We start from the raw sequence: 230,686 nt of genomic DNA on the forward strand, positions 1-230,686 counted from the left end.
ACCATGGTGGAGTGGTTGATGTTCGGATCGAGGAGGAGCACCGACTTGATCTTGGGCTGCCGCTCGGGATGGTCCCGCCACAGGTCGGCCAGGCGGAACAGCATGTCGCAGCCGACCGAGAAGCCGACCAGGGTGATCCGCTTGTACGGGTACTGCCGCTGGAGGTTGTTGATCGCCCCGCTGACGAGGTCGGCGTGGGCCGAGATGCCGATGGGACGGTAGCGATGGTCTCTCGATTCATCGGCGTTGTGCCCGAACAAGGTGATGGCGGCGGTGTGCTGCCGGGCCACGTTCATGAACGGACGGAAGTCGTCCGCGTCCAGACCGAGCCCGTGCAGCAGGACGACGAGGTCGGCGGACTCCGTACGGCGTTCCAGGAACCAGAGCTGCCGGCCGATCACCGCGTTGTCGGACGGCAGATCCTCCTCGAAGTCGTCCGCGTGGATGTCGAAGGAGTGGCGCACCACTTCACGGCGCAGCTCACGGCGCCGCTCCGCGACACCACGGGCCCACCAGGCGAGGGAGAAGACGGTCGCCGCGGCCAGGGTCACCAGCGTGCCGCCGGCGGCCACATGGCTCCAGGTCCAGGCGATGGCGGAACGAGCCTCGTCGCTGTAGATGCCGATGGCGGTTCCCGCGGCGGCGCCCACCAGCGTGACGGCCGCCTTGTGCCGGCCGAGGAGCTCCGCCGTCCCCTCCACGAGCCGTCGGTCGCGCATCATCGGCCGTCACCGCGCCCCAGGAGCTCCGCCAGCCCGTCGTGGACGGTCACGGTGCCCACGAAGTGGCCGTCGGACACATCGGCGACATGCAGGGGCAGCGTGCTGTCGTCCCGGTAGGCGTACACGACGGACCCCATGCGCGCGAGCGCGTGCCGAGGCTCCATGGACAACAGCATGCCTGGGCTCCCCAACGCGCGCGTCACGGTGTCCACGACCTGGGCGCGCACCGGACCGGCGTACTGGTAGAGAACGAAGCTACAGGTGACCACGTTGATGCGGTGATCACGCAGGAAGGCCTCCAGAGCGGCGAGGTCGAGCATGTCGAGGGCACGGAGGTCCACCTCCGTACCCGTGCTCCGCGCCTGCTCCAACGACCAGCGCACCTCTTCGAACCGCCGCTCGTAATAGTCCGAGGGGCCGTGACAGGCGCGTACCCATTCGAGCGTCGGCAGCGGTGGGCGGTCGACTCCGCCGACGTACTCCAGCGGGATCACCCGGAACGGCGGAGGCTCGGGGCGCCAGCGCAGGTCCGCGGCGAAGCGGTCGTAGATCACCTTGTTGTTCAGCTGGCGCGGCAACAGGCCGATGCTGGTCCCGAGGTCGAGGAGACGGACCTCCCGGACACCGTGGAACGCGGCGAAGGCCCCGACGACGAGCTGCGGAAGCAGAAACCGGCGTGCTCCGGTGTACGAATTCGAATGATCCTCCATCAGGCGCAGGAGTTCGCGGGCTCGTTCCGAAAGGGTCCACACCAGCGCGGATGCCCGGTGGGAAGCCGGCAGATCCGGGCGGAACACGTCCGCCGGGTCCCCGCCCCGGAGCGCCAACTGCCGCACGGCGATGCCGAGCAGGGTGATGGCATGGGCATCGCTGATGTACGGCCGCCGCCGCCACATCGCGGACAGGACGTGGTCGAGGCCCTCGCAGGACCTGGAGTCGGCCACTTCGCTCAGGCACTCGTGGAACAGGGACCAGCCGTGGCTGCCCTGTTCGTGCCGGCGCATGTCCGCCAGAGCGGTCAGCAGGGCCTGCTTGCGCGTCGAGAGCACGGGACCTGCGCTCCTTCACGAAGGGGAGGGGGGTCACGCGACCGCCATGGGCTGCGGCAGCCGTAACTGTGCCGGGCACAGGCCGCGCAGCGTACGGCTGTGCGCGAACCGTTCCACGGCGGCGAACACCTCGGGTGCCACGCCGAGCCGTCGCAGACCGGCCAGAGCCAGCCGGACGACGGTCCGGGCCAGGTCCTGCGTACCGGGGACGGCCAGACCGTGCCGGGCGGCGTCGATCCAGTCCTGGCGCAGGGGGTCCGGCCTGCGGCCGAGGAGAGCGGCGACGGCGTCGGAGGCGATCTCGTCGTCCATCAGCGAGGCCACCACCGCGACCGGGACGAGCCAGTCGTCACCGCTCTGGGCGTCGAGCATGCGCAACTCCAGGTGGCCGCAGGCCCGGACGGGTGGGACCAGTGTCTTCAGGTGACGGAAGACGTCGTCGACGCATACCGCCCGGGGGCCCGCTCCCCGCAGCCACCCCCTGAGGGTGAGCCCCGCCGGCGCCGGTTCCCACAGGGCCGGGCCGAGGTCCTCCCGCTGTATCGCCGTCACCTGTGTGCCGAGCGCGTACCGGGTCCACACCTCGCGCGGGTCGCCGCCGGACGGCAGGGGCCCGCTGCGGAACCGGTCCGCCCGCAGCCGCAGCAGTTGCCGCCCCGAGAGCACGGTCGCCGGGCGGCCGGCTTCCAGGACGGGGGAGTTGGCGAACATGGCCATCAGCACCGGACCCAGCGCATTGGCGATCAGCCACCTCCGACGCCGCCCCCGCCATCCGTCGGAGTCGTCCCCGGCATCCACGTTGACCTGCACGGACGCGGTATTGCACAGCAGGGCTCCGCCGGCGTCCCCCAGCCCGGCGTAGTAGCGCCGCAGCGCCTGGTACCGGGGCGACAGCACGGTGAACCGGGGCGGCCGGCGGTCGAGCCCGGCTCCCACCAGCCGCAGCCCCGCCGATCGCGCCCGGTCGCGCAGTACGGCCAGATCGGCGCCGGTGGAGTCGAGGCAGCGCCGCAGAGAGACACAGGGCGGACTGCTCAACTCCAGTTGCCCGCCGGGCTCCCACGACACCAGGCCGCCGTACGGCAGGGGCAGGCCGACCGCCGCCAGTTCTTCGGGACCGGCCCGGCGCGCCGGATCGTCCACCGGCAGAACGAGCCATTCCAGTTCCACGCCGATTCGCCCCACCCGGTCCCGCGACAACGAGTGCTCGAAGATCAGTCGTTTCGCGTCCGACTCGCTCAACGCACTTTCCAAAGAAGCACGCCCCCAGGCCATTGGATGTCAAAATTCATACAGTCATCATTACGCCAGATCGTTTCTGCTCGCGTCCAGAGGGGTGAAGGCGCGGGAAGCGGGGACGGATCGGAGAAGTTCGATTCCCGCCCCCGCGGTCCGGGTACTGGAATATGGTCTGGAGTCTCCGGTGGTGGGGTTCGCCCCGTGCTCATGAAGAGAGTGACTGAATCCATGGCTCCCGTTTCACCCTCCCGTCACTTGCTGCACAAGCATTTCGGACAGCTGACCTATTTGGAGCGCGTGGCCGACACCGGCAGGATCACCATGTTCTTCCACGGTCTCGGGCTGGACGCGACGGACTACCAGGAGTATCTGGAGACGCATGACACTCACGGGATCGCTGTCAGCCTGGCCGGCTACACCCCGGGCGACACCGGCCGGCTGCCTCCGGTGTCGGCCGGCCGGCAGGTCGAGATGGTGGCGGGCCTGATCGACGAGATCGGCAGCGAGAACCCCGGCAAACAGATCGACCTCGTCGGCTTCTCCCTGGGCGCCGATCTGGTGCTCCAGCTCGCGGAGCGGTGGACGGCCGACCCCCGCCGTCCCCGCCCCCGGATCTTCGGCGCGTTCCTGCTGGACCCCAACGTGAACCACTCGACCATGACCATTTCGCGGCTTTTCGCGGCGGCGGACCAGCGCGATCCCGCCCCCGCCCTGAAACAGCTGCTCGGGTTGGCGAGAAATCATGACGTACGGCGCTCTCTGCGCGAGTATGCCGACAAAATTTCATCGAAGGATTTCAGCCAGATTCAGCAGCTCGCCAATGACATGATCCATTACTGGAACCCGGCCGGATACGAACAATTCGGTGCCCGTGTTGCTCGCGTGGCCGACATCGCCAAGTCGGTGAGCATCGTTCTCTCCGCCGAATACGAAGAACATCTCGTGCGAATGCGGGACGCCGTACGGCGCAAGAGTTCGCGGTCGGACGGAGTGGTCTTCAATATCACCGACCTCGATCATTTCGGCCTCATCGAGAACGACTTCCTGTCGCGTGAGCTGAAGACCATCGGCTGAGGAGCGGGCGGAGCCGCTCGACACCGCCTGCCTGACCACGGCGACTGTCGGTCCGGATTGACGTTGCAGGCGCTCGGCGCCCTGAGGCTGCTGCCGCGAGCAGCGGGGGCCGACCCGGCGATCGGGGTCCGCACCGGATGACGCTGTCGGGGCAACTCCCGCGGCCCCGCTTGCCCATACCTTGACGAACCGTTCCAGGGCCGTTCAGCCCGCCTGCCGGGTTCGCGTCGTGTGCCGTGCCTAAGTTCCTTCAGCGTTGCGGAGGAAGGGACTCATGGACACACCACGTCTCGCGGTCAGGGCGCGTGCGGTCACCAAGTGCTTCGGCGAGGTGGTCGCGCTCGACGGTGTCGATCTGGAGGTGGAGCGCGGGCGGATCCACGGACTCGCGGGGCCGAACGGCGCCGGGAAGACGACGCTGCTCGGGCTGCTGCTGGGGCTCGCCCTGCCCGACAGCGGAAGCCTGGAGATCCTGGGCGCCCCGGCGCGGCGGGCGCTCGCCGGTCCCGAAGGGGTCGCCGGGTTCGTGGACGGGCCCGGCCTGTATCCCTCGCTGACGGCACGTCAGAACCTGGTCGCACTGGCCGAGTTGAGGGGGACGGCCGAGAAGGCGGCCAGGACCGACGAGGCGCTGCACGAGGTCGGCCTGAGCGAGGTCGCCGACGGCAAGGTCCGCGGCTTCTCCCTCGGCATGCGCCAACGCCTGGGCCTGGCCGCCGCGTTGCTCACGAGGCCCCGGCTGCTCGTCCTGGACGAACCCGCCAACGGCCTCGACCCCGCCGGCAAACGGCACGTGCACCGCGTCCTGACCCGCCTCGCCGCCGAGGGAACCGCCGTGGTCCTCTCCACCCACCGCATGGACGACCTCGACGCGCTGTGCACGGAGGTCACCGTCCTGGCCACCGGCCGCGTCGTCTTCTCGGGCCCGCCGGAGAAGCTGGCCGCCGAGAACGGCGAACTCGACCACCGCCTGCGGACGTCCGACCCCGAGACGGCACGGAGGCTGGCCGCACAGACGCCCGGCATCCGCATCGTCGACGACACCGACGGACGGCACGACCCCGAGGTGACCGTCGTACGCGGCTCGGTGCTGGCGCTCGACGCGCTCGTCACCGCCATCGTGCGCGCGGACGTCGCGGTGCGCGAACTCTCGCCCGTCGTCCCGCCCTTGGAGGCCGCGTTCCTCGCGCTCACCGAGCAGCAGCCCACCGAGCGGCAGCAGGAGACCGCCAGATGACCACGACCATCACGACCACGGCCCCCACCCCCACCGCCCGCCGAGTCCCCCTCACCCGCGCCTACCGCTTCGAACTGGTCAAACTCGCCTCCCAATGGCGCATCCGCCTCCTGCTCCTCGCCTGCTGGACCGCCCCAGGACTCTTCGTCGCCGGCGTTAGCCAACAGAGCACCCTCCCCTCCGACACCCTCTTCGGCCGCTGGATGCACGCCACGGCATGGGCCGGCCCCCTGGTGATCCTCGGCTTCGCCGGCACCTGGGCGCTCCCGCTGCTGACGTCGGTCGTCGCCGGCGACGTCTTCGCCGCCGAGGACCGCCTGGGCACCTGGCGCCACCTCCTGGTCGTGGTCCGCTCACCGCGCCGTGTCTTCGCCGCGAAGGCGCTGGCCGCACTCACCGTCGTCCTGCTGTTCGTGGCCGGGCTCGCCGCGAGCAGCACGGCAGGCGGCCTGCTGACGGTCGGCGACCACCCGCTGGTCGGCCTCGACGGACACCTCCTCACGCCGGGCGACGCCGCCGGCCGCGTCCTGCTCGCCTGGCTCTGCGCCCTCGCCCCCACCCTGGCCCTCGCCGCGATCGGCCTGCTGGGCTCGGTGGCGCTCGGCCGCTCCCCGACGGGCCTGCTGCTGCCCCCGCTGCTGGCGCTGGCGATGCAGGTCGCGCAGATGCTGCCGCTGCCCGTCGCCGTACGCCTAGCCCTGCCCGGCTACGCCTTCATCGCCTGGAACGGCCTGTTCACCAGCCCGGCGCAGCTCACCCCGCTCCTGATCGCCGTCACGGTGAGCCTGGCGTGGGCGGTGCTCGCGACCGCGCTGGCGTATCTGCTGTTCCTGCGCCGCGACTTCACCAACCCGGTCCACGACGGCGCCGGGCGCCGCGCGCTCACCCTCGGCCTGCTGCCGCTCGCCGCGCTGACCGCCGTCACCGTCGGGGCGGTCGCCGCCGCCACCCCCGCGACGGGCTCCGGCATCGAGCAGAGCAAGGTCCAGCGCTCCCTTGCCACGGCGTTCGCCCACCTCTACCGGCTCCAGACCGAGCAGCTCCACCGGCCCGCCGTCACCGAGGCCCAGGTGCGGGCCTCGGCCGCGTGCACCAAGAGCGACGGCCGGGGAGCGCAGGAGGGCGCGGGCAACGACTGGCGCTGCGTCGTCTCCTGGCACCTGCCCGGCGTACCCGTCACGGGGACGGCCGTCTACCAGCTCGACATCGGCTCGGACGGCCGGTACGTGGCGGACGGCGACGGGCCCAAGGAGGTCAACGGCTACTTCCTGCTGCGGACGCCGACCGGCGACGCCCCCAACCCTCTCTGGCAGTTCGACGGCAACGTCGAGCTGCTCGACACCACCTCGAAGGGATAGGTCCATGCAGGTCACACGGCGTATCAAGGAGAAGCCCGGCAGACGCCTCAGCCGGCGGACGCTGCTGGTGACGACGGGCATCACCGTCGCCCTCGGCGTCACCGGCACGGCGGTCGCCTCCACGACCCAGTTCGGCCACCAGCACGTCGGCCAGGTCACCGCGCGCGGCCAGGTCGTCTCGGCCGACCAGTACATCAAGCCGTACGGCACCCGCACCGTCATCGACGACGGCAAGATCATGTCGTCCACGGTCAGCCCCGACGGCGCGCACCTCGCCGCGTCCATCACCGACGGCGACGCCTCCCTCGTCATCATGGACCTGACGACCGGTCAGGTGAAGCAGAAGATCGGCACCAACGCGGCCGACGACCTGCGCATCAGCAGCGGCGCCGTCGGCCAGGAGGGCCCGACGTACTCGCCCGACGGCAAGCAGCTGTGGCTCGGCCAGGCCGGCGGCTACACCAAGTTCACGGTGAACGCGGACGGCACCCTCACCACCCCGACCGCCGTCCCGATCCCGGCCCAGGGCACGCAACAGGCCCTCGTCGGCGCGGCGGTGTTCTCGCCGGACGGCTCCACCGTGTACGCCGCCGTCAACGGCCAGAACCGGGTCGTCGCCCTCGACGCCGCCACCGGCGCGATCCGGCAGAGCTGGACCGTGGGCACCGCCCCGCGCGGCATCGCCCTGGCCGACGGCAAGCTGTACGTCAGCAACGAGGGCGGCCGTGCCGCCAAGCCCGGCGAGACCACCATGAACTCGTACGGCACCGACGTACCCGCGAACCCGAAGACCGGCGCCGCCACCACGGGCACCGTCAGCGTCATCGACCCGGCGCGCCCCACGGTCACCACCCTCGCCGTCGGACTGCACCCGACCGCCGTGTACGCCGCGAAGGGCGCGGTGTTCGTCACCGACACCGCCGACAACAGCGTGTCCGTCATCGACACCCGCAAGGGCAAGGTCGTCCAGACCATCGCCACCCGGCCCTGGCCGGAGGCGTCCGTCGGGTACGAGCCCAACGCCGTGACGCTCACCGGGGACGGGCGCCTGCTGGTGACGCTCGGCCGCGCCAACGCCGTAGCCGTCTACCGCTACACCTCCCCGCAGCAGCCCGCCCGCTACGTCGGCCTGCTCCCCACGGACTACTACCCGTCCGGGGTCTTCGCCGCCGGCAAGAAGGTCGTCGTCGCCAACACGCGCGGCGTCGACGCCCTGCGCCCCGACAGCGCCGGCCACAGCACCCACGACACGACGTCGAGCCTGACCCGGTTCACGCTGCCGGACGACAACGTCGTCAGGGCGAAGACGGGCGACGTCTTCCGGCAGAACGGCTGGACGCCCGGCTCCGTCACGACCGCCCGGGGGCGCGGTCACGCGAAGCCCGTACCCGTTCCGGCGCGTCTCGGCGACCCGTCGACGATCAAGCACGTCTTCCTGATCGTCAAGGAGAACCGGACCTACGACCAGCTCTTCGGCGACCTCCCGCAGGGCGACGGCAACGCCTCGCTGACCCAGTTCGGCACCAACGTGACGCCCAACCAGCACGCCCTGGCGCAGCAGTTCGGGCTGTACGACAACTTCTACGACATCGGCACGAACTCCGCCGAGGGCCACAACTGGCTGACGCAGTCGGACAATCCGGAGTACACCGAGTCCTCGGCGGGCGAGTACACGCGCAGTTACGACACCGAGAACGACGTCCTCGGCCACCAGAAGACCGGCTTCCTGTGGACGGGCGCCCAGGCGGTCGGCAAGAGCGTCAAGGACTTCGGCGAGTTCCAGTCCGTGGAGACCAAACCGGACGGCGCGACCTGGCAGAACCTGTACTGCGACAGCAAGAACATGGCCGCGACCGGCGCGCGGACCGCGTACCCCATCAAGACGGGTTCGGCGATCCCCTCCCTCAACAAGGTCTCGGTGCAGGGCTTCCCGCTGTTCGACCTCGACGTCCCCGACGTCTACAAGGAACAGATCTGGCAGCAGGACTTCGCCGCGCACGGCCCCGCGAACCTCAACATGTTCTGGTACTCCAACGACCACACCGGCGGCCCCGCCAACCCCGCCGCCGAGGTCGCCGACAACGACCTCGCCGTGGGCCGCATGGTCGACACCATCACCCACAGCAAGTACTGGAAGGACTCGGCGATCTTCGTCGTCGAGGACGACTCCCAGGCCGGCCTCGACCACGTCGACGGCCACCGCGCCCCCGTCCAGGTCATCAGCCCGTACGCCCAGCACGGCGCCGTCGACAGCCGCTTCTACTCCCAGATCACGATGGTCCGCACCATCGAGCAGATCCTCGGCGTCCACCCGATGAACCAGCTCGACAGCGCGGCCACCCCCATGTACGGCGCCTTCACCGCGAAGCCGGACCCCACCCCGTTCACGGCCGTCCCCAACCGCACCTCGCTCACCCTCGGCGTGAACCCCCAGCCCGCCTGCGGCTCCGACACCCCGGCCGCGCAGGACACCCAGGCGGCCCCCGCGCCGACCACCGCCGCCGTCCCGCCCGCGCGGCAGGACCTTGCGGCCCAGTGGAAGAAGTGGGCCGCGCGCCAGCGCCTCACCGGGCCCGACGCGGTGCCCGACTACGCCAACCCCACCCAGATGAACCGCTACACCTGGTACCAGACCCACGCCTGGTCCACCCCGTACCCCGGCGACAAGAAGCTCTACACACCGGACGCGGTACCGGGCGCCTACCTCCCGTCGGCGGAGTCCGACGGCTGAGCGGCGGGGGAGGCGTACCGGCGGGCTTTCTGCCTGCTGGTACGCCGGTGATCCGGAAAATGCGGACGAATCGATCTTTGCTCTTGTCATGTGCAGCGAAGGTCGTTCAAGATTCGGGGGCGGTCGCCCGAAAGGGCGGACCGCCGGACGGCGACCACCGGAAAAAGGGGACCCCCATGCCCTTTTCCACCCCCCCACTGTTAGCGGTCGTTCGTCCGGAATCCGGAAGGAACAACCCTTGCGCATCTCCCGGAAATCCCTCGCGGTGCTCGGCGCCGCGGTTCTGCTCTCCTCCGTCACGGTCTCGGGCGCACAGGCGTCGACGGCCTCGGCGGACCAGTACGACCCGGCCATGCTCAGCGCCCTGGCGTCCTCCCTCGGCGTGAGCCAGAGAGCCGCCGCCGAGCGCCTCGACCACGAGACTTCGCAGCAGCACACCCTCACCGCGCTGGAACGGAAGGGGGTCGCGACGGACGGGGCGTTCTTCGACACGAAGGGCGAACTGGTCGTCAACGCCGAGAGCGCCCAGGCGGCTCAGCGGATCGCGGACGCGGGACTGCACGCCCGTACGACGCGGCACGGCGAGAGTGAACTGAACAAGATCAAGGCCCAGTTGGACGCGGCGGCCGTCAACACGACGCCCGCCGGAGTCAGTTCCTGGGAGGTCGACCTCGCCGCCGACACGGTGACGGTCAAGGTCAGCGACGGCAGCGCCCCCGCCGCCCGCGCCTTCCTGAACGTCGCGCGGGCGCACGGAGACGCCGTCCGTGTCCTCTCGGACCAGCGTGAACTCGCCCCGCAGGCCGTCATCAAGCCGGGCTCCGAGATGGCCTTCAACGGCTTCGTCTGCTCCGTCGGCTTCGGCGCCCGTGACTCCTCGGGCCGCCAGTACCTGGTCACCGCCGGGCACTGCATCGAAGGCCTCCCCGTACTCAGCTACCAGGGGAGCCGGTTCGCGCAGGGCACCAACAGCCGCTTCGCGTCCGGCAGTCGGAGCGTCGACATGGGCATCGCCCAGCTGGACTCGGGCAACTCCATAGCCACCGTGGTCAATACGTACGGCCGGGCCACCGAACCCACGGTCACCGGCAGCCGGCGCGCGGCGTCCGGCGCCACGCTGTGCAAGGCGGGGCGGACCACCAACTGGACCTGCGGGCGGGTGAATTCGTACAACGTGTCCGTCACGTACTCCGACCCCGACGGGGGGCCGGACACGGTCGTCACCGGGCTCGGCAGCTCGTCCGTCTGCACGCAGGGTGGTGACAGTGGTGGCGCCTACATCTCGGGCAACCAGGCTCAGGGGATGACGTCCGGCGGTCCGTCGAGTCAGCGGTGCGACGGGTCGGTGAACTCGCCGGGGTCGTCGTACTTCCAGCCGCTCGATGACGCGCTGTCGTTCTATGGGCTGACTCTCAACACCGCGTGATCTGCGGGGTGGTGGAGAGGTGAAGGCGGGGTCGGCCGGTACTGGCCGGCCCCGTCGTGTTCGGCGGGCTCAGCGACCGTCCGCGCTGCCCGGGTTCGACGGAGTCTCCCTCGGTGTCAGTTCGGCGAGTACGTCGATGCTGTCCCGGCTCGTGGTCAGCGTCGCGCCGTTGCGGCGCAGGGCGGTGAGTGCAGCCGTGTTGTGAGCCATCGTGTCCGCGACCACCATCCGCGCACCGGCCTTCGCCGCTTCGTCGAGGAGGATCCGCAGAGCGGCGGTGCCGATGCCGCGTCCGCGCTGTGAACGGCCGAGCCACATGCCGGTTTCGAGGACGTCGGGGCTGTCGCGCGCGGCCAGCCGGGCCGACCCCACGACCGCCCCGTCATGGACGACCGCGAAGGTGGACTCGCGGAGCGGACCGGCGAGCCCGGGGAAACGGGACCGGTGCCAGTCCCGGAAGGCGTCCCGCCGCCTCGCGGTCCACCCGGGCGGACCGGCCACGGGAGGCATGACGTCTTCGGGCGCCGCGTCCTCGACGGCCACCGCGAGAAGCTCTTCGAGGACTTCCTCGTCCATCTGCCGCACCGCCACTCGACCGACCACGCGGATTCCTCTCCACCGAACGCTGGACACCGGTTGCCGATCCTCACGCCCTGCCGGGCGCCGCGCGAGCGATTTTCGCGGTCACTGTGTTCCGCACCCGCTGGGCCTCCCGCGACGAAGCGCTCTGCTGTCGGCAGAGACCGCTGCACAGTCCGTCCGTGGGTCCCTCGACCTGGCACCCGGTGGCCGAACACTTGAGGGCGGCCGGGTACCAGGTGCGAGTGCCGTTCCTGCTGGGCGTGGGCGCCGGTGCTCCGCCCTTCTGGCCCCGCGCCGTGGACGCCGTCCGCGACGATCTCCGGCAGGTCCCGGCCGACAGCCCCGTCACGCTGGTGGCACACAGCAACGCGGGCTTGTTCGTCCCGGTGATTCGCCGGGGACTCGACCATCCGGTGGCCGGCTCGGTCTTCGTGGATGCCGCACTGCCGGCCCGGAGCGGACCGACCCCTGTCGCCCCACCCGAGTTGCTGGAGTTCCTCCGCCCGATGGCTGTGAACGGCAGGCTGCCGCGCTGGACCGACTGGTGGGACGAGGCGGACGTCGCACCCATGTTCTCCGACCCGACGGCTGGGACGACCACCCCTGCTCCTACCTGCTGTTCGGCCCTCCGTACGACGACTTCGCCACCGAGGCCCGCGAACGCGGCTGGCGCGTGGCGGACCTCCCCGGCGAACACCTCCACCAGATCGTCGATCCCGCCGGCACAGCCCGGCACCTCGCCGAATGGGCCACCGCGGCTTGACCCTGCCGAGGTTCGGGGCGGACGGCGTCCTGCCCGCGGACCTGGTCATCGCCGGTTACGGCGCCGACGTCGACCTCGATGTGATCCGTTCGCGCCGGGCTGCGAGGTCGACGTACTGAGATCCCGCATGTCATGAAACGTTCTCGATGGTGATCTTCTCCGCGCCGGGGAGCCGGCCGGTATCGCTCTCGGCCACCCGGCCGAGGATGACCAGACCGTCGGAATAGGGAAAGTCGCGGTAGAAGACGGCCAGATTTCCCCAGGGCGCGTAGTAGGCCAGGTCACCGGCCTTCGCTTCGGCCCCGCCAGGGGAACCCGAGACGGACAGCCGGCGCGGCAGATCCGCGATCCTCTCCGTCGCGTGGAAGTCACTGAGGTCCAGCGTGAGAGGGAGCAGCGCGGCGAAGTCCCGGGCGGCGGCGCTGTCGTCGAGAGTCGCGGCGACGGGGTGGCCGTCGACGGTGAGGCGAAGGTTCATGGTGGTTGTCCTGCCGGACGAAGACGCGGAGGGCGACGGTCGGGTGGTCTCCGCCGTACAGGCGGTCACGGCCAGCAGCAGAGCGGCGGCCGGTATCAGGTGGTGTCTCATGGTTCCAATGGCTCGGCGTAGTGGCGGAAGCCGCTCCGGTGGACGTGGAGACCGTACAGGCGCTCGGCCAGCGCATCGGGACTGCTGAGCCCGGCGCCGGGCCGGATGGCCCCGGGGACGATGAGCTGGGCGACGTGGATGTTCTCCGGCGCGAGGACGTCGTACAGCATCCGGGCGTACGCACTCTCCCCGGCGTACGCGATCGACGTCCCGGCGACGTTCGGATTCGGCCGCACGGCGCTCGCGCCGTTCACGAACAGCACGGTGCCGCGCCCGAGTTCACGCATCCCGGGCAGCACCGCGTCGACGGCGGTGACCGGACCCTGGACCGAGAAGGCCAGCGGGGCGGTGAGGTCGTCGGCACCCGTGTCCAGGAGCCGCTTCATGAAGTCGGCACGGGGAGCGGGGCTGTACTGGAGGATCTCGACGGGCCCCAGCGTGGCCGCCGCGTCCTTCAGCGCCGTACGCAGGGACGCGGCGTCGAGGACGTCAGCCGCGAAGCCCCTCACCTCGACCGCGTCACGGGCCAACTCGGCGACGAGGGGATCGAGATGCTCCGTACGGCGCGAGAGGAGCGCGACGGCGTGGCCCGCGGCGGCGAACCTCCGGGCGGTGGCGAGCCCGAGGCCGGGGCCGGCGCCGATGAGGGCGAAAGTGGTCACGTGGTTCCTTGTCCTGGGTGATAGGTCCCTCGGGTCAGGGCGCGAGGAGGACCTTGACGGCACGGCGTTCGTCCATGGCCTTGTACCCCTCGGCGACCCGCTCCAGCGGCAGGGTGAGGTCGAAGATCTTGCCGGGGGCGCCCGGAATTCAGGCTCACACGCGGGCCGGGGCGCGGAAAGCGGAGGGATTCATCCTGGGAGGAAACTGTCCCCCCATCCCGGAGCGCGACGGATGCCATGCTGAACGGCATGACCAGCAGCATTCCCCCGAACGAGCTGGGCGGGTTCCTCAGGAGACGCCGCTCCGAGCTGAGTCCCCGTACGGTCGGCCTGCCCGAGCTGGGCGGCCCCCGCCGGGTCGCCGGGCTGCGCCGCGAGGAGGTCGCCCAGCTCGCCTCGATCAGTACCGACTACTACACCCGGCTGGAGCAGGGCCGGATCCAGGCGTCCGCCCCCGTCCTGGAGACCCTCGCCCGGGTCCTCCACCTGGACGACGACGAGCGCGGCTATCTCTTCCAGCTCGCCGGCAAGACCGCACCCCGTACCCGGCGGCGCGGCCGGCAGCAGGTCCAGCCGCAGCTCCAGCGCGTCCTCGACGACCTCACCGCCACGCCCGCCGTCGTGCAGGGCCGCCGGGGGGACATCCTCGCCTGGAACGCTCTGGCCGCAGCCCTGGTCACCGACTTCTCCCTGGTCCCGGAGAAACACCGCAACTATCCCCGGCTGATCTTCACCGACCCGGTGATGCGGACCCTGTACGCCGACTGGGAGACCTCGGCGCGGACCGCCGTCGCGCAGCTGCGCATGGAGGCCGCCCGCTACCCCGAGGACCCGCGCCTGATCGAGCTGGTCGGCGAACTGTCCACGCGGGACCAGCAGTTCGCGAAGTGGTGGGGCGAGCACAAGGTCGCGGCCCGGACCGTCGGCACGAAGACCCTCGACCACCCCGTCGTCGGCGAACTCGTCCTCGACTGGGACACGTACACCGCGAACACGGACGCCGACCAGCACCTGACCGTCTGGACCGCCGCGCCCGGCTCGCCCACCCACGAACGCCTGCGCCTGCTGGGCTCCTGGGCCGCCGACCAGCGGCTCCAGCCCTCCTCCGCTCTCAGCGGCTGACCAGCACCTGACGCCGGTGGATCGGACCCCTGCCCCGGGACAGGGGCAGACCGGTTCCCCCGTGGGCATGGGCGACGATCTCCGCCGTGATCGACACCGCCGTCTCCTCGGGGGTGCGGGCGCCGAGGTCGAGGCCGATGGGCGAGCGGAGCCGGGCGAGCTGCTCCGGCGTCACGCCCGCCTCCCGCAACAGACGCAGCCGCTCGCAGTGGGTGCGCCGCGACCCCATCGCCCCCACGTACCCGACGGGCAGACCGAGCGCCAGCCGCAGCAGGGGTACGTCGAACCTGGCGTCGTGGGTGAGGACGCAGACGGCGGTACGGGCGTCCACGTCGGTGTCCGCCAGGTAGCGGTGCGGCCAGTCGACGACGACCTCGTCCGCGTCCGGGAAACGCGCCTCGGTCGCGAAGACGGGACGCGCGTCGCAGACGGTGACCCGGTAGCCGAGGAAGCGTCCGGCCCGGCTGAGCGCCGAGGCGAAGTCGACGGCCCCGAAGACCAGCATCCGGGGGCGGGACGCGTGGACGTGCACCAGGACCGACAGGGCGCCGACCTCCACCCGGGCCGTATGTCCGGCCCGCAACAACGCCCGCGCCTGTGCGCCCACTTCCCGGCCCACCTCGCCGGTCAGCGCGTCGGCGTACAGCATCCGGCCGACCAGCTCGCCGGGACCCTCGACGATCTGCGCGAGCGCGACGGGCCTGCCGTCGGCCGCGTCCGTGAGAGCGGCGGCGAGGTGGGACCGTTCCGCCGCGTCCACGCGCTGGACGAGGACGTCGAGTTCGCCGCCGCAGGTCAGCCCGACGGCGAAGGCGTCGTCGTCGGAGTAGCCGAACCGGGCGCGCTGAGGCGCGTCCCCCTCACCGAGCACCTGTCGGCACAGCTCGTACACCGCGCCCTCCACGCATCCCCCGGAGACGCTGCCGACCGCGTTGCCGTCCTCGTCCACCGCCACTGACGTACCGACGGGCAAGGGCGCGCTGCCGGTGACGCCGACGACGGTGGCCAGGGCGAAGGGGCGTGCCTCGCGGCACCAGCGGAGCAGCGTGTCCGCGATGTTCAGCATGGGCGGATCCTTGGGAGAAGAGGGATGTCAGAGCAACGCCTCGGCCGTGATGGGCAGTTGATGCACCCGGCGGCCGGTCGCGTTGAAGACCGCGTTGGCGATCGCCGCCGCCACGCCGACCTGGACGACCTCGCCGAGCCCCTTGACGCCGAGCGTGTTGCCGGCGTTGTCCTCGCCGTCCAGGTAGACGGCCCTGACCTCGGGGACGTCGGCGTTGACCGGGACGAGGTAGTCCGCCAGGTTCGCGTTCACGATCCGCCCGTCGCGGTGGTCGGTGACCGTGTGCTCCAGCAGGGCCGTACCGATCCCGCCCACGATGCCGCCGATCGCCTGGCTGTCGGCGAGCTTGGGGCTGATGATGCGGCCCGCGTCGTACACGCCGAGCATCCGCCGTACCCGTACGAGGCCCAGGTCCGCGTCCACGGCGACCTCGGCGAAGGTGGCGCTGTAGGCGTGGTAGGAGCGCCGCTCGGTGCCGGGCCCCTCGTAGACGCCGTCCGCTTCCAGGTGGGTGCGGTCGTTGCGGGCCAGCAGGCTGCGGTAGGTCTCGCCGCGCGCCGGGTCGCCCTGGACGTACAGCCGGCCCGCGCGCACCACCACGCCGCCGGCGTCCGCCCCGTACAGCGGTGACGCCTCGTCCCCGACGGCGAGGGCGATCGCCTGTCGCCGCACCTTGTCGCAGGCGTCGGCGACGGCCGTGCCGACGCTCGCCATGGTCGCCGAGCCGCCGTGCGGGGACGTCCGCGGGTAGCGGGAGTCGCCGAGCCGGAAGGTCACCGTGCGCATGGTCAGCCCGAGCGCGTCCGCGGCCACCTGGGTCTGCGAGGTATAGGTGCCCGGGCCCATGTCGCTGGTGGCCGCCTCGACCACCGCCGTGCCGTCGGCGTCCAGCCGGGCCCGGGCCTGCGCGGGATAGCGGCCCGAGTCGTAGACCCCGGCGGCCATGCCCATCCCGATCAGCCGGTCCCCGTCCCGCGTCGCACGGGGCCTGGGGTCGCGGCGGTCCCAGCCGAACTCGCGGGCGCCGACCGTGTAGCACTCGCTCAGCCGGCGGGTCGACCAGGGCAGCCCGTTCGACTGGTCCTCGCCCGGCTCGTTGCGCCGACGCAACTCGATCGGATCGACGCCCAGTTCGTGCGCGAGCTCGTCCATCGCCGACTCGATCGCGAACGACGCCGAGGCGAGTCCAGGACCGCGCATCCAGATCGGGGTGTTCACGTCCAGGGGCACCTGCCGGTACGCCTGCCGCACGTTCGGCATGCTGTAGAGCATCTGCCCGGCCAGCATGACCGCCTCGGTGAACGTCTCGTACGACGAGGTCTCGGCGTCGATGTCGTGGATCGCCGCGTTCAGCCGCCCGCGCCGGTCGCTGCCGAGCCGCAGCCGGTACGCGTACGACGGCCGGAACCCGGTCCCGAAGTACATCTGACGCCGGGTCAGCACCAGCTTCACCGGACGGCCCGTCACCCGCGCCGCCAGCGCGGCGACGATCGTGTGCGGCCAGCACCGCAGCCCGCTGCCGAACCCGCCCCCGACGAACGGGTTGATCACCCGCACCGCGTCCGCCGGCAGGCCGAACACGGCGGCGATCTCGTCGTGCGTGCCCATCACCCACTGCGTCTTGTCCCACACGGTCAGCCGGTCGCCGTCCCAGCGGGCGACCGTGGCGTGCGGCTCCATCGGGTTGTGGTGATTGCGCGCCATCCGGTACGTCCGGTCCAGCCGTACGGCCGACGACCGCAGACCGGCCTCCGCGTCGCCCCGCGCGTACGGCGTCGGCTCCCCGGGCTCGGCCTCGCGCAGATCCGTCGAGGGCCGCTCGGCCTCGTAGCGGACCGACACCAGGCTCGCGCCGTGCTGCGCGGCCTCCAGCGTGGTGGCCACCACGACGGCGACCGGCTGGCCGTGGAAGAGGACCCGGTCGTCCTGGAAGACCCGCAGCCTGCGGCCGGGCGGGTTGTTGGAGCCGGAGTTGTCGCGGTACGGCAGCGTCGGCGCGTTGCGGTGATGGATCACCCGCAGGACGCCCGCGTGCCGCTCGGCGGCGCGGGTGTCGATCGCGGCGATACGGCCCCGGCCGATGCTCGCGTCCACAATGACGGCGTGCACAGCGCCCTCGATCTCGTGCTCGACGGCGTACTCCGCCTGGCCGGTGACCTTCAGCACGCCGTCCACCCGGGACAGGGGCGCGCCCACGGCCGCCTGGGGCTGGGGACTCACTCGCTTCCTCCTACGATGCGCAGCTGGCGTTCGACGGTCCGCCGCAGCAGCGCGACCTTGAACCGGTTGTGGGCCAGGGGGCGGGTGCCCTGTTCCGCTCGCGCGGCGGCCTCGGTCCACAGCGCCGCTGAGGGGCGCTCCCCGGCGAGGCGCTGTTCGACGGCGGGCAGCTTCCACGGCACGGTGCCCACTCCGCCGGCGGCGACCTTCGCCTCGCGGATCACCCCGCCCCGGATGTGCAGGGCGACGGCGGCGGAGGTGAGGGCGAACTCGTAGGACTGGCGGTCGCGGACCTTGAGGTAGCCCGACCTGAGCGGCCTCGGCAGGGCGGGGATCTCCACGGCGGTGATCAACTCGCCCTTTTCGAGGGCCTGTTCGCGGTGCGGTGTGCCGCCGGGCTGGAGGAGGAAGTCGGCGAAGGGGATACGGCGATCGCCGTCCGGGCCCAGCAGGTGCACGCTCGCCTCCAGGGCCGCGAAGGCCACGGCTACGTCGGAGGGGTGCGTGGCGACGCAGGCGTCGGAGGTGCCGAGGACGGCGTGGGAGCGGTTGAAGCCGTCGCGGGCCGCGCACCCCGAGCCGGGCTCGCGCTTGTTGCAGTCGGCCGTCACGTCCCGGAAGTACGTGCACCGGGTGCGCTGCATGATGTTGCCGCCGATGGTCGCCATGTTGCGCAGCTGGGCGGAGGCGCTCAGCTCAAGGGCCTGCGAGATCACGGGGTGGGTGAGCCGGATCGTGGGATGCCGGGCGGCGTCGGCCATGGTGACCAGGGCGCCGATCCGCAGCCCGCCGCCCTGGGTGACGAGGATGTCCCGCAGGGGCAGGCCGGTGATGTCGACCAGCGTCCCGGGGCGTTCGACGGTCTCGCGCATCAGGTCGACGAGGGTGGTGCCGCCAGCGATGTAACGGCCGCCGCGCCGACCGGCGTCGAGGGCCTCGCGGGTGTCGGCTGCCCTGGTGAAGGAGAAGGGGTGCAAGAGGGCCTCACTTCCGGTGGGCGGCGGTCTGCTCGACCGCGCGCACGATCTTGACGTAGCAGCCGCAGCGGCAGATGTTGCCGCTCATCCACTCCCGGATCTCCTCGGGCGAACCGGCGTGCCCCTCCTGGACGCACCCCACCCCCGACAGGATCTGGCCCGGCGTGCAGTAGCCGCACTGGAAGGCGTCCTGGTCGATGAACGCCTGCTGGAGCGGGTGCAGTTCGTCGCCGTCGGCGAGTCCCTCGATGGTGGTCACCTCGGCGTTCTGGAGCCGGACGGCCAGTGTCAGGCAGGAGTTGACGCGCCGTCCGTCGACCAGGACCGTGCAGGCTCCGCAGGCCCCGGCGTTGCAGCCCTTCTTCGCGCCGGTGAGGCCGAGGTGTTCGCGCAGGAGGTCGAGGAGCGAGGTGCGGTTGTCGACGGTCACGGTGTGGCGGGTGCCGTTGATGGTCAGGGTGACGCGGCTCGTGAGCGGGGCGGCTTCAGGGGGGCCCGCGAGCAGGGTGCCGCTCGCCACGGCGGTGGTGGTGGCGATGAAGGTCCGCCGGGTTGGCGCCGGGAACGGTCCATCGGCGTCGGGGGAGGGCGGGTCGGGGGATTCGGTCGACATATGTATGCCTTCGTGTCGCGGACAGCTCGGCCGTACACGGGGGCACGGGCCTAGGGGTGGATCGTCACGGGAGGGACCTGGAGAGCCGCGTGCGATGAGAGCGGCCGGTCACGCGGGCAGTCTGACACCGGGGATCCGGCTCGCGGGAGGGAGATTTTCCTCCCCCTTTGACCTCTGGAGGCGCGTCTGCCGGGGAGCGGGGGTCCTACTGCTTTCTTATGAGGCGCGGTACGCCGCGAGACCGATCCCCGCGCATCCGGGCGACCGTACGGTGACGCTCATGAGCAACGCGGTGGAGGTCGTCCGGGGGTACGTGGACCATGACACCGACGCGGTCCAGGCGGCGCTGGCCGGGCTGGACGCGGACAGCCGGGTCGAGGTGTACGCCCTCCTGAACGGCCTGCTGCACTCCACGATCAGCATCATGGAGCTGACCGGCAGGCGCTGGAGACTGGACGAACTGGTCCGTCATGCCGACGAGGTCGCCACCGCCGCCCCGCCCCACTACGAGTTCGCCATCACCGAGGCGACTCGGGCGTGGGCTCGCGGCGACGGCTCGGCGATGCGGGCGCTGTCGGGCCGGGACGTTCTGGGCGCCGTACACATGACGGCCGTGGGCGTCACCGCCCTTGGCCTCGCCCTGTGGGGCAGGGCTGGACTCCTCGATGTCCTGGAGGAGTTCGACAGGATCGCCGGCGGACTGGTCGACGGGGCCTAGCCCACTTCGGACTCTCGCCGGCTCCGTCGTCGATGCCACCTGCCTGCGGGGCCGGCGAGAACCCCGGCACGCGCCGTGAACTCCCGCACCCCGCAGATGTATTGGAGCTGATCGTCTTAGCTCCGGAGGGCTGGTACGACGACGTCGCTGCCCTTGTCTCCCTGCTCAGACCTCTGGCGTGGTCGCTCCTGCCGACGCGGGACCGTGAGCCGTCGCCGGGACAGCGCCGTGTCCGGTCCGCCGGGCGAGGGCGAAAGTCGTGAAGCCCCAGCTCTGGTTGCCGTTCGCGGCGAGGTCGCCGGGCCGCACTGCCGGTTCATGGTCCTGCCCCGGGCCGGACAGGACGCCGGGCCTACGCCACCTTCCGACCCCTCCGGATGCGCAGCACAGGAACCACGTTCAGCAACAGCCCCACCGTCGCCACCCCCGTGACCAGGTTCAGGTCCGGCCGGTACGCGGTGAAGTCCGCCCCGCTGTCGCCCGTCCCCGCAAGCACCGCAGTGAGGGCCGCGAGGACGAGGGCCCCACCGACCTGGCCCGAGGTCTGGACGAGCCCTGAGGCCAGGCCCTGTTCCGTGGCCTGCGCCATGATCGCGCCGTACCCGAAGGCGAAACCGCCGCCGAGGAGGACCAGGGACGGGAACATGCCGGACGTGTACGCGGGGGAGGAGCCCGCCGAGACCAGGAACCAGACGTAGTCGAGGGTCATCGAGAGCATCGCGGTGACGATCAGGGGCATCGGCGTGCGCTACCCGAACCCGGCGTGTAGCTCAGTTCCCCGAGCGGCGACAGTTCTGGTAGGCGGTTGGTGACCGCCCGCGCCGACAGCCGGGCGAGCTTGGCGATCTGCTCCAGGGACAGGGAGAACCACCCCCTGTCGTCCGCCTCACGGACCAGGGCGAAGTGCCCCTCCGTTTGGCCCGCGAGCGGCTCCACATCAGCTCCGTCATGACGGCGCTCACCGGTCGTCGCCGCGCGCCGTGGCGGCGTACCGCTCTGCCCGCAACCCGAAGGAACGGTCGTCCTCCGGGGCGTACCCGACGCGGTCGGGGTGCGGGGTGAAGTAGAGGCGGCCCGTGGAAGTCGTGCGGGAGTCGCCAGTCGAGGGCGTCGCCGAAGTGCTGCCGTACGAGCCGTGCGGCGCATGGCGTCGTACCTCTCGGCCTTCGAGTGCCGCGTGGAGGAGAGCGCTCAGGATGGGTGGGCAAGCCGGTCGTTCACGGCTTCTGTCCGGTCGGCGTAGTCCTCGACCAGGTCGCCGATGAGCGCGAGCAGAGCGTCGGCTCGGTGCCGGTCCTCCCGCTGGTTTCGCAGGTCCACGACGAGAAGTACGTGCTGCTGGTGCCGCTGATGAACGGCGGCGACGGCGGCGTACTCCTGAAGCGCGGTCTCGACGACCTGACCGCCGGCGCCGTCAAAGCCGTCTACACCCACGGCACGGCACTCGACGCCGACAGCCTCGCCGTCGACAAGCCGGTGCTGATGGCCTACAGCCAGTCCGGCGGCAACGCCTTCACCAGCGCCGGCAACAACCTCAGGGCGATCGGCGGTCTCGTCCTGTTCGAGACCGTCTACACGAACGAATACCCGCGCGACGCGAAGAACAGCAGGCTCCTGCTGGGCAAGGACGTCATCCCCAAGCTGCTCAAGGAGAACGTCAAGGTCGTCGTCATCGGCCGCTGGCGCGAGCGCCCGCGCTCCTTCCTGCCCGACGGCAAACTCTTGCGGGGAATCACGGTCTTCCCCGATGCCGCGAACTACTACCTGCTCGACTACCCGCTGCCTCCCGACGGCCGGCTGAGCTCGGCGCACCCCGTCGTCGTCCTGCGCTACTCACGCCTGGTGGACGGCAAGCACGACAAGGCCCTCGACCTGATCCTCGGATCGGAGGACCCCGCTCACCTCGACGACCCCACGGCGCGGAGCGAAGCGGCGGTCGAGGCGTCGATCGCCGGGTACCGGAAGGCGGGACTCGGCGACGAGTCCATCGTGCGCCGGGTGTTCTCGATGGAGTACGTGCCGGAGAGAAGAGGCGCCTACTACCCGCACAACCTCATCCTCGCGGGGGGCCAGCACCTGGACACGAGGACGAGGACGTACCGGGGGTTCGTCCAGGAGGCGCTGAGAGTGTTCGGAGCACCATGACCGCCCCGACGATGCCGACGGCATTGCCGGGGCGCCTGGGGCCTACAGGTACGGAAGGACGAAGTCGTACCCCGCGACGCTGTGCGCAGCGCCCGCCGGACAGCGGCCGTTGGTGGGGTAGCCGTAGAAGTAGAGCCCGTAACACTTGGGGCAGAAGCGCCAGTTGTGCTGCGTGTTCGGGGTCTGCGGGATGTCGTGCGGGAGGACGAAGTCGTACCCGGCCGCCGCGTGGGCCGCGCCGGCGGGGCAGCGGCCGTTGTCCGGGTAGCCCCAGAAGAACATGCCGAAGCACTTCGTGCAGAAGCGCCAGTTGTGCTGGGCGGTGGGGGTCTCCGGGATGTCGTGCGGGAGGTTGAAGTTGTAGCCGGCGGAGTCGTGGCCGCCGCCGGCCGGGCAGACGCCGTCGGTGGGGTAGCCGCGGAAGAACATGCCGAAGCACTTGGTGCAGAACCGCCAGTCGGCCTGGTTCGCGCGGACCGCCGCGTGCGCGGAGGGGGCGGTGGCCGCGATCGCCGCGGCGGCGCCGAGGCCGGCCGCCGCGAGGCCGAGTGCCTTGCCGAGCACGGTCCGGCGGGCCGGCTGGGAGTGCTGCTGCGGTGCGTCGTCGTGTCTTGCCGGTAAGCCCATGGGTGCACCCCTTCGTGAAGGGCCTTCTGGTGGAGCCCGAGTGGGCGTTCAGTGCGCCCAGTATTCGACCCATCACTTTGTGTGGTCAACGGGGTGTGGGTGCACGGCCGACGGGCCGGGTGCGCCCTGTACTACCCGGCGCGCAACGCGTGGGGAGTGACGCCGAGTTGGCGGCGCATCGTGCGCGTGAGGTGGCTCTGGTCGGTGAAACCGCAGGCGAGGGCGATGTCGGCGATGGGGGAGGCGCTGGTGAGGAGCGCGGTACGGGCCTGTTCGAGGCGTTGCCGCAGGACGTACTGGTGGGGCGAGTGTCCGGTGGAGGCGCGGAAGGTGCGGGTGAAGTGGGAGGAGCTGACGCCGGCGATCCGGGCGAGAGTGTCGAGGCTGAGGGGTTCCGCGAGGTTGGCGTGGATGTAGTCGGTGACCTGGGCGAGCCTGCGCGGAGCGAGCCCTGGACCGGCGGGTCTGGCCGCGTTGCCGTGGGTGGAGGCGACCTTGATGACGTGCGCGGCGACCGCCTGGACCAGGGACTGGGCGTACAGCCCGTCGGCCGGTCCGCTGTGCTCGTACTCCTGGACCAGGCGCTCCACCATCATCGCGAGGAACGCGTCGCTGAGGTGGTAGGCGGGCGTGATCTCCAGGGTGCCGCGCAGTCCGGCTTCGTCGGCGAGCTTCTCCAGCCAGACCGGGTCCAGGGAGACGAGCATCAGCTCGGCGTCCTCCTGCCAGCGGGGGCGTGCGGCCCAGCCCGCCGGGTTGATCAGGGACTGGCCCCGGTGGAAGCGCTCACGCCGGGCGAAGCCGTCGGCGGACCAGTCGAGGGTCGTCGAGGTGCCCGCGTGCACGACGAGGACGTGACTGTCCGGACCGGTGGGCGGCTGCGCGGCGGGGTGCTTCCCGGCCGCGAGTTCCCTGTCCCGCTCGACGACGGCGTGCGCGAGGCCCGTACCGCTGCCGGAGAGGTGCACGAGATGGGGCTTGATCAAGGAACCTGACACGCTCCCATTCTGGCCTCGGGGCCGTCGTGATCGCACACTCCGGCTCGTGATGCGTTTGTCCAAGGACCGCGTGATCGTGCAAGAGGCGACGCGGGGCGCCGGGCGATGGTGGTCGTCGTACCGGCACCATCGCGAAGGCGGGATCCCCATGAGCGTGAACCACTCCCTGTCCGGCAGGACCGTCCTGGTCGGCGCGGGCGCGAAGAACCTCGGCGGCCTGATCAGCACCACGGTCGCGACGCAGGGCGCGAACGTCGTCGTCCACTACCACTCCGACGCGACCGCGCCCGACGCCCGCCGGACCCTGAAGGCGATCGAGGAGGCGGGCGGGAAGGGGTTCCTGGTCCAGGGCGACCTGTCCCAAGTGGCCGACGTCGAGCGGCTGTTCACCACCGCCAAGGACCACTTCGGCGGGATCGACGTCGCGGTCAACACGGCCGGTATGGTCCTGCGCAAGCCGATCGTGGAGACCACGGAGGAGGAGTACGACCGGATGTTCGCGGTCAACTCCAAGGCCGCGTACTTCTTCCTCCGCGAGGCCGGACGCCACCTGAACGACGGCGGCAGGATCGTCACCGTCCTGACCTCGCTGCTGGCCGCGTTCACGGACGGCTACTCGACGTACGCGGGTGCCAAGGCCCCCGTCGAGCACTTCACCCGCGCCGCCGCGAAGGAGTTCGCCGTACGCGGGATCTCCGTCAACAGCGTTGCGCCCGGCCCGATGGACACCCCGTTCTTCTACGCCCAGGAGACCCCCGAGCGCGTCGCGTTCCTCAAGTCACAGGGGCTGGGCGGACGGCTCACGGAGGTCGAGGACATCGTGCCGTTGGTCGTGTTCCTCGCCACGGAGGGCGGCTGGATCAGCGGGCAGACCATCTTCGCGAACGGCGGCTTCACGACCCGCTGACCATGACCCCGGCCGCGACCCCACTCCCCATGGAGCCGCGGACCGGGTTGCCTCGACCGACTGTGCCGGGTGCGGGAGTACCCGGCAGCGGGAGGCGCACGGTCGACCGGGGTCCAGGGCCGCGTGGTGAGCGTAGTTGTGCCGTGGCGGCGGGGACAGGGCGGTTTCAGGTCGGTCAGGCCGCCGCCTGGGGAGGCACCGGTGCGGGCAGCCGGTCCAGGATGTCGAAGTCCAGGTGCAGCCAGGGAAAGGTGAGCAGCCGCAGGAGTACCGGGTTCGTACAGATCAAGCGCAGGTGTCCGCCGTGCCGAGCGGCGCGGGAGCGGGCGCGTTCGAGGAGCCGTACGCCGGTGCCGTCCATGAAGTCGACGGCGCGCAGGTCGACCAAGAGGTTGACGTTGTCGGCGTGGTTGATCGTGTCGAGGCGATGGTTGATGCCTGGGGCCGTCTGGATGTCGATTTCGCCGCACAGGACGACCAAAGTGCAGTCTCCGTGCGTACGGATGTCCTTGACGCAGATCACTGCGGGGAGCGGAAACACCGCGACCCTCTTCTCCGGGTGTGGATGTCCATCGGGACTGGTCACCAACGGGGTCCGGGTCGGCACTTCAGGTTAGGAGAGATGGCCTGTCCACCGGCCGGTCGTGCCGAAAGGCTGCGGAGACGTCGGCTCGTCTGCTAGGTGACGGAGTCAGGGGTGCTCTCTCCGTTATCCTCCAGGCGTACGCGGCGGGCCAGTACGTCCCGGGCGACGTCCAGGAGCGGTCGGTCGTGGCTGAAGGCGTAACCGCGCAGCCGGATCAGGGCGTGGTCGCAGTCGGTGTCCAGCGCGTCGGCGAGCATGCCGGTGGCCTGGTGCACCTCGGCGAAGTGGAGACCGGGGTCGTCGAGGAGCGGAGCGTGCGGCAGGTCGACGTGGACGGCGGTGGTGATGGCGATCTGGGCGAGGGTGTCGGCCAGGCCGAAGGCGTCGGTGAGCTGGTCGGTGGTCATCGGGCCGGGCCGGGTCCGGTGACCGGTGAGCGCGCCGAGCGCGATGATCCCGATGCGCAGGGGGAAGGAGAACACCGCGCGTACGCCCAGCGCCTCGATCGCGCCGGGCAGGGCCGGCCAGCGGACGGTGGCGAACGCGGCGTCGTCGGCCACGTCGGGCAGCAGTATCAGGGCGCCGTGGCGGGCGGCGTCCAGGCTGGGGCCCTGGCCCTGGACCTGCTGGAGATCCTCCAGCGCGAGAGTGAACTCACCGAAGGACTGCACCAGTTCGGTCCGGTCGCCGGCGGCGAGGAGCAGGCCGAGGCCGTCCAGGCCCAGCATGTCGGCGCAGGCCGCGAGGGGCAGCGGTGCCAGGCCGGGGCCGGTGTGTGAGCTGAGGGCGCGCAGGTAGTCGGCCATCATCGGATGGGTCACCGCGACCGCCCCTTCCTCAACGCCGCACAGCGCGGACGACGACCGACCGAGAGGTCGGTCCTCACCGATCACGTCGCGGGAGGAGAGACGCGTCGGCCGTGCCCTGGAGGACCTGGCGGGCGATCTCGGTGAGCCGTGTCTGGTGATCGCGTGCGTAGCGGCGCATGAGGGTGAACGCCTCCTCGACACCGGTGCCACGGCGGTTGGCCAGATACCCCTTGGCCTGCTCGATGATGACCCGGCTGTCCAGAGCGGCCTGCAGTTGCGCCGTCACGGTCATCTGCTCACTCACCGCCCGCTGTTGAAGCACACCGATGGTCGCAGTGTCGGCCAGCGCCTGACCGAGCCGCAACTGGGACTCGTCCAGTGGACCCGGGCGGTCCCGGAAGAGGTTGAGGGCCCCGATCACCTGGTCGTGCAGCCGCAGGGGAGCCGCCACGACCGAGGTGAAGCCGGCTTCCACGGCCCGTGGCGCGAACCGGGGCCACCGTACTCTCGCCGACTCGGTCCCCAGCGGTACGTCGGGGATCCGCTGCTTGGTCCGGAAGCAGTCGCGGCAGGGGCCCTCGTCCCACTCGATGCTGGCCAGTTCCAGCTCTCGGGTGCGCTCGTCCGAGGCCGCGGCGTCCACCAGCCGGCCCCCTGGGGTGGCCAGCAAGACTCCGGCCGCCGCGACATCCAGCAGGTTCACACAGTGTTCGGCCAGCGAATGGAGGAAGTTGATGACGTCGAAGTCCTGCACCAACGTGTCGGCGAGGTCGACGAACGCCGCCGCCAACTGCTCCTCGCGCGGCAGTTCAGCCATGCCCCACTCACCTCCGGCAGTGATCCGGGGGCAACCTTCCCACAAGCTGCTGCCTCCTGCTGCCACCCATCCTCGTCCGCTCGGGGCGCCTTGGCCAGGCCACCTGGTGCTGGGTTCCTGAAGCCGACAAGGTTTGCGGGGTTGGGTACGGTCGGGGTCATCAGAGGGGGGTGGCTTTTGTGTGCCGATGGCGTCGTGCGTGGTCGGCGGCCGTCGTGGTGCTGGTGTCGGGTATCGGTGGGGTCGGGTGTCAGGACGCTGGGGGCGGGCAGGGTTCGGTATTCGTGGCTCGGTACGAGGAGCCGGTGGGCGCCGACCGGGGGGATGCCGCGTTCCTGCGGGGGCTGGTCGAGGAGGCCGCTGCGGCGGTTGCCGGCTTGGTGAAGGTGGAGGTGGAGCGGCCGGTGGACGTCGTCGTGCGGTCCTGTGGCGGGGAGGGGGCCTCCTACGATCCGGAGACCCGGACGGTGGAGCTGTGCTACGAGGAAGCCTCCGAGACACGGGAGCTGTTCCGGCAGGCCGGGCGTGCACGGTCCGGCGATGAGGTCGAGGCGGTGCTCCTGGAGACGGTCTTCCACGAGACCGCGCACGCCCTTGTCGACGTACTGGATCTGCGGGTGACCGGCCGGGAGGAGGACTTCGCGGACCGGTTCGCGGCACTGATGCTGCTGGACAAGGGGGTCGTCGGCGAGCGGCAGTTGCTTGCGGCGGCGGAGGCGTGGCGGCTGTGGGCGGAGACGGCCGAGGACGTCGACGACAGAGGCGAGGACGAGCACTCCTTGGACCGTGAGCGGTTCGTCGACGAACTCTGCTGGGTCTACGGTTCCGCTCCTGGACGTCACCAGGACCTTGTCGGCCCGGACACTCTTCCCGCCGGCCGTGCGGAAGGCTGCGGCCGGGAATGGGCCGCCGTCCGCGACGCCTGGCTGACGGCACTGGGGGCGTCGGGCGAGGACTGGCGGAGTGGAGCAAGTCGTGGCAAAACACCCACGGACAAAAACTACTGAGGCGTCGGGAGCGCAGCGCGGGAACCAATGGCCGCGGTGTGCGTCCTCATGGGTGAGGCAGACGGTGTGTTCGGGGGAGATCTGGCGTGGAGACGATCATTGTGCAGCCGCTGGGGCGGGCGCGGGCTGGTGCGGGTGGTGTGGGGGTGGCGGGGTTGTTGAGGCTGGCGCCGGGGGAGGTGGCGGAGTTCGGGCGGGGGACGCCCGACGGGGAGGGTGTGTCGATCGTCCTGCCCGATCCGGGTATCTCCCGGCGGGCCGGGTTGCTGGAGGCGGCGGGGGACTACTGGCGGCTGTCCAACTTCAGTGCGGGTACGGCGTACCTGGTCGAGAACCTGGAGGGCGCCGGGGAGTACATGTCGGTGGGGCCGGGGAGGCTGTCCGCGCCGGTGCCGTTCGAGTTCTCGCGGGTGGTGCTGCCGGGGGTGCGGGGGACTGAGGGGTTCAAGGTGTTCGCTCCGCGTCCGGCGTACCGGGAGGAGCGGATGGTTCCCGGGGCGGGGGAGCGGACCGTGCACCCGTACGCGCTCGACACGGCCGCGAAGTACTTCCTCGTCCTCGTCGCCCTGTGTGAACCGCGCCTGCGCGACCCCTCGGACAGCACCCTGCCCAGTGCCGGGGACATCGCGGAACGCCTGCGTGGTCTGCCGGACTGCGAGGACCTGACCCGGTCCGCGGTGAACTACCACATCGACTACCTGGCCTGCCGCAAACTCCGCCTGGACCTCGCCGACACCCCGGACATGCCGGCCCGCACGGGGGCCAAACGCGCCGCCCTGGTCTCCGTGGCCCTGCGCTTCGGCCTCGTACGCGAGGAACACCTCGCCCTGCTGCCCTCCCGCAAGAATTGGGGCTCCGGGACGACCTGGCTGCGGGTGGCGCCGTAGCGGGCGAGCGCCTTCTCGAAACTGGCGTACGACTGTCGTCGGCGTGGAGGAAGCGGCCCTCCTCGCCGGGAGAGCTGTCCGGAGACGTAGATCGTGTCGCCGGCCTGGGCGAACCCGACCTCTCCTCGCCGCAGACGCCGTGGCGGTGGGAATCGACGGCGGTTCGGGAGGGGCAGGAGGCCAGGTGGACGCGAGGCGGGTGACGGCGTCGGCGACGGGGGCGTCGCCGGAGGCGAACTCGTCGCCGCACCACGAGCCCGCGACACCGGCACCGCCCTCGACCCCTTCGCCGCGCACCGCCGCCACGCCGCCGACGCGGTCGCCGGAACCACGGCCTGCTCCCCACCCCCGCACGGTGCCCCCCGCACACCGCCCGATCCCGCTCCCGCGCGCCGCCCGACCCCGCACGGTGCCCCACCCCACGCAGCGCCCCACAAGCCCCGCGATCAGATCATCGGCTCCGAGTCATGCCGCTCAGGACTCCCGTCCGCCCGGCGCAGCGGAAGGGGCCGCCGAGAGCCCGGGTGAGGCCCAGCAGCGGGCGGAGCGGGCAGCAAGCGGCGGCCCGCCCATTCCGGGCGTACGTTCGTGCCGTCGCCCGCCGGGGGAGCGGAGCGTCGGGGCGCTGACCGGATCGCCTCCTCGTCGATCCGGATGCCCAGGCCCGGCGAGTCGCCGAGGATGAACTCGCCGCCCTCGACATGCAGATCGACGTGGATGCCCAGCGGCGGCCGGAGGTCCTGGAGCTCGCCCGCGAGATGGTTCGGTGTGGCCGTCGCGGCGTGCAGCAGGCCGACCGGGGTGGTCCCGACGCAGCTGACCGGCAGATCGTGCGCGTGGGCCAGCATGGCGACCCGCAGGAAGTGGGTGATGCCCCAGACCGCGCTCGTCTGGACGATGTCGACCGCCCCCGCGGCGAGCAGCGGGCGGAACTGTTCGAGGCCGGAAAGGTTCTCACCGCTGGCCACCGAGGCCCGGATCCCCCGGCCGACCGCGGCCAGACCTTCGGCGTCCCAGCGCCGGACCGGCTCCTCGACCCAGGTCAGGTCGAGGGTGCGCTCCAGCGCGCACACATGGCGAACGGCCTGCTTACGGGACCACGACTCGTTCGCGTCGAGCATCAGCGCGGGTTGTACTCCCCGGGCGGCGTCGGCCAGGACCTCGCGTACCAGCGACAGCCGTCGCCGGTCCTGTTCGACGTCCAGACCCCCCTTGAGCTTGGCCGCGCGCACCCCGTGCTCCGCGTACGACTGGTACACGGCCACAAGCTCGGCGTCGGTGAGGCCGATGTCAAGACCCGAGGCGTACGCGGGCACCCGCCGGTCCCGGCCGCCCAGTAGACGCCACAGAGGCTCCCCGGCGGCCTGGGCCTTGATGTCCCACAACGCCGTGTCGAACGCGCCGATGGTCCCGAACACCGCGCCCGCGTGCCCGGCCTTGAACGTCTGCCGCAGCATGCGGTCGTAGAGAGCCGTGACACCGCGCGGATCCTCGCCGTCGAGGGCGGCGAAGACCGCCTCCGCGTCGACGGCCGGCCCCAGACCGACGCCCGTGATCCCCACGTCGGTGGTCACCAGGACGATCGGCACGGGCACGACCCCGTCGGCGAAGACGCCGTTGGCGTCACCGACCGGCCGCCCCCACTCCAGGACCGTGTTCAGGGTTCGAAATCCGGTGATCCGCATGTCAGCCCTTCGTGGAACCGGCGGTGACGCCTTCGGCGATGTGACGCTGGAACAGGAGGTAGAGCAGCAGCATCGGCACGGCGGCGATCAGGACACCGGCGGCGAACGTCGGGATGTCGTCCGCGTACTGTCCGCGCAGCGAGGTGACTCCCACCATCAGGGTGCGGTTCTCGGCCGACGGCATCATCAGCAGGGCGATCAGGACGTCGTTCCAGCAGAACAGCGCGTTGAGGACGCCGACCGAGACCAGGGCCGGGGCACCCAGCGGCAGCATGATCCGCCGGTAGACGCCGAACAGGGTGTTGCCGTCGACCCTGGCCGCGTCGACGAGTTCGGCCGGGACGTGCGCGTAGTAGCTCGCCATCAGGAAGACGGTGAACGGGAGGAACTGCGCGACATAGGCGAGGACCAGCCCGGCATGGGTGTCGATGAGGTGGAGGCCGGTCATCGTCCGGGCGAGCGGGACCATGATGACCTGGAACGGGACGAACAGGGCCGCGAGGCAGCCGAGGAAGAGCGCCTGCGACCCACGGAACCGCAGCCGGCCCAGCGCGAAGCCCGCCATCGACCCGATCAGCAGCAACAGGACGACCGAGCACGTCACCACGACGAGCGAGTTGACGAAGTAGCGTGCCATTCCGGCGCTGTTCCACGCGGTGGAGAGGTTGTCGAGGCGGGCGGAGTGCGCGGGGGCGAAGCGGTCGAGGACGTACTCGTGCCGCGTCTTCAGCGCCACGTTCGTGGTGAACACCAGCGGATAGACGGTGGCCAGCGCGAGCGCCGCCATCGCGAGGGCCACCAGCCACTTGGCCGTCCGGGAAGCGGACATCATTCCGCCCTGCCGGAGCGGCGGAGCACGCCGATCTGGAGCAGCCCCACCACCACCATGACGAGGAAGAGCACGGTGGACGCGGCCGAGGCGAGGGCCGGGCGGTTCAACTGGCCCTGCTGGATCCAGATGTAGTACTCCGGCAAATAGGTGGAACCCCCCGGGCCGCCGCCGGTCATCACGTAGAGCAGTCCGAACATCGACGTCAGCATTCCGATCATCGTGGTCACGAACACGAACTGGATGGTGCGCGACAGCCCCGGGACGATCACGTGCCAGATGATCCGGGGCACCGACGCGCCGTCGATCCGCGCCGCGTCCAGCAGCGAGGAGTCCAGCGTGGCGAACCCGGCGAGGAACACCACCAGCGCCATCCCGAAGGTCGCCCAGACATGGACGCCGACGACCGTGTAGAGCGCGATGTCCGGATCGCCGAGCCAGTCGACCGGGCCGAGCCCGAGATCGCCGAGCAGCGTGTTGACGGGGCCGTCGTAGGCCAGCAGGAGGTTGAAGATCGCGCCGACGATCACCGGCGACAGCACCGCGGGGAAGAAGTAGGCGCCGCGGAAGAACCGGTGCCCCGGAACGCGCAGGTGGATGAAGGTCGCGAGGAGCCCGGGAACGGCGACCGCCACCGGGAGCAGCAGCACCAGCACTCCCGTGTTGCGCAGCGCGCGGCGGAAGAGCGGGTCGTCGAAGAGGGCCGTGTAGTTGTCCAGCCCGACGGAGGCCCCGTCGAGTTTCCCGTCGCCGGTGAAGGAGAAGTTGACGCCCAGCACCAGGGGGTACAGCCGCAGGGCGACGACGACCAGCACCGCCGGGGCGACCAGGACGTACGGCGCGAAACGGTCCATACCAGGACGGCGAGACCTCGGGCGGCCACCAGGGCGCGCACCCCCTGCGGCCGACGGCCCCGTCCGCTCGGCCGGCGCCGGACGGACGGGGGGCGGCGCGCCATCGAGCGGCACCCGGTCAGCCTTCCCGATCGGAGGCGGCGAGCTGCTTCAGCGCCTCGTCGACGGCGACCGACCCGCTCAGCAGCTGCTGGGACAGCCGCCCCATCAGATCGAGGGTCCGCGAGGAGAGCGCCACGTGCAGGGCGGGCTTGCCGCTCTTGATCTCGGAGACGATCGTGGAGACGGCCGGGCCGCCCTTCGACACGTCGACGGAGGGGTCGGCGACGATCGCGCCCGCGTCGGCGTAGAACGCGGCCAGCGCGTCCCGCGAGGTGAGCGAGCGGACCAGGTCGGCGGCGAGCTTCGGATCGGCGGTCCACTTGGCGACCGCGTACCCGATACCGCCGTCGTACGGAAGACTCGGCGTCGCCCCGGGGGTGATGACCGGCGCCCGCATGACGCCGATGTCGCCGGGAGCGAGGAACTCGCCGAAGTCCTTCCAGTGCCCGACGTCCGACATCAGCCCGATGACGTGGGCGGCCTTGCCGGAGGAGAAGAGCGCGAAGGAATCGTTGAACATCGCCGTCGAGTTGGCCCCCTTGTTGTTGAGCCCGTCGGCGTCGGCCTCCTTCCACAACTCGAAGATCCGCTTCACGTGCGGGGACGTCCAGTCCCGCTTCCCGGCGATCCAGTCGTCGTACTCCTGGCCGGTGAGCGCGCCGGAGCCCAGCCCGGAGAGGAAGAACTGGATGCCGTCGCCCTCCTTGTTGCCGAGCGCGACGCACGCGACGCCGGTCCTCTTCTTGATCGTGGCGCAGTCGCCGACGAAGGCGTCCCAGGTCGCGGGCGGCCGGTCGGGGTCGAGGCCCGCCCGTTCGTACAGCTTCTTGTTGTAGTAGATGGGGTGACCCTGGAGCGTGACCGGTGAGGCGTAGGTCTTGCCGTCCTTGCTGAACGCGTTCCAGCTCACCAGGCGGTTGCGGTCCCCGGCGACGTAGGGGTCCAGCGGGACGAGCGCGTCCGTCCGGTCGCGGATCTGGCCGCCGCCGTTGAACAGCATGACGTCCGGCCCCTTGCCCGCCTGGATGGCCGTGCCGAGCAGGGTGTAGTACTGGTCGAACGGCTGGGCCACGAACTCGACGGTGACGTCGGGATGCTTCTTCGCGAAGTCGGCCTTCGCCTTGGCGAGGTAGGAGGCAGCGGCCTTGTCCCCCGACTTCCAGTCCCAGACCACCAGCTTGTCCTTGTCGCCGCCGGACGACGGTTTCGGCCCCGAGGCGCTGCCGCAGCCGGCCAGGACGGCGACGGTCAGGAGGACGGCCGTCCACTGTGCGTGAGGTCTCATCGCAGGCTCCACTTCTGGTTGGCTCCGCCGTGGCACGACCAGAGGTGGATCAGGGTGCCGTTCGCGGTTCCGCTGCCGCTGGCGTCGAGACACAGCCCGGACTGCACGCCCGTGATCGTGCCGTCGGCGTTGACGTTCCACTGCTGGTTGGTGCCGCCGTGGCAGTCCCAGACGATCGCCTTGGTGCCGTTGGCGGTTCCCTGCCCGGAGGCGTCCAGGCACTTGGTGCCGTTCAGGACGAGCTGCTTGCCCGAGCTGTGGGTCCAACGCTGGCTCGCGTCGCCGGTGCAGTCCCGGAGCTGCGCCTGGTCGCCGCCCGCCGGGTTCGCGCCGCCGAATCCGACGCAGCGGCCCGACTGGCTGCCCACGATCGCGCCGGCCTGCGGGTCGACGCCGCCGCGCGGTCCGGCGTTCGCCATCACGGCCTGGGCGCCGGACGGCCAGTTCCCGCCCGTGACGGTGGTGTTGCCGCGGACGACGTTGCCGCGGTCGCCGTTCACGACGTTGGTGCTGCCGTTGGTCGACCAGTTGTCGGTGACCGTCCAGTTGCCCATGTTCTCCCCGCCCCCGTAGTTGGCGGTGGCCCAAGTCCCGGTGGCGTTGAAGACGTTGCGGGTGGCGGTGTAGTAGCGGGAGCCCTCGTCGAAGTAGAGGCCGAAGTAGCCGTTGGTCCGCAGGCAGTGGTTGCCGCTGATCTCGGCGTTCGGGTTCCACCCCAGGGTGTAGATGCAGCCGCCGTCGTTCATCTGCTGCATGACGTCGTGGACGTAGTTGTCGGTGAGCCGGTTGCCGGACGCGGTGGTCGGTGTCGTGTACCGGGGCTGGTAGTCGTACAGGCCACGGCCCGCGTAGTGGTTGCTGCCGCCCGCGTCGTTGCTGCCCCAGCCGTAGCCGATCGACATGCCGGAGTAGGGCATGTTGTAGACCTCGTTGTGGGACACGTCCGTGGTCGTGACGTACGTGGTCAGGACCGACACGTTGCCCCGGTACTCCAGGCCGAGGTCGTGGATGCGGCTGTCGCTGACGGTGATGTTCCGGTTGGTCATCCGCTGGTCGCCGGGATGGTGCGCGTCGGCACGGACACCGCCGACGACGATGCCGCCCGCCGAACTGCGGGCGATCTCGGAGCGGGTGACCGTGATGTCGCTCGCGCCCAGACCGACCCCGCTGGCATGGGCGTTCGCGTCGTTGCCGATGCCGATGGCCGTCTGCCCCAGGTTGACGAACTCGCCGGCGTCGAAGGTGATGCCGCGCGCGGCGGACACCTGCACGGCGGCCGGCATCTGGTTCCAGTGCGGCCGGGCCGCCTCGAACTGGCGGCAGCCGCTCTGGCAGGACGTCAGCCGGTCGGCGGGCCAGTTCCAGTCGCCCGCGAGGTAGGCGCCGGTCTGCTGGTCCGCGTACCCCTGGTCGCCGCTGGGGCCGAGCCAGCTCGTGCCGGTGAACGTGATCCCGCTGAACGTGATGTCGTGCGCGGGCGCGTCATAGGTGCCGCCGACGTTCACCAGCGACTGGAGCACCGGCAGTTCCACACGGGCGGTGCTCATGTTCTGTCCGGCCAGCGGGATGTAGTAGAGCGAGCCCGTGCCGGGGTTGATGTACCACTCGCCGGGGGAGTCGAGGAATTCGTACGCGTTGGCCAGGTAGAACGGGCCGGCTCGGAACGGCGCCGTGAGCGTGTCGTAGCCGAAGGAGTTGTTGTTCCACGCGGGCTGCCGCATCGTGACGACGTTCCCGCGGATGCCCTGCACCGGCGAGTAGCGGTCGGTGAACGAGTTGACGCTCTCCACCTCGACCCGGCTCTGGCCCGCGAGGTTGTTCAGGTAGCCCAGCGCGGGGTCGGAGAAGGTCATGCCCGTGTTGGTGAAGGTGAACGAGGACCGGTTCACCTGCGTCCGCGCGCGGGTGGCGATCGCGCCGTCGACGTACAGCTGCCGGGTGTCGGTCCCGGCGGCGACGTCCGCGCGCCAGATGTTCTTCCCGGCGTCGGCGACCGACCAGCCGGTGACCGCGCGGGCGCCGCTGATCACGGGGCGCGCGGAGGGGGCGGCCCGCCACACGACACGGTGGCCGTTGGTGCCGGAGTCCGCCGCCGTCATCCGCAGGGGCGCGGACAGCCGGTACACCCCGCCGGCCAGCTCGACGACAATGTCGTCCGACATCGCCCCGACGAGCGAGCGCACCGCGGCCTGCGCGGCGGGTAACGAACACGGCTCGGCGGCCGAACAAGCGGTACCGGTACCGGACGGGGAGGCGTACAGCGTGGGCGTGGCCTCGGAGGCGGCGGCGGGGGCCGGGGCGGTCACGGCCGTCGCGGCGGTCAACGCCACGCCGGCCACTAAGGCCCGCACCGCCAGGGACAAGGATGCGAACACGGGATCTCCTTCTACGTGGGATGGATCCGGCGAACGCCCCTGCCTAGGCAGCCCTCAGTGCACCATATGAATCATGTACATGCAATGGATGGATACGACTCATCGCGCGATCCCTTGACGACAGTGGGACCTGCCGCTTCCATAGGGGACGTTTGAGCATCCGATCGACGCAGATGAGTCGGACTCATTCGAACTTCACGCGTAGCCCCTGTGTACGGCGAACCCCCACAACGTAGTGGAGTGGAGTGGCGTGATGATGAAGTGCAGATCCTTGTTCCGGTCCGTCGTGGCCGCGGCCCTGCTGGTCGTGGCCACGGGCGGCGTGGCGCACGGCAGTACGGGAGCTCCTCCGCCGCAGGCGTCCGCGCCGAGCGCCGGGTGCGGCACCGCCCCGGCACTGGCCAGCGGTACCCACACGATCCAGAGCAGCGGCAAGACCCGCAGTTTCACACTCAAGATCCCGGACAACTACGACAGGAACCGCCCCTACCGCCTCGCGTTCGGCTTCCACTGGTGGGGCGGCACCGCGAACGACGTCGCCTCCGGCGGAAGCGACGGGTACGCGTGGGCCTACTACGGCATGCTGTCCCAGGCGAACAACTCGACGATCTTCGTCGCGCCCCAGGGCATCGGCAACGGCTGGGCCAACACCAACGGCGAGGACGTGACCTTCACCGACGACATGCTCCGGGTCCTCGGCCGGGGCCTGTGCGTCGACACCGCGCAGGTGTACTCCGTCGGATTCAGCTACGGCGGCGCCATGAGCTACGCGCTCGCCTGCGCCCGGCCGGCCGCCTTCCGCGCGGTCGCGGCCATCGCCGCCCCCGGACCGATCAGCGGATGCGCCGGCGGCACAGGGCCCGTGGCCTACCTGGGCATCCACGGCGTCTCCGACACCATCCAGAACGGCCGCGCGCTGCGGGACAGGTTCGTCCGCAACAACGGCTGCACCCCGCAGAACCCGCCCGAGCCCGCACGGGGCAGCCTGACCCACACGGTCACCGCCTACTCCGGCTGCCGGGACGGCCGTCCGGTCGTCTGGGCCGCGTTCGACGGCGGCCATCAGCAGGGCCCCGTGGACGGGTGCGCCGGCTGCGAGAGCGGCGCCAGGAGCTGGGTCAAAGGGGAGGTGTGGCGCTTCTTCACCCGGTTCAACTGAGTCCCGCGCACGCCACAGGAAGGTGAGAGCCAGATGCCCGATCCGACACGACGGCAGGCGATGAGACTGGGCGTGGCCGGCGCTGTGCTGGGCCGGACCGGGTGGACGGCGACCGCCCGCGCGGACACGACCGTGCCGCGTGAGGTGCGGGCGGCGGGCGACCTGGCGCTCTGGTACGACGAGGCGGCCGGTGCGGAGTGGCTTCGCGCCCTGCCGGTCGGCAACGGCCGCCTCGGCGCGATGGTGTTCGGCAACACCGACACGGAACGGCTCCAGCTCAACGAGGACACGCTCTGGGCCGGCGGCCCCCACAATTACGACAACCCGCGCGGCGCCGCCGCCCTCGGCCGGATCCGGCAGCTCGTGTTCGCCGACCAGTGGGGGCAGGCGCAGGACCTGATCAACCAGACGATGCTCGGCGACCCCGCGGCCCAGCTCGCCTACCAGCCCGTCGGCGACCTGCGGCTCACCTTCCCGGCCGGGAGCGCGGTGTCCGCGTACGAGCGTCTGCTCGACCTCACCACCGCCACGACGGCCGTCACCTACACCGCGAACAACGTGAGCTACCGGCGCGAGGTGTTCGCCAGCGCACCGGACCAGGTGATCGTGATGAGGCTGACCGCCCGGACGCCCGGCTCGATCACGTTCTCGGCCACCTTCGCCAGCCCGCAGCGCACGTCGCTGTCCAGCCCGGACGGTACGACGATCGCGCTGGACGGCGTCTCCGGCGACATGCGGGGCATCGCGGGCACGGTCCGCTTCCTCGCACTGGCCAAGGCGGTGGCAGAGGGCGGAAGCGTCACCAGTTCCGGCGGCACGCTGCGGGTCACCGGCGCGGACAGCGTGACGCTGCTGGTCTCGATCGGCACCAGTTACGTCGACTACCGGACCGTGGACGGCGACTACCAGGGCATCGCCCGAACCCACCTGGACGCCGCCCAGGGCGTCGCTTACGACACCCTCCGCGCCCGCCATGTGGCCGACTACCAGGCGTTGTTCGGCCGCGTCAGCCTCGACGTCGGCCGTACCCCGGCGGCCGACCAGCCGACGGACGTACGGATCGCACAGCACGGCTCGGCCGACGACCCGCAGTTCTCCGCGCTGCTGTTCCAGTACGGCCGGTACCTGCTGATCTCGTCGTCGCGGCCCGGCACCCAGCCGGCGAACCTCCAGGGCATCTGGAACGACCAGCTGACCCCGTCCTGGGATTCGAAGTACACGATCAACGCGAACCTGCCCATGAACTACTGGCCCGCCGACACGACCAACCTCGCCGAGTGCCTCGCGCCCGTGTTCGCGATGATCGACGACCTCACCGCCACCGGCGCCCGCACCGCGCAGGCGCAGTACGGCGCCCGGGGCTGGGTCACGCACCACAACACCGACGCGTGGCGGGGCACCTCGGTCGTCGACGGCGCGGTGTGGGGCATGTGGCAGACCGGCGGCGCCTGGCTGGCGTCCCTGATCTGGGACCACTACCGGTTCACCGGCGACGTCGAGTTCCTGCGGCGGAACTATCCGGCGCTGAAGGGCGCGGCCCGGTTCTTCCTCGACACCCTGGTGCCCCACCCCGGCCTGGGACACCTGGTCACCAACCCGTCGAACTCACCGGAACTGACCCACCATCCGGACGTCAGCGTGTGCGCGGGCCCGACGATGGACATGCAGATCCTGCGCTCCCTGTTCGACGGGTGCGCGTCCGCGAGCGAGGTGCTGGGCGTCGACGCCGCCTTCCGCGCACAGGTCCGGTCGGCCCGGCGACGGCTGGCCCCGATGAAGATCGGCTCGCGCGGCAATATCCAGGAGTGGCTCCACGACTGGGTGGAGACCGAACCCGGCCACCGGCACATCTCCCACCTGTACGGCCTGCACCCCGGCAACGAGATCACCCGGCGCGGGACGCCCCAACTGTTCGAGGCCGCCCGGCGCACCCTGGAACTGCGCGGCGACGCCGGAACCGGCTGGTCGCTCGCCTGGAAGATCAACTACTGGGCGCGCATGGAGGAGGGCGCGCGGGCCCACGAACTCCTGCGCGACCTCGTCACCACGGACCGGCTCGCGCCCAACATGTTCGACCTGCACCCGCCCTTCCAGATCGACGGCAACTTCGGCGCGACCTCGGGCATCGCGGAGATGCTGCTGCACAGCCACCACGGCGAACTCCACGTGCTGCCCGCACTGCCGCCCGCCTGGCCGACGGGGAGCGTCACGGGACTGCGCGGACGCGGCGGCCACACGGTCGGCGCGGTGTGGCACGACGGCCGGCTCACCGAGCTGACCGTCACCCCCGACCGCACCGGCACTGTCCGGATCCGCAGCGGGATGTTCACCGGCGCCCACGACCTGCGCGACATGACGAGCGGCGAACAGGTGCGGGCAGTGAAGCCCGAGCCCGACCTGATCGAGTTCACCGGCCGGGCCGGACACACCTACCGCGCGACCGGCCAGAGTTCGGGCCCGATCGTGGAGCCCGGCGTGTAGAACCGGCCGGTGCCGTACGAGGCGCGAGAACGGTCAGGGCAGTGTCCAGCGCTGGTTGGTGCCGCCGTGGCAGGTCCAGACGATGAGCGGGGTGCCGTCGGCGCTGCCTGCTCCGCTCGCGTCCAGGCACTTGTTCGACCGCGGGTTCACGAGCGCGCTGCCGGTGGTCCAGTTCTGTCCGGGGCCGCCGTCACAGGCCGACAACTGGACGGGAGAGCCGTCGGTGGTACCGGTGACGGTCATGCACCTGCCCTGGCTGCGCCAGGTGTCGCCGTCCCGCGTCCACTGCTGGTCGGTGCCGCCGTCGCAGGTCCACAGCTGGAGCCTCGCGCCGGTCCCGCCGGCGTCGACGCACTTGCCGCCGGTGCCCACGATGCGACCCGGGGTGGGCGCGGTGCCGCCCAGCTCCCGGATCCGGATGTTGCGGAAGGACACCTCGTCGCCGTCGCCGTGGTTCTGGATGCCGATGTGCCCGGAGACCAGGGAGCGCGCCGGGTCGGTGTTGGTGAAGTCGTTGACCTTGGCGCCGTTCAGGAACACCTGCACGCGTTCGCCCTCCACCAGCGCCTCGAAGGTGTTCCACTCGCCCGGCGGGTTGAGCGCCGCGTCGCGGGCGGCGATGTCGGGCGCCTGGAAGCCGTAGACCGCGCCGGTGGTGCGGTCCGGCGTGTCCGTGGCGTCGATCTGGATCTCATGGCCCTGGGTGAGCGACGTGTTCGGATCGGAGCCGGGCGGGAAGCCGATGAGCACCCCGGAGTTGTCGTCCCCGGCCATCCGCCAGTCCAGCTTCAGCGAGTAGGACCGGAACTCCTTGGTGCTGTACCAGAGCAGACCGAGCCCGCCGGACGACGTCAGGGTGGCGTCGCTGTTGCTGAATCCCCCCGGACCGGCCTGGGACCAGCCGGTGGTGGCGCCGTCATAGAGGGGCGTGTACCCGTTCTCCGGCCGGCAGTCCGCCTTGGCCCGGCCCGCCGTGTACCGGATGCCGCCGAGCACCAGCGACCGCATGCCCGGCTCGGCGTAGCTCGCCTGGGTGTGGCCGTTGCCGGTGTAGAAGGAGCGTCCGCCCTGGACCTGCTTGCACCAGGTGTGCGGGTGGTCGGCCCCCATCGCGCCACCGGAGTACGTCGACTCGTCCAGCGTGGCCAGCACCCGGGCGCCGGCCCGGACGTTGCTCCGGAAGTCGTACCACTCGTCGGTGCGGACCCAGGCGGGCCCGAGGTGCTGGGTGGCCGGGTGCGCCCGGTTCTCGACCCGGACGGTGGCCTGCTGGACGGCCGGGTGCGAGGCGAAGTACGCGCCGGCCAGCTCGCCGTAGAACGGCCAGTCGTACTCGGTGTCGGCGGCCGAGTGGATGCCGACGTACCCGCCCCCGCCCCGGATGTAGGACTCGAACGCGCTCTGCTGGGCGCCGTTGAGCACGTCCCCGGTGGTGTTGAGGAACACCACCGTCTCGTACTGGGCCAGGTTCGCGGCGGTGAACTGCGCCGAGTCCTCGGTCGCGGTCACCGTGAAGCCGTTCGCCGCGCCCAGTTCCCGGATCGCCTTGATCCCGGCGGGGATGGAGTCGTGCCGGAACCCGGCGGTCCTGGAGAACACCAGGACGTCGTACGGCGCGTCGGCGGCGCCCGCCGGCGGGCTGGAGCCGAACGCGAGAACGGCGAGCGTGGCGGCGACCGAGCCGAGCACGCGCCGGGTGAACGAGCGTTTCATGTCTTCGCCCTCCTAGGACGACGTCCACTTCTGGTTGGTGCCGCCGGTGCAGGTCCAGATGATCAGCCGGGTGCCGTCGGCGGAGCCGGCGCCCTCGGCGTCCAGGCACTTGCCGCCGTTGCGGATGGTGCCGTCGCCCTGCACGGACCAGTTCTGTCCGGCGGAGCCGTCGCACGTCCCGAGCTGGACCGCTGTGCCGTCGGCCGTGCCGCCGCCGGCGGTCGCCAGGCACTTGCCCAGGGCGCGCAGCGTGCTCCCGTTGACCGTCCACTGCTGCTGGGCGCCGCCGTTGCAGGTCCACAACTGGACCCGGGTGCCGTCGGCGGAGTTGCCGCCGGCGACGTCGACGCACTTGCCGCCGATACCGGTGATCTGCCCGCCGGTGCCGCCGCCCGGCGCGCCGAACGTGAACGCGTCCACGTCGAACAGGAAGCCGCTGCCGCCGGAGAACGTCAGATACAGCGTCACGGTGCCGGACGGGACGCCCGTCAGCGTGGTGGAGACCTCCCTGAAGGTGTCCCACCCGCCGGTCACCGGCACGGCGACCGAACCGAGCATGGGCCCGGTCGGCGAACCCGTCCGTACGGACAGCGTGCCGCCCGCGCCGCCGGACGACACCCGCGCCGTGAACCGGGTCTCCCCGCTGAGCGCGTAGGGACGGAACGCGATCCAGTCGCCGTTGTGGATGTCGCCGACGGTCCTGCCGCCCTCGGCACCCGCCTTGTCGTACAGGCCCGTGCCCGACTGGGCGGTGCGGTGCTCGGCCTGGCGGTGCCGCAGTTGCAGGGTGTGCTGCGTGTGCGTGGTCAGCGCGGGCTGGCCGCCCCCGCCGAGATCGGTGTACTCGGCGTCGAACACCGCGAACAGGTTCGCCGCCGTGTCGTGCTCGCCGTCCACGGGGATCGGCAGGGTTCCCGAGCACCCGGTACGTGAGGTGATCTGGTGGCCGTGGTCGTCGTGGCCCAGGAGGTAGGTCAGCTTCACCCGGGCGCAGTCGACCGTGCCGTCCTCCGGGTCCGACACCGTGATCGTGTACGGCACGGTGTCGCCGAAGGAGAACAGGCTGCCGTCGGCCGGCTGGGTCAGTGTGACCGTGGGGGCGGTGTTGCCGACCGTGATCGTCACGCCGGCGGTGGCGGTGCGCCCGGCCGGGTCGGTCACCGTGAGGGTGGCGGTGCGCCGGCCGTTGTCCGTGTAGGTGTGGCTCGGATCGGCCGAGGAGGACGTTTCGCCGTCGCCGAAGTCCCAGCGGTACGTGAGCGCGCCGCCCTCCGGATCCGAGGAGCCCGCCGACGAGAAGGCGACCGTCAACGGCGCGAGCCCGGACGTCCGGTCCGCGGCGGCCCGCGCGGTCGGCGCCTGGTTGCCGGCCGGGTTGTACTCGATGCGGTAGAGGGCGGATTCCGCGTTGCCGCTGCCCCAGCCGGTTCCGTAGTCCAGCACGTACAGGGCGCCGTCCGGGCCGAACGCGGTGTCCATGATCTGGGTGCCGCGCCACGGGAAGTCGTTGATCTGCCCGGCCGATCCGTCGGCCTCGACGTCGACCGTCTTCAGCCAGCGCCTGCCGAACTCGGCGAGGAACACGTGCCCGTCCAGCGCGGCGGGGAACTTCACCGGCGACGGGTTCGCCGCGTCGTAGCGGTACACCACGCCGCCCATGGGGGACTCGGACCCGCAACCGAACGCCGCCACCGAGCAGTTGTCGTAGGTGATCCACGCCGGGCGTGCTGCGGGCAGGCTGGTCAGCCCGTTGCTGTGGGGCGAGTTGTTGACCGGCGCGGCGCAGTTGAACCGGCTCCCGGACGGTCCGGACGGGAACGTGTAGTCGACGTAGGTCTCCGCTGCGGTGTTCTTGCCCACGCAGTAGGGCCAGCCGTAGTTCCCGGCCGCGGTGATCCGGTCGAACTCGACCTGTCCGGCGGGGCCGCGGGTGTTGCTGGCCGTGCCCGCGTCGGGGCCGTAGTCGCCGAGGTAGATCGCGCCGGTGGCCTTGTCCACGCCGAACCGGAACGGGTTGCGCAGGCCCATCGCGTAGATCTCCGGCCGGGTCCGGTCGGTGCCCGGGGCGAACAGGTTCCCCGCCGGGATCGCGTACGTCCCGTCCGCGTTCACCTTGATACGCAGCACCTTGCCGCGCAGGTCGTTGGTGTTGGCGGCGCTGCGCTGCGCGTCGTACGCGGGGTTGCGGCCGGTGCGTTCGTCGATCGGGGCGTACCCGTCCGAGGCGAACGGGTTCGAGTCGTCGCCGGTGGACAGGTAGAGGTTGCCGGCCGCGTCGAAGTCGATGTCCCCGCCGACGTGACAGCACATGCCCCGGCTGGTCGCGACCTCCAGCACGGTCACCTGGCTGGCCATGTTCAGGCTGAAGTCGGCGTTCAGGGTGAACCGGGACAGCCGGTTGACCCCGTTCCAGGCGGAGAAGTCCGTCCCGTTGTCCGGTGCGTCACCGCCCGGTGTGGACAGAGGGGGCGCGTAGTACAGGTAGATGAAGCGGTTGCCGGTGAACCCCGGGTCCACTCCGATGCCTTGGAGGCCCTCCTCGTCGTGCGTGTAGACCGGCAGGGTGCCGATCACGCTGGTGGCCCCGTCGGCGGTGGTGCGGCGCAGCACGCCGCCCCGCGCGGTGTGCAGTACCGAGCGGTCCGGCAGCACGGCCAGAGACATGGGTTCGCCCACTTCGCCGACGCCCCGGGCCAGCTCGATCTGCTGGAAGTCGGCGGCGTTCACCGCGTGCGCCGACGCGGGCACGGGGGCGACGAACGCCGGCACGACGAGGGTCGCCGCGATCAGCACGGCCACCGCGGTCAGGCGTCTTGCGATCAGTCTCTTCACGGCATCGGCTCCGTCAGGAGGGCAGGGGGAGGCGCAGCGGGAGAAAAGGGGGCGTTGCGTGGTGCCTGCCGTCGCTACTGCGGCCAGGTGAAGCGTCGGCATGTATGCGACTCATGGATGCGGCAAGATGCGCTAAATCCTCATAGTAGCGAGATTTGACCGAGACCAGTCAAGAGTGGGGACGAGGTGATGTATACGACTCATCTGTTGATCTCGGACCGTGCTGTAGGTTTTTCGACATGGTGGAAGCGACAGTGGGCGGCGCCGCCCAGCCGACCGGCTCGTATCGGCCGGGGTACGAGGTGGCCGCCGAGCGGATCCTCCAGCTCATCGCCGAGTCGGGGCTACGGCCCGGCGACCGGATGCCGACCGAGAAAGAGCTGGCCGAGCGGCTCGACGCCAGCCGCAGCGTGGTCCGTGAAGCGGTCAAGATCCTCTCGGCGATCGGGCGGGTCCGGGCGCACAAGGGCCGGGGGCTCTACGTCGCCGACGACGACGGGATGCTGGGCTCGTCGCGCTGGGGCGGGTTCTTCCTGCCCACCGACCTCGACCACGTCTACATGCTGTTCGAGTTCCGCCGCATCCAGGAGACCGCCGCGAGCCGGCTCGCGGCGATCCACGCGACCCCGGCCGAGCTGCGCGCGATCGAAGCCGCCGTCGAGACCTGCCGGCAGGGGCATCTGGCCGGGCAGGCCGCACTCTTCGACCGCGGCGACGACGACTTCCACCTCGCCGTCGCCGTCGCGTCGCACAACCAGTTCCTGGTCGCCTCGGTACGCGAATCCCGTCGCCTGCAACGCCAGTCCAGCACGATCGGGCTGCACGGCACGGTGGGCGGGCACGCGCCCGAGGCGGTCGAGGAGCATGCCGCGATCTACCGGGCGATCCGCGACGGGAAGCCCGACGAGGCGGCCGGGGCCGCCGCCGTGCACCTCGACAACACGCTTGAGGACTACCGGCGCGAGATCCAGCGACGGGTCTTCGGCTGACACGGCGGTGACGGGAGCCGAGCCACGTCACCGCCGTCGGCTGTTCTAGAAGCCCAGCTTCCACTTCTGGTAGCCGCCGCCGTTGCAGCCCGTCACATAGGCGGCGCCGGCGTAATTGCTGTCCACGCAGGTGCGGAACAGGACGTTCGACAACTCGACCTGGTCCCAGCTCGACCCCACGGCGAGGAAGCTCTGGTTGGCGCTGGGGTTGCCCGACAAGTCGCACCAGTAGGTCGTCAGCGCGCCGTTGCCGTTGACATGCAGGCACCTGCCGGTGGCCTTGTTCTTCACCTGGACCATGTCAGAGGTGCTGTGGCGGATGTAGATCGGCTCCCAGGTCTGGTAGGCGTTCCCCTGCTGACAGGGCAGCGTGTAGATGCTTCCCGTGTTGTCGGCGTCCAGACAGCGCCCGGTCTCCCAGTTGCGCAGGAAGTTCTCCCCCACATAGGCGGAGGCGGGGGTCGTGCTCATGAACAGGGCCCCCAGGGACATCCCCACGGCGAGGGCCGCCGCCGAACCACGGCGGGCGAAACGCCCGAGGGCCGTCCGGACGGCGGACTGCGCGTCCGTCTTCAGCTCTTCTGTATGCACCATGCCTGTCTCCCCTTGACACATCGCTGATCGGAACAGGGACGGCCGTCCTCGGACCCCGATGCTGCCAGGCGGACGCGGCCGATTCGACGCCGTCGGCGCTTCGGCGGCTAAGTACAGGGAAACCTGCCGCGAACCTGCCAGAGGGGACGGAATGCGTGGCGGGCGTTGGGCCGGGGTGCCGCCACGCATTCCGGGGCCGCTGTCACAGGCGGAGATCGAGCGCTCTCATCAAGGCGTGGAGCGCTACGGGCGCCGGCCTGTGATGGCCACTATCCGGTCGAGGAGCGGAGCGTCGGCGGGGACCTCGACGGCCGGGCCCCACAGGCCCTCGACGGGAGCGTTCGGGACGAACGCGGCCACGTGGGCGTAGCAGGCTTGCAGCGTGTCGTCGGGGAGGTCGAAGGGCTGGCCGGTGGCCTCGGCGAGGTCCCAGATGTGCACCACTATCTCGGTGAGTGCGACCTTCCCCCAGGTGTCGTTCGGCAGGTCGACGCCCGCGGCGACGGTCGTGCCCTGCCAGGCCGCCGGGTCGTCCCAGGCGTCGCCGAGCGCCTGCACGTTCTTGGCGACGCTGCCCCGCCAGTCGTCGCCGGGGTTCGCGGCATTCAGCTCAGTGCTGGCTGCGTCGGTGCCCTTGCGGGCGAGGCCGGCGAACCCCTGAGAAGCCTCGTCGACGTGGGTGATGAGGTCACGGACGGTGTATTCGGTACAGGGAGTGGGACTGGTGAGCTGCTCATCGCTCACGCCGGCCAGCACGTCGATCATCTGGCGGCAGGCCGGCTTCAGGTCGATCACGGTCTTTTCTCCTCGGTCGCGCGATGCGGTCACACAGACAGACGGTTCGCGGGACAAGAACTCATCGGTCTGCTGCGGCCAGCAGGCGACGGTGACCGGACTCGCCTTCCCCGCCACCGCGCAGGCGGCCGTGAGCTGCGCGGCCGGCGTGTGGAAGGCCCAGTACTACGCCAACACCACACTCACCGGCACCCCGAAGGCCACCGTCTGCGACACCTCCGTCGCCGAGAACTACGGCCTCGGCGACCCCGCCGGCGTCACCCTGCCGAGGGACAGGTTCGGCGTCCGCTGGACCACCACCCGCGACTTCGGCTCCGGCGGCCCCTTCGACCTCACCGTCGCCGTCCAGGACGGTGCCCGCGTCTACCTCGACGGCTCCCGCAAGATCGACCTGTGGCGCGACGTCAGCCGGACGCAGAGGAAGACCCTCCGCCTCACCGTCCCGCGCGGGACCCACACCCTGCGCGTGGACTTCGCCGCCTTCACCGGCGCCGCCGACATCGCCTTCACCTACCAGCCCGTCACCGGTGCCGCCGACAGGACCGCACCCCTGGCGCCGGCCGGCGTGAAGGCCGGCTACGCCCCGGCCACCCTGAGGGCGACCCTGACCTGGTCCCGCAACCCCGAGCTGGACCTGGCCGGCTACCGCGTCTACCGCCGCACCGCAGGCACCGGCGACTGGAGTCAGCGCACCAGCACTCCGGTCACCGGCACCGGCTTCACCGACACACCCCCGGCCACCGGCGCCACGTACGAGTACGCCCTGCGCGCCGTCGACCGCTCCGGCAACCTCTCCCCGCTGTCCGCCCCGGCACGCGTCGTCAGCGCCGACAAGGAGGCCCCCGCCACCCCGACCGGACTCACGGCCACGTACGACGACTTCGGCGCCCGGCTCTCCTGGTCCGCGGTGACCGGAGCGAGCGCCTACGAGGTGCAGCGCTCCCGCACGCCCGAAGGGCCGTACGCCTCCCTCTCCGTACCCACGCAGAGCACCGCCCTGACCGACCCCGGCGCCACCGCGGGCACGACCTACCACTACCGCGTACGGGCCCTGGACAGCGCCGGCAACGCCTCCGCGTACTCCGCGCCCGTCCAGCTCGCCACGACCGAGCCCAAACCCCTCCCGCCGGCCCGCGTCTCCGCCCAGGGCTGGGTCGACCGCAACACCGTCGGCTGGCGGTACGACGGCGACGCCACCCACCGGTTCCACGTCTACGCCGCCGAGTCGGCCGACGGCCCCTGGACCCGGCTGACCGGGACCCCGGTCACCGGCTCCGCCTACGACGACGTCACGGCGCCCGTCGGCCGGGCGCGCCACTACCAGGTCAGGACGGTCACGGCACACGGCACGGAGTCGAACCCGTCGGCGACGGCCTCGGCCACCCGCACCGGCGACGTCACCCCGCCGCACATGCCGTACGGCCTGGACGCGTGGAACGGCACCGACGGCGTCCACCTCGCCTGGACGGCCAACACCGACGACACCGATCACTACCTCGTCCTGCGCAAGCCGATGTTCGGCGCGTGGGAGGAGATCGCCGTGGTGCGGGGCGCCGTATATCTGGACGCCGCCGCCCAGGTCGACGTGCAGTTCGGCTACACCGTCCGCGCCGTCGACGCGGCCGGCAACGTCTCCCCCCTGCCCGAGCCCGGCTACGGCACCGTCTACGGCAAGCGCCTGCCGGTCCGCGAGAAACCGGCCGCACCCGCCTCGGCGACCGCGACGGCCGTGAACGGCAACGTCACCGTGGAGTGGACCGCGAGCACGTCGGCCGACGTGGCGGGCTACTACGTCTACCGCACGACCTCCTCGGACCCCACGTCGGCCTACTCGGTCTCCCCGCTCGTCACCGGGACGACGTTCACGAACGAGAACGTGCCCGCCGGAAAGACCTGGTACTACGTCGTCCGCGCCGTCAGCAGATACAGCATGTGGTCCGACTTCTCGCCGACGGCCGAGGCCACCGTGCCCTGCCCGGCGATGACCGCACCGGCCACTCCCCGGATCACCGGGGGCGGCAGGGGCGCTGACTTTGTCCGGCTCGACTGGGAGGTGGGAGCGTGCGACCAGGGGACCACCGTCTCGTACAACGTCTACCGGTCCACGTCCGCCTCGGACGTCTTCACCCCTGAGCACCGCATCGCCTCCGGCGTGACACAGCCGACCTGTACGGACCCGGTCCCGGCTCGGGCGTATTACTACTACGTCGTCACGGCCGTGGCCGCCGACGGCACCGAATCGGCCCCGCAGGCAAGGCCGTTCGAGATCTCGACACAGGCACCCTGAGCCGCGAGGCTCCACTGGTCAAGGGGAGGCCACCGAGCCGTGTGCGTCGGTGGCATCCCAGTGCCTGGGCCCTCCGCAACTTCCTTTTCCGAAGGGGTTGCTGACGGAGAATAATCATGACAGGTGCATGACCTGAAGGGCTTCCGGGGCATACGATCGCAAGGCCCCGAAGAGCGGCCGACGGCGCGCCCTTCGGTGCCGGACCTCCCCCCACGGATGAAGGAGCAGCAATGCCCCTCAGCACATGGCTCAAGGCAGGCACGTGCGCCGCGGCGCTCACCCTCGCCATGGCGAGCGTCGCGACCGCCGCCCCCGCGAGTACCCGGGTAGCAGCCGTGACCCTTCGGTACGACGACACCCGCGCCGGAGGCTGGGAAGCCGCGATCGCGGCCGGAGTCGCCTCGTGGAACGCGAACGTGAGCAACGTCAGGCTGGTGGAAGCGGCGCCCGGCACCACGGCCGAGATCGTGATCGTCGCCACCACGGGCTGGCCGCAGGCCACACTCGGCCCCGTCCGCCCGGGCCGTCAGGTCCGCGTCGAACTCGGCAGCCAGGCCGTGAGCGACGGCTACGACAAGACCCGGATCGCCGCCCACGAACTGGGCCACAGCCTCGGCCTGCCGGACACCAAGCCCGGCCCCTGCTCCCAGCTGATGTCGGGTTCGAGCGCCGGTACGGCCTGCACCAACGCCGTACCCGACGCGAGGGAGAAGTCCCGCGTGCAGTCCGCCTACGCGAGCGCCGCGCTCGCACCCGCTGACGGCCGGACCCTCGTCGACGCGCCCTGAGCCCACTGTCACAGCCACCGATGAATTTCCTGCGCTGGTGCGGTCTACCTCTCGATGAAAGGAGCGCACCATGCGCAAGATCGTTGTCTGTACGTTCCTGTCGCTGGACGGCGTCATGCAGGCGCCCGGTGGTCCGGACGAGGATGCCGAGAGCGGGTTCGCGTACGGCGGCTGGCAGAAGGCGGTGAGTGACGACGAGGTCGGTGCGGCCATCGCCGGGTGGTACGAGTCGTCCGACGCGATGCTGCTCGGGCGTAAGACGTACGAGATCTTCGCGTCGTACTGGCCGACCGCCGATCCCGGCAACCCGTTCACCGAGCGGATGAACAGCATGCACAAGTACGTGGCGTCCAGGACCCTGGCGTCGGTGGAGTGGCAGAACTCCACGCTGCTGGAGGGCGACGTCACCGATGCCGTACGGACGCTGAAGGCATCCGACGGCGGCGACATCAACGTCGTCGGCAGTGGCGACCTCGCCCAGACCCTCATGCGGCACGGCCTCGTCGACGAGTACCGGCTGACCATCCATCCGGTGATCATCGGCACCGGCAAGCGGCTGTTCGCCGACGGGGCGATCCCCGCCGCGCTGGAGCCGGTCAGCGTGTCGACGACGAAGGGCGGCACGGTGGTCGGCGTCTACCGACCGAACGGCGAGCCCAGCTACGACAGTTATTAGTCCACGGGCAGCGGGTTCGGCCGCCCCGCGCTTCCAGTGCTGCGTGCGCGGACAGCGCCGCCTGTTCGCCGCCCAGCACTCCCCGCAGCCCTGTCTCCCGCAACGCGACCGCCACGGCCCGGCAGGTCGAGGGCGTAGACGGTGTAGTCGTCCGCGATCAGGGTACGGCGCGTCGTCGCGGTGAACCCGTACGACTACCGCGACGGCACCGCCCGGTCCGGTCTCCTCGCGCGCATGGTCATCGGCGGAATCATCGCCCCGGGGGTGGGCAAGGTGATCGCCGAGCAGGAGCCCAAGCCCGTCCTGCGCAGAATCCTGCAAGGCGGCGTCGGCGACAAGGCCGCTTTCCGGGAGGACTACCTCGACGAACTCCTCCAGTCGGGCAGGCGTCCCGGCCGTCGCCCGCGCCCTGTACCGGAACATGCCCAGCCTCATCGCGGCCCGCTCGCGCTGCCCGCCGCCGACTTCACGCAGGTACCGGGAGCGGACCACTTCATCGCGCTGGAGCGGCCGGACGTGGTGGCCGACTTGCTGCACGCGATGGTCTGAAGCGCGCGCTCTTTGGAATACCCATTGTCCGTGCTCTCGTCGCCGACAAGAAGTACTCCGTCAAGGTCCTTACCCGGGACGCCACTTCCGCCCGGGCCCAGGAACTCATCGCGTTCGGAAACGTCTCCGTCCATCCGCAGCTACGAGATAGCGATCGAAAGATACCGGCGACGTCGCCGGGGCGGACCAGGTGTTCGCCCCGGATGTGATCGACCACAACCCTGCTCACCGTCTTCATGCCTCACGACGCGGAGCGCTTCCTCAGCTCCGTACGAGGTCATAGGAGTCGGTGACCAGTTCCTCGACCAGGGCGGCGGTGACGCCCGGGCCTGCGCCCACGGAGATCCAGTGGGCCTTGTCGAGGTAGCGGCCCACGCCGACCGAGGGGTACGTCGCGCGCAGCCGCCGTCCGTGTTCCGGCTCCGCCTTGACGGTGATGATCCGCTCGCCGGGGTCGTCGGTGACGATCAGGAAGACCTTTCCGGCGACCTTGCGGACGTCCAGGCCGGGGGAGAAGGGGCGGCTGCTCGTGGTGCCGGGCAGCGCGTCGGCCGTCCGGCGCGCCGCCCGCTGCAACTGCTCCCCGGCGAGGGTCACCGCCCGCCCCCGGCGCCCGGGTCCACCGGCCGCTGCGCCCTCGGCAGGCGGTCGACGACCAGCCGGTAGGAGTCGGTGACCAACTCCTCGACCAGGCCCTCGTCGAGGACACCGCCGTGCAGGGTGATCCAGTGCTTCTTGTTCATGTGGTAGCCGGGAGTGATCTCCGCGTACTGCGCACGCAGCGCCACCGCGTCGTCGGGCGCGGACTTCAGGATCACCATCGGTTCCCCGGTCACCTCGGTGACCAGCATGAACACCTTGCCGCGCACCTTGTGCACGTCCCACTCGGGGCCGAACGGGTGCTCCAGTACGGTGCCGGGCAGCCCCTCGGCGTACTGAGCGGCCAGCCGCTGCACTTCCGCGCCGTCCATACCGCGCGCCTCCTTCCTTCCGTACCGTCAGGACGCGATCGCCTCGGTCGTGGTCTGGCTGAACGCCCAGTTGGAGTGCACGATCCGCCACTCGCCGTCGACCAGCCGGTACGCCTCCGTGGAGTTCCAGGCGCGCAGCTGCCGCTCCTTGCCGTCGTCGTCGAGGACGTACGTGTCGAGGTTGTAGGCCAGGACCGCGAAGTCGCCGCCCTCGCTGACGTGCACGACGGGGTTCAGGTACTCGCTGCGCACGATGTGTGGGTTGGTATAGGCCGCGTCGATGTGGGCGATCACCTCGTCACGCCCCACGATCACGTCCTTGAGGATCGGGTCGAAGTAGCTGATCTCCTCGGCGTAGTTGTCGAGGTAGCCGCGGTTGTCACCGGCGCTCCACCGCTCGTTGAACGACTTCTCCAGCTCCAGAACGGTCCTGCTGATCGCGGCCTTGTCGACGCTCATCGCGTGTCCCTCCGTGGACGCTCGGCGTGTGTGAACTCCGGTACCGGACGGCACCGGCGGCCCGCCGTCGCGGACCCGAGATCCACTCTGTCCCGCGCCTGACCGGCCACCGCCCTGAACTGCGGGCACATGATGGTCACTGGCGGACAACCGGACGAGAGCCCCACCCCGCTGTTCGGCTTCCAGCCGCCGGTCGGCACCCCGTACAGCACTGGAGGTCACCACGATCGGGGACTTCCACACCGATCACGATGACCACTACCTGATCCTCGTGACGTCCGGCGTACTCAAGCACGACGTCGACCACATCACCCGGACCGCCGCCCCCGGCCAATGGCTCTGGGGACGCCCCGGACGCACCCAGTGCTGGCACCCGCCCGCCAACGTCACCGGCCCTTCATCCTCTTCGAGCCGGACGTCCTGGATGCCGCGACCGCCCGCCTCCTCGAAGCCCGCCGCCTGGGCAGCACGGGCAGAACACCCGGACAACAGCTCCGGCCCACGCTCCGATCGGCCTCTTTGAGGCAGCCCTGACCAGCACCCCATCCGCGGCCGGTGAGCGTCCCGAGAGAGCGCACCTGACTCGCGCCGGGGGCCTGCGTCAGTCGTTCTGTCTGGCCGAGAGCCCCCGGGTGACGAGGCTCAGCGCCCCCGCCAGTTGTTCGCGGTGGTGGTGCAGCAGACCAGGAGTGAGGCCGGTGTCCGCCGTGTCGTGGGCGAGGAGGTCGGTCGCCACCTTGAACACGGCGTTCATGGCGGCGGCCTGCGAGCGGACCTCGAACCCGTCGGACGGCAGGCCTGCCCGTGTGGCCAGCGCTTCGGCGAAGGAGTCCTCCGCGCGCTCCCCGAGCACGAGATAGACGGCGCGCAGCCCGGGCTCGAACCGGGTCAGCCGGACCACGGCGTGGACGGCCTCGATGTCCGCGTCGGACGACGAGTCGAGGACCGGGCGGTAGGCCTCGCGCAGATGCTCCGTCAGTTCGATGCCGGGCGGCCAGGTGCGCAGGGCCGCCCGGAAGGCGTCGACCACCTGGGTGAGCAAGGGCTCCACGCAGCTCTCCTTGGTGCGGAAGTGGCGCCAGAGGGTGCGTTCGGAGACCCCGGCGGCCTTCGCGATCTCCTCGCCGGAGGTGGCGGCGACGCCCCGTTCGGCGAAGAGCCGCACGGCATGGCGGGAGATGCCGAGGCGTTGCCGCTCGCGCTGTTCGCTGCTCACGGGTGGCCGGCCCCGACGAGGTGTGCGGCCGGCGCCCGCTCTGAAGTCCTCCATCGGGTGATCTTAGGCAGGCCCTTGCGCGCGGGCCGATTGGCGCGAACATTATTGGCAGCCACTGACAGCAAAATGCTACGGTCGGGCCACCGGAAGGAACACCGGAGGAGAGCCATGAGCGTTGCCGCCGAGCGCCTGCAACTGCCCTTCACCCGTCCGAACGTTCTCGACCTCGCCCCCTTCTACGCCGTGCTGCGCCGGGAGGCTCCGGTCGCGCCCGTCACCACCCCCGCCGGGGACCCCGCCTGGCTGGTCACCCGCTTCGACGAGGTCCGGGACCTGCTCGGCGACAAGCGGCTCGGCCGCTCCCACCCCGAACCGGAACGGGCCTCGCGCATCACCTCCGCCGCGATACTCGACGGCCCCTCGGGCAACTACGACACCGAGGAGGCCGACCACAGCAGGATGCGCCGGCTGCTGACCCCGGCGTTCTCGGCCAAGCGGATGCAGATGCTCTCCGGCCACGTGCGGGACCTGGTCGACCGCTGCATCGACCAGCTGATCACCGACCACGCGGACGCCCCCGACGGCGTGGTGGACCTGCACGCCGGCCTCGCCTTCCCGCTGCCGGTCGCGGTCATCTGCCGGCTGCTCGGGGTGTCCGAGGACGACCACGAGTACTTCGCCTCGCTGTCGGGACGCATGTCCAACTTCGCCATCGGCGACGACGCCCACCGCGCGCGCGACGAGTTCAGCCGCTACATGACCGGCCTCGCCGAGGCCAAACGCGGGCGGCCGGGCGAGGACGTGATCTCCGACATCGTCCGTGCCCAGAGCACCGACCCGGACTACGACTACGACGAGATGATCCGGCTCTGCGTCGGACTGCTGTTCGCCGGGCACGAGACCACGGTCAACCGCATCGGCCTCGGCACACTCCTCCTGCTGACCCACCGCGAACAGTGGCGGGCGCTGGCCGACGACCCGGCCGGCCGGGTCAACGCCACCGTCGAGGAGATCATGCGCATGGGCGCGCCCGGTGACCTCGGGCTGCTGCGGTACGCCCACACCGACCTCGACGTCGCCGGCGTCACCATCCACCGCGGCGACGCCGTGATCCTGTCCGTCAACGCCGCCAACCGTGACACCACCGCCTACACCGACGCCGAGATCTTCGACCCCGACCGCGCGGAGCGCAACCATCTCGGATTTGGCCACGGCGTGCACTTCTGCATAGGGGCCAGCCTGGCCCGCGTCGAACTGCGCGTCGTGTTTGCCGCCCTGGCCCACCGCCTGCCCGGCCTGCGGCTCGCCAAAGCCCTCGACGAGCTGGAGGTACGCACCACCCTCACCGGCGGCGTCACCGCACTGCCCGTCACCTGGTGACCGCGGCGGAGCGGGGCGGCTCCAGGCAGTGAGCCCGGCGCGGGCCGGGCTCATCCGGAGGCGTTCCAACTTTCTGCGAGGGAGGTCAGGCAGCCGGACAGGGGGACGGACCGCCGGATTCGGCTGCGGGCTGCGCCAGGATCTGCCGTGCGGCATCGCACTGCCGCCGCAGCAGCAGCTTCCAGGTGGGGAGGAGGTCCGGACTCCTGGTGAGCGCGTGCCGCTGGGCCATGGCGAGACCGGTGTACGCCGACCGCAGATAGCCGGTCCTGTCCTTGCAGGTCACATCGGCCCGTGCGGTCGGCTCGGCCCGGAACGTCGCTTTCGGGGGGAGGCCGTCCAGCACCTGCAACGGATCACGGAACACGAATCCCGCCTGCTTCATGCAAGCGGCCCATCGCGCGTTCAGCGACGTGAAGCCGGGCTCCCGCCACAGCAGGTTCTTCGCCTCCACCTCCGCTTTGTAGAGCCCGACGCGGGTCTGCGACCAGCTCTTGAGGTTCTTCTTCTCCCCGAACAGCCGCGCGTCGGCCTGCGCCTGGCAGCCGCGCTCGTCGTAGAGCGCCCGCATATAGTCCTGGTCCACGGGGCCTGGCTTCTCGGTGATCGGGCTCTCTCGCGTCACCAGGGGCTGTTCGAGAGATTCCAGTCCGAACGGCTTGGGGCGGTCGGGGGTTCCGATCTCGGCAGGGTCCAGGTCCGGGTACGTGAATCCGGCCTTCCTCATGCAGCGCGCGATCAGCTTGCCCTGCGCCGCGGTGATCTGGCCGCCGACCTGCGCGGTGTCGTACACGGCGGCGTAGATGGGCGGGAGCCAGTGGGGCGGGACGGTGTCCGGAGCGGGGGAGGGGCCGGCGGCGGGAGCACCCGAGCACGCTGTGCCGAGCGCCACGGCCACCGGCAACAGCAGCGCTGTCACGGTGAGGTGCCTCGGCGGCCGGTGGCCGCCGAGGTCCTCCCGTAGGCCGGAGGTCATCCGTCCAGGTTGAAGCATGGGACGATCGTCCTGGGCCTGAGGAGCAGCGAGCTCGCCTTGTCGTTGGCACTGGCGGGCAAGTACTGCCCGGTCTGCTTACCGGGGTTCACGCAGAACAGGAAGCCCACGTGGTTGACGTCCCGGTAGTAGTGGCTCTCGTACCCGCCGGACGAGGAGTTGCTGGCCGCGGTGACGTTGTCGTTGACCACCCCACCGCCGTTGGTGAAGGAGTCGTTCGTGAAACTGGAGTCGCTGTCGAAGTAGTTGTGGCGCTGGTCGTCGCCCTGGATGTCCTTGAACACACAGTGGTAGCCCGGCGGGCAGTTGGAGGCGGCCGAGGCGGGCGAGCCGGCCAGGATCCCTCCCAGCGTGATCGCCGCCACCGAACCGAGTGCCGTCGCCGCGCGTGCGATGGTCAGTTTTCTCATGGGTGTTTTCCTCACGATCGAGGTCTCAGCGGTGTCCTTGTGGACCGCACTCCCCACGGTGTGGCGTGAATGTGGGCGGGCACCTTGTAAGAACCTTGCTTTACTGGTCAGCGCGGACGCGGGCGGTGCGCAGAGGTGACTCGGGGTGGACATGGCGGACTTTCTGCTGCTGGGGACGGTCGAGTTACGGCGCGCGGACGGCACGGCCGTGGACCTGGGGCCGGCCAAACAGCGCACGGTCCTGGCGGCGCTGCTGGTGGACGCGGGCCGCTGGGTGCCGGTGGAGACCCTGATCGACCGGGTCTGGGGGCAGGACCCGCCCGCACAGGTGCGCCCCTCGCTGTACGCCTACATCGCCCGGATCCGCCGGCTGCTGGCGGGCACGGACAGCGATGCCGCGCGGCTGCGGCGCGGTACCGGGGGCTATCTGCTCGACGTACCGCTCGACCGGGTCGACGTGCACCGCTTCCGGCACCTGGCCGAACAGGCCCGCCGCGCCGACCGCGCGGATGCCGAGCGGATCGTGCTGCTGTGCGAGGCGCTGGGCCTGTGGCGCGGTGAGCCGCTGGCGGGGCTGCCCGGCGAGTGGGCGCAGCGCGTCCGGCACAGCTGGCGGCAGCACCGCATCGAGGCGGTGATGGCGCGGACCGATGCCGAGCTGGCCCTGGGCCAGTACACGGAGGTGATCGGCGCGATGACGGGTCTGCTCGCCGAGCACCCGCTCGTCGAGCCGTTCGCCGTGGCGCTCATGAGGGCACTGCACGCCGCCGGCCGAAGCCCCGAGGCACTGGCCGCCTACGCTGGACTGCGGAAGCGGCTGGCCGAGGAACTGGGGGCGGATCCGGGTGCCGAGGCGCAGCAGGTGCATCAGGCGATCCTGCGCGGCGAGCCCGCCCAGCCCGCGGCTCGCGCAGAGGAGCGGCCCACGCAGGCCCTCCCGGCACAACTGCCCCTGGAGGCAAGGGGGTTCACCGGCCGGGCGGAAGAACTGGCCCGCCTGGACGACATCCTGGCCGCCGACCCGGAGCGGCCGGTCACGGTGGTCATCTCGGCGATCGCCGGAGCGGGCGGCGTCGGCAAGACCTGGCTGGCGCTGCACTGGGCGCACCGCCACACCGGGCACTTCCCCGACGGTCAGCTCTTCGTCGACCTGCTGGGCTTCAACCCGTCGATGCCGCCCATGGAACCGGCCACGGCCCTGCGGGGCTTCCTGGAAGCGCTGGGCGTCGCCCCGGGCGCCGTACCGTCCACGCCGCACGGCCAGACCACCCTGTACCGGAGCCTGCTGGCGGACAAACGGATGCTGGTGGTCCTGGACAACGCGGGCAGCCCGGACCAGGTCGTCCCCCTGCTGCCCGGCAACCCGGACTGCGCGGTGCTGATCACCAGCCGCCGCAAGCTGACCGAACCGGTCGTCCGGCACGGTGCCCGGCCCCTCGGGCTCGACGCGTTGAGTCCCGACGACGCGCGCCGCGTCCTGGACACACGGCTGGGCGCCGAGCGCACCGCCGCCGAACCGGACGCCGTCGACGAACTGCTGGCCCACTGCGGCGGATATCCCCTCGCGCTGGGCGTCATCGTCGGCCGCGCGGCGTGCACACCGCGGCTTCCCCTGGCCCGACTCGCCGCGGAGCTGCGGGAGTCCACGACCAGGCTGGACGCCCTCGACGGCGACATGCCCGCGGCGAGCCTGCCGCAGGTGCTGTCCTGGTCGTACAACGCCCTGGCACCCGAACAGGCGCGGCTGTTCGCGTTGCTGGGACTGGCGCCCGGCCCCGACATCGGCCTGTCCGCGCTCACGTCCCTCGCCGACCTCCCCGGACCGGCGGCCCGCACGGCCCTGCGCGGCCTGGAGAACCTGCACCTCGTCGAGGAGTACGCCCCCGACCGCTGGCGCATGAACGACCTCGTACGCCTGTACGCCGCCGACCGGGGCCGCCAGGACCTCCCGCCCGGCGACCAGGACACGGCGCTACGGCGGCTGGCCGAGTTCTACCTGCACACCACCTGCGCGACCCGCCCGGTGATGGAGGTGCACGAGACGCCTCATCGACTCGGCGACCCCGTACCCGGCTGCCGGCCGCAGCGACCGACCACCCAGGCCGAGGCCGTGCAGTGGCTCGCCCGTGAACTGCCCAACCTGCTCGCCGCCCAGAGCCTGGCGGCCGACCGGGGCTGGCGGCACCTCGTGTGGCAGTTCGTCTGGAGCCTGGACCACTTCCACAGCCTGCTCGGGCACGTCCGCGACAGAATGGCGATGTGCACCGCCGCCCTCGCGGCCCTCGACCACGACGACCCGCTCGATGTCCACGTGATGGTCCACCGGCAGCTCGGGCACGCGGCGGCCCATGTCGGAGCGCACGACGAAGCCACGAAACACCTGATGCACGCGCTGAGCCTGGCCGAGCGGTCCGGCGATCACGCGACTCAGGCCCGCATCCACATCTCGCTCGCGCAGGCGTACGGGCAACAGGACCACCTCCCCGGGGCGCTGGACCACGCCACCCGCGCCCTGCGCCTGCACCAGCAGGTGGACCAGCCGGTGACGAAAGCCACCGCGCTCAACTCGGTGGGCTGGTACAGCGCCCGGCTCGGACGCTTCGACCAGGCGCGCGAGCACTGCGAAGCGGCACTGGAACTCTCCCGCCGCATCCGGCACGACTCCCTGGAAGCCGACGTTCTGGACAGCCTCGGCTACATCGCCCACCACACCGGCCGCCACCTCGAAGCGGTGCACCACTACCAGCTCGCCGCGGCCCGGTACCGCGCCCTCGGCGGGGACTACTGGGCCGCCGACACGCTCGACCGCCTGGGCCACGCCCACCACGCGCTCGGCCGGCCCGACCGGGCGCGCACCACCTGGGAAGAGGCGGCCGGGATGTACCGGCACCAGCACCGCCTCGCACCCGCCGAACGCGTCCAGCGCCAGCTCGACGGGCCCTGCGGAACATCTCGGCCGTCCTGAGGTGCTTCTCGAACCTGCGCAGGAGAGCCCGCACGGCGATCCACAGGTCGGGGGCCAGGTTCGCCGACGCCTTCAGGACCTCGTCGGCCGGCGTCGAACCACGGCACCTCCATCAGGATGTTGAGATCCTGTTCACGGGGCTGCTGCCCGTGAAGTTCGCACGCGACACCGGGCTGAGGTACGGATGGACGGCCCCGACCACGGCATTTCCTCGGCCTGCTTCCACCCGGCCACTACTCGTGCTGGTAGCCGGCTCCGGGGAACGGTCACGCGGTCGGTGCGAGGGGCAGCCGTGCCGTGACCTCGAACCCTCCGCCCGGGGTCGGCTCGGCGTTGAAGTCCCCGCTGAGCAGCTGACAGCGTTCACGCATGCCCAGGATCCCGCGGCCGGGCTTGTCCCCCCGGACCGTGCCGTTGGTGCCGGCGCGGCCCTGGTCGGTGACGCGGATCTCCAGATGGTCGATCCCGGTGTTCACCGCGACCGTCACCCGGGTCGGGCCGGTGTGCCGGATGATGTTGGTGATCGACTCCTGGAGAATCCGGTAGGCGGCGCTGTCCACCGCGCTCGGCAACCGCGCCGAGGGCGGGTCCACGCTGAGCGTGACGTCCAGTCCGGCGGCGCGTGCCTCGGCGGTGAGGTCGTCGATCTGCTCCAGGCTCGCGTGCGGCACGGGTCGGTCGTCGTCGCCCCGCAGGACGCCGAGGATGGCCCGCATCTCCTGGAGCGTCCGGGAACTCGTCTGCTCGATGGTCTGCAGCGCTTCGCGCGCTTGCTCCGGGCGCTTGTCGAGCACGTGCGCGGTGACCCCGGACTGCACGTTGATGATCGCTATGGCGTGAGCGACGGTGTCGTGGACCTCGCGCGCGATCCGCAGGCGCTCGGCATCGACCCGGGCGCGTGCCTCCTCCTCACGGGTCCGCTCGGCCAGTTCCGCACGCTCTTGGGCGTCGGCGGCGATGACCCGCCGGGACCGGACGGACTCGCCGAGAGTCGTGCTCATGGCCGTCACCCCGATCCGGAAGAACACCCAGCCGATGGCCTCGCGCGGCTCCACGTCGGCGGACGCGGACAGCCACCCGGCGGCCAGGACCACGGCGCCCACGCCGGCGACCCTCAAGGACCGCCGCCCGTCACCGTAGGCGGCGACGGTGTACAGGGTGATCATGAGGCCGAGCCAGCCGTACCCGTCCGGGAAGTCGAGGGCGTAGTACACCAGGCTGGCGACCGCGGCGACGGTGAACGCCGCGACGGGCCACAGACGGCGGACGGCCACGACCAGGCCACCCACCACCAGCAGCGCGTACCCGAGGTATCCGACGTCGCCGAGCCACCGCTGTTCCGTCCCCCTGGCGGCGGCGAGGGCGACCGTTCCCTGCACCTGCATGGCGGTGACGAAGAGCGCGAGCAGCACGTCTTGGGTCAGCACCCGCAGCGGGAACGGCCCGGGGCGGAGATTCATACCGTGATCCTACTGTTCGGGCCCCCGCGGGAGGCTCCGCCCGAAGGCGCGCTCCGCTACGTCGACAGGCGCATCGCGGCGCGGCGGCCTACGCCCGATTGCGTAGGGACGACCGTCCGTCGTCAGAGGCCGTCGCCGCCCCGTGTGCGGAACGATCGCCGATGTGACCGGTCGATCTCCCCGTATCGAGAAGCGAGCCGTGCCACAAGGCTCGACTACTGAGGAGCAGTGATGACTACCGAGACTCCACGGACAGATGGAGCTCTGGCGAGGCTGGGTCGCTTCTGTTACCGCCGTCGCCGCCTGGTCCTCCTGACCTGGATCGTCGGCGTGATCGTCGTGGCATTCGTCGGGTTCACCTTCGGCGCCGCCCCCGACGACGACTTCTCCGGCGGAGACTCCGGGTCGGCCAAGGCGCAGGAGCTGATCCAGAAGCACTTTCCCGAACGGTCGGGGGACACGCTGACCCTCGCGATCAAGGCGGACAAGGGGATCGACGACCCCGCCGCCCGGCGGACGATCGAGAAGGTCGTCAGCGACATCTCCGACTCGCCCGTCACCGGCCCGGTCGTCTCGCCCTACCAGGACGCGAAGCTGGTGACGAAGGACCGTCATATCGCCCGTATGACCATCCCGCTGACCGACAAGGACGTGGACAAGAGCGACGTCAAGCCCTTGGTGGACGTGGTCAAGAAGGCCTCCGGCGACGGCGTCGCCCTCGGGCTCGGCGGGTACATGGCCGAGAAGGCCGAGACTCCCGCGCAGGGTCCCGCCGAGAGCGTGGGCATCGTGGCGGCTGCGGTGATCCTGTTCATCGCCTTCGGGTCGCTGGTGGCGATGGGCCTGCCGCTCATCACCGCCCTGCTGGCACTCGCCGCTGGCCTCGCGCTGATCAAGCTGGTGGGCCACGTGGCCCCCGCGCCGGATTTCACCATGATCTTCGGCGTGCTGATCGGGCTCGGCGTGGGCATCGACTACGCCCTGTTCATCGTGACCCGCTACAAGGACAGCCTGCACGACGGCGACACCCCCGAGACCGCGACCGTCACGGCCATCGCCACCGCCGGCCGCGCGGTGCTGTTCGCCGGACTGACCGTCGTGATCGCGTTGCTGGGCCTGATCGTCATGGGACAGCGGCTGATGACCGGGGTGGCCGTCGCCACCTCCATCGCGGTGCTGGTGACGATGATCGCCGCGGTGACCCTGCTGCCGGCGTTCCTGGGGTTCACCGGCCACAAGATCGACTCCCTGCGCCTGCCCCGGCGCGCGTCCCGCCGAAGCCAGGCCGACGGCACCCGCCCCCCGCACCGCACCCGCGCCGAGCGCTGGGCCGGTGTGGTGCAGCGCAGGCCGCTGATCGCCGCGCTCCTCGCCGGCGGGTTCCTGCTGGTGCTGGCCGCCCCCATGCTGGACATGCGGCTGAGCCAGCCCGACGCCAGCGTCCAGCCCCGCGACCGGAGCAGCTACCACTCGTACAAGATCCTCTCCGAGGGCTTCGGACCGGGCTTCGGAGCGCCCCTGATCTTCGCCACCGAGGTCGGCTCCGCGACCACCGACCTGGGCCCCGTGGTCGCGGCGGTCGGCCGCACCGAGGGCATCGCCCAGACCACGCCGCCCCAGGTCAGCAAGGACGGGCGGGCCGCCACCTTCACGGCCTTCCCCACGACCGGATACCAGGACGAGGCGACCGCCGACCTGGTGCACAAGCTCCGCGACGACGTGCTCCCCGAGACGCCCGGCGGCAAGACGGTCCTCATCGGCGGACCGAACGCCACCACCATCGACGTCTCCGAGGACTCCGCCGCACGCCTGCCGCTGATGATCGGGGTCGTCATCGCGCTGTCCATGCTGCTCATGCTCGCGCTGGTCAGGTCGGTCACCATCGCCCTGCAGGCCGCGGTGATGAACGCGCTCTCGATCGGCGCCGCCTTCGGTGTGGTGGTCGCGATCGTGCAGTGGGGATGGCTCGGCCGGGTCTTCGGTTTCCCCACCGAGATGCCGGTCACGAGCTGGGTGCCGATGACGATGTTCCCGGTCCTGTTCGGCCTGTCCATGGACTACCAGGTGTTCCTGATCTCGCGGATCCGTGAGGAGTACGAGCGCACCGGCGACACCAGGCTGTCCGTCGCCCGCGGACTGGCCCGCACCGCCCGGGTCATCACGGCCGCGGCCGCCATCATGATCGCCGTCTTCATGACCTCCGTGCTCGGGCCCGACGTCGCGGTCAAGCAAGGGGCCGTGGGCATGTCCATCGCCGTGCTCATCGACGCCACCGTCGTGCGGATGGTCCTGATGCCCGCGGTGATGGAGCTGTTCGGCAAGGCCAACTGGTGGATGCCCGGACGCTGGGCGTCCAAGACGGTCCCGGCGCCCCCGGCCGAGATCGGGGGAGGGGTCAAGGTCTGACCCTCCTGCGCGGCCTGGATCCACCGTCACGGCGGATCCAGGCCGTCCCCTTGCGCCTTCTCACCTGCGTACCAAGCCTTCGAAAGGACCCTCATGTCCGTCCACCACCTGCTCACCGCCGTACCCGCAGCCGCACAGGTCCAGCTCGCCGAGAACGGCGACGGCTCCGGCCGGGCCGGGCCCTGCTGCTCGCACTGGCCGGTCTGGTCGTCGGCGTGTGGGCGCTGCGCTCCGCCGCTCGCGCCCACCGCGCGCAGGGACCCGGCAGGGCCTTCACCGCCATGGCGCTCGGACTGGCCGGCGCCGTCGTCGCCGCTGTCGCGCTGGCCGGTTCCGACGCGGACGTCGGCACCGGCAACGGGCAGGGCGGGGGCGTCGTCGCAGTCGTGCTCGCGCTGATCGCCATGGCCGTCGGCGGCCTGGCGGCGGCCCGGTCGCGCCGCACCGCCTGACCGGGCCGGGCGTACGGCTCGACCTCCTTGTCGCCGACCGTCGCGCAGGTGGCGGCGGGCGGCGCGTCCGCCCGGCCGGGGCTCAGCGGCCGGAGTGAACAGCTCGACGAGGTTGCCCGCGGGGTCGGCCAGCAGCAACTGGCGCCCGCCGGGCCCCGACACGATGTCGCTGCGCAGCACCACGTCCGCCTTCTGTAGCCGGTCCCGCTCGGCCTCAAGATCGTCGACGACGAGGTGGATACGGTTGCGCCCGCTGCCGGAGAGGTCCGCGGGCGTGGCGCGCGCTCCCGAACTGGGCGGGCCGGAGAGCAGCAGCCGCAGCGGCCTCCGTACGACATCCGCGAAGGCGGGCGGATGCGCGGTGAGCACGGTGAAGCCGAGGTGCGTGGTGTAGAAGTCGATCGCGGCCCGGACGTCGTCGACGATGTAGCGGACGCTCGCCAGGGCGCCCTCGCTCTCGTTCCCGGTCATAAAGGATCTCTCCTTGCGGCGGGCGGTCGGCCGAGTGCGCGGTGCGGCCGGAAGGGCGCTTCGCCGTGTGGCCGTTGACGGTCGGAGCATAGGCCGCGTCTCCGCCGTTGTCCGCAGGGCGGGCCGGCCCGAGAGGGATGGCGGTGCCCCTGTTCACGGTCGTCTTCTCCAACGGAGTGCCGGGCGATCCCACCACCGCCGTGTTCCCCGACCTCGACTTCAAGCTCTTCGAGATCGAGCCCGGACTCCACACCGATGCCGCTACGGGGTGACGAGCCCCGTCCGATAGGCGATGACGACCAGTTGCGCGCGGTCCCGTGCCCCCAGTTTCACCATGGCGTGGCTGACGTGGGTGCGCGCGGTGGCCGGGCTCAGACACAGCTCGGCGCCGATCTCGTCGTTGCTCAGGCCCTGTCCTACGAGAGCCAGCACTTCACGTTCACGCTGGGTCAGGACGGCCAGTCGTTTCTCGCCAGCCCGCGTGGTGACCCGTTGCGCGGTGTACTGGGCGATCAGGCGCCGGGTGATGCGCGGGGCGAGCAGCGCGTCCCCGGCGGCGACGACCCGGATGGCATGGAGGAGTTCGGCCGGTCCCGCGTCCTTGAGCATGAAGCCGCTCGCGCCGGCCTGTAGTGCCTCGAAGACGTACGCGTCGGTTTCGTAGGTGGTGAGGATCAGCACCCGGACCCGCTGGAGCCCCGGGGTCCTGACAATCTCGCCGGTCGCCTGGATCCCGTCGAGCTTCGGCATCCGGATGTCCATGAGGACGACGTCGGGGCGGGTCGCCCGGGTCCGTTCGACGGCCTCGGCACCGTCGGTGGCCTCCCCGACCACCTCGATGTCGTCCTCGACGTCGATCAGGACCCTGAACCCGGAGCGCACGAGCCGCTCGTCATCGGCGAGCAGAACCTTGATCGGTGAGCTGACGAGCGGGGAGGTGTCTGCCGCGTTCATGGCTCAGGATCCTACTGCCGGGGCAGGTGACGCCGACCGCTCGTCCCTTCCCGATCACCTACGACGCAGAGCGCGTTCTCACACCGGCCCCGTACGCAGAACTGCGTACGGGGAGCCGTCCGCCGTCGGAGGACGGCGCGGTGCGCCGACGCGACGATTCCCTCGTGCACCCGCTGACGGACCTGAGCACATCCCCGACCCCATCGACCCGAAGGACGCTCTTCGATGCGTAAAGCCATCGCCGGACTGGCGGCAGTGATCATGTTCGCGATCGTGGTGCAGTTCTTCCTGGCCGGCAGCGGAGCGTTCGACACCGCGTCGGTCGACGAGGCGTTCCGGCCGCACCGGATGCTGGGCTACCTGATCGTCCTCCTGTCGGCCGTGACGACGCTGATCGCCGCGTCGGCCCGGGTGCCCGGCCGGCTCGTCGGCATGACCGGTCTCCTCGTCGGGCTGGGGATCGCCCAGCCGGTGATCGCGGCCATCGCCAAGGCGTTCAGCGACACGGACGACTCCTCGACCGCGGGACAGCTCGTCTTCGGCCTGCACGCCGTCAACGCGCTGGTCATGATGGCCGTCGCCGTCAGGATCCTGCGCCTGGCGCGAGAACTGCCGACCACCCCCGCGCCGGCCGCCGGACCCACCCCGGGGCCGACCCGGTGACCACGGCGCGGCTGATCCTCCTGGACCACGCCGTCGCCCTGCTGGGCGTCGTGTCGTGGTTCGGGGCCGGCGTCGCGGCGGCCCTGCGGCGTCACACGTTCGGACTCGTCCTGCTCGGCGCGGCTGCCTCGGTCACGCTCGCCCGGGTCGCCACCGTGTCTGTCCTGGCCGGCCGCGGCTGGTGGTTCGTGGCCGAGAAGGTGCTGCTGGGGCTCCCGCTGCTCGGCGTCGCCGGGCTGGCCGCGGTGATCATCGCGGGGCCCCGGCTGCGGGCGGCGGGAAAGACCGGCGAGCACCTGCCGGCGAGGTGCACCGTCTCACTGCTCACCGCCGCCTACGCCGCGCTGGCCGGCCTCCTGGTGACCTTCCTCGCCGGATACCCCCTCACCTGGTCGACAGCGCTGATCACGGTCTCCCTGGTGTCGGCCGCCGCCGTCCTGACCGCCCGGGTCCTGGCGCGAGAAGCAGACGGCGAAGGCGTGCGCGGGACGACGGACCGCCGTACCGCCTTGCCCCGCCGCCGGTTCGCCGGCATCGCCGCCGGAGCCGGTGTCGTAGGCATGGGGGGCACCGGCGCCGGCCTGCTGCTGCGATCCCCCGACCCCGTCGTCACCGGAGGCGGCGCCGCCCACCCGCCCGGCTCCCACCGGGCACGGTCGGTGGCCGGTCTGCGCGGCCCCGCCGGTCCGGCCCCCGGCGGTACCCGGCGCCGGTACGTGCTCACCGCGAAGACGGCCACGGTACGACTGGCGTCCGGCAGAAAGATCGACGCGTGGACGTACGACGGCCGGCTACCGGGCCCGGCGATCACCGCGACCGAGGGCGATCTGATCGAGGTGACGCTGCGCAACAGCGACATCGAGGACGGGGTCACGCTGCACTGGCACGGTTACGACGTGCCGTGCGGCGAGGACGGTGTGCCCGACCTGACCCAGCGTCCGGTGGCGCCCGGTGAGGAGTTCGCCTACCGGTTCCGCGCCGACCAGGTGGGTACGTACTGGTACCACACCCACGAGGCCTCGGACCCCGCCGTACGCAAGGGACTGTACGGGACGCTCGTCGTGACCCCACGAGACGGACGGCCGACGGGTGAACTCGACCTCACGCTGCCCGCGCACACCTTCGCCGGCACCGTGGTCCTGGGGGACCGGGACGGGCGCACCACCCACACCGCGGCGCCCGGTACGACGGTACGGCTGAGGCTGATCAACACCGATTCGGATCCGCACCGCTTCGCGCTGGCCGGGACACGGTTCCGCGTCGCCGCCGTCGACGGCCGGGACCTCAACCGGCCCGAGCAGGTCCGTGACGTGAGCCTGCGGCTGCCCGCCGGCGGGCGCTACGACCTGGTGTTCGCCATGCCCGACACGGCCGTCGCGCTGGTTCTCGCCGACGGCGGCGACACCGGGGTGCTGCTGCGCCCGGACGACGGCGCCGGGGACGAGCCGCGCACCGAGGACACCTCCGACTGGCCGGAGCTGGATCTCCTGCGGTACGGAACGCCGGCCCGCGCCTCCTTCGACCCGGACGCCGCCGACCGCAACTTCACCCTCGTCCTGGACCGCTCGCTCGCCGTGGTCGACGGCGGGCCGGCCTACGCGCAGACGGTCAACGGACTGGGGTACCCGTCGATCCCGGACCTGCTGGTCGCCGAGGGTGAGGTCGTCCGGTTCAAGGTCGTCAACCGGAGCCTGGAGACCCACCCCTGGCATCTGCACGGCCACCCCGTGCTGATCCTGTCCAGGGACGGCAGGCCCCCCTCCGGCAGCCCTCTGTGGATGGACACGTTCGACGTGCGGCCGGGCGAGGTCTGGGACGTGGCGTTCGAGGCCGACAACCCCGGGATGTGGATGAACCACTGCCACAACCTTCCCCACGCCGAGCAGGGAATGATGCTGCACGTCGCCTACGACGGGGTCACTACACCCTTCGGGGACACGCACACCGGCCACTGACCCGAACCGGCGTCCCTCAGCAGCGAGACGAGCAGGTCGCGCACCTCGCCGGAGCCGGGGTCGCGGCTGACCTCGACGGGCCCGCGCCGCCCCGTACCCGGGACGGTGTCGTGCTCCGGGACATGTGCTGACCGAACGGCATCGCCGCTGGTCGGCGGACGGAACCTGGCGGGGCTGCGGATCGAGGCCGATGTCGGCGATCCCGACGGCGTCCTGGCCCGTGAGCCGGAGCGGGCGGTGTCCTCGGCATGCGCTTCCGCCTTCGCCCCGTGTACCGACGTCCGTCAGCAGGTCCGTGGGGTCTCGCCGTCGTCCTGATCGGCCGAGTAGAGCAACTCGATGACACGTTCCTCGTAGCGGATACGGGCCGGGGAGAAGTCGTACGGCATCTTGCCGATGGCCTCCATCGCGCTCATCTCCCTCTCGCCGGTGTGGTCGTCCTCCTGGTCGAAGAGGGCGTCGAGGGTCTCGTCCAGGCCGGATCCGGCGATGGCGGCTGCCAGGGCGGTCTCATGGGCGCACCGCTGGGCGGCGAGGTCTTCGATGCGGGGGTCGTCGGGGGAGACGGTGTCGTCGAGGGCTGCTGCGGCCTCGGTCAGGCGGTCCTCCTCGGCGCGCAGGTCGGGGTGGGTGGCCAGCGTGGTGAACCGGTCGGCCTGGGCGGCGGCGCCCAGAGGGCCGAAGATGCGCTCCGTGACGAGGAGGGTGTCGAGGTCGGCCGGGCGGAGGGCCTGGGGCGGCAGGTCGTGCAGACGGCCGCTGACCAGCGGTGAGAGCAGGCCCAGGGGGCTGCCGGCCTCACGGAGGCGGTGTACGGCGGCCCGCTGGGCCTCGATGGCGGCTGCCTTGGCGGCGAGGGACTCCTCCAGCCGGGACAGGGACTGCTCGATGCCGCCGGTGGTGCCCTGGAAGCCGGCCCGGATGTCGTCCAGGGAGACACCCGCGTCGGCCATCTTGCGGATCCACAGCAGGCGGACCATGTCGTCGTACCCGTAGCGGCGGCGGTCGTCGCTGCCGCGTTCCGGTTCGGGGAGGAGCCCGATGGCGTGGTAGTGGCGGATGGCGCGGGGCGTGGTCCCGGCGAACGCGGCGGCATCGCCGATCTTGACCCGGCGGGGAATCACGGAAAAGGGCATACGGGGGAACCTTTCGGTGTCGTGCTCGCCGCCAACTGGACCATATGCCGCTACGGCACATGCAACTCCCGCTCCCCGAGCGAAGCCCAGGCTTGCCCAGTGTGCTTACTAACTTGTAAGTTAGAAGTATGAATACGACCCTGTCCGATGTGGCCGCGACAGACACCGAAGGCGTCGAGGCGTTCTGCGCCCGATGGGAGAAGGCGTGGAACGACCACGACGGCGATGCCGCGGCGGCACTGTGCGCGCAAGACCTGGTGTACGACGAACCGGCGCTGGGGAAGACGTCGTACGGCCCCGACAGCATCCGCGAGTTCGTGACGCACATGTCCCGCGGCTTCCCCGACTACACCTTCACCCGCATGGGCCTGTACGGGGAGGTGACCCGGCGGGCCGTCCTGGTGGCCTGGCGTTTCTCGGGGACGCTCGCGGGCACCGACCGGCGCGTGGAGTTCCACGGCGACGACCGTCTCGAACTGGGTGAGGACGGGCTGATCCACGCCTACCGCTGCCTGTACGACTACCACTCCGTACTGAGCCAGATCAGCGACGCGGAATCCACGAAGTGACCGGCGGAACCCGCCAGACGCGTAAGCCCGCGGCGGTGCGGCGGGCCGAGATCCTGGAGGCAGCCGACGCGGAGTTCGCCCTGAAGGGACTGTCGGGGGCGGGCTTCGAGGCGATCGCCGCACGCGTCGGGATCTCGCACCCGCGCATCGTGCAGATGTTCGGCTCGAAGCGTGACCTGTTCCTTGAGGTCGTACACGCGGCCTACGACAGGGTCCAGGCCACGTTCGAGAACGCCGACCCGGCACTCGACGCGCTCGGTGACGCCTACCGGCATCTCCTCCAGAGCCGGCCCACCGTCGGCCCCGTTCTGCTCCAGGCGTACGCCGCGGCAGGCGACGCGGCGGTCCAGGCGTCGGTGCGGGAGCGCCAACTCGCCCTTCAGCAGACCGTCACCCGTCTGACGGGCGCCGACCCGATGCAGGTGCGGTCCTTCCTGGCCACCGGGCTCGTCCTGACGGTCTCCACCGTGCTCGATCTGCCCGAGCGGCGTGCCGACGCGGAGTGGTGCGCCTGGATCATCGGGCTCCCGGCACCACTCGCCGAATGAGGACATACATGACACAGAATCTGAAGATCCCCACGGCTTCAGGCACCTTCGACGCGATCGCCGCCGGACCTGCCGACGGCCGCCCCGTCCTGCTCCTGCACGGCTTCCCCGAGACGGCCGTCCTCTGGGAACGACAGGTCGCCGCGCTGGGCGACCGGGGCTTCCGCGCGGTCGCCCCCGACACCCGCGGCTACTCACCCGATGTACGCCCGACGAAGGCCGATGCCTACGGGGTGAGCGAGCTGGTCGGCGACGTCCTCGCGACAGCGGACGCGCTCGGCTGGAACCGCTTCGACCTCGTCGGACACGACTGGGGTGGCGCCGTCGCCTGGTGGACCGCCGCCGGGCACGCCGAGCGACTGCGCACACTCACCGCCGTCTCGACGCCGCACCCGAGCGCGCTGGCCGAAGCGCACCGCACCGACGACGACCAGCGCCGCCGCTCGCAGTACCAGCAGGACTGGCGGAACCCCGGCACGGTGGACCGCTTCCTGGCGGACGACGCCGCAGTGCTGCGCTCCCTCTACCAGGGCAAGGTTCCCGACAGCCATGTCGAGGCGTACGTACGGCGCCTGTCCGAGCCCGGCTCCCTCGACGCGGCCCTCAACTACTACCGCGCCGACCGCCCCGATGGCGCCGTCGGACCGGTCCAGGTGCCCACGCTCTACGTCTGGGGCGCCGAGGACATCGCGCTCGGCCCCAGCGCGGCTCACGCCACAGAGAAGTGGGTGGACGGCCCCTACGCGTTCCACGCGCTGCAAGGCATAGGCCACTGGCTCCCCGAAGAGGCCCCGGAGACCCTCACCGGCCTGATCATCGACCACCTCCACGCCCATTAGCCCGCGCGGCCCGGACACGTCCTGGGCGACAAGGGCTACAGCTCCCCGTTGCGGAACCTGATACAGGACCGGTGAACCGCGAATCACCTCAGATAAAGGGTGGCGGTTCTCCGGTAAACGGAGGGCGATCGGTGCCGGATATCTTTACAGGCGGCGCGAAGAGGTGAATCGCATTCCCGATTCCGGGGTGGCCGGATCTCGTCGGTGTTGGCGCGCGAGTGACCGGCATAGGCGCTGCTCGGGACGTTTCGCCGCCGGATCGGGAGTCCACAGCGCCCGGAATCGGAAAAGGAATGCGCCATTGTCGAATCGGAGTTGTGGCGACCGTGGGGGCAGAGGTTAGGCTGGGACGCGTTCAAGAAAACGCTGCCTACGGGGGTTGCGGGTGGGCTCCGAATTAAGAGTGGGGATCATCGGTCTGGGGTCCCGAGGGTGCAGCATTCTGGAGCGGGTCATCTCATTGGCCCGGAACAGCACCTTCCCCTTTTCCGTGAGAGTTGACATCGTCGACCCCACGTCATCAGGTCAGGGATTACACGCCACCGATCAACCGGACTATCTGCTGCTGAATACGCTCTGCGGCGAGATATCCATGTTCCCGGGCCCGGAATCCGTGGGCGCCGGGACGGCGGAGAGCGGACCGGGTCTCTTCGACTGGGTCACGGCGCGCGGGCTGCGGTTGGCCGAGGACGGCCACACGGTGACCCGGACGGGCGGGCGCGCCATCGTCCCCGGGGATTTCCTGCCCCGGCGGATCCTCGGGGAATACCTGCGGTGGTTCTTCGAGTGGACGTGCCGCAGGGCGCCGGAGGGAATGCGCATACACGTGCACCGCTCCGAAGCCGTCGACGTGGAGTCGCGCGAGGAGACCGGCGTACGGATCACCCTGGCCGACGGGACGGTGCTCACCAGCGACTACGTGTTCCTCACGCTCGGGCACGTCGGAAACGACCGGCGGACGAAGGCGCGTGCTGTCACCGATCCGTATCCGCTGCCGGAGAGCGTCGAGGCCATCGGACCCGGTGATTCGGTCGCCGTCGGAGGGTTCGGGCTTTCCGCGATGGACGTGGTCGCCGCACTGACCCTCGGTCGCGGCGGGCGGTTCTCCCGGCGATCCGGAGGAATCCGTTACCTGCCCGGCGGAGCGGAACCCAGGATTCTGCTGTACTCCCGTTCCGGAATTCCCTTCCGGGTCCGGCCGAAGCGCGAAGAGATGACGAGCCGCTTCCAGCCGATGGCCCTCACCCGCGAGGCCGTGGCAGCACTGAGGTCGGCCGGGCCACTGGATTTCGACGAGCAGCTCATGCCGCTGATGCTGAACGAAATGCGGATCGCCTACGTCCGGTGCCGGACCTTGGGCGAGGAAGGGCCCGAAGCGGAGGAGAAGGTGACGGCGTACCTCGCTGAAGCAGTCCGCTCGGGAAATCTCCCCGAGGTGCTCGATGAGATCGACGGCTCTTTCGATCCGACCGCTCTGTGGGACCCGTCGGAGAACAGAGAACCGCACGACAGCCATGAGTATCAGGAATGGCTGACCAGGACGGTTCGTGACGATCTCACCGAGGCGGAGAAGGGCCTTTCCCGCAGCCCTGTCAAAGCGGCGGCGGAAGCCGTACGAGAAGTCCGTGACATTCTGCGCGACGCCGTCAACTTCCGTGGCCTGACCTCGGCCTCGCTCGACGCCTTCATGAGCCGTACCGTGCCGCTGATGAACCGCGCGGTCGTCGGCCCGCAGAAAGAGCGGTACGCCGAACTCCTCGCCCTGGCCGACAGCGGAATCGTCCGTTTCCCCTTCGGCGCGGCTCCCCGCATCGCCCCGGAGGAACCGGGTCCCGGCTGGACGGTGTCGTCGACCCGGCTGGAGGTCCCGTACCGGGAACGCGTGGACTGGCTGTGCGCGGGCAACGCCCCCTGGCCGGACCTGGCCACCTCGGCGAGCCCGCTGGTCCGCTCGCTGCGCCGGCGCCGACTGCTCACGTCGTACGCGCCCGGCAGCGGCAGCGTCGGAGCGGCCGACGTCGACCCGTCACTCCACCCGGTCGGACCGGACGGCACCGGCGACCCGCGGCTGTGGCTGATCGGCCCGCTGTGCGAGGGCGCCACCTTCTACAACCACCTGATCCCCACGCCCGGTTACTCACGCGCCTTCGTCGACGCCCATCGCTGCGTGACGGAGATGTACGACCAGTTCACCCAGGACGAGCAGTTCTCCTACCGAGACTGCCCAAGCCGAGCAGACCGCCCCACCCGCTCCACCCCGAACGAAAGGGCCCGCCCGTGACCACCGACACCACCTCCGACGAGCTGGCCAAGGGACAGTGGAACGACGCCTACCTCCTCGACGGCCACCCCAACCTCTGGGGAGACCCCCCGGTCCCGTACGTCGTCAACGCCGCCAAACTCTTCGCCGACCACGCCGCCTTCATCGTCCTCGACCTCCCCTGCGGCGACGGCCGCAACCTCGCCCCCCTCGCCCAGGCCGCCAAGGTCGTGCTGGCCGGCGACACCTCGCACAACGCGATGCGCATCGCCCGTAAGGTCACCGCGAAGGCCGGCGCCGACAACGTCCTGTTCCAGGAGACCGACGTCTTCGCCACCGCCCTGCCCGACGCCTCCGTCGACGGCGTCTTCTGCTGGGACCTCCTGGGCCACCTCACCGAACCGGTGAAAGCGCTCCAGGAGCTGTACCGGATCTGCCGCCCGGGAGGTCATGTCGTCGCGAACATGTGGACCATGGCCGACTGCCAGGTGGCGGACCCCGGCATGGTGGCCATCGGCCCCAAGGAATACCGTGACCACGCCGACTTCTACTGCAAGTTCTACGACCGCCCCGACCTGGACGCCTACCTCACGCGGTGCGGACTGACCGACGAGGTCGCCGCCGTCGAACGGCTGCGCTGGATGGAACCCCCGCACGCCGGATACCGGCCGTACTTCCACGAGCACGAGAGCCTCGCCTTCACCATCCGCAAGAACGGGGGATGACCCGTGAGCACGCCCCTCTCCGGACGGGTCTCCTCCGGCCCGCACCGCCTGCTCCACGAGGAGGTCCTCGCGCCGCAGTTCGCCTTCGAGACCGAACATCTCCTGCCGTGGTACGTGGCCGTCGAGAAGGTCCTGGCCGTCGAGTACCTGCGGATGGGCCTGATCACGGCCGACGAGGCCCGCCATATCGGCAAGGCCCTGGACGAGATCACCGCCGACACCCTCACCGCCGACCCCGACCGCAACATGTCGGACATCGCCTTCGCCATCGAACGCCACGTGACGGACCGGCTGACAGCCCCGGTCGTCGCCTGGCACGCGGACCGGAGCCGCAACGACCTCCAGTCCTGCGCCCAACTCATGTTCGCCCGCCACCAGTCGGCGCTGACCGCCCGCTCCCTGCTGGCCTTCGGCGAGACGGTACGGCGGACGGCCGCCCGGCACGCCGAGACGGTGATGCCCGGCTACACCCACGCCCAGGCGGCACAGATCATCACCGCCGGCTACTACCTCGCGGCGCTGTCCGAGGAAGTGGTGGAGAGCGCCGGCCGTCTGCTGGCCACGTACGACGACATCGACCAGTGCCCGCTGGGAGCCGGCGCGATGGCCGGCCAGGAACTGGACTGGGACCGCGACAGGGCGGCCCGCCTCCTCGGCTTCCGCGGCCCGCGCCGCCACGCCCTGATGGCGGTGGCGTCACGCGGCTGGGCCATGCAGATCACCGGCGAACTCTCCCTGTTCGGCACCGTCCTGAGCCGCTTCACCACCGACCTCATCACCTGGGGCAGCAGCGAGTACGGATTCCTCGACCTGCCCGACGCGTACGCGGGGATCTCGTCGGCGATGCCCCAGAAGAAGAACTTCCCCCTGCTGGAACGCATCCGCGGCAAGACCGCACACCTGACGGCCTTCCACGTCGACACCCTGGCGGGACAGCGCAACACCGCCTACGCGAACTCCGTCGAGGTCTCCAAGGAGGCGGGCGCCCATGTCCTGTCCGCCTTCCTGACCGCACGCTCCGTCCTCGCCCTGGCCACCGCCGTCGTCGAACACCTCCGCTTCCGCACGGAGACGATGGCCGCGGCCTGCGCGCGCGAGTACTTCGGCGGCCTCACCCTCGCCAACCGGCTGACCCTGACCGAGGGCATCCCCTGGCGTACGGCGCAGGTGGTGGCGGGCGCCTACATCCAGGCGGCCCTCGAACAGGGCCTGCCCCCCCAGGAGCCGCGCCCCGACCTGCTGCGCCGCGCCGCCGGGGACCACGGCCACACCCTCGCCGCGCCCGAACAGGCCCTCACCACCGCTTTCGACGTCCACGGCAGCGTCCGCCGGAAACGTTCCGCCGGCTCCACCCACCCCGCCGAGGTACGCCGCCTGCTCGCCGCCCAGGGCCACGCACTGCGAGACGCGGCATCGGCCTGGGACGCGCGCGACGCCCGCGTGCGGGACGCCCTCACCGGGACCGACCGCCTGCTGGGCCTCGTATGAACCTCACCACCGGCTTCGGCACCGCCAACGGAACCTTCGGAGAACTCCTCCAGGGCATGCTGCCCGACGGACGGCGCTTCCTGGTCACCCTCCCCATCGACGCCTGGGCGACCGCCACGTTCCGGCTCACAGCCGACGCCACCGTCTCCGTAAGCCCGGCAGGCAAGACCAAGTCGAGACTGCTGGCCACCCGCATGCTGCGCGCCTACAACCACCACGACGGCGGCGTCCTCGAACTGACCGGCCGCATCCCCGAGGGCAAGGGCCTCGCCAGCTCCTCGGCCGACCTCGTCGCCACCGCCCGCGCGGTCGCCGACGCCCTCGCCGTCCCCCTGGACGAGGCGACGACCGAACGCTTCCTGCGCGGCATCGAGCCGTCCGACGGCGTCATGTACGCGGGCGTCGTCAGCTACTACCACCGCCAGGTACGGCTGCGCGAACGGCTCGGCTTCCTGCCCGCGCTGACCGTGGTCGCCCACGACAGCGGCGGCACGGTCGACACCGTCCGCTTCAACCGCACAGCCCCGGCGCCGGAACGCCGGACCCGCCGCGAGTACGCCGTACTCCTCGACGCGCTCTCCACCGCCGTCCGCGCCCGCGACCTCGCCACGGTCGGACGGATCGCCACCCGCAGCGCCGAGCTGCACCTGGGCCCCGTACCCGGTCTGCGTTTCGAGCGGATGCGGAAGATCTGCCGGGAGGTCGGCGGGCTCGGCCTGGCCGTCGCGCACAGCGGCACCTACCTCGGGATCCTGATCGACGAACGCACCGACCCGGGCAGCCACCACGAGCGCGTCGAACGGGCCCGCGCCCAGTGCGCCGAACTGCCCGGCGCCATCACCGTGTTCCGCACCTGTGACAGTCTGTCGTCCTCCGTGCGGCGAACCGGACCCGCCGGAGGCGACTATGCTTTTTGAGAGTGTCACAGCAGCGATAGGACACACCCCCGTGCTCCGCGTCCCGATGGAGGCGGCGGACGGCGTGGAGATCTACCTCAAGCTGGAGTTCCAGAACCTGTACGGGATGAAGGACCGTGTGGCCCGGAACATCATCACGGAAGCACGCAGACGCGGCACCCTCGCCGAAGGCGCTCCGATCATCGAAAGCTCCTCCGGCACCATGGCCCTGGGCGTCGCCCTGGTCGGCGCGTCGTTGGGACACCGCGTCCACATCGTCACCGACCCCCGCATCGACCGCATCACCCTGGCCAAACTCCGCGCCCTCGGCTGCGAGGTGCACATCGTGGACGCGATGACCGGCAAGGGCTGGCAGAGCGCCCGCCTCGAACTCCTGCACCGGCTGCGCGCCGACCTCCCCGGCGCGTTCTGGCCGGACCAGTACGAGAACCCCGACAACCCCGCCGCGTACCGGCTGCTCGCCGCCGAACTCACCGAAGACCTGGGCGACTTCGACGTACTCGTCGGCTCCGTGGGCAGCGGCGGATCGCTCTGCGGGACCGCACGCGCGCTGAAGGACACCCTGCCCGACCTCAGAGTGGCCGGCGTGGACAGCGTCGGCAGTGTCCTGTTCGGACAGCCCGACCGGCCGGGGCGCCGGCAGAGCGGGCTCGGCAACAGCCTGCTGCCGGGCAACCTCGACCGGCGCCTCATCCACGAGGTGCACTGGCTCAACGACCGGGAGGCCCTCTCCGCCGCCCGCGAACTCGCCCGGGAACAGCAGATCTTCGCGGGCAACACCTCGGGCTCCGTCTACCGCGTCGTCAAACACCTCGCGGCACGGGCCGAGCCCGGCACCCGCATCGTGGGCATCCTCCCCGACCGCGGGGACCGGTACGTCGACACGATCTACGACGACGGCTACTGGGCCGCCGAAGCACTGGACGCCCAACCCGCCTCCCCGGCACCCGCCACCATCTCGGCCCGCTCCGGACAGACCGCCGAGACCTGGTCGCGGGCCGAGGACATCGACCGCTCGCAGAGCGGACAGCGCCTGCTGTTCATCGAGTCCAACACCACCGGCACCGGAATGCTCGCCCTCGGCCTCACCCGTGACTTCGGCCCGCGCCCCGTCCTGCTCACCAACGACCCCGGCCGCTACCGGGGACTGACGGACACCGGCGCCGACGTCGTCACCTGCGACACCAACTCGCTCACCGCCTTACGGGAGACGATCCTGCGGGAGTTCCGCCGCGAACAGATCGCCGGCATCACCACGACCAGCGACTTCTACCTCACCCCCACCGCCGAACTCGCCGCCTGGCTCGGCCTGCCGGGCAGCCCCGTCGACGCCGTCGCCCGCTGCCGGGACAAGTCCCGCACCCGGCACGCACTGCGCGCCGCCGGAATCCACCGGCCCCGCTTCGCCACCGTCACCGCCGACCACGAGGCCGGGACAGCCCTGGCCCGCATCGGCCTGCCCTGCGTCACCAAACCCGTCGACGACAGCGGCTCCCACCACGTCCTGCTCTGCACCACCCCCGACCAGGTACGCGCCCAGGTACGGCAGATCCTGGCCGAGGAGACCAACGTACGCGGCCAGCGCACCGCCGGCGCCGTCCTGATCGAGGAGTACCTCGACGGCCCCGAGTACAGCGTCGAGACCATCACCCGGCACGGCGGGACCCAGTGCGTCGGCATCGTCGAGAAACACCTCACCGGCCGCCCGCACTTCGTCGAGCACCGGCACGTCTTCCCCGCACCGCTCTCCCCGGCCGACGCGCACACGATCACCGACACCGTACGGCGCGCCCTGGACGCCGTCGGACTCACCGACGGCACCGCGCACACCGAAGTCCGCCTCACCCGAAACGGCCCGGCCGTCATCGAGATCAACGGGCGCCCGGCCGGCGGGATGATCCCCGAACTGATCCGGCTCACGACCGGACTCACCCTCCAGGAACAGCAGTTGCGCATCGCCCTCGGCCTGCGGCCCCACACCCCGGCACCCCCCGACGGCGTCGCCGTCATCCAGTTCCTGCTCACCGACCGCGCCGGAACGCTCGCACGCGTCGACGGCGTCGACGCCGCACGCGCCGTCGACGCCGTCCAGCAGGTCGTCGTGACCGCCCGACCCGGACAGCAGATCCAGCCCGCCCGCGACGCCTACCACCGCCTCGGATACGTGATCTCCTGGGCCCCGACCGCCGACGAGGCCACCGCCGCCTGCGCCAAGGCCCACGCCGAACTCACCGTCGTACGGGAAGAACCGCACCCCCGATGAGCGGAGGCAGCATCACACCCGACCCCGAGCCGAAGACCGCGCCGGACGGCGACGAGGACTGGCCCCGCCGCAGGACCGCGGTCATCCGTGACTCGGTGGGCGTCGGACTGGCCGTCGGCGCCCTGGGACTGTCCTTCGGAGCCCTCGCCGTCCTGGCGGGCTTCACCCCCGCGCAGTCCTGCGTCCTGTCCCTGCTGATGTTCTCGGGAGCGTCGCAGTTCGCCGTCATCGGCGTCATGGGCTCCGGCGGGAACCCGCTCACCGGCGCCGCCACCGCCGTACTGCTCGGGGTCCGCAACAGCCTCTACGGCCTGACCCTCTCCCGGCTCCTGCGGGTCCACGGAGCCCGCCGGGTCCTCGCCGCGCACCTGGTGCTCGACGAGAGTTCCGGCATGGCCGTGGGACAACCCACGCGGCGCGCGGCCCGGCTGGCGTTCTGGGCCACCGGCACCGCCGTGTTCGTCTGCTGGAACCTCGCCACACTCGCCGGCGCGATCGGCGCCGAGGCACTGCCCGACCCCGAGGCACTCGGCCTCGACGTCGCCTCGCCCGCCGCGTTCGTCGCCCTGCTCATGCCCCGCCTCCAGGAACCCCGCCTCTGGGCGGTGGCCATCGGCGCCGCCGGCACCGCCGTCGCCACCGCCCTCGTCCTGCCGGCCGGCCTCCCCGTCCTGGTCGCGGGGCTCGCCGCCTGCCTCGTCACCCTCGCCGCGCGCGGCCGGCACCCCGAGGACCCGAAGGGAAAGCGCTGATGTGGACCGCGATCATCCTCGGCACCGCCGGGGTGTACCTCCTCAAACTCGCCGGACTCTGCGTCCCCGCGTCCGTCCTGGAGAAGCGGCGGGTCCAGGAGATCTCCGCGCTGCTCCCCGTCGCCGTACTCGCCGCCCTCGTCGCGATCCAGACCTTCACCACCGACCACCGGCTCGTCCTCGACGCCCGCGCCCTCGGCTTCGGCGTCGCCCTCGCCGCGGCGCTCCTGCGGGCGCCTTTCCTGCTCGTGGTGGCCCTCGGCGCGGCCACCGCCGCCCTCGCACGGCTCTTGTGGTGAGCGGGCCGTGACGCGGCACGGGGGCCGCTCGGTATAGACGACAGAGACGACATAGACGACACAGCAGGGAAGGAGACCGGGGAACAGGCCCGCCGGGCCTCGTCCCGCCACTCATCTATGGGGATCAATCATCACGGCCGTACCCACCGGCTGGACTGGGAAGACGTCACCCTCAGGGAATGGGAGTGCACCGTCCTGTGGTCCGACCCCGCCGAACCGGAAGCGGGCATCGTCCTCGACCGTTCCGCGTTCTACCCGGGCGGCGGCGGACAGCCACCGGACCACGGCGTCCTGATCTGGCAGGGCGTCCGGACGCGCATCGTGGGGACGCGCAAAGGCGACGACCTCTATCTGCTCCCCGCCCCCGGCGACCCCGTCCCGGGGGCGGGCACCACGGTCACCGGCGCGCTCGACGACGAACGCCGGTCGTCCCTGATGCGCACCCACTCCGGGCTCCACGTCCTGTGCGGCACGGTGTTCCGCGACTTCGGCGCACTCGTCACCGGCAACAACATGGAACCCGGCGAGGCCCGGATGGACTTCAACCTGCCCGAAGTGCCGGCCGGCTTCAAACAGAGCCTCGAAGACCGGGTCAACGCGGAGATCGAGGCCGACCGGCAGATCGTCGTACGGGTGCTCCCCAAGGACGAGGCCCAGGCGATCCCCGACCTCGTCCGCACCCAGTTCAAGGCGCCGCCCGACCTCGCGGAGGTCCGCATCGTCGACGTCGTCGGGCTCGACGTCCAGGCCGACGGGGGGACCCATGTCGCCTCCACGCGGCAGATCGGGCGGATCAAGGTGGTCAAGGTGGAGAGCAAGGGACGGCAGAACCGGAGGGTGAGGGTGCGGCTCGATACGTGAGCCTGTGCCGTGGGGGCCTACGGGCAGAGACCGGTCAGCCGTGACAGGGGCAGGACCAGGCGGAAGGTGCAGCCCTCGCCGGGGGCCGTGTCCAGTTCCACGCGGCCCCCGTGGCCCTGCGCTATGGCGGAGGCGATCGCGAGGCCGAGGCCGTTGCCGCCTCGGGGGCGGGAGCGGGACGGGTCGGCGCGGTAGAAGCGCTCGAAGACGCGCTCCGCGTCGGCCGGGGCGAGACCGGGACCCCGGTCGGCGACCTCGATCACGGCGACAGGGGTGCCGTCCGCGAGCGTGGTGCCCACGCGTACGTCGACCGGTGTGCCCGGCGGCGTGTGGACGAGGGCGTTGGAGAGGAGGTTGCCGACGACCTGGAGCAGCCGGTCGGGGTCGCCGACCGTCTCGACGACCTCCAGTTCCGCGTCCTCGGTCCGCGCGCCGAGCGGACTGAGCGTCACCCGGTGTTCGCCGTGCGCCCGGACCGCCGCCGCGCTCACCGCGTCGGCGGCCAGGCACAGCAGGTCGACGGGGTCGCTGCGGTAGGCGGGTTCCTGGTCGAGCTTGGCGAGCAGGAGCAGGTCGTCGATGAGGAGGTGCATGCGTTCGGCGTTGCGGGCGAGCTGCTCGTCGGCCTCACGGCGCTGCGCGGCGGGCCGGTCGGGATGGCGCAGGGCGAGCTGGGCGAAGCCCTGCACCGTGGTGAGCGGGGTACGCAGCTCGTGCCCGGCGTCGGCGACGAAACGCCGCAGCCGCTCCTCCGAGAACTCCCGCTGCCGCATGGCCTGTTGGAGACGGTCGAGCATGTCGTTGAGCACGGTGCCCAGGCGCCCGGTCTCGGTGCGCGGATCGGTGTCGGACAGCCGCAGGCCGAGGTCCCCGGCGATGATGCCCTGCGCCGTGCGCTCCATCCGCGTCAGCGGCAGCAGCGCGAGCCGCACCACCGCCCGGCCGACGACGAGCAGGACGGCGACGGCCGCGACCAGGATGACGCTGCTGAGCACCAACTGCTTCGACAGGACGGCCTGCACACTGTCGAACGGCAGGGCGACGACGTACGTACTCAGCTCCGGGCTCTCCCGCCGCAGGACCCGCCAGCGCCCGCCCCCTGACTCGGCGGGAACGGTGGTCACGTGCCCCAGCTTCAGCCCCAACTCGCCGATGGACGAGGCGAGTTGGGGACCCGGCCCGTCCCCACCGCCGAGCGTGCTCTGTTTCGCCCCCCAGGCGTCGTAGAAGGTGACCCGGAAGTCCGAGGGAAGGGTGATCGCGCCCGGCGTGGAGCTGACGACCGGTGCGGTGGCCGGGGCGAAGACCTGGTCGGACAGCTCCAGGTTCCGCAACTGCCGGTCGACCCGCTGAAGCAGCCAGGAGCGCATCCCCGCGACCCCGATGACCTGCGAGGTCAGGACCACGACCACGGCGAGCAGAGTCACCCCCCACACGAGCCGGCCCCGCATCGAGCGGGGACGCGGCGTCCACGGGGGAGTCATCCGCGCCCCTGCGGCAGCCGCAGGCAGTAGCCGACACCGCGCACGGTGTGCAGAAGGGGCGGATCGAAGCGGTCGATCTTGCGGCGCAGGTACTTGATGTACGTCTCCACGATGCGGCCGTCCCCCGCGAAGTCGTACCCCCACACCTGGTTGAGGATCTTGTTCTTGCTCAGCACCCGGCCCGTGTTCTCCATGAGGTAGACCAGCAGATTGAACTCCGTGGGCGACAGCGGGACGTACTCGCCGGCGCGGTGCACTTCATGCGCGTTCTCGTCCAGTTCCAGGTCGGCGAAGCGCAGCACCCCGGCACCGGCGCCGTCCGGGCTCCCGGGACTGGTACGGCGCAGGATGGCGCGGATACGCAGCAGGACCTCCTCGATGCTGAACGGCTTGGGCACGTAGTCGTCGCCGCCCGCGCTGAGACCCGCGATACGGTCGGCGAGCTCACCGCGCGCCGTCAGGAACAGCACCGGCGTACGCACCCCGGACGCCCGCAGCCCACGGGTGACCTCGATGCCGTCCAGGTCGGGCAGCATGATGTCGAGCAGCACGAGATCCGGATGGCTCTCGTCCACCGTCCGCAGGGCTTCCCGGCCGGTGGCGGCGCCGAGAACCTCGTACCCCGACAGCCGCAGCGCCGACTCCAGCAGCATGCGGATGCCGGGGTCGTCCTCGACCACGAGGAGGCGGTGCGCGGGGACCTGAGCATCGGACATGGCGGGGCTCCGTTCTGCCGTAGGAGGTCACGGGAGGAGGTCACCGGGGGCGGTGTGCGGGGGCGCAGTCGTACAGAACCGTTCCGGCGCCGCCCGCCATGCGGCTCTGCGCGGAGCCGCTCCCGCCGTACTCCTGCGCGGGGACCTCGGCGCAGTTCTCGGTGAGCCACCTCGACCGCCCGGCGCCGGCCTCGCCGCCTTGCAGAGCGGTGATGCCGCCCGACGAGCCTAGGACGTAACGGAGTTCACCGTCACCGGTCCATTCGGCCAGTTGTCGTACGGAGGGGACGTCGTCGCCGCCGACGAAGCCGCCCATGCCGATGACCGTGGCGTCGGTGTTGAGGACGAAGGCGCCCGCGGCGACGGCCCCGCCGTCGACGGCGAGAGTGATGCGGGTGTCGTCGGAGTGGTGCACGGCGTAGGCGAGGATCTTGCGGTGGTCGGCGGTGAGGGTGGTGCCACCGAAGCCCGCCGGCAGCACGAGGCTCTTGCCGCCAGGAATCTTGACCCCTCGCGGCAAGGCCCCGCCCCCTCCCAGCACCCGCCCGCCGAAGGACACCGGCCCCGCCGAAGGAGGCGCCCCGACCGGCACCGCCCCCGCCTCGGCCGGCACGCTCACCGCCCACGCGCCCGGCGCGAGCAGCACCGCCAGCACCGCCCCACCGAGCGCGGCCACCGACAGCCGGGGCCTGAGAGCCGGTGTCACATCCCCGGCCGGGCACCCGCCGCCCGGCACGCACGCTGATCCGACCGGGGATGTGACACCGGCTCTCGGCGCCGCCCCGATCAGCAGCCCCACCGCGACCACCCCCACCCCGGCCACCACCCACCCCAGCCACCCGTTCCAGGACGGCACCCGCCGGATCACGGCCACCGCCCACGCCACCGTCACCAGCACGGTCCCCGCCCCGACCGGCAGCGCCCACCGCGCCCCCGCCCGGTGCGCCCGCACCAGCGCCGTCACCAGTCCAGCCGTCAACGCGGCGACGGCGGGCGCGAGTTGGGTCGTGTAGTAGACGTGGAACGTCCCCTCCTGGACGGAGAACATCAGCCCGCACACCCCCAGCCACGTCCCCCACAGCACCCACCCGGACCCCGGCAGCCGGCGCTGCCGCAGTACCGCCCCGGCCACGGCGACGGCCAGTGCCACGGCGCTCGCCGGCAGCAGCCAGCCGATCTGCCCGGCCACCTGCTCGCTGAACAGCCGCAGGGGCCCCGGTTCACTCCGGAAAGCCTTGCTGAGACCGGCCCCGCCGGTGCTGCCCGCGCTCTCCCCGAAGATCCGGCCGAGCCCGTTGTACCCGACCACGAGTTCCCAGGCCCCGCCGTCGGCGCTGCCCCCGATGTACGGCCGCCGCCCCGGCCACCAGGCGACCACCGCGACCCACCACAGCGAGGAGACGGCACACACCGCGCCGGCGGCGAGCAGCCGCCCGGCCCGCGAGAGCCACGGACCGCTCGCCCCGACCAGCCACGCCGCCGCGAACGCCGGGAGCACCATCCACGCCGCCGCCATCTTGGCCAGGAACCCGCACCCGACCAGGAATCCGCTCGCGCACAGCCACCGCGTGCTGTCCGACCGGACGGCCCGGGTCAGCGCGTACGCGCCGCCGACCAGGAAGAGCACGAGCAGGGTGTCGGGGTTGTTGTACCGGTTGATCGCCACGGTGACGGGCGTCAGGGCCATCACGAGCGCGGCGAGGAGCGCCGTGCCCTCGCCCGCCCAGCGCCGTACCGTCCGGTGCAGGACGAACACGGCGGCGACGCCCTCCAGGACCTGCGGCAGGATCAGCGCCCAGCCGTGCATCCCGAAGACCTTGCTGCTGACGACCTGCGGCCACAGCGCCGCCGGGGGTTTGTCGACGGTGACGACCCCGGCCGGGTCGAAGGAGCCGAACAGGAAGTTCGTCCAGCTGCGGCCCATCGACTTCACGGCGGCCGAGTAGTAGCCGTTGCCCCAGCCGAGCGGGCCGAGCGCCCAGCCGTACAGCAGCGCGGACAGCAGCAGGATCACGGCCAGCGTGACGGGGGCCGCCCGGCGCGGCAGGGTGCGGACGATGACGGGGAGACGGGTGACGGAGCCTGACGGCACCTCGGTGGTGTGAGTCACGGAAGCACTCGCTCTCCGGCCGGGTTCGCGGAGGCGGTACGGAACACGGCCAGCCGCAGCACCAGGAAGCGGACGCCGGTCACCAGGACCGAGGCGACGGCGAGTACGAGGGTCTCGGCACCCGTCGACGCGTCGGGGGCGGCGTCGCGGAAGAGGAGGACGGCCCCCGAGGTGGCGAGGTAGCCGACGACGAACAGGACACCGGCACCGAGGTGGGCGCGGCCGGCGCCGGCCGTGGAGTGGCGGAAGGTGAGGCGGCGGTTGGCCTCCGTGTTGAGGAGCGTGAGGACCAGCAGAGAGACGAAGTTCGCCGCGGCGGGTGGCCACCAGCCGCGCAGCAGCCAGTACAGGAGCGCCTGGCCCGCCGTCGAGGCGACGCCGATCACTGCGAAACACGCTATCTGCCAGGTGAGTTGGGCCCGGTCCCGGTTCGGGGCGAGTACCGCGTCGGGGTGTTCGGCGGTCGGGCGCGGGCGGGCCGGGATCTCGGCGCGGGCCTTGCCGGACGCCTTGAGGCGGGCCATCCGCCACAGGCCCTTCAGGTCGTCGGCAGCGGTGCCGACGACGTCGACCCTCGTGTCGATGTCCTCGACCCAGTCGACGGGGACCTCGTGGATGCGCAGTCCGTTGTGCTCGGCCAGCAGGAGGAGTTCGGTGTCGAAGAACCAGGCGTCGTCGCGGGTCTTCTTCAGCAGGGGGCGCAGTACGTCCGTACGGGCCGCCTTGAACCCGCACTGCGCGTCGCTGAAACGCGCGCCGTGCGTCAGCCTGATCAGCGCGTTGTAGCAGCGCGAGATCAGTTCCCGGCGGGGGCCGCGCACCGTCCTCGCGCCGGGGGCCAGGCGGCTGCCGATCGCCAGGTCGGAGTGGCCGCTGGCGAGCGGGGCGATCAGGGGCAGCAGTCCGTCGAGGCCGGTCGAGAGGTCGACGTCCATGTACACGACGATCTCGGCGTCGCTCGCGCCCCACACCGTGCGCAGTGCGAGTCCGCGGCCTTTGCGGTCGAGGTGGACGGCGTCGACGCCGGGGAGTTCCTCGGAGAGACCGCGGGCCACGGTGAGGGTCGTGTCGGTGCTGGCGTTGTCCGCGACCGTGATCCGCCAGGGGTAGGGCAACTCGTCACGTAATCGCGCGTGCAGGGTCCTGACGCAGCCGGGGAGCGCTCGTTCCTCGTTGTGGACGGGGATGACGACCTCGACCGTCGGCGTGCGGGTGTCGGTCGGGGCAGGCTGCTGGGGACTGAATGTCCGCGTCATGGTTTCCTCGGGGGCGAGGGTCGATGGGGGGTGCACGAATCGACTCTGACCGGTGAGGCAGGGGAAACCCGGGGAGAAGGCTGGGAACTGACGGGGAGTTCGCTGTGGTGTCAGGTCGACAGGGGTGATCCCACGCGGAGGGCCGTTCCCTCGATGTCGACGTACGTGAATTCCCGCAGCTTGTACGGCGTGTCCTCGGGCTCCCCGAGGTGCCCCTCGACGCCGGAGTTCTTCCACTCGGCATGGACCGCGTCGGCGTCGCTCACGTAGAGGTAGACCACGGCGCCGGTGCGGGACGGATCGTGTTCGGCCCACTCGGTGAGGTGCATCGATACCGAGCCCCGCTCGACGAAGCCGTAACGGTCCGGACCCTCGTAGACGTGCGCGGCGAAGCCCAGACGGCGGTACCGCTCCAGAGCGGCGTCGAGATCCCGGACGGGGATGACGGGGGAGACGCTCGTGAAGGCCACTTCTGTCATGCGGCGAGTCTCGCACGCGGGTGAACATCCCAGGCCCGCAGGAGATTCAAGGAACGCCCAAGGCGCGGACTCAGAGCCCGGCGACCGTGTCGGTCACCTGGTCGAGGAGCGCCTTGAGCCGTACGGATCAGTCCGCGCCCAGCGCGGCGGTGACCCGCTGTGTTCCTACCCGGCCGACGGGGAGGGCCCCGTGCGCACGGGGCACGTCGACGCCTGCGCGGTGTCCAACGCCCGGTTCGCGGCCTTCGCCGAACGGGCCGGCTGGTCGTTCGTCTTCGCCACCCCGACGGCCCGCACTCCACCTGGCGGGACAGGGAGGACCACCCCGCCGTCCACGTCGACTGGGACGACGCCCGCGCCTACTGCGCCTGGTACGGCACCTGCCCCGTCACCGCCTACGAGCCGGGAGGCTTCGGCCTGTACAACGCCACCGGCAACGTCTGGCAGTGGTGCGACGACCTGTTCTCCCCGTCCCGCACCGGACCGGAACGCGTCGCCAAGGACGGCTCCTGCCTCTGCCAAGTCTCCTGCTGCCGCCGCTACCGGGTCGCCGCCCGACAGGGCCTCCTCCCGGACGCGGCGACCGGCAACGTGGGATTCCGGTGCGCCCTCGACGCGAGCGCCGGTCAGGCTCCGGGGTGGAGGCCGAGCCAGCCCGGCGTGGGCGCGCCCTGGACCTCGCCGAAGTACAGCGCGAAAGTCTGCTTCCAGCGCTCGACCTGGGCGCGGTCGGCCATGAACGTGGGGAAGCCCTCCACATGGGCGTTCGGGTACTCCCACACCGGCTTGAGCCCGACCGGGGGCGTGATGTCGGTGCGCACCGACCAGCCGTTGAAGGAGTTGCGCTGCCGCTCGGCCGACAGCTGCCAGTTGAGGAACAGCTTCGCGGCCGTGGAGTTCCTGGCCTGCTTCAGGACGGCCATGCGCTGGCCCCAGGCCATGAAGGGATGCCCGTCCGTGATCACGAACTTCGCGGGCGACGTCGAGGAGGGGACCGCCGAACCGGCGGTGCCGATCCCGATCGCCTTCTGCCCGCCGAAGACCGCGTCGCCCGGTGAGTTGCTGCCCCGCGCGAACTGCACGTCCTGGGCGGCGAGCTTGGCCACCCAGTCCCAGCCGTAGGCGCGGGCGTACAGCGCATAGAGGTAGAGGACCGCGTCGTCGTCGTGCGGGAAGGACGAGGCGATCTTCCCTTTCCACTTCGGATCGACCAGGTCGAGCGGGGTGCGCGGAGCGTCCGAGCCGACCGCCGCGGTGCCGTACAGGAAGCTGAACGCGACCACTCCGGTGGCCAGCCACGCACCCTGCGGGTCCTTGAAACTGTCGTACACCTTCGAGAACCCGGCCGGCTTGTAGTGCAGCAGCCGCCCCTGCTGCTTCCAGCGGACGAAGTCCTGGACGGTCTGGAGCTGGACGACGTCGGGGACGAGGGTGTCGGTCGCGAACTGGTTGTCGACGCGGACGTCGTGGTACTTGCTGTAGTCGACGATCAGCGTCAGGTCGATGTCGGGGAAGCGGGCCTTGAAGCCCGCCTTCGTGGAGTCCTGCTGGGTCGGGGTGTCACCGCCGGCGTACACGACGAGCTTCCCGCCCTCCTGGAGAGCGGCCTGGTAGAGCTCGTCGAGGCTGCGGGTCTCCTCGGGGCCGGCGTACTGCCGGGCGGCGGGCGCGGCCGAGGAGGAGGGCGCGGCCGAGGAGGAGGGCGCGGCGATCCCGGCCGCGCCGAGAGCGAGGGCGGCACCGGTACCGGTGGTGAGGACACGTCGTCTGCTGAGGAAGCTGGACACGCTGCGGGGCCTTCCTGATGGGGTGATCGTCATTGTTGTGCGACCGGTCCGGGCCCCGCGTCGTCCGTGCGGATAGAGGGAGTTGCCGAGCGGTGGAACCCGCGTTCAACCGATCGGTTGAACGCGGGGGAGGGCGTCGAGGAGGCCGGACCGGAGCATGCTTGTGGTGAGCGGACGTGTCGTTCGGCGCCCGCACAAGGGGGGTTCGCGGTGGCTGAAGCGCTACCACATCTGATGCAGCGGCTCATGGACGATCCCGACGGCTTCGACCAGTACCTGACCGACCATCCCCAGTACGTCACCGACCACGTCGCCGACCAGGCGCGCGAGCAGGCCGTCGAGGCCGCCCTGAGCGGGCAACTCCCTCTCGCGATGCACGTCAACCTCGTACGCGAGGCACTGCTCCGCAGGCTGCGCCGTCGCCCGGAGTGGGTCGCGTGCCACCTCGACATGGTGTCGGTCATGTTCAACCTCACCGACGATCCGGACGAGTTGGCCGGCCTGCGCGAGCGCGCGCGACGGCTCGCCGCTCAGGCAGAGGAGACCGGCGAACCGGCGCTGGTGTTCCGGGCCCTGCGCCAGGCCGCCGACTGCGCCTACTTCGCGGCCGTCGGCTCACCGACGTACGTCGGGTCGCCGCGCGGCGGACGGCTGCTCGCGGCGCTGGACGACGCGGTCGCCGCCACCCGGTGGACGGCGCACGCCGGCCGAGGCGAGTTCGACGCGTTCGTCTCGCTGCTCGGCGGGCTCGCCGACCTGGGGTGGGGGCACATCTGGCTGGACCAGGGCGACGAGCGCCGGGCCACCGACCGGTTCACCGAACTGGCCGGGTTCGTCCACGAACAGGTGCCCGTGGACTACGAGTTCACGGGCGCGGGGCAGGAGGACAACGCCGCGCGCACCCACGGCATCACCGTGGCACTGGCGATGATGAGTGCGTTCCGCACCCACACCGACCCCGCCTGGACGTCGGTCACCGAACGGGTCCGGTACGCCATGGACCGCGCGGAACAGGCCGACGACCTCGACCGCTGGCTCGACGCCGCCGGGACACTGCACCGGGTGGCACGGCGGATGGGCCACACCGAGGACGCGCTACGGCAGATCCGCCGGCAGACCCGTGCGCGCAGCGACACCCTGCGCCACCGGTACCGCTCCCGCCTCGGCAGACTCTGGGCCGCGCAGAAACTGGAACCGGTCCTCGGTGAACTCCTGGAGGCGGACCTCCTCCACCCGGGCCTCAGCCACGCCGAACTGTTCCAGGCCGTCGAGACGCTGAAGGCCAGGACCCTGCTGGACGAGCTGACCGGCCTCTACCGGCCGCCACCGGAGGCCTTCGCCGACGCACTGGCCGAAGAGGAGGGCGAAGCGTTGAGGTTCGCCCCCTCCACCGACCGCAGCATTGTCGCCCAGGAGATGCGGTACTCCAGCCAACTGCCGCTCGCCGACGGACAGGTGACGCAGCGCCTCGCCGCGTCGGAGCACCTCGCGGACGCGCTGGACTTCGGCTACCAGGGCGTCGCCGGGGTGGCGAAGCTCGCCGACGTCCAAGCGGCCCTGGGCGCCGACGAGTTGATCTGCCAGTACGTCATCCCGTTCGACGGCCAGGCCCTGGCGATGCGCCGCACCTGGCTCCTCGCCGTGACCCGCGAGCGCACCCGGCTGATCCCCCTGCCCGCCGACGCCCTCCCCGACGAGTCGATGCCCGGCCGGCTGATGGTCGACGGCCGCCAGCCCATCGACGGCAGCCCCCTGATCGCCGCGGTCGTCAACGTGCGCATGTACATCCGCGACGGCGACGACCGCCGCGCCCGCAAACTGCTCCGCCGCCTCCACGACCACCTGATCGAACCGATCACCCGGCTGGGCCGCCCCCTGGACGCCTACTCGACCATCACGGTCATCCCGCACGGCCCCCTCCACGTCCTGCCCTGGCCCGCCCTCCTCGACCGCAGACGGCGGAGCCTGATCACGCGCACCGCACTCGTCACCGCCCCGAGCGCCTCGGTCTGGCTCGCGCTCCGCCGCCGCCCGCGCGACCACGCACCGAGCCTCATCGGCCTCGCGGCCTGTGCCGTACCCGGCGTGACACCGCTGCCGTTCGCCGAACACGAGGTCACCGAGGCCGCCCGGCTGACCGGCGCGACCGACGCCCTGATCCTCAGCAGCCCGCACGCCACCCTGCCGGCACTGCGTACACACGCCGCAGGCCGGGGCATCGTCCACCTCGCCGCCCACGGCGCGTTCCCCGAACACGACCCGATGCACTTCCACCAACTGCTCCTCGACGCCGACCCGGAGTCCGGCGACACCGGCTCGACGGAGGCCGAAAGCCTGCGCCGACTCGACCTCCGTACGGCCTGGCTCACGGTCCTCAACGTCTGCGACGGCGGCCTGTACCGCTTCGGACCCGGCGACGAACCGTACGGCCTGGTCCCGGCGGTGCTCCACGCCGGCTCGGCCGCCGTCCTCGCACCGCTGTGGAGCGTCGACGACCGTCACACCGCCACCTTCATGGCCGACTTCTACCGCTCCGTCATGACACTGGGCAGCGCCGCCGCCCTGCGCCGGGCGATGGCCGCCAGGATCGGCAAGGTCCCGCTGCGTGACTGGTGCGGCTACGTCCTCGTGGACTCCGGGAGGCGGGCATGACCGCGTACGACATCCTCGTCCGGCCCGGCGAGCCCGACACCGGAGCGAGTGTCCTGGAACTGCCCGAGGGTACGTCGGTGCTCGCGGCGGCAGCGGCACTGGACGAGGCGTTCGCGGCGGGGCGGCGGGTACGGCGGATCGTGCTCGTCGTCGGAGGCACCCGGGTCGGGGTCGCCGTCTCCCGGCCCTCGCGTGTACGCGGATCGCCGCCCGTCGGCCTGGACGAGTGCCCCGAGTGCCTGCGCTCCGGAACCCACGAACCCGGATGCAGCGCTGCGGGACCGGTGCCGTCCCCGCGCCGGCGGTGGCCTTGGCGGCGCCGGTGAACGCGGGCCGCTGGCAGGTCGAGTACCCCTTGGGCCGCACCGACTCCATGCGCGCCCTCGGCACGGTGGCCGCGCCTTTGCTGGGCGGCTTCGACCTGGCCACGCTGACCCTGCTGGCCACCGCCGACCGGCCGCCGAGGCTCGTGGACCTGGCGATGTCCGCCGTCACGACCGGCGCGGTCCTGTTCCTGTTCTGCCTCCAATTCACCAGCAGCGGCCTCCTGTTCGCCGCCACCCCGGCCGAACGCGAGGGCTGGGTGGGCACGCTCGACGCCTCCGCCGCCCCCGACCGCCTGCTCGACGCCCAGCGCAAGGACCTCTGGCTCGCCGCCCGCTACTTCCGGCGCGCCCGCTGGACCTACGACCTGGGCCTGCTGGCGACGATGATCGGCATCGCGGCCATCGTCGTACCGGGGCGCCACGGCACGCTCGGGGGCTGGATCTCCACGGGCGTGGTGTGCGCCGGAGTGGTGGTCGAACTGGTGTGGATCATCGGCTCGCGTACGGCGCGGCGGCCGAGGTGGCTCCTGCCCGGGTACCGGGACGCCCGCGAGGCACTCCCGGGCACGGACGGCGACGCACCCTGACATCTGTCAGGGACGCGGCGGCCCAGGCGCGGTCTAGCCTTCGAGACGCCGGGCCCGGCGAACCCTCCGTCCTACCGTCCCCAGGGAGAACACACCCATGACCAAGTCCATGAGAACCGTCGCCGCGACCGTGGCGTCCACCGCCCTCGCCGCCGCCGGCCTCGTCTTCGGCACGGCCGGCTCCGCCCACGCGACCGGCCACGGACCGGGCAACTACGGCGTCTGGGCGTCCGGCGTCAACGTCCGTGCCGGTGGCGGGGAGCAGTGCTACCTGTACCCGTCGGCCGCCAACTGTCCCGACATCCAGACCACCGTGAGCAGCCCGGCCCAGGTGTGGGTGTACTGCCAGCAGGAGGGCGCCCAGAGCGTCGGCGACAACCCGTACTGGGTGTGGGTCCTCACCCCGAGCGGCCACCGCGGCTACATGGCCAGCTACTACATCTCCAACGCCACGAACTCGATCGACGGCCTCGAACGCTGCTGACGACAGGGCCCATGCGGCAGATGGGCGTCAGAGACTGAAGACGCGTTCGGCCCGGTCGCGCTCGGTGGTGTGCAGGTCCCAGTAGACCGGCGAGATCTCCTCGGGCTGGGCGGTCGGGAAGCCGGGGATCGCCGGTGTGCCGATGGACACGTCGATGGCGACGTGCGCCGCCTGGACGCCGGTTCCGGCCAGCTCCTTGTGCAGGTTGACGACCCAGTTGCGCAGGGCAGCCGCGGCGGCGTTGATGTTGGCGACCTGCGGCCCGGGGTCGACGGAACCGCCGCCGGTGGTGAACAGCAGGGTGCCCGCGCCGGCCTCACGCATCGCGGGCAGTACCGCGCGGGTGGCGGCGATGGCTCCGTAGAGCTGGAACTCCATCTCGTGCTGCACGTCGGCCGGTTCGGTCGCGGCCGGGGTGGTCATGACGGTCTGGAGGCCGTTGACGGGGGAGTACTCCAGGACGTCGATGCCGCCGAAGTGCGAGGCCGCGTCCTTGAGCGCCTGGGCGAGCGCGGCGCGGTCGAGCACGTCGGCGGGGAACGCGGCGGCGGTGATGCCCTCGGCTGCCAGCTCCCCGGCGAGGTCTTCGAGCTTGGCCCGGTTGCGGGCGATCAGGGCGACGTCGTAGCCGTGCGTGCCGTACGTGCGGGCGATGGCGAGGCCGAGCTGGGGGCCGGCGCCGACGATGGCGATGGTGGGCATGGAGGAACCTTTCGTGGACATGGAGGTGGAAAGGGCTATCCGTTTCCTTTCCGGAAAGCCCTATCCGTTTCGTGGTCCACCGTAACACGGGAACTGGATAAGGCACTCCGGTTGCTAGTCTGACCGGTATGAGCCCCCGAGACCCCCACCCCGGCCCCGCCGCCGGCCCGGCCGATTCCGCAGGTCAGCCCAAGCGCAGCGACGCGGAGCGCAACCGGGGGAGGATCATCGCCGCCGCGCGCACGGTCTTCGGGCGCGACGGGCTGAACGCGTCGATGGCCTCGGTCGCACGGGAGACCGGGGTCGGGATCGCCACCCTCTTCCGCCACTTCCCCCGCAAGGAGGATCTCGTCGCCGCGGTCTTCGCCGACCGCATGAAGGCGTACGCGCAGGCCATCACCGAGGCCCTGGCCGACCCCGACCCGTGGCACGGCTTCACCGGCTACCTCCAGAACGTCTGCGCGATGCAGGCCGCCGACCGGGGCTTCGCCGACGTCCTGACCATGAGCTTCCCCGGCGTCCCGGAACTGGAGCAGTACCACGCCCGGGCGTACGAGGGCTTCCTCGAACTCATCGCCCGCGCCAAGGACAGCGGGCACCTGCGCGAGGACTTCACCAGCCGGGACCTCGTACTCCTGCTGATGGCCAACGCCGGAGTCCTCAGCGCCACCGGCGACGCCGCCCCGGACGCCTGGCGCCGCCTCGTCGCCTGGATGATCCAGTCCTTCCAGAACCCGTCCCGCGGCCTACTCCCGCCCCCACCGGAAGACGCCGCACTGTACGAGGCGATGCGCCGCGCGAGCGAGGGCGTCACGGCCCCCGAGACGGGGAAAAGACGGCCCCCGCCCGCGTGAAAGGGCAAGCCCTCTGCACCCGCCCCTGCCCGCCCGGACGTACCGCCGGGCAGGCGCGTGCGGCAACCCTGGACGCTTCCAGCCGGGGTACGAGAGGGGACGTATGCGGGCGCGGCAGAGCGGTGAGGAGCGGGAACCGCGGGGAGCCGCGAGCGCCGTACGGCCGGAAGCAGCGGCGCCGATGCTCGGGCTCCAGCCGCGCATCGGGAACGCGGCGGTCTCCCGCATCGTCGAACAGCGCCGGACCGCACCGGCGATCCAGCGCGTCACCGAGGACGAACTGCACCAGCACCCGCCGGGCTCCTCGGTGCGGGTACGCGGCCCCCGCCGCTCCTTCTCGGGCGGTCGCACCCCGAACACGCTGACGACCGCCGAGTGGCAGACCCTCCCGCAGGCGACCCGCAACGCCAGCACCAAGGAGCGCGTGGACGTCGGCGTCGACCCGCAGACCCTCCAGGAGACCGACCCGCAGCTCCACCAGAGCCTGGGCAACCTCAACCGACTCGCCCCCGGCGTGCCCTGGGCGGCCGGACGCAACGCGGTCATCGAAGGCATCGGTCGCGCCGACCCCGGTACGGTCGGCCACTGGACCCAGCAGGACGCCCGCGACACCCAACTCGGCCTCGACGCACGGGCCGCACGCGACGCGTACACGGAAACCCCGGCGGACCGCCAGCAGCGTCACCAGGCCGTGGAGAACACCCTGGCCGGCGCCGCCGCCCCGGACGCGATGGGCGACCTGACCGCGCTGCTGGCCCAGTACGAGGGCGTGGCCATCGGCGGCGACCACTCCGGGGCACCGATCTGGGGGTTCCTGATCACCAACATGGCGGCCATCCAGGCAGCCGGCGTCAGCACCCTCTACCTGGAGAGCATCCGGGAGGACGGCTACCAGGCGCAGGTCGACGCGTACCTCGCCAGCGGCACCATGAGCCCCGAACTCCAGACGTTCGTCACCCGCTACGACGGCAACATGAACCTGGGCACGACCGGACTGGAAGCCACGCTCGCCGCCGCCCAGACACACGGCATGCGCGTCAAGGGCGTGGACGGCCGCCCGGCCCGCCGTCCGGCGCTGTCGGCGACCACCCTCTTCGAACGCGCCGCCGCCATGAACACGTACGCCTCCCAGGCCGTCACCCGCGACCGCCGCGATCCGGCCGCGGCCGGCGGCTACCTCATGGAACTCGGCGCCGCGCACACCGGGATGCACGCGGGCCCGAGCCAGGACACGACGGTGCACGGCGCACCGTTCCAGAAGGACGAGGGCTTCCCCGGCGTCGACGACCTCCTGGGCATCCCGGCGGTCGAGTACGAGGCGGACCGCTTCCGCCGCCTGCCCAACCCCTGACCGGGGCACCCCACCGGACGAGCCAACAAGGTGCCGGAAAAGCTGGAGGGTGTGGAGCTGGGGAGGGCCCGGACCGCTTGTTACGGTCCGGTTCTGCCCAGCCCGCCACTCCTGGGAGCCACCGCCATGAAGACCAGCGAGATGCGCGTCCCCCACGCCTGCCACACCGCCGCCGAGCCGGCCGGTGCGCGATGACCACGGCACAACGTCCCCGCTCGCTGGCCGGTTCCGCGCTGACCCTCGACAGCGACCTGATGCCGCTCAGCCGCTTCCACGACTGGTTCGCCGAACGCACGGCGGCGCACCGGTTCACCGTCGGCCGGATCCCGTTCGCCGAGCTGGACGGCTGGTCGTTCGCGCCGGACACCGGCAACCTCGGCCACGACAGCGGCCGGTTCTTCACCGTCGAGGGCCTGAGCGTGCAGACCGACCGCACCTGGATCTCCAGCTGGGTCCAGCCGATCATCGTGCAGCCGGAGATCGGCGTGCTGGGCATCCTGGCGAAGGAATTCGACGGCGTCCACCACTTCCTGATGCAGGCGAAGATGGAGCCCGGCAACGTCAACGGGCTGCAACTGTCCCCGACCGTCCAGGCCACCCGGAGCAACTACACGGGCGTGCACGGCGGCCGTCCCATCAAGTACCTCCAGTACTTCCGCCGGCCCCGGCGCGGCCGGGTCCTCGCCGACGTCCTCCAGTCCGAACAGGGCGCCTGGTTCCTGCACAAACGCAACCGCAACATGATCGTCGAGACCGACGAGGACGTCCCGCTCGACGACGACTTCTGCTGGCTGACCCTCGCCCAGATCCGCCAACTGCTGCGCGTCCCGAACCTGGTGAACATGGACGCGCGCACCGTCCTGTCCTGCATCCCGCCGCACCTGGACCGGGGAAGCAGCCCGCCGAGGTCGCCGTTCGCCGGCTCGCTGCACGAATCCACCGCGCGCGGAGCCGAGGGCGTGCACGGCGGGGGAGACATCCTCAGCTGGCTCACCGAGGTACGCGCCCAGCGCGAACTCGTCCAGCGCCGCGTGCCGTTGGACCTCGCCGGCGAGGGCGGCTGGATACGCGAGAGCGACCGGATCACCCACCGCGACGGCCTGTACTTCGACGTCGTCGCCGTCGGGGTGGAGGCCACCAGCCGCGAGGTGGGCTCCTGGACCCAGCCGCTGTTCGCACCCCTGGAAGCGGGCCTGCTCGCCCTGCTGGTCAAACAGATCGACGGGGTCCTGCACGCACTGGTCGAGGCCCGTACGGACGCCGGGCTGCTCAACGTCGCGGAACTCGCCCCCACCGTGCAGTGCCAGCCGGTCAATTACCGCGACGTACCGCCCGAACACCGGCCCAGGTTCCTCGACCACGTCCTGTCGGTGCCGCCGCAGCAGATCCGCTTCGACGTCCTCCAGTCCGAAGAGGGCGGGCGCTTCCACCACGCCCAGAACCGGTACGTCATCGTCGAGGTCGGCGACGAGTTCCCGCTCGACGTCCCCGAGGAATACCGCTGGCTCACCGTCGACCAGCTCGGCGACCTCCTCCAGCACAGCAACTACCTCAACGTCGAACTGCGCAGCTGCGTCGCCTGCCTGCAAGCCCTGCGCAGCGCGGGACCGGCATGACCGCCGTACGGTTCGGGGTGCTCGGCTGCGCCGACATCGCCGTGAGAACGATGATCCCGGCGCTCCTGGACCGCGCGACGCTGGTCGCGGTCGCCAGCCGGGACACCGCGAAGGCCGAACGGCTCGCCGCCCGGTACGGCTGCATCGCGGTCACCGGGTACGAGGCTCTCCTGGACCGAGCCGACATCGACGCGGTGTACGTCCCCCTCCCCGCGATGCTGCACGCCGAGTGGATCGAACGCGCCCTGCGCGCGGGCAAGCACGTCCTCGCCGAGAAACCGCTGTGCACGGACGCCCCCACGGCGGCCCGCCTCTTCGCCCTCGCCCGGGAGCGCGGACTGCTGCTGTTCGAGAACGTCATGTTCCTCCACCACAGCCAGCACGCCGCCGTCACCGAGGCGCTCGCCGACGGCACGATCGGCGAACTGCGCGCCTTCACCGGCACGTTCACGATCCCCCCGAAGCCCCCGGGCGACATCCGCACCCTGCCCGTCGGCGGCGGCCTGCTCCTGGAGGCCGGCATCTACCCGCTCCGCGCGGCCCAGCACTTCCTGGGCCCCCACCTCACCGTCACCGGCGCCGTCCTGCGCCGCTTTGCCGGGGTCGTCCGCTCGGGCGCGATCCTGCTGAACGACGCCACCGGCGTGCCCGCGCACGTGACGTTCGGGATGGAGCACTCGTACCGGGCGTCCTACGAACTCGCGGGCGCCACCGGCCGGTTGGGCCTCGACCGGGCGTACACCCCGCCGGAGACGTACCGGCCCGTCCTCTGGATCCAGCGGCAGAACCACGTCGAGGAACGCACCCTGCCCGCCGACCACCAGTTCGCCAACGTGGTCCGGCTCTTCACCGACGCCGTACGCCGAGGTGACGGCCTGACCGCGTACGCGGACGCCTCCGTACGGCAGGCCGCCTTGGTGGACGAGGTCCTCGACCGGGCGGAGATCGTCGAGGCGTGATGTCCATACGGAAGCGGCGTGAAAAAGGTGTGCCTCAGGTAAGAATTCCCCACCCCGGAACCGGACCTCGCGGCGGGAATCCGGCATTGGTGATTACACGTGTCGTATGAGACTTCTCTTTGTCGATCGGCCACACCGAAGTGCGCGTCCCACCAGCTAGATTGATGCCTGCCTCGCACAGAAGAGCCCAGGGCAACTCCTGCGCTCCCACGGCGACAGCAATTCCCCACGCCTCACCAAAGGCTTTCTCTTCGCTGCCGGAAAACGCGTATCGCCGTCCGGCGGCTCACCCCCCTCACCTGGAAAGCACACGCATCCCATGAATCTCCTTCGGCGTTTCGGACCGGGGCTCGCCCTGTCCGCGATGACGGTCGTGCTGAGCACCCCGGCCCTGGCCTTCGCCCAGGACGCGACGAGCGGGAAGGACGCCACGTACTACATCTCGCTCGGTGACTCCATAGCGTCCGGCTACCAGCCGGACGTCGACAAGGACACCCGCATCGCCTACACCGACCAGCTCTACACGCAGCTCAAGCAGCGTGACCCCGGCCTGAAGCACATACGCCTGGGGTGCAGCGGTGAGACGACCAAGACGCTGATCAGCGGCGGCACGTGCCGTTACCCGAAGGCGAAGTCCCAGCTGGACGCCGCGCTCAAGGCCATGGCCCAGCGCCGCGGCAGGATCGCCCTGGTGACGCTCACCGTGGGCGCCAACGACATCAAGGCGTGCGTCAGCCCGGCCGGAGCCCTCGACGCGCAGTGCCTGAACCGGACGCGCACGACCATGGGCAAGAACATCGCCCAGATCACAGCCGCGCTCCACAAGGCGGGCACGAAGAACACCCGGTTCGTCGGCTCGACGTACTACAACCCGTTCCTGGCGACCTGGCTGCTGGGCCCGGCGGGCCAGAAGTCCGCCAAGGACTCCGCACCCCTGGTCAAAGCCGCCAACACGGGCATCGCCCAGGTGTTCAAGGCCACCGGCTTCCAGGTCGCGGACGTCGCCGGCGCGTACTTCTCGGACGACTTCGCCACCCAGGTCGACACGCCCGCCTTCGGGAAGGTGCCGCGCAACGTCGCCACGATCTGCAAGCTCACCTGGACCTGCACCCCGCAGACGGACCCGCACCCCAACGCCGCCGGGCACAAGGTGATCGCCGCCGCGTTCGCCGGGGCGCTCGCCAAGCCCAGGCCCGCCGCGCCCGCCACCGCAGGCGAGGCGGCCGTCGTGGTGCCCGCGAGCGACAAGGGCGCAGGCCGCCCGAGCGCGGACGGGCAACTCGCCGAGACCGGCGCGTCCGGCAGCACCCCCCTCGTCGCGGGCACGGGCCTCGCGGTCGTCGCGGCCGGCGGCGGCGCGGCCTACGTCGCACGCCGGCGCCGCGCGGGGGCGCAGGGCTGACCGAGGTACGAGGTGTGGGCCGCTCACGTCGACGCGAGCGGCCCACACGGGCGGTGCGGCCGAACGCCCGTGAAGGGCGCGTCCGGCGGGTCGGGTCAGGCCATCGCCAGGACCGCCTTGACCAGCTCCTGGAGGCAGGCCCGCTCGGCCTCCTCGTCCGGTGCGGACAGGTGCTGTGTGGTGAGGCCGTCGAAGCCGGCGAGGAAGAACCGCGCGGTCGTCTCGGCGGGCCGGGTGAGCGGGTGGCCGGTGCGTTCGGCGGCCTGGGTGATCAGGTTCGCCGTGACCGCGATGCTCCCGCTGAAGTGGTTGTCCAGGGCGCCGCTCAGGTGCGGGGTGCGCAGGGCGTACATCGTCAGCTCGGTCAGCAGCTGGTACGTGGCCGGCTGGTCGATGACGGTCTGCCAGAGGACGTCGACGAGCGTGGCGATGGACTTCCCGAAGGTCCCGTCGGTCGGCGCGGACCGCTCCGCCTGGGTGATCAGGTCCTGCGTGAGCTGCTCCATGACCGCCCGGTACAGCTCCTCCTTCGTGCCGAACAGGTAGTGCACGGTGGGCTGGGCCACGCCCAGTTCGGCGGCGATGGCCCGGGTGCTCCCTGCGGCGACCCCCTCGCGGGTCATGAGGTCGATGGCCGCTTTGATCAGTTGAGGACGGCGTTCCGCCGCGGACACGTGAGCCATGGGTCCCATGCTAGGCGATCAGGGCTTTTATTTCTATCGACCGATAGGATCGAACGACAGAAAGGCTGGAAGTGGAGGGTTGTGCGGGGTCAGCGAGCGGTCGCCGTCGCCTCGGAGCGGAGCAGGCGGTCGAGGTTGGCCATGCTGGTCCGCATACCGACGCGCATACCGGGCTCCTGGATCCAGTTGAGGAGTTGCCCGAGAGGGCCGAGCCCGATGGTGTACTCCACCTGGTACGTCATCTCGGTCGTCTCCCGGCCCCGGCCGTGGTCCGGTACCGGCTGGAACTCGAAGATGCTGGTCATGTTCCGCAGGGGCGCGAACCCGGTGCCCGTGTCGACCCGGCAGGTCATCGGGACGACGTCCCGGACCGTCCAGACGGAGTCGGTGCGCAGCGGCCCGAGCGTGCGGTTGCGCTCGGCGTACGTCTCGCCCTCGACGGCGACGCCGTGGTGGCGGGTCACCTCGATCACCCCGGCGACCCACTCGGCGTAGCGGTCGGTACGGGAGACGACCTCCCAGACCCGGTGCACGGGGGCGTCGATGACGCAGTGTTCGGTGACGATGAAGGAGTTCATGGGGGAGTGCCTTTCGGTACGGCGGTCGCCGGTCAGCTCTGCTTGAGGAGTTCGGCCGCGGCGTCCTGCCCGGAGCGCACCGCGCCGTCCATGAAGCCGTTCCAGTACGGCGAGAACTCGGCGCCCGCCCAGTGGACCCGCCCGAACTGCCGGCCCGTCCACTCGCCGAAACCGGTGAGCACGCCGGGCGCCGCGACCGACGTCGGGCCGCCCAGGGTCCACGGCTCGGCCGTCCAGTCCTGCTCGACGTAGTCGACCGTGTCGAACGCGCGGTCCCCGACGACCTGCGCGAAGGACCGCAGGACGGCGCCCCGGCGCTCCCTGGCCGGACGGTGGGCCCACCTGCGCCACTCCCTGCCGCCGAGGAAGCCCATGAGGACGCCCGGACCGCCGTCCGGCGGGGTGTTGTCGAACATCTCCCGGATCGGCGAGCCCCCGCGCAGCAGCCCCATGCCCGAGAGCCCGTCGGCCCGCCAGAACGGCTTGTCGTAGACGGCCACACACTTCATGAGCGTCCCGAACGGGAGCCGCTGGAAGAGCTGGTCCTGCTGGGGCGGCAGCAGCGGGTCCCACACGATCCGCGAGGCGAGCACCGGCGGTACGGCGACCACGACCTGGTCGGCCCGCCAGTCACCGGCGTCCGACACGACGGTGACGCCGGTGGAGTCCTGGCTGATGCGCCGCACCGGCGCCGAGAGGTGGACCCGGCCGTCGAGTTCCACGGCCAGCCGCTGCGCGACGAGCTGCGAGCCGCCGACGAAACGGCTGTCCTGCGCGCCGCCCGTGGTGCCGGTGCCGCGCTCCATCGTGCCGGGGTGCGTCTCGTCGCCGAACGTCGCGACGTACCAGAGGCCGAACAGCGCCGACGCGTCCCGCGCCTCCCCGCCGTACGCGGAGTTCAGGAAGATGTCGATCAGGTCGACGCCGGCGCCGGTGATCTCCGCCTTGCGCAGCCAGCTCTCGTACGTCATGCCGTCCAGCTCGCGCGCCTTCGCCGCCTGCCACGGGGCGTGCGGGGGCACCTTCGCGGCGGCCTGGGCTATCCGGGCCAGGGCGATGCCCATGTCCGGGAGGGCGAGCGGGTCCGGAAGGACGCGGCCGGAGTAGCGCTTGGCCCGGCCGTCGTGCACATAGACGTTGTCGCCGGGGACCTCGGCGCGGTAGGTGTCCACCCCGACCTCGCGGGCCAGGGCCAGGACGCGGTCCTGGGTCGGGCCGACGAACTGCCCGCCCAGCTCGGTGACTTGGCCGCCCCCGAGCTGGTGGTTGAGCAGCCGCCCCCCGACCCGGTCCCGCGCCTCCAGCACGGCGACGGACTTCCCCGCCGCCACCAGGTCCCGCGCGGCGGTCAGCCCGGCCAGCCCCGCGCCGATGACGACGGCATCCGTCTTGTTCTCGTTCATGGCCACTCCTGTCGCGTGCTTCGGTGCCCTCACCGTACACGCAACTTTATCGAGTGACAATATCGAGCGTTAATATCGACTGACAGGGTCGAGTGGGGGGTGTGAAGTCGCAGGTCAGTGGCGGTCCACTTCCGTCAGACGGGGACGATCCGCCACTGTTGGTGGGCGGCTGCGGTGTACGTCCGCTGGTCGAGGACCGTGCCGTCGTCGGTGGACCCGCCGCCGACGCCGAGGGCGAGTCCGCTGAGGCGGTTGGTGAGGAAGTGGTGGCCGTCGCCGGTCGGGGTGAGAGCCCAGTGCTGCTGCGGGGCGTCGGCGGTGTCCCAGATCCCGGCGGTGCCTCCCTCCGCGCGTGACAGACCCCCGATCTCCAGGAGCCTGCCGCTCGCGACGCCGCGGACCGTGAAGTAGCCGTCCCCGGTGGAGGCGAACGTCCACCGCTGGTTCGCCGAGCCGGACCACGGCCACTGGACGACCTGCGTGCCGTTCGCGGTGCCCCCGCCCCTGACGTCGGCCACCTCGTCGCTGTGCCGCGCGACGAGTCGGTAGACCGTGCCGTCCTCGGGCAGCGTGGTGGACCGCAGCACCGGCCTGGCGGTCCGGCCGCCGATCCTGAGCCCGCCGATGTTGGCGTACCCGCCGGTGCCCGCGGTGACGGTGATCCGTACGAAACCGGCGTCCCCGGCGGTCCACTGCGCCGTCTTGAGGGTCCGGTCGCCGGGCCAGCCGCCGCCGGCGACCTCGGTGAAGGCGACCCCGTCGGTGCTCGTGTGAACGGTGTACGCGGTGATGTCGCCGTCCGTGGAGCCGGTGCGGTTCCACTGCTTGGGGAGGTACTCCAGGGACGAGACACCGCTCCAGACGCCGCCGAGGTCGATGGTCACGGACTGGGGGAGCGGCAGGCTCCAGGTGGACCAGCAGGTCTCGAAGCCGCGGTCGCTCAGCCCGTCGATCGCGTGGAGCGGGCCCTCGCCGGTGTGGAAGGCGGTGGCATAGGCGCTGACCGGCGTGACGGGGTGCTCGACGCGCGGGGGCTGCGCGGGCAGCGGGGGCCTGGAGGCGTCCGGGTTCCAGGCAGCGCCGACCTCGGCCAGGCGCCGCACGATGTTGGCGTCGAGCACGCCGTCGCGGTTCGGCGGGCAGTTGAGGATGAACGACGTGTACTTCGGTTCGAGGTCGGCCAGGTGGGAGAGGATGGCCGCCCGGCTCATCGGGTCCTTCGCCGGCGTGCTCGGATGCCAGAACCAGCCGTCGCTGATCGTCTGCCCCTGGAGCGCGGCGTACGTGTTGCCCGCCGGGGCCGTGACGCCGAGCGGCTCCTCGAAGTAGATGGCGTCGCCGAGGAAGGGCACGGACAGCGCGCCGTGGTCGATCATCACGATGTTCGGCTGGAGCGCCTTCACGTGCTCGCGCACCCGCTGGTAGGAGACGGCCTGCTGGCCCATCTGCCAGGCCCAGCCGTCCGTCACGAACAGGTCGATCTCCCCGTACCCGGTGAGGAGTTCGGTGATCTGGCCGAGGACGTAGGTCAGGTCGGCGGGCTGGACCGCCTCCTGCGCGCCGACGCCGTGGCGGGTGTCGTACGCCTCGACGTACTGGGTGACGATGTCGTGCGGGTAGGGGCTGCGGCTGACGTTCTGCTCGCCGTAGGCGGTGGGCCACAGGCAGAAGCCGTCGTGGTGCTTGGTCGTCAGCACGCCGTAGCTCATCCCTGCCGCCGCCGCTGCCGCGGCCCACTGGGCGCAGTCGACGGCGGTCGGCGCGAAGAGCCCCGGGCTCTGGTGCGGGGCGGCCCACTCCTCGTCGGTGAAGGTGCCGAGGTTGAAGTGGCTGAACATGCCGAAGCGCAGGTCGACCAGGCGGGCGAGGCTGTCCTGGGGCAGACCGGCGGCCCGGGCTCGCGAGCCCGGGCCGCCGGTCAGAGGCAGCGCCGTCGCGACGGCGGTCGCACCGGCCGCACCCAGAATCTGCCTGCGTGAGGGGCCTGCTGACACGGTGACTCCCGAAATATCTGTGGGGGACGAGGCGGACGAGTCCAAGGAATCTCATCCGCGCGTAAGACGGGTCAACCCTCGTGCAGGGATGAATCACGGGGTGTGCAGGGGGAGTTGAGACTGTTTCTGCGGATTTCGCGCGATGGATCGCCTGCGAGACATCACATGTATCGCTGTCTCGTAGGGGGCAGGCGCGTCGAGGACTGAACGCACCCCGTCACGGCCGAGCCCCCGAACGCCCGCCCGGATTCCGGCGCGTGCCGTCAGAACAGGCCGTTGGAGTGGGGGAGTTCGGCCGGGGCGGGGGCGATGACGTCCCAGTGCTCGACGATCCTGCCGTCCGCGACGCGGAAGAGGTCGTAGTAGGCGACGGGCACACCGAACTCGCCCTCGGACTGGGTCAGCACGAACTCGCCCTCGGCGACGACCCTGTGGACCTTCTTGTAGACGAGGTTCCTGCCCTGCTCGGCCCACTCGGCGGCAGCCGCGCCGAACCCGTCGAGGCCGTCGGCCGCGTCGGTGTTGTGCTGGTGGTACGTCTCCGTGGAGATGTAGTCGGTGAGCACGGAGTAGTCGGCGCCGACGAGGACCTTCTCGGCGAACTCGGCCACCAGGGCGCGGTTGGCGTCGGTCCTGCCGGGCTCGGTGACCTCGGCGGGGCCGTCCGTCTGGGAGCGGCCGGAGACGGTCTCGCCGACCAGCGGGGTCAGCGCGTCCCAGTGCTCGGCCAGCTTGCCGTCCGCGTCGACACGGAAGATGTCGAAGCCGACCAGCGGGTCCGGACCGAAGCCGTGGTAGGTGCCGTGGAGGACGACGAGGTCACCGTCGGCGACGACCCGGGCGCCGTCGTAGCGGAAGCCCTCACCGAGGCCGGCGACGAGCCCGCGCAGCGCCTCCCGGCCGTCGGCGGCGAGCGCGCTGTGCTGCTTGTAGTCCGCGGCCACCCAGCGGTCCACGGCGGAGGGGTCCTTGTCGCCGAAGAGTTCGGCGGCGGCCTGGAGGACCGTGTTCTTGGCGCTGCTCATGACTTGTTTTCCTTGCGTGAGGAACTGAGGGGGTGACATGGCCAAATTAGGCTCGCGGACAGCCGGTCAGGGGGGCCGATTGCGACGGGTTATGTTCAAAAGCCGACATGCCCGACGAGGGCGGGCCGGGTAGAGTCGCGACCAATGGTGGCCGGAGAGCGACACAGACCCCCGCGGAAGATCCTCGAGATCCCGTTCGCCGCGCCCGCCGGCACCCCCGCCGGGGTCGAGGTCATGGCGCTGGCCGAACTGCGACGGCGGGTCGCCGAACCCGTGCTCACCCGGCCGCAGCGCCCGGACTTCCATCACCTGCTCGCCGTCACCGCAGGCACCCTCCGGCACACCGTCGACTTCCACGGCCATGTCCTGACGCCGGGGTCCTGGCTGTGGGTGCGCCCGGGGCAGGTGCACCAGTGGGGCGACATCGGCGCTGCCGAGGGCACGCTGATCCTCTTCCGGGAGGACGTGCTCGACCGGGCCACCGCGACGGCCGCCCGCGTGGACGATCCGTACGCGGCCGTGGCCACCACCCCGGCCGGCGACGACGCCGCTGCCGTGGACCTGGCCCTGGAACACCTCGGCCGCGAGTTCCGCTCGCTCGGGCAACTGCCCCTGGACGTGCACGTGATCGCCCTGCGTAACCTTCTCGCGGTCCTGCTGCTGCGGCTGACCCACCTCAGCGTTCCCGTCGGCGGCCCCGCACCGGAGCCGGACGAGACGTTCCTCCGGTTCCGCGCCGCCGTCGAACGCGACTTCGCCCGGACCCGCCGCGTGGAGGACTACGCCCACCAGCTCGGCTACTCCACACGCACGCTCGCCCGGTCGACCGGCCATGCCGCCGGGCTCAGCGCCAAGGAGTTCATCGACCGCCGGGTCATGCTGGAGGCCAAACGCCTGCTCGCCCACGGCGACCGGACCTCGGGGCAGATCGCCGGCCGGCTCGGGTTCGGCAGCCCGTCGCAGTTCAGCAAGTACTTCACGCACCGGGCGGGCCTGTCCCCGCTCGACTTCCGCCGGACGGTCCGGGGACGGACCGAGGCCGACCACCTGCGCCGTATCGGCGACGACACGGCGCAGGGGCGGCCGTCCTCACGGCCGGTGCCGGGGTGAGCCGTCCCCGGCGGCCGGCCGTGAGTCAGCTGGTCCGGAACTGGGTGAAGAACCGCCAGACCTCGGCCGGCACCCAGGTGCGGGAGCCGCTGTCGCCGGGGGCGCCGTCCTGCGGGGCGGCGATGTGGCCCTCGTCGAACGCGGCCCAGGCGACCGGGTGCCCGGCGGAGCAGCCCGCGTACGTGGTGACGCGGTGCGAGAGGCTGCCCTGGACGGGCTCGGGCGGGTTCTGCGCGGTGCAGCCGTTGGTGCGGACGAACCGGTCGCGCAGCGTGCGCCCGCCGGAGATGCCGAGGACGTTGTCCCGCAGGCCGTGCACGCCGAGGTAGGCGATCGGCTGGGTGCCGCCGCTGCACCCGCTGAGCTGCCCGCCGCTCTGGACGGCGACGGCACGGAAGACCGTGGCGCGGGAGCAGGCCAGCGAGTACGACATGGCGGCGCCGTAGCTGAAGCCGAGGGCGAAGCGCTGGGTGGTGTCCACGCACAGGCCGTCCTCGACGCGCCGCAGGATGGCGTCGGTGAGGGCGACGTCCTCGCCGCCGGAGTTGGCCCACCCGTTGTTGAGGCCCTGGGGCGCGACGAAGATCGCGCTGTTGTTCGCGAGCCGCTGGAGCCCGTAGTAGGCCCAGGTGCCGGTCTCGACCGTGCGGCCGGTGGAGACGTCGGTGGAGGTCCCGCCCAGCCAGTGGAAGCCGAGGATCAGCCGGTAGGGGCGGTTGCGGTCGTAGCCGTCGGGGACTTTCAGGATGAAGGTGCGGTTCTTGCCGCCGCTCTGGATGGTGTACGTCCCGCTGTTCAGCGTGGGCGCTTTGCCGCACCCGGCGGTCGGGGCCGCTGCGGCGGCGGAGGCCGGGGCCGGGGCGCCCACGCCCAGCACGAGCAGCGCCGCCACGAGGACGGACCATAACGCGGAGCGTGTCCTGGTCATCGGGGAACTCCCGTCTGCGGAGGGAAGGTCGGGATACGGAGTCAACTGCGGGTCCACCGCTGGCTCGCTCGCCCGTCGCAGCTCCACAGCACCAGCGCGGTCCCCTCGGCGGTGCCGCTGCGGTCGGTGTCCAGGCACCGGCCCGCGTGGACGTTGCGCAGCGTCCCGTCGGACGAGGTGGTCCACTTCTGGTTGTCCTGGCCGTTGCAGGTCCAGGTGATGACACGGGTGCCGTCGGCGGTGCCCTGGTCGTAGGCGTCCAGGCACTTGTCGCCGAAGACCCGGACCTCGCCGCCCGCCCAGCTGGTCCACTGCCGGTCGGCGGCCGTCTCGCAGCCCCGGATCGCGGCGCCGGCCCCGGCGGCGGTGGAGGACCCGGTCACGCCCAGGCAGCGCCCCGACGCCGGGTGGCGCAGGAGCCCCGAGGTCGAGGCGAGGGGGGTGCCGCCGCTCACGCGGAACGCGGCGACGCCGTGCGCGGGGACGCTCGCCGACAGGGAGCCGGCCGAGGTGGCGCCGGTCCACAGGTCGGTGAGGGTGAACGGCCCGCCGGACAGGCCGATCTGGGCCGCCGTCGTACTGATCGTCGCGGTCGCGGACCCCCGGTTGAACAGCCCGACGGCCACCGACCCGTCGGCCAGGGGCTTGGCGAACACCTCGGTGTTCCCGTCGTCGCGCACCCGGCGTCCGCCCGCGCCGAGCGGGTCCTGGTCCACCGCGAGCAGCCGGGGGTTGCGCAGGATCGCGCTGACGTCGGCGGACATCGTACGGATGTCGTTGCCGGCCATGAGCGGGGCCGCCATCAGCGCCCACAGGGCGAAGTGGGAGCGGGACTCGGCGAGGGTGAGCCCGGGGCGGCCGACGACCAGCATGTCGGGGTCGTTCCAGTGGCCGGGGCCCGACTGGGCGGCCAGCGGGGCGTTGACGTCGAGGACGTTGCCGACGCCCATCGGGTAGCTGTTGGTGTTGCCGTTCTGCCAGATGTCGAGCAGGTCCTCGGTGGTCCGCCACAGGTCGGCGACCTGGCCCCAGTCGTAGGTGGAGCCGGTGATGGCGTGGAAGCTGTTGGGGTTGATGCTGTAGACGATGGGCCGGCCCGTGGCGCGCAGGGCGTCGCGCATGAGACCGAAGCGGGCGACCTGTTCGTCACGGGTGCCCTCGGAGGAACACCAGTCGTACTTCAGGTAGTCGACGCCCCAGGAGGCGAACGTGGCCGCGTCCTGCGCCTCGTGCCCCCTGCTGCCGGTCGACCCGGGGAAGCCGCCCGAGGTCTGGGCGCAGGTGCGGGTGCCGGGGACCTGGTAGATGCCGAACTTGAGGCCCTTGCCGTGGATGTAGTCGCCGAGCGCCTTCATCCCGCCGGGGAACTTCGTCGGATGGGCGCGCAGGGCGCCGGACGCGTCGCGCTGCGGGTCGAACCAGCAGTCGTCGACGACGACGTACCGGTACCCGGCGTCGCGCATCCCGGACGACACCATCGCGTCGGCGGCCTGGCGGACCTGCGCCTCGGTGACACCGCAGCCGAAGCTGTTCCAGCTGTTCCAGCCCAGCGGTGGGGTGAGCGCCGGGCTGCCGGGGGCGGCGGAGGCGGGGGAGGGAACCGTGGCCGCGACGGACAGGGGGAGAGCCAGAGCGGCGGCGGTGAGGAGACGGAGCAGTCGTCTGAGCACGGGGCTCCTTCCGGGAGCGTCAGACAGCGGAGGACTGACCTGTTCGGGCTGCTTGCGTCACGTATACGTCCGGTGCGGCACGTTCGAAATTTCGTGCCGATTTCGGATCGTTGGTGGGAGGGACTCTAGAGAGACTTCCGCCGGTGTCAACAGCGTCGCGGCGGCGGACTGGCCAACAGGGACGCTCTAAGGCGTGAATCGCAGGTCGGAGGCGCGAGGTGTGAACATCCCTACTTCGAAACATTTCGGTCTTGAGACCGAATCATGCGAGACATATTGACGGGATGTATGAGGCCCCCCATCATCCAGTTCTGTTCGACGCGTCGATTCGCTCTTCTCCACCGCGCGACCCAACCCCCCGCAACCGTCCGAGGAGAACCATGAATCCCCGTACGCGACAGCACGCCCTGCTGGGCACTGTCACCGCCGTCACCCTGCTGGCCGGCGGCACCGCCGCAGCCGCTTCCTCCCCCGGCATCAAGGCGTCCACGTTAGGCGCCCAAGCCGCCCAGTCCGGCCGGTACTTCGGCACCGCCGTCGCCTCGGGCCGTCTCGGCGACGGCACCTACACCGGCATCCTCAACCGGGAGTTCAACCAGGTCACCGCCGAGAACGAGATGAAGTGGGACACGGTCGAACCGTCCCGCGGCTCGTTCAACTTCGGCCCCGGCGACCGGATCGCGAGCCAGGCGTCCTCGCACGGACAGAAGCTGCGCGGCCACACCATGGTCTGGTACCAGCAGCTGCCCAACTGGGTCAAGTCGATCGGTGACGCCAACACCGTCCGCAGCGTGATGAACAACCACATCACGCAGCTCGCGAACCACTACAAGGGCCGCATCCACTCGTGGGACGTCGTCAACGAGGCGTTCGAGGACGGCGGCAGCGGCCGGCACCGCTCCTCGGTCTTCCAGGACCGGCTCGGCGACGGGTACATCGAGACCGCGTTCCGCACCGCCCGCAGCGCCGACCCGGCGGCCAAGCTCTGCTACAACGACTACAACATCGAGGACTGGAACGCGGCGAAGACGCAGGGCGTCTACCGCATGGTCCGCGACTTCAAGTCCCGTGGCGTGCCGATCGACTGCGTCGGCTTCCAAGCCCACTTCGGCGCGGGCGGCCCCCCGTCGAACTTCCAGACGACGCTCGCGAACTTCGCGGCGCTCGGCGTCGACGTGCAGATCACCGAGCTGGACATCGCGCAGGCCGGGACGAACGCGTACGCCAACGCCGTGCGGGCCTGCCTGAACGTCGCGCGCTGCAACGGGATCACCGTGTGGGGCATCCGGGACAGCGACTCGTGGCGCAGCGGCGAGAACCCGCTGCTGTTCAACTCGGGCGGCGGCAAGAAGGCCGCGTACAACTCGGTCCTGACGACGATGGGCGGCACGCCCTCCTGACCGGCTCCGTGGCGGGGGAGCGCACCCACTCCGTGGGAGCGCTCCCTCCGTCAGATCCGCCAGGAACGCAGCGTGTCCGCGACCGCGTATATGGTCAGCCGCGTCTCGCGGCACTTCCTGATCAGGTCGGACAGGGCCCCGTAGGGCGGGTTGATGCCCTCGCCGGACTGGTCCAGGTACTGGGTCGCCACGAACGCGGCGAAGAGGCTGTTGCGGTGGGGGAGCGGTTCGAGCCGCGTGATGGTGTGCAGCAGCGCGGCGGCCCGCCAGGCGGCATCGGGGTTGGACGCGGCCAGCGTCGGCATCCGCGTCCGGTGCCGGGCCACGGCCGCGACCAGGGCCGAGTAGTCGGTGACCGACACGTCGTCGGGGCCGAGCGCGGCCTCCTGGACGTCGAGCAGCCAGGAGACGTCGATGTACAGGGTCTCGCTCATCAGGCGGCAGCGGTCCCGTCTCCACGCTGCGAGGGCGGGATCTCGTCCGGGAACGCCTGGTCGAACTCCTCGCGCAGCTTCTCCGCCCACGACGCGGCGCCGGCCACGAACTGCTTGCGGCGCAGCTCCCGGACCCCGAGGTCGTGCAGGTACTGCTTGAGACTCTTGCCTTCCGCCGCGGCTGCCGCGCGGACGCCTTCCATTTCCTCGTCGGTGAAAGTCACGTTCAGTGAGGGCATACGTCGATGGTACCTAGTCGGTACCACGGCGCGCCAGCAAAGCCGCCCGCACCTCGCGCGGACTCGCCCCGAGCTCGCGGCGGCACGCCTTGTTGAACGCCTGGAGATCGGCGATGCCGACCGCGGCGGCGACGGCACCGATGGACAGCGTCGAGGACAGCAGGAGGTGACGGGCGCGCTGGAGGCGCCGGTGGCGGATGTACGCGACGACGGTACGGCCGGTCTCGGCACGGAACACCCGCGTCAGATGGGTGTGCGAGACCCCGACGGCGCGCGCCACCTCCGGCACGGACAGCGGCCCCGCGAGATGCTCCTCGACATGCGCCCGCGCGGCGGCGACGAAGGGATGCACCCGCCCGTCCCCCTCGCCCCCCGGCAGCTCCGCGACGCGCCACAGCGCCGCCCACACCTCGGCCGTGGCACGCGGGGGAGACGTCGGTACGGCCGTCATGGCACGCCGCAGCAGATCGGCCAGGCGCGGACTCTCGGCGCCGGCGTCCTGCATCACCGGCACCGTCCGCGCGCTCCCGCCCTCCGGCAGCCGCAGATGGACGTACAGGTGCTCCGACCGGCCCCGGTAGCGGAAGCGCACCTCGGTGTCCGGCGGCACCAGGCTGACGTGGCCGGGCCGGATGGCGTGCACCGACCGGCCCAGGGTCAGGGCGCCGTCGTAGTGGTAGAGGTGCAGCTGCCACAGGCCGGGCAGCCGGAACACGTCGTGCGCGGTGGCGACGCCGTGCACCCCGATCCCGGCGGCGACGACGGCGGGCGGCTCGTCGAGCCGGAGCGTCACATGGTCCACGAGGTCGGAAAAATACCAGCAGTCGACGATTAGAGCCCACGACCGGGGCGGTGGCCGTCCGTACGGTCGTCGTATGTCAACCAGCAAGCAACTCCTGACGTCGGTTCAGGTGGCGCGGTTCGTCGCGCGGGGATTCCTGCGGCTGGACGGGGTGGTGCCGCCCGGGATCAACGAACGCGCCGTCGCGGCCCTGGACGAGACCCTGCCCCCGGTCCCCTACGGCACCCCGCTCGCGCAGGCGTTCGCGCCGGACACCTTCGTCCACGACCTCCTCGCCCTGCCCGCCGTCGCGGGCGCCGTCGAGAGCCTGGTCGGCCCCGGCCCGACCGTCGACCACCAGGCCGTCCACGTGCGCGAGCCGCACGAGGGACAGGCGCAGCCCCTCCACGGGGACGCGATCATCGACGTACGGCCGGACGCCTTCGACATCCAGCTCATGTACTACCCGCACGAGGTGACCGCCGCCATGGGCGGCACCCTCAGCGTCCCCGGCAGCCATCTGCGCCGGATCAACGAGACGGACGTCGGCCGCGTCCAGAACCTCCGGGGCCAGACCCGGCTGACCTGCCCGGCCGGGACGGTCGTCCTCGTGCACCACGGCATCTGGCACAGCGGCCGGCGCAACGACACCGCGACCCGGCGCTACATGTACAAGCTCCGCCTCAACCCGACCGTGCCGCAGGTGCGGCTGTGGGACACCGCCGACCTCCACGACCCGGCGGTGACCGAGGAACTCGGCGCCCACCTCCCCTGGTACGAGCAGGCGACCGGCCGCCTGGAGATCTACAACCGGGTCCTGCTGTGGCGGGCCCTGACCGGCGACGACTCCTTCGACGTCGAGTACTGGGTCACCCGCGTCACCAACCGTCCCGCCCTCGGGAGCCACGCATGAGACAGCACGTCCTCGTCCTCTACCTCGCGACGTCCGCACTCGACTCCGACGTCGTCGGCTGGTCCCGCTACGACGGCACCGCCCGCACCCACCCCACGACCGGCGACAGCGACGAACCGCCCTACGCCACGGGACTCGCCGCCCTCCACGACGGCTGGCGCCTCTTCCAGGCGTCCCAACTGCTCCCGCCGCAGGCCGGGCACGAGTACGACGTCTCGTTCCTCAAGCACGAGTTCTTCTTCGAGAAACTGGAGGAGCTGGAGGAGCTGGAGGAGCCCGGGGAAGCGGGCAACGGCTGACTACAGGGCCTGCGGCAGGGGCTGCGAGCACCAGATCGTCTTGCCGTCGGCGCTGTGCCGGGTGCCCCAGCCCTGGGTGAGCTGGGCGACGAGCAGCAGACCCCGCCCCCCTTCGTCGAAGGCGCGCGCCCGGCGCAGGTGCGGAGCGGTGCTGCTGGCGTCGAAGACCTCGCAGATCAGCGAGGCGTCGCGGATCAGCCGCAGCCTGATCGGCGGCGCCCCGTACCGGATCGCGTTGGTGACCAGCTCGCTGACGACCAGTTCGGTGACGAACGCGGCCTCTTCAAGACCCCAGGACTCCAGCCGCTCGACGGCGAACTTGCGGACCAGGGGGACCTGCGAGGGGTCCGGCTCGACGTCCAGCGCGGCGACGTGGTGGCGGGCCAGCGCGCGGGTACGGGCGAGCAGCAGCGCGGCGTCGTCGGTGCGGCGCCCGGGGAGCAGGGCGTCGGTGAGCGTGTCGCACAGGGCGTCCAGGGAGACGGCCGCCGGGTCCAGGAGCCGTCCGAGGTCGGCGGCCCCCCGGTCGAGGTCGCGCTCGCGGCTCTCCACCAGCCCGTCGGTGTACAGGGCGAGCAGGCTGCCCTCGGGGAGTTCCAGCTCCGCCGACTCGAACGGCAGCCCACCGACCCCGAGCGGCGGACCGGGCTGCGCCGACACCGGGACCGCGCTGCCGTCCGGGGCGACGACCAGCGGCAGCGGGTGACCGGCGCTCGCCAGCGTGAAACGCCGGGAGACGGGGTCGTACACGGTGTACAGACAGGTGGCCCCCGACTCGCCCGCCGAGTGGAGGTCGTCGCCGAGGTGCAGGACGAGGTCGTCCAGGTGGGTCAGCAGCTCGTCCGGCGGCAGATCAACGTCGGCGAGCGTGCGGACGGCCGTCCGCAGCCGCCCCATGCTCGCCGAGGCGTGCAGGCCGTGGCCGACGACGTCCCCCACGACCAGGGCGACCCGCGCGCCGGACAGCGGGATGACGTCGAACCAGTCGCCGCCCACCTCCGTGTCGCTGCCGCTGGGCAGATAGCGGTACGCCGCCTCGACCGCCTCCTGGTCCGGCAGCCCGCTCGGCAGCAGCGTGCGCTGGAGCGTCAGCGCGGTCGCCCGCTCCCGCGCGTAGCGGCGGGCGTTGTCGATAGCGACGGCCGCCTTGGCGGCCAGCTCCTCGGCCAGGATCAGGTCGTCGGCGGTGAACGCCTCCGGCCGCTCCAGACGGGAGAAGACGACGACGCCGAGCAGCGCCCCGCGCGCCCGCAGCGGCACGGTGATCCGGCCGGTCAGCCCCTCCCCGGCGAGCGAGGGGTCGATCAGCGGGTTGCCCGGCGGCCAGTGCGCCGGGTCGGCGGCGAGGCCGGGACCGAACGCCCACTCGCCGCCCTGGCCGCCGTCGGCCGCGAGCTGCACGGTGGACGCGCCGGTGACCAGGCAGTTCGCCGCGATACTGCCGGGCGCGTGCTCGACCGGCCGCGCCGTCGGGTCGGTGCCCTCCTGCGCGCTGTGCCGGGCGGTCCGCACGAGCGCGATCCGCTCGCCGGGGGCGAACGCCGAGGGGGGTTCCTCACCGTGCAGCACCTCGGCGAAGAGGTCCACGGTGACGAGGTCCACGAACCCCGGCACCGGGGCCTTCGCCAGCTCCAGCGCGGTGCCGGTGACGTCGAGCGTGCGGCCGATGCCGGCGCTCGCCTCGTTCAGGAGCAGCAGCCGCTGCCGGGCCCAGTACTCGGCACTCATGTCGAAGCCCCAGTTGGCGACGGCGAGGATCCGGCCGTCGTCGTCCCGCACGGGCCACATGCTGGTCGCCCACGCGTTGGCGTAGTCGCTGCCGAGCGGCTGGAAGACGGTGATCAGCCGCCTGGGTTCACCCGTCCGTGCCACCTCGGCCAGCCCGTCGGTGTACGCCTTGCCCTCCAGCTCCGGGAACAGCTCCCGGTACTTCTCGCCGCGCACCTGCTCCTCGGAGTGCGCCATCACCCGGCACGCGGAGGCGTTCACCCACAGGAACCGCAGGTCGGGGTCGTAGACGCCGAGCGCGAAGGGGCACTGCTCGAAGGCCCGGTCCGCGATCACCGGGCGGCGCCCCCAGAGCTGCGCGGTCACCGCGTGGCCCAGCGTCCGCCCGTCGGGGCCGGCCAGCGGGTGGGCCGTCAGCACGGCGTCCACCGTCGAGCCGTCCCGGTGCCGCAGCGCGAGGGGGCTCGGGCCGAGGCGCCCGGGGAAACCCGGAGGCGGGGGAGCGGCCAGCAGTCCGGTCACGGGGCGGCCGACGAGGTCCTCGGCCGTCCACCCCAGCAGCAGCGTGCCGCCCTCGCTCCAGCCGCTGACCACGCCGTCCGGGTCCACCACGACGACGGCCGTGGGCGCGTCCTGCATGCCGGTCGTCTCCACGCGCTACGCCTCCGTGCGAACAACGGTGCCCGTCAGGGCCGGATCCAGCGGTTGACCTCAGCGTAGATCGGACCTCGCGCCGGGGCGCTTCGGCCGGTATACCGTGCCGGTGACCGTCGTACCGGACTTCCGCACCTGGTAGACGACCTTCGCGCCGCTGTAGAAGTGGAAGGTCAGTGTCGCCGGGTCGTTCTCGCGCAGGGACGCCAGGAACTCGGGGGTGAGGACGATCCGGCCGTTCGGGTAGTCCGGCGAGAACGCCTTGTTGAACTCCTGGTACGGCGTCCAGTCGGTCGGGCCCGCGTTGCCGCCGTCGGCGTACCGGGCCTCCATGGTCGCCAGCTCCTCGCCCCGGTACCGGGCGGGGACCGCGAACGCGTCGGTCGTTCCGGTGGCGCCGGACAGCACCGGGGTGTCGTTCGTGACGACGTCGATCCGCCAGGGCAGACCCCGCGAGAACCGGGCCTGGAGCGTCGCGTTCACCCCGTAGGCACGGTCGCCGGCCAGCCGGGTCAGCGCCCCGGCGGTCAGGACGAGCCGCTGCCCGCTGCGGGTGTAGTCACGCCCCTCGACGAGCCGGGCCGAGCCGTGCCACAGGCCCAGGAACGCGGTCCCGTTCAGGTTCAGGGTCAGCTCCTTCGCCGTGATGGGGGACGACTTCGGCACGTACACCTTGTCGAAGGACGCGGTCCCCGACCGGGTGGTCCAGGCCGACCTGATCCACGCGAACAGGGCCGGGTCGCGCCAGGTCAGGGTGGTGCGGTCCAGGTAGGCGAAGGGGTCCCACAGGGCGGTGGTGACCTTGCTGGTGCGGGCCGTGTACGCCAGGTGCTCGAAGTACTTCAGTGCCTCACCGCGCTCGACGCGCGAGGGGTGGAAGTGGTCGGGCCAGCTCAGGAGGCCGTACTCGCCGAGGTAGACCGGGATGCCCCGGGAGACGAAGACGTCCCGCATCCGGGCGAAGGCGTCGTCCAGGTCCTTGCGCGCGGTGTCGTCGTAGAGGGTGCCTCCGGCGACGTTCACGCTGAACGGGTACCAGCTGTAGTAGTGCACGGTTGCGATCAGCGCCGGGTCGTTCAGCGCCCGGATGGTCGTGTACAGGTCGTCCATGAGGTTCTGGCCCGGGGTGCCGGCCTCGGTGGGCAGCATCAGCAGACGGTTCGCGTTCCCGCCGCCGGAAGCGCGGACGATCCGGTGGAAGGACCGGTTCAGCTCGTCGAGGAGCTGCGTCTTCTGGCCGGCCGTGGCGTTCTCGAAGACCGGCTCGTTGACGCTCTCGAAGAGCAGGCTGCGCGGCTCGTCGCGGAACGCCGCCGCGATCTGCGTCCAGGTCGCGTCGTAGCGGGCCCGTACCCCGTCGTGGTCGGACGGCATCCTGCTGATCCACTGCCACGAGTCGTGGTGGACGTTGATCAGGGCGTACAGCCCCTCCGCCAGCGCCCAGTCGGTGACCTGCTTGACGCGTGCCAGGTAGTCGGCGGCGATGGTGTACGGCGCGGTCGCCGACTGGTGGTCGGACCAGGTCACCGGGATCCGGACGCTGCGGAAGCCCTCGGCGCGGATGGCCCGCAGCAGTTCCCGGGTGGCCTTCGGGTTCCCCCAGGACGTTTCGTCCGGGATGGCGTCCAGGGTGTTGCCGAGGTTCCAGCTCGGCTGCATCGCGGCGACGGCGTCCATGGCGCGGGCCGGGACACGGACGGGGTGCGCCGTCGCCGTACGGTCCGGGGCGGCGGCCGAGGCGCCGGCGGCGAGGCCCAGCAGGACGGCGAGAACCGTCAGCAGGCCGGCGAGGCGGCGTATGCCGTGGGCGAGGTGACGTCTGAACTGTGCGGTGTTCACGTGCGGTCCCTCTCGGTCGGTCGTACGCGGCAGGCGGAGTTCAGGGCGCGCGCAGCACCACGCAGCCGCCGGGCGGCAGTTCGCGCGCGGTGGCGTCGGCCAGCAGGTCGTGGGCCGGGTGGGGGAGGGGTACGGCGGCGCCGGTGTGGTTGATCAGGAAGTGCCAGCTACGGCCGTCCGCCGCGTGCCGGGTGACGCTCTCCACCCCGGCGGGCAGCCCCGGTACGTCGGGCCCCACCCCCGTCCCCGCCAGCAGCCGGGCGACGAGGGCGCCGTAGCCGGTGTCGTCGAGGCGGGTGGAGAGGTACCAGCCCTCACCCGCGCCGAAGCGGTGCCGGGTCACCGCGGGGGAGCCGGCGAGCGGGCCGCCGGTGTACGCGGCGACCGGGTCGGCGCCCTCCGTGCGCAGGGACTCGCTCCACCCCGTGCCGTACGTCCCGTCGGACAGGGCGGCGCGCTCCTCGCGGCGCAGTGGACGGTACTCCTCGACCCGGATGCCCAGCGCCTCGCGCAGCGGCGCGGCCGGGTAGCCGCCGAGGCGGGCGTGCAGCCGTTCGTCGGTGAACCCGGCCGCGTGGTGCACGAGCAGGGTCCCGCCGCCGGCGACGTACCGGCGCAGGTTCTCGGCGCCCGCGTCGGACAGCAGGAACAGCGCCGGGGCCACGAGGAACGCGTAGGGCAGCGACTCCTGCTCGGGGTGGGCGAAGTCGGCCGTGACCCCGGCGTCCCACAGCGCGCGGTGGGCGCGCCGCAGTTCCGCGTGGTAGCGCAGGTCCGCCGACGGCAGCCCGTCCCCGTCCAGCGCCCACCAGGCGTCGGAGTCGTGCAGGACCGCCGCCCGCGCCCGCACCGTCGAGCCCGCCAGCTCGCCGAGCCGGGCGACGGCCTCGCCGGCCGCCGTCACCTCCCGGAAGATACGGCTGTCCGCGCCCGCGTGCGGGACCATCGCCGAGTGCCAGGTCTCGGCGCCGGCCCGGGACTGGCGCCACTGGAAGAACAGGGCGCCCTCCGAACCGCGCGCGATGTGCCCCAGGGAGTGCCGCAGGATGTCGCCCGGCTGCTTGGCGAGGACCCGGTCCCCGGCGTACACGGTGTTCGTGCCCTGCTCCATCAGCAGCCAGGGCCGGCCGCCGCCGAAGGAGCGGGTCCGGTCGGCGGTGAAGGCGGTGTCGGCGGCGGCGCCGAGGCCGGGGGAGTCCGGGTAGAAATCGACGGTGACGAGGTCGACCTCGCGGCCCATCGCCCACGGGTCGAGGTTCTGGTACGAGGGGAGCATCAGGTTCGTCGTCACCGGCCGGTCGCTGTGCGCGCGGATCGCGTCCCGCTGCTCGCGGAAGGCGGCCATCACCTCGTCCGACCAGAAGCGCCGGAAGTCCAGCGCCTGCCCCGGGTTCTTGTGCCACTGCGTGGCGCGCGGCGGGAGCACCTCCTCCCAGGCGCCGTAGCGCTGGCTCCAGAACGCCGTCCCCCACGCCTCGTTGACGGCGTCCAGCGTGCCGTACCGCTCCCGCAGCCAGCGCCGGAACGCGACCGCCGTGTGGTCGCACCAGCACAGCGTCACGTACTCGTTGTGCACGTGCCACAGCGCGAGCGCCGGGTGGTTGCCGTACCGCTCGGCGAGCGCCGAGGCGATGCGCCGGGCCGCGTCCCGGTAGGCGGGCGCGATGAGGCAGTACGTGTCGCGGCTGCCGTGCGTGAGGCGGGTTCCGTCGGGGCCGACGGGCAGCGCGTCGGGGTGGGCCAGGGTGAACCAGGGCGGCGGGGAGGCGGTCGGGGTGGCGAGGTCGACCGCCACGCCGTTCGTGTGCAGCCGCTCGATGTGGCCGTCCAGCCACGCGAAGTCGTAACGGCCCTCGGCGGGTTCGAGCAGCGCCCAGGAGAACACGCCGACCGTGGCCAGATTGACCCTCGCCCGCCGCATGAGGACGTCGTCCTCCTTCCACACCGGCTCGTCCCACTGCTCGGGGTTGTAGTCCCCGCCGAAGGCGAGGCCGCCCAGGTGGTCGGTGACACTGCGGATGGTCATGGCGGCCCTTCCCATGGACGAGTGCCGAAGCGGCTGTCGAAGCGCTTCACCTAACTGGGGAAGGTAACGAGGTGTTTCGCGCGAAACAAGAGCTTGAAAGCGAAGAAAGTTTCTCCTGGCCCGGTGATTGACAGGCTGTCAGTGGGGGTGCCTGTGTCGATGCGCTTCGACAATCATTCTGAGGGGGCGGTTGTGGTGGTGCGTGGTGAGGGGCCTGCGGCGGTGACGATCGCCTGTGGGGCGTGGAGATCGTCCGAGGCGTGGAATAGGCGGCGCGCAGGAACGGGATCGGGGTCCTCGCCCCGGAGTTCGGGTTCCAGGACGACGCGACGGGTCCCCGACCCCGGCCTGATGGTCAAGGCGCAGCTCACCTGGGAGCACGGGTACGCCGCCGCGCGGGAGTTGTTGTCGCGCCCGGCGAAGCTGGTCAGCGCGGCTGGGAGGTGCCGGTGGTCACCGGTCGGGCGGCCGGTTCGTCGTCCCGGGCCCGTTACATCTCCGCGAGTTCGTCGGGCCCCCTTGTGGGTGGCCGGTGCGTGGTCCCCGGCCCGTCACATCTCCACGGGCCCGTCAGCCCCCCTGGTGGACGGCCGGTTCGTCGTCTCCGGTCCGCCGCACCCCCGCGAGCCCGTCACACCCCCTCGTGGACAACCGGTTCGTTCGCCGTCCACCAAGCCGCGATCTGGGCCGGACATGTGAAGCCCAGCTTCGTCAGCACGCTCTGGAGGTGGCCCTCGACCGTTCGGGGCGAGCGGCCGAGGGCCAGGGAGATCTGGCGGCTGTCCAGGCCCCTCGCCACGTGCGCCGCGACCTCACGCTCCTTGCGGGTCAGCGCCGGGGGCGTGGGGGCGTCGCCGAGCGCTAGGGCGACGGCTCGCCGGGGTGTGTCGTACCGGCCGCCCTCCGCGAGCGCCTCGGCGTACGCGTCCGGACCGAGCTCGGCGACGATCGCCTCCTCGCAGCGCGCGCGGGGTTCGGCGAAGTGCCCGGCGCAGGTGGAGCCCAGCTCCCTGGCCAGCGGCCCCAGCGCGCCCAGCAGCAGGGCCGCGCGCCGGTGCTCGCCGAGCGCGGCCGAACCCCAGGCCAGCACCTCCAGGGCCATCGCGACCCCCGCGTGGTCGTGGAAGCCCCGGTGGATCTCCAGCGCGGTGCGCAGCACGGCGGTGCTCTCCTCGGCGCTGCCCCGCAGCCAGGCGTCGTACCCGAGCACCCACAGCGCGTAGGCGCGGGTCAGCCGCTCGCCGTGCGCGTCGGCCGTGGCCACCGCGCGCCGCGCGGTCCGCACCGACGCGGGGTCACCGAGATACATCTGCGCCAGCGCCAGCTGGAACAGCCAGCGCAGCGCCGACGGCTCCCCTTCCAGCTCCGACTGGACGGCCACCGCGCCCTCGAAGAGGGGTACGGCGTCGTGCGGCCGTCCCCGGTACAGCGCCAGCGTGCCGCGCTCACCGCGCACGTACGCCCGCAGCAGCGGGTCACCGAGCAACTCGCCCAGCATGTCCGCCTCGTCGAGACGGTGTTCGGCGGTGTCGAGGTCCCCCTGGATCTGGGCCACCCAGGCGGCGGTCCACAGCGCGGCGGCCCGCGCCGGCGTCGGCTCGGGCGCGTCGGCGAGCGCCTGGTCGAGCCGCCGGCGCCCCTCGCCGACGAAACCGTTGCAGCACCAGTGGAAGCCCAGCGCAGCCGCCAACTCCAGCCGGGCCTGACCGCCATCGGCACTGGCACTGGCACCGGCGCCCGCACCGGCGTCAGCACCCGCACCGGCACTCGCACCGGCGCCCGCGCCCGCATCAACACCCGCGCCCACACCGGCATTCACGCTCGCACCGGCACCCGCACCCCCCTCCAGCGCCGCCAGCACATTCCCATGCTCCGCCCGCAGCCGCGCCAACGCCCGCTCCTGGCCGGGACCGAACCACCCGGCAGCGGTCCGCCGGGCCAGCGTGAGGAAGAAGTCTCGGTGGCGCCGCGCCGTCCGACCCCGCTCACCGAGACCCGCGAGCCGTTCCTGCCCGTACGCGCGCAGCGCCTCCAGCATCCGGTAGCGCGGCCCGGCGTCCCCCTCCTCGACCAGTACCACGGACTGCGACACGAGCTGGTCGAGCAGGTCCACCACCTCCCAGCGGGAGACGCCCTCCCCGCCACACACCTCCTCCACCGCCTCCAGCGTGAAGCCGCCCGCGAAGACCGACAGCCGGCTCCACAGCGCCCGCTCGGCCGGCGTGCACAGCTCGTGGCTCCAGTCGATCGCCGCGCGCAGCGCGGGCCGCCCGGGGGACAGCAGCGCGAAGCGGTCCTCAAGACCGGCCGCCACCTCCGCCACGCCCAGCGTCCGCAGCCGCGACGCGGCCAGCTCGATCGCCAGCGGCAGCCCGTCCAGACCGGCGCACAGCCGGGCGACCTCCGCCCCGTCCGCCTCCCCGACCCGGTGGTCCGCGCCGATCTCCCCGGCGCGCACCCGCAGCAGTTCGGCCGACTCCGCCGGGGACAGCGGCGCGAGCGCGTACACGCACTCGCCCGTGACGTCCAGCGTCCGGCGGCTCGTCGCCAGGATCCGCAGCCCGGGACAGGCGAGCAGGAGCGCGCTGACCAGCTCGGCGCAGGCGTCGACCAGGTGCTCGCAGTTGTCGAGGACCAGCAGCGCGCGCCGTCCGGCCAGATACCCGGTGAGCTGGTCCAGCGCGGGCCGCAGCCCCAGGTCCGGCAGCCCCAGGGCGACGGCGGTCGCGGTCGCCACCCCCGCTCCCGACCGGACGGGGGCGAGCGGAACCAGCCACACCCCGTCCGGCGCGCACCCGCCGAGGCCGGCGGTCGCCGCGAGCGCCAGCCGGGTCTTGCCGATGCCACCCGCTCCGGTCACCGTCAGCAGCCGCGCACTCCGTACGGTCCGGCGGACGTCCGCCAGCGCCTGTTCCCGGCCCACGAAGGCCGTGGCCGCCGAGGGCGGTACCTGCGCGCGCACCGTCGTCATCTCCACCCTCCGTGGGTCGACGTGTCCGCTGCGCGCGGTGCGCCGGCGGGGGCCGGAAAGCCCGGGGCCACTCTGCGCGACAGAGGACGATCACAGATGACGAGGGGGAAAACATTCGGTCAAAACGTGGCATTTACCGACGTGCGGAGAGAGTCCCCGCCGGTCGGCGGGCCGCCTCCCCCCGACCGGCGGATGGCCGGCCGGCCGGCGTCCGCGGGAAGTTGAGCGGGTGACCGAGATCGACAGCGCCGGCAAGGCGCCCTTACCCCCACCCGCACCCGAGCCCGCCACGACGACGCCCCCCACGGCGTCGACCGCGCGGCTCGTCGGTGTGGACCTCGCCCGCGCCCTGGCCGTGTTCGGGATGTTCGCCGTGCACGTCGGCCCCTTCCCCCCACCCGACGGCGGCGTCGGCGGCTGGTTCCTGGAGCTGGCCGGCGGCCGGGCCTCCGCCCTGTTCGCCACCCTCGCCGGATTCTCGCTGATGCTCATCGCCGGCCGCCGCGAACCCAAGACCGGCCTGGCCGGACGGCAGGCGAGAGCCCGGATCGTCATCCGCGCCGCGATCCTGCTCGTGGTGGGCAGCGCCCTCGCCATGACCAACTTCGGCGGCGCCGGCATCCTCAACTTCTACGCCCTGTATTTCCTGCTGGCGCTCCCCCTGCTGAAACTGCGGGCCAGGACCCTCGCCACGATCGCCGTCACCCTCGCGGTCGTCACCCCCCAACTCGCGTTCGCCCTGCGCGCCCTGCTCACCGAGTCCGCCGTCCGCACGATCGACAGTTACGACCCCCTGGCCCGCATCAGCGGCGTCGGCGTCCTGGACCTCGTGCTCACCGGCCTCTACCCGGCGATCACCTGGATGACGTTCGTCGTCACCGGCATGACCCTCGGCAGGCTCGACCTCGCCTCCGGGACAGTACGGCGACGGCTCGCCGCGACCGGCGCCGCGATGATCGCGTTCGGGTACGGCGTCGCGTGGCTGCTGCTGCGCGTGACCGGCGGCGCCCAGCACCTCACCGGCGCAGGGCCCAAGCCCGAGGACCTGACGAGTGCGTCGCCGTCCTTCGACATGCCCGTCGGCAGCGACCTGTGGCACAACGCCTGGGGACTGATCGCGGCCGAACCGCACAGCGGCTCCACGCTCGACCTCATCGGCAGCCTCGGCATCGCGATCACCGTGATCCTGGGCGCGACGCTGGCGATGGAGCGCCTGGACTGGCTGCGCAGACTGGCGACCCCGGTCATCGCCGTCGGCACCATGTCCCTCACTCTGTACGTCGGCCACATCCTGGTCATCCTCGCCCTGCCCGGCGAGTCGGCCACCCCGCCGCAGTCAGCCTCCACCGCGCTGCTGCTCTCGTTCATCGCCGGAGCCACCCTGTTCGCCGGGCTGTGGTCCCGCTTCTTCAGCCGAGGTCCCCTGGAGCATCTCCTGAACCTCGCCACCAAACGGGCCGGCTCCCTCCGCTGAGCCCGGCCGGAAGGCTCCCCCGCGGCGAAGGGGGAGCCTTCCGTTTGCCCGTGCGGGGAGCCTTGACCTTGCAGGACCGCGTCGTTACCTTGCGACTGATCCGCCACGTGGACACCGTTCAGCATGTCGAACAACATCGGTGTCTCTCCAGCCGTGTGGCCCATCTCCCCGAGGAGGAGACATGGCACACCGAGCACCCACCCGCAGAACCGTCCTGACGACACTGAGCGCCCTGCCCGTACTCACCGTCGCGGGAACCTCCGGCGCCGAGGCCCGGACCATCACCGCGACCGCCGTCATCAACCCTTCCGTCACCCGCCAGACCGTCCGGGGCTTCGGCGGCATGACCCACACCGCCTGGATCGGCGACCTCACGGCGGCCCAGCGCGACACCGCCTTCGGCACCGGCGACGGACGGCTCGGCTTCTCCCTGCTGCGGGTCCCCATCCCCGAGGACCGGGCGGCCTGGAGCCGCGACCTCGCGACGGCCCAGCGCGCGACCGCCCTCGGCGCCTCCGTCATCGCCTCCCCGTGGAACCCGCCCACATCCATGTCCGAGACGTTCGTCCGCGGCACCCAGACCGACGCCCGGCGCCTCAGGTACGACATGTACGCCGCCTACGCCCAGCACCTCAACGACTTCACCGTCTACTACCGCAACAACGGCGTGAACCTGTACGGCATCTCGGTGCAGAACGAGCCCGACTACGCCCACGACTGGACCTGGTGGACCCCCGCCGAAATGGTCCGCTTCCTGCGCGAGAACGCCGGTGCGATCAGTACGCGGGTCATCGCCCCGGAGTCCTTCCAGTACCTGAAGAACATGTCCGACCCGATCCTCAACGACCCGGTGGCCCTCGCCAACGCGGACATCATCGGCGCCCACCTCTACGGCACCTCGGTCGCGAACTTCCCCTACCCCCTCTTCAAACAGAAGGGCGCGGGCAAGGAACTCTGGATGACCGAGGTCTACTACCCCAACAGCTCCGACTCCGCGGACCTCTGGCCCCAGGCCCTCGACGTGGGGGAGCACATCCACCACGCCATGGTGGACGCCGAGTTCCAGGCGTACATCTGGTGGTACATCCGGCGCGGCTACGGCCCGATGCGCGAGGACGGCCAGATCAGCAAACGCGGCGCCGCGATGGCCCACTTCGCGCGGTTCGTGCGCCCCGGCTACGTACGGGTCGACGCGACGGCGAACCCCGCGACGAACCTGTACGTCTCGGCGTACCGGGGCGGCGGCTCGACGGTCGTCGTCGCCGTCAACAAGGCGGCCGGCGCGGTGACCCAGCAGTTCACACTGGTGAACAGCGCTCCGTCGACGGTCGCGTCCTGGCTGACGGACGCGACCAGGAACGTCGCCTCCCAGGGGACGGCGAACGTGTCGAACGGCTCCTTCACGACGACGCTGCCGGCGCGCAGCGCGACGACGTTCGTCCTGCGCTGAACCGGAACGGCCGACGGCCTGCTCGTACCGGAGCAGGCCGGACGGGTCGTAGCGGCGCTTGACGGCGACCAGGCGGTCGTAGTCGGGGCCGTAGTAGGCGCGCCGCCAGTCGCGCAGGCCGGGGTCGGGGAAGTTCACGCAGGCCGCGTCCGTGGACAGGCGGCGGAGCATGCGGTGGGCGGCGCGGGTACGCCGTCTCGTCGGGACGCGGCGCGCCGCTGTCGCCGCCCATCGCGAACAGGGTGACGTAACCGGTGGCCCGGTCGGCGACGGCGGCGACCGTGTCGGACGTGGGCCAGTGGCCGGGGACGAGCGACTTGGAGGCGTACGCGTCCTTCCCGCCGACCGGCTCCATCAGATAGTCCTGCGCCGACCAGAACCCGCGCTCCTCGACGAACACCCGCGCCGGCCGCAGCCGCAGCAGCGGGTTGACGCCGAAGTTGCCGCCCGCCCCGCCCCGGCAGGCCCAGAACAGGTCGGCGTTCTCGTCGGGGGTCGCCCTTCCGGTGCCCAGCCCGATCAGGCTTCCGGCGGTCACGGTGGCCAGTACGCGGCGTCGGTCCATCCTGCCCGAAAGAGTGAAAGTGCCGGTGGAACGGCGTGTCGCGGGCAGCGGGTTGGGCACGCTTCGCCTTCCGGAGACCGGCACGGCGAGCAGGGAGCGGATGTGGAGCGGCGACAGGAACGAACTCCGTTACCCCACCGGATGCGTTACCTGTTCGACAGGACCCTCGCGCGCAGCACCGCCACCCTGCTCGGCTGGCTCGCCCTGAGCTGCCTCGCGGTCGTCGTCCCCGCCAGCGCCCTGCTGGTGTGGACCGACCCCGACGCCCCGCACTCCCTGTCCGGCCGGCTCCTCCAGGTGGGGCGCACCAGCGCGGAGACCCTGCGGCTCGGCGCCGCGACCGGGGCGCCGCTGCGGATGCTGCTGTCCGTGCTGCTCGGGCTGATCGCGCTGCTGGTCGTGTCGACGGTCATCGGCGTCGTCACCACCGGCCTCGGTGACCAGCTCACGGAGCTGAGACGAGGCCGCTCCCGGGTCCTGGAGCAGGGCCACACCGTGGTCCTCGGCTGGTCCGACCAGATCTTTCCGCTGGTCACCGAGTTGATCGCCGCCCGCCCCGCCGGCGTCCGGCACGTCGTCACCGTCCTCGCGGACCGGGACCCGGCCGCCATGGAGAGGGCCCTCACCGGCGCCGTGGGGCCGAGGGCCGGTGTCCGCCTCGAATGCCGGTCCGGATCACCGGCCGACCCCGACGCCCTCGCCCTCGTCATGCCGGGCACCGCGCGGACGGTGACCGTGCTGCCCGCCGAGGACGCCGACGGCGACCTCACCGTCGTACGGACCCTGCTGGCCCTGCGTACCCTGCTCCCCGCCGGACGCGGGCCGCGTGTCGTGGCCGCCGTGCACGACGGGCGGCACCTGCCCGCCGCGCGGCTCGCCGCCGGGCCGCGCGGGACCGTGCTGGAGACCGACCTCACCACCGCGCGGCTGCTCCTCCAGTCCGCCGGGCGCCCCGGGATGCCGGCGGTGCTGCGGGACCTCCTGGACTTCGCCGGGGCCGAGTTCCACGTCAGCGACGTCCCGGAGGTGGCCGGGCTGTCCTTCGAGGACGTGGCGCTGCGGCTGGAGACGTCCTGCGCCGTGGGGGTGCTGCGGGCGGACGGCGGGCTGCTGCTCACGCCGGCGCCGGAGACCGTGCTCGGGCCGGGGGACCGGCTCGTGACCGTCGCCCACGACGACAGCCCCGTACCCCTCGCCGACCACCGCGCCGACGTCGACGCCTCGGCCGTCGTTCCGCCCCGGCCCCGGTCCGACCCGCCCGTACGGCTGCTGCTCCTCGGCTGGAACCGCCGGGCCCCGCTGCTGCTGGACATCCTGCGCCGGACCGGCACGCTCGTCGACGTCGTCGCGGACCGCGCGCCGACGGGCGTCGCCCACCGGACCGCCGACCCCGCCGCGCCCGAGACGTACGACGACCTCGACCTCACTGCGTACGACCGTGTCATCGCCCTCGGCGCGGACGAACGCTCCGACGACCGGACGCTGCTCACCCTGCTGATCCTGCGCTCCCTGGAGACGCGCCGGGCACTGCCCGTGGTGGCCGAGATGCGCGACCACAGCAGCCGACGGATCGCCCCGCTCGGGCCCGCCTCCGACGTCGTCCTGAGAGGGGAACTCACCGCCCTCCTCATGGCCCAGATCGTGCACAACCCCGAACTGGCCGCCGTGTTCGAGGAGATCTTCGCCGTACGGGGCGGCGCGCTGGCCCTGCACCCGGCGGATCACTACGTGCCGGCCGGGCGGGAGGCGTCCTTCGCGACCGTGGTGGCGGCGGGGCTTCGGCGCGGGGAGTGCGTGATCGGGTACCGGGCGCATGATCCGTACGCCGTCCGGCTGTGCCCCGGGAAGTCCGAGCGGCGGGTGTGGGGCGGTGGGGACGAGGTTCTGGTGCTGACGGCGGGTGTCGGGCACCGTGTTCTGCCGGGGATGCGTTCGGCACGCGGGGGAGGGGACTGAGTACCTCCGGGGCCCTTCCCCTGGACCCCGCGCCCGGTCCTGGCGTGCGGAACCCGGTGGCCGACGCCGGGGAAACGTGGTTATCGTGCGCGGGTGTCGTACCAACTTGACGCCGTCGTAGGTGATTTCGACCGCCTCAGGGACTGGGCCGGAGGAACGCCGGGGGTGATGGTCGCTCCGTTGAGGCGGCGCATGGGGCTGATTCCTGGTGTGTCCGATCTGCCGGGAGCGCTCCGTGATCTCTCGTGGAGTGGACCCGTGGCCCACGTACAGGCGGACTTCTGGGGCGGTGACGGTGAGCAGACCGCCGTCGTATGGCGGGGCGGGGTGCGGGAATGGGGGCCGGTGCACACCTCGGACTTCAGCGGTCCCTGGCAGGACTGGCCCATCAACGCGGCGCTCGCCCGGCTCGGTGTGACCCCGGCCGGCCCGGATCGCGACCTGTTCATGGACGTCGGCCTCGGGCGAGGGCGGGACGAGGACGACTGGCACCGGGCCGCGCTGGACGCGGACGGCGCCGCCGACTACGACGAGTGGCACGCGCGCGACCAGGCCGAGGAACGCGCTGCGGCCGAAAGAGCCGGCCGTGAACGGCTGTCCGGCATTCCTGTACCCCTCGACGGCAAGGACATCATCGCCCTGCTCGGCCTGCCCCCTGGCCGGCACGTAGGCGCGGCCGTCCGCCACCTCCAGCAACTCCACCTCGACCACGGCCCCCAGACCCGCGAGGAAGCCGAAGCCGCGCTGCGGGCCTGGGCAGGTGCCGGCGGCGACCGCAGTCGGTCAGACTGAGTCACGGCCCCCGTCGTGGAGCAGAGCGGAGGTCCGTCGCTTTGTGCTAGCGTCAGACGTTTGCTGTGTCCCCGCCGCGCCTTCCTCGGTTCGGTTTCCTTGGAGGAAGGCTTTCTGTGAGTGACGCGCCGGTCGTGAGCTTCGCCGATCTTGGACTGCCCGGCGAGATCCTGCGGGTGCTCGACGAGCACGGTGTGCGCAAGCCCTTCCCTATTCAGGCGGCGGCGCTGCCGGATGCGCTCGCGGGACGGGACGTGCTGGGGCGAGGGCGTACGGGGTCCGGGAAGACGCTCGCCTTCGGGCTCGCGATGCTGGCTCGTACGGCAGGGCGGCGCGCGCAGGGCAAGGAGCCGCTGGGGCTCGTGCTGGTGCCGACCAGGGAGCTGGCGCAGCAGGTCGGCGAGGCGCTCACGCCGTACGCCGAGGCGCTCGGGCTGCGGATCGCGACCGTGCTGGGCGGGCTGTCCGTCGGACGGCAGGCCGCCGCGCTGCGGGACGGCGCCGAGATCGTCGTCGCCACCCCCGGGCGGCTGCACGACCTCGTCGGGCGCAAGGGATGCCGCCTCGGACGGGTCGGCATCACCGTGCTGGACGAGGCCGACCAGATGTGCGACCTGGGGTTCCTGCCGCAGGTCACCGAACTCCTCGACCAGGTACGTCCCGACGGCCAGCGGATGCTGTTCTCGGCCACGCTCGACGGGGACGTCGACCAGCTGGTGCGCGACTACCTCCGCAACCCCGCCGAGCACTCCGTGGACCCCTCGTCGAACGCGGTCCCGGCGATCGGGCACCACCTCCTCGTCGTCCACGGCCCCGACCGGTACGCCGTGACCACCGAGATCACCGCACGCGACGGCCGCGTCCTGCTGTTCCTGGACACCAAGCACAGCGTCGACCTCCTCACCAAGCACCTGCGGGCCAACGGCGTCGCCGCCGCCGCGCTGCACAGCGGGAAGTCCCAGCCGCAGCGCAGCCGCACCCTCGACCAGTTCAAGAACGGCCAGGTCACCGCGCTGGTCGCGACGAACGTCGCCGCGCGCGGACTGCACGTCGACGACCTCGACCTCATCGTCAACGTCGACCCGGCCACCGACCCCAAGGACTACCTGCACCGCGCGGGACGCACCGCCCGCGCCGGCCGCTCCGGAACCGTCGTCACCCTCGCCCTGTCGGGGCAGCGCCGCGAGGCGGCCCAGGTCATGACGGACGCCGGGATCACCCCCACGGTCACCAAAGTCCGTTCCGGCGAGGCCCAGTTGAGCCGGATCACCGGCGCGAAGGCCCCCTCTGGGAAGCCCCTGGACGGCGGCCCGCGCCCCAAGAACATCAACGCCCCCTTCCGGGGCATCGGCACCACCAAGGACACGAAGAGCGGCAGGCCGTCCCGCAAGACGAGCGAGGCCCGCAAACTCGCGGAGGCCCGCGAGGCGGCCCGGGTACGACGCGGGGGCTGAACGCCCACGTACGGCCGTGAGGCGGGCGCTGTGCGATTCGACGCGCGGGTCAGCAGTTCTTGATCTTCCGGACCGGGCCCCAGTCCCACACACGGGCGCACCGGCGGGCGTACGGGCAGTCGTAGGTGCCGCTGGATGCATACCGGACGCGTTCGGCGCGCTGCGCGGTCGCGGCCGGCGCGACATTCGACGGAGACACAAACAAGACGACCGGTTGGCCGAACTGCCGCTTTATATACGCCCCTTGAGTCCCGGTAGCCTCATGCGTACCCAGTAGCGCACACCCCCCACCCCAGGCTGCGTACCGGCGTGGACGACACCCTTCCCCTGTCCTGTTCCGGGTGAACTCCCCCTGTTCGCCGCCTCCAGGAGGAGCACGGTGAAAGTTCGCACCAGAAGCTCGGCGATCGTCGGCACGCTCGCCCTCGTCGCCTCCCTCGCCCTGACCACGGCATCGGCCGACGAACAGGCGGCGGCGAAGGTCGCCCTCACGGCCGTAGCCACCGCCCAGAGCCCCGTGGCCGGCACAGCGGGCCCCGGCGGCACGGTCTGGATCGCCGAACGGGCCGGAAAAGTAAGGGTGTTGACCCCGAGCGGACTCGGCACCCCCGTCCTCGACATCTCCGGCGACACCACCAACGACGGCGAACGCGGCCTGCTCGGCCTCGCGTTCGACAACGACTTCACGCACCTCTACGTCTCGTACACGAACCGTCAGGGCACCAGCACCATCGACGAGTTCGCCGTACAGGACGGCTTGCCCCAGCCGAGCACCCGGCGCACCGTCATCACCCAGACCCAGCCCTTCGCGAACCACAACGGCGGTGACATCGCGTTCGGCCCCGACGGCTACCTGTACATCGCCTTCGGCGACGGCGGCTCGGCCGGCGACCCGCAGGGCAACGGGCAGAAGCTGAACACCCTCCTCGGCAAGCTGCTGCGGATCGACCCGAAGGGCGCGAAGCCGTACGCGATCCCGCGCGACAACCCGTTCGTCGGCACCCCGGGCGCCAAGGGCGAGATCTGGTCGTACGGGCTGCGCAACCCCTGGCGGTTCTCCTTCGACAAGGCCACCCACGACGTGCTGATCGGGGACGTCGGCCAGAGCGCCTGGGAGGAGATCGACTGGGCCCCGGCGAGCAGCAAGGGCGGTGAGAACTACGGCTGGTCCCAGATGGAGGGCAACCACCCCTACCGGGGCGGCGTCGAACCCGCGAACCACGTCCGGCCGGTCCACGAGTACGGCCGCACCGGCGGGGGCTGCTCGGTCACCGGCGGATACGTCTACCGCGGCAAGGCCGTCACCGGCCTCCAGGGCCAGTACGTCTTCAGCGACTACTGCGACGGCACCCTGCGCACCCTGGAGATCACCAACGGCCGGGTGACCGGCGTGAACGACCTCGGCGTCGACGGCGGCAGCGTCGTCGGGTTCGCCCAGGCGGGCGACGGCGAACTCTACGTCCTCGACCTCGCCGGCACGGTCTCGCGCATCGACCCGGCCTGACGGACACCGGTCGCGTGGACGGCGGTCGGCACGCCGCCCACGCGATCCCCCGAAGTGGGCCGCCCCGTCGGAGTTCCCTCCGGACGGCGGGGCCGGCGGTCAGGCCGGGTACACGTACCCCTCGACGCCCAGGACCGGCTCGACCACCCGGACGACGCCCGTACCCACTACCTCCGCGCCCTCGAACTGTTCGCCGGACTCGGCAGCCACCCCGGCCGGGCCCGCGTCCATCTGCACCTCTCCCGGCTGTCCGGAGCCCAGGGCGACTCCGGACAGGCGCTCGACCACGCCCGCCACAGCCTGGAGCACTTCCGCGCCGCCGACGACAAGGCCGGACAGTCGGCCGCGCTCAACCACATCGCCTGGTTCCGCGCCCAGCTCGGCGACCACCTCCGGGCTCTCCCCGACTGCGAGGAAGCCCTCGCCCTGGCCGTGGAGGCCGGGGGTCTCAACAGCCAGGCCCACACCTGGGACAGCCTCGGCTACATCCACCACCACCTCGGCCGGTACCCGGAGGCCCTCGACTGCTGCGAGCAGGCCCTTGCCCTGTTCCGCGAGACCGGCGACCGCCACAGCGAGGCCACCGGTCTCGCCTACCTCGGCGACACCCAGGCCACGGCCGCGGGCCCCGAGGCGGCCCGCGCCGTCTGGACCCGGGCCCTCGCCATCACCGAGGAACTCGGCCTCCCGGCCACGGACACCCTGCGCACCAAGATCCTCGACCGACTGGCGACGGCGTGAGACACCAGCCGTCCCGGGGCGTGCGCCTCAGCGTGTCACGGCATCGACCGTGCGAGCCTTGCCCGCCGAGAAAGCCACCGTGATCTGTACGGCGCAGGCGATGAGCAGGACGGCGAGGGGCCAGGTCCAGGTGTCCGTGGCGTCGTGGAGGGCGCCCGCGCCCAGGGGGCCCAGGACGCCGATCAGGTAGCCGATGCCCTGGCCCATCGCGGAGAGCGCGGCCGTGGTCGCCGGGTCGGGGGAGCGCAGGGCGAACAGGCTCAGCGCCAGCGCGAACCCGGCGCCCAGGCCGAGGCCGAGGACCGCGACGGACGGCCACAGGAGGGGCTTCGGGCCGAGGACGACGCCGAGGAGGCCGGTCGCGGTGAGGCAGGCGACCGTCACGCCCGCCGGGCGCTGGTCGGAGAGGCGTTTGCCCGCGACGGCCAGAATCCACGCGCCCACGACACCGACGGCGTTGCACAGGGACAGGGCGAGCCCGGCGGACGTCGCGCTGAGGCCGTGGTCCTGCCAGATCGTCGGGAGCCAGCCGAAGACGGTGTACGACAGCAGCGCCTGGACCCCGAAGAACACGGTCACCTGCCAGGCCAGCGCACTGCGCCACAGCCCCGAGGGACGCCCGGCACCTGCGGCCGGCGCCGGGGCTGGCGGCTCCTTGCGCAGGGCGAACAGCACGACCACAGCCGTCAGCACGGACAGCGGGACGACGAGGATCAGCAGCGGCGTCCGCCAGGACGACCCGGTCGCGTCGGCGAGCGGCACCGCCACCGCGGGGCCGGCCGCCGCGCCGAAGGTGAGGGCGCTGGAGTAGAAGGCGGAGACGCGCGGCACGGAGTGCGGGAACCGGCGCTTGATGAGTCCGGGTATGAGGACGTTGGCGACCCCGATCGGCGCCGCGACCAGCACGGTTCCGACGAACAGCGCGACCGGCGACGTACCGCCGCGCACGAGCGCGCCGACGGTGAGCACGACGAGGGACAGCACGAGCAGGGTCCGCAGGGACCAGCGGCGGCCGAGTCCCGGAGCGACGAACGCGAACAGGCCGAGGCACAGCACCGGCAGGGAGGTGAGGACCCCCACCGTCGTCTCGCTGAGGTGCAGGTCCGCCTGGAGGGGGTTGAGCAGCGGGGCGATCGAGGTGATGGGGGAGCGCAGGTTGAGCGCGAGCAGGATCAGGGCGACGAGGAGTAAGGGTTTGCCCAGGGACGGCGGTCCGGGCGCTTCGCCGCGGTCCGTCTTCCGGGTGGTGGAGGGGGATTCGAGAGTCATGTCACCGGTCCGATCTGCGCGTGGGCGTCGTCAACGGGATTACGATACAAGTCGTACTGAATCATTTTCGCGGGGTGTCCCGCGTACCTCACCGGAAGGCAAGTCCCGTGTCCCCCAGCCCCACCCCCCGCACGGCAGGCCGCAAGAAGGACCCGGAGATCGACCGGGCCGTCCTCAGCGCCACCCTCGACCTGCTGGAGGAGACCGGGTACGCGGCGATCACCATCAGCCAGGTCGCCACCCGGGTGGGCGTCTACCGGCCCGCGATCTACCGGCGCTGGCCCTCCAAGCAGCACCTGGTCGCGGAGGCGGTGGCCTCGGCGCTGGGCCAGGAACCCACCCCCGACACCGGCGACCTGCGGGCCGACCTCCTCACCGGCGTCGGGACACTCGGCGACGCGTTCACCTCGACGAGCCTGAGCCGCGTCCTGCCCGCCCTGGTCGCCGACCTCGCCGGCCACCCCGAACTGCGGCGGGAGTTCCTCGACTCGGTCTTCCAGCCCCGCCGCGCCTCCACCGCCCGCAGGCTGCGCACGTCCGCCGAACGCGGCGACATCCGCGCCGACTTCGACATGGAGTTCGTCCTCGACGCGCTCGCCGCGCCCCTCTACTACCGGGCCCTGTTCGGCCACGGCCCGGTCACACCGGACGTGACCGGACAGAGCGTCGATCTGGTGCTGTCGTTCCTGACGCCGCGCTGAACAGCCGCCCGCGCGGTCACGACGCCGCCCTCAGGGCCAGCAGCCGGGGCGAGGCCCCGAAGACGCCGGGCAGATCACTGCGCCCGGAGACCGACAGCTTCCGGTAGACCCGGCTGAGGTGTAGCTCGACGGTCCGCCGCGTGACGTACGACCGGTCCGCGATCTCCCGGTTCGTCAGCCCCTCGGCGGCCAGCAGAGCCGTCCGGTACTCGGCCGGCGTGAGCGCGTCCAGCCCCGTCTCCGTACCCCGCCGCAGCCGCGCGCCCGCCGACGCGAGGTCCTCCCGCAGGGCGTCGACCAGGCTCCGGTCCCCGCACTCCTCGGCGAGCGCCAGGGCCGCGCGGAGCTGCTCGCGGGCGTCGCGGACCTTGTGCAGGCGGCGTAACTCGTGGCCGAGGCCGCGCAGGACGCGGGCGAGTTCCAGCCGCGCGCCGGAGCCCTCCAGCAGCTCGGCCGCCTCGTACAGCAGGGCGAGGGGCTGCCCGCTGCGGGTGACCTGGGCGAGGGTGCGCAGCGCGGCGGCGACGGAGTGCGGGGCGCCCCAGGTGCGGGCGGCCTCCAGCTCCTCGCGGGCGAGGCGCTCGGCGGCGGTGGCGTCGCCGGCCCGGGCGTGCAGGATCGCGGCGGCGCCCCGCCAGGGGAAGTGCTCGTGCTGGTGGGCGCCCTGGAGGGCACGTCCGCACTCCTCCAGGTCGGCGAGGGCGGCCTGCGGGTGGCCGAGGGCCGCGTGCAGCTCTCCCCGGTGCAGCAGCAGGGAGGGCAGGGCCGTCTCGGGCAGTCCGGCGAGGCCCTGGTCGTCGAGGAGCAGCCGGCGCGCCCCGGCGAGGTCGCCGGTGTGCACGAGGATGCCGCCGAGCCGGCAGCGGGCCAGCGCGCTGCCGATCCAGGCTCCGGGCGGACCGTCGGTGAGGGCGGAGCGGGCCGCGCGGACCGCCTCGCGCAGCCGTCCCGCCCGGTGGCAGCACGCGGCGAGCGCGGCCTCGGCGAGCGCGGCCATGGTGTGCGCGGACTCCTCGCGGGCGGTCGCGGCCAGCGTCCGGCACACGGCGAGCGCCTCGTCGTGCTCCCCGGCGCCGCACAGCACCTGCGTGAGCAGCAGCCGCAGCGGGAGGGTGGGCAGGTCGGCGGGCCCGAAGGGTTCACCGAGCCCGGCACGGGCATGCCGCACGGCCTCCTCACGCTGCCCGCCGTACTGGAGGGCGGCGAGCGCGGCGAACGTGGCCTGCGCGAGACGCACCCAGGGGGTACGGGCGGCGGTGAGGGCGGGGAGGAAGGCGGGCACGGGACGATCGACGGCGCCGGGTACACCGGGCCTGAGGGGCTCGCCGGGTTCCCCGGGCCTGCCGGATACCACGGTCCCGCCGGGTTCCCCCGGCCTGCCGGACGCCACGGCCCCGCCGGATCCGCCGAGCCCCATGGCCCCCGTGGTCCCGCTGGATCCGCCGAGTCCTCCGAACGCCCCGGCCTCGCTGAGCTCTCCGGCCCCGCTGAGCCCGCCGGGTCCTCCGGCCCCACCGGCCCCCATGACCCCGCTTGCCTCGCCGAGTCCCCCGGACACCCCGGCCCCGCTGAGCCCGCCGGCCCCCACGGCTCCCGTGGCCCCGCCAACCCCGCTGAGTCCCCCGAACACCCCGGCCCCGCCGGCCCCGCCGAGCAGGGTCAGCACCCCCAGCACCGCATACGCCCCCGCCACCGCCTCCCGCGAGGGATCAAGCGGCCCCCATCCGTTGAGCCCCGTCAGCATCGTCCGCTGCGCCCCGGCGATGTCCCCCGTGAGCGTCGTCGCCAGCGCGAGGTCGACCAGGGTGACCACGGCGGAGTCGTCGTCGGCCGGTGTCGAGGCCAGCGCGTGCAGTCGTCCGACGGCGACGGCGGGGGAGTCCGCGACGAGCTCGGCACGGCCCAGCCGCCGCAGGAGTTCCGACGGATCACCCGGCCCGTCCTCCAGCGCGCACCGTTTCTGCAAGGCGCGCGCCTCCACGACGTCGTGCCGCGCGAGAGCCGCCCGCGTGGAGTCGAACAGCAGCGTGTGCGCCCACTGTTCACCGATGCGGGGAGCCCGGCGCAGATGGTGGACGACCTCGTGCGCGGGCGCGCCCAGGGAGTGCAGGGCGCGGGCCGCAGCCGCGTGCAGCCGGACCTGCTCGCTCGGCGGCAGCGCGGCGAGCAGGGACGTCCGCACGAGCGGCTGGGCGAAGACGCCGCCCTCGCTGTTCCCGTGCAGGACACCGCAGCGGGCGAGGATGTGCAGCACGTCGGCGGCCTCGGCGCAGGGGATGCCGACGAGCGCGGCGACCAGGTTCGGGGTGGCGGTACGGCCGGTGACGGCGATGGCGTCCAGGGCCCGGCCGATGCCGGGGGAGCGCTCCTCGAAGCGGGCGACGACGGTCTCGGCGACGTCCACCGAACCGAGCGCGGCGATCTGCTCGACGGTCGGCTCCCGGTCCGTACCGGCCCGGCGCAGCTCGCGCAGCAGGGCGTGGACCAGGAGCGGGTTGCCGCCGGTGACGCGGTGGCAGGCGTGGACGACGGACTCGGTGACGGGGCGCCCGAAGGCGGAGGTCAGCAGGTAGCCCACGGCGTCCGGGTCGAGACCGGACAGCACCGTGCGCTGGTGGAAGTCGGAGACGACCCGGGCGAGAGTGCCCGTACCGTCCTTCGCGAGGCCCGGCGTGAGCGTGGCGAACAGGGCCACCGGCAGCCCTTCGAGGCGGGCCGTGAGCCGGTCCAGCCACTCCAGCGCGGGCCCGTCGGCCCCGTGCAGGTCGTCCACCGCGAGCAGGAGCGGCCGGCGCCCGCCGAGGGAGTCGGCGAACCGCTCGAAACGGTCCTCGTGGAGCAAGGAGGTGCCCGAGGAACGGGCCCGCACGGGTATCGCCTCGAACCCGTGGGCGCGGGCGGTTCTGACGGCCGCCCGCATCAGGTACGACTTCCCGGCCCCGATCCCCCCTTCGATCAGGAGGCTGGCCCCCGCGCCGGACGCGGCGGAGGCCAGGGTCTTCTGCACATCGGACATCTCACAGTCGCGGCTCAGCACTGGAAATCCCTCTCTGGTCCCGTTGTCTCCGTATGTGCGGTGCCCCCGGCCTCAGGGGGTGTGCACGCTCCCGTGGCTGCTGTGCCACTGCGGGGTCGCCACGCCCCGCAGGACGACCTCCACGACGTCCTCCGCGAGGGTCGGGGTCAGCGGCAGGTGGCCGAAGAGCACCCGGTAGTAGGCGGTGGAGGCCAGCATGTCGAGCAGCAGGTCGATGTCGGCGTCGGCGCGGATGTCACCGCGCCGGATGCCCCGGCGCAGCGCGGCGGCGGTGGCGGCCCGGCGCGGGTGGAACAGCTCGCCGAGGAACTCCGACTCCAGCTCCGGGTCGTCCGCGAGGTCCGCGATCAGCGCGGGCAGCGCACGGCGCCCGATGCTGGTCGTGAAGGCGTGGCTCAAGGTGCGGATGCCGACGATCAGGTCGCAGTGGGTGCAGCCGGTGTCGGGGGTGGGGGAGGAGCCCAACGTCTGCACGAGCGCGCTGACCACCAGATGCTGCCGGGAACGCCAGCGCCTGCGCAGCGTCGGCTTGGTCGTCCCGGCCCGCGCGGCGACCGCCTCCAGCGTCAGCCGGCCGTAGCCGACCTCGTTGAGGATCTCCGTCACGGCCTTGCGCACGGCGGTGTCGATGCGCTCGTCGCGCGGACGGCCCCGAGAGCGCTGCACGGTGAGTGAGTCGGAGCTGTCCGTGCCCTGTGGTGTGTTCACCCGGGATACCTTACCTTTATGATTCCGTTCCGCATCGGAAAGTAATTCTCTCATACGAGGTGACGTCATGTCCCAGCACGTCGACGAGTTACCAGAAGGCCTGGGCGGACCCTCGCCCGAGCCCGACGGCACGCCGAAACGGACGGAGAGCGTCTTCTCCGGCCCCTACCGGGCCCTGAGCCTCGGCGTGATCCTGTCCGTGGGCATGGTCGCGTTCGAGTCCCTCGGCGTCGCCACCGTCCTGCCCGACATCGCCCGCGACCTCGACGGACTCGGCGCCTACGGCTGGGGCCTGTCCGCCCTGATGCTCGCCAACATCATCGGCACCGTCCTCGCCGGGAAGACCGCCGACCTGCGCGGCCCCTGGGCCCCCGCGGCCGTCGGCATGACCGTCTTCGCGCTGGGCTGCGCCCTGGCCGGCGCGGCGGGCTCCTGGCCCCTGTTCCTGGCCGGCCGCTTCCTCCAGGGCCTCGGCGTCGGCGCCGTCATGGCCATGGCCTACACCGTGATCGGCCTCGCCTACCCCGAGCACCTGCGGGCCCGCATGTTCGCCCTGCTCTCCTCGGCCTGGACGATCCCCTCACTGGTCGGCCCGGTCCTGGCGGGCACCCTCGCCGACAGCACCACCTGGCGCGCGGTGTTCCTGCTGATGCTGCCGATCGTGGCGATCGCCGCGTTCCTCAGCCTGCCCGCGCTGCGCCGCCTGGAACGCCCGCAGGCCGACCGTACGGCGGCCCCCGCCGCACCCTGGTGGAAGGGCCCGCTGGCCAACTCCGTGCTCCTGACCGTCGGCACCGGCATCCTGCTCCAGGCCCTCCTGCTGGAGAACCTGGTCCTGCTCGCCGTCCTCGCCGTGGCGGGCTGCGCCATCGCCCTGCCCGCCCTGCGCCGGGTCACCCCCGAGGGCACGCTCACCGCGAGCCCCGGACTCGGCGCGGGCGTGGTCATCCGCGGCCTGCTGTGCGGGGTGTACTTCGGCAGCGAGGCGTACCTCCCGCTCGGCCTCCAGGAACTGCGCGGACAGAGTGCCTGGGAGGCCGGGCTCGGCCTGTCGGCGGGCGCCATCACCTGGGTGCTCGGCTCGGCCTGGCAGGCCAAACGGGACGCCACCCCGGGCGGGCGCACCACCAGCGTCGTCCTCGGCTTCGCCGTCCTGCTGGCCGGCGTCGGCGTGATCACCCTGGCGATCCTCACCGACTCCGTACCCGGCTGGATCGCGGTCCTCGGCTGGGCCATCGGCGGCATCGGCATGGGCGTGGCGTTCAACGCCTCCACCACCGACACGATGGAACAGACCCCGCCGGAACGCCAGGGCGAACTCAGCGGGGCGCTCCAGCTCGCGCAGACCCTCGCCACCGGCGTCATCGCCGGTCTCGGCGGCGCGGCGCTCGCCATCAGCGAGCACTACGACGCCAGTACGCGCGTCGCCCTCGGCTCGCTGTTCGGCCTCACCGCGCTGCTCGCCCTGATCGGCCTCGTCCTGGCCCGCCGCCTGCGGGCCCCGGCCACCACCGGGTGACCTGAAGAAGTCCCGGCCGGGTCGCAGCCCGGCCGGGACGTGCCGCCGGGGACCGTCCCGGCGTACGGCGTGCGTGTCCGTTCCCCCGTCGCGCGCCCGCCGTCCGCCCGGGCACCCCGGCGGCACGAAGAGAGCCTCGCCCGGCTTTGGCAACCGGGCGAGGCTCTCGCTCATCCGTTCAGACGGCCGTGCAGTGCAGCATCACCAGCGGCGGGTTCGCCAGGAAGTCCGCCCAGAACTCCGTGCCCCGCTCCCGCACGCCCTCCTCGGACACGTGCAGCGGCACCCACGTCACGTCAGCGAACCCCGCCCGCCCGAGGCTCTGCTCGAACACCTCACGGCGCGGATACGACGTCACGAACTCGACCGGCGGCTCCAGTTGGGCCTCGATCCGTACCCGGGGGCCGATCGGCGACCGCGCCACGGGCTCGTACGTGAACCCGTACTTCGCCATCGACGGACCCTCGAACCGGTAACCGGGCGCCTGCGTCAGCACGAAGAACCGGCCCCCCGGCGCCAGACTCCGCCGCACCGACCGGCACATCACCTCCATCTCGGCCGCGTCCTCGGCGTAGTTGAGCAGATAGACGGCGCTCGCCACGTCGAACGGCCGCTGCGGCACCGGCAGCCGTGTCACGTCGGCGACCGCGTACCGCACCCCGAGCGGGGCCCGCTCCTCGATCGCCCGGGCCGCCTCCACCATCGCCGGGGAGACGTCCGCGCCCAGCACCTCGGCCGCCCCCAGCCGCTTGATCCGCCGGCTGTAGAACCCCGTACCGCAGGCGAGGTCGAGCACCGACTTCCCCCGTACGTCCCCGAGCATCGCCAGGAAACTCGGGCACTCCGCCCACCGGGCCATCGGCAGCGACTTGAACCCTTCGTAGGTCTCGCCGATGTCGTCGTACTGCTGGACGCTCACACTCATGCCGGGCTCCCTATGGAGGTCGGGGGGACGGAGGTCGGTGCGGACGGCTGCGGGGCGCGGCGCAGGAGGTCGCCCGCGAAGGCGATACGGCGGCCCTGGTGCGCCGCCGCGGCCCTGGCCTGCGGGGTGGGCAGGCCGTCCGGGGCGCGGGAACAGGAGGTGCCGTACGGGTTGCCGCCCGCCGCCTCGACCACCGGGTCGGTGTAGCCGGGGGGCACGAGCAGGGCGCCCGTGTGCAGGAGCATGTGGCCGAGGTCGAGGAGGGCCGTCTCGGCGCCCGCGTGCCGCGCCGGGGTGATCGCAAAGCCACCGGCCGGCTTGCCCCGCAGCGGGCCCGGCTCGCCGTCCAGCGTCTGCACGAACTCCAGCAGCGGCGCGGCCAGCGCGCCAAGACGCACGGGCGCCCCGAACAGCGCGGCATCCGCCCAGGCGACGTCCTCGGCCGTGGCGGGCACGGCACTCGGCCCGAGCCACGCCGTGTCCCGCCCCCCACCGCCCAGAACGACCCGCCGCAACCGCACCGAGGCCCCCAGAACGCGCGCGGCGGCTGCGGCCTCCTGAGCGAGGATGCGGGTCGCGGCGTCCTCACCGTGATAGACGACGACGAGCCGGACGGACCGGCGTGACGAGACCGCGACCGGCGCCGGGGCGCCGTTTTGCCGCGGATGCGCCCGCGCCGTCAGATCCGCCAGCCGTCGCCCCAGGGCCCGCGCCGCCGCCCGCTCGGCGGGGGTGGGGCGGCCCTGGGTGTTGTCGGCGGCCAGTCCGTACGCCGTTCCGCCCGCCGCCAGTGTCGACGGGTCGGCCGGGTCGGAGCCGGCCACCCAGCAGCCCCAGTGGCACAGGGTGTGGTGCAGGGACGTGAGGGTCGCCTCCCGGCCGCCGTGGCGTTGCGTGGAGACCGTGAGGCAGGTCGCGACCCGGTCGGCCAGCAGACCCTGGCCCCACAGGGGGGACGTCGACTCCAGGAACCGTTTGAAGGGGGAGGACACCATGCCGTAGTAGGTCGGGGCGGCGAGGAGCAGGCCCTCCGCCCGCAGGACGTCCTCCGGTTCGGCGATCCCCTCCGGCCACTGCCCGTGGTCCTCGGTCTCCTCCGGGACGCGCAGCAGCCGTACGTCGGCCCCGGCCTCCCGCGCACCGTGCGCGGCCAGCGCCGCCAGGGTCCGTACGGTCCCGCGCCGGCTGTGGTAGACGACGGCGATCTTGGGGCTCACGGCGTCTCCGCGAGGCGGAAGCCCATGGCGTAGATGTCCCGCTCGTACCAGCCGTGCCGGCGCCGGGTGCGCGCCAGGTCGCCGAAGCGGGTGAAGCTGCCGCCGCGCGCGATCCGGTAGGCGCCCCGGGTGACCGCGAGGTCGTCGTCGACGGCGCTGCCGCCCGGGTAGGGGCCGTACTCGTCGGACGTGTACTCCTCGACGTTGCCCGCCATGTCGTGCACCCCGAACGGCGAACGCCCCGCCGGGTACACGCCGATCGGCGTCGTCGTCAGCGGCCCCGACTCGACCGTGTTCGCGAGGCCGGGCCGGAACTCCTCGCCCCACGGGAACTCCCGCCCCTCGGCGCCCGAGGCGGCGTACTCCCACTCCGCCTCGGTCGGCAGCCGGAAGGCGCGCCCGGTGCGCGCGGCGAGCCACGCGGCGTACGCGTCGGCCGCCTCGGGCGACACCGTCCACACCGGGTGGTTGCCCAGCCCGTCGGGGTGGACGCCGAACCGCCACGACGTCGGCAGCCCGGTCGCGCCGGTGTCCTCCAGGAACCGCCGGTACTCGGCGTTGGTGACCGGATGCAGCGCGATCCGGAACGCCGGCAGCTCGGCCTCGTACGCCGGGCACTCCTTCACGATCCAGTCCTCGATCACCCCCGCGTGCCGCCACCGCGCGGTGACCCGCCCGGCGTCGCCCCGGTCCAGGCCCAGCCGGACCCGGGCGGCGGGCACGTCGGCCATCGGCGGGTCGTCGGGGCGGATGCGCGGGTCGCCGATCAGCCCGAGGACCGTCCCCGCCGCGTACCGGCGCGCGAACGACTGCCCGGGGTCCTCGGCGACGGCGACCAGCGTCTCGGCGGGTACGGCGAACAGGTCGCGGTGCTCGCGCAGCGGCCACCCGGCGCTGCGCGCGACGTGGATGTCGGGCAGCCCCATCGCCGCCCGGTCGGAGAGGGTGTTGGGGTTGGCCAGCACCTGCGTGTCGGTCATCGGTTCCTCCCTTGCGGGGCGCACGAGGTCAGCGCGGAGACGGGTACGGCAGCGGCCAGCAGGCGGTAGCCGGCGTCGTTGAGATGGATGTGGTCACCGGAGTCGAGATCTCCGCGCACCCGCTCCGGGGCGGCCGGGTCGCGCACGGCCGCGTCGAAGTCGGCCACCGCGTCGAACTCGGGCGCGGTCCGCAGGACGGCGTTGACGGCGCCGCGCCTCGCCTCGGCGTCGGCTGTCCAGAACGGCGAGTCCTTGAACGGCGTGAGGGTCCCCACGACGACGGTGACGCCCTGCTCACGCAGCCGCCCGGCGAGGGTGCGCAGCCCGGTGAGCACGTCCTCGGCGCTCGCGAACGGGGCGAGCTGGAGGTCGTTGATGCCCTCGTACAGCACGGCCGCGCACACCCCGGACTGGTCCAGGACGTCCCGGTCGAGCCGCCCGAGCGCGCTGGTCCCGCGCTGCGGTCGCTCCGTCTCGGTGCCGTCGCGCAGGACGCGGTTGCCGCCGATGCCCTTGTTGAGGACGCCGATGCCCTGGGGCGCGAGGCGGCGGGCGAAGGCGTCCGTCCAGCGGCCGTTGCCGTCCAGGGTCGAGCCGGAGCCGTCGGTCTGCGAGTCGCCGAGCGCGACGACCGTGCCGCGCGCGCCGGGGCCGCGCACGTCGACGCCGGTCAGGAAGAACCAGGAGGTCTCCGCGCGGGTGAAGGCCGACGACGCCGCGGCGCCCGTGTGGTCGCCGGGTTCGGAGACGTGCGCGGTCTGCTGGGCGAGCCAGTGCCAGGTGGCCGGGCCGGTCGGCTCGGGCAGATACACGCTCACCAGCAGATCGGCGCCCGCCGGGACGTCGTACGGCAGAGGGTCGCTGACCGTCTGCGCCCCGGCCGCGACGCGGGTGCCCGGGGCGCCGCCGAAGGTCACCGGGCGCAGGCTGCCGGGTACGGCCTCGGAGCCGCCGGACGCCGTGGCCAGCCCCACCGTGACCCGGCCCAGCATCAGCGGGCTCGTGCCGTACGCGTTGGACAGCCGGAGGCGTACCTCGCTGCCGCCGACCGAGGTGTGGGCGGTCATCCGTACGGTGCGGTCGGCGAACCCCGTCCGCGAGATCCCGTCCGGCGCGGCGGGGGCGGGCGCCGTGCCCCAGGTGCCGACCCATTGTTGCGGGCCGGCGGCGGCCGGGGACGCGGTGGCCAGCAGGAGGGCGGTCAGCAGGGCCCCGGTGGTGCGGACGTGGCTCACCGGTCCTCGAAGGGCGTGCGGTATATCCCGACCAGGTAGTGCAGGTCGGCCGTGCCCCGGGGCACCGACAGGACCTCGACGGGGGTGAAGCCGTGCCCGAGGGCCAGGCCGGTCAGCTCCTCCTCGGTGAACTCCCGGTACAGGCGCCGCGCGTCGTTGGCGAACAGGCGGCCGGGGCCGTCCGCCGACTCGAACACGGAGACCGTGAACAGGCCGCCGGGCACCAGGAGTTCACGTACCCGGTCCAGGTAGCGGCTGTAGCCGTCGGGGTGCTGGTGGTGCAGGCAGCCGTTGTCGAGGACGGCGTCGTACACGGCCGTTCCCGCGAGGTCGTCCAGCGAGCAGGCGTCGAAGCGGGCCCGGCCCTCGGTACGGGCGCTGAGCTGGGTCCACTCGGGGGACTCGACGAGGTCGATGCCGGTGACGCGGCAGCCCGCGTCGGCGAGGATCGCGGCGTCCTTGCCGTGCCCGGTGCCCACGTCGAGGACGTGCGGTTTCTCGGTGCGGTCGCCGAGCGCGGCAAGGAGCAGGCGGGGGGCCTCCCGCATGGACTGTTCGGCGGTCCACACGTCACGGCCGCGTGCGTAGTGGTCCTGGAAGTCGGTGCGCAGCACGTCCGCGTACGCCGACTCGTCGAGGGGTGGGGCGGACGTGGGGGTCAGGGTGTAGCGGGCGGCGATCTGGTGGCTGGGCATGGGTGATGAAGTCCTGTCCTGAAAGGGGAAGAAGGCACGGGTGGGGGGCGCGGGAGGGGGCCGTGCGCACAGGTGTGGCGCGTCGCTGTGGAGGGCGCGTCGCTGAGAGGTGGCGCGGAAGGGGCGAGGCGGCGAAGAGTGCGGCACGGCCCCGGTCCCGCGAGAGGGCCGGTCAGCCGGCGACCGTGTAGACCTGACCGTCGTACGAACCCGCGACGAAGAGCTTGCGGCCCGCGTCGTAGGCGAGGGAGGAGATGCCCGAGGTGGTCGGGCGGTCGACGACGGTCCAGCGGGCGTCGGCGCGGTCGTACACCGCGATGTGGCCGTCGTAGCTGCCGGTCGCGATCAGGCGGCCGTCGGTGTCGGCGGCGACGCACTTCACCGAGTGCGTGTGCGGGGTGTCGAGGACCTCGGCGGTCCGCTCGGGGCTCCAGATCCGCAGCTTCAGGTCGCGGCTGATGCTCGCGAACCAGCCGTCGGCGAGGCCCGTGCAGCCGTTGGCGATCTTGTCGTGGGCGTCCTCGACGGTGGCGACCTTCTCCAGGGTGCTGAGCCGGTACCAGGTCGCGGAGGCGTCGGCGGCCACCGAGAACAGGAAGTCGCCGGAGACGGCGATGTCCTTGACCGCGTTGACGTTCAGCTCCAGGTCCCGCACGTGCTCGGCGGTGTCCCCGGTCAGCCTCAGCAGCAGGCCCTCACCGGTGTAGGCGCCGATCACCGCGTACCGCTCGCCGCCGCTCTCGAAGGCGACGCCGCAGTTCAGCGGGGAGCGGTGCTGGTACAGCTCACGGCCCGTCAGCGCGTCGAAGACCTTGCCGAGCTGCCCGCCCGACAGGACCAGCGGACCCAGCGGGGTGAGGAAGTTGCACAGGCTCCCGGTCTGCGCGAGCGGCTCGCCGTCCCGGCGCACGATGCCCGCGTCACCGACGGTCAGCGTCGACCCGCCGCGCTCCGGCAGGACCGCGTTGACGCCCCCGGTCGCCGCGACCGCCGCCGTGTCCCAGGCGCGCGCCTGGTAGTCGTAGCCCCGGTACGTCGCGCCGAACGTCGCGAACACCAGCCGCGTGCCGCCCGCGAAGGCGCAGGACCGGGGCCACACGTCCGGCGGCAGGGCGGCCGTGTCGAGGGCCTCGGGGGAGCCGGACGCCACGTCCCACAGCCGCATCGTGCGGTCGTACGACAGGCTCACCAGCAGGTGACGCGTGTCATCGAGAACCAGGCGCTTGATCCCCGCGTCGTGCGCGGGCACCGTGACCGTCTCGCCGTCCGCGACGACGATGATCCGACCCTCGTCGTTGCCCGCGAAGATCGTCCCCGACGAGGAGATCGCGATGGTGTCCGTCTCCACCCCGTCCATGTCCAGGTCGTCGGTCATCCCGCCGGTCGCCAGCGACCAGCGCTTGATCGTGCCGTCGTCACTGGACGAGATCAACTCGTCGGCGCCGCGCGCCCATTCGACGGAGATCACGTCCGCCGTGTGCCCCTCGAAACGGTGCAGCAGCCGGCCGCCGAAGTCGTACACCCGCACCCGGTGGTCCCGCGACGCGGTCGCCACCAGCTCCTTCGACGGGTGGAAGACCGACATCTCCACGTCGTCCTCCTGGTCCCCGAGGACCGCGACCAGACGCAGGTCCGGTACGGTCCACAGGCGCGCCGTGTAGTCGCTGGACGAGGTCAGCAGGTGCCGTCCGTCCGGCGCGAACTGGCACTGGTTGGCCAGGTGGTCGTGGAACGAGCGGGACACCGCGCGGCCCGTGCGCTGGTCCCAGCAGATGACCTGGTTGTCGTACCCCGCCGTGGCCACGTACTCGTCACCCCACGCGGCGATTCCGCTGATGGGACCACGGTGCTGGATCATTTGGAATCTCCCGCGAACTCGATGGTGTGCCCGCCCCATTCGGCCTTGACCCGCAGATAGCGCTCGTTGCTCTCGTTGAGGTGGATACCGGTGGGGATGACCTCCTCCACCGCGATGCCGTACCCCTCCAACTGCTTCACCTTGTCCGGGTTGTTCGTGCGCAGCCGGATCTTCGACACCCCGAGGGCGTCCAGCATCTGCGCGGCCACCCGGTAGTCCCGCAGGTCGTCCGAGAAGTTCAGCTCCCGGTTGGCGGCGAACGTGTCCAGGCCCTGGTCCTGGAGGCGGTAGGCGTCGAGTTTGTTGTACAGCCCGATGCCGCGGCCTTCCTGGCGCAGATACAGCAGGATTCCGCCCTGCTCCGCGAATTGGTCCACACCTTCGGACAGCTGCGGTCCGCAGTCGCAGCGCGCGGAACCGAACACGTCGCCCGTGAGGCATTCCGAATGCACACGGACGAGGGGCGCGGAAGTCTCCGACGGGAACACCACGGCGATGTGTTCCCGGCCGTCCGCCAGCCCGGTGAAACTGATCATCTGTGCGGTCCGCCAGGAACCGTCGGACCTTCGCACCGGCACCTCGACCCGGGTACGGATCGTTGTTCCGGCTTCCTGCGAACGCGAACTCGATTGCGGCGTCTGGCCGCTGGACGTACTCAACATGGATCGTCCCTCCGTTGATAACGGCTCGGTCATGCAAACACATGGCCAAGACCGCGCACAGTACGGATGGACCGAGACACCCTCCGAAACGTTTCGAGCGAGGCACCGAGACGGAAGTATTCAGGGTGAATATGCGCGCGAGTTCGACACTGGGAATTTCCCTAGTGCGCGGGGAAGGTTTTCGTTAACGCATTCCTGGCACATTTCAACGGAGATGCTCCTGTGCGGCGCTCCAATGGGGGTCGCGGCCGAGGTAGCGCAGGAGGACCGCCGCATCGTCGTCGTCCGGCGAGGGGGGCAGGGCGGCGGCGTACGCGCCGTGCGGGCGCAGTGGTTCGACGATCTCCCGGGCGACTTCGAGGAGGGGGCGGGCCAGTTCGGGGGTGAGCGGCGACGGGCGGCCCGTGGCCATGGCGATGTCCCAGGCGTGGACCGCCGCGTCCAGTCCGCACGCCGCCGAGCCGGACCACGGGGGCAGCTTGAACGGCGGTAGCGGCACGGGCAGTTCGGGGGCGTTCCGGTCGGCTCCCGCCCATGCCTTCGCCGCGCGGGCCAGGGCGTCCTCCAGGAACGCCTCCGGGTCCGCGCCCGCCAGGTCGCCCGAGGGGGTGAACGGGTCGAAGCCCGGGCCGGGTCCGCCGGTCAGCGCGGCGGCGTAGCCGATCTGGTCGCCGACGGCGTGCTGGAAGACCTGGGTGACGGTCCAGCCCTCGCAGGGCGTCGGCAGGTGCCAGCCGTCGGCGGGGACGGCGCGGACCGCCGTACGCAGTGCCGCGTGGGAGGCGTCCAGGACGTCCCAGCCGCTGGAGGCAGGGCCGTCGTTCGTCGGGTTCGTCGTTGTCATGCGTCCAGACTGGGCCCGCGACGGCAGGGCTGTCAGTACTACTGGTCGGCGGACAGCATCGGACCGATGAGCGTGCCCGTCGCGACCCTGAACGTACCGTCCGCGAAGGACGTGCCCGGGATGGTGCCGCCGCCCGGCGTCCGGAGGGTGAACGACGCCTCGTCCGCCGGGACCGTGTTGCCCATGTTGGGGACCTGGATGTCGAAGTGGACGGGGTGGCCGGGGCCGAAGGTGACGGCGGCGGTCTGGTCGCCGTAGCGGCCCGCGGTGATCGCGAGGGGCGTGCCGTGGTCGGAGAAGCGGACGCCCGTGGGGGAGCCCGCGAGGGTGCAGGACGCGTACCCGCGGGGAGCGGTCAGGGTGACCCGGAAGTGGATGTGGCCGGCGCTGGACTGGTCCTGGGCGATCGTCGCCAGGTGGTTCGCGGGCCGGCAGGCCGAGGGCGCGGCGGCTGCGCGGGGCGCGGCCTGGGCGGCGCCGATGGTCGCGACGGTCAGCAGGGTGGTGGCGGCTGCGGTGACCAGCTTGCGGTTCAGGGTCATGAAGGGCTCCTCGTACGGTGGCGTGCGGGCCGTTGCGTCGTACACGTACCCGGAGCCCCTCCGGACCACTGTCCCCAAACCGTCACAGGCGGGCAGATCCAGGCAAAGATCGGCGCAGGAAGTCCAGCACCGCCCCGGTCAGGGCCTCCGGCGCCTCCTCCGGCAGGAAGTGCCCCGCGCCGGGGATCACCAGACCGGTCACGTCGGAGGCCGCCGCGCGCATGACCTGCTCGGGCAGGGCGCCGGTGCCGTACTCGGCGCCTATCGCCAGGACCGGGACGGTCAGCGGACCTTCGTCGCGCCAGCGCAGGACCTGGCGGGTGGACGTGTCGAGGGACCGGTAGTACGCGAAGCTGGCGCGCAGCGCGGCCGGGTCGCGCAGCTGATCGACGTACAGGTCGATCGCGTGCTGCGGGATCGCGCCGGGCGTCGCGGTCTTGGACGTGAACTGGTGCCCGAAGTAGATCTCCTCGCGGCCCGCGACCATGCGTTCGTTGATGTCTCCCGCGCTGTTGAACGCGAAGTGCCACAGCATGTCGTTGGTCGCCGGTTCCGACAGCAGCGGGGGAGAGGGCACGAGGCCGGGGATCAGCGCCTCGCTGAGGACGAGCCCGGTGACGCGGTCACGGTGGCTCGCGGCCAGCGCGTAGCCGACGAGCATCCCGAGGTCGTACCCGACGACGGCGAAGCGGTCGTGCCCGAGCCCGGTCATCAGGGCGGCCATGTCGTCGGCGAGGGCGGCGGTGTCGTACCCGGTCTCCGGCTTGTCGCTGGCGCCCATGCCGCGCAGGTCGGGGGCGACGACGGTGAAGTGCTCGGCGAGGGCCGGCATCACCAGGCGCCAGCTGTACCAGAACTGGGGCCAGCCCGGCAGGAGCAGCAGCGCCGGGCCGTCGCCGCCGGTGACGGCGTGCAGGGTCAGGTCGGCGGTCTTGACGGTGCGGCTGGTGAACGTGTCGGTGAACCCGTCGGGCAGGCCCGGTACGTCGGTGACGGTGAACGGCATGGTGATCCCTCCAAGGGGCTAATCGGATAATCGATCCGTTTCGTTCGAGCGTACCGGATGAGTCATCCGATTACACTTCCGGTGTGATCGATGCACCGATGCGCAAGGACGCTGCCCGCAACCGGCAGCGCATCCTCGATGTGGCCCGCCGGCTCGTGGACGACGCGACGCCCTTGCAGCTCAACGACGTCGCCCGGCTCGCCGGGGTGGGGGTGGCGACCGTCTACCGGCACTTCCCGACGCCGGAAGTCCTGATGGAGACGGTGGCGGCGCCCGGCCTCGAAGGGCTGATCGGGGCGGCACGGCAGTCACTGGCCGGCGAGGACCCCTGGGGCGACCTGGCCCGCTTCCTCGGCGCCTCACTGGAGGCGCAGCTGGCCGACCCCTCGATCACCGTCGTACGGTCCGCGCCGCAGCGGGTCCTGCCCCGCACGGAGGAGCTGACGACCGAACTCGACTCCGTCGCCGGACACCTCCTCGACCGGGCATGCGCGGCGGGCGCCGTGCGCGGTGCCGTCACCTGGGACGACCTGCTGCCGCTGATGTGCGGGATCGCCTTCGCGGCGAAGGTGCACGCCGACGACCCGGGGGCGCGGCTGGAGTCGGGGCGGCGCTATCTGAGGGTGGTGCTGGAAGGGCTGCGGGGGTGAGGAGCGGCGTGAGTCATGCGGACGACTTCGGCGCCAGCCAGCGGTAGCGGTCGCCGCATCGGTCGGTGAGCCAGCCGTTGATGCTGGTCAGGGCGCGGTCGTTGATCTGGGCGTCGTGGATGCCGTAGGCCCGCTCCGGGGCGACGGCGCGGACGAAGTCGATGGCCTCGGACGTCTTCAGCCATGACGCCTGCAACGGGACCAGCAGGGTTTCCACCGGGCGGCCGGGGCGGTGCAGGGAGTCGCCCGGGTGGTAGAGGCGGTCCTCCACGAGGTAGCCGAGGTTCGCGCAGTCCGGGAGGCCGCCGTGGACAGGGGCGTGGCGTCCGCCCTGGGCGGTGACGCGGAAGCCCGCCGCCGTGAACTCCTCGCCGGTGGCGACGGCGGTGAAGTCCAGGTCCGGGAGGTGGGCCGAGGCGGGGGCGTGGACGGGTACGCCCAGCCCCCTCAGGCGCAACACGTCGGCGTGGTCGCTGTGTTCGTGGGTCAACAGGACCGCGTCGGCGCCGTCGAGGGCGCCGGGCTCGCTCCAGATCCCGGGGTCGATGACCAGGACGCGGCCCTCGTGCTCCAACCGGACGCAGGAATGGGTGTGCTTGACGATCCGCATCCGTGTGAGCGTAGCCCGGACGTCTACCAGTCGATCCGGGCCGCCACCGGCAGATGGTCGCTCCCGGTCTCCGCCAGCACCCACGAACTCCTCGCCTCCACACCCCGGACCAGGATCTGGTCGATGCGGGCGACCGGGAACGCCGCCGGCCAGGTGAAGCCGAAACCGTCTCCGGCGGCGTCCTGCGCCGAGCGCATCTGTGACGTGACGCCGTCGAGCGCGCGGTCGTCCGTGGTGCCGTTGAGGTCGCCGAGCAGGATCACCCGCTGGTCGCGTTCGGCGGCGAGCGCCTCGGCGAGGGCCTGGGCGTTCCTGTTGCGGGAGTCCGTCCAGAAGCCCGTGCGAGGGGTCACGCGTACGGAGCCGAAGTGGGCGACGTACACGGCGAGCGGTCCGTGGGACGTGGCCACCGTCGTGCGCAGCGCCCGGTTGGCGACCAGTTTCGACTCGGCCGACTTCGTGGCGCCCAGCGGTCCGGCGTCCTGGCGCGTGTCGACCAGCCGCGTGTCCGACAGCGGGAGCTTGCTCCACACCCCGACCGTGCCCTGGACGGAGTGGTAGGGGTAGTCCGCCGCCAGCACCCTCTCGTACGTACCCCTCGCCTGATCCGAGATCTCCTCCAGCGCCAGCACGTCCGCACCGGAGGCGGCGAGGGCGCGGGCGGTTTTGGCGGGGTCGGGATTCTCGGCGCTGACGTTGTGGCTGACGAGGGTGAGGTCGCCGCCGGGGCGGGACTTGTCGAGGAGGTGGTCGCCGAAGAGGCTGAGCCACACCACGGCGGGCAACAGCAGCGCGACCACCGCGGAAGCGGAACGGCGCCACACCGCGACGACGAGCAGCACCGGGACGAACAGGCCGAACCAGGGGAGGAAGGTCTCCACGAGGGAGCCGAGGCCACCTCGGTCGGTGATCCACGCGTGCGTCAGCATGAGCAGCCCGAGGGCGAGGGCCAGCGCGGCCGGCACCGGGCCACGCCTCCAGGGGCCGGGCCGTGGCCGCCGGGTTCCCTCCGGGGCGCTCGGCTCCCTCACCGCCGTATCCGCCTGCGTCACGAGCAGGGCGCCTGTGCTTCGATTCATGCCGCCAGTGAAGACAGCGCACGGTTGCCCCCACGTATGCGGTTTTCGATACGCCGGCGATAGGCGCGGCCTCCTAGCCTGGACCCATGCGTGTCTTGATCGTCGAGGACGAGCCCTACCTGGCGGAAGCCATCCGTGACGGCCTGCGGCTGGAGGCGATCGCGGCCGACATCGCCGGCGACGGCCACACCGCGCTGGAGCTGCTCGGCGTCAACGCGTACGACATCGCCGTGCTCGACCGCGACATCCCCGGCCCGAACGGCGACGAGATCGCCGCCCACATCGTGGCCTCCGGCAGCGGCACGCCGATCCTGATGCTGACCGCGGCCGACCGCCTCGACGACAAGGCGTCCGGGTTCGAACTCGGCGCGGACGACTACCTGACGAAACCGTTCGACCTGAGGGAACTGGTCATGCGGCTCAGGGCGCTGGACCGCAGACGCGCGCACCACAGGCCGCCGGTGCGGGAGATCGCGGGCCTGCGGCTGGACCCGTTCCGCCGGGAGGTGTACCGGGACGGGCGGTACGTCGCGCTCACGAGGAAACAGTTCGCGGTGCTGGACGTCCTGGTCGCCGCCGAGGGGGGTGTCGTCAGCGCCGAGGAACTCCTGGAACGGGCGTGGGACGAGAACGCGGACCCGTTCACCAACGCGGTACGGATCACGGTGTCGGCGCTGCGCAAGCGGCTCGGGGAGCCGTGGCTGATCGTGACGGTGCCGGGGGTGGGGTATCGGATTGAGGGAGAGGGGCGTGGATAGGGGGCCCGGAGCGGCACCTCGGCAAGCTGGTCCTCGTCCCGCCTTCTGCCGGGGCATAGACGCCGTCAGTGCCCCTGACAGCAGCCCCCCACCCGCCCCGCCCCGAGCGCGCCCAGCCGCCGAGCCGCCTCCGTCCGCGCACGCCCCGCCCCGGACCCGGCGTCGTGGACCACCCGCCCGGCGACGAGGGTGTACCGGACGGCCGTCCCCCGGATCTCCTTCACCGGCACCCGCGTGAGGTCCCGGTCGAGCACCATCAAGTCGCCCCGCAGACCCGGCCGTACGGCCCCGGAGGCGTCGTCGTGCAACTGGTACGCCGCGCCCGCGGTGTGCATGACCAGCGACTGCGTACGGGTCAGCCCCTCGGCGGCGTTCAGCGGAGGCTCGTCCGCCAGGGGATTGCTGCGGTCGATCGCGGTCGCGAGCTGCGTGAACGGGAGCAGCGGGTCCACCGGCCAGTCCGAGCCGCCCGCCAGCCGGACCCCCGCGCGGGCGAGGCTGCGGGCCGGGTACAGGCGGGCGTACCGCTCCGGTCCGAGGTACGGCCGCAGCGCGTCGAGGGTGAACGCGGTCGGTGCGGCCCACTGCAACTGCATGCTCGCCACGACGCCGGCGCGGGCCAGGCGGCCGTAGTCGGCGGGGTGCACGAGCTGGAGGTGGGTGATGGTGTGCCTGTGGCGGCTGCGGGCGACGGCCTCGTATGCGTTCAGGGCCGTGCGTACGGCGCGGTCGCCGATGGCATGGGCGTGCATCTGCCAGCCGTCCGCGTCCAGGGTGCGGACGAGCGCCCGGTAGTCCTTGTCGCCGACGTGCAGCTCGCCGCGGTGGTCGGTGGGTCTGCCGTCCGCGTCCAGGTACGGGGTCAGCAGGGCGGCCGTCTGCGCGGGGAACTCCATCACGCCGTCGAGGAACACCTTCGCGGTGGTCAGGCGCAGCGCGGCCGGTCCGGCGTACCGCTTGCGGAGGTCCCGCAGGTACTCGGCCGCCTCGCGGGGCTTCCTGGCGAGGTCGGCGTCGAGCACCAGGGCGGGGGTGATGCGCTGCGGGAGCAGGCCCTTGGCCATGAGGGCGGCGTACGTCCGGATGCTGTTCTCGTCGCTCGACGCGTCCAGGAACGACGTGATCCCGGTAGCCAGCAGCGCGTCGGCCATCCTGGCCTGGGCCTCTTCGAGGCGGTCGGCGCTCGGGGGCGGGATCACGCGGGAGACCAGGGCCTGCGCGTCGTCCTTGAACAGGCCGGTCGGCTCGCCCGCACGGTCGCGGACGATCTGGCCGCCCGGCGGGTCCGGGGTGGTGCGGTCGATCCCCGCGAGAGCCAACGCCCTCGTGTTGACGAGGCTGTTGTGGAAGTCCGAGCCCTGGAGGTGGACCGGGCGCCGCGTGTTCAGCGCGTCGAGCAGCGTCCGGTCCGCGACCGTGCCGGCGGGCAGCAGGCCGACCGGGTTCCAGTCGGTCACCTGGAGCCAGCCGTCCGGCTCCTGCGCCGCCGTCGCGTCCAGCATCTCCTGGAGCCGGGCCTGGAACTGGGGGACGGTCAGACTCTCGTTGCGCAGCGAGGGGTTGAGGGACTGGGCGGCTGCCCCGAGGGGGTGCATGTGCCCGTCCTGGATGCCCGGCATGACGGTGCCGCCACGGGCGTCGACGACCACCGTACGGGGGCCGATGCGGCGGCGGATCTCCGCGTCGGAGCCCACCGCGAGGATCCTGCCGTCGCCGCCGACGGCCACCGCCTGCGCACAGGGGCCGGACCCGGTGAACACCCTGCCGTTCACGACGGCGGTCGCGACCCGGCCGGTGGCCGCCCGCGCCGGCGTGGCCACCGCGAGCGCGCCCGCACCGGCCGAGGCCAGGAACGTACGCCGCCGCAGGGCGGGCTTTCTGAAGGCATCTGACATGTCATCACTCCTCAGCCGACAGCCGGTGTCGCCGGTAGGCTGAGTGATTAACTTCTTAACTACAAGTGGTAGCCGGGGGGTGGATGGCGAGTTCACGTGCCTGGCGGCGCCCCACGCTCGGCGCCGTCGCCGTACGGACCGGGGTGTCCACGGCCACCGTGTCCAACGCCCTCAACGGCACCGGCCGCCTCTCCGAGGAGACCCGGCGCCGCGTCCTGGCCGCCGCCCGCGACCTCGGGTACGCCCCCGCCGGCACGGCCCGCGCCCTCGCGCGCGGGGACACCGGGGTGCTCGGCCTGACCATGACCACGTACGGCGACCTCCCCGTCCCGTACACCGAGATCCCGTACTACGCGCACCTGACCCTGGGCGCCATGGCCGCCGCGCACGAACGCGGCTACCTGCTCCTCACCCTGCCCAGCTCCATGTCGCCGTGGATGTGGCTCACCACCCCCATGGACGGCGTCATCCACGTCGAACCCCGCGCCGACGACCCCGTCCGCGCGATCCTCCGCGAGCGCGGCATCCCCATGGTCAGCGAGGGACGCCCGCCCGTACCCCACCACGGCGACGCGTGGGTCGACGCCGACAGCGGGACGGGCCTGCGCCTCCTGCTGGACCACCTCGCCCACGCGGGCGCGCGGCGCATCGGGCTCGCGCTGCCCCTCCACGACGACGCGTACCCGCACCTGGCGGCGGAGGCGTACCGGTCCTGGTGCGCGCAGCACCACGCACCCGTCCTGATCGAGGAGTTCACGCCGAGGCACTACCCCACGGGGGAACAGGAAGCGGTCGACCGCCTGCTCCACCACACCCCGGACGCGGTGATCGGCCTCTACTCCGACTCGGGCCACACGATCCTGTCGGCCGCCCACCGCCACGGCCTCCGCGTCCCCGAGGACCTCCTCGCGGCCTGCGTCAGCGAGGACCCGGCGTACGCCACGACCACGCCACCCGTCACGACCCTCACGCTGCGCCCCGACTTGTTGGGTGCCGAAGCGGTGGACCTCCTGATCGCGGTGATCAACGCCCGCAGCGGGGTGAACCGCAACCGGCTCGTCGAGCCGGTGCTGATACCTCGCCGGTCCACACAGCGGGGGGCCATGGGGCCGGGGTAGGCAGGAGGGGGTCCCTGTCAGTACCCCTCACAGCGGTGACTCCCACAGGTCGGCGGGCCTCGGTTGGATACGAGGTGACCTTCGGCGGGGAACTCTGCGTACGGCACACGGCGGAGGCTCCGATGACCGACGAGGAAACTACCGACCTACGGTGGAGTCATGACCAGTCTTCAGCTGAACAACGGCGTCACCATGCCCGCCCTCGGCCTGGGCGTCTTCCAGTCCGCCCCCGAGGAGACCACGGCAGCCGTGGAGGCCGCCCTGGCGACGGGCTACCGGCACATCGACACGGCCGCCGCCTACGGCAACGAACGCGAGGTCGGCGAGGGCATCCGCCGCTCCGGCCTGGACCGCTCCGAGGTGTTCATCGAGACCAAGGTCTGGGTGAGCGACTACGGGTACGACGAGACCCTGCACGCCTACGACAAGTCCGCGCGGAAACTCGGCGTCGACCAGATCGACCTCCTGATCCTGCACCAGCCCGCCCCCAAGGACTTCGACCGCACGGTCGCCGCCTACCGGGCGCTGGAGAAGCTCCTGGCCGACGGCAAGGTCCGCGCCATCGGCATCAGCAACTTCATGCCGGGCCACCTCGCGGAACTCCTCGACCGCACCGACGTCGTACCGGCCGTCAACCAGATCGAACTGCACCCCTACTTCACGCAGCCCGAGGTCCAGAAGGCGGACGCCGAGCACGGCATCCTCACCCAGGCATGGTCCCCGATCGGCGGCATCACCTTCTACCCGGGCTGGGGCGAGCACCGCAGGAACGTCCTGACCGACCCCGTCCTGCGCGAACTCGCCGACACTTACGCCAGGACCCCAGCCCAGATCATGCTCCGCTGGCACCTCCAGCAGGGCCGCTCAGCCATCCCCAAATCCACGAACCCCACCCGCATCGCCGAGAACTTCGCGGTCTCCGACTTCACCCTCTCCCTGGCCGACCTCACCCGCATCGACGCACTCGACACGGGCGTACGCAACGGCCCGGACCCCGACGAACGGGACCCGCTGAGCTTGGGGCTCACGATTTCCGAGGCGTGAGCGCGGTGAGTTCCGCCGGGGCGCAGTCCTGGACGACACGGCCGTCGGCCAGCACCAGGACACGGTCGGCGATGCGGAGGGTGGACGGCCGGTGGGCGACGACGAGGACCGTCCGCCCCCGGAACACCGTACGCATCGCCTCGTGGACGGCACGCTCGGTCGGGATGTCGAGGACCGCGGTGGCCTCGTCGAGGACGATGACGGACGGGTTCACGAGGAACACGCGGGTCAGCGCGACGAGTTGACGCTGACCCGCGGAGAAGCGGCCACCGGCATCGGTCGCGTAGCCGTCCGGGAGAGCGGAGATGAACCGGTGGGCGCCGGTCGCCTCGGCGGCGTACCGGATCTCCTCGGGGCTGGCGTCGGGGCGGCCCAGGGCGATGTTCTCGGCGACGGTGCCGGAGAAGAGGAAGCTCTCCTGGGGGACCATGACCACGCCGTGGCGCAGGTCGGCCGCCGAGAGGTCGCGCAGGTCGACGCCGTCGAGGAGGACACGGCCGGCGGTGGGGTCGTGGAAGCGGGCCAGCAGCTTGGCCAGGGTGGACTTGCCGCCGCCGGAGGGCCCGGCCAGCGCGACGGTCCGGCCCGCCGCAAGGGTCAGGCCGAAGCCGCGCAGGACGTCGGGCCCGCCGTCGTAGGCGAAGGAGACGTTCTCGAAACGGACCCCGCGCCCGGCGGGGAGCGGAACGGGGCAGGCGGGTTCGGCGACGGCCGGCCGGACGGCCAGCAGTACCGCGATCTTCCCCAGCGACGCCGCCGCGGCCTGGTACGCGTCCAGAACCCCGCCCAGCCGCAGCGGCTTGTCGTACAGATCCCGCAGATACAGCACCACCCCGGCGTACGCCCCCACCTCCAGCGTCCCGCCGGCCACCCGGTACCCGCCCCACAGCACCAGCCCTGCCACGGCGGCGTTCGCGACGAGGCGTGACGAGGTCACGTACCGCGCCATCTCCAGCTCCGCCCGCTCGTTCTCGTCCCGGTGACGCCGGTCGAGCCCGGCGAACCGCCGCTCGTTGGCCCCTTCACGGCCGAACGCCCGGACGGTACGGATCCCCGCGAACGTCTCCCGCAGGTCACCGGCGACCGCCCCCGCCGCCGTCGAACGCCGGTGATACACCGGCAGCGACCGCCTCCGGAACGACCGCATGGTCCAGCAGACCGGCGCCAGGGCGGCGAGCGCGGCGAGACCGAGCGGCAGGTCGAGCATCAGCAGCGCCGAGGCGATGTACACCAGGGACACCGCCGCGGTGACGATCTGATCGAGACCGCTCAGGAAGAGACCGCGTACGGCGTCGACATCACCGGACGCCCGCGCGGCCAGCGTGCCGGAGGCGTGCTCGTCGTGGAAGGCCACGCTCTGCGCCTGGAGGTGCGTGAACAGCCGCATCCGGATCTCGGCGACCACGCGCTGCCCGATCCCGGCGGACAGCCGCACGAACAGGCTCTGGAGCACACCGGCCGCCGTGACACAGCACGTACAGCCGACGGCTACGGCGACGAGGGGCCCCGCGTCGCCGCCGCGCAGCGCAGGGACGGCCCGGTCGATGGTCACGGCGACGAACACCGGGCCGGCCAGCGCCGCCGCCTGCTGGAGCAGGACGACCACGACGGCCAGCCACAGCCGCCGGACGTCCGCCCCCAGCACCGACCGCAGCAGCCGCCGTGCCGCCCCCGGCGGAGGCGTCGCCTCAAGCGCGTCCATCGGAGCCCTCCCGCAGGTCGAACGTCATCAGGGCCCGGTACGCCGGACTCGCGGCGAGCAGCTCCTCGTGCGTGCCGACGGCGACGACCCGGCCCTCGTCCAGCACCACGACCCGGTCCGCCAGCAGCACGGTCGACGGGCGGTGGGCGATCACCACGGCTGTCGTCGAGGCCAGCACCTGACGTACCGCGTCGTGGACCCGTGCCTCGGTACGCAGATCCAGGGCCGACAGCGGATCGTCCAGCACCGCGAGCCGGGGACGCCGGACCAGGACCCGCGCGAGCGCGATCCGCTGGCGCTGGCCGCCGGACAGCGACAGCCCGTTCTCACCGACGCGGGTGCGCAGGCCCTCGGCGAGCCGGCTGACGAAGGTGTCGGCGCATGCGGCGCGCAGAGCCTGCTCGACGTCGCCCGGCGTGGCCTCGGCTCCCATGAGGACGTTGTCCGCGAGGGTGCCGGAGAACAGGACCGGTTCGTCGAAGGCGACGGACACCGCGGACGTCCAGTCGGCGCGGGGGACGGCCGAGGTGTCGACGCCGTCGAGTGTGATGCGGCCGGTGGTGGGGGCGTACAGTCCCGTGATCAGTGAGGCGAGGGTGGTCTTGCCGCTTCCGGTGGGGCCGACCACGGCCAGCGTCTCTCCGGGGGCGATCCGCAGACTGATGTTCCGCAGGGCTGGGGGACTGCCGGTGGGTGTGTCCGGGTGGCGGAAACCGACGTCGGTGAGCACGAGTTCGGCCGGTCCGCGCCGGGCGGGCGCTGCTTTCGAGAGCGCGGGGCATGAGACCGGTCCAGGCCGGGCGGGCGCGGGGCGTGAGGCCGGTTCACGCCGGGCCGACGCGGCACTCCCCGTACCGCCCCTCTGATCCAGCACCTCGAAGTACCGGTCCGCAGCCGCCGCCCCGTCATGGCACACGGCCAGCAGCCCCCCGCTCTGCTCGATCGCCGGCCGCAGCGCGGCCACCGTCCCCATGAACGCCAGCAGCGTCCCGGTCGACAGCTCCCCGCGCGCCACCTGCACCGCGCCCGCCACCAGCGCACCCGTCATCGCGAGCCCCGGCAGGACGGCGACCGGTACGGCGATGCCGCCGAGCAGCCGCGCCTTGTACGCCTCGGCCTCACGCGCCCGCGCGACCTGCTCACGGAACCGGGCGATCCGGTCGTCGCCGCGACGGAAGCCCTTGATCACCCGGATACCCGTCACCGACTCCAGGACCGTCGTCGTCAGATCGCCCGACAGATCCTGTGCCCGACGGGTCGCCGCCGCGTACCGGGACTCGAACCGGTACGACAGGAAGATCAGCGGCGCGACGGGCGACAGGACGACGACGGCGAGCGTCCACCGCTCCACGAACAGGACCACCGCACCGGCGACGAGCGTGACCGTGTGCACCGGCAGGAACGTCAGCGGACCGGCGACGACCATCCGCACGACCTGCGGATCCGACATCCCCCGCGACAGGAGCTGCCCGCTGGACCACTCGTCGTGGACGGCGACCGGCAGCCGCTGCGCATGCCGGTGGAAGCCGGTCCGCAGCCCCGCCTCGATGTCGGCGAGCGGCCCGGCCGTCACCCGGCGCCGGACACCGAAGAGCACCGCCTCGGCGACTCCCACGAGCAGCAGCGCCAGCCCGCCGAGCACCACACCCGACGGATCCCGCCGGGCCAGCGGCCCGTCGACGATCCATTTCAGAACCTGCGGCATCGCCAGCGCGAGCAGCGCCGCGAGCGCGGCCAACGCCGTCCCCGCCCGAAGCCGCCGACGGTACGGCCGGATATAGGGGTACAGCCGCATCAACGACCGCACGGAGGAACGAGTGTTTTCGTGACAGGGCACGACAGTCTCCCGAGAGAAGTGCCCACCGGTGCGCCGATACGGCGTCTCAGACGGTGAGCGGGGTGCTGAGGGCGATGGGCGTACGAACGGCGGCCATCGACAACACCCCCTTCACTTCCGGTACGTCGGTCCTCCTGCGGCGGCGACGATACACCCGGGCGGCGTAACCCCGCCGGTCTCGGTCAGGGTGCGGGTGGCGTTCGCCGAGGCGTAGATCTACAGGATGCGCATCGGCTCCGGGGGTGTGTCGCCGGTCGGGGCCCGGTAGACCTCGGAGGCGAGCGGCTCCCTCGGCGAGCCTGGACAGTTCGGGGGCATCGGCATTGTTTTCTGGTCGGTCCCCGGCCGTCAGACGGTCGCGTCCTCGACCACGACCCGTCGTACCGTCCGCAAGGTCGACCGGAGACTGTCCGGATCGGTCGAGCCGAGGGCGAGGCGCAGCGCCTGGGGGGTGTGCTTCGTGGTGGTGAAGGGTTCCGCCGTGCTCACCGAGATGTTCAGGCGCGCGAGCGTGGCCGTGAGCCGGTCCGCGCGGGCGTCGTCCGGCAGGGGCAGCCAGGTGAAGTACGAGGAGGGGTGGCCGATCAGCGGTAGTCCCGCCAACTCCTGCGCTGCGATTGTCTGTCGGGCTCGCGCGTCCTCCCGTTTGCGCGCCTCCAGACGGCCCACCGTCCCGTCGTCCAGCCACCGGCACGCGATGGCCGTCGTCAGCGCCGGGGTGTTCCACGTGGTCGCCCGGATCGCGCGCTCCAGCGGCGCGACCAGGTGGGGCGGGGCGGCGACGAACCCGACCCGCAGGCCGGTGGCGACGCTCTTGGACAACCCGGAGACGTACACGGTGATGTCGGGCGCGCTCGCCGCCAGCGGTGGCGGCGGGTCCTCGGCGAGGTAGGCGTACGTGGCGTCCTCGACGAGCAGCGTCCCGTACCGGCGGGCGGTCTCGATCAGCCGGGCGCGGTCGGGCGCGGGCATGATCCAGCCCAGCGGGTTGTGCAGGGTCGGCATCGTGTAGACGGCGCGTACGGGGCGGGTCGCGCACAGCTTCTCGAAGGCGTCCAGGTCAGGGCCCTGGGCGGTGGCGGGCAGGGGCTCCAGGTCGAGGCGGAAGGCCTGCGCGAGGACCTTGAACCCCGGGTAGGTGAGCGCGTCGACCGCGACGACGTCTCCCGGCGCGAGCGTGGCCATGACGGTGACGGCCAGGCCGTGCTGGGCGCCGTTCACGACGAGGACCCGGTCCGGGCCGACGGCGAGTCCCCGGTGTTCGAGGTGCCGGGCGATCGACGCCCTGTCCTGGGCGCGGCCCCGGTGCGGCTGGTAGCGCAGCAGCGCGTCCAGCTCGCCGGAGGTGGCCGTCTCCCGCAGGGCCTGCCGCAGGAGGTCGGCCTGGTCGGGGAGGGACGGGTAGTTGAAGTTGAGGTCGACGGCCTCCGTCGCGATGACCTGCTGGTCGATGCCGTGGCCTTCGGGCACCGCGATGTCCCGTACGAACGTCCCCCGGCCCTGTTCCCTGCTGACCAGGCCCATCGCCTCCAGTTCGGCGTACACGCGTGTCGCGGTCACCAGGGCGATGCCCTCGCGGGCGGCGAGCGCGCGGTGGGTCGGCAGCCGGGCGCCCGCCGTGAGCCGGCCCGCGCGGATGTCGGACGCGAACGTGTCGACCAGGGTCTTGTACCGGGGTGCCGCCATGCCGCGAAGTGTATCCATGACAATTCTTTGACTGTCCTGGCCGCTGGTTCCTACCGTCGGCATTCCCCGCCTACGGAAGGGAACGCCGCCGTGCACATCGCCATCCTCACCTTCGAGGGCTACAACGAACTCGACTCCCTCATCGCCCTCGGTGTCCTCAACCGCGTCAAGGACTGGAGGGTCACCCTCGCGACCCCCGCCCCCAAGGTCACGTCCATGAACGGGGTGGTCGTCGAGCAGATGTCCACCCTTGAGGAGGCCTGCGCCGCCGACGCCGTGATCGTCGGGAGCGGTATCGCCACCCGCGAGGTCGTCGAGAACCCGGCGATCATGAGCGTCCTGCGCGGGCTCGACCCCGAGCGTCAGCTCATCGCCGCGCAGTGCTCCGGCGCGCTCGTCCTGGCCAGGCTCGGGCTCCTCGATGGCATCCCCGCCTGCACGGACCTGGTCAGCAAACCCTGGGTCGTCGCGGCCGGGGTCGACGTCCTCGACCAGCCCTTCTACGCGGACGGCACGATCGCCACGGCCGGTGGGTGCCTCGCCTCGCACTACCTCGCCGGGTGGATCATCGCGCGCCTCAAGGGGCACGAGGCCGCAGAGAGCGCGCTGCACTATGTCGCGCCGGTGGGGGAGAAGGAGGAGTACGTCGAGCGGGCGTGGCGCAATATCACGCCGTATCTCCCGGCTCCGGCACTGACGGGACAGCCCCCACGTTAGGGTGACGAGGGGATACGACGAGGGGGGCTCCAGTGTCAGTGGTCCGACGGCGGAGCGGTGACCTGTGACCCCGGCTCTCCCCCCTCCTTTACGCCGCTGGCTCGGGCTGACCGCGATCCTCGCGGCGCTGGTGGTCGTCGTCCTCGCGATCCTGTACGCCGGTGACAGCGAACCCGGCGGCGCGGACGCCCCGATCTCGACGGCGCTGGAGAAGGCGGGCCCGGGCTGGCGGGACGTCGCCCTGGCCATCGACTTCCTGGGCGAACCCCTCGGCTCCGCGCTGCTGGTCGGCGCGGTCCTGACGGGCTGTCTGCTGCTGCGGCTGCCCCGCGCCGCGCTGCTCGTCGCCCTGGCCGTCGGAGTCAGCGTGGTGACGGCGACACTGCTCAAACACGTGGTGGGCCGCACGATCCATGGCCCCGACAACCTGTCCTACCCGAGCGGCCACACGGCGTTCCTCACGTCGCTCGCGTTGGCGGCGGGGCTGATCGCGGCGGGCCGACTCGGACTGGGCAGGGCGGCGGGCCTAGGGCTGGTCCTGGGCGCCGCGCTGTTCGCGGGCGCCGTCATGGGCTGGGCACAGGTAACGCTGGGCGCGCACTACCCGACGGACGTCCTGGGCGGCTGGTGCACGGCACTGACGACAACACCGGCGACGGCGTGGACACTGGACGTGACTCGCCACGGACGCCGTTGAGGGCACGGGGGAGGGGGCAGGACCGGGGGCACGCCCTCACACCCACGACCGAGCCGCCGAGGGCCCCTCCCACTGATCGCCGAGGGCCTGTTGCCCCGGGAGCCCGGCGCGCGTCGCTGCCGCGTTCGCAGGCCGGTCGTCCCAGCCCTCGACGTCCCCTTCTCACCGGGCGCCGGGGCCCGTTGCCGCCGCGTTCGAAGGCCGATCACCCTCGCCTCCGGTGCCCCTTGCTCTGGTGGCTGAAGGCTGGTTGTCCCAGCCCCGGCTGTCCCCCTCTCACCGCTTACCGACGGCCCGTCCCGGCGCCGACACGCCTCGCCCCCGTGGCCGAAGGCCGGTCGTCCCAGCCCTCGACGTCCCCTTCTCACCGATCGCCGGGGGCCCGTCGTCCCGGGCGCCGGTGCGCGTTGTCGCCGCGTTCGAAGGCCGGTCACCCTGGCCTCCGGCCCGCCTTGCTCTGGTGGCTGAAGGCTGGTCGTCCCAGCCCCGGCCGTCCCCCTCTCACCGATCGCCGAGGGCCCGTCCCTGCGCCGGCCCGCCTTGCCCCCCGTGGCCGAAGGCCGGTCGTCCCAGCCCCCGACGTCCCCCTCCTACCGATTGCCGACGGCCTATCCCCCCGGCCCCCGACGCCCCTCACCCCCGAGCCCGAAGGCCCCTCACACCCGCCTCCGAAACACCGGCTTCACCGCCCGACCCCCCATCCACGGCCCCGGATCCCCCGCATCCAACGCCTTCCGATAAACCGCACAAGCCTGCCCCACCACCTCCACCGTGCAATCCACATCCCCCTCGGTCAACGCACTGCTCACCACGAACGACGGCGCCAGCACCCCGCCCGCGAGCAGGCACCGCAGGAACAGCGTCCGGTACTCCTGCGAAGGACGCCCCTCCGCGTCGAGCGTCGCGAAGACCAGGTTGCTCGCCCGGCCCCGCACCACGACATGCTCCCCGACCCCCATCCCAGCGGCAGCGTCCCGCACCCCCGCAGCCAGCCGCTCCCCGAGCGCGTGCAGCCGGGCCGTGATCCCCTCCTCGACGTACACGCTCTGCACGGCCATCGCGGCGGCCAGCGAGTGCGTCTCCGCCCCGTGCGTCGTCGACAGCAGGAACACCCGGTCACCGGAGCCCCGCAACCCGCCCAGCTCCATCAGCTCCCGGCGCCCGGCGAGCGCGGAGACGGCGAAGCCGTTGCCGAGGGCCTTGCCGAACGTCGAGAGGTCGGGGACGACTCCGTACAGGCCCTGCGCCCCCGCCTCGGACCACCGGAACCCGGTGATCATCTCGTCGAAGATCAGCACGCACCCGTACCGGTCGGCGAGTTCCCGCAGACCGGCGAGGTACCCGGGCGGCGGCTCGGTGTGGGTGGCCGGTTCGAGGATCAGGCAGGCGATGTCACCGTCGCGGGCGAGCAGCGCCTCCGTGGCGGCGAGGTCGCCGTACGGGAACGACACCGTGAGGTCGTTCGACGGGATGCCGGCGGACATCGGTGTGGTCGTGATGAACCAGTCGTCGGTGGAGAAGAAGGGATGGTCGGCGCAGAGGGCGACCCGGGACCGGCCGGTGGCGGCGCGGGCGAGGCGTACGGCGGCGGTCGTCGCGTCGGAGCCGTTCTTCGCGAACTTGACCATCTCGGCGGTCGGCACGGTCGCGAGGAACCGCTCGGCGGCCTCGACCTCGACGATGGACGGCCGCACGAACCCCGCACCCCGGTCGAGCTGCTGCCGCACCGCCTCGGTGACACGCGGATGCGCGTGGCCGAGGCTGACGGACCGCAGCCCGGACCCGTACTCGACGTACCGGTTGCCGTCGACGTCCCACACATGCGCGCCGCGCCCGTGGCTGATGACCGGCGCCAGATGCTCCGGGTACTGGTCGTCGCCCTTGGCGTAGGTGTGCGCGCCCCCGGGGATCAGGGCGTGCAGCCGCTCGTTGGCCTGACGCGACTTCTCCGTGCCCACTCTCATCCCTCCAGCCGCTTGAGAACCTCGGCGAGCCCGGGAGCCTCCATGTCCCGGGGGGACATCGAGGCGGCGGGCAGCGGCCAAGGTATCCCCAACTCCGGGTCGTCGAAAGCGATCGTGACGTCCTCGGCGGGATCGTGCGGCCGGTCGATGCGGTACGACGTGTCGGCGGTCTCGGTCAGCGCCTGGAAGCCGTGCGCACAGCCCGCCGGGATGTACAGGCTCACCTGCGTCTCACCGGACAGCTCGAAGAAGGCCCGGTTCAGGTACGTCGGCGAGGACGCCCGCAGATCCACGACCACGTCGAAGACCCGCCCCGACGAGCACCGCACGAGCTTGGCCTCGCCCGCGCCCGCCCGCAGATGCAGGCCGCGCAGCACCCCGCGCACCGACCGCGACAGACTGTCCTGCACGAAGGCGTCCGGGTCGATGCCCACCGACCGGACGACGTCGGCGTCGAAGGTGCGGCAGAAGAAGCCGCGTTCGTCGGCGTACGGCGTCGGTTCGAACAGATACGCGCCGGTGATCTCGGGGACTGCGGTCGCTTTCAAGGAGCCTCCTGGCTGGACGGGTACAGGACGGTGGTCAGGGCGGCGAACTGGTGCTCCAGGCGCCGCGAGGCCGCGAGGTTGCTGTCGGCGAGCGTCCGCCGCACCTCCGCCGAGCGCTTCTCCAGCTCCCGGAACTGTTCGAGGAGCCGGTCGGCGTCGACGGCGCGCGCCGGATGGCAGTACGGGCCGAGCCCCATCGACGCCATGAGCGCCTCGCTCTTCGCGGCATAGCTGAGCGCGAGGACGGGCGTACCGGTCTTCAGGGCGCAGATCAGATTGTGGTAGCGGACGGCGACGACCGCGTCGGCCGCCGCCATCTCCGTCATCAGGTCGGCCAGCGAGGCCGGTTCGGCGGCGCTGACCAGCGGCGAGTCCACCGCGTCGAGGATCGCGGCGACCACCGACGCGTCGCACGTGTCGCCGGTCAGCAGCCGCACCGGCCGCCCTTCCCCGACGAGCACCCGCACGAACCGGATCGTCCCGTCGAGATACCGGCCGTAGATCTCGTCGGCCCGCGCCCGGTCGTCGTTGCTGCCGTGGAAGTCCATGACGCCGACGCACACCGTCCCCGAGGACGCCGCGGCCACCGGCACCGGCAGCGAGAACGCGAGGTCCGGATAGACCTCGTCCCGCGAGGTGTCCACCCCCATCGCCCGCATCGCGTCACGCGCCTTGTCGTCCCGGTACGAGCGGTACGCCGCGAGTCGCGCCGACCACCGCACCAGCGCCCGCGTCGGCCGGTTCCCGATCTCGGCGGCGCCGACGCAGACCAGCGCGACCCGCGTGCCCAGCAGCCGCCCGCTCGCGCAGAGCAGGAACAGCGCGTACGGGAACCCCCACGGCCGCAGCGGCAGCGTGGCTTCCAGGACGCCCATCCCCGGCACGATCACCACGTCGTGCCGCCGCACCCAGGCGGCCGTACGGAAGATGTCGACGACCTTCCCGAACCCCTTCCCGGCGATCGCCCCCACCCGGGACGCCGTCCGGTACTCGCCCCGGTACCAGTGCAGCCGGGTCGCGGGGATGCCGAACTTCGCCGTCACCGCCTCGGGGCCGCCGCACAGCGCGTCCACGGTCACCGACGGATGCCGGTCCCGCAGATGGCGCAGGACGGCCTCCAGCGACCCGTCGTTGCCGAGGTTCCCGGAGCCGAGCAGCCCGAACACCCCGACGCGCACCGGCTTCACGCCCGCCTCCCCTCACGGCCCGCGACCAGGTCATCCACGGACACGGACAGCTCCGACGGGTCGACCGGCGCCCGGTCCTCGACCCGCTCACCGCCGCCCGTCCGCGCCCGGCTCGTCATCCACGCCGCGAGATGCCCGAAGCACGCCCGCCGGTCCGCCGACGACAGCGGCGCCCGCCGGATCGCGGAGGCGAACCCCCACACGTACTCGGCGAGCAGCCGGGGCGTCGGATGCAGCGGCCCCGCCCGGCGCGGGTCCAGGTTCACGCACCGCGCCCGCTTCGACGGGTTCGCGCGCTCGGCGCGGGTCGGGTGGTCGCGGCGGAAGTACAGCAGCTCCGGCACCTGGTGGAACCGCCCGTGCAGCGCGATCTCGGCGACGAACGTACGGTCCGCGTGGTGGTAGCTGTCCATCGGCTTCACCCGCCGCAGCGCCTCGGCCCGGATCACCCCGTAGAAGTCGTCCCCGCCGGGCTCGAACAGCATGCTGCGGAACCGCTTCGGCGCGTCCGGCGACGCGGTGTCGAGGGTGTACGCGTACGGCACCTTCACCTGACCGTGCTCGTCGATGACCGCCTGGTCGGCGTGGGCGAGGATGACGTCAGGACGCTCGTCCAGCGCCTCCACGCAGCGCTTGAGCAGGTCACGGGCGTACAGGTCGTCGTGCGAGGCCCACTTGAACAGCTCGCCCCGGCACTCCGCGAACACGTGGTTGTGGTTCGGCGTCGCCCCGATGTTCCGGGGGAGGCGCAGATAGCGGATACGGGAGTCCTGCGCCGCGTACTTGCGGCAGATTTCCTGCGTCCCGTCGGCCGAGGCGTTGTCCGAGACGATCAGCTCGAAGTCCTCGTAGGTCTGGCCGAGCAGGGCGTCGAAGGACTCGGCGAGGTACTCCTCGCCGTTGTAGACGGGCAGGCCGATGCTCAGCCTCGGGCGGGCGGTCATGGCGTCCTCACTTCGGGAATCGGATCGGGGCGGCGCTCGCGCAGGGCGGTCCGCAGGTGCAGCCACCACACGGCCGAGCTGGTGACGGTCGCGGCGGCGACGCCCCAGGCCGAGCCGACCGTGCCGGCCAGGGCGGCGCCGCCGAGGCCGCCGCCGACGTAAGCGACGGAGGCGAAGAGCTGGGCGCGCAGGCTGCGCCGGGCCGCGCCGAGCGCGCGCAGCCCGGCCGCCGCGCCCGTGCCGAGACCGGCGCCCGCGACGCCGAGGGCGATCGCCGCGATGAGCTCGGACGCGGAGTGCCAGACGTCGCCGAGCGCGAACTCGCCCAGCCTGCCTGGCACCAGCAGCAGCGCCCCGCCCCACAGCAGCGCGCCGACGGCCTGCCCGCCGCCCAGCAGGAGACAGAACGACCTGAGCCGGTGCGGGGCCTGCCGCAGCACCCGCGCCGCCTCCGGCACGGTCACCAGCGACAGCCCCATCAGCACGGCGAGGAACGGCCCCATCAGCAGCTCCGCCCCCCGCACCGCGCCCACCGCACCGACGCCGACGATCGCGCCGAGACCGTACGCGCGCAGCTGGCTCGCCCCGCTGAGACTGACGTTCTCGACCAAGTACCGGTAACCGAGGTCGCGTTGCTCACGCAGCCAGCCACGGGCCAGGGTCACCCGGGGAAGGATGCCGGACTGGACGTAGCCGTACCCGGCGGCCACCGTCGCCGACGCGCCCCAGGCCAGCACGAACGCGGCCACGCTCCCCACCCGGGCCGCGACCAGCAGCGCCGGGACCAGCGCGACGCCCCACACGACGTCGTTGACGAACGCCTTGCGCCCGGCGCCCGCCGCGAAGAACGCGTACCGCCACGCGTCCTGGAGCAGCAGCCCCGGCAGCATCACGCCGAGACACGCGAACGCGGGCCCCACGCTGCCGCCGAGCGCGAGCCCGGCGACCACGGACACCGCGCCGAGCGCCGCGCCGACGCCGAGCGCCGTCCCCGTCGACCGGGCCACCGCGCCCCGCCACGACCACTCCGGCACCCCGCTGAACCGTACGACCAGCGGGTCGGTCGCAAGGCCCCGCGAGACGTTCAGGACCACGCCGTACGTCACCCACGCGAGGCTGAACACGCCGAACGCGGTCACCCCCAGCGAGCGCGCCACGTACAGGCCCACCGCGAAGTTGCTGATGCTGGAGGCCGCCTGGTCGGCGAGCCCCCAGGACAGCCGCTTCACGAACCCCCGTGCCGGCGTCATGCCTTGATCAGACCCGCGTCGTGCAGCGCGTCCGCCGCCGCGACGACCGTGCCGAACTCCAGCCCGGCCCGCTCGGCGACGTCCAGCAGCGAATGCTCCCCGTCGGAGAGGCTCAGCACCCACAGCATCGCCATCTGCGCCTGCTGCGCGTCACTGCGCCCGCCGAGCGACTCGTACAGCCCCCGGCGCCCCAACTGCGGTTCCCCGTACGGGCTGAGGTTCACGTACCGCCGGTTGCGGTCCAGGACCCCGAACGCCTCCCGGCACACGGCGAGGGTGTCCTCCATCGCCGCCGGGGACACGAAGTCCGGATCGTCCGCCGAGGTGTGGTACTCGGGGTACCCGGCGTACGGGGTCCGGCTGAGCGAGCCCACACCGAGGTCGAACCCGGGGGAGCAGTACTGGCGCTCGTCGTAGCCGTACGGGCTGAACTCCTTGACCAGATGCGGGCGTTCGGCCAGCACATGCCCCATCACCCGGTCGATCTCCGCGTCGCCGCGCCGGCTCTTCTTGTACGTCAACTGTCCCGGGTCCCCGGCGCAGGCCAGCACCAGCCCGTGCTTGACCCGGTCGATCCGCTCCGCGTTGCGGGCCAGCCAGGTGATCGCCCCGATCGTGCCGGGCGCGTAGATGAACCGGTAGGTGTAGTACGGCTGTCGCTCGGCCAGCGCCTTCGCGAGGTAGGTCGCGACCGCGATGCCGGCGAGGTTGTCGTTGGCCAGCGACGGGTGGCAGACGTGGCAGGAGACGATCACCTCGTCGGGGACCTGACCGGGGATCACGTGCTCGGCGTAGGTGAGGTGGCCGTCGGCGAGCGTGGAGTCGATCCGCACCTCGTACTCGCCGTCCGGGAGCGCGTCCAGGGTGTCCTGGGCCAGACAGAAACCCCAGGTCGGCTTGTAGTAGCTGGTGCGGTACGGCACCCAGGACGGATGGTCCGGCAGGGTGTGCAGGTGCTCACGGAGTTCGGCGAGCGGCATCCTCCGCGCCACCGGCACGCTGTAGCCGAGGACATGGAGGCTCGACGCGGCGAAGTCGACGACCCGCCTGCCGGTCGCGTCGGCGACGTACGCGTCCCGGATGTTCCACTCCTGCGGCACCGTCCAGTCCAGGACCTGCGTCCCGGTCGGCACCTCGTGGACCTCCAGCGGCACGTGCTCGCCGACGATCTCCAGCGTCGCGCGCACCCCGTCGCCGGTGATGCTCCGGCAGAGGGGATACAGCCGCTCCACCAGCGCGTGCATCTCCTCGCCGGTCGCACTCACCCGCGCCACCGCAGGGTGTCGTCCACCGCACCGGCCTCGGACGCCGCGCGCAGCACCGCGAGCCGGGTGAAGCGCTCCTCGAAAGCCTCCCGGGTCAGGCCGTACCGGCGGTAGGCGTCGGCGAGTTCGAGGGCGCCGCGCTGCACCGACCACTCGTAGCCGAAGCCGGGGATCGCGGTACGGAACCGGGAGAAGTCCACCCGGTACGAGCGCGGGTCGGCGCCGTTCTCGCCGGTGATCCGCACCTTCGACCCGGCCACCGCCTCGGCGACCTGCCCGGCGATATCGGCGACGGTGACGTTGTTGGCCTCGCTGCCGATGTTGAACGCCCGGTCGTGCACAGCCTCTTGAGGCGCCGTCAGCGCGGCCGTGAACGCGCGCGCGATGTCCGCCGCGTGCACCAGCGGACGCCACGGCGTCCCGTCCGACAGCACCAGCACCTCGCCGGACAGCAGAGCGTGCCCCACCAGGTTGTTCAGCACGATGTCCGCCCGCAGCCGGGGCGAGAACCCGAACGCGGTCGCGTTGCGCATGTACACCGGGCTGAAGTCGGAGTCTGCCAGCGTGTTCAGGTCGTCCTCGACGCGCACCTTGGACTCCGCGTACGGCGTCACCGGGCGCAGCGGCGCGTCCTCGGCCACCAGGTCGTCGCCGCCCGCCGCGCCGTACACGGAACACGTCGACGCGTACAGGAACCGCCGAACCCCCGCGTCGCGGGCGAGGCGGGCCAGGCTGACGGAGGCGTGGTGGTTGATGTCGTAGGTGAGCTGGGGGGCCAGCGAGCCCAGCGGGTCGTTGGAGAGGGCCGCGAGGTGGATCACGGCGTCGAAGCCGGCGACGTGGTCGGCGGTGACGTCGCGCAGGTCCACGCGGTGGCCCGGCGGGTCGGCGGGCGCCGGGCCCAGCACGCAGTCGGCGAACAGGCCCGCGTCCAGGCCGGTGACCTCGTGCCCGGCGGCCGTGAGGACCGGGGCCATGACGGTGCCCAGGTAGCCCTGGTGCCCGGTCAGCAGTACACGCACGTTCAATCCCCCAGGTCGAGAGTGAGTTTGGTGACCGCGAACGCCTCGGCGTAGCGGGCGTGGCATTCGATGCCGCGGATCCTCGCGAGGCCGAGGAACGCCTCGCGGTCGTACCAGGGACGGTGGCGCTGCGAGGCGTAGTGCGTCTGGAGGAGGCGCACCTTCTCCTCGGCGACCTCCGTCGGGAGCGGCTGATAGGCGGACGGGCGGCCGAGGTCGCCGTCCCACTTGACGATCTCGTAGCCGAGCACCAGGTGGTCGCGGAACGCCGTGGTCATCAGCCGCGCGAGACCCCGGTGGTCCTGGTGGGCGTCGTCGGTGCGCGGCGCCAGCACGAGGTCCGGGTCGGTGCGCTCGCGCAGCTCCTCGACGGCAGCCTTGGCCTCCTCCCAGTGCGCCGGGAAGCGGCCGTCCGGCAGCTTCAGCACCGTCAGCCGCAGGTCGGCGCCCGGGCAGAACGCGGCGAGCGCGTCGCGCTCCTCCTGCTCCCGCTCGGTGCCCGCGCCGGACAGCACCAGCGCGTCCACCCGGACACCCGGGTGCGCCCGGCACAGCGCCAGCAGCGTGCCGCCCGCCCCGATCGCGATGTCGTCGCAGTGCGCCCCCACGGCGGCGACCCGCTCCAGGCGTCCGGCGCCGAGGCGGATCACACCCGCTCCCACACGGCCCACGGACGCTCACCGCGCGCGTACGCCTCGTCGAGCGCGGCCCGCTCCTTCACGGTGTCCGTCGGCTTCCAGAACCCCCGGTGCTGGTGCGCCACCAGCCGTCCCCGCTTGGCGAGTTCGGCGCAGCCGTCGGCGACCAGGTCCCCGTTCTCCGGGATGTGGTCGAAGACCTCCTGCCGCAGCACGAAGTAGCCGCCGTTCTCCCACAGCGGCAGATCGCTCACCGGCGTGATGCCCCCCACCAGGCCGTCGTCCCCGAGGTCCACGCAGTGGAACGACGACTGCGGCGGCACGACCATCATCGACGCCCCCGCGTCCCGCTGCGAGAACCGGTCGATCATCTCCGGCAGCGGGGCGTCGGTCAGCACGTCCGCGTAGTTGGCGAGGAACATCTCGTCCCCGTCCAGGTGCTCGCGCACCCGCCGCAGCCGCTCCCCGATCGGCGACTCCACGCCGGTCTGCACGAACGTGATCGTCCAGTCCGCGATGTCCGTGGACAGCAGCTCGGTCTGTCCGCGTCTCAGCACGAAGTCGTTGGACGTCGTCTCCTCGTAGGTGAGGAAGAAGTTCTTGATGTGGTCGGCGCCGTAGCCGAGGCACAGGATGAACTCCGTGTGCCCGAAGTACGCGTAGTAGCGCATCACATGCCAGATCAGCGGGCGCGGACCGACCATCGCCATCGGCTTGGGCACGTCGTCGGAAGCACCGCTGCGCATCCGCAGCCCGTAACCGCCGCAGAACAGGACGACCTTCACGACTTCACCTCGACAATGCTCAGTTCCGGGACGGGGAAGACCAGCCGGCCGCCCCACTCGTGCACGAAGGCCAGCTGCTCGGTGAGCTCGGCCCGCAGGTTCCACGGCAGGACCAGGACGTAGTCCGGCCGGTCGGCGCTGATCTGCTCGGGCGCCAGGATCGGGATCCGGGTGCCCGGCGTGAACCGGCCGTGCTTGTAGGGGTTGCGGTCGACCGTGTACGGCAGCAGGTCGGGGCGGATGCCGCAGTGGTTCAGCAGCGTGTTGCCCTTGCCGGGCGCCCCGTACCCGACGACCGTCTCGCCGCGCTCGGCCGCCTCGACGAGGAACCGCAGCAGGTCCCGCCGTACGGTCGCCACCCGGGCGGAGAACTCCGTGTACCCGGACAGCTCCTGGAGCCCGGCCGCCTTCTCCCGGTCCAGGACGTCCGTCACCCGCTGGGACGGCTCGCCCGCGACCTCCGCCGGGCGCGCCCACAGGCGGATCGAGCCGCCGTGCGTCGGCAGCAGCTCGACGTCCACCAGCGCCAGGCCCCCGCTGGCCAGCGCGCGGATCGCGGCGGCGACCGAGTAGTACTGGAAGTGCTCGTGGTAGATCGTGTCGTACTGGTTGTCCTCGATCAGCGTCAGCAGGTGCTGCACCTCGATCGACACCCAGCCGTCGTCGGCGACCAGGGCGCGCAGCCCCTGGGTGAAGCCGACCACGTCGGGGATGTGCGCGTACACGTTGTTGGCGACCACCAGATCCGCCGGACCGTGGTCGGCGCGCACCTCGGCGCCCGCGTCCGGGTCGAGGAACCGGGTGATCGTCGGCACCCCCGCCTCCCGCGCGGCGGCGCCCACGTTGACGGACGGCTCGATGCCCAGGCAGCGCATCCCCCGGTCCACGACGTGCTTCAGGAGGTAGCCGTCGTTGCTGGCGACCTCGACCACGAACGCGTCGGGCCCGAGCCCCAGGCGCTCGACGGCGCCCGCGACGAACGTGCGCGCGTGGTCCACCCACGAGGTGGAGTAGGACGAGAAGTACGCGTACTGCGTGAACGTCTCCTCCGGCGTGATCAGCGGCGGGATCTGCGCGAGCCAGCAGTCCGTGCACACCCGCAGGTGCAGCGGATACGTCTGCTCCGGCAGGTCCAGCTGGTCGGCGGCGAGGAAGCTCTCGCACGGCGGTGTCGCCCCCAGGTCGACCACGCTCGCGAGCGCTTGTGAGCCGCAGAGTCGGCATCGTGTCATCTAGTGGTTCCCCCCACTCGACTGTGTCCGCCCCGCGATCGCGGAGCGGTACCCCTCCAGCAGGCGTGTCAGCCCGACAGCCGGACTGAACCCCTGCTCGTAACGGCGCCTGGCCGCACGCCCCATCTCCTGGTCGGCGCCGGTGATCCGGCGCAGGCAGGACGCCAGTGAGGCCGGGTCGCCCGGCCGGTGCAGCAGCCCGCTCACCCCGTCCTCGACGAGTTCGGTGAACGCCCCGTGCCCGGCGGCGACCACCGGCACCCCGGCCGCCATCGCCTCCACGACGACCAGGCCGAACGCCTCCTGCCACGTCGACGGGGCGACCACGGCGACCGACCGCGCGACGGCCTCCCGGCACTGGTCCGTGTCGTACAGGCCGACGTACCGCACGTCGTCCCGGCCCGCGGCCCAGGCGGTCACCTCCGCCTCCAGCGGCCCCGTCCCGGCGATCACCAGCGGCACCCCCACGCCACCGCCGGCCGCGACCTCGTCCCACGCGGCCATCAGCAGCCGCACCCCCTTGGCCTCCGCGAGACGGCCCAGGAAGAGGAGGTGCTCGCCGGGGCCCGTGCGGGCGATGCCCGGTTCGGGGACGAAGTTGTGCTTCACCGCCAGCAGTTCGGCCGGCATCCCGGACCGCACGAGGATCTCGCGCTGGGCGGCGGAGATGCAGAAGAACCGCTCCACTCCGGACCACCAGCGCCGCCGGTTCACCGCCAGGCTCAGCGCGAGCGGCACCGTGGCGAGGCGCGAGCCCCGGTAGCAGCCGTGCCGTACGGCGGGCAGCGGCGCCCTGCCGACGCACGCCGAGCACGGCTCGCCGCCCCGCTGGAGCGTGCCCGGCGCGCAGACCTGCGTGTAGTTGTGCAGGGTCGCCACGGCGGGCACCCCCGCGTCGGCGCAGGCCGCCAGCACGGCCGGGGACAGCAGCGGGAACACGTTGTGGACGTGCACCACGTCAGGCCGCTCGGCCCGCAGCCGCGCCGCCAACTCCCTTCGCACGCCCGGGTTCCACGGCACCAGCAGCGGCAGCGCGGCCTTCGACGGCAGGGAGCGGGCGGCGATGTCGTCGCTGCGCCGCTCGAACACCCCGACCCGGTGGCCCGCCTCCCGCAGGAGCGCCACCTCCTGGTCGACGACCTTGTTCTCACCGCTCGGCTGCGCCGAGGCGTAGCGGTTGTGCACCACGAGGACGTGCACGGTCAGTTCACCTCCGACGGCAGACGGGAGACTCCGGGCGCGGTGTTCACCGGTGCCGCCAACAGCGAGCCGGCGAGCGCGAGATGCAGCAGATACGGCGAGGCGTCACCCAGCCCGGCCTCCGTGTACGACGCGATCGCGCAGTAGCTGATCAGGAAGATCGCGCAGGCCCGAGCGAGGGACGGCGGCCTCAGCAGCGCGACGGCGGCCAGCACGACGAGGAACGCCGCGACCAGCCCGACCCCGGCGAAGCCCTGCTCGTTGTAGACGGCCAGCCAGCTGTTGTCGATCGGCAGGCCCGCGAACGACTTGTCGCCCAGGCCCACCCCGAAGAGCTCCTCCGTCGGCGACCGGGGCGCCGCGAGCAGCGCGTCCCACACCTTCGCCCGCCCGGTGAGACTCGTGAAGTTCTCCTGGCTCTGCCCGCGCAGGAACCACGCCTGGAGCAGCGAGCTGAACCCCACGGCCGCCACGGTCGCGGTCAGCACCGACCAGGAGAAGAACCGGCGCGCGGACGAACTCGTCAGCACCAGCGACACGATCGCCAGCGTCAGCCCGACCAGCAGCCCGAGCGTCGCCGTCCGGGTGTGGGTCAGCGCGAGCAGCACCAGCGACGGCACGACGACCAGCGCCGCACTGCGCCGGTCGGTCCGCCCGCCCAGCAGGAGCAGCACCGAAAGACCGATGATCACCGCCGCGTACTGCCCGATCTGCGGCGGCGTCAGCGGCCACAGCGCCCCGACCAGCCGCCCCCCGTACAGCTCCGGCAGCGCGGCGCCCGGCGACACCACCAGGCCCGCCGCCACCGACATCAGCACCGCGAAGTACATCCGGATGTGGTGCCGTACGAACGTGTCGCCGCCGTCCCACCAGCGGGTCAGCAGCCACAGCGTGCCCACGAAGAGCGCGAGGCGGGCGCACCGGAACAGCGCCCCGAACCCGGACTCCAGGTGCACGCTGGACAGGACACTCACCACCAGCAGCAGACTGAGCAGCAGCAGATAGGCGCTGCCCCGGACCTTCAGCCGCAGGTTCAGCGCGAGCGCCAGCGTGAACGCCGCCACCAGCGCGCCCATCGTCACCATCTGGATCAGCGACCGGGGGATCGGCACGACGGTCTTCGCCCCGGCCGAGCCCAGCGTGTTGAGGATCAGCAGCCCCCACACCGTCCCGACGAGCCTCGGCGCCCCCATCTCAGCCGCCTTCCCGCGCGCGGAAGGTGCTGCCCGCGTCCTGCCGGTACGGCGCGCTGCGCCACTGCCCGGCGTCGAGCGTGCGGCTCGGGTCGTGGACGACGAACGTCCACGGGCCGGCGTACTCGTTGTGGTACCAGCGGTTGCCCTGCTTCAGCGTGATCGCGTCGGCGACCCCGTCGCCCTGGTACGGCGACCAGTCCGGATAGGTGCCGTAGTTCGCCAGCACCGCCATCCGGTCGCACAGCGTCGTGCAGCCGACGGCCGCCTTGTCCAGCACGAACCGGTTGTCGTGGATCTCCACGCGCTGCGTCTTCCACCGGCAGTCCGAGAACAGCGGCGCCTTCGTGATCCCCGGCCGGGTACAGCCGGCGGTCTTCTTCACCAGGAGAGTGCAGTCGCCGGACGACGTGTTCGCCGGGCTGTTGCAGAACCGGTCGGCGTTCTCCCACAGGGTGATCCCGGACCAGTTGTTCTCCAGGACGTTGCGGTAGACCTCGATCTTGTCCGTGCGCGCCCGGACGCGCGGCTCGCCACCCGACTCGGACAGATAGACCGTCGCGAGCGGGAAGGAGTCGCCGCGGTCCGCGTACCGGCGGCCCTCGACCTTGTTGTTCCCCCGGATCGTGTTGCCCCGGATCACCGCGTTGTAGCTGGTCTCGTAGATCAGCGCGGCCCCGTCGTTGTCCTCCAGGACGTTGTCCTCGATCAGGAAGTCGTTGTTGTTGGTGTCCGCCCACAGCCCGGTACCCCGGTTGGAGTGCACCCAGTTGCCCCGTACGTCGGCCCCGTCGACCGCCCAGAACTTGATGCCCCCCGTGCAGCCGCAGCCGGGCTGCTTGCGCTCCCAGTCGCCGGTGTTGTTCCCGGTGATCTCGTTCCCCTCGACCACCAGGCCACTGATCCGGCCCGACTTGTACGCGTTGATGCCGTACTGCCCGTTGCCGCGCAGGCAGTTGGCGCGCACCTGCTGCCGCGCCCCGGCCATCAGCCCGGCCCCCGAGTTGTGCTGGATCGTCGTGTGCTCGATCACCCACCCGTCGGCCGAGTCGTGGTTGACGACCCCCTCGTCGTGCGGCGCGACGAAGTTCTGCACGGTCAGATAGCGCACGGAGACATCGCGGGCGGGCCCGCCGAACGCGTACTGGTTGACCTTCCGGCCGTCCAGCACCGCACCCGGCGCGCCCACATAGCGGTCCCCGTCCTTGGGGATGACCTGGGCGTACCGGTCCGCTTCGAGCCGGTGCGTGCCCGGGCGCAGCCAGAACGTCGTGCGCGGGGGGCTGCTCTTCGTCTTCTCCGCCAGATCGCCGGGTACGGCCGGGTCGACGGTCACCGCGCCCTTCGGCGCCGACGCCGGACCGGCCGCCGGCTTGGCGCACACCCGGGCCACCGACGCCGACACGGACGTGGCCGGCGTGGAGGTCGGCTCCGGCTTCGCGCCCGGCGCGCTGTCGCAGCCGGCCACCGCCAGCAGGGCGAGCGCCGCCGCCCAGGAGTACCGCCTCTTCCTGCTCACCCTCCGCCCCCTCAGCCGTGGAACCTGAGCACGGTGACGAACCCCTCGACGCTCCCGGTCGAGCCGGTGCCGACCAGCGTCGTCGCGGGTTCCTTGCGCCCGAAGCCGGGGGAGTACCAGCCCAGCGGCGGATCGCTCTCGCCCCGGTGCGCCCGCCACTCCAGCCGCCCCGGCAGATCGAGCGTCGCGGACCGCTCCTCGCCGTCCCGCGTCCACGTCAGCAGCGCCCGGTTCTCCTCCAGGCGCGCGGTGACCGCGGGGCCGAGGTGGAACGCGAGCCGTACGGCACGCCGCTCGCCGGGCACCTCGTCGACGATCCGCACCTCCCGGTCCGCCGACGTCAGTTCGACCCACCGCCGGTGTACGGAGGGCCCGTACCCGTCGTGCTCGGCGCCCCAGCGGCCCACCCCCGCCTCGGAGGTGTCGGCGACCAGGACCCGGCTGCGCGCGTGCCGGGTCCACAGGAACGGGCCCCCGGACGCGGACTGGTCCTCGCCGTCCAGTTGGAGGGTGTTGTGGCCGAGCGTCGAGCGGAAGTACCACCGCCACGCGGGCTGCCCGTGGTAGCAGTACGTCCCCGGGTCGGCGAGCACGTCCACCCCGTCGTGGCGCACCTCCACGGACAGCGCGTCCGCGTGCGCATGTGCGGCGATCGACAGGAACCCGTGCGGGCCCCCGTCGCACCGGCACCAGATCTCCCCCGGCCCGCGCAGGACGGTCAGCCCCGCGTCCGCGAAGTGCGCGGGGCGGCTCGCGGGACGGTCGCCCCGCTTGTACGGCTCGACGAGCGCGGCCAGCAGCGGAGTGCGGACGTCGGTGCCGGTGACCGTCGGCCACCAGCCGAGCCGCCCGAACAGCGCGTCCCCGGTGGCCAGCAGCGACGCCCAGCGGTCCGTGCCCGCGCCGTCGACGACCAGGCCGTACCCGTCGTCCGCGTCGCCCTGCCGGGGCGGGCGCAGACGGCTGTCCACGACGGCCGCGAGCGCGTCGGTCATCCGCAGCAGCACCAGCCGGACCGACGGCGGGACCGGAACGCCCGCCGTATCCGCCTCGGCCAGCGCCGCGAGACCCAGTTCGAGGACCAGCCCGTGGTACTCGGTGGCCAGTTCGCGGTTGAGGCCGGACGGGAAGGTGTTCCGGCGCAGATGCCGCTCCAGGGACCGCAGGGCGTCGCCGCGCCAGCGCTCCGAGGCCGGGAACCAGTCGAAGGCGCAGGCCGCGGCGAACTGTCCGGCGGCCTCGGCGACGATGTGGTTGTTCGCCGACGAACCCCGGCTCGGGAAGGCGGCCAGCCAGCGCTGGTGGTGCCAGATCTGGCGTACCGCCACCGGGTTGTCCTCGAACAGGGCGGTCACCTCCGGCCACTCGTCGAGCAGCCTGCGGATCCACACCCACGACAGCAGCCGGATGCCCAGCTCGATACCGCTCGTCCAGTGCACCCCGCGCAAGGGCGCGTTGGCCGACCACCACGACTGGAGGTGCGCGGCGACCCGCTCGGCGTACCGCTCGTCGCCGGTGACCGCGTAGGCGGCGGCGAGGACCGTCAGGTACTGGTGCCGGGACGGCTCCCAGATCTGCTTGATGTCCCCGACGGTCTCCTCGTCGCGGTACGGCACGTCGAAGGCGTACCCCCAGGGCGCGCGCCGCCCGGTCTTCGGGTCGTACCACCAGTCCGGGGCGTCCAGGTCGTCGCGGACCACGCCGAAGAACTCGCCGTGCCCCGCCATCAGCCGGTCCGCCTCCGCCACCAGCCGCTTCACCGCGTCCGGCGGTACGGAGGCGAGTGCCTGCGGCGGCAGGACGGCGGTGAACCGGGCGCCGGTCACGTCCGGGCAGACGGGCCGCGCCGACCGCCACCGCCGCCTGCGCACCGCGTCCCCGGCGCGCCCGGCGACCTCCGCCGGACCCATCCGCGACAGCCGCCGCAGGTACCACCGCGCGTCCATGCTCATCGCGCCCCCGCCAGCGTCACCGGCACCCCGTCGGCCACGGAGGCCCGCACGGCGAGGGTCGCGGCCGTGGTGGCGGCCAGCGATGCCAGCGGCACCGGCATCGGGCCGCCGGTCCGCACCGCCTTCACGAACGCGGCGAGTTCGGCGTTCTGCCCCTTGTCGCGGGCCTTCGGCAGCCGGGAACTCACCCACCGCTTGCGGTCGTAGACCGAGGCGCGCACGAAGTCGTCGAGCCGCAGCACCTTGCCGTCGGCGACCAGGTCCAGGGTCTCCTTCGGGAAACTCGATGCGCCGCCCGTGACATAGCTGATCGTCGCGGTGGAGTCGTCCGGGTAGCGCAGGATGACCTGGAGGTCTTCGTCACCCACGGCGTACACCGAGACCGGGTCGGCGTCGAGCAGCCAGCTCGCCGTGTCGACGAAGTGCCCGCCCTCACCGGCGAACCGGGAGCCCTCGGTGCCCTGCCGGAGGTACCAACTGCCGTGCGTGAGCTGCCCCGCGTTGACCAGATAGCGCAGGGACGCCGGGCCGCTCCTGGCACCGAACCGCTCCTTCGCCTCCCGCAGCAGGGGCGCGAACCGGCGGTTGAACCCCACCTGGATCCGGTCGTTGCCGGACTCCTCGACCGCCGAGAGCACCCCGGCCAGCTCCTCCTCACTGAGCGCGAGGGGCTTCTCCACGAACACCGCCTTGCCCGCGAGCAGCGCCCTGCGGGTCAGGTCGGCGTGCGAACTGTGGCGGGTGACGACGAACACCGCGTCGATCGCCTTGTCACCGAGGACCGCGTCGAGATCGGTGGTCGCCTCGGCGAAGCCGAACTTGCGCTGAGCGTTGGCGGCGGAGAGGGCGGTCGTGGTGACGACCGTGGCGAGTTCGACGCCGTCGCGGCCCGTGAGGTGGGGGAGGAGCATCGAGGTCGCGTAGTTGCCGGCGCCGATGAAGGCGAGGCGTACGGGGGCCGTGGTGCTGCGGGGCGCGGGCTTCGGCGCGGGGGGCATGCGTACGGAGGGGACGGTCACTGTCGGCGCCTCGGCCACGACCGTGCTCTCGGGGTACCGGAACAGCACGGCCACGGCCTTGAGGTCGCCGTCCTTCAGGCTCCGGTACGTGTCCACCGCGTCGTCGAAGTCCGCGACGTGGGAGACCAGCGGCTCCACGTCGACCCGGCCGCGCGCGACGAGGTCCAGGAAGCACGCCAGGTTCCGGCGCTCCGTCCAGCGGACGTACCCGATCGGGTAGTCCCGGCCGTCGAGTTCGTACTCCGGGTCGTAGCGGCCGGGGCCGTAGCTGCGGGAGAAGCGGACGTCCAGCTCCTTCTCGTAGTACGCGTTCCACGGCAGGTCGAGACGGCACTTGCCGATGTCGACGACCCGGCCCCGGTCCCGGCTCAGCCGCGCGGCCAGCTCGACGGGCTGATTGCTGCCGCCGCCCGCCGCCAGATACACCTGGTCCACGCCGTGGCCGTCGGTCAGGTCCACCACCGCGGACTCCACGGCCGGGGACGCCGGGTCGCCGCAGGCCACCGCGCCCAGCCGCGCGGCGAGTTCGCAGCGCGCCGGGTCGGGGTCGGCGCCGACGACACGCACCCCCGAGGCGGCCAGCAACTGCACCACGAGCTGCCCGATCAGCCCGAGGCCGATCACCAGCGCGACCTCACCGAGCCGGGACTCACCCTGCCGGACCCCCTGCAACGCGATCGACCCGACCGTCCCGAACGCGGCGTGCCGGGGCGCGAGGCCGTCCGGCACCGGGGCGTACAGGTTCTTCGGCACCCAGTTCAGCTCGGCGTGCAGCGCGTGCTCGTTGCCCGCGCACGCCACCAGGTCGCCGACCTTCACGTCGTCGATCCCGTCGCCGACCTGCTCGACGACCCCGCACAGCGAATAGCCCAGCGGCGTGTAGGAGTCCAGCTTGCCCATGACCTTGCGGTAGGTCGCGGGCACCCCGTTCACGGCCACGCTCTGCACGACCTTCGCGACCTGGTCGGGGCGCGAGCGGGCCTTGCCCAGCATCGACATGCCGGCCTCGGAGACCTTCATCAGCTCGGTGCCGGTGGAGATCAGCGAGTAGGCGGTGCGCACCAGCACCCCGCCCGGCTTGCACCCCGGCACCGGCACGTCGAGGAGAGCCAGCTCGCCGCTCTTGTAGTTCTGTACGACCTGTTTCACCCGAAGCCTCTTCGTCTCTCTACGCCGTCAGGGGAGCGGACCCGGAGGTCGCGCCTCGGTACCAGTACTCAAGGGTCAGGACGTGCCACAGATGCTTGGAGAAGTCCCGCTGCCCGGCGGCGTCCTCGGCGACCATCCGCGCGAGCGCCTCCCGCCGCAGGAACCCGGACCGCACAAGGACCCCGTCGTGCACCACCTCTTGGACCAGCGGCGCGAGATCCCGGCTCATCCAGGCCCGCAGCGGGGCGCTGAACAGGCCCTTGGGCCGGTACACGATCTCCCGGGGCAGCACGGAGAGGGCCGCCTCCTTCAGCACGGCCTTGCCCTGCCGCCCGGCGATCTTCCGGTCGCCGGGCACCGCGAACGCCGCCTTCACGACCTCGACGTCCACGTACGGCACCCGCACCTCGGTCGACGCGGCCATGCTGGAGCGGTCCGTGTAGGCGAGGTTGAGGCCCGGCAGGAACATCCGGGCGTCGCCCAGGCACATGCGGTTCACGAAGTCGTCGAGGTCGTTGTCCTCGTAGGTGTCCGCGTGCTCGGTGAGCACGTCGTCGACCGTCCCCGCCAGGTCCGGGTCGATCAGGCCGAGGAGTTCGGCCCGGTCGTACAGCGTGTAGCTGCGCCGGAACGCGGTCTCCTCCGGCAGGTCCGCGAAGGACAGGAACCGCTTCGCGAACCGCACCGACCGGTACCCCCGGCGGGCGGACGCGACCGGCAGCCGGTCCACGACCCCCGACAGCCCGCGCCGCAGGGGACGCGGCACGCGCTGGTAGCGCAGCGCGAGGAGGTTCGCGAGGTGCTTGCGGTACCCGGCGAACAGCTCGTCCGCGCCCATCCCCGACAGCATCACCTTGACCCCGGCCTCCCGGGCGGCCGTGCAGATCAGGAACGTGTTGATCGCGGCCGGGTCGCCGATCGGCTCGTCCAGGTGATAGGTCATCCGGGGCAGCAGGTCCAGGACGTCGGGCGCGATCTCGATCTCGTGCAGGTCGACCCCGAACCGCTCGGCGACCTGCCGGGCGTAGCGCAGGTCGTCCGGCATCGCCTCGAACTTGGAGTCCTCGGCGCGGAACCCGATCGTGTAGGCGGAGATCCCCGGCCGGTCGCGGGCCGCGAGCGCGGTCAGGTAGCTGGAGTCGAGCCCGCCGGACAGGAACGTCGCCACGGGTACGTCGGACAGGAGGTGACGGCGGGTCGACTCCTCGACGACGGCCGCGATGTCGGGTTCCTTTTGATGCCGGGCCTCGGCGGCGACGTCCCGCAGGTTCCAGTACCGCCCGCGCTCCACCCGCCCGTCGGGCCGGATCCGCAGCCAGCTCCCCGGCGGCAGCTTCTCCGCCTCACGGAACGCGCACCGCGAGTCCGGCACCCAGTAGTAGAGGAGCGAGGCCACCAGCGCCGCGTGGTCCACCTCCAGCGAACCGCCCGTCACGGCGGCCAGCGCCTTCAGCTCGGAGGCGAACACCAGGCCCTCGCCGCGCCGGATCAGGAACAGCGGCTTGATGCCGAGCTGGTCGCGGGCGAGGACCAGCTCACCGGTCCGCTCGTCGAACACGCCGAACGCGAACATGCCGCGCAGCCGGGGCAGACAGTCGGTGCCCCAGCGCCGCCACGACTCCAGCAGGACCTCGGTGTCGGAGGTGCCCCGGAACCGCGCCCCGGCGGCTTCGAGCTCGGCGCGCAGCTCGGGCGCGTTGTACAGCTCGCCGTTGTAGGTGAGGACGAGACCGTCCTTCGCCATCGGCTGGGCGCCGGTCTCCGAGAGGTCGATGATGGCCAGCCTGCGGTGCCCGAGGTGCACCTCGCCGTCACCGGCGGGGTGGCCGTAATGACCGGACCCGTCCGGGCCCCGGTGGGCGAGGACGCCGGTCAGCCGGTCCGTGACGGCCTTCCCGTCCGGCCAGCGGTACGTGCCTGCGATGCCACACATGTCCTACCGCGCTTCCTGGTCGCTGTCCGGGACCCGCGTCGCCCACTTCGGCAGCCGCTCCACCCCGTTCTTCCGTAACAGCCGGGGCGGCGCCGGGGGCCGTTCGGCCCACAGCGTGCCGTCGGTCCGGTCGCGCGGATCGGGGTCGATCAGCACCACGCCGACCACCTCGACCCGCTGGTCCGCGAGCTGCCGCGCCACCGTGTGCAGCCACGCCGCGCTGCCGTGCCCGGCCCGCACCACGAGGACGGTCTTCGTGCCGAGGTACCGCAGGTCGGTCCAGGCGGTGCCGGGCGCCACCGAGCCGACGCCGATCTGACGTTCCGCCGGGACGGCCGGGGCCGTGGTGACGACGGTCGGGTCACCCGGCTGCGGCTTGCGCTTGGCGAGACGCGATCCCGGCAGTGCGTCCACGACGGTCACCGGACCCTCCGCCACCAGGGCGCGGGCCAGGTCCAGGGCGATCACCCCGGTGCCCCGCGCGCATCCCAGTGCCAGCAGCGACACCGGCTCCGCCGAGGCGCGCACCGTGCGGGCCAGCGACGCGGTGAGGCGTTCGCGGGCCGCCCGGTTCCGGCGCCGCCCCCACAACCGGGGGGAGCGCAGGGGCAGTTCGGCGATGGCCGAGGCGTTCAGGTTCGCCGCGATCTCCCGGCGCAGGACGGGACGGTCCGCGACCACCGTGCCCACGGCGGACACCGCGAGCCCGAGGACGAACCCGAGGACCAGGCCGATCACCCCGTCCGTGGCGGCGGCCTTCGGCAGGGAGTGGCTCAGCGCGCGCGGCGCGTCCACGATCTGCGTGCCGGCCACCAGCCGGGGCGTGCCGATCCTTGCCTCCGCCGCGCGCTGCCCGAAGTCGGTGATCCGCGCGGTGAGTTCGGCCCGGCGGGCGAACAGCGACTCCTGGTCGGCCGACGCGTTCGGCCCGGTCTGCCCCGAGCCGTCGGTGATCGCCTGGTTGACGCGGGCGAGGTCGGCCTCCAGCCGGTCCCGCTGGTCGAGGAGCCCCTTCGCCTCGGCGTCCGCCGCCTGCTGGATGCGCCGGACGTGGTCGGCGACGAAGGCGTCCGCGAGCGCCTTGGCGCGGGCCACCGCCTGGGCGTCGGTGGCGCCCGTCACCGTGATCTGGAGCAGGTTGTTGGTCAGGCCGAGACCGCTGTAGTCCCCCATGAAGTCCTCCGGCCGGTCCGGGGACCTGAGGGCCTTCAGGGCGGCGTCGGCGATGCGTGTGGTGCTCAGCAGGGCGACGTCCGTACGGATCAGGGTGCCGGGGTCGTTCGGCTGGTCCGCCTGGTGGGCGACCAGCACCTTGGCCACCGCCGTCGGCGCGGGCGGCAGCAGCACCGGCACCGAGGCGCCGGCCGTCAGCCCCAGCACGGCCGTCGCACACCACAGGCGACGGCGCCTGCGCACCGCGACCACCAGCGCCTGGAGGTCGAGCAGGGGAGCGGATTCCGGTGTCGTCACCCGGCGCCTCCCGTCGCGAGGGCCGCCGGGCGGCGGTTGCCGGCCCGGGACGCCCGCGTCGTGACGGGCGCGGCGAGGACGACACCGACGACGGTGTGCCCCGCGTCGGCGCACGCCTCGGCGATGCCGGTCAGCTCCGCGGCGGTCCACTCGCCCGGGCTCAGCACGACCAGGGCGCCGGACTCCGCGTCACGGTCCGGCACGACCGGCCGCTGCACCGAGACCCCGGCCACGGCGAGGAGGGGATCGCTGTCGGACTCCGCGACGAGGTGGTCCGCCGCACTGCGGGCGGTGTCGTCGCCGTCCGGGACGAGCACCAGCAGGCTGTGCGGGAAGGGGAGGTGCTCGCGGATACGGGCGCACACCCGCCGGTAGCGGATCTGCCGGTCGGCCTCGTCACCGGACGGCTGCGGGGGCGGCACGTCCCAGCGGACGTCCGTCCCCAGGAGCCGGCGCAGCCCACGGCCACGCGCCCGGCGCCCGGCGGGTACGTCGACCGTGCCGAGGAGCGTCGAGCCCAGCGCCCCCGCGATCTCCGTCTCCGTGCGCAGCCTGCGGCTCATGCGGGCGGCGGTCAGATGGCCGATCACCGCGAGGAGGAAGAACAACAGGCCCCCGCCGACGGTGAGCTGCGTCCGCGTCGGCGGCGCCTCGCCGGTCGGCCGGGGAGCCGGGCCCATGACGACCATGGCCGCCTTCCCGGAGGCCGGGCCCGCCTGGTTCAGCTTGGTGACGGCCTCCTGCAACGCCGTACGCAGCTTCGTCAGCTCCGTACGGGTCTGCACGCTCTCCACGGACTCCCCCGTACCGGCCGCGTCCGCCAGCTCCGAGATCCGGCGCCCCGTCTGCGTCACGAGCTGACGCAGCTCCTCGGGACCCGAGGCCGCGTCCGAGCCGGCCTTCTCGCCCGCGACCCGCGCCGCGAACGCGACGAACTGCCGCGCCACCTCGTCGGCGATCTGCTGCGCCCCCTTGGGCGTCCCGTCCGTGGCGGCGATCTTGACGATGTTCCCGTCGGCCGCCGTCGCGCTCACCCGGCCCTTGAGGGTGCCGCCGTCGACGCCGGGCCGGCCGAGCGTGGCGGCGGCCCGGTCGATCACCACCGAACTGGTCGCGATCTGCGCCTGCGTCAGCAGCTCGCGCTCCTCCCACGCCCCCGGCAGCAGCACCGACGCGGACGTCGTGTACTGCGGCGGGAACACCAGCCAGGCGCCGTAGCCGACGAGGGCGCCCACCACGGCGAGCAGCACGAGCAGCCGCCGGCGCCGGCGGAGAATGCGTCCGACCGTGACCAGCCGGATGGTGTCGTCGCTCAACGGTGCTGCCTCTTTCCCGTGCTCCTGGAGGCGGCGGCGTACGCGGCGAGCAGCGCCGTCTGCGAGTTGCGCCAGGCCAGCGGACCGCCGATCCGCTCCCGGCCCACCGCGCCCATCCGGGCCCGCCGCTCGGGGTCGTCCAGCAGCTCCACGATCAGCTTCGCGAACGCCGACTCGTCGTTGGCGGGCGCGTAGACGGCGGCGTCCCCGGCGGAGACCCGCGCCTCGCGCAGCTCGAACGAGACGATCGGCCGGCCCATGACCATGTACTCCAGGACCTTGTTCATCGTCGACACGTCGTTGAGCGGGTTGTGCGGGTCGGGGGACAGGCACACGTCCGCCGACGACAGGTAGCGCGCCAGGTCGGCGTCCGGGATACGGCCCGTGAACTCGACCTGGCCGGTGAGCCCGAGCGTGCGGGACAGCTCCACCATCGCGTCGAAGGTGTCCCCGCCGCCCACGAACACCGCGTGCCAGTCGTCACGCCCGCACTCGTCGCGCAGCTTCGCCAGCGCCCGCAGCGCGTAGTCCACGCCGTCCTGCGGGCCCATCACCCCGAGGTAGCACAGCAGATGAGGCTTGCCGCGCTTCAACTCCGGCTCCGGCTCCACCGGATGGAACCGGTCGACGTCCGGCGCACTGCGCACGACGAACACGTCCTCCGGTCTGCGCCCGCCCCGGCGTACGGCGACGGCCTTGTAGCTCTCGTTCGTCGCGAGGACCACGTCCGCGACCCGGTAGGTCAGCCGCTCCAGCGCGCACACGCCCCGGTACAGGAGGTCCTCGCCCCGGTCGAACCGTGACAGGTACAGCTCCGGTACGAGGTCGTGCTGGTCGAACACGAACCGGGCGCCGCGCCGCTTCAGCCACAGCGCGGGCAGGAACAGCAGGTCGGGCGGGTTGCAGGCGTGCACGACGTCCACCGGGCCCACCTTCCGGGCCAGCCGGAACGTGTGCCACAGCGCCGAGCCGTACTCGCGCAGATAGCCGGCCGGACCGCCGGTCGCCGCGTGCAGCGGGTAGCGGTGGATGCGGATCCCGTCGATCACCGCCTCCGGCTCCGTGTCCCGCTTGCCGCCCTGCGGGCAGATGACGTCGACCTGCCAGCCCGCGTCGCGCAGCGTCGCGCACTCCTGCCACACGCGCCGGTCGAACGGCACGGACAGGTTCTCCACCAGCACCAGCGCGCGCCGCGCGCCCACGTCACCAGGCAAGGCCCACGTACCCCGGTTCGGCCCGGCGCGCGTCGGCGTCGGGGAGGTGGACGAGGTCGACGATCACCGGTGTCCCGCCGTGCGGGAGCGCCGCGAGGACCTCCGGGTCGCGGGTGCCGACCAGGCACACCTCGGCGTGGTCGAGGACCTCCTCCACGGAGTCCGCGAGCAGTTGCGCGAGGTGCGGCAGGCGCGTCTCGATGTACTCGCGGTTCGCGCCGAGGAGCCGCGACAGGCTCACGTTGGCGTCGTAGATCTTCAGGTCGTACCCCTTGCCGAAGAGACGTTCCGCCAACTCGACGAGGGGACTTTCGCGCAGGTCGTCGGTGCCGGGCTTGAAGGACAGCCCGAAGATCCCCGCCCGCCGTTTGCCGGTGCGCTCGACCAGCTCCACCGCCCGCTGGAGGTGGTCGGAGTTGGAGGGCAGCACGTGGGACAGGATCGGCACCGACACGTCGGCCCGCTGCGCCGCGTGGACCAGGCTGCGCAGGTCCTTCGGCAGGCAGGAGCCGCCGAACGCGAACCCGGGCCGCAGATAGGCCGGGCTGATGTTCAGCTTGCGGTCGGCGAGAAACACGTCCATCACCTGGTGCGAGTCCACCCCGAGCGCCCGGTAGACCGCGCCCAGCTCGTTCGCGAAACCGATCTTCAGGCCGTGGAACGCGTTGTCCGCGTACTTGATCGCCTCGGCCGTCGGCACCGACACCCGGAACACCTCGCCCGGCAGCTCCTCGTACAGCGCGGCCACCACGTCGCCGCTCGCCGCGTCGAGTTCGCCGATCACGGTCTTCGGCGGGTCGAAGAAGTCCCGCACGCTCGTGCCCTCGCGCAGGAACTCCGGGTTGACCGCGACCCCCACGTCCACCCCGGCACCCGTGTGCTTCTCCAGGATCGGCACCAGCAGGTTCAGACAGGTCCCCGGGAGCATCGTGGAGCGGAACACGACCGTGTGCCGCCCGCCCCGCTCCGCGAGCGCCGCGCCGATCTCCTCGGTGACCCGCTCCAGATACGTCGTGCACAGGCTGCCGTTGGGCTCCGACGGCGTCCCCACGCAGACCAGCGACACCTCGCTGCCTTCGATCGCCTCACGGACGTCGGTGGTGGCCCTCAACGTCCCCTTCCCCACGACGTCGGCGATCAGCTCGCCGATCCGCTCCTCGACGACCGGGGCCCGGCCCGCGTTCACCAGGTCGACCTTGACCTGGTTGACGTCGACCCCGATCACCTCGTGCCCCATGCCGGCCAGGCACGCGGCCGACACGCAGCCCACGTAGCCGAGCCCGAACACGCTGACTCTCATGCCCCGTTCCTCCCCCTGCATCAGTAGGCCCCCTGTCCGTGCAGCACCGCGCGCAGCGTCTTCCACAAGATCACCGTGTCCAGCGCGAGCGACCAGTCCTCCACGTATCTGAGGTCCAGCCGCACCGCCTCCTCCCAGGACAGGTCGCTGCGCCCGCTGATCTGCCACAGCCCCGTGAGCCCCGGTTTGACCAGCAGCCGCCGCCGGATGTCCGGGCCGTACACGGCGGACTCCTCCGGCAGCGGGGGACGCGGACCGACGAGCGACATCGATCCGGTCAGAACGTTGAACAGCTGCGGGAGTTCGTCGATCGAGTACCGCCGCAGCAGCGTCCCCACCCGGGTCACCCGAGGGTCCCGGCGGAGCTTGAACATCGGTCCCGCACCCTCGTTGAGGGCGGCGAGCGCGGCCTTGGCGCGGTCGGCCCCGGCGACCATGGTGCGGAACTTGACCATGGTGAACTCGTGGCCGTCCTTGCCGACCCTGAGCTGCCGGTAGAACACCCCGCCCCGGCTGTCCAGCGCCACCAGCAGCGCCACGGACACCATCAGCGGCGCGAGCAGCACCAGCAGGAGCGCCGCGCCCAGCCGGTCGACGACCCCCTTGACGACCCGGCGGCCCCCGGTGAACGCCGGCATGCTGACCCGCAGCAGCGGGATGCCGAGCACCGCGTCCACGTGCAGCCGAGGTCCCGCCACCTCCATCAGCACCGGCGCCACGACCATCTCGGCGTCGCTGCCTTCGAGGTTCCACGCCAGGCGCTGCAACCGGTCCGGGGACCAGTGCGGGTCCGGGGTGACCGCGACGACCCGGTAGCCGTCACGGTGGACATGACCGGCGACGTCCGCGAGTCGGCCCACCACCGGGACGCCGTCCAGATGGCCGCCGTCCGCGCCGGTCGTGCACACCGCCTCCACCCGCCAGCCGATGTGCGGGAACTTACGGGTCCTGGTGATCAGGTCCCGGACGGTCGCCGGGCTCCCGGCCGCGAGTACCGGTCTCAGGCACCGGCCCTCCTTGCGCTGCCGGTGCAGCCACAGTCGCAGCACGTAGCGCGCGGTCATCGTGATGAGCGCGATCGCCGGGATCGCGACGAAGATCCACAGTTTGATGTTGCGCGAGGTCAGGGCGATCCCGCCGAGCGCCAGCACGACGGTCGCCGCGAACAGCGAGCGCCCCAGCCGGCGGAACTCCTCGGCACCCTGGCCGAGGACGGCCGGCACCCACGCCCGGCTCACCGCGAGCGCCCCCAGCACCAGCACCTCGGTGCCGAACGCCAGGATCCCCCACTTCTCGTGCCAGTTGGCCGCGTCGCGGGCCCCGAACAGATTGCCGATGGCCGCCACCACGAAGGCGGTCGCCACCGTGTCGCTGACGATGACGGTACGTCGGTACCGCTGCTCCCAGTCGCTCTCGGGCTGCTGGAACGTCCCGTCCGCCAGACGCCTGCGCGTCGGCATGAACGGGCCGACTGCTCCCCCTTGTTGCACAGAACCCCCCCGGGTCCCCAATGGTTCGACGTGTATGCCTCACACCGTTGCTCCCCCTCGGGAGGCCCCCGCCTCCCGTGCTGTTCCTCCCCTTTGCGCACGACAACCCGGCTCTTGCAGAGGTGCTTGAGCAACTTGCTCGCGGAAACCCGCCGAAACCCTGGACGCTCCCCGCGTCCAAGGCCCCCCGGGCTCCAGGACCTTCCAGGGCGAGGGACCAATTGATCTTTCCTGGCCGCCTCGTGCCCGAACGCCTGAAGCACGGTCAATCTAGACCATCGACGGCAGAATGAAGAGAAGTTGTGTGGAATTTGTGCTCTGGTTTTGAGACTGAATCGGCCGATCGGCGAGTGCTTGCGGGGGCGAGAGGTGGGCGGGGGTATCGAATCGGCGGGCGAAACGTTCGACACCGTCCCCGAAATGTGGATTCGACCTGGCGGTTTACCTGCTCTTGGCAGTGAATTGCCGCGAATTCTGACGGACCGTCAGGTGTGTCGCCTGCTCGGCGACCACATGAAGACGCGGCGTCGCGACGGCGTCACTGTGCGCGTTCGACGGGCGTACGGCCTCCGCAGGAAGGCCGGAAAGTGCGTACCGGCACCCCTCGACCGGGCCGCGCGCAGAAGCAAAGGAGAAACAAAGTCCCCCTCCCGGAGGCGCTCCGTCCGCTGTGAGCCCGCCCGCGCACCGACCGCACCAGGCGCCCCACGCGGCACACCTTCACCACTGCGGGCGTGCGGCAGAGTGTGTTCCGGATTCCCTCGAAGGAAACGGTGTCGGTGGCCGATCGTCCTTTTCTGTACGGGTATTCCGGGGCGGCCTGAGATGCCACGGATTTCCGCGCCGAAGGGAATGCGCGTGGAGGCGGTCGTCCTGCTGCGCCCCCTCTCCGGCAGCGCCGAGAGCTGGCCCCACCAGCAGAGGGACGAGGTCGACACCGGCCCCGGGGACTTGCGAACTCCCGTCGAATTCCGGGAATCCGCCTCCCGCAGGCAACTCACAGGCACCTCTTCGCCTCTTGTCGGGAGACACCCCCCGACTGAGAGGAACTCACCGTGCGTCGTCGTACACGAATACGCCCCGCCGGGTCACTCGTGCTCGCCCTCGCCGCCGCCGGATCGGTGCTCGCGGTCCCGGTCGCGGTCGGCGTGGAGCAGCTACCGCAGGCCGATCTGAGGGCGGACGTGAACCGGGACGGGCAGGTCGACGTCACCGGGACCGGCGACACCGCCGGCGAGGACACCTGGACCGTCGCGCGCGGCGCGCTCTCCCTGCCGAACCTCGACGACGACTCCCGCCGCTGCCCCCGCACAGGCACCGACGCCCAGCTCGCCGCCTGCAACGACGCCTCCGACACGAAGGTCGACGGCGACGCGGACGCCGCCGACCTCGCCCGCGTCCGCACGGTCCCCCTCCCCGACGCGAAGGCCGACACCAAGGGCCGCCTCGCGGTCACCACCGGCGCCAAGTACACGCACCTCTTCCTCAAGCGCGCCGGCAAGTGGACCCTCGTCACCCCGCGCACCCTCCTCACCGCCGCCGAACTGCGCACCGGCGTCGAACTCGGCGTCGAGGCCACCGACATCATCCGCGACAAGGCCACCTGGGACGGCCGCACGGTGATCCGCCTGACCGTCACCACCCCGAAGGGCTCCACCACCGACTCCGTCACCCTGCGCGTCGCCCCCCTCCTGACCCACCACCACCTCCAGAAGGCCCAGCAGGTGATGGTCACGAAGATCAGCGGGGACGACGACGACCTCTACGGCCAGGAACAGGCGAAGTTCGTCAAGAACCTGGCCGGCGAGGTCAAGAAGGCCGGCATCACCGCGCCTCTCATCACCTTCACCAAGTACAACGACCCCTGGGCACAGGACTTCGTCGAACCGGCCTACGTCAGCATGACCGGCCCCGGCGGCAAGCGGCAGGCGATGCGCGTCATGCTGCGCTCGGCCCAGCCCGACCGCGAGGCGGGCCGCGAACTCTTCGAGAAACTGCGCGGCCCAGGCATCGGCGCCGTCCAGATCGCCAAGCCCGACACCCCGGTGGACTGGTCGCTCAACTCCTTCGGCAACCTGGAGACCATCCCGCCGTACACGAACAAGGGCCGTGCCTACCCGGCGGGCCGGATCATCATGGGCGAGCGCAAGGACAGCGGGGTCCGGCCCTCGCAGAAGATGCGGACGCTCCTCGCCTCCCAGGGCCTCCAGGACCCGCTGCTCCTCGACACCTCGTGGCTCGGCGTCGGGCACGTCGACGAGTTCGTGCAGTTCCTGCCCGCCGACACCCCGCGCGGCTGGCGCCTCGGTCTCGCCGACCCCGACGCGGGCCTGCGGCTGCTGCGCGACGCCCAGCAGGCCGGGCACGGTGCGACGAAGATGTTCTCCGTCCCCGTCAAGTCCGGCGCGCAGGCCCCGAAGGCGACCATCGCCCAGACCCTCGCCTCCCGCGACGTCGTCGCCGACAACAAGCTGGCCGCCCAGCGGATCGCCGCGAACCTCGCGGTCCTCAAGCGCGAGACGGGGATCACGGACGCCGAGGTCGTCCGCGTCCCCGCCCTGTACCTGCGCGAGTACCAGCCGACCGGCGTGCGCGCCCCGCGCCTGACCCGCGTCGGCCCCGACCTCACCGAACGGCTCCAGGAACACGGCCAGCGGAAGTGGCTGACGTCCGCGAAGGCCGCCGGGACGGTGACGACCAGCGCGTACGTCCCCGGCGCGGTCAACGGCGTCGTCCTGTCCCGCACCCGGTACCTCGCTCCCCGGCAGTGGGGGCCGGTCATCGGCGGGAAGGACATCTTCACCGAGGCCGTCACCGCCGCGTACCGCGGTGCGGGGATGACCGTGTCGTACATCGACGACTACTACACGTACCACCTGGGGATGGGCGAGGTGCACTGCGGGACGAACACCCTGCGGGACACGTCGGCGGCCTGGTGGGCGCGCAAGTAGCTCAGAGGGTGGCGCCGCCGTCCACCGGGATCGACGCCGCCGTCACCCCCGCCCCGGCCGGCGACGCCAGCCACAGCACCGCCGCCGCGACCTCGTCCGGCAGGGTGAGCCGTCCGGTCAGGGTGCGCCCGGTGAAGTGCCCGATCAGGCCGTCGTAGTCGGTGCCCAGCACCTCGGCGGCCACCGGGCCCTTCTCCCGCACCCAGTCGGTGAGCACCGCCCCCGGGCAGACGCAGTTGGCCGTGATGCCGTGGGCGGCGACCTCCTTGGCCAGGACCCGGGTGAACCCGATCAGCGCGTGCTTGGCGGTCGCGTAGGCGCACAGGCCGGGGTCCGGGTCCCGGCCCTCCATCGACGCGATGTTGACGATCCGCCCGGACCGCTGCCGGAGCATCGGGCCCAGCGCCCTGCGCGTGGTGTAGAGCGCCGGGTCGAGATTCAGCGACAGCGTCCGGTGCCACACCTCGTCGCTGATCTCGGAGACCGTCGCGAACTCCGAGGCCCCGCCCACGTTGTTGACGACGACGTCGAGGCGCCCGAACCGCTCCATCACGGTGTCCACGGCCCGCTCGGCGTCCGCCCGGGACGTCGCGTCCCCGGCGCACAGCACGGCGTCGTCCCCCGCGTCCAACTGAGCGAGCGCCTTGCGGCCGGTCTCCTCGTCCCGGCCGCTGATCACGACCTGGGCGCCCGCCGCGAGGAGCCGGTGGGCGATGGCGAGACCGATGCCGCGCGTGCCGCCGGTGACGAGGGCGGTCTGTCCGGTGAGTTCCATGGAGGCCCTTCACTTCGAGGCGAGTTCGGTGCCGGTGAGGCCGGTGATCTGGGCGAGGACCCGACCGTCGGCGGTCCGCGCGGTGGAGACGCCGGTCGCGGCGCAGTGGGCTAGGACGAGGCCCTCGGGATGGGCGAGGGCGAGGGACGTGTCGTCCGCGTCGGTGTACAGGGTGATCCGTGCGGCGTGGTGCGGTACGGCCACGGTCCTTGCCAGCCACCGCGTCCGCGCGAGGCCGTCGAGCAGGACACACGGCGTGCCCAGCCGGGGGAGCCCGGCGCCGGGACGCCAGCGGCAGGAGCTTCCACCGGGACCGGCACGCCAGTCCTCGGTGGCCCGGAACACGCCGGTGAGGAGGGCGGGCGAGGCGTCGTCGTAGTACGGATCGGCGACGGGAGCCCAGTCCGCGCCGGGCTCGCCGGTCGGCACGGGCAGGGGGGCGGGGCCGCCGAGCCGTACGACGGCCCGGAAGTGCTCGCGGTCACGGGCGAGGACCCGGCCGTCGGGGGCGACGGTGTCGGAGTGGACGAGGACGGCGACGGAGCGGGTGTCGGCGGTGCCGGTGGCTCTGGCCGTCACCCGATAGTTCACCGGGGTGCCGTCGGCGCGTGCCCGCACCCACGCGGAAAACACGAGGTTCTCGACCGCGCGCACGGGCAGCTCCGGGGCGAGGGAGCGTGCGGCCTGGACGGCGAGATCGGCCAGCATCATGCCGGGGAGTGTGGGGCGGCCGTCGATCGTGTGGTCCAGGAGGAAGGGGTGGGTGCGGATGTCGAGGGAGAGGGGCCAGCGACCTGGTGCGTACGGCTCGCCGAGCAGGCCGGGGGAACCCGGTAGACGGGGGGAGGCCGGCAGACCGGGGGTGGGCCGCAGACCGGAGGAACCCGGTAGCCCGGGGGAGGCCCGCAGGCCAGGGGAATCCGGTAGGTCGGGGGTGGGTGGTAGGCCGGGAGTGGCCGGCAGACCGGGGGAGGTCCGCAGGCCAGGAGAACCCGGTAGGCCGAGGGCGGGCCGCAGATCGAGGGAACTCGGCAGCCCGGGGGAGGGCTGTAGGCCAGGGGAATCCGGTAGGCCGGGGGTGGGCCGAAGGCCGGAGGAACCCGACGGCCCGGGCGAGACCCGCAGGCCGGAGGAACCCGGCAGGCCGGGGGCGGGCGGTAGCCCGAGGGTGGATGGCAGGCCGGGCGAGGCCCGTAGCCCGGGGAACTGGCGGTCGAACGAGGTGTGTTCCGCCTCCCCGACGAACGTGACGAGTCGGTCTCGCCGGGGCCTCGCCAACTCTTCGAGGAAGTGCGCCACCCCCTCCGCCGTCGTCATCCTGCTGAGCCGCGCGGTCCGCGCGGTGTACGACTGGACGACGCTGCCCGAACCGAGCCCGGTCTCGTCCCAGATCGTCCACGCGATCGTGAACTCCCCGTCGCCCTCAGCCGCTTCGGCGGCCCCCGCGAGGAAGTCGTTCGCCGGGGAGTAGTCGCTCTCGCCGGGCAGCCCCGCAAGCCCGGTCACCGACCCGAAGTTGCACCACAGCCGGGGAGCCGACACCCCGCTGAACGCGTCCCGCAGATGGTGGTACCCGGCCAGTTTCACGTCCCGCACCCGCCGCATACCCGGCAGATCCTTCCGCGTGATGTCCCCGGGATGATGCACCCCGGCCCCGTTGACCAGCAGATCCACGCGCCCGATCCGCTCGGCCACTCGCCGCACCGCCGCCGCGTCGGTCACGTCGGCGGTGTGGAAGTGGACGTTCCCCACGCCGCACAACTCCCGCAGCCGGGCCAGGTTCAACCGCGACTCCCGAGCGTTCAGCAGCCGCTCGAACCGCTGGTTGATCTCCCGCACCGACACCCCGGGCCGCGCGACCAGCTCGGCGGCGATGAACTCGGCCCGCAGCCCCGCCAGTTCACCGTCCCCGGCGGCCGACAACTCCTCCGGCACGTCCTCCACACGGCTGGACCCGATCAAGTGCAGCCGCACCGGCACCCGTTGAGCCAGCCCGATCATGCACGCGGCGGTGATACCCCGCGCACCCCCGGTCGCCACCACGACCGCCCCTGGCGCCAACGGAACAGCCCCGACCGGCACATCGTCCTCGCGGAGCCGCTGAACGAGCCGCACCCCGTCCCGGTGCGCGACGACCGGCAACCCCTCCCGCGCCCGCCCCAACTCCCCCTCCAGCGCGGCGAGTCCAGCCTCGGCAGACCCGGCGTCGGTCAGCAGAGCGAGCGGCGTGCACCCGGTCAGCTCCCACGCGAGACTCTTCACGAACCCGGTGAACAGATGGGCGTGCGGCGAAGTGACCGACCCGGTGAGGACCGCCACCCCGAGCGTCCCGGCGTCCACCAGAGAATCCCGCAGCTCCCGGGTGGCGAGGAACGCCGCTTCCTGCACGGCGAGAAGGGCCTCGGAGGGAGGCGCGGGCCAAGCAGGAGCCGTACGCAGGTCGGTGAGGACACGGAGGTGACGGAACCCCTGGGGGTTCTCGGCGAGGATCTTCTCGACGGACGCCTGAGGGTCGTCCCCGGGTCGTAGCGTCAACAGGCGGGAGGTGGAGGCGAGTTCGGGGACGGTGGAGTCGGAGAGGACGAGGGTGTCCGGGGCGAGGCGTGTCGTAGGGGTCGATACGGCTCCGGAGAGGACCCAGGCGACGGTATGACGGCGGGTCAACCTCGGTTCATCAAGGGGCAGTTGCCGTATCGCGTCGATCAAGTCGTCCGCCGCCAGATAGGTGCGGTCCGTGGCGAAGCCCTGCCGGTCTGGGAAGTTCGATAAAAGGTCGTCCAGCGGGGACAGGACCGCCCAACCCCGGGAGCGGGCGATCGACGCGCGGGTGAGGACGAGCGCGAAAGCGCCCTCGGCGAGGGCGAGTTCGGGCAGACCGTGGAGGCGGGCGAAGAGGGGAGTGCTCCCGCCATTGGCGCCGAGGACGAGCGCCAGGTCCAACTCCCCCCTGCTCAAGTACTTTTGCGCGGTCCTCAGCGTGGTACGCCCCGAAGTGGGCCCGGTGTCCACGGCCATCGTCAGCCCGTGCAGATCGTGAGCGGCGGCCACCCGGGCGGGAACCACATTCGGCATCAACCCCGCGAGGGTGTCCTCGTCCGCAGCGGGCGTACGCTCCAGCACGGTCTCGACGAACCCCTCCACGGCCTTGCCGTCGAGAGACCGCGCATAGCAACGCACGCTCATGTCGGCCGAGTTGACCGGCACCCCGGTGTGCGCGGTGATCACCCCGGTGGTCTCCGCCAGCCCCTCCCAGAAGGCCGCGAGCCGCGCCGCGACCTGCAACGCCATCAACTGGGCCGGGTCGATCGCGGCGGCGGTACGCGGTGGCATCCGCACCTCACCGACCGGCGGCACCGGGTACGGCACCCCGAACGACCGCTCCGCCAAAGGGAGTCCGGCCGCCAGACGCCGTAAGACCTCCGCCTCGTCCGGCGTCCCGGGCAGATGCGCGGACCAGCCGACGACCACCACCGGGTCCCCGTCGAGCACCGGCGGCTGCGAGCGGGGCGTGGACTCGTCCTGGAGGAGCAGGTGCGCGTTGGTGCCGCCGAACCCGAACGACGAGACGCCCACTGTCCGGGGCCGGTCCGGCTGCCGGGGGAGCGGGGTCGCGTGCGCCGGGATGCGCAGCGCGGACGGGGCGATCCCGTCGTACGGGACCTGCGCGGGCACCGTCGAGTGCGCGAGGCCCTGGAGCGCGTGGACGACGGACAGTACCCCGGCGGCCCAACCGGTGTGCCCCACCACCGACTTGTTCGAGGTGCACAGGACGCCGGGGCTCGCCTCCTCCAGCACCGAACGCTCCACCGCGTCCCCCACGGGCGTGCCGGTCGCGTGCGCCACCACCCAGTCGAGCTGCCCCGCAGGCACCGTGTTCACGGCACGCGCCCGCCGCAACGCCCGTTCCTGGCCGGTGCGGTTGGGCGCGTGGACGGCCTTGCCCCGCCCGTCCGACGCCGCCCCGAACCCGGCGAGCACCGCCAGCACCCGGTCACCGTCGGCCCGCGCCCGGTCCAGCCGCTTGAGGGCGACCAGACCCGCGCCGTCGGAGAAGAGCACGCCGTCCGCGTCCGCACCGAACGCCCGCACCCGGCCCGACCGGCTCAACCCGTTCAGCTGGGCGAACAGCACGTTGTAGCGCGGCCCTTGGGAGAAGGCGCCGCCGCAGTACGCGACGTCGCAGTCGCCGTCCAGGACGCTCTTCGCGCCGAGGTCGATCGCGTACAGGGACGAGGAGCAGGCGGTGTCGACGATCTGCACGCGCGTACCGGCGGGGAGGATGCCCTCCAGGGCCGCTCGGGCCGCCGCGAGGGGGAGGTGGTCGGCGAGGACACCGGCGTACGGATAGCGCCGCCGCAACATCGAGCGGACCTCCTCGGAGCCGGTGCCCTCGGCCACGGCCTCGACCAGGACGCTCTCCTCGACGTGCTGACTGCCCTCGTTCCACGCGCCGACGAAGCACGCCGCCCGGAGGCCGGTCGAGGGCCCGCACTGGAGGAGCGCGGTGCGTAACCAGGCGGTGAGGAAGTCCCCGGTGCCGTGTGCGTAGCCCGCAACTCGGCTGTACGTGCGGTCAGTTGCCCCGCGTTCGGCGGACCAGAAGTCGTCCAGCGTGAAGCGTTCCCCCGGCTCCGTGAACACCGGGCGGCCCTCCACGAGCCGCTCCCACAGGGCGTCCGGGCCGTCGACGCCGGGTGCCACGACACCCATTCCCACGACGGCGACCGTCTCCGACTCCGACACGGGCGCCTCGACCGAAGCGGCGCCGACCCGTGGCGTGAGCATCGCCCGCCCCACCGACAGACCGCCGTCCGCCAGGAACGACTGTCCCGACACCCACCCGGACTGCGGCGACGCCAGGAACGCCACCAGCCGCGCCAACTCCTCCTCCGTACCCACCCGCCCCAGCGGCGCCGCCCCCGCGTACACCCGCCGCAACGCCTCGGCCTGCGGGAACAGCGTGGCCGTGGAGTTGTCCAGCAGCCCCGCCGACGCGGTGTTCACCCGGATCCCCAACGGCCCCAGATCCGCCGCGAGATACCGCGTCATCGCCTCCAGCGCCGCCTTGCACACCCCGACCAGGAAGTAGTTGTCCATCGCCAGACCCGCGCCGATGGACGACACGTTGACGATGGTTCCGCCGCCCCGCCTCTCCAGGAGCGGGACCGCGCCCAGGGCGCACCAGCGGGCGCCGTGCACGTTCGTGTCCAGCGCGCGCTGCCACTCGCGGTCGGTCAGCTCGTCGTACCGGGCGAAGACGCCCCGCGCCGCGTTGTTGACCAGGACGTCCAGGCCGCCGTGCGTGTCGGCCACCGCCTCGAACATCTCCGCGACCGCCTCCGGCTTGGCGACGGTCGCCCGCAGCGCCTCGGCCGAGCCGCCCGCCGCGCGGATCGCCGCGACCGTCTCCTGCGCCGGGCCGGGGGAGTGGAAGTAGTTCACGATCACATGGGCGCCGTGCCGGGCCAGTTCACGGCTGATCGCCGCGCCGACGCCCTTGCCGCCGCCGGTCACCAGCGCGACGCGTCCCGCCAGGTCGCGGGCGGCCGGGATCTCCGCGTACGTCATCGGCCCGCCGCCGTGGGCAGGTCGAGCAGCAGGGTCGCCAGGTCGTCGAGGGTGGTGTAGCTGGTCAGACGGCTGCCGTCCGGGGGGAGGCGGCGGCCGTAGCGCTCCAGGGCCTGGGAGAAGAGCTCGACCTGTTTGATGGAGTCGATGCCGAGGTCGGCTTCCAGGTCGGCGCCGGGGGTGAGGACGTCCGGGGGGTAGCCGAGGGCTTGGGCGTACAAGTCGCGGAGTACGCGGACGAGTTCGGCGTGGCCGGGGAGGGAGGTCGGGGTGGCTGGGGGCTCGGGCTGGGAGTCCCTCGCGGGGACCACGGTCTGCGGCTGGCGCGAAGCCGCGTCCCTCGGCGCGGCTGCCTCCGGCGAGGGCCTGCTCGGTGCTGGTTGCTTCAGCACTGACCCGTCTGGCGCCACCCTCTCCAACGCGGGCCCGCTCGGTGCTGCTTGCTTCGGCACCGACCTCTCCGGCGTCACCCCCTCCGACGCGGGCCCACTCGGCGCTGGTCGCTCCGACCCGGCCCCCCTCAGCGCTGGCTGCTTCGGCACCACCCCGCCCGGCGTCACCCCCTCCAACGCCGTTTCCCCCACCACACCCCCACCCGACACCAGCCCACCCAACGCCCCCACAAACTCCCGCACCCCCACCCGCCTCCGCAGCGGCGCCACCGCCCGCACCCCCGGCACGATCCCCGTCACCAGATCACTCAGCACCCCCTTGGCCCCGCACTCCACGAACACCTCCGCCCCCTCCGCGTGCAACGCCCGCACCGCGTCCGCGAACCGGGTGGGCCGTACGAGATGCCCCGCGACCAGCGCCGCATGCGCGTCGTCCCCGAAGTACCGCCCCAGAATCGCCGAGTACAACCGGTACCGCAGCGGACGCGGCGCCAACTCCCCGGCCCGCACGGCGAATTCGTGCGCGACCCCGGCGAGCCCGTGACTGTGGAACGGATACGGCACCCGTAACTCCGTCGCCGATATCCCCACCGCCTCCGCCGCCTTGCGCACCCTCCCCACCGCCTCCTTGGGCCCGGACACCACACACTGCCGGGGCCCGTTGTCCGCCGCCACGCACACCTCCCCCTCCGCGAGTGCCGCCAGCAGATGCCCGGCCCGCCCCGCCGAGACCTCCAGCGCCACCATCCCCCCGGCCTGCGGCGGACACGCCGCGAACGCCTTGTCCCGCGCCGCCACCAGCGCGACCCCGTGCTCCAGATCGTGCGCACCGGCCGCGACGAGCGCCACCAGCTCCCCGAAGCTGTGCCCGAGCAGCACGTCGGGCCGTACCCCCAGCCGCTCGGTGAGCAGCCGGAACAACGCCATCTCGGACGCGAAGATCGCCAGATGGAGGTCCTGCGGCGCACTCGCCACGAGTTCCCCCAGCGTGGGCGCCCCCGTGTCCACGAGTAACCGCGACACGGGCCGGTGCCCCAGCCCGGCAGCAGCCAGGTCGACCTCTGCCAGCACCTCGCCCACCACGGGCTCCGCCTCGGCCAGAGCGCTCAACGCCCCCGGCACATAAGCCCCCTGACCAGGGAACAGCACGATACACAGAGACATGGACACCCCTCGGCAGACACGGAAAGGGGCGCACGCCGGACACGCCGCCCGCTGAAGATCCTGGGAACCGGTTGTCATGCTCCGTGCCGCCTGCGGGGTGCGTGTAGGGCGCCTTCACCGGAGCGCGATTCACCGCACCAGGCGTACGCACCGAAGGGTTGACACCATGACCCCGGCGCCCTCGAACCCACCAGGTTGTGCGCCGGAGCGGACGGGAAGGTTCCGGCAGGACCACCCAGCCACTTCCCGCGTGGCAATGAAGAGGAGACGTATGCGAGTCGTCGTCATCGGCGGAAGCGGCCACATCGGCACCTTCCTCGTACCCCGTCTGGTACGGGCCGGCCACGAAGTCATCAACATCAGCCGGGGCACCAGCACCGCCTACGCCGACGCTCCCGAATGGGGCCAGGTACGGCAGGTCGTCGCCGACCGGCAACAGGAGGACACCGAGGGCACCTTCGGCGACCGGGTCGCCGCCCTCGCCCCGGACGTCGTCGTCGACCTCGTCTGCTTCACCCTGGACTCGGCGACGGCCCTGGTCGAGCGGCTGCGCGGCGCGACCGGACACCTCCTGCACTGCGGCACCCTGTGGCGCTACGGCCCGAGCGACAAACTCCCGATCTCGGAGACCAGCGGCACACCCCCGGTGGGGGAGTACGGCATCGAGAAGGACCGCATCGCCCGGATGCTGAAGGCGGAGACAGCGAACGGCGGCCTCGTCACCACCTCCCTGCACCCCGGCCACATCGTCGGCCCCGGCTGGGAACCCGTGAACGCGCTGGGCAACCTCGACCCCACCGTCTGGTACACCCTCTCCGCCGGACACCCCTTGAAGATCCCCGGCATCGGCGCCGAGTCGATGCACCACGTCCACGCCGACGACGTCGCCCAGTCCTTCGAACGGGCCATCGACCACCGCGACGCAGCGGCGGGCGAGGACTTCAACGTGGTCGCCCCCACCGCGCTGACCGTACGCGGCTACGCGAACATCGCGGCCGGCTGGTTCGGCCGGACGGCGACGCTGGAGCCGGTGATCTGGGAGGAATTCCGCACGACCACCACCCCGGACCACGCCCAGAACAGCTGGGAGCACCTCCACCGCAACCACTGCCTCACCATCGAGAAGGCCAGAACCCTCATCGACTACACCCCGCACTACGAACCGGAGACCGCCGTCCTCGAATCCGTCCGCTGGCTGATCGATCACGACCGGCTGAAGGTCGCCCGCCCGCTGTCCGATCCCGGCGTGTGACCGAACGTACGCCGGAAGACGTCGATGAACGTGCTCGCGGAGGACCAGCCGCACCGATGCGCGACCGCCGTCACCGGAACCCGCTCGGTCAGCAGGACCAGCGCGTGGTGCAACCGCAGTTGGGTGCGCCACTGCGGAAACGTCATGCCGAGGTCGGCGCGGAAGAGCCGGGACAGCGTCCGGTCGCTCGCACCGACCTCGCGGCCCAGCTCGGCGAGGGTACGGCTGTCGCCGGGGTCGGCCTGGAGGATGCCGCACAGACTGCGCAGCAGGGGAGCGGTGGGCGCCGGAAGGTGCAGCGGCTGCTGCGGCGAGGCACGGAGCTGGTCGAGGAGGACGGCACGCAGCCGGGCCCGCTCCGGACTGCCGTCGTCCTCGGCGCCGGTGTAGGCGACGATCAGCTCCCGCAGCAGCGGACCGACGGCCAGGACGGTCGGCGCGTCGAGGCCGAGCGGGTTCTCGGCGGCGGGCAACCCCACCAGATGCAGGTCGAGTTCGCCGTACGCCCGATGCGCGTGCACCGTCCCGGCGGGCACCCAGATCGCGCGCGTCCCCGGGGCGACCCAGGAACCCGCGCCGGTCGTGACGGCCAGCACGCCACGGCCCGCGTAGACGATCTGGTGGTCGTCGTGCCGGTGCGCGTCGATCTCCGCGCCGGACGCCAGCCACTGCGTGCGGGTCGGGGCCACCGGATCGTGGCGGATTTCCGTCATCACCTGGCAGCTTATCGAAAGCGCGACAGTACGCCCGGCCCGGAGCATGACGGCATGCGAAGGAACACCTCGATCGTCCTGCTGTCCGTGGGCCACGCCTGCGTCGACATCTACCAAGGCGCGGTGGCCGCCCTGGTGCCGTTCTTCATCGCCGAGCGCTCCTACACGTACGCCGTCGCCTCGGGCATCGTCCTCGCCGCCTCCCTGCTGTCCTCGGTCGCCCAGCCGGTGTTCGGCGTGCTCACCGACCGCCGGTCGATGCCCTGGCTGCTCCCCGTGAGCACTCTCCTCGGCGGCCTCGGCATCGCGCTCAGCGGGCTGACCGGCTCCTACCCCCTCACCCTCGCGTCCGTCGCCCTCTCGGGCATCGGCGTCGCCGCCTACCACCCGGAGTCCGCCCGCGTCGCCCGCCTCGTCGCCGACGGCAGTCACCGCGCGATGGGCTGGTTCTCCACCGGCGGCACCATCGGCTTCGCCCTCGCCCCCCTCATGGTCACCGCCGTGATCGCCACCGGCGGACTGCGCTGGACACCCCTCCTCGTCCTCCCGGCCCTCGCCGGAACCGCCCTGTGCCTGCCCGTGGTCCACGCCCTCCAGAAGCGGACCGCCGGACCCGGTACGGCGGTCCGGCCCGGCCACGACGACACCGCCTCCTTCGTGAAACTGTCCCTCGCCGTGGTCTTCCGGTCGGTCACCTTCGTCGGCCTGAGCACCTTCATCGCCCTGTACGCCCGCCAGCGCCTGGACGGCGGTACGGCCGCCGGCACCGCCGCCCTGACCGTCCTCTACCTCGGCGGCGTCGCCGGCTCACTGCTGGGCGGCGCCCTCGCGGACCGCTGGGACCGGGTCACGGTCGCCCGCTGGTCGTACGCCCTCACCGCCGTATCCGTCGCGGGAGTCGTGTGGATACCGGGCCCGGTGCTCTACCTGTTCGTGGCCCTCACCTCGATCGGCCTGTACGTCCCCTTCTCCCTCCAGGTCGCCCTTGGCCAGGACTACCTCCCCAACCGCGTCGGCACCGCCAGCGGCATCACCCTCGGCCTCACCGTCAGCGTCGGCGGGCTCGCCGGCCCGGGCATCGGGGCGCTCGCCGACGGCACGTCCCTCCAGACCGCGCTGGCCCCGCTCGCCCTGATGCCCGTGCTGAGCTGGCTGTTCCTCCGTACGCTGACCGAACCCGGCGGTCAGTCGCGTACGTGCAGCCCGAACCCCGTGCGCCCCGCCGGCTCCAGTCCCTCCTTGAGCCGCAGCGACGGGATCTCGTAGTCGCCGAAGTTCTGCCGCCGGAACGCGATCGGCTCCGTCGACTCCAGGGTGAGCAGGCGTTCTTCCCACGCCTTCGCGATGTCCGGGAAGTCCGCGTCGGTGACCCGGTCGGCGCCGTGCACCGCGAACGGCGGGAGGACGTCGATGCCGGGGTAGTAGAGGATGCCGTGGTGGATCGGGAACAGCAGGTCGTCCAGGGGGCCGTTGATGCCGCGCGGCGAGTAGTGCGGCTCCGGGCCGCCGATGGTCACCGACACCAGCGCCCGCTTCCCCGCGAGCGTGCCCTCGCCGAAGCGGTCGCCGTAGTGCGTGTCGCTGTGCTCGCCGACGCCGTACGCGAAGTGGTACGTGAACACCCGGTCCACCCAGCCCTTGAGGATCGCGGGCATCGTGTACCACCACAGCGGGAACTGGAGGATGACGGTGTCGGCCCACAGGAGCTTCTCCTGCTCGGCGCGGACGTCGGCCGTCAGGGCGCCGGTGTCGAAGGCGCGGCCCGAGTCGAGGGCCACCCTCAGCGGGGACGAGGCGGCGGGGCCGTAGTCGGCGGCGTCCACGACGGCCTTCCAGCCCATCGCGTACAGGTCGCTCACCCGCACCTCGTGACCGGCGCCCTCCAGCGTCTTCACGGCGAGGTCCTTGAGCGAGCTGTTGAGGGACTGCGGCTCGGGGTGGGCGTGGACGATCAGCGTCTTCACGGGAACTCCTTCGGATCGGATGCCTTCGATCCTGGGGCCGCGAACGGGAGTTGTTCAGGGGCGCCCGTACCGTCGGACCGGACTTCCTGGTATTCGCAGGACCACCCTCGCGCCCGGCACCGAAGCCATACTGGAGCCCATGGACGATCTCGCGGGCTTCCTGCGGACCCGGCGCTCCCGGGTCGACCCGGCCGCCTCCGGCATCCCCGTCGACAGGCGCCGCCGGGTCGCGGGCCTGCGCCGCGAGGAGGTCGCGCACCTGTCCGGCGTCAGCGTCGACTACTACGTACGCCTCGAACAGGGCCGCGCCACCCAGCCCTCCGAACAGGTTCTCGACGCCCTCGCCCGCGTCCTCGGCCTCGACGAGACGGAACAGGAGCACCTCCACCGCCTCGCCCACCAGCCCCGCCGCCGTACGAAGGCCCCGAGCGGACGCGTACGGCCGGAACTCCTGCGCGTCCTCGACCTGGTCACCGACGCCCCGGCGTTCATCCTGGACCACCGCCTGAACACCCTCGCCGGCAACCGCCTCGCCGGACTCCTCTACGGCCGTCCGGTCCAGGGCCTCAACACGGCCCGCCACATCTTCCTGGAGGAGAAGGAGCGCGGCCTGTACGCCGACTGGGAGAAGTGCACCCTCGACGTCGTCGGCCACCTCCGCCTGGCCGCAGGCCAGTACCCCGACGACCCCCGACTGGCGTCCCTCATCGGCGAGTTGTCCATGGGCAGCGAACGCTTCCGCCGCCTCTGGGCCCGAGCCGACGTCCGCGCCCGCACCCACGGCCGCAAGGCCTACCACCACCCCCTGGTCGGCCTCCTCGAACTCCACCAGGAGAACTTCGCCCTGCCGGACGCGTCGGGCATGGAGATGATCGTGCTCTCGGCACCACCCGACAGCGCGGCCGAGGACGGCCTACGCCTACTCGCGGGCCTCGGCGCCGCCGCCGACGAACGCCCCGGCAGAGTACGGCCGTTGCCCTAGCGGCCCGGGGTATCCGTACGGGGACTCACCGAATGTCGGCCCGCATCCAGCGGAGCGCGGCGCCGAGGGTCACCTCGATGTCGTCGCTCCACGAACAGACCTCCAGCCACGACAGGTACCCGCCCTGGGTGAAGAGCAGCAACTCGCCCGGCCAGTCGTCGGCTTCGGTGACGAGCGTGACCGCGACGGCGACGACCGTACCGGGAGCGGTGGGGGCGGGGCCGACGCGGCTGGTGTCGAGCGTGAAGTAGGCGGTGCCGCAACCGCAGGTGCAGCGCGCCTGTACACCGAGGTGCGGAACCTGCTCGCGGAGCGCGACGTGTACGGGATCGTCCGTGCGGAGCATCGCGTCCAGCGCGTCGGCGACGTCGGCGGGCAGGGTCTCGTCCATCCCGGCACCCTAGTCCGACCGCCCCCTCACCCCGCCTCCCCGAACCCCCGCATCACCGCCTCCGTCTGCCCCGGCGTCAACGCCCCCACCGACAACGGATGCGCCGCCCCCGCCCGCAACCCGTCCAGCAGGAACCCGACGCTGCGGCGCCACGCATCCGGCGCCACCGCCCCGGTGTTGCGGACCAGCATCGCCGTCGACCACCACACGAACAGCATGTCCTCCCGCGTGAAGTCGGCCCGCAGCGCCCCCGCCCGCTGCGCCCGCTCGATGATCTGCCGCTCCCGGTCCTCGGTGACCCGGCACACGACGGACAACCGGTCGGCCGCGTACCGCCGGGAGATGACGTCGTTCAGGGCGGGGTCGGACGCCTGGACGCGGCAGACGTCCTCCACGTACCCCGCGAACGCCTCCCAGGGATCGGCGCAGGCCAGCGCCTTGTCGACGACCCGGTCCAGCGCGTCCTGCGCGAGGTCCGGCACGACCGCGTCGATGAGCGCCTCGCGCGAGCCGAACCGGTTGTAGAGGGTCCCCGCGCTGACCCCGGCCCGCTTGGCGATCTCCTCCAGCGGCGCGTGCAGCCCCTTCTCGCGGAACACCTCGACGGCCGCCGCCTTCAGCTTCTCGATGTTGCGGCGCGCGTCCGCCCGCAGGGCCTGCGCCATCGAACCCTCCTCGTAACTTGACGGCACCACCAACTTTACCGCCCCGGACCCGGCGCAAGACCCCCGCAGGGCGAGGCGGCGGAACCGGACAACCTCAACGGCACCACAACCCCGCCGCAATCACCGCGGAGCACACCGCACACCTCGTCAGCGCGTCGCCACAGCACACCGACAGGCGCTCCGCATAATGGCGACGGCAGTCAGGAGATCGGCTCATATGTGCCGACCCACCCCTCCGGGCCCAGGTGTCACGCTTGGCGATCTCGCTGTGCCGGGCAGCCTCGGAGGGATCGCTTCCGGCTTGCGGGAAGGGGGAGTTGGACGACTCGCACCCAGCCCGCCGTACGGCCCGACCGAGGCGACGCACCCGGAACGGCCGATTCGAAGGAGCTCGCATGTCCAAGCAGCAGAGCGGCGCCCTCAGCCGCAGACAGGTCGTCGGAGGTATCGCGGCGACCGGAGTGGCGCTGACCGTCGCTCCGGCCCTGCCCACCGAGGCGGAGGCCGCCGAGTCCGACGCCGTCCCCAGACCGACCGTCAGGGACCTGACCGTCGACGGCCGTACGGGACGCCTCCTCGGCGTCGACGACACCGCCCCCCGGCTCGGCTGGCGCACGGAGGGCGTCAACCGGGGCTGGACGCAGGCCGCGTACCGCATCCGCGCCGCGCGCGGCGCACGGGACCTGGCGGCGGGACGGTACCTCTGGGACTCCGGCACGGTCCGCTCGGCGGCCCAGCACGACATCCCCTGGGGCGGCCCGCCGCCGGGCTCGCGGCAGGAGGTCGTCTGGCAGGTCCGCACCTGGGGCACGGACGGTTCGACGACGGGCTGGAGCAGCCCGGCGACCTGGGAGACGGGCCTGCTCAGACCCTCCGACTGGGGCAGGGCCCGGTGGATCGACCACCCCGCCCGCACTCTCGACCAGCCCCTCCCGCTCTTCGCCCGCGCCTTCTCGACGACGGGCCGCACCACCAGGGCCCGGCTGTACGTCTCCGGCGTCGGTCTGCACGAGGTCACCCTGAACGGCGCCCCCGTCACCGACGAGGTCCTCGCCCCCGGCAACTCCAACTACCAGCTCTCCACGGAGTACCGCGCCTACGACGTGACGCACCTCGTGCGCCCCGGCGCCAACACCCTCGGCGTCGCCCTGGGCCACGGCACCGCCCTGGTCACCCGCTCCGTCACCAACCCGGCGACCGGGCGCACCGCGCCGTACTCCTGGTGGCAGAGCCAGTTCAAGGGCGACGGCACGCTCGTGGCACCGGCCGAGGCGGGCGCCACCACCGTCAAGGTGAGCGGCGTCGCGGGCTACCACGTCGGCGGCACCGTCAACGTCGACACCGGCGACGGCGGCGTACGCCTGGAGTCCCGCAGGATCACCGCCGTCGGCACGGCGGGCGCGGACGGCACCGGCATCACCTTCACCCCCGCCCTCACCGCGTCCCACGCCACCGGCGTACGGGTCACCGGCTCCGGCAACCCCCTCGCGAGCACCGACCCCAGCGCGGGCGCCGCCGTCACCCCCCGCCTGATCGCCCGCCTCGAACTGACCGGCGCCGACGGCACGGTCCACGCGATCGTCAGCGACCGCACCTGGCGCACCGCGCTCGGCCCCGAGACCACAGCCAACTGGTTCTCCGGCTCCGACTACGACGCCCGCCGCGAACAACCCGGCTGGAACACCCCCGGAGCCGACCTCACCCCGGCCGCGCGCCGCCGCGACGGCACCCCCGTCGACTGGACGGCGGCAGGCTTCGCACCGCCCCCCAACCTCACCACCGCCCTCGTCTGGCGTATCGCCGAATCGGTGAAGATCACGGCCCGCCTCCGCCCGGTCGGCATCACCCAGCCCCGGCCCGGCGTCTGGGTCTTCGACTTCGGCCAGAACTTCGCGGGCTGGCCCCAACTGAACCTGACCGGCACGCTCCCCGCCGGGACGACCGTCACGATGCGGCCCGCCGAGTCCCTCAACGCCGACGGCACGGTCAACCAGCTCTCCGTCATGGGCGGCGGCGCCGTACGCGGCACCGACGTCTTCGACGCGTACACCACGTACGGCGCGCCCGGCGGCGAGACCTGGCACCCCCGGTTCCACTACTTCGGCATGCAGTGGGTCCAGGTCACCGGCCTCCCCGCCGGGTACACCCCCACCGAGGACACGCTCACCGGACTCCAGGTCCACGCCGACGTCCCCGCCGCAGGGGACGTACGCACCTCCAGCGAGCGCGTCAACCGGATCCACCGCATGGCGCGGTACTCGATCATGAGCAACACCATGTCCACCTTCACGGACTGCCCCGGCCGCGAGAAACTCGCCTACCCCGCCGACTACCTCCAGCCCTTCGGCGCCCTGCACCGCACCTTCGGGTACGGCGCCTATCTGCGCACCATGGCGCGCCATCTGGTGGAGGGTCAGTCGCGGGCCGGGGACAACATCGGGAACGTCGCGCTGAAGGCGCCCGTGTACGACTACGGCTACCTCGGCCGGTACGGCGACGAGATCAACTGGGGCGACGGGATCGTCCTCACGCCGTGGCTGCTGTACCGGACGTACGGCGACACGCAGACCATGGCCCGCGCCTACCCGCGGATGCAGGCATTCCTGGCCTACATCCGAACCAAGAAGGCGGGCACGGGCGCCGACGCGCACATCGTCGACGCGGCCCTCGCCGACTGGAGCTCCGCCGAGGCCACCTCCGGGCGGATCACCGGGACCTGGGCCTACCACCAGGTCGCCGACCGGATGGCGCGGATGGCCGCGCTCATCGGACGCGACGGCGACGCGAGCGAGTACCGCGACCTCGCCTCGACCATCAAGCGCGCCTTCAACGACGCCTTCTACAACAGCGCGCTCGGCCGCTACACCAGCCAGGGCGACCAGGGCACGGCCGGCGCGACCCAGGCCGCGCAAGGACTCGCGCTCGACGAGGGGCTCGTACCCGACGCGGAGCGCGGGCGCGTGCTCGACTCGCTGGTCGAACTGATCGAGGGCTACCACCCGTTCGGCGGCGGCCCCCACCTCAGCGCCGGGACGATCGGGCTGTCCCCGGTGATCCGGTCCCTGATCGCCGGGCGCCGCGACGACGTCCTGTGGAACGTCCTCCAGGAGAACACCCGCCCCAGCTACGGCTACTTCCTGGCCCCCACCACCGCCAACCCCCAGGGCCTGACGACCGTCCCGGAACAGTGGGACCTGCTCAACTCGAAGAACCACATGATCCTTCTCCAGATCGACGAGTGGTTCCACAGCGCCCTCGCGGGCATCCGGCAGACGGACACCTCCGTCGCCTACCGCGACCTCGTCATCGACCCCCGCCCGGTCGGCGACCTCACCGAGGCCGCAGGCAGCTACCGCACCCCCTACGGCGAGGTCACCTCCGCGTGGTCGCGCCAGGGAGGCGTCTTCCGCCTCACGGCCGTGATCCCGCCGAACACCAGCGCCGAGATCCGCGTCCCGGCCGGCGGCGGCGCACCGCCCGCGGCCAGCGGGGGAGCGGTCCTCCAGGGCATCGAGGGGGACCGGGCCGTCTACCGGGCGGGCTCGGGGACGTACCGGTTCGTCTCCCGCGTGAGTTCCTGAGAACACCGGGGCGCCGTCCGTCTCCCCGGCCGGCGCCCCGATGCGTGTGACGCGGATCACCTCTTGAGGAAAACCTGACGCCTGCGCCCCGCGTCTTGGGTGTGTGAGAGCACGAGGAAGACCACCCGGCGAGCTCGACGAGGAACACCTCGTCCGGCGCATCGCCCACGGGGACCGGGCCGCGTTCGAGGAGCTGTACCGGCGCACCTCGCCCTGGATGGCCGTACGGCTGCGCAGGCGCTGCGCCGACGAGCAGATCGTCGCCGAGGTCATGCAGGAGACGTACCTCGCGGTGTGGCGCGCGGCCGGCGCCTTCGTCGGAACGGCGGCCGGCGGGAGCGCCGTCGGCTGGCTGTGGACGATCGCCGCGCGCCGCCTCGTCGACGCGTTCCGGCGCCGCGCCCACCACGCCGTACCCCCGCCCGAGGCCGCCGAGCGCCACCCGGCACCCGCCGCCGAGGACGAGGCGCTCGCCAGGGCCGTCGGCGGCGAGGTCGGCGACGCCCTGCACCGCCTCGCACCCGAACTCCGGGACGTCCTCCAGGCGTTGGTGCTCGACGGCCTGTCCGTCCGCGAGACCTCCGTCCTGCTCGGCCTGCCCGAGGGAACCGTCAAGACCCGCGCCCGCCGGGCCCGGACCGAGATGCGGAAGGCGCTGACATGAACGCGGACCACGCGTCGACGCGACTGGTCGACGGCTACGCGCGCGGCGACACGGACCTCGCCCCCGACGAGGTGTGGGCCCTGGAGGCCCACCTGGAGACGTGCCGGCTCTGCCGCGATCGGCTCTCGGCCGCCGTCACGACACAGGCACCCGCCGTCGCGGCCCTCACGGAATCCGTGTGGGCCGGCCTCGAACCCCGTCTCACCCCACCGCCCGCCCCCCGCCGCCGCACGGCACGCCTCGCCCGCTGGCTGACCCCCGCGATGGTCCCCTGGCTCGCCATGGCGGTCAGCGTCACCCTGATCGCCCTGCTCCTGGACCTGACCGGCGCGGGCCGGGTCTCGCTCGTCCTGCTGCTCGCCCCCGTCCTGCCGGTCCTCGGCGTCGCCGCGTCCTGGTCGCGCGGCCTGGACCCGGCGTACGAACTCACCGCCTCCACCCCGAGGTCCGGGCTCTACCTGGTGCTGCGGCGCACCGCGTCCGTTCTCGCCGTCGTCGTCCCCGTCCTGCTCCTGTGCGGCTGGGCGACCGGGGCGAGCGCCGCGCAGTGGCTGCTGCCCTGCCTCGCGCTCACCTCCACGACGCTGGCGCTCGGCGGGGTCGTCGGGGTGACCCGGGCCGCCGTCGCGCTCGCCGCCGGGTGGGCCGGGGGAGTGGTGGCGCCGGCGCTGGCCGTCGGCCGTACGACCGTCGTCCTGGGGACGGGCGGGATGCCGGTGTGGGGGATCGTCCTCGCCGCCGGCGTGGGTGTCGTCATCGTGCGCCGCAGGGCGTACGCCAACTCGGGAAGGAACACGTCATGGTGAGCGCGTCCGACATCGCGCCGACGGTGTACGCCTGGCAGATCCGGGCCACCGGGCTGAAGGTCAGGGTCGGCAGGAACCGGATGGCCGTCGACGGCCTCGACCTGTCGCTCGGGACCGGAGTGCACGGTCTCCTCGGGCCGAACGGGGCCGGGAAGACCACCCTCATCCGGGCCCTGGCCACCGTCCTGCGGCCCACCGAGGGCACCTTGGAACTGCTCGGGGAGTCCGTGGGGGAACGGGGTGAACACCGGGCCGTGCGGCGGCGGATCGGGTATCTGCCGCAGGAGTTCGGCTACTACAAGCGGTTCACCGTCCGCGAGTTCGTCGAGTACATGGCCTGGCTGAAGGAGGTGCCCAAGGCCGACGTCCCGGCCGCCGTGCAGCGCGCCGTGGAACGCGTCGGCCTCGCCGACCGCGCCGACTCGCGTATGAAGACGCTGTCCGGCGGGATGGTGCGGCGCGTCGGCATCGCGCAGGCCATCGTCAACGACCCGGCGCTCCTGCTGCTCGACGAGCCCACCGTCGGCCTCGACCCGGCCCAGCGCCTGCGCTTCCGTGAACTCCTCCAGCAACTCGGCCAGGACACCTGTGTCGTCGTCTCCACCCACCTCGTCGAGGACGTGGCCGCCGCCTGCACCAGCGTCGTCCTCTTCGACGAAGGACGCCTCGTCATCCAGGGCACCCCCGAGGAACTCGCCGCAGCGGGAGGCCCCGACCACATCGGCGACAGCCCCCTCGAACGCGGCTACTCCGCCCTGCTCCAGCACTCCGGACGAGGGAAGGGCTCCTGGTGAACGTCCTGCGCACCGAACTGAAGCGCTCCGCCGCCCCCTGGGCCGGCGCCCTGGTCCTCACGACCTCGCTCGCCTTCCTCCACCTCCCCGACACCGCTTGGTGGAGAGGCACCACGGCGTGGACCGCCCAGTGGACGCCCCTCGCCCTGTGGACCCGCTCCCTCCTCTTCTACCTGTGGCCCCTGGCCGTCGGCATCGGCGCCCTCCAGGGCCTGCGCGACCACCGCTCGACCATGTCCGAACTCCTGACGAGCACCTCGCGCCCCGCCTGGCACCGCGCCGCCCTCCAGGCCGGTACGACGGCGGCGACGCTGGCCGTCGGCTTCACGCTGCTCGTCCTCGTCGGCGGGGTCCAGGTCCTGGCCCACGCCTCCTATGCGCACCTTGGCTGGCTCCCCGTCTCCCTGGTCGCCGTCCTCGCCCTCGCCGCCGGAGCCGTCCTCGGCATGGGCATCGCCCGCACCCTGCCCTCCCCGCTCACCCCGCCCGCCCTCGCCGTCGGCGCGTTCGCGTTCACGACGCTCCTGCACATGTCCCTCGGCCGCACGCGGACGACCACACCGGACGGCTTCCCCGTCTCCCGGCCGAACCGGCTCTCCCTCCTCTCTCCGGCGACCGACGAGATCCGCGCCGCCTACGTCACGCTCTCCGGCGCCGTCGACCTCGGCCAGACCCTGTGGTTCCTCGGCCTCGCGGCCACCGGCTTCGCCCTGCTCATCGCGACGACCCGCCGCACCCGCCTGCTCGCCCTCACCCCGGCCCTCGCCTGCACGGCCCTCGCCCTGCTGGTCCTGCCGACGGACCCGGGCCGCATGTACGTCGTCGACAAAGCCGCCGCCGCGCCGGTCTGCGACGGCCCCGTCTGCGTCACCAGAACCCACCGGGACCGCCTCACCGACCTCGCGGGCCCCGGCAAGGAAGCACTCCGGCGCCTGCACACCGCGCTCGGCGACAGCGCGCCGGCCGCCGTACGCGAGAACACGACGCTCCTGCCCGAGGGCTCCACACCCCGCTGGTCCCGCGACACCGTCCTCGTCGACTTCGACACCCTCACCGCCGAGAAGGGCGAGGCTCTGACCCGGGCGCTCATCGGGCTGGGGATGGTCCCCGGCTGCACGCCCGTCGGCTGGCAGGGCATAGGGGAGGAGGACATCGCCCGGACCGTCGCGGTGGGATGGGCGCTGGGGAGCCTGGAACCCTCGGCCGACACGGAGGCGCGTACGGCGTGGCGGGAACTGAAGGCACGGCCGTATCCCGAGCAGCTCGCGCGGATCGCCGCGATGCGGACGGCGGCGTACAGCTGCCAAGGCGAGCCGTTCGAGGCGCTGAAGGGCGGGGCCCGATGAGATGGCTGACGCTGTACGCCCGCTCCCGCCAGGTCCCCGCGACGCTCGCCGTGATCCTGGTCGGTACGGTCCTGGCCTGGGCGTTCACCCGCGACGGCACCGGCGACCCGCGCCTGACCACTCTCGCCCTCGCGACCGGCGCGATGGCCGCCTCCACCGGCCTCGGCGGCCAGGACCCCGCCCTCGACCGCACCGCCGCGATCCGCTGGACCACCCGCAGAGCCGCCCACGTCCTGCTCGCCGCCGCACTCCTGGCAGCGGCCGTCCTGGTGACGGGAACGCCCGTCGCCCTGATCGCCCGGGACAGCGCGGGCTTGATGGGTCTGGCGGCCCTGGGCGCCGCCCTCCACGGCGCCCACCACGCCTGGGCCCTTCCCTTCGCCTGGCTCGCCCTCGCGTTCGTCGCCCCGCCCCCGACGAGCACGGCGACCCGGATCGTCTCCTGGCTCCTGCTGCCGCCCGACTCGACGGCAGCCGCCTGGACCGCGCTGGTCCTCACGGTCACCGGGGTCACGGCGTACGCGCTGGCGGGACCGTCCCGGCGAGGGTGACTCTCAGCTCCACGCCCCCGACAGATCCCGCGTCACGACCGTGCTCAGCACCCGCACACCCCGCGTCGACGCCGGGTCCAGGCCCGTGAGGTCGCGGACCCGGCGCAGGCGGTAGTCCAGGGTGCGGGGGTGGACGTTGAGGGTGCTCGCGGTGAGGGCGCGGTTCATGTCGCAGTGGTAGTACGCGTCGAGCGTCAGGAGCAGGTCGGGGCCGGGCGAGAGGAGCCGGGCCACCTGCCGGAGCCAGGCGTCGGTGAACGGGGCGTCGGCGACCGCGAGTTCGACGAAGACGTCCGCGAGGGTGTGAGGGCGTAGCCGGTCCGGCGCCCGGCGCAGAGGCGCCGTACGGCTGATGTGCCGGGCCCGGTCGAGGGCGTCGGCGAGAACCGGCCCACCGGCGGTGCCGGCCGCGCAGGGGTGGCCCAGCGCCTCGGCGAAGTCCCGTACCAGGACGGCGACTTCACGGCCCTCGGGGGTCAGCGCGATCAGCTCGCCGCCCCGGCCCGCCGCAGCGGGACGCCACCACAGCGGCACCCGGTGCGCCCTCGCCAGGGCCTCGACCTCCGCGTCCAGGTCCCGCTCGTCGCCGGGCCGGTCCGGCACCCGGACCACCGACACCTCGTAGGCGTCGGCCAGTTCGACACCGGCGACCCGCGCCAGCTCCTTCGCCACCGGGTCCTCGGCCAGCAACGCCTTGGTGAGCAGCGCGACTTGGGCGACGTACGGCAGCCGTCGGCGCAGCGCCGTCACGAACCCCCGGCAGTAGGCGTCGATGCCGCGCTCGCCCTGCGGGGCGAACCAGCCCATGACGCCCATGAGTTCGTCGAGGCTCCCGTCGCTGCGGGCCCGCGTCGCCTCGTCGATCTCGCGCAGCATCAGCTCGGCGTGCACGCGCAGCACCCCCTGCCGCGACGTGAGGGACATGCCGGTACCGGCCCTCAACTCACCCATCGACGCGATGTGGTCGAGATCGCTGTCGGTCAACATCCCGTTGCCCGGGGCCAGTTCGACCGTGCGTCGCCTGAACCACACCGAGTACTCCAGGGTCTGGGCCTTCCCCCGGGAGTCGGCGTCGAGGGAGGCGAACTCCGGGATCTCGCGGGTGTACGCCTCGACCTCGCGACGGGCGTTGGCCGGTGCCTGGCGGGCCAGTTCGGTGAAGAGACCTCCCATGGCGCGAGCATGCCATCGGCGCGCGGGAGGGTCATAGGAGAAAACCGGACCTGTGTTTGTCAGTCAGGGTGAAGGCGTGAAGAGTGTGGAGGCCGTGGGTTCGTGAGGGTGCGCAAAGTTCGCGCGGCGGGGGCCGTTCCTGGTTGCCGGGGCGGATGGGCGCGCGCTTAATGGGACCGCGAGGGCGCCCTCCTTCCGTACACACCACAGCAGTTCGTCCGAACGGGAGGACCACGAGGATGAGAACGGGAAAGAGAGCCGCGACGCTGCTCGCCGCCCTGACCGCGGCCGGCGCCCTCGTCATGGCCGGCACACCCGCCTCCAGCACGCCCACCGCAGCCGCCGTCCCCAGCCTGCGGGCCTTCGGGATCACCGGCGACGGCACCCTGATGGCCACCTTCACCACCGACCGGCCCCAGGTCCTCGACTGGGTCCGCGTCATCACCGGACTCAGCGGCGACACCAAGCTCCTAGGCATCGACCACCGGCCGCAGAACGGCGTGATGTACGGCCTCGGCGACAAGGGCGGCATCTACACCATCAAGACCCCGCCGGCCACCACCGACGTCGTCGTCACCAAGGTCTCGCAGCTCCAGATCGCCCTGTACGGCACGACGTTCGACATCGACTTCAACCCCGCCGCCGACCGGCTGAGGGTCATCAGCAACAACGGCCAGAACCTGCGCCACAACCTCAACGACAACACGACCGTCGCCGACAGCATGCTGAACATCCCGCCCGCGACCACGTACGCGCTCGGCGTGACCGGCGCCGCGTACACCAACAACGACCTCGTCGGCTCCACCGGCACCACGCTCGTCGACGTCGACACCTACAACGACCAGATCGTCATCCAGTCGCCCCCGAACGCCGGGAACCTCGTCGCGACCGGCCTCCTCGGCTTCGACGCGAACCTCGACGCGGGCATCGACATCTTCAGCACCCTCACCAACGGCAAGACGACCGCGAACGCGGCCTTCGCCTCCCTGACGCCGTACGGCGCGAGCACCCCGACCCTCTACAGCGTCGACATCCTCACCGGCTCCCCCACGGCGATCGGTCAGTTCCCGCTCAACATCACCGACCTCGCCATCACCCTCACGGGCACCTACTGACCCGGCGCGCGCCGCGGCCCGGCACCACCGGGGCGCGGCGCCGACTCATTCACCGCGTTGATGACCTGCACACAAAATGACCGCTACCGGCCCGCCCGTACCCCGTCGACGATCGGTGCATGAGCACAACAGGACAGGCCGTCGCGTCCCGAGCCCTGACGCCGGGGCTCCTCGTGGCGGCTACCGGTACGGCCGTGGCGTTCGAACTCAGCTCCCGCGTACCGGCGTTGAGCGCGCTCACGGCCGCCGTCGTGCTCGGGGTCGCGGTCGGCGGGGTGCTCCCGGACGAGACGCGGGACGGCATGACCTGGGCCGCGCGCAAGTGCCTGCGCCTCGGCGTCGTCCTGCTCGGACTCCAGCTCGGGCTCGGGGAGGTCCTCGGCCTCGGCGCCGGGACGGTCGCGGCCGTCGTCCTCACCGTCCTCGTCACCTTCGCCGGGACGCTCCTGCTCGGCCGGCTCCTGCGCGTCCCGCCCGGCCTCACGCTGATGGTCGCGACCGGGTTCTCGATCTGCGGTGCCTCCGCGATCGCCGCGATGGACAGCGTCACCGACACCGACAAGGAGGAGGTCGCCACCGCCGTCACCCTCGTGACCCTCTACGGCAGCGCCGCGATCGCCTTCCTGCCGTTCCTCGGCCGCGCCCTCGCCCTGAGCCCCGAACACCTCGGCACCTGGGCGGGAATCTCCGTCCACGAGGTTGCCCAGGTCGTCGCGGCGGCCTCCTCGGCGGGCCCCGGCGCGGTCGCGGTCGCCGTCGTAGTCAAGCTGACGAGGGTGATCCTGCTGGCCCCGATGGTCGCCGGAGCCGGCGCCGTACACCGCCGCCGCACCCCGGGCGACCGCCCCGCGCTGGTCCCCCTGTTCGTCGTCGGCTTCCTGGCGACGATGCTCCTGCGCACGACCGGCACCGTCCCGACGGCGGTCCTGACCTCGGCCAAGACCACCACCACACTCCTGTTCACCGCCGCCCTCTTCGCCCTGGGCAGCGGCGTGCGGATCGGCGCACTGCTGCGGACGGGGAGGCGGGGGCTGCTCCTGGGAGCGCTGTCCACGGCGCTGGTCACGACGGTGGGGTACGGGGCGCTGAGGGCGGTCGGCACTTTCTGAGGGCCTTGTCCCGGACGACGCCCGCCCGACCGCTCACCCGCCGACAGCGCCCCTCGATATGCCCGGCATGATCGGCGGCGGTCTCGGTCGACGCCCAGTGCAGACGGCCGTCCAGTACCGGTCGCTGGTAGAGGGCGTCACCGAACCCGGAGAAGTTCCGCGGCGCCCTGCCCACCGTCCAGCGCCTCGGCACGTTCCGGGACACCGTCGCCGAACGCGTCCACGCCCGCATCGGCGCCATCGCCTCCACGCAGATGACCGTCGTCGCCAAGCATCTGCTGATCGCGCTCATCAACCACGAGTACCAGCACGACCAGTGGATCGGCGAGGTCCGGGCGCAGAACCTCGGCCACGCCCGGCCGCCGTCGACAACCTGCGCGCCACCCTCACCGCCGACCACCCGGACGCCACGCTCCTGGTGAACGCGGCCGGCGTCTTCGCGCCCAAGCCGTTCCTCGACCACACCGGCGCCGACTACGACCGCTACCAGGCCATCAACCGCGCCTTCTTCTTCCTCACCCAGACCGTCACCGTCACCATGATCGCGCGCGGCGTGAAGGGCGCGGTCGTCAACGTCGGCTCCATGTGGGCGCACCAGGCCGTCGCCGCGACCCCGTCCTCGGCGTACTCCATGGCCAAGGCGGGCCTGCACTCGCTGACCCAGCACCTCGCGATGGAACTCGCCGGGCACGCCCGACGACGTCGCCGCCACGGTCGCCTTCCTGTTGTCCGACGTGACGGACTGGGTGACCGGCGCGGTGTGGGACGTGGACGGCGGGGTGATGGCGGGCCGCAACTGGGGGGGCTCCTACGGCGTGAGCAGTTCGCGCACCCGCCGGCCCACCTCGGGATCGACCATGATCGGGTGGGTCGCCCGGGCGTCGTACCAGGACACCTCGAAGCCGGGCGCGGCCCTGGGCCAGTACAACGCCAGCTGCTCCCGGGCCTCTTCGCGGGCGAACGCCGTCACCGGCCCGTCGTACGGCAGGATCTCGAAGTGCTCCTGCGCGAACATGCCCGCCGACCACAGGACTTGGAGCCGGGCGAACTCCTCCGGGGCGACGGCGTCGTCGTACCAGTACAGCGGCCTGATGCGGGCCAGCGTCTCGGCGGGGTCCAGGGGTTCAGGGAGGCCGAACTGGGCGGACAGGGACGCCAGCCGGAACGAGAGAAGCTCGTCGAGACCCCAGCCCGGGTCCACCAGGGACACCTGGGACGGCGGGTTGACGAGGACCAACGCCCGCACCTCCTCGCCGGACGCGCGCAGGCGGCGGGCCATCTCGTAGGCCACCAGGCCGCCTTGGCACAGCCCGCCGAGGAAGTACGGGCCGTGCGGCTGGAGTTCGCGCAGCTCCAGGAGGTAGCGGTCGGCCATCGCGGTGAGGGAGATGAGGGGGCGTACGTCGCCCCGGTAACCGGGGGCCTCGAAGCCGTAGAACGGGCGGCCCGCACGCCAGCTCTCGACGACCGGCTCCGCGAACCGGATGTTGCCCGTACCGACGTGCACCAGGAAGAAGGGTTCACCGCGGCCCTCGGGGGCGAGCGGGACCAGACAGGTGACGGCGTCCCGGTCCCAGGGACTCGCGGCGGTGCGCCACACGTCCGACGCGGTGAGGACGGGCGCGGGCGGGGGAGCGGCGGGGGCGGTCAGGGCGGCGGCCAGCGACGCGACCGTACGGTGCTCGAAGAGATCCTCCGCGCGCATCGCCAGCCCGCTGCGGCGAGCCGCGCCGACGACGTCGACGGCGAGCAAGGAGAAGCCGCCGAGCTCGAAGAAGTCGTCGTGGGGGCCGACTTCGGTGTCGAGGAGGTCTTCCCAGATGGCGGTGAGGGTCTGCCGGGCGTGGTCGGCGCGCGCGATGCCCACGGCCTCCACGCCGTCAACAGCTCCAGCGATGTTCATGACGTCTCCTTCGCAGTACGAGGCGCGCCGAGCGCACGCCGGTCCGTCTTGCCGGACGGAGTCAGAGGCAGCGCGTCCAGCACCCGATACCGGTCAGGCACCATGTGCGCCGGAAGCTCCGCCGCCGCATGCTTCCGCAGCCGCCCCGCGAGCCCGTCCGCCTGCCCCGGCGCCGCCACCACCCCGGCCAGCAGAAAAGCTCCCGCAGCTGTCGTCGCCACAGTCACCGCGACGTCACTGACCAGCCCCGACCCCCGCAGCACCGCCTCGACCTCCCCGGGCTCGATCCGGAACCCGCGCAGCGCGAGCTGATCGTCCGCCCGCCCCACGAACTCCAGCTCCCCGCCCGGCAGTTCACGCGCCAGATCCCCGGTCCGGTAGTGCACGACGGAGTCCAGCGCGACGAACCGCTCCCGGGTCAACTCCGCCCGCCCCAGATACCCGGACGACACCCCGGCCCCGGCGACCCACATCTCTCCGACGGAACCCACCGCCACGGGCCGCCGATCCGCGTCCAGCACCCGCACCGACAGATGCGGCAACGCCCGCCCGATCGGCGACCGCACCTCCCCGGCGAGCGCGGCGTCGTCCAGCTCCTTGTACGTGACGTGCACCGTCGTCTCCGTGATCCCGTACATGTTCACCACCGACGGCCGCACCCCGCCGACCCCGCCGAGAAACTCCCGTACGACCGGCAGATCCACCCCCTCCCCGCCGAACACGAGCCACCGCACCGCGAGCCCCGGGCACCCCGCCTCCCGGTACGCGGTCGCGGTGTAACGGAACACGGACGGCACCTGGTTGAGCACGGTCACCCCTTCCTCGACCAGCAGCTCCACGAACCGCTCCGGCGACCGCGCCACCTCGTCCGGCACGACGACGAGCGTCCCGCCGGTGACGAACGCACCCCACATCTCCCACACGGAGAAGTCGAAGCTCAGCGAGTGGAAGAGCGTCCACCGCTCACGCGGCCCGAACCCGAAGAGCGGCAGGGCCGCTTCCAGCAGCGCCACGACGTTGGCGTGCGTGACGACACAGCCCTTGGGCCTGCCGGTGGACCCGGAGGTGTAGATCACGTACGCGGGATCGCCGGCGGACGGCGCGGACGGCCGCCCCTCACCGGGCCCGTCGAGAGGCAGCACCACGCCCGGAACCTCACGAGCACGAGGCCCCACCGAGACCCGCACGCCCGCGTCCGCCACGACGTACCGCAACCGCTCGGCGGGATACGCCGGGTCCAACGGCACATACGCGGCACCGGACTTGAGAATCCCGAGCACCGTCACCACCGACTCCACACACCGCCCCACCACGGCCCCGACCAACTCCCCGGGCCCCACCCCAGACCCTGCGAGCACCCTCGCCACCCGGTCCGACCGCGCGTCCAGCTCCGCGTACGTCACCTCCTCACCCCCGCCCCGCAACGCCACCCCGTCGGGCACACGCCCCGCGCTCGCGCGGAACAGATCGACCAGCGTCGTCATGCGACGTCTCCTTCCAGCCGTACGGCACCGTCGACGAGGACCTTCGAGGCCAGCCCCGCCGCGAGGAACACGGCCGCCAGGACCAGCCAGCCGGCCGTCCCCAGGCCGACGGTGAGAGAGGTGACCAGCGCCGGGCCGAGGAACTGCTGGACCCCGCGCCCGAGTCCGAACACGCCCTGGTACTCGCCCATCCGGTCGGCGGGCGGCAGCCCGAACGAGATGCCCCAGCTCCCGGCCGACTGCGCCAGCTCACCGAAGCCGAGGACGGCGACTCCGGCCAGCAGCACGGCGGTCGCCACCGGCGCCGGACCGAAGGCGCTCAGCGCGAGCACCGGACAGGCCAGCGCGAGCAGAACCCCGGCCCGCAACTGGGCCCGCGCGGCTCCCGGGAGCGTGTCGGACCCCCGGCTGACGGCGACCTGGAACAGCACGACCAGGACCGTGTTCGTCACCGACAGCGCCGCGTTCACGGCCGCAGGCGCCGAGGTGCTCGTGACGATCCACAGCGGCAGACCGACGGTCAGCACCGGCTGGTACAGCTCAAGCACCCCGCTGCTGAAGGTGACGAGCAGGAAACGGCCGTCCCGCAGAGCGGCCCCGGAGGACGCCGCCGTACCGGCCCGCCGGGTGGGCGGAGTCGGCGGGAAACCACGCCCGATGAGTACGCAACTGAGCTGCGCGACCGCGTTGGCGAGCGTCACGACGTAGAAAGCACGTCGGCCGCCGACGGCGAGAGCCGGTGCCGCGACCGCCGCCCCCGCGGCGAGCCCCAGGTTGAACAGGCCGCGCGTCTGGGCCCGCACCTTCGTGGCCCGCTCCCCGCCGAACAGGGCGTGGGTGAGGGCGCCGCGCAGGGGGCTGCCCGCCGTCTCGCACAGGGAGATCAGGCAGGCGACGGCGACGAAGGACACGTAGTCGTCGACGGCCGCGTACAGCGCGAACAGCACCGCCAGCAGCCCGTACATCGTCAGCAGCGGCCTCTTCGGACCGATCCGGTCGGCGAGCCGGCCCGCCGGGACCGTCCCGAGGAACCCGCACAGACCGGCGGCCGACAGCCCCAACGCGACCTGCCCGGCGCCGAATCCGAGGACCCGGGTGAAGAAGACGGTGCTCGCGGTGAGGAAGAACCCCGTACCGCTCGCCTGCACCAGGACGAGGAACGCGAACCGCCGCGCGTCACCCGGCTCCGGGACCAGACCGGTGGCCCACCTCGTGCGAAGTACGGTGTCAGACAAGGCCGTTGCCCTTGAGCTCGGCGGCCGTGGCCCGGTGGACCCGCCCGTCGTCCGTCGTGAACGTGTAGGAGAGCAGACCCGCCGCCTTCTCGACCGTCGCCAGCATCGCCGCGTGGTCCGGGGCGTGCCCGAAGGCGATGTCCAGCAGCGCCGTGTGCACCCCGCCGGGCAGCCGCTCCCCGCGCCGCACCAGCGGCACGATCCCGGTGACACCTTCCAACGCCCGTACGTCCGCGACGCCTTGACGCCTCGTCAGCGTGCACGCCTCGCGCGGACCCGGCGTGGAGAACTGGAAGTACACCCCGTCGAACGACAGCGGCGGCACGTGGACCCGCTCACCGAGCGCGATCCGCCCCGCGACCTCGACCAGACTCAACCCGGCCGCCCGCTGGGCGAGTTCACCGACCCAGCCGCCCAGCCTGCCGTTCACCTCGATGATCCGGGGCCCGTGAGGCGTGAGCTTGATCTCCGTGTGCGTGATCCCCGACCGGACCCCGAGGGCCCGTACGGCGTCGGCGGCGAGGCTCCCGAGCGCGGCCACCTCCGGCGCGGGCAGGTGGCTCGGCCAGAACTGGCCCGTCTCGCGGAACGGCGGCAGGAGCGCGGGCTTGCCGGTCACGGCGAGGACACGCACCTCGCCGTCCTGCACGAGGCACTCCACCGACACGTAGTCCCCGAAGGGTAGTTCGGACCGGCCGGCCAGGAACTCCTCCAGCACCAGGGCGGTTTCCGCGTCCGACAGCAGCGCCTCGGCCAACTCCCGCCCCTCGTCCGGGTCCTGGACCAGGTAGGTGTTGCGGCTGCCCTCACCGCGTACGGGCTTGAGGACCGCCGGGAGCCCGGTGACGGCGACCGCCTCGGGCCACTGCGCGGCGCGGTCGAGGCGGTGACTGCGGGCCTGCGGTATCCCCGCCTCGCGCAGACACCGGCGCTGCGCCGCCTTGTCGGTGAGGAGACGGACCGTCGCGGGGGAGTGGTACGGCAGCGCCAGGCGCTCGGCGAGGAGAGCGGTGGTGTGCTGCATCCGCTCACTGAACGTCGTGACGGCCCGGACGCCGACGGCGCGCAGCGCGTCCACGGCGGCCCCGAACCCGGCGTCCAGCGACACGACCGGCCCGAATTCCCCGACCAGCGGACGCATCGACCGCGCGTGTTCCGAATCCCCGAGAACCGTCACCACGGGAATTCCGGTCCGTCGAATTCCCGCACCGATCTCACCGGCGGAAGCGGCACCTTTGTCGTACACGACGACTATCGATCCGGCGGCGATATCCGGCACCCACCTGTTCCTTTCCTGCCGGTCCAAGGCAGTCGAATGGCCCGACCGCGCTGTCCGAATCTATCGCCCCTGTGCAATGAAGCACCCACGGGGAGGTAAAGGAAAGGTCGTCGAAAAAGCCGTTCACATATTCTGAAGCCCACTTGACAATGCCGATATTCGCGCTCGAAGAACAAGGCCCGCATTCGCCCACGACCCGCCGCACTACGATGCCCCCATGCCAAGGACCGACCGCTCCGCCCGGCTCATCCCGGCCCCGCCGGCCACCGTCTACGCCGCCCTCGTCGACCGTTCCGCCCTGGAGACCTGGCTCCCGCCGACCGGCATGAGGGGACGCGTCGAGCACTGGGACCCCCGCCCCGGCGGCGGCTTCCGGATGACCCTCACCTACCTCGACCCCACGGACGACCCCGGCAAGACCTCGGACGGCACCGACGTCGTGGACGTCGCCTTCGCGGCCCTCGTCCCGCCCGAACGGATCGTCCAGCAGGCCGTGTTCACGTCCGACGACCCGTCGTACGCGGGCACCATGACGATGACCTGGGACCTCACCCCCACCCCGGAGGGCACCCGAGTGACGGTCACCGCCACCGACGTACCCCCCGGCATCGGCCAGTCCGACCACGAGGCCGGAATCGCCTCGTCCCTGGCTCAGTTGGAGACGTACGTGACGGGCCGGACCGGAGACTGACCCCGCGCTACACCGCCGACCGTGCGTTGCCGAGTTCCGCCAGCCGCGCCAGCGCGGGGAGAGCCGCCGCGATCGCCTGCCGCTCATCCGGCGTCAACTCGGCGACCAGGCCGACCAGATGACGGCTGCGGTCCGCGTACCGCGCCTCGCCGATCGCGCGCCCCGCATCGGTGATGTGGACGAGGGACGCCCGGCCGTCCGCCGGATCGGGCCGGCGCTCCACGAGCCCGTCGCGTTCGAGCCGGGTGATCACCTGCGTGACCCCCGGCTGGCTCATCTGCTCCGACCGGGCCGGCTCCCGCGTTCACCGTCACCTCGGTCCTGTGCGGACTCGCTCCCACCATCGGGTTCCTGGTGGCCGCCAGCCTCCTCCAGGGTGCCGCCGCCCTGCTCGTACCGCAGGTGCTGGCGACGATTCAGGCGGTGACCGCCGACCGGGCGCACGCCCGCGCGATCAGCCTGAAACTGCCCGACCCGCGCTGAGACCGCCGCCGTGCGCAACGAACGACACCCTTCAGTGAACCCGGCGCCCCACCCGGTACACCGCCCGCACGTCCGTGACCGCCCCGATGTCGTCGACCGGAGACCTGTCGAGCACGACGACGTCCGCGTCGGCCCGAGGCTGCAACACCCCCTTGCGGCCGGTCATCCCGACCGCCTCGGCCGCCTCGGAGGTCGCGGACCGCAGGACGCCCACGGCGGGCATCCCCAGCTCGGCGAGCTGCCGCAGCCCGTGCGGATACACCCCGTGCGCCTTCTCGGGAGCGATCCCCGAGTCGGTGCCGGGAACGACCCGCACACCGGAGGCGATGACCTTCGCCATGAGTTCGAGGAACTTCTCGAAGGCCGCCGCGATCGCCGGAGGCACGGTCCGGCCCGGCATCGTCCCCACCGTGAGACTCACGAACGTCCCCCGCCGCGCGACCTCGTCCAGCACGTCGGGCAGCAGGAGGACACCGGTCGGCGTCATGAACGAGAAGTGCTCGATCGTGTCGAAGCCGACGCCGACCGTGTCCACGACCGCCGGGAGCGCGTGCGCGTGCGCGGCCGTGCTCAGCCCCAGCCGGTGCGCCTCGTCGACGATGAGCCTCAGGTCGGAGCGGCCGTACTGCTGCCGCGTCGGATCGGACCCGGGCGTCATGTTGCCCCCGCTGGCCATCACCTTCACCACCTCGCACCCCCGCTCGGCGCGCTCCCGTACGGCCGCCAGCAGCGCCTCGGTGCCCTGGGCCTCGCCGCCGAGGAAGTGGCAGTGCCCGCCGGGGGTGGTGATCGGCGGCCCCGCCGCGACGATCTCGGGACGCTCCTCGGCCGGAACCTTGTTCCGCAGGTCGAGGGTGAGGTAGTCCCGGTCGCCGAGGTCCCGGACGGTCGTCACCCCGGCCGCCAGCGTCGCCGCCGCCGAGACGCGCGCGGTCTCCAGGACGGCCGCCCGGTCGTCGGACGTCACCTGCCGTACGGCGTCGGGCCCGCCGTCCCAGGTCAGGTGGACGTGGGCGTCTATGAGCCCGGGCAGCAGCCAGGCGTCAGGGCCGAAGTCGGTCACCGCCGCGTGCTCCGGCGGCTCGGCGCCCGTGCAGTCGACGTCGAGGATCACGCCGTCCTCGACCAGAACCGTGCCCGACGGCCGGACCCGCACGCCGTCGAAGACGTGCCCGGCTCTGAGCGCCAGCAGTTCGCTGCGCATAAGTCTCATCTCCAAGAACCGCAATGTGGGGGGAGAGGGCCGGAGAACGGGCCCCTGAAGAGAGACTCTGGCCGCTGACCAGGCGCGTTGGGAACAGTCGATCACCGATGCCGGTCATCGACCGGGTCGATGCCCCAGCGCCCCCAGCCCCGCCGCCACGATCACGTCGGTCCGGTCGGGATGGTTCTCGTCGCGCCGCGCCATCATCGTCGCCGTCACCGCCCCGATCGCCGCCACCACCCGCACCCGCCGCTCCTCGTCCTCCCACACACCCGGGTCGAACGCCTCCATCAGCGTGCGCTGCGCCCCCGAGAGCCGCTCCAGCACCTCCGGCTCCCGCGTCAGCCAGAACGCCCCCACGACGAGCGCCCCCATCCCCGGCCGCTCCCCGAGCATCCGCACCAGCGCCTCGACGAGCACGGCGTCCCGCCCGGGCCCGACGGGAGCCGCCGCGGCGATGTCCGCCAGCGTCGCGGCGGTCTGCTCCGCCTGCGTGACCACGGCGTCCTGAATGCGCTCCTTGGAGCCGAACCGCTTGAGGACGGCGGCCTTGGAGTAGCCGGCGGCGTCGGCGATCGCCTGGACCGTCCCCTGCGCGAACCCGTGCTGGGCGAACACGAAGGCCGCGACGTCGGTCAGCGCGTGGTCGATCTCCTCGCTCGTGGGTTTCACATTTGACTTCATGGCCTCAAGTTACCATCCTGGTCACCTAGTAACCAAAATGGTCACCTGAAGGGAATCGGTGCAGTGACGCACGACAACGACGACGCGACGGCCCCCACGAGGCCGGGGCCCGCGCTCTGGCTGACCCCCGCAGTCCTCGTCACCGTGATCATGGCGGCCCTCGCGTCGCTGTACCTGGGCAGCTCGGTCAACTCCGCCGACCACCTCGACGGCTTCCCCGTCGCCGTCGTCAACGCCGACCGGGGCGACACCGGCGCCAAGATCACCGAGGGCCTGCGCAAGAACACCGACCCCCACAAGTTCGACCTGCGCACCCTCACCCTCACCGAAGCCCGCGAGCAGATGGGCGAGGGCAAGCTGTACGGGGCGATCGTCCTGCCCGCCGACCTGACGCAGAAACTCGGCGCGCTGAGCGGCCCCGGCACCGACGTCCAGCGGCCCCAAGTCACCGTCTACACCAACCCGTTGGCGAACACCTCCAGCGTCTCCATCGTCAACGCCTACGCCACCAAGGCCCTGACGGGCGTCAACGAGACCGTCGGCAAGCAGCTCCTCGCCGCCGCCCCGAAGGCCCCCGGCCTCGCCCGCCTCGTCCTCGCCGCCCCGCTGGACGTCCACAGCACCCCGTACGAAGCGGTCCCGAGCGGCACCGGCAACGGCCTCTCCGCCTTCTACTACGCCCTGCTGCTCGTCCTCGCCGGATTCACCGGCTCCGTCATCGTCGCCAACCTCGTCGACGCGCAGCTCGGCTTCATCCCCCTCGAATGGGGCCCGGTCTACCGCATGGCCGCCAACTCCGGCCACAGCCGCCAGTCCACGCTCCTGTTCAAGTGGGCGCTCATGGGCGGCCTCGCCGTCGTCGTCAGCAGCGCCTACCTCGGCATCGCGGCCTGGCTCGGCATGCCCCTCGACCACCCGTGGCAGCTCTGGCTGCTCGGTATCCTCGTGATCGCCGCCGTCGCCGTGGTCGCCCAGGCGATCCTCGCGCTGCTCGGCGGACTCGGCATGATCATCAGCCTCCTGCTGTTCGTCGTCCTCGCCGTCCCCAGCTCCGGCGGCACCACCCCGCTGGAGGCGCTCCCGCCGTTCATCCGCTTCCTCTCCGGCTTCGAACCCGTCCACCAGGCGTACGTCGGCGTCCGCTCGGTCCTCTACTTCGGCGCGACGTGGGACGGCGGCCTCGGCCGCGCGGTGATCGCCTCCACGGTCGCCCTCGTCCTCGGCCTGGCCGCGGGCTTCCTCGGCACCCGGGCGTACGACCGCAAGGGCCTGACCCGCAGCCACCCCACCGAGACCCCGGCTACAACCCCGGAGCCGGTCACCGCGTGACGGTGAGCACCTTGCTGTAGACCGTCGAACTGCGCCGCACCGTCATCCCGACGCGCTCGTACAACGCCAGCGCGCCCGTGTCCGAGTGCGTCCACAGCGTGCACGCCCGCCTGCCCTGCCGGTGGAAGGCCCGGAAAGCCTCCAGCAGGAGCAGGCGGGCGATGCCCCGCCCCCGCTGGTCCCGCCGCACCGCGACCCGCTGGATGCGCCCCTCGGCGCCGTCGGTGGAGAGCACCGCGCCGACCATCTCCTCCCCGGCGAAGGCGACCGGCGACGCCCCGGCCACGAACGTCTCCCGCCCGACTGTGTGCCGCACCCACTCCTCGTACGGCATCCGCCGCTGCTGCCACTCGTCGAACGCGTCCTCGACCACCTGGTACGCCGCCCGCTCGTCCCCGTCCCGGAACGCCCGGACCGTGACCCCCGCCGCAGGCGCGGGCACCTCGGGCTCGACGTCCGTCGCGATCTCAAGGAGCCACTCGGTGACGAGCGGCGCGTACCCCCGCGACTCCAGGAGCGCGATCGCCGCGAGGTCGCTGTGCGGGACGCTCTGCGCGAGCCGGTCACCCGTGGCCCGCGCCTCCGCCCAGGACAGCAGCGAACCCCCGAGCCCCCGCCCCCGGTGCCGGGGATGCACGTCCACCGTGGCCCGCCGCCCCCGCACCCACCCCCACCCGGCCGCCTCCCCCTCCGGACCGAGGACGACCACCGCCTCCGAACCGGGCTCACCGAGCTCGACGGCGACCCGGTCCGCACTGGTCGTGACCTCCCCGTGGAGACTCTCCTCGCATGCGGCGATCAGACGGTGGACCACGGGTACGTCGGCGACAGTCGCCGGACGGCGCGACAGAGGGTCGGTCATGCGCGAACCCTAGACCTCGCGCTCTCGGGCGGCGCCAGATACCCCGGCACCGCCCCCGCCGTACCGATGACGATCTGGTCCACGGCGATCGCCGCATCGACCATGAACAGCCGCAGCGTGTGGTCACCCGGCGCCTCCACGACGACCGTCCCGGTCAGCTTCTCGACCCCCTCCTCCACGTTCCGAGCCCATGCGTCCCCTCGATTCCCGGTGGCGACGGCCTGCCCCGACAGCACGACCGGCGCCTGACCGTCCAGCGCGACAGCCAGCCGCCGCTTGCCGCGCTCGTCGAGGGAGGGAAGCCGGAAGACGGTCACCGGAAAGGTCCCGGCCGACGTGAAGTGGACCCGGTAGCGCAGCTCGGGCGAGCGCGTGCCGAACTCCTCCGTGACCGAGGGCGCGGTCGACGGCACGGCCTCCACGGCGCCGGTCCGCCGCCCCAGCCCGGGCACGGTCCGCCACCGGGCGCCCCCGCGCGGAACCTGCCGGTCGAAGTGGGCCGCCTCGATGGACACGTACCCGTGCGCCTCGACGAACCCCCGCACCGGCACAGGGGAGTTGACCACCCGCAGCGCGACGGCAACGCTCCGCCCCACGCCCGTGAACGAGACACTCGGCGTGTGGGTACCCTCCGGCACCCGGTCCCAGTCGATCTCCACCCAGACCCGCGTCTGGTCGGCGAGCGTGCCACCGGAAGCACTCACCCGCACCCACGGCTCACTCACCTCCGCCACCCAATCCACCGGCAGGAACCCGGTGTTGAACACATCGACGAACCGGCGCCCCCGGTCGCAGGAGTCGAACGACAGCGCCCGGACGGTCCCGACGTCGTTCCCCTCGGACGCCACCCCCAGCCCCGACGTCTCCTGCCGGGCGACCCGCGTGACAGCCGGTCGCCCCGGGGCCTTCGGTATCTGGGACGGGTACGGATTGACGATCCCGTCCCACTTCCCGCCCGCGACCTGTGTGTTGTACCGCCGCGTGATCGCCTGCTCCTCGGCGTGCGCGGCCTCCGCGAGATCCGCGTACCGGTTCACCCCCGCACCCCGCCCCTGCCGGACGGCGAGCGCGTTGCGATCCGCCCAGTAGTACTTCAGGTTCATCAAGTAGGCGCCGTGGACCGGGTATTCGACCAGCTCGAAGTAGGCGTCCCGGTACGCCTCGGGAAGCCGCGTCCCCAGCGCACGGACCCGTTCCAGGAGAGCCGCGTACGCGTCCATCCGGCGCCCCGCCTCGTCCCCGTGGTGCACGGTCGAGAACACGTCCCGGTCGATGAACTCCG

The 230,686-nt window shown here is 72.1% G+C and carries 192 protein-coding genes and 8 pseudogenes (2 of these 200 only partly in view); 83 read left to right on the forward strand and 117 right to left on the reverse strand.

What is annotated here, in order from left to right; all coding sequences use genetic code 11:
- The 3 genes in view from J8M50_RS47320 to J8M50_RS47330 are tightly spaced (at most 33 nt apart) and all read right to left on the reverse strand, a layout consistent with a single transcriptional unit that may run on beyond the window.
- Positions 1 to 722, reverse strand: the 5' portion of a protein-coding gene (locus J8M50_RS47320) for an alpha/beta fold hydrolase (protein WP_010359483.1). 415 nt of this gene lie to the left of the window's left edge; the window shows 722 of its 1,137 coding nt (coding positions 1-722); the start codon lies at positions 720 to 722; its stop codon lies off the left edge, out of view.
- Positions 719 to 1,771: a DUF2332 family protein gene (locus J8M50_RS47325; RefSeq protein ID WP_010359484.1), complete on the reverse strand. Its 1,053-nt coding sequence runs from the start codon at positions 1,769 to 1,771 to the stop codon at positions 719 to 721. The genes J8M50_RS47320 and J8M50_RS47325 overlap by 4 nt, the downstream gene beginning before the upstream one ends.
- 33 nt (positions 1,772 to 1,804) lie before the next feature.
- Complete coding sequence (locus tag J8M50_RS47330) at positions 1,805 to 3,013, reverse strand: glutamate-cysteine ligase family protein (protein WP_010359485.1); 1,209 nt, start codon at positions 3,011 to 3,013, stop codon at positions 1,805 to 1,807.
- Positions 3,014 to 3,265: 252 nt separating this feature from the next.
- Between J8M50_RS47330 and J8M50_RS47335 the strand changes: the two genes are divergently transcribed.
- The 5 genes from J8M50_RS47335 (at position 3,266) to J8M50_RS47355 (ending at position 10,836) form a co-directional block, all read left to right on the forward strand.
- Positions 3,266 to 4,084 (forward strand): alpha/beta fold hydrolase, encoded by an 819-nt coding sequence (locus tag J8M50_RS47335; RefSeq protein ID WP_029184554.1) that lies wholly within the window; start codon positions 3,266 to 3,268, stop codon positions 4,082 to 4,084.
- A 274-nt stretch (positions 4,085 to 4,358) separates the two neighbouring features.
- Entirely contained in the window at positions 4,359 to 5,321 is a 963-nt protein-coding gene (locus J8M50_RS47340; protein WP_010359487.1) for an ABC transporter ATP-binding protein, read from the forward strand.
- Positions 5,318 to 6,679 (forward strand): ABC transporter permease, encoded by a 1,362-nt coding sequence (locus J8M50_RS47345; RefSeq protein WP_010359488.1) that lies wholly within the window; start codon positions 5,318 to 5,320, stop codon positions 6,677 to 6,679. Before J8M50_RS47340 ends, J8M50_RS47345 begins: the two co-directional genes overlap by 4 nt.
- A 4-nt stretch (positions 6,680 to 6,683) precedes the next feature.
- Positions 6,684 to 9,410: an alkaline phosphatase family protein gene (locus J8M50_RS47350; RefSeq protein WP_010359489.1), complete on the forward strand. Its 2,727-nt coding sequence runs from the start codon at positions 6,684 to 6,686 to the stop codon at positions 9,408 to 9,410.
- Positions 9,411 to 9,648: 238 nt separating this feature from the next.
- Positions 9,649 to 10,836 (forward strand): S1 family peptidase, encoded by a 1,188-nt coding sequence (locus tag J8M50_RS47355; RefSeq protein ID WP_010359490.1) that lies wholly within the window; start codon positions 9,649 to 9,651, stop codon positions 10,834 to 10,836.
- A gap of 69 nt (positions 10,837 to 10,905) precedes the next feature.
- Here J8M50_RS47355 and J8M50_RS47360 read toward each other — a convergent pair whose 3' ends face one another.
- Positions 10,906 to 11,439 (reverse strand): GNAT family N-acetyltransferase, encoded by a 534-nt coding sequence (locus J8M50_RS47360; RefSeq protein WP_040838357.1) that lies wholly within the window; start codon positions 11,437 to 11,439, stop codon positions 10,906 to 10,908.
- A 523-nt stretch (positions 11,440 to 11,962) separates the two neighbouring features.
- Between J8M50_RS47360 and J8M50_RS47365 the strand changes: the two genes are divergently transcribed.
- Positions 11,963 to 12,181 carry a hypothetical protein gene (locus J8M50_RS47365; protein ID WP_029184555.1) on the forward strand — a complete coding sequence of 73 codons (219 nt, stop codon included), beginning with the start codon at positions 11,963 to 11,965 and terminating at the stop codon, positions 12,179 to 12,181.
- A complete protein-coding gene (locus tag J8M50_RS49570) occupies positions 12,178 to 12,300 on the forward strand; it encodes a hypothetical protein (protein WP_256725176.1) in 123 nt (40 codons plus the stop codon). The genes J8M50_RS47365 and J8M50_RS49570 overlap by 4 nt, the downstream gene beginning before the upstream one ends.
- An 11-nt stretch (positions 12,301 to 12,311) precedes the next feature.
- Here the strand turns inward: J8M50_RS49570 and J8M50_RS47370 are convergent, their stop codons facing one another.
- The 3 genes and pseudogenes from J8M50_RS47370 to J8M50_RS47380 form a co-directional block, all read right to left on the reverse strand.
- Positions 12,312 to 12,770 (reverse strand): cyclophilin-like fold protein, encoded by a 459-nt coding sequence (locus J8M50_RS47370; RefSeq protein WP_223786449.1) that lies wholly within the window; start codon positions 12,768 to 12,770, stop codon positions 12,312 to 12,314.
- Complete coding sequence (locus J8M50_RS47375; protein WP_010359496.1) at positions 12,767 to 13,432, reverse strand: SDR family NAD(P)-dependent oxidoreductase; 666 nt, start codon at positions 13,430 to 13,432, stop codon at positions 12,767 to 12,769. Before J8M50_RS47375 ends, J8M50_RS47370 begins: the two co-directional genes overlap by 4 nt.
- A gap of 34 nt (positions 13,433 to 13,466) precedes the next feature.
- Positions 13,467 to 13,568: pseudogene (locus tag J8M50_RS47380) on the reverse strand (IMP dehydrogenase); the annotation flags it as partial.
- Between the two features lie 101 nt (positions 13,569 to 13,669).
- Here J8M50_RS47380 and J8M50_RS47385 point away from each other — a divergent pair.
- Positions 13,670 to 14,554, forward strand: coding sequence for a helix-turn-helix domain-containing protein (locus J8M50_RS47385; protein ID WP_010359498.1), 885 nt, complete (start codon positions 13,670 to 13,672; stop codon positions 14,552 to 14,554).
- On the opposite strand, the gene J8M50_RS47390 is transcribed toward J8M50_RS47385, so the two are convergent.
- From J8M50_RS47390 to J8M50_RS47405, 4 genes are read right to left on the reverse strand one after another with little or no spacing between them, the layout of a single operon-like run.
- Complete coding sequence (locus J8M50_RS47390) at positions 14,544 to 15,620, reverse strand: XdhC family protein (protein WP_010359500.1); 1,077 nt, start codon at positions 15,618 to 15,620, stop codon at positions 14,544 to 14,546. The two genes, J8M50_RS47385 and J8M50_RS47390, sit on opposite strands and share 11 nt — an antisense overlap.
- A gap of 27 nt (positions 15,621 to 15,647) precedes the next feature.
- Positions 15,648 to 17,840, reverse strand: coding sequence for a xanthine dehydrogenase family protein molybdopterin-binding subunit (locus J8M50_RS47395; protein ID WP_010359501.1), 2,193 nt, complete (start codon positions 17,838 to 17,840; stop codon positions 15,648 to 15,650).
- Complete coding sequence (locus J8M50_RS47400) at positions 17,837 to 18,817, reverse strand: FAD binding domain-containing protein (protein WP_010359502.1); 981 nt, start codon at positions 18,815 to 18,817, stop codon at positions 17,837 to 17,839. Before J8M50_RS47400 ends, J8M50_RS47395 begins: the two co-directional genes overlap by 4 nt.
- A gap of 7 nt (positions 18,818 to 18,824) precedes the next feature.
- On the reverse strand, positions 18,825 to 19,430 hold the full coding sequence (locus J8M50_RS47405; protein WP_010359503.1) for a (2Fe-2S)-binding protein: 606 nt from the start codon (positions 19,428 to 19,430) through the stop codon (positions 18,825 to 18,827).
- A gap of 280 nt (positions 19,431 to 19,710) precedes the next feature.
- Between J8M50_RS47405 and J8M50_RS47410 the strand changes: the two genes are divergently transcribed.
- The gene (locus tag J8M50_RS47410) at positions 19,711 to 20,148 is read left to right on the forward strand and encodes a hypothetical protein (protein WP_010359504.1); all 438 of its coding nucleotides are present in this window, start codon (positions 19,711 to 19,713) and stop codon (positions 20,146 to 20,148) included.
- Between the two features lie 352 nt (positions 20,149 to 20,500).
- Here J8M50_RS47410 and J8M50_RS47415 read toward each other — a convergent pair whose 3' ends face one another.
- Positions 20,501 to 20,887 carry a hypothetical protein gene (locus J8M50_RS47415; RefSeq protein WP_010359505.1) on the reverse strand — a complete coding sequence of 129 codons (387 nt, stop codon included), beginning with the start codon at positions 20,885 to 20,887 and terminating at the stop codon, positions 20,501 to 20,503.
- Positions 20,878 to 21,084, reverse strand: coding sequence for a hypothetical protein (locus tag J8M50_RS47420; protein WP_010359506.1), 207 nt, complete (start codon positions 21,082 to 21,084; stop codon positions 20,878 to 20,880). Before J8M50_RS47420 ends, J8M50_RS47415 begins: the two co-directional genes overlap by 10 nt.
- A gap of 264 nt (positions 21,085 to 21,348) precedes the next feature.
- Here J8M50_RS47420 and J8M50_RS47425 point away from each other — a divergent pair, with 264 nt between their 5' ends.
- Complete coding sequence (locus J8M50_RS47425; RefSeq protein WP_010359508.1) at positions 21,349 to 22,293, forward strand: hypothetical protein; 945 nt, start codon at positions 21,349 to 21,351, stop codon at positions 22,291 to 22,293.
- Positions 22,294 to 22,335: 42 nt separating this feature from the next.
- Here the strand turns inward: J8M50_RS47425 and J8M50_RS47430 are convergent, their stop codons facing one another.
- Positions 22,336 to 22,920 (reverse strand): hypothetical protein, encoded by a 585-nt coding sequence (locus J8M50_RS47430; RefSeq protein WP_010359509.1) that lies wholly within the window; start codon positions 22,918 to 22,920, stop codon positions 22,336 to 22,338.
- A gap of 131 nt (positions 22,921 to 23,051) precedes the next feature.
- Entirely contained in the window at positions 23,052 to 23,918 is an 867-nt protein-coding gene (locus J8M50_RS47435) for a helix-turn-helix domain-containing protein (RefSeq protein WP_029184557.1), read from the reverse strand.
- 148 nt (positions 23,919 to 24,066) lie between these two features.
- Here J8M50_RS47435 and J8M50_RS47440 point away from each other — a divergent pair, with 148 nt between their 5' ends.
- A complete protein-coding gene (locus tag J8M50_RS47440; RefSeq protein WP_010359512.1) occupies positions 24,067 to 24,825 on the forward strand; it encodes an SDR family oxidoreductase in 759 nt (252 codons plus the stop codon).
- 175 nt (positions 24,826 to 25,000) lie between these two features.
- Here the strand turns inward: J8M50_RS47440 and J8M50_RS47445 are convergent, their stop codons facing one another.
- From J8M50_RS47445 to J8M50_RS47455, 3 genes are all read right to left on the reverse strand, one after another.
- On the reverse strand, positions 25,001 to 25,348 hold the full coding sequence (locus tag J8M50_RS47445) for an STAS domain-containing protein (RefSeq protein WP_100216917.1): 348 nt from the start codon (positions 25,346 to 25,348) through the stop codon (positions 25,001 to 25,003).
- A 155-nt stretch (positions 25,349 to 25,503) separates the two neighbouring features.
- Entirely contained in the window at positions 25,504 to 26,232 is a 729-nt protein-coding gene (locus J8M50_RS47450; RefSeq protein WP_010359515.1) for an ANTAR domain-containing protein, read from the reverse strand.
- Positions 26,233 to 26,293: 61 nt separating this feature from the next.
- Complete coding sequence (locus tag J8M50_RS47455; RefSeq protein WP_010359516.1) at positions 26,294 to 27,037, reverse strand: GAF and ANTAR domain-containing protein; 744 nt, start codon at positions 27,035 to 27,037, stop codon at positions 26,294 to 26,296.
- A gap of 284 nt (positions 27,038 to 27,321) precedes the next feature.
- On the opposite strand from J8M50_RS47455, the gene J8M50_RS47460 reads away from it, so the two are divergent.
- Together J8M50_RS47460 and J8M50_RS47465 are read left to right on the forward strand one after the other, a co-directional pair.
- Entirely contained in the window at positions 27,322 to 28,044 is a 723-nt protein-coding gene (locus J8M50_RS47460; RefSeq protein WP_158002834.1) for a DUF4344 domain-containing metallopeptidase, read from the forward strand.
- An 86-nt stretch (positions 28,045 to 28,130) separates the two neighbouring features.
- On the forward strand, positions 28,131 to 28,931 hold the full coding sequence (locus tag J8M50_RS47465) for an FHA domain-containing protein (protein ID WP_029184558.1): 801 nt from the start codon (positions 28,131 to 28,133) through the stop codon (positions 28,929 to 28,931).
- 446 nt (positions 28,932 to 29,377) lie between these two features.
- Here the strand turns inward: J8M50_RS47465 and J8M50_RS47470 are convergent, their stop codons facing one another.
- From J8M50_RS47470 to J8M50_RS47490, 5 genes are all read right to left on the reverse strand, one after another.
- A complete protein-coding gene (locus J8M50_RS47470) occupies positions 29,378 to 30,616 on the reverse strand; it encodes a mandelate racemase/muconate lactonizing enzyme family protein (RefSeq protein ID WP_010359520.1) in 1,239 nt (412 codons plus the stop codon).
- A gap of 1 nt (position 30,617) precedes the next feature.
- On the reverse strand, positions 30,618 to 31,445 hold the full coding sequence (locus J8M50_RS47475) for a carbohydrate ABC transporter permease (protein ID WP_010359521.1): 828 nt from the start codon (positions 31,443 to 31,445) through the stop codon (positions 30,618 to 30,620).
- On the reverse strand, positions 31,445 to 32,299 hold the full coding sequence (locus J8M50_RS47480) for a carbohydrate ABC transporter permease (RefSeq protein WP_010359522.1): 855 nt from the start codon (positions 32,297 to 32,299) through the stop codon (positions 31,445 to 31,447). Before J8M50_RS47480 ends, J8M50_RS47475 begins: the two co-directional genes overlap by 1 nt.
- 118 nt (positions 32,300 to 32,417) lie before the next feature.
- The gene (locus J8M50_RS47485) at positions 32,418 to 33,686 is read right to left on the reverse strand and encodes an ABC transporter substrate-binding protein (protein WP_010359523.1); all 1,269 of its coding nucleotides are present in this window, start codon (positions 33,684 to 33,686) and stop codon (positions 32,418 to 32,420) included.
- Positions 33,683 to 36,061, reverse strand: coding sequence for a ricin-type beta-trefoil lectin domain protein (locus J8M50_RS47490; RefSeq protein ID WP_010359525.1), 2,379 nt, complete (start codon positions 36,059 to 36,061; stop codon positions 33,683 to 33,685). Before J8M50_RS47490 ends, J8M50_RS47485 begins: the two co-directional genes overlap by 4 nt.
- A 253-nt stretch (positions 36,062 to 36,314) precedes the next feature.
- Here J8M50_RS47490 and J8M50_RS47495 point away from each other — a divergent pair, with 253 nt between their 5' ends.
- Both J8M50_RS47495 and J8M50_RS47500 read left to right on the forward strand, forming a co-directional pair.
- A complete protein-coding gene (locus tag J8M50_RS47495; protein ID WP_010359526.1) occupies positions 36,315 to 37,220 on the forward strand; it encodes a CE1 family esterase in 906 nt (301 codons plus the stop codon).
- Between the two features lie 33 nt (positions 37,221 to 37,253).
- Positions 37,254 to 39,701 (forward strand): glycoside hydrolase family 95 protein, encoded by a 2,448-nt coding sequence (locus J8M50_RS47500; RefSeq protein WP_050987397.1) that lies wholly within the window; start codon positions 37,254 to 37,256, stop codon positions 39,699 to 39,701.
- A 33-nt stretch (positions 39,702 to 39,734) separates the two neighbouring features.
- Here J8M50_RS47500 and J8M50_RS47505 read toward each other — a convergent pair whose 3' ends face one another.
- Entirely contained in the window at positions 39,735 to 41,414 is a 1,680-nt protein-coding gene (locus J8M50_RS47505; protein ID WP_010359529.1) for a ThuA domain-containing protein, read from the reverse strand.
- A 12-nt stretch (positions 41,415 to 41,426) separates the two neighbouring features.
- On the reverse strand, positions 41,427 to 44,246 hold the full coding sequence (locus J8M50_RS47510; RefSeq protein ID WP_010359530.1) for a PQQ-dependent sugar dehydrogenase: 2,820 nt from the start codon (positions 44,244 to 44,246) through the stop codon (positions 41,427 to 41,429).
- Between the two features lie 239 nt (positions 44,247 to 44,485).
- Between J8M50_RS47510 and J8M50_RS47515 the strand changes: the two genes are divergently transcribed.
- Positions 44,486 to 45,235 (forward strand): FadR/GntR family transcriptional regulator, encoded by a 750-nt coding sequence (locus J8M50_RS47515; RefSeq protein ID WP_075692264.1) that lies wholly within the window; start codon positions 44,486 to 44,488, stop codon positions 45,233 to 45,235.
- A gap of 45 nt (positions 45,236 to 45,280) precedes the next feature.
- Here the strand turns inward: J8M50_RS47515 and J8M50_RS47520 are convergent, their stop codons facing one another.
- Together J8M50_RS47520 and J8M50_RS47525 are read right to left on the reverse strand one after the other, a co-directional pair.
- Entirely contained in the window at positions 45,281 to 45,829 is a 549-nt protein-coding gene (locus J8M50_RS47520; protein ID WP_010359532.1) for an RICIN domain-containing protein, read from the reverse strand.
- 243 nt (positions 45,830 to 46,072) lie between these two features.
- Positions 46,073 to 46,624 (reverse strand): TIGR03086 family metal-binding protein, encoded by a 552-nt coding sequence (locus tag J8M50_RS47525; RefSeq protein ID WP_010359533.1) that lies wholly within the window; start codon positions 46,622 to 46,624, stop codon positions 46,073 to 46,075.
- Between the two features lie 91 nt (positions 46,625 to 46,715).
- Between J8M50_RS47525 and J8M50_RS47530 the strand changes: the two genes are divergently transcribed.
- The 4 genes from J8M50_RS47530 to J8M50_RS47545 all read left to right on the forward strand — a co-directional run bounded on the left by J8M50_RS47530 (position 46,716) and on the right by J8M50_RS47545 (position 50,924).
- On the forward strand, positions 46,716 to 48,911 hold the full coding sequence (locus J8M50_RS47530) for a PA14 domain-containing protein (RefSeq protein WP_010359535.1): 2,196 nt from the start codon (positions 46,716 to 46,718) through the stop codon (positions 48,909 to 48,911).
- Between the two features lie 230 nt (positions 48,912 to 49,141).
- Complete coding sequence (locus tag J8M50_RS47535; RefSeq protein WP_010359536.1) at positions 49,142 to 49,699, forward strand: snapalysin family zinc-dependent metalloprotease; 558 nt, start codon at positions 49,142 to 49,144, stop codon at positions 49,697 to 49,699.
- A 70-nt stretch (positions 49,700 to 49,769) separates the two neighbouring features.
- On the forward strand, positions 49,770 to 50,375 hold the full coding sequence (locus J8M50_RS47540) for a dihydrofolate reductase family protein (protein WP_010359537.1): 606 nt from the start codon (positions 49,770 to 49,772) through the stop codon (positions 50,373 to 50,375).
- Between the two features lie 180 nt (positions 50,376 to 50,555).
- The gene (locus tag J8M50_RS47545; protein ID WP_010359538.1) at positions 50,556 to 50,924 is read left to right on the forward strand and encodes a hypothetical protein; all 369 of its coding nucleotides are present in this window, start codon (positions 50,556 to 50,558) and stop codon (positions 50,922 to 50,924) included.
- Positions 50,925 to 51,185: 261 nt separating this feature from the next.
- Here J8M50_RS47545 and J8M50_RS47550 read toward each other — a convergent pair whose 3' ends face one another.
- From J8M50_RS47550 to J8M50_RS47570, 4 genes are all read right to left on the reverse strand, one after another.
- Positions 51,186 to 51,521 carry an MmcQ/YjbR family DNA-binding protein gene (locus tag J8M50_RS47550; protein WP_010359539.1) on the reverse strand — a complete coding sequence of 112 codons (336 nt, stop codon included), beginning with the start codon at positions 51,519 to 51,521 and terminating at the stop codon, positions 51,186 to 51,188.
- Positions 51,518 to 51,895, reverse strand: a complete 378-nt coding sequence (locus J8M50_RS47555; RefSeq protein ID WP_010359540.1) for an MmcQ/YjbR family DNA-binding protein — start codon at positions 51,893 to 51,895, stop codon at positions 51,518 to 51,520. Before J8M50_RS47555 ends, J8M50_RS47550 begins: the two co-directional genes overlap by 4 nt.
- 27 nt (positions 51,896 to 51,922) lie before the next feature.
- Positions 51,923 to 52,354 (reverse strand): YybH family protein, encoded by a 432-nt coding sequence (locus tag J8M50_RS47560; protein WP_010359541.1) that lies wholly within the window; start codon positions 52,352 to 52,354, stop codon positions 51,923 to 51,925.
- Positions 52,355 to 52,955: 601 nt separating this feature from the next.
- The gene (locus J8M50_RS47570) at positions 52,956 to 53,624 is read right to left on the reverse strand and encodes a TetR/AcrR family transcriptional regulator (RefSeq protein WP_223786451.1); all 669 of its coding nucleotides are present in this window, start codon (positions 53,622 to 53,624) and stop codon (positions 52,956 to 52,958) included.
- 114 nt (positions 53,625 to 53,738) lie between these two features.
- Here J8M50_RS47570 and J8M50_RS47575 point away from each other — a divergent pair, with 114 nt between their 5' ends.
- The gene (locus J8M50_RS47575) at positions 53,739 to 54,950 is read left to right on the forward strand and encodes a cytochrome P450 (protein ID WP_010359543.1); all 1,212 of its coding nucleotides are present in this window, start codon (positions 53,739 to 53,741) and stop codon (positions 54,948 to 54,950) included.
- Positions 54,951 to 55,035: 85 nt separating this feature from the next.
- Here the strand turns inward: J8M50_RS47575 and J8M50_RS47580 are convergent, their stop codons facing one another.
- Positions 55,036 to 55,926, reverse strand: a complete 891-nt coding sequence (locus J8M50_RS47580; RefSeq protein WP_010359544.1) for a hypothetical protein — start codon at positions 55,924 to 55,926, stop codon at positions 55,036 to 55,038.
- Positions 55,923 to 56,354: a peptidase inhibitor family I36 protein gene (locus J8M50_RS47585; protein WP_010359545.1), complete on the reverse strand. Its 432-nt coding sequence runs from the start codon at positions 56,352 to 56,354 to the stop codon at positions 55,923 to 55,925. Before J8M50_RS47585 ends, J8M50_RS47580 begins: the two co-directional genes overlap by 4 nt.
- Before the next feature lie 151 nt (positions 56,355 to 56,505).
- On the opposite strand from J8M50_RS47585, the gene J8M50_RS47590 reads away from it, so the two are divergent.
- Entirely contained in the window at positions 56,506 to 59,319 is a 2,814-nt protein-coding gene (locus J8M50_RS47590; RefSeq protein WP_029184561.1) for an AfsR/SARP family transcriptional regulator, read from the forward strand.
- Between the two features lie 266 nt (positions 59,320 to 59,585).
- Here J8M50_RS47590 and J8M50_RS47595 read toward each other — a convergent pair whose 3' ends face one another.
- Positions 59,586 to 60,779, reverse strand: a complete 1,194-nt coding sequence (locus J8M50_RS47595) for a sensor histidine kinase (RefSeq protein WP_010359547.1) — start codon at positions 60,777 to 60,779, stop codon at positions 59,586 to 59,588.
- Between the two features lie 231 nt (positions 60,780 to 61,010).
- Between J8M50_RS47595 and J8M50_RS47600 the strand changes: the two genes are divergently transcribed.
- Together J8M50_RS47600 and J8M50_RS49950 are read left to right on the forward strand one after the other, a co-directional pair.
- Positions 61,011 to 63,185 carry an MMPL family transporter gene (locus J8M50_RS47600; RefSeq protein ID WP_029184562.1) on the forward strand — a complete coding sequence of 725 codons (2,175 nt, stop codon included), beginning with the start codon at positions 61,011 to 61,013 and terminating at the stop codon, positions 63,183 to 63,185.
- Positions 63,186 to 63,400: 215 nt separating this feature from the next.
- Positions 63,401 to 63,637: a DUF6223 family protein gene (locus tag J8M50_RS49950; RefSeq protein ID WP_233450180.1), complete on the forward strand. Its 237-nt coding sequence runs from the start codon at positions 63,401 to 63,403 to the stop codon at positions 63,635 to 63,637.
- A gap of 111 nt (positions 63,638 to 63,748) precedes the next feature.
- On the opposite strand, the pseudogene J8M50_RS47610 reads toward J8M50_RS49950, so the two are convergent.
- Positions 63,749 to 64,198: pseudogene (locus J8M50_RS47610) on the reverse strand (VOC family protein); the annotation flags it as partial.
- A gap of 53 nt (positions 64,199 to 64,251) precedes the next feature.
- On the opposite strand from J8M50_RS47610, the gene J8M50_RS49575 reads away from it, so the two are divergent.
- Positions 64,252 to 64,380 carry a hypothetical protein gene (locus tag J8M50_RS49575; RefSeq protein ID WP_256725175.1) on the forward strand — a complete coding sequence of 43 codons (129 nt, stop codon included), beginning with the start codon at positions 64,252 to 64,254 and terminating at the stop codon, positions 64,378 to 64,380.
- Here J8M50_RS49575 and J8M50_RS47615 read toward each other — a convergent pair.
- Complete coding sequence (locus tag J8M50_RS47615; RefSeq protein WP_010359550.1) at positions 64,370 to 65,062, reverse strand: response regulator transcription factor; 693 nt, start codon at positions 65,060 to 65,062, stop codon at positions 64,370 to 64,372. The two genes, J8M50_RS49575 and J8M50_RS47615, sit on opposite strands and share 11 nt — an antisense overlap.
- Positions 65,063 to 65,287: 225 nt before the next feature.
- On the opposite strand from J8M50_RS47615, the gene J8M50_RS47620 reads away from it, so the two are divergent.
- Positions 65,288 to 65,725 carry a DUF6220 domain-containing protein gene (locus tag J8M50_RS47620; protein WP_010359551.1) on the forward strand — a complete coding sequence of 146 codons (438 nt, stop codon included), beginning with the start codon at positions 65,288 to 65,290 and terminating at the stop codon, positions 65,723 to 65,725.
- A complete protein-coding gene (locus J8M50_RS47625; protein WP_010359552.1) occupies positions 65,722 to 67,680 on the forward strand; it encodes a multicopper oxidase family protein in 1,959 nt (652 codons plus the stop codon). Before J8M50_RS47620 ends, J8M50_RS47625 begins: the two co-directional genes overlap by 4 nt.
- 284 nt (positions 67,681 to 67,964) lie before the next feature.
- On the opposite strand, the gene J8M50_RS47630 is transcribed toward J8M50_RS47625, so the two are convergent.
- Positions 67,965 to 68,816, reverse strand: a complete 852-nt coding sequence (locus tag J8M50_RS47630) for a MerR family transcriptional regulator (RefSeq protein WP_010359553.1) — start codon at positions 68,814 to 68,816, stop codon at positions 67,965 to 67,967.
- A 128-nt stretch (positions 68,817 to 68,944) separates the two neighbouring features.
- On the opposite strand from J8M50_RS47630, the gene J8M50_RS47635 reads away from it, so the two are divergent.
- From J8M50_RS47635 to J8M50_RS47685, 11 genes are all read left to right on the forward strand, one after another.
- A complete protein-coding gene (locus tag J8M50_RS47635; protein ID WP_086014081.1) occupies positions 68,945 to 69,385 on the forward strand; it encodes an ester cyclase in 441 nt (146 codons plus the stop codon).
- Entirely contained in the window at positions 69,382 to 69,933 is a 552-nt protein-coding gene (locus J8M50_RS47640) for a TetR/AcrR family transcriptional regulator (protein ID WP_010359556.1), read from the forward strand. Before J8M50_RS47635 ends, J8M50_RS47640 begins: the two co-directional genes overlap by 4 nt.
- 8 nt (positions 69,934 to 69,941) lie before the next feature.
- Positions 69,942 to 70,772: an alpha/beta fold hydrolase gene (locus tag J8M50_RS47645; RefSeq protein WP_010359558.1), complete on the forward strand. Its 831-nt coding sequence runs from the start codon at positions 69,942 to 69,944 to the stop codon at positions 70,770 to 70,772.
- A gap of 385 nt (positions 70,773 to 71,157) precedes the next feature.
- A complete protein-coding gene (locus tag J8M50_RS47650; RefSeq protein ID WP_223786498.1) occupies positions 71,158 to 73,053 on the forward strand; it encodes an FAD/NAD(P)-binding protein in 1,896 nt (631 codons plus the stop codon).
- Positions 73,050 to 73,757, forward strand: coding sequence for a class I SAM-dependent methyltransferase (locus J8M50_RS47655; RefSeq protein ID WP_010359560.1), 708 nt, complete (start codon positions 73,050 to 73,052; stop codon positions 73,755 to 73,757). Before J8M50_RS47650 ends, J8M50_RS47655 begins: the two co-directional genes overlap by 4 nt.
- Before the next feature lie 3 nt (positions 73,758 to 73,760).
- Positions 73,761 to 75,245, forward strand: coding sequence for an argininosuccinate lyase (locus J8M50_RS47660; RefSeq protein ID WP_010359561.1), 1,485 nt, complete (start codon positions 73,761 to 73,763; stop codon positions 75,243 to 75,245).
- Complete coding sequence (locus tag J8M50_RS47665; RefSeq protein ID WP_010359562.1) at positions 75,242 to 76,162, forward strand: GHMP family kinase ATP-binding protein; 921 nt, start codon at positions 75,242 to 75,244, stop codon at positions 76,160 to 76,162. The genes J8M50_RS47660 and J8M50_RS47665 overlap by 4 nt, the downstream gene beginning before the upstream one ends.
- Positions 76,152 to 78,425, forward strand: coding sequence for a pyridoxal-phosphate dependent enzyme (locus tag J8M50_RS47670; protein ID WP_029184564.1), 2,274 nt, complete (start codon positions 76,152 to 76,154; stop codon positions 78,423 to 78,425). Before J8M50_RS47665 ends, J8M50_RS47670 begins: the two co-directional genes overlap by 11 nt.
- Complete coding sequence (locus tag J8M50_RS47675) at positions 78,422 to 79,177, forward strand: AzlC family ABC transporter permease (RefSeq protein WP_010359564.1); 756 nt, start codon at positions 78,422 to 78,424, stop codon at positions 79,175 to 79,177. Before J8M50_RS47670 ends, J8M50_RS47675 begins: the two co-directional genes overlap by 4 nt.
- Positions 79,177 to 79,476, forward strand: a complete 300-nt coding sequence (locus tag J8M50_RS47680; RefSeq protein WP_010359565.1) for an AzlD domain-containing protein — start codon at positions 79,177 to 79,179, stop codon at positions 79,474 to 79,476. The genes J8M50_RS47675 and J8M50_RS47680 overlap by 1 nt, the downstream gene beginning before the upstream one ends.
- 117 nt (positions 79,477 to 79,593) lie before the next feature.
- On the forward strand, positions 79,594 to 80,337 hold the full coding sequence (locus J8M50_RS47685; protein ID WP_010359566.1) for an alanyl-tRNA editing protein: 744 nt from the start codon (positions 79,594 to 79,596) through the stop codon (positions 80,335 to 80,337).
- A 17-nt stretch (positions 80,338 to 80,354) separates the two neighbouring features.
- On the opposite strand, the gene J8M50_RS47690 is transcribed toward J8M50_RS47685, so the two are convergent.
- The 5 genes from J8M50_RS47690 to J8M50_RS47710 all read right to left on the reverse strand — a co-directional run bounded on the left by J8M50_RS47690 (position 80,355) and on the right by J8M50_RS47710 (position 86,382).
- The gene (locus tag J8M50_RS47690) at positions 80,355 to 81,821 is read right to left on the reverse strand and encodes a sensor histidine kinase (RefSeq protein WP_029184566.1); all 1,467 of its coding nucleotides are present in this window, start codon (positions 81,819 to 81,821) and stop codon (positions 80,355 to 80,357) included.
- Positions 81,818 to 82,537, reverse strand: coding sequence for a response regulator transcription factor (locus J8M50_RS47695; RefSeq protein ID WP_010359568.1), 720 nt, complete (start codon positions 82,535 to 82,537; stop codon positions 81,818 to 81,820). The genes J8M50_RS47690 and J8M50_RS47695 overlap by 4 nt, the downstream gene beginning before the upstream one ends.
- 40 nt (positions 82,538 to 82,577) lie before the next feature.
- Positions 82,578 to 84,647, reverse strand: coding sequence for an ArnT family glycosyltransferase (locus tag J8M50_RS47700; protein WP_010359569.1), 2,070 nt, complete (start codon positions 84,645 to 84,647; stop codon positions 82,578 to 82,580).
- Positions 84,644 to 85,903 (reverse strand): glycosyltransferase, encoded by a 1,260-nt coding sequence (locus tag J8M50_RS47705; protein WP_010359570.1) that lies wholly within the window; start codon positions 85,901 to 85,903, stop codon positions 84,644 to 84,646. Before J8M50_RS47705 ends, J8M50_RS47700 begins: the two co-directional genes overlap by 4 nt.
- A gap of 110 nt (positions 85,904 to 86,013) precedes the next feature.
- A complete protein-coding gene (locus J8M50_RS47710) occupies positions 86,014 to 86,382 on the reverse strand; it encodes a bleomycin resistance protein (RefSeq protein ID WP_040838361.1) in 369 nt (122 codons plus the stop codon).
- Between the two features lie 159 nt (positions 86,383 to 86,541).
- Between J8M50_RS47710 and J8M50_RS49580 the strand changes: the two are divergent.
- Positions 86,542 to 86,937 (forward strand): annotated as a pseudogene (locus J8M50_RS49580) (formylglycine-generating enzyme family protein); the annotation flags it as partial.
- 71 nt (positions 86,938 to 87,008) lie between these two features.
- Here J8M50_RS49580 and J8M50_RS47720 read toward each other — a convergent pair.
- On the reverse strand, positions 87,009 to 88,169 hold the full coding sequence (locus J8M50_RS47720) for an ABC transporter substrate-binding protein (protein WP_010359574.1): 1,161 nt from the start codon (positions 88,167 to 88,169) through the stop codon (positions 87,009 to 87,011).
- Positions 88,170 to 88,379: 210 nt separating this feature from the next.
- Between J8M50_RS47720 and J8M50_RS49955 the strand changes: the two genes are divergently transcribed.
- The 4 genes from J8M50_RS49955 (at position 88,380) to J8M50_RS47740 (ending at position 92,218) form a co-directional block, all read left to right on the forward strand.
- Positions 88,380 to 90,821, forward strand: coding sequence for a CHAT domain-containing protein (locus tag J8M50_RS49955; RefSeq protein ID WP_141655655.1), 2,442 nt, complete (start codon positions 88,380 to 88,382; stop codon positions 90,819 to 90,821).
- The gene (locus tag J8M50_RS47730; RefSeq protein WP_010359576.1) at positions 90,818 to 91,147 is read left to right on the forward strand and encodes a hypothetical protein; all 330 of its coding nucleotides are present in this window, start codon (positions 90,818 to 90,820) and stop codon (positions 91,145 to 91,147) included. Before J8M50_RS49955 ends, J8M50_RS47730 begins: the two co-directional genes overlap by 4 nt.
- The gene (locus J8M50_RS47735; protein ID WP_010359577.1) at positions 91,087 to 91,734 is read left to right on the forward strand and encodes a hypothetical protein; all 648 of its coding nucleotides are present in this window, start codon (positions 91,087 to 91,089) and stop codon (positions 91,732 to 91,734) included. Before J8M50_RS47730 ends, J8M50_RS47735 begins: the two co-directional genes overlap by 61 nt.
- A gap of 97 nt (positions 91,735 to 91,831) precedes the next feature.
- A complete protein-coding gene (locus J8M50_RS47740; RefSeq protein WP_010359578.1) occupies positions 91,832 to 92,218 on the forward strand; it encodes a hypothetical protein in 387 nt (128 codons plus the stop codon).
- A gap of 27 nt (positions 92,219 to 92,245) precedes the next feature.
- On the opposite strand, the gene J8M50_RS47745 is transcribed toward J8M50_RS47740, so the two are convergent.
- Positions 92,246 to 92,920 (reverse strand): SDR family NAD(P)-dependent oxidoreductase, encoded by a 675-nt coding sequence (locus tag J8M50_RS47745; RefSeq protein WP_029184567.1) that lies wholly within the window; start codon positions 92,918 to 92,920, stop codon positions 92,246 to 92,248.
- A gap of 128 nt (positions 92,921 to 93,048) precedes the next feature.
- On the opposite strand from J8M50_RS47745, the gene J8M50_RS47750 reads away from it, so the two are divergent.
- From J8M50_RS47750 to J8M50_RS47770, 5 genes are all read left to right on the forward strand, one after another.
- Positions 93,049 to 93,774, forward strand: a complete 726-nt coding sequence (locus J8M50_RS47750) for a TetR/AcrR family transcriptional regulator (RefSeq protein ID WP_010359581.1) — start codon at positions 93,049 to 93,051, stop codon at positions 93,772 to 93,774.
- Positions 93,775 to 93,877: 103 nt separating this feature from the next.
- On the forward strand, positions 93,878 to 95,125 hold the full coding sequence (locus tag J8M50_RS47755) for a TraB/GumN family protein (protein ID WP_010359582.1): 1,248 nt from the start codon (positions 93,878 to 93,880) through the stop codon (positions 95,123 to 95,125).
- Between the two features lie 191 nt (positions 95,126 to 95,316).
- Entirely contained in the window at positions 95,317 to 96,741 is a 1,425-nt protein-coding gene (locus J8M50_RS47760) for an NDP-hexose 2,3-dehydratase family protein (RefSeq protein WP_010359583.1), read from the forward strand.
- Positions 96,738 to 97,700, forward strand: coding sequence for a Gfo/Idh/MocA family protein (locus tag J8M50_RS47765; RefSeq protein WP_010359584.1), 963 nt, complete (start codon positions 96,738 to 96,740; stop codon positions 97,698 to 97,700). Before J8M50_RS47760 ends, J8M50_RS47765 begins: the two co-directional genes overlap by 4 nt.
- Before the next feature lie 319 nt (positions 97,701 to 98,019).
- Complete coding sequence (locus tag J8M50_RS47770; RefSeq protein ID WP_010359585.1) at positions 98,020 to 99,102, forward strand: SGNH/GDSL hydrolase family protein; 1,083 nt, start codon at positions 98,020 to 98,022, stop codon at positions 99,100 to 99,102.
- Between the two features lie 95 nt (positions 99,103 to 99,197).
- Here the strand turns inward: J8M50_RS47770 and J8M50_RS47775 are convergent, their stop codons facing one another.
- The 5 genes from J8M50_RS47775 to J8M50_RS47795 form a co-directional block, all read right to left on the reverse strand.
- A complete protein-coding gene (locus J8M50_RS47775; protein WP_010359586.1) occupies positions 99,198 to 99,785 on the reverse strand; it encodes a TetR/AcrR family transcriptional regulator in 588 nt (195 codons plus the stop codon).
- A gap of 89 nt (positions 99,786 to 99,874) precedes the next feature.
- Positions 99,875 to 100,363: an SRPBCC family protein gene (locus J8M50_RS47780; protein WP_010359587.1), complete on the reverse strand. Its 489-nt coding sequence runs from the start codon at positions 100,361 to 100,363 to the stop codon at positions 99,875 to 99,877.
- 32 nt (positions 100,364 to 100,395) lie between these two features.
- The gene (locus J8M50_RS47785; RefSeq protein WP_010359588.1) at positions 100,396 to 101,766 is read right to left on the reverse strand and encodes a flavin monoamine oxidase family protein; all 1,371 of its coding nucleotides are present in this window, start codon (positions 101,764 to 101,766) and stop codon (positions 100,396 to 100,398) included.
- A 134-nt stretch (positions 101,767 to 101,900) separates the two neighbouring features.
- Complete coding sequence (locus tag J8M50_RS47790) at positions 101,901 to 103,760, reverse strand: RICIN domain-containing protein (protein ID WP_010359589.1); 1,860 nt, start codon at positions 103,758 to 103,760, stop codon at positions 101,901 to 101,903.
- A gap of 263 nt (positions 103,761 to 104,023) precedes the next feature.
- Positions 104,024 to 104,785 carry a nuclear transport factor 2 family protein gene (locus J8M50_RS47795; protein ID WP_010359590.1) on the reverse strand — a complete coding sequence of 254 codons (762 nt, stop codon included), beginning with the start codon at positions 104,783 to 104,785 and terminating at the stop codon, positions 104,024 to 104,026.
- Between the two features lie 144 nt (positions 104,786 to 104,929).
- Here J8M50_RS47795 and J8M50_RS47800 point away from each other — a divergent pair, with 144 nt between their 5' ends.
- On the forward strand, positions 104,930 to 105,895 hold the full coding sequence (locus tag J8M50_RS47800) for a helix-turn-helix domain-containing protein (protein WP_010359591.1): 966 nt from the start codon (positions 104,930 to 104,932) through the stop codon (positions 105,893 to 105,895).
- 28 nt (positions 105,896 to 105,923) lie between these two features.
- Here J8M50_RS47800 and J8M50_RS47805 read toward each other — a convergent pair.
- Both J8M50_RS47805 and J8M50_RS47810 read right to left on the reverse strand, forming a co-directional pair.
- Positions 105,924 to 106,823, reverse strand: a pseudogene (locus J8M50_RS47805) (CE1 family esterase); the annotation flags it as partial.
- Positions 106,824 to 106,864: 41 nt separating this feature from the next.
- Positions 106,865 to 108,493: a glycoside hydrolase family 27 protein gene (locus tag J8M50_RS47810; RefSeq protein ID WP_010359593.1), complete on the reverse strand. Its 1,629-nt coding sequence runs from the start codon at positions 108,491 to 108,493 to the stop codon at positions 106,865 to 106,867.
- A gap of 380 nt (positions 108,494 to 108,873) precedes the next feature.
- On the opposite strand from J8M50_RS47810, the pseudogene J8M50_RS47815 reads away from it, so the two are divergent.
- A pseudogene (locus J8M50_RS47815) lies at positions 108,874 to 109,890 on the forward strand (glycoside hydrolase family 10 protein); the annotation flags it as partial.
- Positions 109,891 to 109,943: 53 nt separating this feature from the next.
- Here the strand turns inward: J8M50_RS47815 and J8M50_RS47820 are convergent.
- From J8M50_RS47820 to J8M50_RS47830, 3 genes are read right to left on the reverse strand one after another with little or no spacing between them, the layout of a single operon-like run.
- Entirely contained in the window at positions 109,944 to 110,327 is a 384-nt protein-coding gene (locus J8M50_RS47820) for a hypothetical protein (RefSeq protein WP_010359595.1), read from the reverse strand.
- Positions 110,327 to 110,566, reverse strand: a complete 240-nt coding sequence (locus J8M50_RS47825) for a hypothetical protein (protein WP_010359597.1) — start codon at positions 110,564 to 110,566, stop codon at positions 110,327 to 110,329. The genes J8M50_RS47820 and J8M50_RS47825 overlap by 1 nt, the downstream gene beginning before the upstream one ends.
- Positions 110,567 to 110,579: 13 nt before the next feature.
- On the reverse strand, positions 110,580 to 111,359 hold the full coding sequence (locus J8M50_RS47830; RefSeq protein WP_010359599.1) for an AraC family transcriptional regulator: 780 nt from the start codon (positions 111,357 to 111,359) through the stop codon (positions 110,580 to 110,582).
- 82 nt (positions 111,360 to 111,441) lie between these two features.
- Here J8M50_RS47830 and J8M50_RS47835 point away from each other — a divergent pair, with 82 nt between their 5' ends.
- A complete protein-coding gene (locus J8M50_RS47835) occupies positions 111,442 to 112,260 on the forward strand; it encodes a phytanoyl-CoA dioxygenase family protein (protein ID WP_029184570.1) in 819 nt (272 codons plus the stop codon).
- Entirely contained in the window at positions 112,257 to 112,559 is a 303-nt protein-coding gene (locus tag J8M50_RS47840; RefSeq protein WP_010359601.1) for a hypothetical protein, read from the forward strand. Before J8M50_RS47835 ends, J8M50_RS47840 begins: the two co-directional genes overlap by 4 nt.
- Here J8M50_RS47840 and J8M50_RS47845 read toward each other — a convergent pair whose 3' ends face one another.
- The 4 genes from J8M50_RS47845 to J8M50_RS47860 all read right to left on the reverse strand — a co-directional run bounded on the left by J8M50_RS47845 (position 112,560) and on the right by J8M50_RS47860 (position 121,777).
- Entirely contained in the window at positions 112,560 to 114,926 is a 2,367-nt protein-coding gene (locus J8M50_RS47845; RefSeq protein ID WP_223786499.1) for a SpoIIE family protein phosphatase, read from the reverse strand. It abuts the gene before it with no gap.
- A gap of 72 nt (positions 114,927 to 114,998) precedes the next feature.
- Positions 114,999 to 116,780 carry a cellulase family glycosylhydrolase gene (locus J8M50_RS47850; protein ID WP_010361019.1) on the reverse strand — a complete coding sequence of 594 codons (1,782 nt, stop codon included), beginning with the start codon at positions 116,778 to 116,780 and terminating at the stop codon, positions 114,999 to 115,001.
- A gap of 40 nt (positions 116,781 to 116,820) precedes the next feature.
- On the reverse strand, positions 116,821 to 118,806 hold the full coding sequence (locus tag J8M50_RS47855) for a beta-galactosidase (RefSeq protein ID WP_010361018.1): 1,986 nt from the start codon (positions 118,804 to 118,806) through the stop codon (positions 116,821 to 116,823).
- Positions 118,807 to 119,437: 631 nt separating this feature from the next.
- The gene (locus tag J8M50_RS47860) at positions 119,438 to 121,777 is read right to left on the reverse strand and encodes an ATP-binding protein (RefSeq protein ID WP_010361017.1); all 2,340 of its coding nucleotides are present in this window, start codon (positions 121,775 to 121,777) and stop codon (positions 119,438 to 119,440) included.
- A 229-nt stretch (positions 121,778 to 122,006) separates the two neighbouring features.
- On the opposite strand from J8M50_RS47860, the gene J8M50_RS47865 reads away from it, so the two are divergent.
- Positions 122,007 to 123,251 (forward strand): DUF418 domain-containing protein, encoded by a 1,245-nt coding sequence (locus J8M50_RS47865; protein WP_010361016.1) that lies wholly within the window; start codon positions 122,007 to 122,009, stop codon positions 123,249 to 123,251.
- A gap of 181 nt (positions 123,252 to 123,432) precedes the next feature.
- The gene (gene xynC, locus J8M50_RS47870; protein ID WP_029184749.1) at positions 123,433 to 124,701 is read left to right on the forward strand and encodes a glucuronoarabinoxylan endo-1,4-beta-xylanase XynC; all 1,269 of its coding nucleotides are present in this window, start codon (positions 123,433 to 123,435) and stop codon (positions 124,699 to 124,701) included.
- Between the two features lie 72 nt (positions 124,702 to 124,773).
- On the opposite strand, the pseudogene J8M50_RS49590 reads toward xynC, so the two are convergent.
- Positions 124,774 to 124,872 (reverse strand): annotated as a pseudogene (locus tag J8M50_RS49590) (BBE domain-containing protein); the annotation flags it as partial.
- A 535-nt stretch (positions 124,873 to 125,407) separates the two neighbouring features.
- On the opposite strand from J8M50_RS49590, the gene J8M50_RS47880 reads away from it, so the two are divergent.
- From J8M50_RS47880 to J8M50_RS49960, 5 genes are all read left to right on the forward strand, one after another.
- Positions 125,408 to 127,222: a CASTOR/POLLUX-related putative ion channel gene (locus tag J8M50_RS47880; protein ID WP_010361011.1), complete on the forward strand. Its 1,815-nt coding sequence runs from the start codon at positions 125,408 to 125,410 to the stop codon at positions 127,220 to 127,222.
- 258 nt (positions 127,223 to 127,480) lie between these two features.
- Positions 127,481 to 128,014, forward strand: a complete 534-nt coding sequence (locus J8M50_RS47885) for a hypothetical protein (protein WP_010361009.1) — start codon at positions 127,481 to 127,483, stop codon at positions 128,012 to 128,014.
- A gap of 116 nt (positions 128,015 to 128,130) precedes the next feature.
- A complete protein-coding gene (locus J8M50_RS47890; protein ID WP_010361008.1) occupies positions 128,131 to 129,468 on the forward strand; it encodes a DEAD/DEAH box helicase in 1,338 nt (445 codons plus the stop codon).
- Positions 129,469 to 129,847: 379 nt separating this feature from the next.
- Entirely contained in the window at positions 129,848 to 130,972 is a 1,125-nt protein-coding gene (locus J8M50_RS47895; protein WP_010361007.1) for a PQQ-dependent sugar dehydrogenase, read from the forward strand.
- Positions 130,973 to 131,026: 54 nt separating this feature from the next.
- On the forward strand, positions 131,027 to 131,713 hold the full coding sequence (locus J8M50_RS49960) for a tetratricopeptide repeat protein (protein WP_010361006.1): 687 nt from the start codon (positions 131,027 to 131,029) through the stop codon (positions 131,711 to 131,713).
- 27 nt (positions 131,714 to 131,740) lie between these two features.
- On the opposite strand, the gene J8M50_RS47910 is transcribed toward J8M50_RS49960, so the two are convergent.
- Complete coding sequence (locus J8M50_RS47910) at positions 131,741 to 132,982, reverse strand: MFS transporter (protein WP_010361005.1); 1,242 nt, start codon at positions 132,980 to 132,982, stop codon at positions 131,741 to 131,743.
- 107 nt (positions 132,983 to 133,089) lie between these two features.
- Between J8M50_RS47910 and J8M50_RS47915 the strand changes: the two genes are divergently transcribed.
- Positions 133,090 to 133,683 (forward strand): TetR/AcrR family transcriptional regulator, encoded by a 594-nt coding sequence (locus J8M50_RS47915; RefSeq protein ID WP_010361004.1) that lies wholly within the window; start codon positions 133,090 to 133,092, stop codon positions 133,681 to 133,683.
- 16 nt (positions 133,684 to 133,699) lie between these two features.
- Here J8M50_RS47915 and J8M50_RS49965 read toward each other — a convergent pair whose 3' ends face one another.
- Positions 133,700 to 136,690, reverse strand: a complete 2,991-nt coding sequence (locus tag J8M50_RS49965; protein WP_223786452.1) for a LuxR C-terminal-related transcriptional regulator — start codon at positions 136,688 to 136,690, stop codon at positions 133,700 to 133,702.
- Between the two features lie 81 nt (positions 136,691 to 136,771).
- Positions 136,772 to 137,428, reverse strand: a complete 657-nt coding sequence (locus J8M50_RS47925; protein WP_010359430.1) for a TetR/AcrR family transcriptional regulator — start codon at positions 137,426 to 137,428, stop codon at positions 136,772 to 136,774.
- A gap of 67 nt (positions 137,429 to 137,495) precedes the next feature.
- On the opposite strand from J8M50_RS47925, the gene J8M50_RS47930 reads away from it, so the two are divergent.
- A complete protein-coding gene (locus J8M50_RS47930) occupies positions 137,496 to 138,947 on the forward strand; it encodes an MFS transporter (protein ID WP_010359429.1) in 1,452 nt (483 codons plus the stop codon).
- Between the two features lie 178 nt (positions 138,948 to 139,125).
- Here the strand turns inward: J8M50_RS47930 and J8M50_RS47935 are convergent, their stop codons facing one another.
- The 10 genes from J8M50_RS47935 to J8M50_RS47980 form a co-directional block, all read right to left on the reverse strand.
- Positions 139,126 to 139,872, reverse strand: coding sequence for a class I SAM-dependent methyltransferase (locus J8M50_RS47935; protein WP_010359428.1), 747 nt, complete (start codon positions 139,870 to 139,872; stop codon positions 139,126 to 139,128).
- Positions 139,869 to 141,089: a flavodoxin family protein gene (locus tag J8M50_RS47940; protein ID WP_010359427.1), complete on the reverse strand. Its 1,221-nt coding sequence runs from the start codon at positions 141,087 to 141,089 to the stop codon at positions 139,869 to 139,871. The genes J8M50_RS47935 and J8M50_RS47940 overlap by 4 nt, the downstream gene beginning before the upstream one ends.
- Positions 141,086 to 142,069 (reverse strand): formylglycine-generating enzyme family protein, encoded by a 984-nt coding sequence (locus tag J8M50_RS47945; protein ID WP_010359426.1) that lies wholly within the window; start codon positions 142,067 to 142,069, stop codon positions 141,086 to 141,088. Before J8M50_RS47945 ends, J8M50_RS47940 begins: the two co-directional genes overlap by 4 nt.
- Positions 142,066 to 143,304 carry an SGNH/GDSL hydrolase family protein gene (locus tag J8M50_RS47950; RefSeq protein WP_010359425.1) on the reverse strand — a complete coding sequence of 413 codons (1,239 nt, stop codon included), beginning with the start codon at positions 143,302 to 143,304 and terminating at the stop codon, positions 142,066 to 142,068. The genes J8M50_RS47945 and J8M50_RS47950 overlap by 4 nt, the downstream gene beginning before the upstream one ends.
- Complete coding sequence (locus tag J8M50_RS47955) at positions 143,301 to 143,999, reverse strand: SAM-dependent methyltransferase (RefSeq protein WP_010359424.1); 699 nt, start codon at positions 143,997 to 143,999, stop codon at positions 143,301 to 143,303. The genes J8M50_RS47950 and J8M50_RS47955 overlap by 4 nt, the downstream gene beginning before the upstream one ends.
- Positions 144,000 to 144,171: 172 nt before the next feature.
- Positions 144,172 to 145,857, reverse strand: a complete 1,686-nt coding sequence (locus tag J8M50_RS47960; protein WP_010359423.1) for a WD40 repeat domain-containing protein — start codon at positions 145,855 to 145,857, stop codon at positions 144,172 to 144,174.
- Positions 145,854 to 146,393, reverse strand: coding sequence for a GTP cyclohydrolase II (locus tag J8M50_RS47965; protein WP_010359422.1), 540 nt, complete (start codon positions 146,391 to 146,393; stop codon positions 145,854 to 145,856). Before J8M50_RS47965 ends, J8M50_RS47960 begins: the two co-directional genes overlap by 4 nt.
- A 331-nt stretch (positions 146,394 to 146,724) precedes the next feature.
- Entirely contained in the window at positions 146,725 to 147,363 is a 639-nt protein-coding gene (locus tag J8M50_RS47970) for a TIGR03086 family metal-binding protein (protein ID WP_010359421.1), read from the reverse strand.
- A 38-nt stretch (positions 147,364 to 147,401) separates the two neighbouring features.
- A complete protein-coding gene (locus J8M50_RS47975; protein ID WP_010359420.1) occupies positions 147,402 to 147,905 on the reverse strand; it encodes a DUF4232 domain-containing protein in 504 nt (167 codons plus the stop codon).
- A gap of 82 nt (positions 147,906 to 147,987) precedes the next feature.
- Entirely contained in the window at positions 147,988 to 148,911 is a 924-nt protein-coding gene (locus J8M50_RS47980) for an alpha/beta fold hydrolase (protein ID WP_010359419.1), read from the reverse strand.
- Between the two features lie 83 nt (positions 148,912 to 148,994).
- Between J8M50_RS47980 and J8M50_RS47985 the strand changes: the two genes are divergently transcribed.
- Positions 148,995 to 149,561, forward strand: coding sequence for a TetR/AcrR family transcriptional regulator (locus J8M50_RS47985; RefSeq protein WP_010359418.1), 567 nt, complete (start codon positions 148,995 to 148,997; stop codon positions 149,559 to 149,561).
- A gap of 13 nt (positions 149,562 to 149,574) precedes the next feature.
- Here J8M50_RS47985 and J8M50_RS47990 read toward each other — a convergent pair whose 3' ends face one another.
- Both J8M50_RS47990 and J8M50_RS47995 read right to left on the reverse strand, forming a co-directional pair.
- Positions 149,575 to 150,171, reverse strand: a complete 597-nt coding sequence (locus J8M50_RS47990; protein WP_010359417.1) for an MBL fold metallo-hydrolase — start codon at positions 150,169 to 150,171, stop codon at positions 149,575 to 149,577.
- Between the two features lie 23 nt (positions 150,172 to 150,194).
- Positions 150,195 to 151,250 (reverse strand): endonuclease/exonuclease/phosphatase family protein, encoded by a 1,056-nt coding sequence (locus tag J8M50_RS47995; RefSeq protein ID WP_078481343.1) that lies wholly within the window; start codon positions 151,248 to 151,250, stop codon positions 150,195 to 150,197.
- An 86-nt stretch (positions 151,251 to 151,336) separates the two neighbouring features.
- Between J8M50_RS47995 and J8M50_RS48000 the strand changes: the two genes are divergently transcribed.
- Entirely contained in the window at positions 151,337 to 152,008 is a 672-nt protein-coding gene (locus J8M50_RS48000; RefSeq protein ID WP_010359415.1) for a response regulator transcription factor, read from the forward strand.
- Between the two features lie 65 nt (positions 152,009 to 152,073).
- On the opposite strand, the gene J8M50_RS48005 is transcribed toward J8M50_RS48000, so the two are convergent.
- Positions 152,074 to 153,903, reverse strand: a complete 1,830-nt coding sequence (locus tag J8M50_RS48005; RefSeq protein ID WP_010359414.1) for an amidohydrolase — start codon at positions 153,901 to 153,903, stop codon at positions 152,074 to 152,076.
- Positions 153,904 to 153,986: 83 nt separating this feature from the next.
- Here J8M50_RS48005 and J8M50_RS48010 point away from each other — a divergent pair, with 83 nt between their 5' ends.
- Together J8M50_RS48010 and J8M50_RS48015 are read left to right on the forward strand one after the other, a co-directional pair.
- On the forward strand, positions 153,987 to 155,021 hold the full coding sequence (locus tag J8M50_RS48010; protein WP_010359413.1) for a LacI family DNA-binding transcriptional regulator: 1,035 nt from the start codon (positions 153,987 to 153,989) through the stop codon (positions 155,019 to 155,021).
- Between the two features lie 159 nt (positions 155,022 to 155,180).
- Entirely contained in the window at positions 155,181 to 156,065 is an 885-nt protein-coding gene (locus J8M50_RS48015) for an aldo/keto reductase (protein WP_010359412.1), read from the forward strand.
- Here the strand turns inward: J8M50_RS48015 and J8M50_RS48020 are convergent.
- From J8M50_RS48020 to J8M50_RS48030, 3 genes are all read right to left on the reverse strand, one after another.
- Positions 156,046 to 157,767 carry an ABC transporter ATP-binding protein gene (locus tag J8M50_RS48020; protein ID WP_010359411.1) on the reverse strand — a complete coding sequence of 574 codons (1,722 nt, stop codon included), beginning with the start codon at positions 157,765 to 157,767 and terminating at the stop codon, positions 156,046 to 156,048. The genes J8M50_RS48015 and J8M50_RS48020 overlap by 20 nt on opposite strands.
- Positions 157,754 to 159,562 (reverse strand): ABC transporter ATP-binding protein, encoded by a 1,809-nt coding sequence (locus J8M50_RS48025; RefSeq protein WP_075693965.1) that lies wholly within the window; start codon positions 159,560 to 159,562, stop codon positions 157,754 to 157,756. Before J8M50_RS48025 ends, J8M50_RS48020 begins: the two co-directional genes overlap by 14 nt.
- A gap of 390 nt (positions 159,563 to 159,952) precedes the next feature.
- Positions 159,953 to 161,290 (reverse strand): aminotransferase-like domain-containing protein, encoded by a 1,338-nt coding sequence (locus J8M50_RS48030; protein WP_010359409.1) that lies wholly within the window; start codon positions 161,288 to 161,290, stop codon positions 159,953 to 159,955.
- Positions 161,291 to 161,380: 90 nt separating this feature from the next.
- Between J8M50_RS48030 and J8M50_RS48035 the strand changes: the two genes are divergently transcribed.
- Positions 161,381 to 162,007: a DJ-1/PfpI family protein gene (locus J8M50_RS48035; RefSeq protein WP_010359408.1), complete on the forward strand. Its 627-nt coding sequence runs from the start codon at positions 161,381 to 161,383 to the stop codon at positions 162,005 to 162,007.
- Between the two features lie 64 nt (positions 162,008 to 162,071).
- A complete protein-coding gene (locus J8M50_RS48040) occupies positions 162,072 to 162,704 on the forward strand; it encodes a phosphatase PAP2 family protein (RefSeq protein WP_010359407.1) in 633 nt (210 codons plus the stop codon).
- A 656-nt stretch (positions 162,705 to 163,360) separates the two neighbouring features.
- Here the strand turns inward: J8M50_RS48040 and J8M50_RS48045 are convergent.
- From J8M50_RS48045 to J8M50_RS48145, 21 genes are read right to left on the reverse strand one after another with little or no spacing between them, the layout of a single operon-like run.
- Positions 163,361 to 164,668, reverse strand: coding sequence for a glutamate-1-semialdehyde 2,1-aminomutase (locus J8M50_RS48045; RefSeq protein WP_040838333.1), 1,308 nt, complete (start codon positions 164,666 to 164,668; stop codon positions 163,361 to 163,363).
- Positions 164,665 to 165,216 (reverse strand): dTDP-4-dehydrorhamnose 3,5-epimerase family protein, encoded by a 552-nt coding sequence (locus J8M50_RS48050; RefSeq protein WP_010359405.1) that lies wholly within the window; start codon positions 165,214 to 165,216, stop codon positions 164,665 to 164,667. The genes J8M50_RS48045 and J8M50_RS48050 overlap by 4 nt, the downstream gene beginning before the upstream one ends.
- Entirely contained in the window at positions 165,213 to 166,403 is a 1,191-nt protein-coding gene (locus tag J8M50_RS48055) for a polysaccharide pyruvyl transferase family protein (RefSeq protein ID WP_010359404.1), read from the reverse strand. The genes J8M50_RS48050 and J8M50_RS48055 overlap by 4 nt, the downstream gene beginning before the upstream one ends.
- Entirely contained in the window at positions 166,400 to 167,347 is a 948-nt protein-coding gene (locus J8M50_RS48060; protein WP_010359403.1) for a glycosyltransferase family 2 protein, read from the reverse strand. The genes J8M50_RS48055 and J8M50_RS48060 overlap by 4 nt, the downstream gene beginning before the upstream one ends.
- On the reverse strand, positions 167,344 to 168,597 hold the full coding sequence (locus tag J8M50_RS48065) for an MATE family efflux transporter (protein ID WP_075823780.1): 1,254 nt from the start codon (positions 168,595 to 168,597) through the stop codon (positions 167,344 to 167,346). Before J8M50_RS48065 ends, J8M50_RS48060 begins: the two co-directional genes overlap by 4 nt.
- A complete protein-coding gene (locus tag J8M50_RS48070) occupies positions 168,594 to 169,871 on the reverse strand; it encodes a DUF4910 domain-containing protein (protein ID WP_010360372.1) in 1,278 nt (425 codons plus the stop codon). Before J8M50_RS48070 ends, J8M50_RS48065 begins: the two co-directional genes overlap by 4 nt.
- Complete coding sequence (locus J8M50_RS48075) at positions 169,859 to 170,884, reverse strand: NAD-dependent epimerase/dehydratase family protein (protein WP_010360371.1); 1,026 nt, start codon at positions 170,882 to 170,884, stop codon at positions 169,859 to 169,861. The genes J8M50_RS48070 and J8M50_RS48075 overlap by 13 nt, the downstream gene beginning before the upstream one ends.
- Positions 170,885 to 170,886: 2 nt before the next feature.
- Positions 170,887 to 171,534, reverse strand: a complete 648-nt coding sequence (locus tag J8M50_RS48080) for a PIG-L deacetylase family protein (protein ID WP_010360370.1) — start codon at positions 171,532 to 171,534, stop codon at positions 170,887 to 170,889.
- Positions 171,531 to 172,307: a glycosyltransferase family protein gene (locus J8M50_RS48085; protein ID WP_010360369.1), complete on the reverse strand. Its 777-nt coding sequence runs from the start codon at positions 172,305 to 172,307 to the stop codon at positions 171,531 to 171,533. The genes J8M50_RS48080 and J8M50_RS48085 overlap by 4 nt, the downstream gene beginning before the upstream one ends.
- A complete protein-coding gene (locus J8M50_RS48090) occupies positions 172,304 to 173,539 on the reverse strand; it encodes a class I SAM-dependent methyltransferase (RefSeq protein ID WP_029184658.1) in 1,236 nt (411 codons plus the stop codon). Before J8M50_RS48090 ends, J8M50_RS48085 begins: the two co-directional genes overlap by 4 nt.
- The gene (locus tag J8M50_RS48095; RefSeq protein ID WP_010360367.1) at positions 173,540 to 174,739 is read right to left on the reverse strand and encodes a glycosyltransferase; all 1,200 of its coding nucleotides are present in this window, start codon (positions 174,737 to 174,739) and stop codon (positions 173,540 to 173,542) included.
- Positions 174,740 to 174,741: 2 nt separating this feature from the next.
- Complete coding sequence (locus tag J8M50_RS48100) at positions 174,742 to 175,932, reverse strand: membrane protein (protein WP_010360366.1); 1,191 nt, start codon at positions 175,930 to 175,932, stop codon at positions 174,742 to 174,744.
- A gap of 1 nt (position 175,933) precedes the next feature.
- On the reverse strand, positions 175,934 to 177,451 hold the full coding sequence (locus J8M50_RS48105; RefSeq protein ID WP_029184657.1) for a right-handed parallel beta-helix repeat-containing protein: 1,518 nt from the start codon (positions 177,449 to 177,451) through the stop codon (positions 175,934 to 175,936).
- A gap of 11 nt (positions 177,452 to 177,462) precedes the next feature.
- Positions 177,463 to 179,403, reverse strand: a complete 1,941-nt coding sequence (locus J8M50_RS48110; protein WP_010360363.1) for an alginate lyase family protein — start codon at positions 179,401 to 179,403, stop codon at positions 177,463 to 177,465.
- The gene (locus J8M50_RS48115; protein WP_010360362.1) at positions 179,400 to 181,571 is read right to left on the reverse strand and encodes a bi-domain-containing oxidoreductase; all 2,172 of its coding nucleotides are present in this window, start codon (positions 181,569 to 181,571) and stop codon (positions 179,400 to 179,402) included. Before J8M50_RS48115 ends, J8M50_RS48110 begins: the two co-directional genes overlap by 4 nt.
- A 19-nt stretch (positions 181,572 to 181,590) precedes the next feature.
- Positions 181,591 to 183,504: an asparagine synthase (glutamine-hydrolyzing) gene (gene asnB, locus J8M50_RS48120; RefSeq protein WP_010360361.1), complete on the reverse strand. Its 1,914-nt coding sequence runs from the start codon at positions 183,502 to 183,504 to the stop codon at positions 181,591 to 181,593.
- 3 nt (positions 183,505 to 183,507) lie between these two features.
- Positions 183,508 to 184,974: a Wzz/FepE/Etk N-terminal domain-containing protein gene (locus J8M50_RS48125; protein WP_010360360.1), complete on the reverse strand. Its 1,467-nt coding sequence runs from the start codon at positions 184,972 to 184,974 to the stop codon at positions 183,508 to 183,510.
- On the reverse strand, positions 184,971 to 186,290 hold the full coding sequence (locus J8M50_RS48130) for a Wzz/FepE/Etk N-terminal domain-containing protein (protein WP_010360359.1): 1,320 nt from the start codon (positions 186,288 to 186,290) through the stop codon (positions 184,971 to 184,973). The genes J8M50_RS48125 and J8M50_RS48130 overlap by 4 nt, the downstream gene beginning before the upstream one ends.
- Positions 186,287 to 187,504, reverse strand: coding sequence for a glycosyltransferase family 4 protein (locus J8M50_RS48135; protein WP_029184656.1), 1,218 nt, complete (start codon positions 187,502 to 187,504; stop codon positions 186,287 to 186,289). The genes J8M50_RS48130 and J8M50_RS48135 overlap by 4 nt, the downstream gene beginning before the upstream one ends.
- Entirely contained in the window at positions 187,494 to 188,804 is a 1,311-nt protein-coding gene (locus tag J8M50_RS48140; protein ID WP_010360357.1) for a nucleotide sugar dehydrogenase, read from the reverse strand. The genes J8M50_RS48135 and J8M50_RS48140 overlap by 11 nt, the downstream gene beginning before the upstream one ends.
- A 20-nt stretch (positions 188,805 to 188,824) precedes the next feature.
- Complete coding sequence (locus tag J8M50_RS48145; RefSeq protein ID WP_029184655.1) at positions 188,825 to 190,294, reverse strand: sugar transferase; 1,470 nt, start codon at positions 190,292 to 190,294, stop codon at positions 188,825 to 188,827.
- 1,055 nt (positions 190,295 to 191,349) lie between these two features.
- Here J8M50_RS48145 and J8M50_RS48150 point away from each other — a divergent pair.
- The gene (locus tag J8M50_RS48150; protein WP_178865642.1) at positions 191,350 to 193,245 is read left to right on the forward strand and encodes a protein-arginine deiminase domain-containing protein; all 1,896 of its coding nucleotides are present in this window, start codon (positions 191,350 to 191,352) and stop codon (positions 193,243 to 193,245) included.
- Position 193,246: 1 nt separating this feature from the next.
- Here the strand turns inward: J8M50_RS48150 and J8M50_RS48155 are convergent, their stop codons facing one another.
- Genes J8M50_RS48155 through J8M50_RS48165 form a run of 3 tightly spaced genes read right to left on the reverse strand, consistent with a single transcriptional unit; the run spans position 193,247 to position 201,144 of the window.
- On the reverse strand, positions 193,247 to 194,020 hold the full coding sequence (locus tag J8M50_RS48155; RefSeq protein ID WP_010360354.1) for an SDR family NAD(P)-dependent oxidoreductase: 774 nt from the start codon (positions 194,018 to 194,020) through the stop codon (positions 193,247 to 193,249).
- 9 nt (positions 194,021 to 194,029) lie between these two features.
- Complete coding sequence (locus J8M50_RS48160) at positions 194,030 to 199,588, reverse strand: SDR family oxidoreductase (RefSeq protein ID WP_010360353.1); 5,559 nt, start codon at positions 199,586 to 199,588, stop codon at positions 194,030 to 194,032.
- Positions 199,585 to 201,144 carry an acyltransferase domain-containing protein gene (locus tag J8M50_RS48165; RefSeq protein WP_010360352.1) on the reverse strand — a complete coding sequence of 520 codons (1,560 nt, stop codon included), beginning with the start codon at positions 201,142 to 201,144 and terminating at the stop codon, positions 199,585 to 199,587. The genes J8M50_RS48160 and J8M50_RS48165 overlap by 4 nt, the downstream gene beginning before the upstream one ends.
- Positions 201,145 to 201,415: 271 nt before the next feature.
- On the opposite strand from J8M50_RS48165, the gene J8M50_RS48170 reads away from it, so the two are divergent.
- Entirely contained in the window at positions 201,416 to 202,396 is a 981-nt protein-coding gene (locus J8M50_RS48170; protein WP_010360351.1) for an NAD-dependent epimerase/dehydratase family protein, read from the forward strand.
- Here J8M50_RS48170 and J8M50_RS48175 read toward each other — a convergent pair.
- Positions 202,348 to 203,109: an AraC family transcriptional regulator gene (locus J8M50_RS48175; protein WP_010360350.1), complete on the reverse strand. Its 762-nt coding sequence runs from the start codon at positions 203,107 to 203,109 to the stop codon at positions 202,348 to 202,350. The genes J8M50_RS48170 and J8M50_RS48175 overlap by 49 nt on opposite strands.
- A 54-nt stretch (positions 203,110 to 203,163) precedes the next feature.
- Between J8M50_RS48175 and J8M50_RS48180 the strand changes: the two genes are divergently transcribed.
- The gene (locus J8M50_RS48180; protein WP_010360349.1) at positions 203,164 to 204,375 is read left to right on the forward strand and encodes an MFS transporter; all 1,212 of its coding nucleotides are present in this window, start codon (positions 203,164 to 203,166) and stop codon (positions 204,373 to 204,375) included.
- On the opposite strand, the gene J8M50_RS48185 is transcribed toward J8M50_RS48180, so the two are convergent.
- Entirely contained in the window at positions 204,294 to 205,073 is a 780-nt protein-coding gene (locus J8M50_RS48185; RefSeq protein WP_010360348.1) for an NAD(P)H-dependent oxidoreductase, read from the reverse strand. The two genes, J8M50_RS48180 and J8M50_RS48185, sit on opposite strands and share 82 nt — an antisense overlap.
- A 139-nt stretch (positions 205,074 to 205,212) precedes the next feature.
- Here J8M50_RS48185 and J8M50_RS48190 point away from each other — a divergent pair, with 139 nt between their 5' ends.
- Complete coding sequence (locus J8M50_RS48190; RefSeq protein WP_010360347.1) at positions 205,213 to 206,055, forward strand: helix-turn-helix transcriptional regulator; 843 nt, start codon at positions 205,213 to 205,215, stop codon at positions 206,053 to 206,055.
- Positions 206,056 to 206,080: 25 nt separating this feature from the next.
- Here J8M50_RS48190 and J8M50_RS48195 read toward each other — a convergent pair whose 3' ends face one another.
- A complete protein-coding gene (locus J8M50_RS48195; protein WP_010360346.1) occupies positions 206,081 to 206,446 on the reverse strand; it encodes a hypothetical protein in 366 nt (121 codons plus the stop codon).
- A 26-nt stretch (positions 206,447 to 206,472) separates the two neighbouring features.
- The gene (locus J8M50_RS48200) at positions 206,473 to 207,111 is read right to left on the reverse strand and encodes a TetR/AcrR family transcriptional regulator (protein WP_010360344.1); all 639 of its coding nucleotides are present in this window, start codon (positions 207,109 to 207,111) and stop codon (positions 206,473 to 206,475) included.
- 395 nt (positions 207,112 to 207,506) lie between these two features.
- Between J8M50_RS48200 and J8M50_RS49600 the strand changes: the two genes are divergently transcribed.
- The 6 genes from J8M50_RS49600 (at position 207,507) to J8M50_RS48235 (ending at position 214,853) form a co-directional block, all read left to right on the forward strand.
- Positions 207,507 to 210,692 (forward strand): alpha-L-rhamnosidase, encoded by a 3,186-nt coding sequence (locus J8M50_RS49600; protein WP_010360343.1) that lies wholly within the window; start codon positions 207,507 to 207,509, stop codon positions 210,690 to 210,692.
- 103 nt (positions 210,693 to 210,795) lie between these two features.
- Positions 210,796 to 211,356, forward strand: coding sequence for an RNA polymerase sigma factor (locus J8M50_RS48215; protein ID WP_010360342.1), 561 nt, complete (start codon positions 210,796 to 210,798; stop codon positions 211,354 to 211,356).
- On the forward strand, positions 211,353 to 212,162 hold the full coding sequence (locus J8M50_RS48220; RefSeq protein ID WP_010360340.1) for a zf-HC2 domain-containing protein: 810 nt from the start codon (positions 211,353 to 211,355) through the stop codon (positions 212,160 to 212,162). The genes J8M50_RS48215 and J8M50_RS48220 overlap by 4 nt, the downstream gene beginning before the upstream one ends.
- Positions 212,156 to 212,956 (forward strand): ABC transporter ATP-binding protein, encoded by an 801-nt coding sequence (locus tag J8M50_RS48225; RefSeq protein ID WP_010360337.1) that lies wholly within the window; start codon positions 212,156 to 212,158, stop codon positions 212,954 to 212,956. Before J8M50_RS48220 ends, J8M50_RS48225 begins: the two co-directional genes overlap by 7 nt.
- Positions 212,953 to 214,302 (forward strand): hypothetical protein, encoded by a 1,350-nt coding sequence (locus J8M50_RS48230; protein WP_010360336.1) that lies wholly within the window; start codon positions 212,953 to 212,955, stop codon positions 214,300 to 214,302. The genes J8M50_RS48225 and J8M50_RS48230 overlap by 4 nt, the downstream gene beginning before the upstream one ends.
- On the forward strand, positions 214,299 to 214,853 hold the full coding sequence (locus J8M50_RS48235; protein WP_010360334.1) for a hypothetical protein: 555 nt from the start codon (positions 214,299 to 214,301) through the stop codon (positions 214,851 to 214,853). Before J8M50_RS48230 ends, J8M50_RS48235 begins: the two co-directional genes overlap by 4 nt.
- A 3-nt stretch (positions 214,854 to 214,856) precedes the next feature.
- Here J8M50_RS48235 and J8M50_RS48240 read toward each other — a convergent pair whose 3' ends face one another.
- Positions 214,857 to 216,026 carry a PucR family transcriptional regulator gene (locus J8M50_RS48240; RefSeq protein WP_010360333.1) on the reverse strand — a complete coding sequence of 390 codons (1,170 nt, stop codon included), beginning with the start codon at positions 216,024 to 216,026 and terminating at the stop codon, positions 214,857 to 214,859.
- A gap of 239 nt (positions 216,027 to 216,265) precedes the next feature.
- Between J8M50_RS48240 and J8M50_RS48245 the strand changes: the two genes are divergently transcribed.
- Positions 216,266 to 217,141 carry a DUF4394 domain-containing protein gene (locus tag J8M50_RS48245; RefSeq protein WP_010360331.1) on the forward strand — a complete coding sequence of 292 codons (876 nt, stop codon included), beginning with the start codon at positions 216,266 to 216,268 and terminating at the stop codon, positions 217,139 to 217,141.
- A gap of 119 nt (positions 217,142 to 217,260) precedes the next feature.
- Entirely contained in the window at positions 217,261 to 218,250 is a 990-nt protein-coding gene (locus tag J8M50_RS48250; RefSeq protein ID WP_010360330.1) for a YeiH family protein, read from the forward strand.
- Between the two features lie 137 nt (positions 218,251 to 218,387).
- Here J8M50_RS48250 and J8M50_RS49970 read toward each other — a convergent pair whose 3' ends face one another.
- Positions 218,388 to 218,603: a hypothetical protein gene (locus tag J8M50_RS49970; protein WP_029184653.1), complete on the reverse strand. Its 216-nt coding sequence runs from the start codon at positions 218,601 to 218,603 to the stop codon at positions 218,388 to 218,390.
- On the opposite strand from J8M50_RS49970, the pseudogene J8M50_RS49975 reads away from it, so the two are divergent.
- Positions 218,567 to 218,972: pseudogene (locus tag J8M50_RS49975) on the forward strand (SDR family NAD(P)-dependent oxidoreductase); the annotation flags it as partial. The gene J8M50_RS49970 and the pseudogene J8M50_RS49975 sit on opposite strands and share 37 nt — an antisense overlap.
- Before the next feature lie 86 nt (positions 218,973 to 219,058).
- On the opposite strand, the gene J8M50_RS48270 reads toward J8M50_RS49975, so the two are convergent.
- From J8M50_RS48270 to J8M50_RS48285, 4 genes are read right to left on the reverse strand one after another with little or no spacing between them, the layout of a single operon-like run.
- Positions 219,059 to 220,153, reverse strand: a complete 1,095-nt coding sequence (locus tag J8M50_RS48270) for a thioesterase domain-containing protein (RefSeq protein WP_010360326.1) — start codon at positions 220,151 to 220,153, stop codon at positions 219,059 to 219,061.
- Complete coding sequence (locus J8M50_RS48275; RefSeq protein ID WP_010360324.1) at positions 220,150 to 221,637, reverse strand: amino acid adenylation domain-containing protein; 1,488 nt, start codon at positions 221,635 to 221,637, stop codon at positions 220,150 to 220,152. The genes J8M50_RS48270 and J8M50_RS48275 overlap by 4 nt, the downstream gene beginning before the upstream one ends.
- Complete coding sequence (locus J8M50_RS48280; RefSeq protein ID WP_010360322.1) at positions 221,634 to 222,872, reverse strand: MFS transporter; 1,239 nt, start codon at positions 222,870 to 222,872, stop codon at positions 221,634 to 221,636. The genes J8M50_RS48275 and J8M50_RS48280 overlap by 4 nt, the downstream gene beginning before the upstream one ends.
- Positions 222,865 to 224,151 carry an ATP-grasp domain-containing protein gene (locus tag J8M50_RS48285; protein ID WP_040838647.1) on the reverse strand — a complete coding sequence of 429 codons (1,287 nt, stop codon included), beginning with the start codon at positions 224,149 to 224,151 and terminating at the stop codon, positions 222,865 to 222,867. The genes J8M50_RS48280 and J8M50_RS48285 overlap by 8 nt, the downstream gene beginning before the upstream one ends.
- A 217-nt stretch (positions 224,152 to 224,368) precedes the next feature.
- Between J8M50_RS48285 and J8M50_RS48290 the strand changes: the two genes are divergently transcribed.
- Positions 224,369 to 224,842: an SRPBCC family protein gene (locus tag J8M50_RS48290; RefSeq protein WP_010360316.1), complete on the forward strand. Its 474-nt coding sequence runs from the start codon at positions 224,369 to 224,371 to the stop codon at positions 224,840 to 224,842.
- A gap of 7 nt (positions 224,843 to 224,849) precedes the next feature.
- On the opposite strand, the gene J8M50_RS48295 is transcribed toward J8M50_RS48290, so the two are convergent.
- Entirely contained in the window at positions 224,850 to 225,119 is a 270-nt protein-coding gene (locus tag J8M50_RS48295) for a MarR family winged helix-turn-helix transcriptional regulator (protein ID WP_010360315.1), read from the reverse strand.
- 23 nt (positions 225,120 to 225,142) lie between these two features.
- Between J8M50_RS48295 and J8M50_RS48300 the strand changes: the two are divergent.
- Positions 225,143 to 225,304: pseudogene (locus J8M50_RS48300) on the forward strand (MFS transporter); the annotation flags it as partial.
- A gap of 52 nt (positions 225,305 to 225,356) precedes the next feature.
- On the opposite strand, the gene J8M50_RS48305 reads toward J8M50_RS48300, so the two are convergent.
- Positions 225,357 to 226,529: an amidohydrolase family protein gene (locus J8M50_RS48305; RefSeq protein WP_010360314.1), complete on the reverse strand. Its 1,173-nt coding sequence runs from the start codon at positions 226,527 to 226,529 to the stop codon at positions 225,357 to 225,359.
- Positions 226,530 to 226,643: 114 nt separating this feature from the next.
- Positions 226,644 to 227,213 carry a TetR/AcrR family transcriptional regulator gene (locus J8M50_RS48310; protein ID WP_078481485.1) on the reverse strand — a complete coding sequence of 190 codons (570 nt, stop codon included), beginning with the start codon at positions 227,211 to 227,213 and terminating at the stop codon, positions 226,644 to 226,646.
- 63 nt (positions 227,214 to 227,276) lie between these two features.
- Between J8M50_RS48310 and J8M50_RS48315 the strand changes: the two genes are divergently transcribed.
- A complete protein-coding gene (locus J8M50_RS48315; RefSeq protein ID WP_010360312.1) occupies positions 227,277 to 228,542 on the forward strand; it encodes a YhgE/Pip domain-containing protein in 1,266 nt (421 codons plus the stop codon).
- On the opposite strand, the gene J8M50_RS48320 is transcribed toward J8M50_RS48315, so the two are convergent.
- Together J8M50_RS48320 and J8M50_RS48325 are read right to left on the reverse strand one after the other, a co-directional pair.
- The gene (locus J8M50_RS48320; RefSeq protein ID WP_010360310.1) at positions 228,532 to 229,404 is read right to left on the reverse strand and encodes a GNAT family N-acetyltransferase; all 873 of its coding nucleotides are present in this window, start codon (positions 229,402 to 229,404) and stop codon (positions 228,532 to 228,534) included. The genes J8M50_RS48315 and J8M50_RS48320 overlap by 11 nt on opposite strands.
- On the reverse strand, positions 229,401 to 230,686 hold the final stretch of the coding sequence (locus tag J8M50_RS48325; protein WP_078481496.1) for a glycosyl hydrolase 115 family protein. It continues 1,501 nt past the right edge of the window; only the last 1,286 of its 2,787 coding nucleotides appear in the window; the start codon falls outside the window, past its right edge — the gene reads right to left on this strand; it ends in the stop codon at positions 229,401 to 229,403. The genes J8M50_RS48320 and J8M50_RS48325 overlap by 4 nt, the downstream gene beginning before the upstream one ends.

This window comes from Streptomyces acidiscabies, from assembly GCF_020010905.1.
In the GTDB taxonomy this organism is placed as follows: domain Bacteria; phylum Actinomycetota; class Actinomycetes; order Streptomycetales; family Streptomycetaceae; genus Streptomyces; species Streptomyces acidiscabies.

Coding starts and splice junctions, on each gene's coding strand:
- J8M50_RS47340 (WP_010359487.1), top strand. CDS start 4,359: ATGGACACACCACGTCTCGCGGTCAGGGCGCGTGCGGTCACCAAGTGC.
- J8M50_RS47345 (WP_010359488.1), top strand. CDS start 5,318: ATGACCACGACCATCACGACCACGGCCCCCACCCCCACCGCCCGCCGA.
- J8M50_RS47350 (WP_010359489.1), top strand. CDS start 6,684: ATGCAGGTCACACGGCGTATCAAGGAGAAGCCCGGCAGACGCCTCAGC.
- J8M50_RS47370 (WP_223786449.1), bottom strand. CDS start 12,770: ATGAGACACCACCTGATACCGGCCGCCGCTCTGCTGCTGGCCGTGACC.
- J8M50_RS47385 (WP_010359498.1), top strand. CDS start 13,670: ATGCTGAACGGCATGACCAGCAGCATTCCCCCGAACGAGCTGGGCGGG.
- J8M50_RS47390 (WP_010359500.1), bottom strand. CDS start 15,620: ATGCTGAACATCGCGGACACGCTGCTCCGCTGGTGCCGCGAGGCACGC.
- J8M50_RS47405 (WP_010359503.1), bottom strand. CDS start 19,430: ATGTCGACCGAATCCCCCGACCCGCCCTCCCCCGACGCCGATGGACCG.
- J8M50_RS47410 (WP_010359504.1), top strand. CDS start 19,711: ATGAGCAACGCGGTGGAGGTCGTCCGGGGGTACGTGGACCATGACACC.
- J8M50_RS47415 (WP_010359505.1), bottom strand. CDS start 20,887: ATGCCCCTGATCGTCACCGCGATGCTCTCGATGACCCTCGACTACGTC.
- J8M50_RS47430 (WP_010359509.1), bottom strand. CDS start 22,920: ATGGGCTTACCGGCAAGACACGACGACGCACCGCAGCAGCACTCCCAG.
- J8M50_RS47440 (WP_010359512.1), top strand. CDS start 24,067: ATGAGCGTGAACCACTCCCTGTCCGGCAGGACCGTCCTGGTCGGCGCG.
- J8M50_RS47455 (WP_010359516.1), bottom strand. CDS start 27,037: ATGGCTGAACTGCCGCGCGAGGAGCAGTTGGCGGCGGCGTTCGTCGAC.
- J8M50_RS47470 (WP_010359520.1), bottom strand. CDS start 30,616: ATGCGGATCACCGGATTTCGAACCCTGAACACGGTCCTGGAGTGGGGG.
- J8M50_RS47475 (WP_010359521.1), bottom strand. CDS start 31,445: ATGTCCGCTTCCCGGACGGCCAAGTGGCTGGTGGCCCTCGCGATGGCG.
- J8M50_RS47480 (WP_010359522.1), bottom strand. CDS start 32,299: ATGGACCGTTTCGCGCCGTACGTCCTGGTCGCCCCGGCGGTGCTGGTC.
- J8M50_RS47485 (WP_010359523.1), bottom strand. CDS start 33,686: ATGAGACCTCACGCACAGTGGACGGCCGTCCTCCTGACCGTCGCCGTC.
- J8M50_RS47495 (WP_010359526.1), top strand. CDS start 36,315: ATGATGAAGTGCAGATCCTTGTTCCGGTCCGTCGTGGCCGCGGCCCTG.
- J8M50_RS47500 (WP_050987397.1), top strand. CDS start 37,254: ATGCCCGATCCGACACGACGGCAGGCGATGAGACTGGGCGTGGCCGGC.
- J8M50_RS47505 (WP_010359529.1), bottom strand. CDS start 41,414: ATGAAACGCTCGTTCACCCGGCGCGTGCTCGGCTCGGTCGCCGCCACG.
- J8M50_RS47515 (WP_075692264.1), top strand. CDS start 44,486: ATGGTGGAAGCGACAGTGGGCGGCGCCGCCCAGCCGACCGGCTCGTAT.
- J8M50_RS47520 (WP_010359532.1), bottom strand. CDS start 45,829: ATGGTGCATACAGAAGAGCTGAAGACGGACGCGCAGTCCGCCGTCCGG.
- J8M50_RS47535 (WP_010359536.1), top strand. CDS start 49,142: ATGCCCCTCAGCACATGGCTCAAGGCAGGCACGTGCGCCGCGGCGCTC.
- J8M50_RS47540 (WP_010359537.1), top strand. CDS start 49,770: ATGCGCAAGATCGTTGTCTGTACGTTCCTGTCGCTGGACGGCGTCATG.
- J8M50_RS47555 (WP_010359540.1), bottom strand. CDS start 51,895: ATGGACGGCGCGGAAGTGCAGCGGCTGGCCGCTCAGTACGCCGAGGGG.
- J8M50_RS47560 (WP_010359541.1), bottom strand. CDS start 52,354: ATGAGCGTCGACAAGGCCGCGATCAGCAGGACCGTTCTGGAGCTGGAG.
- J8M50_RS47570 (WP_223786451.1), bottom strand. CDS start 53,624: ATGGAGGACTTCAGAGCGGGCGCCGGCCGCACACCTCGTCGGGGCCGG.
- J8M50_RS47575 (WP_010359543.1), top strand. CDS start 53,739: ATGAGCGTTGCCGCCGAGCGCCTGCAACTGCCCTTCACCCGTCCGAAC.
- J8M50_RS47580 (WP_010359544.1), bottom strand. CDS start 55,926: ATGACCTCCGGCCTACGGGAGGACCTCGGCGGCCACCGGCCGCCGAGG.
- J8M50_RS47585 (WP_010359545.1), bottom strand. CDS start 56,354: ATGAGAAAACTGACCATCGCACGCGCGGCGACGGCACTCGGTTCGGTG.
- J8M50_RS47590 (WP_029184561.1), top strand. CDS start 56,506: ATGGCGGACTTTCTGCTGCTGGGGACGGTCGAGTTACGGCGCGCGGAC.
- J8M50_RS47595 (WP_010359547.1), bottom strand. CDS start 60,779: ATGAATCTCCGCCCCGGGCCGTTCCCGCTGCGGGTGCTGACCCAAGAC.
- J8M50_RS47600 (WP_029184562.1), top strand. CDS start 61,011: ATGACTACCGAGACTCCACGGACAGATGGAGCTCTGGCGAGGCTGGGT.
- J8M50_RS47615 (WP_010359550.1), bottom strand. CDS start 65,062: ATGAACGCGGCAGACACCTCCCCGCTCGTCAGCTCACCGATCAAGGTT.
- J8M50_RS47620 (WP_010359551.1), top strand. CDS start 65,288: ATGCGTAAAGCCATCGCCGGACTGGCGGCAGTGATCATGTTCGCGATC.
- J8M50_RS47630 (WP_010359553.1), bottom strand. CDS start 68,816: ATGCCCTTTTCCGTGATTCCCCGCCGGGTCAAGATCGGCGATGCCGCC.
- J8M50_RS47635 (WP_086014081.1), top strand. CDS start 68,945: ATGAATACGACCCTGTCCGATGTGGCCGCGACAGACACCGAAGGCGTC.
- J8M50_RS47645 (WP_010359558.1), top strand. CDS start 69,942: ATGACACAGAATCTGAAGATCCCCACGGCTTCAGGCACCTTCGACGCG.
- J8M50_RS47665 (WP_010359562.1), top strand. CDS start 75,242: ATGAACCTCACCACCGGCTTCGGCACCGCCAACGGAACCTTCGGAGAA.
- J8M50_RS47670 (WP_029184564.1), top strand. CDS start 76,152: ATGCTTTTTGAGAGTGTCACAGCAGCGATAGGACACACCCCCGTGCTC.
- J8M50_RS47675 (WP_010359564.1), top strand. CDS start 78,422: ATGAGCGGAGGCAGCATCACACCCGACCCCGAGCCGAAGACCGCGCCG.
- J8M50_RS47680 (WP_010359565.1), top strand. CDS start 79,177: ATGTGGACCGCGATCATCCTCGGCACCGCCGGGGTGTACCTCCTCAAA.
- J8M50_RS47685 (WP_010359566.1), top strand. CDS start 79,594: ATGGGGATCAATCATCACGGCCGTACCCACCGGCTGGACTGGGAAGAC.
- J8M50_RS47690 (WP_029184566.1), bottom strand. CDS start 81,821: ATGACTCCCCCGTGGACGCCGCGTCCCCGCTCGATGCGGGGCCGGCTC.
- J8M50_RS47695 (WP_010359568.1), bottom strand. CDS start 82,537: ATGTCCGATGCTCAGGTCCCCGCGCACCGCCTCCTCGTGGTCGAGGAC.
- J8M50_RS47705 (WP_010359570.1), bottom strand. CDS start 85,903: ATGACGCGGACATTCAGTCCCCAGCAGCCTGCCCCGACCGACACCCGC.
- J8M50_RS47710 (WP_040838361.1), bottom strand. CDS start 86,382: ATGACAGAAGTGGCCTTCACGAGCGTCTCCCCCGTCATCCCCGTCCGG.
- J8M50_RS47730 (WP_010359576.1), top strand. CDS start 90,818: ATGACCGCGTACGACATCCTCGTCCGGCCCGGCGAGCCCGACACCGGA.
- J8M50_RS47735 (WP_010359577.1), top strand. CDS start 91,087: ATGCAGCGCTGCGGGACCGGTGCCGTCCCCGCGCCGGCGGTGGCCTTG.
- J8M50_RS47740 (WP_010359578.1), top strand. CDS start 91,832: ATGACCAAGTCCATGAGAACCGTCGCCGCGACCGTGGCGTCCACCGCC.
- J8M50_RS47745 (WP_029184567.1), bottom strand. CDS start 92,920: ATGCCCACCATCGCCATCGTCGGCGCCGGCCCCCAGCTCGGCCTCGCC.
- J8M50_RS47750 (WP_010359581.1), top strand. CDS start 93,049: ATGAGCCCCCGAGACCCCCACCCCGGCCCCGCCGCCGGCCCGGCCGAT.
- J8M50_RS47755 (WP_010359582.1), top strand. CDS start 93,878: ATGCGGGCGCGGCAGAGCGGTGAGGAGCGGGAACCGCGGGGAGCCGCG.
- J8M50_RS47760 (WP_010359583.1), top strand. CDS start 95,317: ATGACCACGGCACAACGTCCCCGCTCGCTGGCCGGTTCCGCGCTGACC.
- J8M50_RS47765 (WP_010359584.1), top strand. CDS start 96,738: ATGACCGCCGTACGGTTCGGGGTGCTCGGCTGCGCCGACATCGCCGTG.
- J8M50_RS47770 (WP_010359585.1), top strand. CDS start 98,020: ATGAATCTCCTTCGGCGTTTCGGACCGGGGCTCGCCCTGTCCGCGATG.
- J8M50_RS47775 (WP_010359586.1), bottom strand. CDS start 99,785: ATGGCTCACGTGTCCGCGGCGGAACGCCGTCCTCAACTGATCAAAGCG.
- J8M50_RS47780 (WP_010359587.1), bottom strand. CDS start 100,363: ATGAACTCCTTCATCGTCACCGAACACTGCGTCATCGACGCCCCCGTG.
- J8M50_RS47785 (WP_010359588.1), bottom strand. CDS start 101,766: ATGAACGAGAACAAGACGGATGCCGTCGTCATCGGCGCGGGGCTGGCC.
- J8M50_RS47795 (WP_010359590.1), bottom strand. CDS start 104,785: ATGAGCAGCGCCAAGAACACGGTCCTCCAGGCCGCCGCCGAACTCTTC.
- J8M50_RS47800 (WP_010359591.1), top strand. CDS start 104,930: ATGGTGGCCGGAGAGCGACACAGACCCCCGCGGAAGATCCTCGAGATC.
- J8M50_RS47820 (WP_010359595.1), bottom strand. CDS start 110,327: ATGAGCGAGACCCTGTACATCGACGTCTCCTGGCTGCTCGACGTCCAG.
- J8M50_RS47825 (WP_010359597.1), bottom strand. CDS start 110,566: ATGCCCTCACTGAACGTGACTTTCACCGACGAGGAAATGGAAGGCGTC.
- J8M50_RS47835 (WP_029184570.1), top strand. CDS start 111,442: ATGTCAACCAGCAAGCAACTCCTGACGTCGGTTCAGGTGGCGCGGTTC.
- J8M50_RS47840 (WP_010359601.1), top strand. CDS start 112,257: ATGAGACAGCACGTCCTCGTCCTCTACCTCGCGACGTCCGCACTCGAC.
- J8M50_RS47845 (WP_223786499.1), bottom strand. CDS start 114,926: ATGCAGGACGCGCCCACGGCCGTCGTCGTGGTGGACCCGGACGGCGTG.
- J8M50_RS47855 (WP_010361018.1), bottom strand. CDS start 118,806: ATGACCATCCGCAGTGTCACCGACCACCTGGGCGGCCTCGCCTTCGGC.
- J8M50_RS47860 (WP_010361017.1), bottom strand. CDS start 121,777: ATGACGACGGTGCGCGCGCAGGTACCGCCCTCGGCGGCCACGGCCTTC.
- xynC (WP_029184749.1), top strand. CDS start 123,433: ATGGCACACCGAGCACCCACCCGCAGAACCGTCCTGACGACACTGAGC.
- J8M50_RS47880 (WP_010361011.1), top strand. CDS start 125,408: ATGCGTTACCTGTTCGACAGGACCCTCGCGCGCAGCACCGCCACCCTG.
- J8M50_RS47910 (WP_010361005.1), bottom strand. CDS start 132,982: ATGACTCTCGAATCCCCCTCCACCACCCGGAAGACGGACCGCGGCGAA.
- J8M50_RS47930 (WP_010359429.1), top strand. CDS start 137,496: ATGTCCCAGCACGTCGACGAGTTACCAGAAGGCCTGGGCGGACCCTCG.
- J8M50_RS47935 (WP_010359428.1), bottom strand. CDS start 139,872: ATGAGTGTGAGCGTCCAGCAGTACGACGACATCGGCGAGACCTACGAA.
- J8M50_RS47945 (WP_010359426.1), bottom strand. CDS start 142,069: ATGACCGACACGCAGGTGCTGGCCAACCCCAACACCCTCTCCGACCGG.
- J8M50_RS47955 (WP_010359424.1), bottom strand. CDS start 143,999: ATGCCCAGCCACCAGATCGCCGCCCGCTACACCCTGACCCCCACGTCC.
- J8M50_RS47960 (WP_010359423.1), bottom strand. CDS start 145,857: ATGATCCAGCACCGTGGTCCCATCAGCGGAATCGCCGCGTGGGGTGAC.
- J8M50_RS47965 (WP_010359422.1), bottom strand. CDS start 146,393: ATGATCAGTTTCACCGGGCTGGCGGACGGCCGGGAACACATCGCCGTG.
- J8M50_RS47970 (WP_010359421.1), bottom strand. CDS start 147,363: ATGACAACGACGAACCCGACGAACGACGGCCCTGCCTCCAGCGGCTGG.
- J8M50_RS47975 (WP_010359420.1), bottom strand. CDS start 147,905: ATGACCCTGAACCGCAAGCTGGTCACCGCAGCCGCCACCACCCTGCTG.
- J8M50_RS47980 (WP_010359419.1), bottom strand. CDS start 148,911: ATGCCGTTCACCGTCACCGACGTACCGGGCCTGCCCGACGGGTTCACC.
- J8M50_RS47990 (WP_010359417.1), bottom strand. CDS start 150,171: ATGCGGATCGTCAAGCACACCCATTCCTGCGTCCGGTTGGAGCACGAG.
- J8M50_RS47995 (WP_078481343.1), bottom strand. CDS start 151,250: ATGAATCGAAGCACAGGCGCCCTGCTCGTGACGCAGGCGGATACGGCG.
- J8M50_RS48000 (WP_010359415.1), top strand. CDS start 151,337: ATGCGTGTCTTGATCGTCGAGGACGAGCCCTACCTGGCGGAAGCCATC.
- J8M50_RS48005 (WP_010359414.1), bottom strand. CDS start 153,903: ATGTCAGATGCCTTCAGAAAGCCCGCCCTGCGGCGGCGTACGTTCCTG.
- J8M50_RS48010 (WP_010359413.1), top strand. CDS start 153,987: ATGGCGAGTTCACGTGCCTGGCGGCGCCCCACGCTCGGCGCCGTCGCC.
- J8M50_RS48015 (WP_010359412.1), top strand. CDS start 155,181: ATGACCAGTCTTCAGCTGAACAACGGCGTCACCATGCCCGCCCTCGGC.
- J8M50_RS48020 (WP_010359411.1), bottom strand. CDS start 157,767: ATGGACGCGCTTGAGGCGACGCCTCCGCCGGGGGCGGCACGGCGGCTG.
- J8M50_RS48025 (WP_075693965.1), bottom strand. CDS start 159,562: ATGCGGCTGTACCCCTATATCCGGCCGTACCGTCGGCGGCTTCGGGCG.
- J8M50_RS48030 (WP_010359409.1), bottom strand. CDS start 161,290: ATGGCGGCACCCCGGTACAAGACCCTGGTCGACACGTTCGCGTCCGAC.
- J8M50_RS48045 (WP_040838333.1), bottom strand. CDS start 164,668: ATGAGAGTGGGCACGGAGAAGTCGCGTCAGGCCAACGAGCGGCTGCAC.
- J8M50_RS48060 (WP_010359403.1), bottom strand. CDS start 167,347: ATGACCGCCCGCCCGAGGCTGAGCATCGGCCTGCCCGTCTACAACGGC.
- J8M50_RS48065 (WP_075823780.1), bottom strand. CDS start 168,597: ATGACGCCGGCACGGGGGTTCGTGAAGCGGCTGTCCTGGGGGCTCGCC.
- J8M50_RS48090 (WP_029184658.1), bottom strand. CDS start 173,539: ATGACACGATGCCGACTCTGCGGCTCACAAGCGCTCGCGAGCGTGGTC.
- J8M50_RS48100 (WP_010360366.1), bottom strand. CDS start 175,932: ATGGGGGCGCCGAGGCTCGTCGGGACGGTGTGGGGGCTGCTGATCCTC.
- J8M50_RS48110 (WP_010360363.1), bottom strand. CDS start 179,403: ATGAGCATGGACGCGCGGTGGTACCTGCGGCGGCTGTCGCGGATGGGT.
- asnB (WP_010360361.1), bottom strand. CDS start 183,504: ATGTGTGGCATCGCAGGCACGTACCGCTGGCCGGACGGGAAGGCCGTC.
- J8M50_RS48140 (WP_010360357.1), bottom strand. CDS start 188,804: ATGAGAGTCAGCGTGTTCGGGCTCGGCTACGTGGGCTGCGTGTCGGCC.
- J8M50_RS48155 (WP_010360354.1), bottom strand. CDS start 194,020: ATGGAACTCACCGGACAGACCGCCCTCGTCACCGGCGGCACGCGCGGC.
- J8M50_RS48160 (WP_010360353.1), bottom strand. CDS start 199,588: ATGACGTACGCGGAGATCCCGGCCGCCCGCGACCTGGCGGGACGCGTC.
- J8M50_RS48165 (WP_010360352.1), bottom strand. CDS start 201,144: ATGTCTCTGTGTATCGTGCTGTTCCCTGGTCAGGGGGCTTATGTGCCG.
- J8M50_RS48170 (WP_010360351.1), top strand. CDS start 201,416: ATGCGAGTCGTCGTCATCGGCGGAAGCGGCCACATCGGCACCTTCCTC.
- J8M50_RS48175 (WP_010360350.1), bottom strand. CDS start 203,109: ATGACGGAAATCCGCCACGATCCGGTGGCCCCGACCCGCACGCAGTGG.
- J8M50_RS48180 (WP_010360349.1), top strand. CDS start 203,164: ATGCGAAGGAACACCTCGATCGTCCTGCTGTCCGTGGGCCACGCCTGC.
- J8M50_RS48190 (WP_010360347.1), top strand. CDS start 205,213: ATGGACGATCTCGCGGGCTTCCTGCGGACCCGGCGCTCCCGGGTCGAC.
- J8M50_RS48195 (WP_010360346.1), bottom strand. CDS start 206,446: ATGGACGAGACCCTGCCCGCCGACGTCGCCGACGCGCTGGACGCGATG.
- J8M50_RS48200 (WP_010360344.1), bottom strand. CDS start 207,111: ATGGCGCAGGCCCTGCGGGCGGACGCGCGCCGCAACATCGAGAAGCTG.
- J8M50_RS49600 (WP_010360343.1), top strand. CDS start 207,507: ATGTCCAAGCAGCAGAGCGGCGCCCTCAGCCGCAGACAGGTCGTCGGA.
- J8M50_RS48220 (WP_010360340.1), top strand. CDS start 211,353: ATGAACGCGGACCACGCGTCGACGCGACTGGTCGACGGCTACGCGCGC.
- J8M50_RS48225 (WP_010360337.1), top strand. CDS start 212,156: ATGGTGAGCGCGTCCGACATCGCGCCGACGGTGTACGCCTGGCAGATC.
- J8M50_RS48235 (WP_010360334.1), top strand. CDS start 214,299: ATGAGATGGCTGACGCTGTACGCCCGCTCCCGCCAGGTCCCCGCGACG.
- J8M50_RS48240 (WP_010360333.1), bottom strand. CDS start 216,026: ATGGGAGGTCTCTTCACCGAACTGGCCCGCCAGGCACCGGCCAACGCC.
- J8M50_RS48245 (WP_010360331.1), top strand. CDS start 216,266: ATGAGAACGGGAAAGAGAGCCGCGACGCTGCTCGCCGCCCTGACCGCG.
- J8M50_RS48250 (WP_010360330.1), top strand. CDS start 217,261: ATGAGCACAACAGGACAGGCCGTCGCGTCCCGAGCCCTGACGCCGGGG.
- J8M50_RS48270 (WP_010360326.1), bottom strand. CDS start 220,153: ATGAACATCGCTGGAGCTGTTGACGGCGTGGAGGCCGTGGGCATCGCG.
- J8M50_RS48275 (WP_010360324.1), bottom strand. CDS start 221,637: ATGACGACGCTGGTCGATCTGTTCCGCGCGAGCGCGGGGCGTGTGCCC.
- J8M50_RS48290 (WP_010360316.1), top strand. CDS start 224,369: ATGCCAAGGACCGACCGCTCCGCCCGGCTCATCCCGGCCCCGCCGGCC.
- J8M50_RS48295 (WP_010360315.1), bottom strand. CDS start 225,119: ATGAGCCAGCCGGGGGTCACGCAGGTGATCACCCGGCTCGAACGCGAC.
- J8M50_RS48305 (WP_010360314.1), bottom strand. CDS start 226,529: ATGCGCAGCGAACTGCTGGCGCTCAGAGCCGGGCACGTCTTCGACGGC.
- J8M50_RS48310 (WP_078481485.1), bottom strand. CDS start 227,213: ATGAAGTCAAATGTGAAACCCACGAGCGAGGAGATCGACCACGCGCTG.
- J8M50_RS48320 (WP_010360310.1), bottom strand. CDS start 229,404: ATGACCGACCCTCTGTCGCGCCGTCCGGCGACTGTCGCCGACGTACCC.